This is a genomic window from Flagellimonas flava, from assembly GCF_050617915.1.
GTDB classification, from domain to species: domain Bacteria; phylum Bacteroidota; class Bacteroidia; order Flavobacteriales; family Flavobacteriaceae; genus Flagellimonas; species Flagellimonas flava_A.
Window position 1 is genome coordinate 288,358 of the sequence record NZ_JBODQE010000003.1, and the last position, 230,686, is coordinate 519,043.

214 protein-coding genes and 1 tRNA gene (2 of these 215 running past the window's edge) are annotated in these 230,686 nt (G+C 42.4%); 107 read left to right on the forward strand and 108 right to left on the reverse strand.

The window, feature by feature from the left end; translation table 11 throughout:
* The 3 genes from ACRHOZ_RS09865 to ACRHOZ_RS09875 all read left to right on the forward strand — a co-directional run.
* Nucleotides 1-1,209: the 3' portion of a DUF4301 family protein gene (locus tag ACRHOZ_RS09865; protein ID WP_431125173.1), read on the forward strand. The gene continues 330 nt to the left of window position 1, outside the view; 1,209 of the gene's 1,539 nt are visible here — the last part of the coding sequence; its start codon lies beyond the left edge, outside the window; the stop codon is at nucleotides 1,207-1,209.
* A 662-nt stretch (nucleotides 1,210-1,871) separates the two neighbouring features.
* A complete protein-coding gene (locus ACRHOZ_RS09870) occupies nucleotides 1,872-2,177 on the forward strand; it encodes a hypothetical protein (protein WP_431125174.1) in 306 nt (101 codons plus the stop codon).
* A gap of 133 nt (nucleotides 2,178-2,310) precedes the next feature.
* Nucleotides 2,311-3,657, forward strand: a complete 1,347-nt coding sequence (locus ACRHOZ_RS09875; RefSeq protein ID WP_431125175.1) for a sigma-54-dependent transcriptional regulator — start codon at nucleotides 2,311-2,313, stop codon at nucleotides 3,655-3,657.
* Here ACRHOZ_RS09875 and ACRHOZ_RS09880 read toward each other — a convergent pair.
* Complete coding sequence (locus ACRHOZ_RS09880; protein WP_431125177.1) at nucleotides 3,632-6,022, reverse strand: ATP-binding protein; 2,391 nt, start codon at nucleotides 6,020-6,022, stop codon at nucleotides 3,632-3,634. The two genes, ACRHOZ_RS09875 and ACRHOZ_RS09880, sit on opposite strands and share 26 nt — an antisense overlap.
* 359 nt (nucleotides 6,023-6,381) lie before the next feature.
* Between ACRHOZ_RS09880 and ACRHOZ_RS09885 the strand changes: the two genes are divergently transcribed.
* Nucleotides 6,382-8,604 carry a TonB-dependent receptor gene (locus tag ACRHOZ_RS09885; protein ID WP_431125179.1) on the forward strand — a complete coding sequence of 741 codons (2,223 nt, stop codon included), beginning with the start codon at nucleotides 6,382-6,384 and terminating at the stop codon, nucleotides 8,602-8,604.
* Between the two features lie 46 nt (nucleotides 8,605-8,650).
* A complete protein-coding gene (locus ACRHOZ_RS09890) occupies nucleotides 8,651-9,646 on the forward strand; it encodes a Gfo/Idh/MocA family protein (RefSeq protein ID WP_431125181.1) in 996 nt (331 codons plus the stop codon).
* On the opposite strand, the gene ACRHOZ_RS09895 is transcribed toward ACRHOZ_RS09890, so the two are convergent.
* Nucleotides 9,643-10,080 carry a Rieske (2Fe-2S) protein gene (locus tag ACRHOZ_RS09895; protein WP_420401092.1) on the reverse strand — a complete coding sequence of 146 codons (438 nt, stop codon included), beginning with the start codon at nucleotides 10,078-10,080 and terminating at the stop codon, nucleotides 9,643-9,645. The genes ACRHOZ_RS09890 and ACRHOZ_RS09895 overlap by 4 nt on opposite strands.
* Before the next feature lie 186 nt (nucleotides 10,081-10,266).
* On the opposite strand from ACRHOZ_RS09895, the gene greA reads away from it, so the two are divergent.
* Together greA and ACRHOZ_RS09905 are read left to right on the forward strand one after the other, a co-directional pair.
* The gene (gene greA / locus ACRHOZ_RS09900) at nucleotides 10,267-10,743 is read left to right on the forward strand and encodes a transcription elongation factor GreA (RefSeq protein ID WP_420401091.1); all 477 of its coding nucleotides are present in this window, start codon (nucleotides 10,267-10,269) and stop codon (nucleotides 10,741-10,743) included.
* A 75-nt stretch (nucleotides 10,744-10,818) separates the two neighbouring features.
* Entirely contained in the window at nucleotides 10,819-11,211 is a 393-nt protein-coding gene (locus ACRHOZ_RS09905; protein WP_431125184.1) for an HIT family protein, read from the forward strand.
* On the opposite strand, the gene ACRHOZ_RS09910 is transcribed toward ACRHOZ_RS09905, so the two are convergent.
* Both ACRHOZ_RS09910 and ACRHOZ_RS09915 read right to left on the reverse strand, forming a co-directional pair.
* On the reverse strand, nucleotides 11,204-11,554 hold the full coding sequence (locus ACRHOZ_RS09910; protein WP_431125186.1) for a hypothetical protein: 351 nt from the start codon (nucleotides 11,552-11,554) through the stop codon (nucleotides 11,204-11,206). The genes ACRHOZ_RS09905 and ACRHOZ_RS09910 overlap by 8 nt on opposite strands.
* 5 nt (nucleotides 11,555-11,559) lie before the next feature.
* A complete protein-coding gene (locus ACRHOZ_RS09915; RefSeq protein WP_431125188.1) occupies nucleotides 11,560-12,708 on the reverse strand; it encodes a sensor histidine kinase in 1,149 nt (382 codons plus the stop codon).
* Nucleotides 12,709-12,831: 123 nt separating this feature from the next.
* Between ACRHOZ_RS09915 and ACRHOZ_RS09920 the strand changes: the two genes are divergently transcribed.
* From ACRHOZ_RS09920 to aat, 3 genes are read left to right on the forward strand one after another with little or no spacing between them, the layout of a single operon-like run.
* Nucleotides 12,832-13,209: a DUF3127 domain-containing protein gene (locus ACRHOZ_RS09920; RefSeq protein WP_420401087.1), complete on the forward strand. Its 378-nt coding sequence runs from the start codon at nucleotides 12,832-12,834 to the stop codon at nucleotides 13,207-13,209.
* A gap of 6 nt (nucleotides 13,210-13,215) precedes the next feature.
* Nucleotides 13,216-14,592, forward strand: coding sequence for a short-chain fatty acid transporter (locus tag ACRHOZ_RS09925; protein ID WP_431125191.1), 1,377 nt, complete (start codon nucleotides 13,216-13,218; stop codon nucleotides 14,590-14,592).
* A 36-nt stretch (nucleotides 14,593-14,628) separates the two neighbouring features.
* On the forward strand, nucleotides 14,629-15,291 hold the full coding sequence (aat, locus tag ACRHOZ_RS09930) for a leucyl/phenylalanyl-tRNA--protein transferase (protein WP_431125193.1): 663 nt from the start codon (nucleotides 14,629-14,631) through the stop codon (nucleotides 15,289-15,291).
* On the opposite strand, the gene ACRHOZ_RS09935 is transcribed toward aat, so the two are convergent.
* The 6 genes from ACRHOZ_RS09935 to ACRHOZ_RS09960 form a co-directional block, all read right to left on the reverse strand.
* Nucleotides 15,280-15,969 carry a DUF2490 domain-containing protein gene (locus ACRHOZ_RS09935; protein WP_431125195.1) on the reverse strand — a complete coding sequence of 230 codons (690 nt, stop codon included), beginning with the start codon at nucleotides 15,967-15,969 and terminating at the stop codon, nucleotides 15,280-15,282. The genes aat and ACRHOZ_RS09935 overlap by 12 nt on opposite strands.
* Nucleotides 15,950-16,534, reverse strand: coding sequence for a hypothetical protein (locus ACRHOZ_RS09940; RefSeq protein WP_431125197.1), 585 nt, complete (start codon nucleotides 16,532-16,534; stop codon nucleotides 15,950-15,952). The genes ACRHOZ_RS09935 and ACRHOZ_RS09940 overlap by 20 nt, the downstream gene beginning before the upstream one ends.
* Entirely contained in the window at nucleotides 16,521-17,084 is a 564-nt protein-coding gene (locus ACRHOZ_RS09945) for a DNA-3-methyladenine glycosylase I (protein ID WP_431125199.1), read from the reverse strand. The genes ACRHOZ_RS09940 and ACRHOZ_RS09945 overlap by 14 nt, the downstream gene beginning before the upstream one ends.
* A gap of 90 nt (nucleotides 17,085-17,174) precedes the next feature.
* Nucleotides 17,175-18,137 carry a sodium-dependent bicarbonate transport family permease gene (locus ACRHOZ_RS09950; RefSeq protein WP_431125201.1) on the reverse strand — a complete coding sequence of 321 codons (963 nt, stop codon included), beginning with the start codon at nucleotides 18,135-18,137 and terminating at the stop codon, nucleotides 17,175-17,177.
* Between the two features lies 1 nt (nucleotide 18,138).
* The gene (locus tag ACRHOZ_RS09955; protein WP_431125203.1) at nucleotides 18,139-18,432 is read right to left on the reverse strand and encodes a hypothetical protein; all 294 of its coding nucleotides are present in this window, start codon (nucleotides 18,430-18,432) and stop codon (nucleotides 18,139-18,141) included.
* Between the two features lie 21 nt (nucleotides 18,433-18,453).
* Nucleotides 18,454-18,690: a hypothetical protein gene (locus ACRHOZ_RS09960; RefSeq protein ID WP_431125205.1), complete on the reverse strand. Its 237-nt coding sequence runs from the start codon at nucleotides 18,688-18,690 to the stop codon at nucleotides 18,454-18,456.
* 81 nt (nucleotides 18,691-18,771) lie between these two features.
* Between ACRHOZ_RS09960 and ACRHOZ_RS09965 the strand changes: the two genes are divergently transcribed.
* Nucleotides 18,772-19,695 (forward strand): LysR substrate-binding domain-containing protein, encoded by a 924-nt coding sequence (locus ACRHOZ_RS09965; protein ID WP_431125207.1) that lies wholly within the window; start codon nucleotides 18,772-18,774, stop codon nucleotides 19,693-19,695.
* Here the strand turns inward: ACRHOZ_RS09965 and ACRHOZ_RS09970 are convergent, their stop codons facing one another.
* Genes ACRHOZ_RS09970 through ACRHOZ_RS09980 form a run of 3 tightly spaced genes read right to left on the reverse strand, consistent with a single transcriptional unit; the run spans nucleotide 19,696 to nucleotide 20,801 of the window.
* Nucleotides 19,696-20,031: a hypothetical protein gene (locus ACRHOZ_RS09970; RefSeq protein WP_431125208.1), complete on the reverse strand. Its 336-nt coding sequence runs from the start codon at nucleotides 20,029-20,031 to the stop codon at nucleotides 19,696-19,698.
* A gap of 11 nt (nucleotides 20,032-20,042) precedes the next feature.
* Entirely contained in the window at nucleotides 20,043-20,426 is a 384-nt protein-coding gene (locus ACRHOZ_RS09975; RefSeq protein ID WP_431125210.1) for a hypothetical protein, read from the reverse strand.
* A 33-nt stretch (nucleotides 20,427-20,459) separates the two neighbouring features.
* Nucleotides 20,460-20,801 carry a hypothetical protein gene (locus ACRHOZ_RS09980; protein WP_431125212.1) on the reverse strand — a complete coding sequence of 114 codons (342 nt, stop codon included), beginning with the start codon at nucleotides 20,799-20,801 and terminating at the stop codon, nucleotides 20,460-20,462.
* Nucleotides 20,802-20,946: 145 nt separating this feature from the next.
* Between ACRHOZ_RS09980 and ACRHOZ_RS09985 the strand changes: the two genes are divergently transcribed.
* The 6 genes from ACRHOZ_RS09985 to ACRHOZ_RS10010 all read left to right on the forward strand — a co-directional run bounded on the left by ACRHOZ_RS09985 (nucleotide 20,947) and on the right by ACRHOZ_RS10010 (nucleotide 27,714).
* Nucleotides 20,947-21,627 carry a TetR/AcrR family transcriptional regulator gene (locus ACRHOZ_RS09985; protein ID WP_431125214.1) on the forward strand — a complete coding sequence of 227 codons (681 nt, stop codon included), beginning with the start codon at nucleotides 20,947-20,949 and terminating at the stop codon, nucleotides 21,625-21,627.
* Nucleotides 21,624-23,291, forward strand: coding sequence for a peptidase domain-containing ABC transporter (locus ACRHOZ_RS09990; RefSeq protein ID WP_431125216.1), 1,668 nt, complete (start codon nucleotides 21,624-21,626; stop codon nucleotides 23,289-23,291). The genes ACRHOZ_RS09985 and ACRHOZ_RS09990 overlap by 4 nt, the downstream gene beginning before the upstream one ends.
* Before the next feature lie 4 nt (nucleotides 23,292-23,295).
* Nucleotides 23,296-24,648 (forward strand): HlyD family secretion protein, encoded by a 1,353-nt coding sequence (locus tag ACRHOZ_RS09995; RefSeq protein WP_431125218.1) that lies wholly within the window; start codon nucleotides 23,296-23,298, stop codon nucleotides 24,646-24,648.
* Nucleotides 24,632-26,044, forward strand: coding sequence for a TolC family protein (locus ACRHOZ_RS10000; protein WP_431125220.1), 1,413 nt, complete (start codon nucleotides 24,632-24,634; stop codon nucleotides 26,042-26,044). The genes ACRHOZ_RS09995 and ACRHOZ_RS10000 overlap by 17 nt, the downstream gene beginning before the upstream one ends.
* A gap of 9 nt (nucleotides 26,045-26,053) precedes the next feature.
* Entirely contained in the window at nucleotides 26,054-26,953 is a 900-nt protein-coding gene (locus tag ACRHOZ_RS10005) for a YitT family protein (protein WP_431125222.1), read from the forward strand.
* A 128-nt stretch (nucleotides 26,954-27,081) separates the two neighbouring features.
* Nucleotides 27,082-27,714: a thioredoxin family protein gene (locus tag ACRHOZ_RS10010; RefSeq protein ID WP_431125223.1), complete on the forward strand. Its 633-nt coding sequence runs from the start codon at nucleotides 27,082-27,084 to the stop codon at nucleotides 27,712-27,714.
* Here ACRHOZ_RS10010 and ACRHOZ_RS10015 read toward each other — a convergent pair.
* The 5 genes from ACRHOZ_RS10015 to ACRHOZ_RS10035 form a co-directional block, all read right to left on the reverse strand.
* A complete protein-coding gene (locus tag ACRHOZ_RS10015; RefSeq protein ID WP_431125225.1) occupies nucleotides 27,697-28,416 on the reverse strand; it encodes a hypothetical protein in 720 nt (239 codons plus the stop codon). The two genes, ACRHOZ_RS10010 and ACRHOZ_RS10015, sit on opposite strands and share 18 nt — an antisense overlap.
* Nucleotides 28,417-28,493: 77 nt before the next feature.
* Nucleotides 28,494-29,192 carry a tRNA pseudouridine(55) synthase TruB gene (gene truB / locus ACRHOZ_RS10020; RefSeq protein ID WP_431125227.1) on the reverse strand — a complete coding sequence of 233 codons (699 nt, stop codon included), beginning with the start codon at nucleotides 29,190-29,192 and terminating at the stop codon, nucleotides 28,494-28,496.
* A gap of 47 nt (nucleotides 29,193-29,239) precedes the next feature.
* Nucleotides 29,240-30,034, reverse strand: coding sequence for an undecaprenyl-diphosphate phosphatase (locus ACRHOZ_RS10025; RefSeq protein ID WP_431125229.1), 795 nt, complete (start codon nucleotides 30,032-30,034; stop codon nucleotides 29,240-29,242).
* 1 nt (nucleotide 30,035) lies between these two features.
* Nucleotides 30,036-30,299 carry a DUF3098 domain-containing protein gene (locus ACRHOZ_RS10030; protein WP_431125231.1) on the reverse strand — a complete coding sequence of 88 codons (264 nt, stop codon included), beginning with the start codon at nucleotides 30,297-30,299 and terminating at the stop codon, nucleotides 30,036-30,038.
* 9 nt (nucleotides 30,300-30,308) lie between these two features.
* Nucleotides 30,309-31,187, reverse strand: coding sequence for a cell division protein FtsX (locus ACRHOZ_RS10035; RefSeq protein WP_422349260.1), 879 nt, complete (start codon nucleotides 31,185-31,187; stop codon nucleotides 30,309-30,311).
* Between the two features lie 88 nt (nucleotides 31,188-31,275).
* On the opposite strand from ACRHOZ_RS10035, the gene leuS reads away from it, so the two are divergent.
* The 3 genes from leuS (at nucleotide 31,276) to ACRHOZ_RS10050 (ending at nucleotide 35,177) form a co-directional block, all read left to right on the forward strand.
* Nucleotides 31,276-34,077 carry a leucine--tRNA ligase gene (gene leuS, locus ACRHOZ_RS10040; protein ID WP_431125234.1) on the forward strand — a complete coding sequence of 934 codons (2,802 nt, stop codon included), beginning with the start codon at nucleotides 31,276-31,278 and terminating at the stop codon, nucleotides 34,075-34,077.
* Between the two features lie 37 nt (nucleotides 34,078-34,114).
* Nucleotides 34,115-34,369, forward strand: a complete 255-nt coding sequence (locus tag ACRHOZ_RS10045) for a SemiSWEET family sugar transporter (protein WP_420401067.1) — start codon at nucleotides 34,115-34,117, stop codon at nucleotides 34,367-34,369.
* A gap of 106 nt (nucleotides 34,370-34,475) precedes the next feature.
* Entirely contained in the window at nucleotides 34,476-35,177 is a 702-nt protein-coding gene (locus tag ACRHOZ_RS10050) for a zinc metallopeptidase (RefSeq protein WP_420401066.1), read from the forward strand.
* Nucleotides 35,178-35,246: 69 nt separating this feature from the next.
* On the opposite strand, the gene ACRHOZ_RS10055 is transcribed toward ACRHOZ_RS10050, so the two are convergent.
* From ACRHOZ_RS10055 to ACRHOZ_RS10075, 5 genes are all read right to left on the reverse strand, one after another.
* Nucleotides 35,247-35,765, reverse strand: a complete 519-nt coding sequence (locus ACRHOZ_RS10055) for a ferritin (protein WP_138837569.1) — start codon at nucleotides 35,763-35,765, stop codon at nucleotides 35,247-35,249.
* A gap of 124 nt (nucleotides 35,766-35,889) precedes the next feature.
* Nucleotides 35,890-36,117: a hypothetical protein gene (locus ACRHOZ_RS10060; protein WP_431125237.1), complete on the reverse strand. Its 228-nt coding sequence runs from the start codon at nucleotides 36,115-36,117 to the stop codon at nucleotides 35,890-35,892.
* A gap of 159 nt (nucleotides 36,118-36,276) precedes the next feature.
* Nucleotides 36,277-37,197 carry a lipid A-modifier LpxR family protein gene (locus ACRHOZ_RS10065; RefSeq protein ID WP_431125239.1) on the reverse strand — a complete coding sequence of 307 codons (921 nt, stop codon included), beginning with the start codon at nucleotides 37,195-37,197 and terminating at the stop codon, nucleotides 36,277-36,279.
* Nucleotides 37,198-37,204: 7 nt separating this feature from the next.
* Entirely contained in the window at nucleotides 37,205-37,675 is a 471-nt protein-coding gene (locus ACRHOZ_RS10070) for an Lrp/AsnC ligand binding domain-containing protein (protein ID WP_138837573.1), read from the reverse strand.
* Between the two features lie 47 nt (nucleotides 37,676-37,722).
* Nucleotides 37,723-39,096 carry a saccharopine dehydrogenase family protein gene (locus ACRHOZ_RS10075; RefSeq protein ID WP_431125241.1) on the reverse strand — a complete coding sequence of 458 codons (1,374 nt, stop codon included), beginning with the start codon at nucleotides 39,094-39,096 and terminating at the stop codon, nucleotides 37,723-37,725.
* Nucleotides 39,097-39,175: 79 nt separating this feature from the next.
* Between ACRHOZ_RS10075 and ACRHOZ_RS10080 the strand changes: the two genes are divergently transcribed.
* Together ACRHOZ_RS10080 and pckA are read left to right on the forward strand one after the other, a co-directional pair.
* A complete protein-coding gene (locus ACRHOZ_RS10080; protein WP_431125243.1) occupies nucleotides 39,176-39,559 on the forward strand; it encodes a DUF423 domain-containing protein in 384 nt (127 codons plus the stop codon).
* A gap of 72 nt (nucleotides 39,560-39,631) precedes the next feature.
* Nucleotides 39,632-41,248, forward strand: a complete 1,617-nt coding sequence (gene pckA, locus ACRHOZ_RS10085; RefSeq protein WP_431125245.1) for a phosphoenolpyruvate carboxykinase (ATP) — start codon at nucleotides 39,632-39,634, stop codon at nucleotides 41,246-41,248.
* Nucleotides 41,249-41,301: 53 nt separating this feature from the next.
* Here the strand turns inward: pckA and ACRHOZ_RS10090 are convergent, their stop codons facing one another.
* Genes ACRHOZ_RS10090 through ACRHOZ_RS10100 form a run of 3 tightly spaced genes read right to left on the reverse strand, consistent with a single transcriptional unit; the run spans nucleotide 41,302 to nucleotide 44,365 of the window.
* Nucleotides 41,302-42,045, reverse strand: a complete 744-nt coding sequence (locus ACRHOZ_RS10090) for a uroporphyrinogen-III synthase (RefSeq protein ID WP_431125247.1) — start codon at nucleotides 42,043-42,045, stop codon at nucleotides 41,302-41,304.
* Between the two features lie 6 nt (nucleotides 42,046-42,051).
* Nucleotides 42,052-42,708 carry a DUF4271 domain-containing protein gene (locus ACRHOZ_RS10095; protein WP_431125249.1) on the reverse strand — a complete coding sequence of 219 codons (657 nt, stop codon included), beginning with the start codon at nucleotides 42,706-42,708 and terminating at the stop codon, nucleotides 42,052-42,054.
* Complete coding sequence (locus ACRHOZ_RS10100; protein ID WP_431125251.1) at nucleotides 42,695-44,365, reverse strand: ArnT family glycosyltransferase; 1,671 nt, start codon at nucleotides 44,363-44,365, stop codon at nucleotides 42,695-42,697. Before ACRHOZ_RS10100 ends, ACRHOZ_RS10095 begins: the two co-directional genes overlap by 14 nt.
* Nucleotides 44,366-44,486: 121 nt before the next feature.
* Here ACRHOZ_RS10100 and ACRHOZ_RS10105 point away from each other — a divergent pair, with 121 nt between their 5' ends.
* From ACRHOZ_RS10105 to ACRHOZ_RS10115, 3 genes are read left to right on the forward strand one after another with little or no spacing between them, the layout of a single operon-like run.
* The gene (locus ACRHOZ_RS10105) at nucleotides 44,487-45,215 is read left to right on the forward strand and encodes a polyprenol monophosphomannose synthase (protein WP_431125253.1); all 729 of its coding nucleotides are present in this window, start codon (nucleotides 44,487-44,489) and stop codon (nucleotides 45,213-45,215) included.
* 1 nt (nucleotide 45,216) lies between these two features.
* Nucleotides 45,217-46,551, forward strand: a complete 1,335-nt coding sequence (locus ACRHOZ_RS10110) for a dihydroorotase (protein WP_431125255.1) — start codon at nucleotides 45,217-45,219, stop codon at nucleotides 46,549-46,551.
* A 2-nt stretch (nucleotides 46,552-46,553) separates the two neighbouring features.
* Nucleotides 46,554-46,985, forward strand: a complete 432-nt coding sequence (locus tag ACRHOZ_RS10115; RefSeq protein WP_431125256.1) for a DUF4296 domain-containing protein — start codon at nucleotides 46,554-46,556, stop codon at nucleotides 46,983-46,985.
* Here ACRHOZ_RS10115 and ACRHOZ_RS10120 read toward each other — a convergent pair.
* Nucleotides 46,982-47,980, reverse strand: coding sequence for an NAD-dependent epimerase/dehydratase family protein (locus tag ACRHOZ_RS10120; RefSeq protein ID WP_431125258.1), 999 nt, complete (start codon nucleotides 47,978-47,980; stop codon nucleotides 46,982-46,984). The two genes, ACRHOZ_RS10115 and ACRHOZ_RS10120, sit on opposite strands and share 4 nt — an antisense overlap.
* Nucleotides 47,981-48,065: 85 nt before the next feature.
* Here ACRHOZ_RS10120 and tyrS point away from each other — a divergent pair, with 85 nt between their 5' ends.
* Both tyrS and ACRHOZ_RS10130 read left to right on the forward strand, forming a co-directional pair.
* Nucleotides 48,066-49,361: a tyrosine--tRNA ligase gene (gene tyrS / locus ACRHOZ_RS10125; protein WP_431125260.1), complete on the forward strand. Its 1,296-nt coding sequence runs from the start codon at nucleotides 48,066-48,068 to the stop codon at nucleotides 49,359-49,361.
* Nucleotides 49,362-49,415: 54 nt separating this feature from the next.
* Nucleotides 49,416-49,790, forward strand: a complete 375-nt coding sequence (locus ACRHOZ_RS10130; protein ID WP_431125262.1) for a hypothetical protein — start codon at nucleotides 49,416-49,418, stop codon at nucleotides 49,788-49,790.
* Here ACRHOZ_RS10130 and ACRHOZ_RS10135 read toward each other — a convergent pair.
* The 5 genes from ACRHOZ_RS10135 to ACRHOZ_RS10155 all read right to left on the reverse strand — a co-directional run bounded on the left by ACRHOZ_RS10135 (nucleotide 49,787) and on the right by ACRHOZ_RS10155 (nucleotide 56,916).
* Entirely contained in the window at nucleotides 49,787-50,773 is a 987-nt protein-coding gene (locus tag ACRHOZ_RS10135) for an acyl transferase (protein WP_431125264.1), read from the reverse strand. The genes ACRHOZ_RS10130 and ACRHOZ_RS10135 overlap by 4 nt on opposite strands.
* Before the next feature lie 59 nt (nucleotides 50,774-50,832).
* On the reverse strand, nucleotides 50,833-51,156 hold the full coding sequence (locus tag ACRHOZ_RS10140; protein WP_138837602.1) for a T9SS type A sorting domain-containing protein: 324 nt from the start codon (nucleotides 51,154-51,156) through the stop codon (nucleotides 50,833-50,835).
* A gap of 143 nt (nucleotides 51,157-51,299) precedes the next feature.
* The gene (locus tag ACRHOZ_RS10145) at nucleotides 51,300-51,608 is read right to left on the reverse strand and encodes a T9SS type A sorting domain-containing protein (RefSeq protein WP_138837605.1); all 309 of its coding nucleotides are present in this window, start codon (nucleotides 51,606-51,608) and stop codon (nucleotides 51,300-51,302) included.
* Nucleotides 51,609-51,760: 152 nt separating this feature from the next.
* Nucleotides 51,761-53,989, reverse strand: coding sequence for a hypothetical protein (locus tag ACRHOZ_RS10150; RefSeq protein WP_431125267.1), 2,229 nt, complete (start codon nucleotides 53,987-53,989; stop codon nucleotides 51,761-51,763).
* Between the two features lie 68 nt (nucleotides 53,990-54,057).
* Nucleotides 54,058-56,916 carry a TonB-dependent receptor domain-containing protein gene (locus tag ACRHOZ_RS10155; RefSeq protein WP_431125269.1) on the reverse strand — a complete coding sequence of 953 codons (2,859 nt, stop codon included), beginning with the start codon at nucleotides 56,914-56,916 and terminating at the stop codon, nucleotides 54,058-54,060.
* Between the two features lie 181 nt (nucleotides 56,917-57,097).
* Between ACRHOZ_RS10155 and ACRHOZ_RS10160 the strand changes: the two genes are divergently transcribed.
* Both ACRHOZ_RS10160 and ACRHOZ_RS10165 read left to right on the forward strand, forming a co-directional pair.
* Nucleotides 57,098-57,784, forward strand: coding sequence for a response regulator transcription factor (locus tag ACRHOZ_RS10160; RefSeq protein WP_420401047.1), 687 nt, complete (start codon nucleotides 57,098-57,100; stop codon nucleotides 57,782-57,784).
* Entirely contained in the window at nucleotides 57,784-58,839 is a 1,056-nt protein-coding gene (locus ACRHOZ_RS10165) for a sensor histidine kinase (RefSeq protein ID WP_431125271.1), read from the forward strand. The genes ACRHOZ_RS10160 and ACRHOZ_RS10165 overlap by 1 nt, the downstream gene beginning before the upstream one ends.
* Here the strand turns inward: ACRHOZ_RS10165 and ACRHOZ_RS10170 are convergent.
* Entirely contained in the window at nucleotides 58,764-59,876 is a 1,113-nt protein-coding gene (locus tag ACRHOZ_RS10170) for a glycosyltransferase (protein WP_431125273.1), read from the reverse strand. The two genes, ACRHOZ_RS10165 and ACRHOZ_RS10170, sit on opposite strands and share 76 nt — an antisense overlap.
* A gap of 79 nt (nucleotides 59,877-59,955) precedes the next feature.
* Here ACRHOZ_RS10170 and trmB point away from each other — a divergent pair, with 79 nt between their 5' ends.
* The 7 genes from trmB (at nucleotide 59,956) to ACRHOZ_RS10205 (ending at nucleotide 64,872) form a co-directional block, all read left to right on the forward strand.
* Entirely contained in the window at nucleotides 59,956-60,624 is a 669-nt protein-coding gene (trmB, locus tag ACRHOZ_RS10175; protein WP_431125275.1) for a tRNA (guanosine(46)-N7)-methyltransferase TrmB, read from the forward strand.
* Nucleotides 60,625-60,627: 3 nt separating this feature from the next.
* Complete coding sequence (locus tag ACRHOZ_RS10180) at nucleotides 60,628-61,257, forward strand: LysE family transporter (RefSeq protein WP_420401043.1); 630 nt, start codon at nucleotides 60,628-60,630, stop codon at nucleotides 61,255-61,257.
* Between the two features lie 98 nt (nucleotides 61,258-61,355).
* Complete coding sequence (locus ACRHOZ_RS10185; RefSeq protein ID WP_431125667.1) at nucleotides 61,356-61,682, forward strand: MGMT family protein; 327 nt, start codon at nucleotides 61,356-61,358, stop codon at nucleotides 61,680-61,682.
* Nucleotides 61,683-62,026: 344 nt separating this feature from the next.
* Nucleotides 62,027-63,166 (forward strand): P-loop NTPase, encoded by a 1,140-nt coding sequence (locus ACRHOZ_RS10190; protein ID WP_431125277.1) that lies wholly within the window; start codon nucleotides 62,027-62,029, stop codon nucleotides 63,164-63,166.
* A 2-nt stretch (nucleotides 63,167-63,168) separates the two neighbouring features.
* The gene (locus ACRHOZ_RS10195; RefSeq protein ID WP_422349232.1) at nucleotides 63,169-63,408 is read left to right on the forward strand and encodes a NifU family protein; all 240 of its coding nucleotides are present in this window, start codon (nucleotides 63,169-63,171) and stop codon (nucleotides 63,406-63,408) included.
* A gap of 70 nt (nucleotides 63,409-63,478) precedes the next feature.
* The gene (locus ACRHOZ_RS10200; protein ID WP_431125280.1) at nucleotides 63,479-64,537 is read left to right on the forward strand and encodes an NAD(P)/FAD-dependent oxidoreductase; all 1,059 of its coding nucleotides are present in this window, start codon (nucleotides 63,479-63,481) and stop codon (nucleotides 64,535-64,537) included.
* Between the two features lie 2 nt (nucleotides 64,538-64,539).
* Nucleotides 64,540-64,872 (forward strand): ferredoxin, encoded by a 333-nt coding sequence (locus ACRHOZ_RS10205; protein ID WP_422349230.1) that lies wholly within the window; start codon nucleotides 64,540-64,542, stop codon nucleotides 64,870-64,872.
* A 95-nt stretch (nucleotides 64,873-64,967) separates the two neighbouring features.
* On the opposite strand, the gene ACRHOZ_RS10210 is transcribed toward ACRHOZ_RS10205, so the two are convergent.
* Entirely contained in the window at nucleotides 64,968-66,704 is a 1,737-nt protein-coding gene (locus ACRHOZ_RS10210; RefSeq protein WP_431125282.1) for an ABC transporter ATP-binding protein, read from the reverse strand.
* 128 nt (nucleotides 66,705-66,832) lie between these two features.
* Between ACRHOZ_RS10210 and ACRHOZ_RS10215 the strand changes: the two genes are divergently transcribed.
* Together ACRHOZ_RS10215 and ACRHOZ_RS10220 are read left to right on the forward strand one after the other, a co-directional pair.
* Nucleotides 66,833-67,888, forward strand: coding sequence for a TPM domain-containing protein (locus tag ACRHOZ_RS10215; protein WP_431125284.1), 1,056 nt, complete (start codon nucleotides 66,833-66,835; stop codon nucleotides 67,886-67,888).
* Nucleotides 67,889-67,919: 31 nt separating this feature from the next.
* Nucleotides 67,920-70,088: an acylase gene (locus ACRHOZ_RS10220; protein ID WP_431125286.1), complete on the forward strand. Its 2,169-nt coding sequence runs from the start codon at nucleotides 67,920-67,922 to the stop codon at nucleotides 70,086-70,088.
* 95 nt (nucleotides 70,089-70,183) lie between these two features.
* Here ACRHOZ_RS10220 and ACRHOZ_RS10225 read toward each other — a convergent pair whose 3' ends face one another.
* Nucleotides 70,184-70,825, reverse strand: a complete 642-nt coding sequence (locus tag ACRHOZ_RS10225; protein WP_422349226.1) for a hypothetical protein — start codon at nucleotides 70,823-70,825, stop codon at nucleotides 70,184-70,186.
* Between the two features lie 209 nt (nucleotides 70,826-71,034).
* Between ACRHOZ_RS10225 and ACRHOZ_RS10230 the strand changes: the two genes are divergently transcribed.
* Nucleotides 71,035-72,300: an aminotransferase class V-fold PLP-dependent enzyme gene (locus ACRHOZ_RS10230; protein WP_431125289.1), complete on the forward strand. Its 1,266-nt coding sequence runs from the start codon at nucleotides 71,035-71,037 to the stop codon at nucleotides 72,298-72,300.
* 8 nt (nucleotides 72,301-72,308) lie between these two features.
* Here the strand turns inward: ACRHOZ_RS10230 and ACRHOZ_RS10235 are convergent, their stop codons facing one another.
* A complete protein-coding gene (locus ACRHOZ_RS10235; RefSeq protein ID WP_431125291.1) occupies nucleotides 72,309-73,205 on the reverse strand; it encodes a metallophosphoesterase in 897 nt (298 codons plus the stop codon).
* 116 nt (nucleotides 73,206-73,321) lie between these two features.
* Between ACRHOZ_RS10235 and ACRHOZ_RS10240 the strand changes: the two genes are divergently transcribed.
* Nucleotides 73,322-75,703 (forward strand): GAF domain-containing protein, encoded by a 2,382-nt coding sequence (locus ACRHOZ_RS10240; RefSeq protein WP_431125293.1) that lies wholly within the window; start codon nucleotides 73,322-73,324, stop codon nucleotides 75,701-75,703.
* Between the two features lie 11 nt (nucleotides 75,704-75,714).
* On the opposite strand, the gene ACRHOZ_RS10245 is transcribed toward ACRHOZ_RS10240, so the two are convergent.
* On the reverse strand, nucleotides 75,715-76,905 hold the full coding sequence (locus tag ACRHOZ_RS10245; protein WP_431125295.1) for a Pycsar system effector family protein: 1,191 nt from the start codon (nucleotides 76,903-76,905) through the stop codon (nucleotides 75,715-75,717).
* Nucleotides 76,906-76,958: 53 nt separating this feature from the next.
* Here ACRHOZ_RS10245 and ACRHOZ_RS10250 point away from each other — a divergent pair, with 53 nt between their 5' ends.
* Nucleotides 76,959-80,663 carry a metallophosphoesterase gene (locus ACRHOZ_RS10250; protein ID WP_431125297.1) on the forward strand — a complete coding sequence of 1,235 codons (3,705 nt, stop codon included), beginning with the start codon at nucleotides 76,959-76,961 and terminating at the stop codon, nucleotides 80,661-80,663.
* On the opposite strand, the gene ACRHOZ_RS10255 is transcribed toward ACRHOZ_RS10250, so the two are convergent.
* The 6 genes from ACRHOZ_RS10255 to ACRHOZ_RS10280 are packed head-to-tail and all read right to left on the reverse strand — an operon-like array spanning nucleotide 80,660 to nucleotide 93,662.
* Nucleotides 80,660-81,520: a hypothetical protein gene (locus tag ACRHOZ_RS10255; RefSeq protein ID WP_431125298.1), complete on the reverse strand. Its 861-nt coding sequence runs from the start codon at nucleotides 81,518-81,520 to the stop codon at nucleotides 80,660-80,662. The genes ACRHOZ_RS10250 and ACRHOZ_RS10255 overlap by 4 nt on opposite strands.
* Nucleotides 81,513-82,415, reverse strand: coding sequence for a GyrI-like domain-containing protein (locus ACRHOZ_RS10260; RefSeq protein WP_431125300.1), 903 nt, complete (start codon nucleotides 82,413-82,415; stop codon nucleotides 81,513-81,515). Before ACRHOZ_RS10260 ends, ACRHOZ_RS10255 begins: the two co-directional genes overlap by 8 nt.
* A 29-nt stretch (nucleotides 82,416-82,444) precedes the next feature.
* A complete protein-coding gene (locus ACRHOZ_RS10265) occupies nucleotides 82,445-83,770 on the reverse strand; it encodes a vanadium-dependent haloperoxidase (RefSeq protein ID WP_431125302.1) in 1,326 nt (441 codons plus the stop codon).
* Between the two features lie 10 nt (nucleotides 83,771-83,780).
* Nucleotides 83,781-87,023, reverse strand: a complete 3,243-nt coding sequence (locus ACRHOZ_RS10270; RefSeq protein ID WP_431125304.1) for a VCBS repeat-containing protein — start codon at nucleotides 87,021-87,023, stop codon at nucleotides 83,781-83,783.
* A complete protein-coding gene (locus tag ACRHOZ_RS10275) occupies nucleotides 87,016-90,357 on the reverse strand; it encodes an FG-GAP-like repeat-containing protein (RefSeq protein WP_431125669.1) in 3,342 nt (1,113 codons plus the stop codon). The genes ACRHOZ_RS10270 and ACRHOZ_RS10275 overlap by 8 nt, the downstream gene beginning before the upstream one ends.
* Before the next feature lie 11 nt (nucleotides 90,358-90,368).
* Nucleotides 90,369-93,662: a VCBS repeat-containing protein gene (locus ACRHOZ_RS10280; RefSeq protein WP_431125306.1), complete on the reverse strand. Its 3,294-nt coding sequence runs from the start codon at nucleotides 93,660-93,662 to the stop codon at nucleotides 90,369-90,371.
* 184 nt (nucleotides 93,663-93,846) lie between these two features.
* Between ACRHOZ_RS10280 and ACRHOZ_RS10285 the strand changes: the two genes are divergently transcribed.
* Nucleotides 93,847-95,499, forward strand: a complete 1,653-nt coding sequence (locus ACRHOZ_RS10285; protein ID WP_431125308.1) for a solute:sodium symporter family transporter — start codon at nucleotides 93,847-93,849, stop codon at nucleotides 95,497-95,499.
* Nucleotides 95,500-95,835: 336 nt separating this feature from the next.
* Here ACRHOZ_RS10285 and ACRHOZ_RS10290 read toward each other — a convergent pair whose 3' ends face one another.
* Nucleotides 95,836-97,404: a RagB/SusD family nutrient uptake outer membrane protein gene (locus ACRHOZ_RS10290; RefSeq protein ID WP_431125310.1), complete on the reverse strand. Its 1,569-nt coding sequence runs from the start codon at nucleotides 97,402-97,404 to the stop codon at nucleotides 95,836-95,838.
* 17 nt (nucleotides 97,405-97,421) lie between these two features.
* Entirely contained in the window at nucleotides 97,422-100,535 is a 3,114-nt protein-coding gene (locus ACRHOZ_RS10295; RefSeq protein ID WP_431125312.1) for a SusC/RagA family TonB-linked outer membrane protein, read from the reverse strand.
* 375 nt (nucleotides 100,536-100,910) lie between these two features.
* Between ACRHOZ_RS10295 and ACRHOZ_RS10300 the strand changes: the two genes are divergently transcribed.
* The 3 genes from ACRHOZ_RS10300 (at nucleotide 100,911) to ACRHOZ_RS10310 (ending at nucleotide 106,168) form a co-directional block, all read left to right on the forward strand.
* Nucleotides 100,911-101,930, forward strand: a complete 1,020-nt coding sequence (locus tag ACRHOZ_RS10300; protein WP_431125314.1) for a LacI family DNA-binding transcriptional regulator — start codon at nucleotides 100,911-100,913, stop codon at nucleotides 101,928-101,930.
* A gap of 69 nt (nucleotides 101,931-101,999) precedes the next feature.
* Complete coding sequence (locus tag ACRHOZ_RS10305; RefSeq protein WP_431125316.1) at nucleotides 102,000-104,303, forward strand: glycoside hydrolase family 65 protein; 2,304 nt, start codon at nucleotides 102,000-102,002, stop codon at nucleotides 104,301-104,303.
* Complete coding sequence (locus tag ACRHOZ_RS10310) at nucleotides 104,300-106,168, forward strand: alpha-amylase family glycosyl hydrolase (RefSeq protein WP_431125318.1); 1,869 nt, start codon at nucleotides 104,300-104,302, stop codon at nucleotides 106,166-106,168. The genes ACRHOZ_RS10305 and ACRHOZ_RS10310 overlap by 4 nt, the downstream gene beginning before the upstream one ends.
* Before the next feature lie 52 nt (nucleotides 106,169-106,220).
* Here ACRHOZ_RS10310 and ACRHOZ_RS10315 read toward each other — a convergent pair whose 3' ends face one another.
* The gene (locus tag ACRHOZ_RS10315) at nucleotides 106,221-106,640 is read right to left on the reverse strand and encodes a hypothetical protein (RefSeq protein ID WP_422349209.1); all 420 of its coding nucleotides are present in this window, start codon (nucleotides 106,638-106,640) and stop codon (nucleotides 106,221-106,223) included.
* 185 nt (nucleotides 106,641-106,825) lie between these two features.
* Here ACRHOZ_RS10315 and ACRHOZ_RS10320 point away from each other — a divergent pair, with 185 nt between their 5' ends.
* Nucleotides 106,826-107,578, forward strand: a complete 753-nt coding sequence (locus ACRHOZ_RS10320; protein WP_431125320.1) for a glycerophosphodiester phosphodiesterase — start codon at nucleotides 106,826-106,828, stop codon at nucleotides 107,576-107,578.
* On the forward strand, nucleotides 107,578-108,852 hold the full coding sequence (locus tag ACRHOZ_RS10325) for an NAD(P)/FAD-dependent oxidoreductase (protein ID WP_431125322.1): 1,275 nt from the start codon (nucleotides 107,578-107,580) through the stop codon (nucleotides 108,850-108,852). The genes ACRHOZ_RS10320 and ACRHOZ_RS10325 overlap by 1 nt, the downstream gene beginning before the upstream one ends.
* Nucleotides 108,853-108,855: 3 nt before the next feature.
* Here ACRHOZ_RS10325 and ACRHOZ_RS10330 read toward each other — a convergent pair whose 3' ends face one another.
* On the reverse strand, nucleotides 108,856-109,584 hold the full coding sequence (locus tag ACRHOZ_RS10330) for an MIP/aquaporin family protein (protein ID WP_431125324.1): 729 nt from the start codon (nucleotides 109,582-109,584) through the stop codon (nucleotides 108,856-108,858).
* A gap of 34 nt (nucleotides 109,585-109,618) precedes the next feature.
* On the reverse strand, nucleotides 109,619-111,115 hold the full coding sequence (gene glpK / locus ACRHOZ_RS10335) for a glycerol kinase GlpK (protein ID WP_431125326.1): 1,497 nt from the start codon (nucleotides 111,113-111,115) through the stop codon (nucleotides 109,619-109,621).
* 69 nt (nucleotides 111,116-111,184) lie between these two features.
* Here glpK and ACRHOZ_RS10340 point away from each other — a divergent pair, with 69 nt between their 5' ends.
* Nucleotides 111,185-111,712 carry a DUF1697 domain-containing protein gene (locus ACRHOZ_RS10340; RefSeq protein ID WP_431125328.1) on the forward strand — a complete coding sequence of 176 codons (528 nt, stop codon included), beginning with the start codon at nucleotides 111,185-111,187 and terminating at the stop codon, nucleotides 111,710-111,712.
* Between the two features lie 2 nt (nucleotides 111,713-111,714).
* Here the strand turns inward: ACRHOZ_RS10340 and ACRHOZ_RS10345 are convergent, their stop codons facing one another.
* Entirely contained in the window at nucleotides 111,715-112,188 is a 474-nt protein-coding gene (locus ACRHOZ_RS10345; protein WP_431125330.1) for a TspO/MBR family protein, read from the reverse strand.
* A gap of 92 nt (nucleotides 112,189-112,280) precedes the next feature.
* Here ACRHOZ_RS10345 and ACRHOZ_RS10350 point away from each other — a divergent pair, with 92 nt between their 5' ends.
* The 6 genes from ACRHOZ_RS10350 (at nucleotide 112,281) to ACRHOZ_RS10375 (ending at nucleotide 117,661) form a co-directional block, all read left to right on the forward strand.
* Nucleotides 112,281-113,375, forward strand: coding sequence for a diphosphomevalonate/mevalonate 3,5-bisphosphate decarboxylase family protein (locus ACRHOZ_RS10350; RefSeq protein WP_431125332.1), 1,095 nt, complete (start codon nucleotides 112,281-112,283; stop codon nucleotides 113,373-113,375).
* A gap of 128 nt (nucleotides 113,376-113,503) precedes the next feature.
* The gene (locus ACRHOZ_RS10355) at nucleotides 113,504-114,442 is read left to right on the forward strand and encodes a mevalonate kinase family protein (RefSeq protein WP_431125334.1); all 939 of its coding nucleotides are present in this window, start codon (nucleotides 113,504-113,506) and stop codon (nucleotides 114,440-114,442) included.
* Nucleotides 114,443-114,453: 11 nt separating this feature from the next.
* On the forward strand, nucleotides 114,454-115,359 hold the full coding sequence (locus ACRHOZ_RS10360) for a geranylgeranylglycerol-phosphate geranylgeranyltransferase (protein ID WP_431125336.1): 906 nt from the start codon (nucleotides 114,454-114,456) through the stop codon (nucleotides 115,357-115,359).
* Nucleotides 115,359-116,309, forward strand: a complete 951-nt coding sequence (locus ACRHOZ_RS10365; RefSeq protein ID WP_431125338.1) for a carbon-nitrogen hydrolase family protein — start codon at nucleotides 115,359-115,361, stop codon at nucleotides 116,307-116,309. The genes ACRHOZ_RS10360 and ACRHOZ_RS10365 overlap by 1 nt, the downstream gene beginning before the upstream one ends.
* Nucleotides 116,310-116,366: 57 nt before the next feature.
* Nucleotides 116,367-117,206: a pseudouridine synthase gene (locus ACRHOZ_RS10370; RefSeq protein WP_431125340.1), complete on the forward strand. Its 840-nt coding sequence runs from the start codon at nucleotides 116,367-116,369 to the stop codon at nucleotides 117,204-117,206.
* 8 nt (nucleotides 117,207-117,214) lie between these two features.
* The gene (locus tag ACRHOZ_RS10375; protein WP_431125342.1) at nucleotides 117,215-117,661 is read left to right on the forward strand and encodes a hypothetical protein; all 447 of its coding nucleotides are present in this window, start codon (nucleotides 117,215-117,217) and stop codon (nucleotides 117,659-117,661) included.
* A 6-nt stretch (nucleotides 117,662-117,667) separates the two neighbouring features.
* Here ACRHOZ_RS10375 and argH read toward each other — a convergent pair whose 3' ends face one another.
* From argH to ACRHOZ_RS10450, 15 genes are all read right to left on the reverse strand, one after another.
* On the reverse strand, nucleotides 117,668-118,957 hold the full coding sequence (gene argH, locus ACRHOZ_RS10380; protein WP_431125344.1) for an argininosuccinate lyase: 1,290 nt from the start codon (nucleotides 118,955-118,957) through the stop codon (nucleotides 117,668-117,670).
* The gene (locus ACRHOZ_RS10385; protein ID WP_431125346.1) at nucleotides 118,954-119,364 is read right to left on the reverse strand and encodes an ACT domain-containing protein; all 411 of its coding nucleotides are present in this window, start codon (nucleotides 119,362-119,364) and stop codon (nucleotides 118,954-118,956) included. Before ACRHOZ_RS10385 ends, argH begins: the two co-directional genes overlap by 4 nt.
* A 13-nt stretch (nucleotides 119,365-119,377) precedes the next feature.
* Entirely contained in the window at nucleotides 119,378-120,448 is a 1,071-nt protein-coding gene (locus tag ACRHOZ_RS10390; RefSeq protein ID WP_431125348.1) for a M20 family metallo-hydrolase, read from the reverse strand.
* Entirely contained in the window at nucleotides 120,445-121,224 is a 780-nt protein-coding gene (argB, locus tag ACRHOZ_RS10395) for an acetylglutamate kinase (protein ID WP_431125350.1), read from the reverse strand. The genes ACRHOZ_RS10390 and argB overlap by 4 nt, the downstream gene beginning before the upstream one ends.
* 1 nt (nucleotide 121,225) lies before the next feature.
* Complete coding sequence (locus ACRHOZ_RS10400; RefSeq protein ID WP_431125352.1) at nucleotides 121,226-121,978, reverse strand: SDR family NAD(P)-dependent oxidoreductase; 753 nt, start codon at nucleotides 121,976-121,978, stop codon at nucleotides 121,226-121,228.
* A 1-nt stretch (nucleotide 121,979) separates the two neighbouring features.
* Nucleotides 121,980-122,918, reverse strand: coding sequence for an acetylornithine carbamoyltransferase (locus ACRHOZ_RS10405; protein WP_431125354.1), 939 nt, complete (start codon nucleotides 122,916-122,918; stop codon nucleotides 121,980-121,982).
* On the reverse strand, nucleotides 122,915-123,676 hold the full coding sequence (gene proB, locus ACRHOZ_RS10410; RefSeq protein ID WP_431125356.1) for a glutamate 5-kinase: 762 nt from the start codon (nucleotides 123,674-123,676) through the stop codon (nucleotides 122,915-122,917). The genes ACRHOZ_RS10405 and proB overlap by 4 nt, the downstream gene beginning before the upstream one ends.
* 4 nt (nucleotides 123,677-123,680) lie before the next feature.
* Nucleotides 123,681-124,877 carry a glutamate-5-semialdehyde dehydrogenase gene (locus tag ACRHOZ_RS10415; protein WP_431125358.1) on the reverse strand — a complete coding sequence of 399 codons (1,197 nt, stop codon included), beginning with the start codon at nucleotides 124,875-124,877 and terminating at the stop codon, nucleotides 123,681-123,683.
* Nucleotides 124,874-126,001 carry an aspartate aminotransferase family protein gene (locus ACRHOZ_RS10420; RefSeq protein ID WP_431125360.1) on the reverse strand — a complete coding sequence of 376 codons (1,128 nt, stop codon included), beginning with the start codon at nucleotides 125,999-126,001 and terminating at the stop codon, nucleotides 124,874-124,876. Before ACRHOZ_RS10420 ends, ACRHOZ_RS10415 begins: the two co-directional genes overlap by 4 nt.
* A 114-nt stretch (nucleotides 126,002-126,115) precedes the next feature.
* Entirely contained in the window at nucleotides 126,116-126,910 is a 795-nt protein-coding gene (proC, locus tag ACRHOZ_RS10425) for a pyrroline-5-carboxylate reductase (RefSeq protein ID WP_431125362.1), read from the reverse strand.
* An 11-nt stretch (nucleotides 126,911-126,921) separates the two neighbouring features.
* Nucleotides 126,922-127,896 (reverse strand): N-acetyl-gamma-glutamyl-phosphate reductase, encoded by a 975-nt coding sequence (gene argC / locus ACRHOZ_RS10430; protein ID WP_431125364.1) that lies wholly within the window; start codon nucleotides 127,894-127,896, stop codon nucleotides 126,922-126,924.
* A complete protein-coding gene (locus ACRHOZ_RS10435; protein ID WP_431125366.1) occupies nucleotides 127,889-129,079 on the reverse strand; it encodes an argininosuccinate synthase in 1,191 nt (396 codons plus the stop codon). Before ACRHOZ_RS10435 ends, argC begins: the two co-directional genes overlap by 8 nt.
* An 80-nt stretch (nucleotides 129,080-129,159) precedes the next feature.
* Nucleotides 129,160-129,774, reverse strand: coding sequence for a GNAT family N-acetyltransferase (locus ACRHOZ_RS10440; RefSeq protein ID WP_431125368.1), 615 nt, complete (start codon nucleotides 129,772-129,774; stop codon nucleotides 129,160-129,162).
* Between the two features lie 219 nt (nucleotides 129,775-129,993).
* Nucleotides 129,994-131,358, reverse strand: a complete 1,365-nt coding sequence (mptB, locus tag ACRHOZ_RS10445) for a polyprenol phosphomannose-dependent alpha 1,6 mannosyltransferase MptB (RefSeq protein ID WP_431125370.1) — start codon at nucleotides 131,356-131,358, stop codon at nucleotides 129,994-129,996.
* Nucleotides 131,359-131,417: 59 nt separating this feature from the next.
* Nucleotides 131,418-132,296, reverse strand: a complete 879-nt coding sequence (locus ACRHOZ_RS10450; protein ID WP_431125372.1) for a winged helix-turn-helix domain-containing protein — start codon at nucleotides 132,294-132,296, stop codon at nucleotides 131,418-131,420.
* Nucleotides 132,297-132,416: 120 nt separating this feature from the next.
* Here ACRHOZ_RS10450 and ACRHOZ_RS10455 point away from each other — a divergent pair, with 120 nt between their 5' ends.
* Complete coding sequence (locus tag ACRHOZ_RS10455; RefSeq protein WP_431125374.1) at nucleotides 132,417-133,529, forward strand: alpha/beta hydrolase-fold protein; 1,113 nt, start codon at nucleotides 132,417-132,419, stop codon at nucleotides 133,527-133,529.
* Between the two features lie 4 nt (nucleotides 133,530-133,533).
* Here ACRHOZ_RS10455 and ACRHOZ_RS10460 read toward each other — a convergent pair whose 3' ends face one another.
* From ACRHOZ_RS10460 to ACRHOZ_RS10480, 5 genes are all read right to left on the reverse strand, one after another.
* On the reverse strand, nucleotides 133,534-135,018 hold the full coding sequence (locus ACRHOZ_RS10460; protein WP_431125376.1) for a cellulose synthase family protein: 1,485 nt from the start codon (nucleotides 135,016-135,018) through the stop codon (nucleotides 133,534-133,536).
* Between the two features lies 1 nt (nucleotide 135,019).
* On the reverse strand, nucleotides 135,020-135,709 hold the full coding sequence (locus ACRHOZ_RS10465; protein ID WP_431125378.1) for a glycosyltransferase family 2 protein: 690 nt from the start codon (nucleotides 135,707-135,709) through the stop codon (nucleotides 135,020-135,022).
* Nucleotides 135,709-136,179 (reverse strand): toxin-antitoxin system YwqK family antitoxin, encoded by a 471-nt coding sequence (locus ACRHOZ_RS10470; RefSeq protein WP_431125380.1) that lies wholly within the window; start codon nucleotides 136,177-136,179, stop codon nucleotides 135,709-135,711. Before ACRHOZ_RS10470 ends, ACRHOZ_RS10465 begins: the two co-directional genes overlap by 1 nt.
* A 1-nt stretch (nucleotide 136,180) precedes the next feature.
* On the reverse strand, nucleotides 136,181-137,785 hold the full coding sequence (locus ACRHOZ_RS10475) for a 4Fe-4S binding protein (protein ID WP_431125382.1): 1,605 nt from the start codon (nucleotides 137,783-137,785) through the stop codon (nucleotides 136,181-136,183).
* Nucleotides 137,786-137,866: 81 nt separating this feature from the next.
* Nucleotides 137,867-139,216: an NAD(P)/FAD-dependent oxidoreductase gene (locus tag ACRHOZ_RS10480; RefSeq protein WP_431125384.1), complete on the reverse strand. Its 1,350-nt coding sequence runs from the start codon at nucleotides 139,214-139,216 to the stop codon at nucleotides 137,867-137,869.
* A gap of 233 nt (nucleotides 139,217-139,449) precedes the next feature.
* Between ACRHOZ_RS10480 and ACRHOZ_RS10485 the strand changes: the two genes are divergently transcribed.
* From ACRHOZ_RS10485 to ACRHOZ_RS10510, 6 genes are all read left to right on the forward strand, one after another.
* Nucleotides 139,450-140,172: a DUF547 domain-containing protein gene (locus tag ACRHOZ_RS10485; RefSeq protein WP_431125386.1), complete on the forward strand. Its 723-nt coding sequence runs from the start codon at nucleotides 139,450-139,452 to the stop codon at nucleotides 140,170-140,172.
* A 22-nt stretch (nucleotides 140,173-140,194) separates the two neighbouring features.
* Entirely contained in the window at nucleotides 140,195-141,100 is a 906-nt protein-coding gene (locus tag ACRHOZ_RS10490; protein WP_431125388.1) for a hypothetical protein, read from the forward strand.
* A 44-nt stretch (nucleotides 141,101-141,144) separates the two neighbouring features.
* On the forward strand, nucleotides 141,145-142,146 hold the full coding sequence (locus ACRHOZ_RS10495) for a glycoside hydrolase family 113 (RefSeq protein WP_431125390.1): 1,002 nt from the start codon (nucleotides 141,145-141,147) through the stop codon (nucleotides 142,144-142,146).
* Between the two features lie 19 nt (nucleotides 142,147-142,165).
* Nucleotides 142,166-142,909 carry a hypothetical protein gene (locus ACRHOZ_RS10500; RefSeq protein ID WP_431125392.1) on the forward strand — a complete coding sequence of 248 codons (744 nt, stop codon included), beginning with the start codon at nucleotides 142,166-142,168 and terminating at the stop codon, nucleotides 142,907-142,909.
* Between the two features lie 84 nt (nucleotides 142,910-142,993).
* Nucleotides 142,994-144,253 (forward strand): POTRA domain-containing protein, encoded by a 1,260-nt coding sequence (locus ACRHOZ_RS10505; protein WP_431125394.1) that lies wholly within the window; start codon nucleotides 142,994-142,996, stop codon nucleotides 144,251-144,253.
* Between the two features lie 86 nt (nucleotides 144,254-144,339).
* Entirely contained in the window at nucleotides 144,340-145,272 is a 933-nt protein-coding gene (locus tag ACRHOZ_RS10510; protein ID WP_431125396.1) for a hypothetical protein, read from the forward strand.
* 17 nt (nucleotides 145,273-145,289) lie between these two features.
* On the opposite strand, the gene ACRHOZ_RS10515 is transcribed toward ACRHOZ_RS10510, so the two are convergent.
* Genes ACRHOZ_RS10515 through ACRHOZ_RS10535 form a run of 5 tightly spaced genes read right to left on the reverse strand, consistent with a single transcriptional unit; the run spans nucleotide 145,290 to nucleotide 149,197 of the window.
* Entirely contained in the window at nucleotides 145,290-145,991 is a 702-nt protein-coding gene (locus ACRHOZ_RS10515) for a TIGR04283 family arsenosugar biosynthesis glycosyltransferase (RefSeq protein WP_431125398.1), read from the reverse strand.
* Complete coding sequence (locus tag ACRHOZ_RS10520) at nucleotides 145,978-146,751, reverse strand: DUF547 domain-containing protein (protein WP_431125400.1); 774 nt, start codon at nucleotides 146,749-146,751, stop codon at nucleotides 145,978-145,980. The genes ACRHOZ_RS10515 and ACRHOZ_RS10520 overlap by 14 nt, the downstream gene beginning before the upstream one ends.
* 51 nt (nucleotides 146,752-146,802) lie before the next feature.
* Complete coding sequence (arsM, locus tag ACRHOZ_RS10525) at nucleotides 146,803-147,768, reverse strand: arsenosugar biosynthesis arsenite methyltransferase ArsM (protein WP_431125402.1); 966 nt, start codon at nucleotides 147,766-147,768, stop codon at nucleotides 146,803-146,805.
* Nucleotides 147,765-148,580, reverse strand: a complete 816-nt coding sequence (locus ACRHOZ_RS10530; RefSeq protein ID WP_431125404.1) for a purine-nucleoside phosphorylase — start codon at nucleotides 148,578-148,580, stop codon at nucleotides 147,765-147,767. Before ACRHOZ_RS10530 ends, arsM begins: the two co-directional genes overlap by 4 nt.
* The gene (locus ACRHOZ_RS10535; RefSeq protein ID WP_431125406.1) at nucleotides 148,577-149,197 is read right to left on the reverse strand and encodes a TIGR04282 family arsenosugar biosynthesis glycosyltransferase; all 621 of its coding nucleotides are present in this window, start codon (nucleotides 149,195-149,197) and stop codon (nucleotides 148,577-148,579) included. The genes ACRHOZ_RS10530 and ACRHOZ_RS10535 overlap by 4 nt, the downstream gene beginning before the upstream one ends.
* Nucleotides 149,198-149,340: 143 nt before the next feature.
* Here ACRHOZ_RS10535 and ACRHOZ_RS10540 point away from each other — a divergent pair, with 143 nt between their 5' ends.
* The 4 genes from ACRHOZ_RS10540 to ACRHOZ_RS10555 all read left to right on the forward strand — a co-directional run bounded on the left by ACRHOZ_RS10540 (nucleotide 149,341) and on the right by ACRHOZ_RS10555 (nucleotide 154,742).
* Complete coding sequence (locus ACRHOZ_RS10540; RefSeq protein ID WP_431125408.1) at nucleotides 149,341-150,900, forward strand: glycoside hydrolase family 32 protein; 1,560 nt, start codon at nucleotides 149,341-149,343, stop codon at nucleotides 150,898-150,900.
* Between the two features lie 78 nt (nucleotides 150,901-150,978).
* Nucleotides 150,979-152,796 (forward strand): pyruvate kinase, encoded by a 1,818-nt coding sequence (locus ACRHOZ_RS10545; protein ID WP_431125410.1) that lies wholly within the window; start codon nucleotides 150,979-150,981, stop codon nucleotides 152,794-152,796.
* 93 nt (nucleotides 152,797-152,889) lie between these two features.
* The gene (gene gap, locus ACRHOZ_RS10550; RefSeq protein ID WP_431125412.1) at nucleotides 152,890-153,882 is read left to right on the forward strand and encodes a type I glyceraldehyde-3-phosphate dehydrogenase; all 993 of its coding nucleotides are present in this window, start codon (nucleotides 152,890-152,892) and stop codon (nucleotides 153,880-153,882) included.
* A gap of 413 nt (nucleotides 153,883-154,295) precedes the next feature.
* Entirely contained in the window at nucleotides 154,296-154,742 is a 447-nt protein-coding gene (locus ACRHOZ_RS10555; RefSeq protein WP_431125414.1) for a hypothetical protein, read from the forward strand.
* Nucleotides 154,743-154,769: 27 nt separating this feature from the next.
* On the opposite strand, the gene ACRHOZ_RS10560 is transcribed toward ACRHOZ_RS10555, so the two are convergent.
* The gene (locus ACRHOZ_RS10560; protein WP_138837758.1) at nucleotides 154,770-154,997 is read right to left on the reverse strand and encodes a hypothetical protein; all 228 of its coding nucleotides are present in this window, start codon (nucleotides 154,995-154,997) and stop codon (nucleotides 154,770-154,772) included.
* A 171-nt stretch (nucleotides 154,998-155,168) separates the two neighbouring features.
* On the reverse strand, nucleotides 155,169-155,606 hold the full coding sequence (locus ACRHOZ_RS10565; protein WP_431125416.1) for a hypothetical protein: 438 nt from the start codon (nucleotides 155,604-155,606) through the stop codon (nucleotides 155,169-155,171).
* A gap of 199 nt (nucleotides 155,607-155,805) precedes the next feature.
* Here ACRHOZ_RS10565 and ACRHOZ_RS10570 point away from each other — a divergent pair, with 199 nt between their 5' ends.
* From ACRHOZ_RS10570 to ACRHOZ_RS10600, 7 genes are all read left to right on the forward strand, one after another.
* Nucleotides 155,806-156,039, forward strand: a complete 234-nt coding sequence (locus tag ACRHOZ_RS10570; protein ID WP_431125418.1) for a helix-turn-helix domain-containing protein — start codon at nucleotides 155,806-155,808, stop codon at nucleotides 156,037-156,039.
* On the forward strand, nucleotides 156,029-156,271 hold the full coding sequence (locus tag ACRHOZ_RS10575; protein WP_431125420.1) for a helix-turn-helix domain-containing protein: 243 nt from the start codon (nucleotides 156,029-156,031) through the stop codon (nucleotides 156,269-156,271). The genes ACRHOZ_RS10570 and ACRHOZ_RS10575 overlap by 11 nt, the downstream gene beginning before the upstream one ends.
* A gap of 30 nt (nucleotides 156,272-156,301) precedes the next feature.
* Nucleotides 156,302-156,820: an SMI1/KNR4 family protein gene (locus ACRHOZ_RS10580; protein WP_431125422.1), complete on the forward strand. Its 519-nt coding sequence runs from the start codon at nucleotides 156,302-156,304 to the stop codon at nucleotides 156,818-156,820.
* 152 nt (nucleotides 156,821-156,972) lie between these two features.
* Nucleotides 156,973-157,356 carry a hypothetical protein gene (locus tag ACRHOZ_RS10585; protein WP_431125424.1) on the forward strand — a complete coding sequence of 128 codons (384 nt, stop codon included), beginning with the start codon at nucleotides 156,973-156,975 and terminating at the stop codon, nucleotides 157,354-157,356.
* A 115-nt stretch (nucleotides 157,357-157,471) separates the two neighbouring features.
* The gene (locus tag ACRHOZ_RS10590) at nucleotides 157,472-157,909 is read left to right on the forward strand and encodes a hypothetical protein (protein ID WP_431125426.1); all 438 of its coding nucleotides are present in this window, start codon (nucleotides 157,472-157,474) and stop codon (nucleotides 157,907-157,909) included.
* A 203-nt stretch (nucleotides 157,910-158,112) separates the two neighbouring features.
* Nucleotides 158,113-158,649: a hypothetical protein gene (locus tag ACRHOZ_RS10595; protein WP_431125428.1), complete on the forward strand. Its 537-nt coding sequence runs from the start codon at nucleotides 158,113-158,115 to the stop codon at nucleotides 158,647-158,649.
* Nucleotides 158,650-158,798: 149 nt separating this feature from the next.
* Entirely contained in the window at nucleotides 158,799-159,101 is a 303-nt protein-coding gene (locus tag ACRHOZ_RS10600) for a HigA family addiction module antitoxin (RefSeq protein WP_431125430.1), read from the forward strand.
* Nucleotides 159,102-159,318: 217 nt separating this feature from the next.
* Here the strand turns inward: ACRHOZ_RS10600 and ACRHOZ_RS10605 are convergent, their stop codons facing one another.
* Nucleotides 159,319-159,576: a hypothetical protein gene (locus ACRHOZ_RS10605; RefSeq protein ID WP_431125432.1), complete on the reverse strand. Its 258-nt coding sequence runs from the start codon at nucleotides 159,574-159,576 to the stop codon at nucleotides 159,319-159,321.
* A gap of 91 nt (nucleotides 159,577-159,667) precedes the next feature.
* Between ACRHOZ_RS10605 and ACRHOZ_RS10610 the strand changes: the two genes are divergently transcribed.
* The 5 genes from ACRHOZ_RS10610 (at nucleotide 159,668) to ACRHOZ_RS10630 (ending at nucleotide 163,036) form a co-directional block, all read left to right on the forward strand.
* Complete coding sequence (locus ACRHOZ_RS10610) at nucleotides 159,668-160,423, forward strand: SOS response-associated peptidase (RefSeq protein ID WP_431125434.1); 756 nt, start codon at nucleotides 159,668-159,670, stop codon at nucleotides 160,421-160,423.
* 143 nt (nucleotides 160,424-160,566) lie between these two features.
* Nucleotides 160,567-161,271 carry a hypothetical protein gene (locus ACRHOZ_RS10615; protein WP_431125436.1) on the forward strand — a complete coding sequence of 235 codons (705 nt, stop codon included), beginning with the start codon at nucleotides 160,567-160,569 and terminating at the stop codon, nucleotides 161,269-161,271.
* Between the two features lie 150 nt (nucleotides 161,272-161,421).
* Nucleotides 161,422-162,372, forward strand: a complete 951-nt coding sequence (locus ACRHOZ_RS10620) for a sugar phosphate isomerase/epimerase family protein (RefSeq protein WP_431125438.1) — start codon at nucleotides 161,422-161,424, stop codon at nucleotides 162,370-162,372.
* 123 nt (nucleotides 162,373-162,495) lie between these two features.
* Nucleotides 162,496-162,750: a type II toxin-antitoxin system ParD family antitoxin gene (locus tag ACRHOZ_RS10625; RefSeq protein WP_431125440.1), complete on the forward strand. Its 255-nt coding sequence runs from the start codon at nucleotides 162,496-162,498 to the stop codon at nucleotides 162,748-162,750.
* The gene (locus tag ACRHOZ_RS10630; protein ID WP_431125442.1) at nucleotides 162,731-163,036 is read left to right on the forward strand and encodes a type II toxin-antitoxin system RelE/ParE family toxin; all 306 of its coding nucleotides are present in this window, start codon (nucleotides 162,731-162,733) and stop codon (nucleotides 163,034-163,036) included. The genes ACRHOZ_RS10625 and ACRHOZ_RS10630 overlap by 20 nt, the downstream gene beginning before the upstream one ends.
* Here ACRHOZ_RS10630 and ACRHOZ_RS10635 read toward each other — a convergent pair.
* Nucleotides 163,033-163,590, reverse strand: a complete 558-nt coding sequence (locus ACRHOZ_RS10635; protein ID WP_431125444.1) for a hypothetical protein — start codon at nucleotides 163,588-163,590, stop codon at nucleotides 163,033-163,035. The two genes, ACRHOZ_RS10630 and ACRHOZ_RS10635, sit on opposite strands and share 4 nt — an antisense overlap.
* 111 nt (nucleotides 163,591-163,701) lie before the next feature.
* Here ACRHOZ_RS10635 and ACRHOZ_RS10640 point away from each other — a divergent pair, with 111 nt between their 5' ends.
* From ACRHOZ_RS10640 to ACRHOZ_RS10670, 7 genes are all read left to right on the forward strand, one after another.
* The gene (locus ACRHOZ_RS10640; RefSeq protein ID WP_431125446.1) at nucleotides 163,702-164,670 is read left to right on the forward strand and encodes a polysaccharide deacetylase family protein; all 969 of its coding nucleotides are present in this window, start codon (nucleotides 163,702-163,704) and stop codon (nucleotides 164,668-164,670) included.
* Nucleotides 164,670-165,761 carry a hypothetical protein gene (locus ACRHOZ_RS10645; protein ID WP_431125448.1) on the forward strand — a complete coding sequence of 364 codons (1,092 nt, stop codon included), beginning with the start codon at nucleotides 164,670-164,672 and terminating at the stop codon, nucleotides 165,759-165,761. Before ACRHOZ_RS10640 ends, ACRHOZ_RS10645 begins: the two co-directional genes overlap by 1 nt.
* Nucleotides 165,762-167,042, forward strand: a complete 1,281-nt coding sequence (locus ACRHOZ_RS10650; RefSeq protein WP_431125450.1) for an RNA polymerase sigma factor — start codon at nucleotides 165,762-165,764, stop codon at nucleotides 167,040-167,042.
* A gap of 87 nt (nucleotides 167,043-167,129) precedes the next feature.
* The gene (locus ACRHOZ_RS10655) at nucleotides 167,130-167,486 is read left to right on the forward strand and encodes a YciI family protein (protein WP_431125452.1); all 357 of its coding nucleotides are present in this window, start codon (nucleotides 167,130-167,132) and stop codon (nucleotides 167,484-167,486) included.
* Between the two features lie 12 nt (nucleotides 167,487-167,498).
* Nucleotides 167,499-167,708 carry a hypothetical protein gene (locus ACRHOZ_RS10660; protein WP_431125454.1) on the forward strand — a complete coding sequence of 70 codons (210 nt, stop codon included), beginning with the start codon at nucleotides 167,499-167,501 and terminating at the stop codon, nucleotides 167,706-167,708.
* A gap of 1 nt (nucleotide 167,709) precedes the next feature.
* Nucleotides 167,710-168,180: a YHS domain-containing (seleno)protein gene (locus tag ACRHOZ_RS10665; RefSeq protein WP_431125456.1), complete on the forward strand. Its 471-nt coding sequence runs from the start codon at nucleotides 167,710-167,712 to the stop codon at nucleotides 168,178-168,180.
* A gap of 131 nt (nucleotides 168,181-168,311) precedes the next feature.
* Nucleotides 168,312-169,739 (forward strand): pyridoxal phosphate-dependent decarboxylase family protein, encoded by a 1,428-nt coding sequence (locus ACRHOZ_RS10670; RefSeq protein ID WP_431125458.1) that lies wholly within the window; start codon nucleotides 168,312-168,314, stop codon nucleotides 169,737-169,739.
* Here ACRHOZ_RS10670 and ACRHOZ_RS10675 read toward each other — a convergent pair.
* Entirely contained in the window at nucleotides 169,729-171,246 is a 1,518-nt protein-coding gene (locus tag ACRHOZ_RS10675) for a CRTAC1 family protein (RefSeq protein WP_431125460.1), read from the reverse strand. The two genes, ACRHOZ_RS10670 and ACRHOZ_RS10675, sit on opposite strands and share 11 nt — an antisense overlap.
* A 100-nt stretch (nucleotides 171,247-171,346) precedes the next feature.
* Between ACRHOZ_RS10675 and ACRHOZ_RS10680 the strand changes: the two genes are divergently transcribed.
* Nucleotides 171,347-172,201 carry a hypothetical protein gene (locus ACRHOZ_RS10680; protein ID WP_431125462.1) on the forward strand — a complete coding sequence of 285 codons (855 nt, stop codon included), beginning with the start codon at nucleotides 171,347-171,349 and terminating at the stop codon, nucleotides 172,199-172,201.
* A gap of 3 nt (nucleotides 172,202-172,204) precedes the next feature.
* Here the strand turns inward: ACRHOZ_RS10680 and ACRHOZ_RS10685 are convergent, their stop codons facing one another.
* The 3 genes from ACRHOZ_RS10685 to ACRHOZ_RS10695 all read right to left on the reverse strand — a co-directional run bounded on the left by ACRHOZ_RS10685 (nucleotide 172,205) and on the right by ACRHOZ_RS10695 (nucleotide 173,984).
* Nucleotides 172,205-173,080, reverse strand: a complete 876-nt coding sequence (locus ACRHOZ_RS10685; protein WP_431125464.1) for a phosphatase PAP2 family protein — start codon at nucleotides 173,078-173,080, stop codon at nucleotides 172,205-172,207.
* Nucleotides 173,081-173,179: 99 nt separating this feature from the next.
* Nucleotides 173,180-173,503 (reverse strand): ArsR/SmtB family transcription factor, encoded by a 324-nt coding sequence (locus ACRHOZ_RS10690; RefSeq protein ID WP_431125466.1) that lies wholly within the window; start codon nucleotides 173,501-173,503, stop codon nucleotides 173,180-173,182.
* A 37-nt stretch (nucleotides 173,504-173,540) separates the two neighbouring features.
* Nucleotides 173,541-173,984 (reverse strand): hypothetical protein, encoded by a 444-nt coding sequence (locus ACRHOZ_RS10695; RefSeq protein ID WP_431125468.1) that lies wholly within the window; start codon nucleotides 173,982-173,984, stop codon nucleotides 173,541-173,543.
* Nucleotides 173,985-174,274: 290 nt separating this feature from the next.
* On the opposite strand from ACRHOZ_RS10695, the gene ACRHOZ_RS10700 reads away from it, so the two are divergent.
* The 7 genes from ACRHOZ_RS10700 to ACRHOZ_RS10730 all read left to right on the forward strand — a co-directional run bounded on the left by ACRHOZ_RS10700 (nucleotide 174,275) and on the right by ACRHOZ_RS10730 (nucleotide 179,046).
* Nucleotides 174,275-174,514: a helix-turn-helix domain-containing protein gene (locus tag ACRHOZ_RS10700; RefSeq protein WP_431125470.1), complete on the forward strand. Its 240-nt coding sequence runs from the start codon at nucleotides 174,275-174,277 to the stop codon at nucleotides 174,512-174,514.
* A gap of 38 nt (nucleotides 174,515-174,552) precedes the next feature.
* Nucleotides 174,553-174,792 carry a helix-turn-helix domain-containing protein gene (locus ACRHOZ_RS10705; RefSeq protein ID WP_431125472.1) on the forward strand — a complete coding sequence of 80 codons (240 nt, stop codon included), beginning with the start codon at nucleotides 174,553-174,555 and terminating at the stop codon, nucleotides 174,790-174,792.
* 31 nt (nucleotides 174,793-174,823) lie between these two features.
* Complete coding sequence (locus tag ACRHOZ_RS10710) at nucleotides 174,824-175,066, forward strand: helix-turn-helix domain-containing protein (RefSeq protein ID WP_431125474.1); 243 nt, start codon at nucleotides 174,824-174,826, stop codon at nucleotides 175,064-175,066.
* A gap of 118 nt (nucleotides 175,067-175,184) precedes the next feature.
* On the forward strand, nucleotides 175,185-175,565 hold the full coding sequence (locus ACRHOZ_RS10715; RefSeq protein ID WP_431125476.1) for a DUF7668 domain-containing protein: 381 nt from the start codon (nucleotides 175,185-175,187) through the stop codon (nucleotides 175,563-175,565).
* Between the two features lie 172 nt (nucleotides 175,566-175,737).
* A complete protein-coding gene (locus ACRHOZ_RS10720; RefSeq protein ID WP_431125478.1) occupies nucleotides 175,738-176,376 on the forward strand; it encodes a YdeI/OmpD-associated family protein in 639 nt (212 codons plus the stop codon).
* A 21-nt stretch (nucleotides 176,377-176,397) separates the two neighbouring features.
* The gene (locus ACRHOZ_RS10725; protein ID WP_431125480.1) at nucleotides 176,398-176,964 is read left to right on the forward strand and encodes a dihydrofolate reductase family protein; all 567 of its coding nucleotides are present in this window, start codon (nucleotides 176,398-176,400) and stop codon (nucleotides 176,962-176,964) included.
* A 264-nt stretch (nucleotides 176,965-177,228) separates the two neighbouring features.
* On the forward strand, nucleotides 177,229-179,046 hold the full coding sequence (locus ACRHOZ_RS10730; protein ID WP_431125482.1) for a long-chain-acyl-CoA synthetase: 1,818 nt from the start codon (nucleotides 177,229-177,231) through the stop codon (nucleotides 179,044-179,046).
* 120 nt (nucleotides 179,047-179,166) lie between these two features.
* On the opposite strand, the gene ACRHOZ_RS10735 is transcribed toward ACRHOZ_RS10730, so the two are convergent.
* The 8 genes from ACRHOZ_RS10735 to ACRHOZ_RS10770 all read right to left on the reverse strand — a co-directional run bounded on the left by ACRHOZ_RS10735 (nucleotide 179,167) and on the right by ACRHOZ_RS10770 (nucleotide 189,895).
* Nucleotides 179,167-180,678 (reverse strand): M20/M25/M40 family metallo-hydrolase, encoded by a 1,512-nt coding sequence (locus tag ACRHOZ_RS10735; protein ID WP_431125484.1) that lies wholly within the window; start codon nucleotides 180,676-180,678, stop codon nucleotides 179,167-179,169.
* Nucleotides 180,679-180,844: 166 nt separating this feature from the next.
* Entirely contained in the window at nucleotides 180,845-181,228 is a 384-nt protein-coding gene (locus ACRHOZ_RS10740; protein WP_431125486.1) for a hypothetical protein, read from the reverse strand.
* Nucleotides 181,229-181,784: 556 nt separating this feature from the next.
* Nucleotides 181,785-182,171, reverse strand: a complete 387-nt coding sequence (locus ACRHOZ_RS10745) for a VOC family protein (protein ID WP_431125488.1) — start codon at nucleotides 182,169-182,171, stop codon at nucleotides 181,785-181,787.
* A 94-nt stretch (nucleotides 182,172-182,265) separates the two neighbouring features.
* Nucleotides 182,266-183,810 carry a hybrid sensor histidine kinase/response regulator gene (locus ACRHOZ_RS10750; RefSeq protein WP_431125490.1) on the reverse strand — a complete coding sequence of 515 codons (1,545 nt, stop codon included), beginning with the start codon at nucleotides 183,808-183,810 and terminating at the stop codon, nucleotides 182,266-182,268.
* Between the two features lie 2 nt (nucleotides 183,811-183,812).
* Nucleotides 183,813-184,418 carry a chemotaxis protein CheB gene (locus ACRHOZ_RS10755; RefSeq protein ID WP_431125492.1) on the reverse strand — a complete coding sequence of 202 codons (606 nt, stop codon included), beginning with the start codon at nucleotides 184,416-184,418 and terminating at the stop codon, nucleotides 183,813-183,815.
* Entirely contained in the window at nucleotides 184,384-185,211 is an 828-nt protein-coding gene (locus tag ACRHOZ_RS10760) for a CheR family methyltransferase (RefSeq protein ID WP_431125494.1), read from the reverse strand. The genes ACRHOZ_RS10755 and ACRHOZ_RS10760 overlap by 35 nt, the downstream gene beginning before the upstream one ends.
* Nucleotides 185,211-189,476, reverse strand: a complete 4,266-nt coding sequence (locus ACRHOZ_RS10765) for a response regulator (protein WP_431125496.1) — start codon at nucleotides 189,474-189,476, stop codon at nucleotides 185,211-185,213. Before ACRHOZ_RS10765 ends, ACRHOZ_RS10760 begins: the two co-directional genes overlap by 1 nt.
* 346 nt (nucleotides 189,477-189,822) lie before the next feature.
* Nucleotides 189,823-189,895: transfer RNA gene (locus tag ACRHOZ_RS10770), tRNA-Phe, on the reverse strand.
* 109 nt (nucleotides 189,896-190,004) lie between these two features.
* Here ACRHOZ_RS10770 and ACRHOZ_RS10775 point away from each other — a divergent pair.
* From ACRHOZ_RS10775 to ACRHOZ_RS10805, 7 genes are all read left to right on the forward strand, one after another.
* The gene (locus tag ACRHOZ_RS10775) at nucleotides 190,005-190,733 is read left to right on the forward strand and encodes a type III pantothenate kinase (protein WP_431125498.1); all 729 of its coding nucleotides are present in this window, start codon (nucleotides 190,005-190,007) and stop codon (nucleotides 190,731-190,733) included.
* Complete coding sequence (locus tag ACRHOZ_RS10780) at nucleotides 190,734-191,999, forward strand: hypothetical protein (RefSeq protein ID WP_431125500.1); 1,266 nt, start codon at nucleotides 190,734-190,736, stop codon at nucleotides 191,997-191,999. It begins immediately after the preceding gene.
* A 102-nt stretch (nucleotides 192,000-192,101) separates the two neighbouring features.
* Entirely contained in the window at nucleotides 192,102-193,475 is a 1,374-nt protein-coding gene (locus ACRHOZ_RS10785; protein ID WP_431125502.1) for a tetratricopeptide repeat protein, read from the forward strand.
* A 1-nt stretch (nucleotide 193,476) separates the two neighbouring features.
* On the forward strand, nucleotides 193,477-194,088 hold the full coding sequence (gene lptC / locus ACRHOZ_RS10790; protein WP_431125504.1) for an LPS export ABC transporter periplasmic protein LptC: 612 nt from the start codon (nucleotides 193,477-193,479) through the stop codon (nucleotides 194,086-194,088).
* Nucleotides 194,081-194,284 (forward strand): hypothetical protein, encoded by a 204-nt coding sequence (locus tag ACRHOZ_RS10795; RefSeq protein WP_431125506.1) that lies wholly within the window; start codon nucleotides 194,081-194,083, stop codon nucleotides 194,282-194,284. The genes lptC and ACRHOZ_RS10795 overlap by 8 nt, the downstream gene beginning before the upstream one ends.
* A 6-nt stretch (nucleotides 194,285-194,290) precedes the next feature.
* Nucleotides 194,291-195,580, forward strand: coding sequence for a hemolysin family protein (locus ACRHOZ_RS10800; RefSeq protein WP_431125507.1), 1,290 nt, complete (start codon nucleotides 194,291-194,293; stop codon nucleotides 195,578-195,580).
* Nucleotides 195,581-195,664: 84 nt separating this feature from the next.
* Nucleotides 195,665-197,791, forward strand: a complete 2,127-nt coding sequence (locus tag ACRHOZ_RS10805; protein WP_431125508.1) for a peptidylprolyl isomerase — start codon at nucleotides 195,665-195,667, stop codon at nucleotides 197,789-197,791.
* A gap of 117 nt (nucleotides 197,792-197,908) precedes the next feature.
* On the opposite strand, the gene ACRHOZ_RS10810 is transcribed toward ACRHOZ_RS10805, so the two are convergent.
* The 6 genes from ACRHOZ_RS10810 to ACRHOZ_RS10835 all read right to left on the reverse strand — a co-directional run bounded on the left by ACRHOZ_RS10810 (nucleotide 197,909) and on the right by ACRHOZ_RS10835 (nucleotide 207,150).
* Nucleotides 197,909-198,787 (reverse strand): hypothetical protein, encoded by an 879-nt coding sequence (locus ACRHOZ_RS10810; RefSeq protein WP_431125510.1) that lies wholly within the window; start codon nucleotides 198,785-198,787, stop codon nucleotides 197,909-197,911.
* Between the two features lie 11 nt (nucleotides 198,788-198,798).
* Nucleotides 198,799-200,499 (reverse strand): SusD/RagB family nutrient-binding outer membrane lipoprotein, encoded by a 1,701-nt coding sequence (locus ACRHOZ_RS10815; RefSeq protein ID WP_431125512.1) that lies wholly within the window; start codon nucleotides 200,497-200,499, stop codon nucleotides 198,799-198,801.
* 9 nt (nucleotides 200,500-200,508) lie between these two features.
* On the reverse strand, nucleotides 200,509-203,721 hold the full coding sequence (locus ACRHOZ_RS10820; protein ID WP_431125514.1) for a SusC/RagA family TonB-linked outer membrane protein: 3,213 nt from the start codon (nucleotides 203,719-203,721) through the stop codon (nucleotides 200,509-200,511).
* Nucleotides 203,722-204,049: 328 nt separating this feature from the next.
* Nucleotides 204,050-204,637 (reverse strand): helix-turn-helix domain-containing protein, encoded by a 588-nt coding sequence (locus tag ACRHOZ_RS10825; RefSeq protein WP_431125516.1) that lies wholly within the window; start codon nucleotides 204,635-204,637, stop codon nucleotides 204,050-204,052.
* A 288-nt stretch (nucleotides 204,638-204,925) separates the two neighbouring features.
* Complete coding sequence (locus ACRHOZ_RS10830; protein WP_431125518.1) at nucleotides 204,926-205,834, reverse strand: GYDIA family GHMP kinase; 909 nt, start codon at nucleotides 205,832-205,834, stop codon at nucleotides 204,926-204,928.
* Nucleotides 205,834-207,150, reverse strand: coding sequence for a hydroxymethylglutaryl-CoA reductase, degradative (locus ACRHOZ_RS10835; RefSeq protein ID WP_431125520.1), 1,317 nt, complete (start codon nucleotides 207,148-207,150; stop codon nucleotides 205,834-205,836). The genes ACRHOZ_RS10830 and ACRHOZ_RS10835 overlap by 1 nt, the downstream gene beginning before the upstream one ends.
* 157 nt (nucleotides 207,151-207,307) lie before the next feature.
* Between ACRHOZ_RS10835 and ACRHOZ_RS10840 the strand changes: the two genes are divergently transcribed.
* A complete protein-coding gene (locus ACRHOZ_RS10840; protein WP_431125522.1) occupies nucleotides 207,308-209,467 on the forward strand; it encodes a S9 family peptidase in 2,160 nt (719 codons plus the stop codon).
* Between the two features lie 16 nt (nucleotides 209,468-209,483).
* Entirely contained in the window at nucleotides 209,484-211,016 is a 1,533-nt protein-coding gene (locus ACRHOZ_RS10845) for a peptide MFS transporter (RefSeq protein WP_431125524.1), read from the forward strand.
* On the opposite strand, the gene ACRHOZ_RS10850 is transcribed toward ACRHOZ_RS10845, so the two are convergent.
* Genes ACRHOZ_RS10850 through surE form a run of 5 tightly spaced genes read right to left on the reverse strand, consistent with a single transcriptional unit; the run spans nucleotide 211,013 to nucleotide 215,815 of the window.
* Nucleotides 211,013-213,037, reverse strand: coding sequence for a ComEC/Rec2 family competence protein (locus ACRHOZ_RS10850; RefSeq protein ID WP_431125526.1), 2,025 nt, complete (start codon nucleotides 213,035-213,037; stop codon nucleotides 211,013-211,015). The genes ACRHOZ_RS10845 and ACRHOZ_RS10850 overlap by 4 nt on opposite strands.
* Nucleotides 213,038-213,586 (reverse strand): C40 family peptidase, encoded by a 549-nt coding sequence (locus tag ACRHOZ_RS10855; RefSeq protein ID WP_431125528.1) that lies wholly within the window; start codon nucleotides 213,584-213,586, stop codon nucleotides 213,038-213,040.
* A 31-nt stretch (nucleotides 213,587-213,617) separates the two neighbouring features.
* A complete protein-coding gene (gene lpxB, locus ACRHOZ_RS10860) occupies nucleotides 213,618-214,730 on the reverse strand; it encodes a lipid-A-disaccharide synthase (RefSeq protein ID WP_431125530.1) in 1,113 nt (370 codons plus the stop codon).
* Nucleotides 214,731-214,758: 28 nt separating this feature from the next.
* On the reverse strand, nucleotides 214,759-215,046 hold the full coding sequence (locus ACRHOZ_RS10865; protein ID WP_431125532.1) for a hypothetical protein: 288 nt from the start codon (nucleotides 215,044-215,046) through the stop codon (nucleotides 214,759-214,761).
* A complete protein-coding gene (surE, locus tag ACRHOZ_RS10870; protein ID WP_431125534.1) occupies nucleotides 215,039-215,815 on the reverse strand; it encodes a 5'/3'-nucleotidase SurE in 777 nt (258 codons plus the stop codon). Before surE ends, ACRHOZ_RS10865 begins: the two co-directional genes overlap by 8 nt.
* Before the next feature lie 204 nt (nucleotides 215,816-216,019).
* On the opposite strand from surE, the gene ACRHOZ_RS10875 reads away from it, so the two are divergent.
* Both ACRHOZ_RS10875 and ACRHOZ_RS10880 read left to right on the forward strand, forming a co-directional pair.
* Nucleotides 216,020-218,185, forward strand: coding sequence for a carboxy terminal-processing peptidase (locus tag ACRHOZ_RS10875; protein WP_431125536.1), 2,166 nt, complete (start codon nucleotides 216,020-216,022; stop codon nucleotides 218,183-218,185).
* A 78-nt stretch (nucleotides 218,186-218,263) separates the two neighbouring features.
* Entirely contained in the window at nucleotides 218,264-219,064 is an 801-nt protein-coding gene (locus tag ACRHOZ_RS10880; protein WP_431125538.1) for a DNA/RNA non-specific endonuclease, read from the forward strand.
* Here ACRHOZ_RS10880 and rodA read toward each other — a convergent pair.
* From rodA to ACRHOZ_RS10915, 7 genes are all read right to left on the reverse strand, one after another.
* The gene (gene rodA, locus ACRHOZ_RS10885; RefSeq protein WP_431125540.1) at nucleotides 219,061-220,347 is read right to left on the reverse strand and encodes a rod shape-determining protein RodA; all 1,287 of its coding nucleotides are present in this window, start codon (nucleotides 220,345-220,347) and stop codon (nucleotides 219,061-219,063) included. The genes ACRHOZ_RS10880 and rodA overlap by 4 nt on opposite strands.
* Entirely contained in the window at nucleotides 220,337-222,205 is a 1,869-nt protein-coding gene (locus ACRHOZ_RS10890; protein WP_431125542.1) for a peptidoglycan D,D-transpeptidase FtsI family protein, read from the reverse strand. Before ACRHOZ_RS10890 ends, rodA begins: the two co-directional genes overlap by 11 nt.
* A 52-nt stretch (nucleotides 222,206-222,257) precedes the next feature.
* Entirely contained in the window at nucleotides 222,258-222,764 is a 507-nt protein-coding gene (locus ACRHOZ_RS10895; RefSeq protein ID WP_420400909.1) for a rod shape-determining protein MreD, read from the reverse strand.
* A complete protein-coding gene (gene mreC / locus ACRHOZ_RS10900) occupies nucleotides 222,757-223,575 on the reverse strand; it encodes a rod shape-determining protein MreC (protein WP_431125544.1) in 819 nt (272 codons plus the stop codon). The genes ACRHOZ_RS10895 and mreC overlap by 8 nt, the downstream gene beginning before the upstream one ends.
* Nucleotides 223,576-223,636: 61 nt before the next feature.
* On the reverse strand, nucleotides 223,637-224,665 hold the full coding sequence (locus ACRHOZ_RS10905) for a rod shape-determining protein (protein ID WP_036380166.1): 1,029 nt from the start codon (nucleotides 224,663-224,665) through the stop codon (nucleotides 223,637-223,639).
* A 55-nt stretch (nucleotides 224,666-224,720) separates the two neighbouring features.
* On the reverse strand, nucleotides 224,721-226,250 hold the full coding sequence (gene purH, locus ACRHOZ_RS10910; protein ID WP_431125547.1) for a bifunctional phosphoribosylaminoimidazolecarboxamide formyltransferase/IMP cyclohydrolase: 1,530 nt from the start codon (nucleotides 226,248-226,250) through the stop codon (nucleotides 224,721-224,723).
* A gap of 92 nt (nucleotides 226,251-226,342) precedes the next feature.
* Entirely contained in the window at nucleotides 226,343-226,795 is a 453-nt protein-coding gene (locus ACRHOZ_RS10915; protein WP_431125549.1) for a GAF domain-containing protein, read from the reverse strand.
* 142 nt (nucleotides 226,796-226,937) lie between these two features.
* Here ACRHOZ_RS10915 and ACRHOZ_RS10920 point away from each other — a divergent pair, with 142 nt between their 5' ends.
* The 4 genes from ACRHOZ_RS10920 to ACRHOZ_RS10935 form a co-directional block, all read left to right on the forward strand.
* Nucleotides 226,938-227,348, forward strand: coding sequence for an HYC_CC_PP family protein (locus ACRHOZ_RS10920; protein WP_431125551.1), 411 nt, complete (start codon nucleotides 226,938-226,940; stop codon nucleotides 227,346-227,348).
* Nucleotides 227,349-227,434: 86 nt separating this feature from the next.
* Complete coding sequence (locus ACRHOZ_RS10925; protein ID WP_431125553.1) at nucleotides 227,435-229,669, forward strand: TonB-dependent receptor; 2,235 nt, start codon at nucleotides 227,435-227,437, stop codon at nucleotides 229,667-229,669.
* Nucleotides 229,670-229,688: 19 nt separating this feature from the next.
* Nucleotides 229,689-230,054, forward strand: a complete 366-nt coding sequence (locus ACRHOZ_RS10930; protein ID WP_431125555.1) for a heavy-metal-associated domain-containing protein — start codon at nucleotides 229,689-229,691, stop codon at nucleotides 230,052-230,054.
* Nucleotides 230,055-230,686, forward strand: partial view of a heavy-metal-associated domain-containing protein gene (locus ACRHOZ_RS10935; protein WP_431125557.1) — the 5' portion only. The gene runs 79 nt beyond the window's last position; only the first 632 of its 711 coding nucleotides appear in the window; the start codon lies at nucleotides 230,055-230,057; the stop codon falls past the right edge of the window.

Genomic DNA, 230,686 nt, shown 5'->3' on the forward strand with positions numbered 1-230,686 from the left:
GGGGATGAGGCGATGAAAAAGTTTGTTGAAGCAATGGAAGCCTTTCCGTTTTATAAGCTAATTATGAACAAAATTCAAGGCAAAGCCGCCTCCAAAGATGAGGAAGCCCATCTGTTTGTCAAGGAAATGTTGGTTGCGGATGGTTTAAACTATGGATTTTATCCGAAGGGATTGCTCCCTTTTCACCAATATGGGGAAGTTGGCGCAACGCCTTTTGAAGAACACTTAAAAGAAGCTGCCTTGTATGCCAAAACTGGTGGGAAGGCCAATTTGCACTTTACCATTTCTGAGCAGCATGACGCGATGTTCAAAGCGGAGCATGCTTCGGCAGGACCAAGGGTCTCCAACAATACCAATACGGAATTCAGTGTTTCTTATTCCAATCAAAAACCTTCTACGGATACTGTGGCCGTTGACATGGAAAATAAACCCTTTAAGAATAGCGACGGTAGCATTTTGTTCAGGCCTGGGGGTCATGGGGCGTTGATTGAGAATTTAAATGATCAAGATGCCGATATCATCTTTATAAAGAACATTGACAACGTGGTCATAGATCAAAATCTGGAAGCTGTTTCCAATAGCAAGAAGATGCTCGCAGGAGTTTTGAAAAGGGTCCAGGATAAGGCGTTTGCATACGCTAAACAACTTGATCAGGGAAGTGTTTCCGATGCAGAAAAGGAGGAAATAAAGTCCTTTTTGGAGCAAGAGCTCAACGTTCGTTTTGAAGAAAACTATAATGGCTTGGATTCCCAAGGGCAATTGGAAGCCCTTAAAGATAGAATTAACAGGCCTATACGTGTATGCGGAATGGTCAAAAACGAAGGAGAACCTGGTGGGGGCCCTTTTTGGATCAAGGATGACCAGGGCAACGTATCGCTTCAAATCATCGAATCGGCCCAAATAGATATGGCCAATAGTGAACAAGCTTCCATTTTGAAGAATTCAACCCACTTTAACCCCGTTGATTTGGTGTGTGGAGTCCGCAATTATAAGGGAGAAAAGTTCAATCTACTTGAATTTGTGGATGAAAAACAAGGATTTATTACGGAAAAGACCAAAGAAGGGAAAGCCCTCAAAGCTCTGGAACTACCAGGTCTTTGGAATGGCGCCATGGCGTTTTGGAACACGCTTTTCGTTGAAGTGCCCTTAGTGACCTTCAATCCCGTAAAAACGGTAAATGACCTTCTAAAGCCAACACATCAAGTATAATCCCTTCTGAAATAATAAGATAAAGCCCCTTTTTTGGGGTTTTTTTTTGACCCAATGTGACCTATCAAAAAAAATAGTGTCTTATAAGTACAAGGGTATAACGAGAGCACCCTGCTCTCTGAAAAATATAAAGTACCACTAAGCTTGGACGCTTAGTTTTTTGGTTGGTTGATTTGGTTAAAAGGTCGTACGTAGTACGACCTTTTTTTGTGACCTATTTGAAAAATAGGTGTCCCATATATCAGAAACACTGAAAATGCTATTTACCATAGTTCTGACATTGAGCATTTTGTCATTTCTCATAGCTCTCATCTTGGTGGTACCTTTTTTGAGAAGGGAATACAGGGCAAAAAAATTAAAAGAAAAAGGATAATGCTATGCAAACACTAACCATGCGTTGTCCATAACGCCAGCGATCATATCTCTTTGTAGTATGGGGCGGTGATACGCTGGCAATTCTAAGGCTGCTTCGGCAGCCTTTTTTTGTGTAAAAAGTAACCAATTTAGGAGTTGGGATATACATAATTACACACTTCCTCTACAAGCTGAAATCCAATAAACAACTGATAATCAGTATTTATGATAAGTAGTGGATTGGAATAAGCTTGATGGCATCAATTTTTCTTTGGATAAAGCACGTTTAATTTAAAAAATAGAATACCATGAAAAATTTGATTTTAACCACTGTTTTGTCCTTTGTTGGTCTATCGGCTTTTGCCCAAGATGTAGCTATCAATGAGGTTGAAAGTGTTACTACGGAGATTGCCCTAACCCAAGACTTTCAAGAAATTGATGTTGCGGACCTCCCGGCCGCGGTTATAACGGCCGTGAAAAAAGATTATCCAACTGCAACCATTAACAAGGCATATAAAAACGAATCTAATCAGTTCAAATTGGAACTATCCTTAAAGGATGGGGCCTCCGGAACTGTCTATGCAGATGCCGATGGTAATTGGATAGAGCTATAGGCCGAGTTTGATTAACGTGTTAGGTTAGTTTGGTTAGTTAGGGGCCTGCAATTGCAGGCCTCTTTTTTGTGATTTTTTTACCAAAGTTTCAACATCTTAAAGTACTTCGGTATCGTATATCAGATACTGAGATATGCCCAAAATCTTAATCATTGAAGATGACACTGCATTTAGCCAAATGCTACAAAAGTTTTTGGCCAGACATCATTTTGATGTTACCCCAAGCTCCAACTTAAAGGAAGCTGAGTCCGCTCTTGATCAAGATAATTTTGATCTTATTCTTTCCGATGTTAGACTTCCGGAAGGGGACGGGGTTTCCTTTTTGTCCGAAATAAAAAAGAGACATCCACATACACAGGTAATTTTGATGACCAATTTCGCAGAAGTAAAATCTGCGGTGAAGGCCATCAAAAAAGGGGCGTTCGATTATTTGGCCAAACCATTTACTCCTGATCGGATGTTGGAGGTTATTCAGAAAGCTTTAGCTGCCAATCATGTAAAGGAGAAGGCTTCAATTTCATTGAAAAGACACAACGAAGTTGTGTTGAGGTATGATCCAGTGCACCTTACCGGCCAAAGCGAGGCTTCATTGAAATTGCAACAGTACATTTCCTTGGTAGCCCCTACAAATATGTCGGTTTTGCTTATAGGGGAAAGCGGCACGGGCAAGGAAGTAACTGCTAGGACGATTCATAAATCCAGTGCCAGGGAAGGTAAAAGTTTTATAGCTGTAGACTGCGGTGCTATACCCAAGGAATTGGCATCCAGTGAGTTTTTCGGACATGTGAAAGGCAGCTTTACCGGGGCGATCGAAGATAAAGTTGGTTTTTTTGAAGCAGCCAATGGAGGAACCCTTTTTTTGGATGAAATTGGCAATCTGTCCTATGAAAACCAAATTCAATTGCTACGGGCAATTCAAGAGCGAAAAATTAAGCGGGTGGGCAGTACCAAGGAAATTCAAATTGACGTACGGATTTTGGCCGCAACCAACAGGGATTTGACCGAAGCGGTGAGCCAAGGAAATTTCAGGGAAGATTTGTTGCATAGGTTAAATGAGTTTACACTGACCATACCTTCTTTGCATAGTCGTGGCGAGGACTTGTTCTTATTTGCCAACTTCTTTTTGAAGCTTGCCAATTCGGAACTTGGAAAAACAATTGAGGGTTTTTCAGAGACGGTGAGGCAAAGGATGATCCAATACCATTGGCCAGGGAATCTTCGGGAACTTAAAAATGTGGTCAAGCGTTCGGTGCTGTTCACTCAAGAGGGATTAATCCAGGAAAGTGCTTTGCCGCAAACTTTGTTTTCAACTGATTTGCAACGGAAGGAGGAGAATTTCTCCAAACAAGAATATGAGAAGGATTTGATCCTCCGAGTATTGAAAAAAACCAATTTCAATAAAAGCGAGGCGGCCAAACTTCTTAAAATGACCCGCAAAACATTGTATAATAAAATTAAACGGTATCAGCTGAAAGTGTGACCAAATAGGCTTGCATTTGTTTTTTCACCAGCAAGAATTCCGTTTTCAAAGTGGTTATTACTTCCTGCAATTCCGCCACAGAATAATGAGATTCTGCCCGTTCCAATGCTTCCAAGATTGGAAGCATGGAATAAATCTCCAGCTGATGGAACATGGGAAGCATTTTATGGCCAATGTTTTCAATGGATTTGAGGTCCTTCTTTAAGGAGGCATTGTTTAAATGTTCAAGGTTTTCATGGGTCTCTTCCAAAAATGTTGTAAGCACTTCATGCAACGCTTTGTCATCATCAACAAAAGAGTTGATTCGATCTGTACTAAATAGATTCTTAGGGTTTGCCTGCACTCTTGTAGGCGTACCAAAATCTTGCAAATTGGAGTTGGAAAGTTGGAACAGGACTTCCAATAACTGATGATTGGAAAATGGTTTTCGCAATACTTTGCTAAACCCAGCTGTTTTAAATTGTTTGTGGTCCAGATTCCTACGCCCTGTCATGGCGATAACAGGTTGACCACTATAGCTCTTAATATGTCCACCCTTAAGGGCCTTTACTATTGAAAATCCGTCATCCTCGGGCATCTCAATATCAGTCAAGATATGGGTATAATCAACGGGAGGAGCCATGCTAAATGCACTAAATGATGAAAACGTAGTGCATTCAATTTTTTGAATTTTACAGATTTCCGAAATAAGGGACAAAAGTGTTACATCGTCGTCAATTACCACTAAACGAATCGTTTCTCCATTTTGAAGCTCCAGTGTTTTTTTGTTCGGCTCAATTTTTTTGAGACTTGGTTTCCAAGGCAGCTTAAGCGTAAAAATGCTGCCTTTGTTCACTTCACTTTTAGCTGTTAATGTACCGCCCATGAGAAGAGCCAATTTCTGGGAGATGGTCAAACCAAGACCATATCCGCTATGTTTATGGGCCTGATCGTGATCTGCTTGAACAAATTCCTCAAAAATAGATTTCAGTTGGTCTTTATCAATTCCAATCCCAGTATCGATTACCTGAATTTTCAAATAGCTTTTATCTTTTTCAATGGCTAAAAATGCTTTAACGGACACATGGCCCTCGTGCGTAAATTTAAGGGCGTTGGCTATGAGGTTTGTCAGTATTTGACGTATTCGAAAAGAATCCCCAACCAGTGGTCTTGACGTTGATTCATCCAATTCCAATAACAAAGGCAAATTTTTATAAGTTTCAAGACCTTTAAATCCCTGGATTACTTCCCTCAAGAGAGTAGCGGGACTAAAAGGTTTGTTTTCAATCTCCACTTTTCCGGCCTCCAGTTTGGAAAAATCCAACAGGTCGTTGGTGAGATGTTCCACATAATCGGAAGCTGATTTTAATTGTTTGAAGTAATCCAGCTGCAATGGGTTTTCCGATTCTTGTTGCAATAGTTCCGTATAGCCTTTAATGGTAGTCAATGGCGATCGTAGATCATGGCTTACAGTGGCAATAAGCTGTTCCCTGCTCCTTAGCAAGGATTCTGACCATTTTTTTTCTTTTTCCAGTCGTTCACGGTACAATTGGACTTTCCAGTAATCATTGGCAGTCAAAAAAGTAAAAAGTAAGATCGTAATCAGACCTAACAGGCCCACGACCCAAGCCCATTGCGTACTTCGCCTTAACATTCGCTGTCTTCCCAGGTTCTCATTTTGGGCATCCTGGAATATATCCTGTTCAAAGGAGGCAATGATCTCTCTAAGTTTTCTAGAAAGTTCCAGATCATTCCTTTGGATTTGGAGCTCTTTGTGAAGCAATGAACGCTCGATTTTTGAATGCTCTTTCTTGGCCTTGTGCAGGATGGTTTTGGAAAAATCGAGAATGGAATCCACATTGGATTTTTCGGTCGCTTCTGATCTGGTTCGTGGAATGTTTCGGTTGAGAATGGCAACATAGTCCTTAATTGACCTTTGCGTGGCTGGGGGAAGTTGGTGAAAATTGGGAACCAATTGTTCGGGGGTAATTCTGCCCAAATCCATTTCCAATCGGCCCAATGCCATAAGCAAGGAGTCAATGGGTGCTTGATCGTTTTCCTGTTGCTTTAGTTTCCGCAGTTCAGCATTGTTGTAGACTTTTTGTTGAAGCAGGTCTTGGACACTGTCCAGTTTTTTAATTTGAAGATCTTTCTGGATCAACCCCTTAAGATCCTCCAATATCATCAAAATGGAATCTACTTTTTTTGCATAAGAAAGAAATGTGCTCCTTTTCTTGTCCTGTAGAGCCAGTTTGGATGAGTTCTCGGCCTCATAAAGCGCGGTTAGCAGTTGATTGGTGTGGAATAATTTATCATCGCCGACTTCCTTTGGTTGTGAATCTAAATAGGTATTAAACTCGGAATAGATAAAAAAGGCGCCTAACACGATTAGACTACCCAATATAATATAACCGGATAAGAGCTTTAATGTGAATCTATTTTTGGACTTTGGGGACATTCCAAGGCATTACCTTATTATATACGGAAAATTGGGTCGCTCCCGTTCTTCAAAAAGTGTTAATTATGTTACTTTTTTACTATGATAACTTAGTTGGAGGTACTACATTTGTGCCATCTCAAAGGGGTGCTTTTTTAAAAGGCTGAGATTATACCCAATGAACCTGGGCGGGTAATGCTGCCAAGGGATTGCGCTTAGCGCATCTTGGAATTTCTATGTTTCTTTAGAAACACAAATCAATTGTTAACCAGAATAATGGCCCCTTTTATTCGTAAAATTTTTTACGGATGAAACCATTTTGTTCAAAGCGACAGCCAAAAAAACACATACGGCGCTGTGCTAAAACACTATTTTCAACTTTGGCCCTTTTTGGGCTGGCACTTTCCGCAAGTGCACAACAAAACCCAACAGATTCCCTGAAAGGGAAAAAAATCGTCCTCGATGAAGTGTTGGTACAGGCCGTTAGGGTCACCAAGGAGTTTCCCATTACGTTTTCCAATTTGGATCAGGAAGAGATTGCACCACGAAACTTGGGACAGGACATTCCTATTTTAGTGAACTACCTCCCTGCTGTTGTAACCACTTCAGATGCTGGAGCCGGGGTGGGATATACAGGTATTCGTGTAAGGGGAAGTGATGCTACCCGGGTAAACGTAACCATCAATGGAGTACCCTACAACGATGCCGAATCGCATGGCACCTTTTGGGTGAATATGCCCGATTTTGCCTCTTCTACGGAAAGTTTGCAATTGCAACGCGGAGTCGGAACATCAACCAATGGGTCGGGTGCCTTTGGTGCAAGTTTGAACATTCTTACCGATGCATTTTCAGAAGAAGCCTATGGTAGAATATCTTCGTCCATTGGAAGTTTCAACACCCTGCGAAACAATGTCAAATTCAGTACTGGACTTATTAATGAGCACATAGAACTTTCTGGTCGGTTGTCCAGAATTACTTCAGATGGTTATATAGACAGGGCAAGTTCTGAGCTCGATTCGTACTTTCTTCAAGGGGCATACAAGGATGATAATACCTTGATCAAGGCCTTGCTATTCGGAGGGCACGAGGTCACCTACCAAGCTTGGTTCGGGATAGATGAAGCCACACTTAATTCAAACAGGACTTTCAATCCTGCTGGAATGTATACCGATGAGAATGGGGTGACCCAATTTTATGATCGGGAAGAAGATAATTACAAGCAAGACCATTTTCAATTGCACTGGAACGAAAGATTGAACCCAAGATGGAACGCCAATATTGGTTTGCACTACACACGTGGCAGAGGCTATTTTGAACAGTTTAAAGAAGATGACGACTTTGATACCTATGGTTTTGAACCCATTACTGTGGATGGAGAAACAGTAAACACCACGGATTTGATCCGAAGAAGATGGTTGGACAATGATTTTTATGGAACGGTTGTGTCGTTGAATCACCAAAACGAAAATCTAAATCTTATCATTGGAGGAGGATATAATGTGTATAAAGGAGACCATTTTGGTGAGGTCATTTGGGCCAGGTTTGCTGGGAATAGCGGCATCAGGGATCGCTATTACGATGACAACTCGACCAAAACGGATGTTAATACCTACGTAAAGGCCAATTATAAATTGGATTCCCAATGGTCCGTTTTTGGAGATGTCCAATACAGGGGAGTAGGATATGAAGCCAATGGAGAAGATACTGGTTTAGTGGATGATACCTTCAACTTTTTCAACCCAAAAGCAGGGATCACTTTCGATTTAAACCCAAACCACAACTTTTACCTGTCGTATGCAAGGGCAAACCGGGAACCCAACCGGAACGATTATGAAAATGGAAGTCCAAAACCGGAAAAGCTCAACGATTTTGAATTGGGGTGGCGCTATGTTTCGCCCAGCTTTCAGTTGAATGCCAATGCATACTACATGCGATACAAAGATCAATTGGTGCTTACAGGTGAATTGAACGATGTAGGGGCACCTTTGAGGGCCAATGTTGGGGACAGCTACCGTTTGGGCTTGGAATTGGATGCTAACATAGCGTTGGGCGATCAATGGGCCCTCAGACCCAACATTGCTTTGAGCGATAACAGAAATGTGGATTTTGTTTTCCAAAGAGATGGGGTGATACAAGATTTGGGGAACACCAAAATAGCCTATTCTCCGAATATCTTAGCAGGTAACATCCTTGCCTTTATGCCATCGGAGGAGCTTCAGCTGTCCTTACTGAGCAAATTTGTAGGGAAACAGTATATGGGAAATATCGATTCTGAGACATCGGAGCTGGACAGCTACACCCAAACAGATTTGAATATCCAATACGTGATCGAGACCAATTCCTTTGTGAAGAGCATTGTGCTTTCTGGATTGGTGAACAATATTTTTGATGCCGATATTGTTTCCAACGGGTATTTCTTTACTTACGATGACGACTTTTCCAATCCTGGAACCATTACAACTATAGAAGGGGCTGGTTTTTACCCACAAGCAGGTATCAACTTTTTGTTGGGAGCCACGGTGAATTTCTAAAAAGAACTAAATACAATTGAGAAAGGGATTCTGTACATTTATGATCATGACAGAATCCCTTTCATTTTTCAATAAGACCCCCATTCGATGGGGTGTGATTGGCTGCGGTGGCGTGGCCGAGAAAAAAAGTGTTCCAGCCTATCAAATGGCCAAAGATTTTGAAGTGGCCATGGTCATGCGTAGGGACGCCGACAAAGTGGAGGACTATGCCGGCAGACATCATGTTCCGCATTATACTACCAATGCCCAAGAGGTGATAGAAAGTCCAGAAGTGGATGCCGTGTATATTGCAACCCCTCCGGATTCACATAAGGAATACGCTCTTTTGGTTGCCAAGGCGGGGAAACCTTGTTGTATTGAAAAACCTATGGCACCAACCTACGCGGACAGCTTGGCCATTTATAAGGCATTTGAGGAAAAAGGGTTGCCTCTATTTATTGCCTATTACCGAAGATCGCTGCCCAGGTTCAATCAGATAAAGCAATGGTTGGATGAAGTAAAGATTGGGGAGGTAAGACATATTCATTGGCAAAAGACCAAACCTCCATCAGAAGTGGATTTAAATGGAACATACAATTGGAGAACGGATAAGCTGGTAGCCCCAGGAGGCTATTTTGATGACTTGGCTAGCCATGGGTTGGATTTATTTGTACATCTCTTGGGAAACATTCAAAGTGCACAAGGCTTTGCGGCTAATCAACAGGGATTGTATAGCGCCCATGACAGTATAGCAGGTAGTTGGGTTCATGAAAATGGAGTTACAGGGACTGGAGCTTGGAACTTTGCCTCGCATCACAGGGAAGACAGGGTTGAAATTTTTGGTTCCAAAGGAAAAATCACTTTTGCTGTGTTGGATGAGGCCCCATTGGTTCTGGAATGCGGGTCTGAAAAGACAGCATTGGAAATACCCAACCCCGAGCACGTACAACAATACCACGTCCAAAACATTCAGGATCACCTTATGGGATTGGGGCAACACCCATCCCAAGGAAATTCTGGACTTCACACCAGCTGGGTCATGGATAAAATATTGGGCAATTAGTTGGATATTGTCACAACGTTTCCACTTTGTGTGGCCCTATAGAACAGAAGATCATAATAGCGGGTGCCGTCATCAGGTCTGTTCAATTGCTGGCCTGTGAATAGGCTATAGGTGAAATCTTCGCAAGAGCAGGTCACATTCTGACCGTCGATGGTCATGGTGGAGCAACTATTTGGAGTGTGGTTGGGACAGCTGGCTTCAAAAGCAAAAAAAGTGTCCAGTCCGGTGCGCATTACAAAAGCTCCCCGTGTCCCCACTCCGTTATTTCCTACATAAACAGGATTGCCAATAGTATTCAGGTTATTATACAATGGCAAATTTAGATTCAGATCAAACCGAAAATTGACCTCTTGCAAATAAGGATTTCGGTTGGTGGGATCAGATTCACAGGAGATTAGGAAAAATAACAAAAGACAGCCCCAGATGTACTTCATAGCGTGGATTTCATGGTATTACAGCGGCAAAATTGGGCAAAAATTGCCTATATTTGCGTTAAATCCTCGCAAAAACTATGCTTGACATAGTTCCAGTTGAGGATTTTTTGTATTTGTACCGAAAAAGCGCATTGGGAAAATAAACACATTTTCCTCAAATGTTCTTTTGCATTAAAAAATGACGATATGAGTAAAATATCTTACTATACAGCTGAGGGATTAAAAAAACTTAGGGAAGAACTAAACCACCTTAAAGATGTGGAGCGCCCCAAGGCATCACAGGCTATTGCTGAGGCTAGGGACAAAGGAGATTTGTCTGAAAACGCTGAGTATGATGCAGCCAAGGAAGCCCAAGGACTTTTGGAGATGAAAATTTCCAAAATGGAAGAAACCTTGTCCAACGCCCGCTTGATAGATGAATCCCAATTGGATACCTCCAAGGTTTTGGTTTTGTCCACAGTAAAACTCAAGAATCAGACCAATGGAATGGAGATGAAGTATACCTTGGTCGCTGAAAGTGAGGCCGATTTGAAAGCAGGTAAGATTTCAGTAACCTCACCCATAGGGAAAGGGTTACTGGGGAAGTCTGTTGGGGAAGTGGCCGAAATCCAAGTACCCAATGGAACGTTAAAGTTTGATATTTTGGAAATCACCCGAGAATAAAACACATTTAATTGTATAATTTTAATCCCGTCCATTGATGGGATTTTTATTTCAAACCAAACAAAACCAAACCTAATGCCCAGTATTTTCACCAAAATCATCAATGGGGAGATTCCCTGCTATAAAATTGCCGAGGACGCAGACAATTTTGCGTTTTTGGATATCAACCCCAATGCCAAAGGCCATACCTTGTGCGTGCCTAAAAAAGAAGTGGATAGATTGTTGGATTTAGATGAGGAAGCCTACCTAAAACTCATGGCTTTTTCCAGAAAGGTGGGCCAGGCCATTGAGGCGGTGGTTCCCTGCGAAAGGGTAGGCATGAGCGTTATTGGGTTGGAAGTGCCCCACGTACACGTACATCTAATTCCATTGCAAAGCATGAAAAATGCAACCTTCCAATATAAGGAATCCTTGACTCCTGAAGAGTTTGAAAAGGTAGCCGAACAAATTAGTGGCGCCCTTAAATAAGTCCCTCCATTCTCAAATAGAATCCACCGACTACTAAGGCCAAGATCAAAATAAGAAGTATATAGAATAGGGTGGTGAATCGTACCTGGGGCCGGTCGGGTTGAACCAGTTTGTTGTAATAGTCAAACACCCTCTCAATATCCTCTGTCCAGTTAACGGGATAGATAATGGAGTAACATTTCTTACATTTTATTTCATGGCTAACCACATCCGTGGTCCTATGAAAAAATGGATTGAACGTATGCTTCTGATAGAAGGTAAGCTTAAGCTGCTGGTTAAAACATTCGGGGCAGTTGTTGGTAATTTCAGCTTCCTTTATCGCAATTTGTTTTTCTTTTGCCATGGCATCTAAACATTTGCTTTGAGGGAAATTTGCATTATTGTTCCTTCTTTACTTGACGAAAATACTTTAATTTTTCCTTTGTGGTATTCTTCCACAATTCTTTTTACCAAAGAAAGCCCTAGGCCCCAGCCTCTCTTTTTGGAAGTTACACCCGGATTAAAAATATTCTGGAAATCGCTTTTTGGAATCCCATGTCCGGTATCCGAGACCAAAACGTGTACGTATTGACCCTTCTGTTCAATTTGAATACTGATGCTCCCTTTACCCTTCATGGCATCTATTCCGTTTTTCACCAAATTTTCAATGCTCCAATTGTAGAGTGGAGGGTTCAACATCACGGGAAGCTTTTCAATCTCTGAAGTAAAATCAAAATGAACCAACTTGGAGCTTCTTCGCTTAAGATATTGATAAGCTTTTTCAGTTTCTGATACAATATCGTGTTCTTTTAATTCAGGGGTAGATCCAATTTTGGAAAACCGCTCCGTAATAGTTTGCAAACGGATAATGTCCTTTTCAATTTCCTTGGTAATGTCGGGATTGATATCCTCGGATTTCAATAGTTCGTTCCACCCCAAAAGCGAGGTAAGTGGAGTTCCGATTTGGTGGGCTGTTTCTTTGGCCATTCCCGCCCACAATTTGTTCTGTTCCGAGGCCTTGTTGGTCTTGAAAAAGAAGAAAATGACCGCTCCGAACAGGAAAATGATCAGTAATAGGGCCAAGGGGTAATACTTGAGCTTGTTCAACACCTCCGAATTTCCATAGTATAAAGTTTCCAAAAGTTCCCCTTCCTGGACAATGTGGATAGGTTCGTTTTCACTGGCAAATTGCCTAATTTTTCGTTGGATGTAGGCACTGTCTGATGCCCTTTCTGGGGCAATATTGTGTGTTTTGATAGACCCTTCCTCATTTACCAAAATCATGGGAGTGGAAGTGTTGTTCCCCATAACCTTTAGGGTAAGATTCCCCAATTCTTGGTCTACCGAGGATTGAATGAGCTCCAATTGGGCAGTGGCCCAAATCTCCATTTTAAGTCGTTCTTCCTCTTTAAATTTTTTGAAAAAACTATTGGTGTTCCACAGGATGAGACTTACAATGACAAAAGCGGAAATCAAGAGGGTGATGTTGGACGCTTTGTTTTTGGGGCTGAAGTTCATGCTTTGGTGGAATTCTGATTAAAGATAGGAGAAAAGTGAGAATTTGTTGATAGTTCGGTATGCTTGGTCGTTTTTATTGGAAGGCATTTTATGTATTTTTGGGGCTTATTGAAAATAGCATATATGGAAGTTCAGGGTAGAATAAAAATGATTGATGAAACCAAAACCTACGGTAATAACGGTTTTAGGAAAAGAGAAATTGTAATAACCACGGAAGAACAATATCCTCAGCATATTTTGGTGGAATTTGTTCAGGATAAATGCGATTTACTGAACAACTATAGTGTTGGACAGCAAGTGAAGATCAGTATCAATCTAAGAGGAAGGGAATGGGTAAATCCCCAGGGAGAGACCAAATATTTCAATTCCATTCAAGGATGGCGAATAGAAAACTTGGAAGCTGCCCAACCTTCTGCCGATATGCCACCAGTACCACCCATGGAGGCTTTTGAACCTGCCGATGACCTAAACGAGGAAGATCACGACGATTTGCCATTCTAAACCATTTTGGCACTTACCCAGGTAATAGAACGTATGTTTAGACGGTATTTACCGTCGCCGTTCACCATTGCCATTCTGTTGACCATGCTTACCATGGTCTTGGCCTTTTGCTTTACAGAGAACCGCTCAGAGGGGAGTCACATAGTGGCTATTCTATCCTATTGGGAAGACGGTGTTTGGAACAATGGGCTTTTGGTGTTTGCATACCAAATGATGCTCATTTTGGTTTTGGGCCATGTGTTGGTGTTGAGCAAACCTATGGAGCGACTCATCCTTCGGATTACCAAACTGGTCACCTCTACTTCCAATGCCGCGGTTCTGGTAGCTCTTCCTACCATGCTGGTTGCTTTTTTTAACTGGGGACTTGGGCTCATTTTTGGGGCCATTTTGGCAAGAAAAGTGGGTGAGTTCGCCCAGGCCAACAATATTCCCATCAATTATCCTTTGGTCGGGGCCGCAGGCTATGGTGGATTAATGATTTGGCATGGGGGCATTAGCGGATCCGCCCCTATAAAAGTATCCGAAGCTGGGCATCTGAGGGAGTTGATGCAAAATGTTTCGGACAATGCACTTTTTGACCAGTTACCAGAATTGATTTCAACCTCAAGTACAGTTTTTAATCCGTGGAACTTAGCCCTGTTCGTCTTGGTAGTGACAGCCATAACCTTGACTGTTTATTATCTAGGGAAAAAAGCCAAACCTACCGTAATGAACCTGAAGGAATATAAGTTTCAGTCCATCCAAAAGGAGAATTTGGAAGGGGCAGAAAAGTTGGACTATTCCAGAATAGCAGCTTCTATTTTCGGTATTTTGATTTTACTGACCTTTTTGATTCAATACTTTCCGGCCCTTCGAAAATTGAACATTACCCCTAATATGCTCAACTTTTTTATGTTGGGCTTAGCCATAATTTTGCATGGAAGCTTTAAGAGCTTTTTAAATGCGATTGAAGAAGCCATCGGGGATACTACTGGAATTCTGATACAGTTTCCCTTGTATTTTGGAATTATGGGGATTATGGCCAACAGTGGAATGATCAATGGGATTTCCGACTTTTTTGTATCCATTAGTACAGAAACAACACTTCCCATATTTACCTTTCTCAGTGCAGGCCTTGTCAATATTTTTGTGCCAAGCGGAGGAGGTCAATGGGCTGTACAGGGACCATTGGTTCTGGAGTCTGCCCTGCAATTGGGTGTACCCTTGCCCAAAGCCATAATGGCCTTGGCCTATGGAGATCAGGTTACCAATATGCTACAACCCTTTTGGGCGCTACCGCTGTTGGGAATTACCAAGTTGAAGGCCAAGGAGATTCTTCCCTATACCCTAATCTTCATGTTTGTAGGATCCCTAATCTATATTGCAGGACTTTTGATCTGGTAAACTTTTCATTAAATTTATAGAAAACTGCTTTGGAAAATGGAAAAGGATGGAATCAACATCCCATTACACTTTTTGGGTGACCAATTGGAATTTCCGCCCGTCCAGATGGCCAGTTCTGATGGTCTTTTGGCCGTAGGTGGGGATTTATCCCCTGAACGTCTTCTATTGGCCTATAAGAATGGCATCTTTCCTTGGTTCAATGAGGATGCGCTGATTCTCTGGTGGAGCCCCGACCCAAGAATGGTACTCTTCCCCCAAAAGGTAAAAGTGTCCAAGAGTATGCGGAAGGTCATGCGGAGCCAGCAATTTTCCTTAACACAGAACCAATGTTTTGAACAGGTTTTGGATAATTGTGCCCAAGTGGAACGAAAGGACCAGGAAGGAACCTGGATTACCCCAAATATGAAGTCGGCATACATGGAACTATTTCAAAGAGGTATTGCCCGATCTTTGGAAGTCTGGCAGGAAAACACCCTTGTAGGCGGACTATACGGCGTGGATTTGGGTCATGTGTTTTGTGGAGAAAGCATGTTCAGCCTAACCTCCAACGCTTCCAAATTTGCCTTCGTAAAATTGGCAGAGGAATGTCTAACAAAAAACTACAAACTTATAGATTGTCAAGTGCATACACCCCATTTGGAAAGCCTTGGCGCAGAACTCATTTCCAGGGCGGACTTTATGGACCGCCTAAAGGGATAATTGCACACCTGTGAGCAGAAATAAGATATGGTCCGGTTGTTTAGCCGTATAGTTTTCAGCTCGATATTGTGTGCCCACAAGTAGTTTAAAACCTTTATCAAACTTCCAGCCCAATTGACTTGTGACACGGGCATCATATTCCGGGGAAGAACTTTTGGCAAAACTGGCCAGACCTTCTAAACTGACAACTAGAAAAGGCTCTCCTAGATTCAATTTTTCACCCTTTAAAGGAAAGTCCACTGCAAATCGATAACGGAAACGATGAATGGTCATTAATTTGGTGATTCGCTGTTCCGATCGGAAACGATGTCCAAAACGAACTACTAAAGGCTTTTGGGTAAAATTAAATTGTTGCACGAGTCTTAGCTCGTTGGGATTTTGCTCAAATAAATCCCTGTAACGATACTGGATGCCAAGGGCAATACTCTGATTATCACTGAGCTCCAATTTGGAAAAATGTACCAAATCCAAATGTCGGCCCCTGAACCCAGATTCGCCTTCGTCCACAAAATAAATACGGTGTGCCAAGGAGAGATTATGGGAATAGGTTCCAGAAACCTTATAATTGATAGCCATTTGAGGTTGCCAGAATCCAGTGAATTCCCCTTGCCCCCAAGATAGCAAGGGCAACAGACAAAGCACCAATCCAATAGGCCATTTAATAGAGGATATGGTCATAGTTGGATGTGAATGATTGACGTAACTTTAACAGTGTTCCTTCTGAATTGAACAAAGCTTCATATGTCTTGAATTGTTGCTTGTCCTTGGCAGCAAAAACCAATTCGTAATTGATGTAGGATAAAATCAAATTCTGAAATGCCTGTTGCATTACTTTTTTGGAATCCCGATCCTTGCAAGGATACTGCTGCTGTATTTTTTTGATTCTGAATTTTTTGAATTTGGAAGTCAACTGATTGGTCATGTTGTTCCAACTGTTATCCGGGATATCCCCTTTTTGGATGATAAACTCAACATCTTCCAAAAGTCCTTGTTCATTGAATTCTATGCTGTAGTGGAGTTTTCGGTTTTTAAATTTTACCTCATAGCTTCTTTTGGTGCTATCCTGCTCGTGATAAAACCGTACTCTTTTTGCATCTTCTAGATAAGGGGAAACCAATTCAAGCGAATTGGACGGAAATTGTGCTCTCGGAATCCTGGTTTCTTGCTCATATTTACCCTGGCCAGACAGCTTTAAGGCCGCGGCCAAGAAAATAGTGAGCAAAATAAGTCTAGACTTCTTCATATCTAAAACAACCCATCTCGTGATCATTGACCATTCCTGTGGCCTGCATAAAAGCATAAATTACCGTGCTTCCAACAAACTTGAATCCCCGCTTTTTCAAATCCTTGCTTATGGCGTCGGAAAGTGGGGTTGTAGCAGGGCAATCTTTGTAGTTGTTCCATTTGTTTTTGATGGCTTTCCCATCAACAAATCCCCAAATGTAGGCACTAAAGCTTCCAAATTCCTTCTGAACGTCCATAAAGGCTTTTGCGTTGGATACCGTTGCGTGGACTTTCAATTTGTTTCTGATGATTCCGGAATCGGCCAAGAGTTCATCAATTTTATCTTGGTTGTACCGGACAATTTGTTCGTAATCAAATTGGTCAAAGGCTTTTCTGAAGTTTTCCCGTTTTCTCAAAACGGTAATCCAGCTCAGTCCCGCCTGAAAGGTTTCCAATACCAAAAACTCAAAGAGTGTAGGGTCATCCTTAACTGGAGTGCCCCATTCCTGATCGTGGTAGGCTTCGTACAGCTCATCCCCTTCGCACCAACCACATCGATGTTTAGCCATAAATAGGTTTTTGTTTAAAGATAGGGGAAATTGATTTTTTTTATGGAAAGTAAAGCTGGCGTAAAACAAGATTTGTTTCACCAGTGGATTTTAAAACAATTGTATAACGAAAAGATATAGGGGCATGCCCAATGTGATGTTAAAGGGAAAGGTCAAGGCCAGGGCCATGGGAACATAAAGACTTGGGTTGGCCCTTGGAGCAGCAATCCGCATGGCTGCGGGCACCGCTATATAGGAAGCGCTTGCGGCAAGGATGGCAAATAAAAATCGATTGCCAATACTTTCCGTGATGAACTGACTGGACCATGCAACCATACAACCATTGATAATGGGAAGTCCAATAGAGAAAACCAGTGCAAACCATCCTTTGTTTAAAAAGGAGGTCAATTTTTTACCACTGGTGATTCCCATATCCAGAAGGAATACGGCCAAAAATCCTTTGAAAATATCTGTGGTAAACGGTTTTATCCCTTCGGCTTGATGTTCATTGGCCAAGAAACCAATGGCCAAACTACCCATAATAAGTAGTACGCTGCCGTTGGTAATGGAATGGTGTAAAACCTTCCCAAAATTGCTTTCTTTTTTGTTCCCTTTTTTAAAGAAGGCCATAAGTAGTACCCCAATGATGATGGATGGGGCTTCCATGAGTGCCATAACGGCCACCATGTGCCCACCAAAGGAGATGTTTTCCAACTCCAAAAAGGAAATTGCGGTCACAAAAGTGACCGCACTAACAGATCCATAAGCAGCTGCAATGGCACCTGAATTTTCAACACTAAACTTTCGTCTTAAAATAAAATAGGCAATAACAGGGACTGAAATGGCCAACAGTATTCCAAATAGCAGGGACCAAACAATTTCCATGCTAAATTGACTGTGGGATAATTCCAGCCCCCCTTTAAAGCCGATGGCGAACAACAGATACAAGGAAATGAATTTGGAGGAGTTGGGAGGAATTTCCAAGTCACTTTTAAGTTGAACGGCTATAATGCCCAAGAAGAAGAACAATAATGCTGGATTCGTCAGATTGTCCAAAAGCAGATGTAGGTCCATATTAGTTTTCCAATGTGATGTTTAGGATTCCGTCGATTCTCAATCTTTTTCCTTCGCTTCGGACACTGTTGATAAAGTCTTTTGCGATGACTTTCTCCCTTTCCAATTCTTGAATCCTGCCGTCAGGATAATTGGTATTGGCGTCCCGATCACCTTCGCACCAGGAAATTCGTTGAAGTTTGTGAAAATTGATTTTTTCGTCCAACAACGAAGTGATTACATCCAAAGCCTCAGAGGCTGTAAAGCTTCCATCGACCAATTGGATTTTTTGATCTGTTTTTACCAATGTTTCCATGATTTCTGTTTTAAAATTTGATTATGATTTTTTGGTTTGACTTTCTCCCAGCATATGGATGGACATTAATCCAAACACGATGGACATGGAAATGGCCAGCCAGCCAAAAAAGAGAAAATCGTTAAGTGCGGATAACACTAGGATACCACCAAACATAAAACCTGTGATGGCGTAGTAAAGCGGGTAATACCTTTGTTTGCTGTTGGAAATCTCCTTTTGGGATTCCAACTTTTGAACTTGGGTGAGTTTGTAAAGCATGTCTAATTTTTTTTGCAAAGGTTAGCGTTTAAATAAATATATTTTTATTTATATTTATTATGAAATACATAAATATAATTTATGAATTATACCTTGCATCAACTTCGAATATTCTCTGAAATTGTTGAAAAACAAAGCATTACAAAGGCATCGGAGGCACTTTATTTGACGCAACCAGCAGTATCCATACAGCTGAAAAATTTTCAAGAACAATTTCCAATTCCCCTCACCGAAGTAGTTGGCAGGAAACTTTTCATCACGGATTTTGGAAAGGAGATCGCACATTCGGCAGAGCGTATTTTGGAAGAAGTGGACGGAATAAACTATAGAATGCAATCCTTTAAGGGGAGATTGGCAGGGAGACTCAAAATTTCCGTGGTCTCTACAGGGAAATATGTAATGCCCTATTTCCTATCGGGATTCATGAAGGCCAATTCTGGAGTGGATTTGGTTATGGATGTGACCAACAAATCAAGGGTGGTTCAAAGCTTGGAAAACAATGAAGTGGATTTTGCCCTGGTTTCAGTCTTGCCCGATCACCTAAAGCTCAATAAGGCCAGTTTGATGAAAAATGTGTTGTATCTCGTGGCCAACCCCAATCATTACCAAAAAATATTGCTTTCAAAAAAAATGTTCGTCAAGGATACGCCTTTGATTTTTAGAGAGCCCGGATCGGCCACACGTGCCGCAATGGAAGGATACTTGCAAAAATCAGAAACTATGGTGGGCAAACGTATTGAACTTACCTCCAACGAGGCGGTTAAACAAGCTGTAATAGCAGGTTTGGGCTGTTCCATTATGCCACTGATCGGGATAAAAAATGAACTAAAGGAAGGTACATTGAAGATTTTCCCCAAAAGATATTTGCCTATTAAAACGACCTGGAATTTGGTTTGGCTGGCATCCAAAAAACTATCTCCAGTGGCCCATGCCTTTCTGGATTATTTGGAAAAAGAGAAGGCCAAAATTATTAATAACGATTTTGACTGGTTTGAGAAATACTAGTCAAGGTGTACAATTGGTGATTTGTATGGTGCTATAGATTTTTAAATGTTGACCTTCTTTTCTTGCTTTTAGAATTAATTCCGTGATTTCCTGCTTGGTTTCCCTAAGCTTTTTAATGCGTTTTTCGGAATTGACATAGATTTCGGAGCTCGGGTCCATTGCGTTTAGCATTTGAACCGAGTGGAACTTGATCTTGTCATTAAGCAATGAAAGCAGAATATCCGCTGCCTCAAGTGGAGAAAACTGTCCATCAATCAGTAGATGGGACGTATTTGCCTTGTCCTCAATCCCATCTGAACTGGATTTGGACCACAATTTCTGCCACTTTTTCATCATAGGATAACCCTTTAACGTACAATAGCCGCTTTGCCCTTTTCTGGGATCATCTTTAATTCTCCAGAAGCTACAGCCTTGTCAAAGTCAGCAGTCATGGTTTTGTAAATTCTAAAAAACTTCTTGCCGTCTTTGCGCTTGAAAGTCACCTTGGGCTCCTTACCATTAAAAATTTCGGTGACGGTAACGGTGGTTTTGTTTAAGGTTGACAAATCTGCAATGCCCCCTCTTTTGATGATAAAGTTCTTACGGGGAACATCCACAAATTTGTAGTGGCTGCCCGAAGGATTTCCCAGAATAATCTCATCGCCAATTTCAATTTGATCCACATACCGTTCTTGAGCTTGCATGCCCACACAAATAAATGTGAAGGCCAAAGTGCAAATAAATTGTTTCATATCAGTCAGATTTACAATTAGTTCTTAGCCGTGCTAACGTACCAAAATGGCTTTGATGGTAGGTTTAAAACCGTAAAAATTTCTACCGTCTTCCCGCCGCAAAACCACTTGAACACTCCCGTCAGCCATGGTTTCCATTTGATCCACGGTTACTCGATGTCCGTGGAAATTGAGCTGTAAACCAAATCCCGACGAAGAATTCAAGGAATTCTCCACAAGTACCATTTTGGAGTAAGGGATTTCCAACAGCTTCCCATGTTCAAAATCTCCACGACTTTCAGTAAAGTGCATTACCTGCATATTAAATTGATTTTGCTGTGCACTGCCAGCATAACCAAAAAGAAGCAGGCTTATTAAAGGTAATAATCTTTTCATAGCAATTTATTTCCCATTTTTTTCAAGTTAAAGATAGAATTAATCGCCATAAAAACATAAACACTATTGTTAAAGAGTGTTAAACGATTATAATTTAATAGTATTACTTTTATTTTTGGAATCAATATCAAATAATGCAAAGCTTATGGAGCGGTTAATGCAATCAATCAAAATTGGAATAAACGAGAAAATCTATCTAAAGGACCCTGAATCTTCGGATTTGGGAAAAAGAATCGTGGAGCGGAGTATTTTAATGATTCATGAAATGGGATTTGAAAGTTTCACCTTCAGAAAACTTGGGGAGCAAATTCAATCCAATGAAAGCTCGGTGTATCGGTACTTTGAGAACAAACACAAATTACTGCTCTATTTGGCTTCTTGGTATTGGGGTTGGTTGGAATATAAAATGGTCTTTGCCACCAATGGCATCCCTAATCCTACAGAGAAATTAAGAAGGGCTATTGAAATCCTAACCCAAACCGTTAAAGAGGATGTCACCTTTTCACATGTCAATGAGGTGCTGCTCAATAAGATTGTAATCAATGAGTACTCCAAATCCTATTTGACCAAGGAGGTGGATCAGGAAAACAAGGAGGGCTACTTTGTTATTTATAAAAGATTGGTACAACGTTTACACGAAATGATTATCACAGTGGATATGGAATATCCCTACCCTTCAAGTTTGGCTAGCACCATTTTGGAGGGGTCATTGCACCAGTATTTCTTAAAGGAGCATTTTCCCAATCTTACAGATTGTGATGACAATGTTACCCCCACGCAATATTTTACCGATTTAGTTTTCCGCACTTTAACGCCTAAAGCATGACAGAAAAAGTTCTAACCGCCTGGCAACGCCTAATGGGGTTACTGGCATTGGATAAAAAGGACATACTTCAAGTTTTTTATTACGCCATATTTGCCGGGGTGGTCAACCTATCACTTCCGTTGGGGATTCAGGCCATTATCAATTTGATCCAGGGAGCACAGGTGAGCACCTCGTGGATTGTTCTGGTGATTTTGGTCACCCTGGGTGTGGCCTTTGCAGGTACCTTACAGTTAATGCAGATGCGTATCATAGAGAACGTACAACAAAAGATTTTTACCCGTTCCTCTTTTGAATTTGCCTACAGATTCCCAAAAATTAAGATGAACGAACTCAGGAATTACTATCCGCCGGAGTTGGCCAACCGTTTTTTTGATACCCTCACCGTTCAAAAAGGATTGTCCAAAATACTTATTGATTTTCCAGCCGCCTTACTTCAGATTGTATTTGGTTTGTTGCTGCTTTCGTTCTACCACCCGTTTTTTATTCTCTATGGTCTGCTTTTGGTATTGCTGATTTATGTGGTCTTCAAATTTACGGCGCAACGGGGTCTTGATACCAGCTTGGACGAATCAAAAAACAAGTACAAAGTTGCTCACTGGATTCAGGAAATTGCCCGATCCCTGGTAAGTTTTAAACTTTCAGGGAAAACCACTCATGCCGTTGACAAGAACGACACTTTGGTGGCAGATTACTTGGATGCCAGGGAAGGACATTTTAGGGTATTGGTCCTACAGTTTATCCAAATGATAGGATTTAAGGTACTGGTTACCGCAGGATTATTGTTGATAGGAGGATTACTGGTATTGAACCAGGAAATGAACATCGGTCAATTTGTTGCCGCTGAGATCATCATCATTTTGGTGATCAGTTCTGTGGAAAAAATGATTTTGGGTCTTGAGACCTTTTACGATTTACTGACCTCCTTGGAAAAATTGGGGCAAGTTGTGGACAAGGAATTGGAGCCACAAACCGGGGAGAAACCTTTTGGCGAAGATGAGGGCTTTGTTTTGGAATTGGATGAAGTGTCCTATAATGTTCCGGAAAGGGACAAAAAGATTGTGGACAATGTTTCCATGACCATAACCCCGTCATGCACCATTTTACTTCAGGGATCCAGTGGGTCTGGAAAGTCAACATTACTTCGCTTGATTGCAGGTATTTTGGAGCCTGACGAAGGAAAAGTTTTTGTGAACAATGTGGCCTTGCAGGGAATGAACCTCAATTATTATCGATCACATTTAGGGCAATCCCTCAGTGAAGAAAGTCCATTTGAGGGCACTTTATTGAACAACATCACTTTTGGGAATTCATCCATAAGTAGGGATGATGTGTATTGGGCTCTTGAAAATACAGGTTTGACCCAGTTTGTCAAGGAACAGCCCCAAGGATTGAATACCATCATTTATCCGGAAGGGCGGCAGATTCCCTATGCCGTTTCCAAAAAGATAGTCTTGGCCCGAAGCATAGTTAGAAAACCCAAATTATTGGTTCTCAAAGACCCACTGGACCAATTTGGTGAAGCAGAGGCGGAAAAAATAATGGATTTCTTAACAGATCCAGTGAATGGATGGGCCTTGGTCATTGTAAGTGAAAATCCAAAATGGACACAGCGATGTGGCAGAATCATCACCATGGAAAAAGGAAAATTGATCAACGAAAGATAGAAGCATGCTAAATATATCACCCAACAAGTTAAACGAAAAGGTAGATTTGAGTGGATACAAGGCTGCCCAAAAAGTCTTTGGAAGAAAGCACAACAAGCATTTCAACCGCTTGCTGGCCGTATTCTCCATTATAACCTTGATCGTAATGTTCCTGCCCTGGACGCAGACCATATCAGGAAAGGGATATTTGACCACCTTAAAACCAGATCAACGTCCGCAAACCATCCAGTCGCCTATACCAGGCCGTATTGAGAAATGGTATGTACAGGAAGGGGATTTTGTGCAAAAAGGAGATACAATTCTTCATATTTCCGAAGTCAAGAGCGAGTACTTTGATCCCAATTTGGTGGCGCGAACAGGTAAGCAGATCAAGGCAAAATCCATGGCGGTTACATCCTATCAGGAAAAGGTAAAAGCCCTGAACCAGCAAATTGCCGCACTTAGTACAGAGCGTCAACTGAAATTGAAACAGGCTCAAAATAAATTGGTGCAATCCCGGCTAAAGGTGCAGAGCGATAGCATAGATCTGGAGGCGGCCAAAACCAATATTGCCATTGCCGAGCGTCAGTACAACCGAATAGCCGAGCTGGAAAAGGAGGGCCTAAAAGCACTGACCGATGTGGAGGAAAAAAGGTTGAAATTACAGGAGACCCAGGCCAAGCTGATCTCCCAGGAGAACAAGCTTTTGACCAGCAAGAATGAGGTCATCAACACCCAAGTTGAGATCAACAGAGTGCAAGTGGAGTACACGGACAAAATTTCCAAGGCAAGGAGCGATATGCTCACAGCCCAATCCAATCAGTTTGATTCCGAAGCGCAGGTGACCAAGCTTGAAAACCAGTATACCAATTATGAAATCCGTAATAGCATGATGTACATCAGGGCACCCCAAAGCGGATTCATCAATAAAGCTTTGCAATCTGGAATTGGGGAGACCTTTAAGGAAGGGGACCGGCTGGTGGGCATTATGCCCGCGCAATATGACATGGCCGTGGAGACCTTTGTGGAACCCATAGATCTTCCTTTGATCCATATTGGGGAAAAGGTAAGAATACAGTTCGACGGCTGGCCTGCCATTGTGTTCAACGGTTGGCCCGATGTTTCCTTCGGGACCTTTGGAGGTAAGGTGGTGGCCATTGAGACTTTTATCAGTGACAATGGCAAATACAGGGTGCTTCTGGCCCCTGACAATGAGGACGGAGAATGGCCAGAGGCTTTACGCGTAGGCTCTGGAGCCAACACCATTGCCCTTTTGAATGATGTGCCCATCTGGTTCGAATTATGGAGACAGCTCAATGGATTCCCACCCAATTATTATCAACCGCAAAACAATGTTGCCGATGCTGGTAAAAAATAGTCCTAAATTTTATATGTGGATTTGCCTGTTTTTCACCCTTGGCGCCCAAGCCCAAGAGTATAATCCCGTGCTCGATTTTGGAGAGTATCTGGGGTATGTGAAAAAGTACCATCCCATTGCCAAGCAGGCGCAGTTGAATATTGCCATAGGTGAGGCCAATTTAATGCGTGCAAGAGGTGGTTTTGACCCTAAAATTGAAGTGGATTATGATAAAAAGGAATTCAAGGGCACGGAATATTGGGATCGTTTAAATACCACCTTCAAGATTCCAACTTGGTTTGGAATTGAGCTTAAAGGAAATTACGAGCAAAACGAAGGTATCTTTATAAATCCGGATGAAAGCGTTCCCATGGACGGACTTTACAGTGCTGGGATATCCATGTCTTTGGGTCAGGGATTTTGGATCAATGATCGTATGGCCACCCTGCGTAAGGCCAAGTTCTTCAGGGAGCAATCCAAGGCTGACCAAGATCTTCAGGTGAACGGAATTTTGTACAAGGCTTCCTTGGCATATTTCGATTGGTTAAGGGCTTATTTGGACTATAATGTCTATGATGATTTTGTAAGAAATGCCGATGTGAGGTTGGATGGTATTAAACGGCGGGCTATGGCCGGAGATATGGCCATAATTGACACCGTTGAAGCCAAAATTGGGCTTCAAAATCGGGTTTTGGGTCGGGAGCAGGCCAAGGTGAAACTTATGAAAGCTTCCTTGACATTATCCAATTTTCTGTGGATCAATGATGTTCCTGTTGAACTGCAACCCGAAGTTATTCCGGACGTTCGGGTAGCCTCAAAAATTGATGCAACATTACAAATTGCGGGTCAAGGATTGGATAGTTTGATCTTGGAAAACCATCCCAAGTTACGTTCGCTTGAATTCAAGATTGATGGAATTGAAGTGGATAAGCGTTTGAAGGCTAACAAATTGTTGCCTAAATTGGATGTGGAATACAATTTTTTGACGGAATCACCGAAACAGATCAATTCGTTTATCACGGATGATTTTAAAGGTGGCGTGACCTTTAGATTCCCACTCTTTCTAAGAAAGGAAAGAGGAGAATTGAAGCTTGCAAAATTCAAGCTGAGGGACGTACAATTTGAGCGGGACAATGCCCAAGTGGAGCTATTGAACAAGATTACCGCATTATATCAAGAGCTGGATTCCTACGTCTTGCAGAATCAACTCATAGTGGACATCGTTACCAACTATGTGAGTCTGCTGAATGCGGAGGAAAGAAAGTTCTCGGTTGGGGAAAGTTCCGTATTCTTGATCAATTCAAGGGAAAGCAAACTGATTGACGCACAGCTAAAGCAAAATGAACTACAGAATAAATTCTTTTATGTTAAAGCAAAGCTCTTTAAAAGTTTGGCCATCAATCCCATTGAGTTATAAATTTTAGTCATGGCACCTAAAAAAAGCATATTGGCAGTACAGGGAAGCAAAGGGGACTCCAAACGATTATTGAAGGATACATTTTTCATTTTGATGGGGATTTTTGCTGCAGCTTTTGGCTTGGAAAGTTTCCTTTTGCCCAATGTTTTCATAGATGGGGGAGTAACAGGGATTTCTCTGTTGGTTTCTGAAGTGACCGCTGTACCCTTGTGGATACTGATTGTCCTTATTAACCTGCCTTTTATTTTTATGGGGTACAAGGTCATTGGTAAACAATTTGCCTTGAAGACGGCGGTGGCCATTTTGGGGTTGGCACTTACCTTGGTTTTAATCCAATTTCCAGAGGTTACACAGGATAAATTATTGGTGGCTGTTTTTGGTGGATTCTTCCTTGGGGCTGGAATTGGACTATCTATCAGAGGGGGAAGTGTTTTGGATGGTACAGAGGTCTTGGCCATTTTTTTGAGTAGAAAATGGGGTGTCAAAATTGGGGATATCATCATTCTGGTCAACGTCATCATTTTTCTTGCTGCTGCGTATTTACTTTCCATTGAATCTGCACTTTATTCCATGCTCACCTACTTGGCTGCCTCCAAAACCCTGGATTTTGTAGTGGAAGGAATTGAAGAGTATACCGGGGTAACCATTATTTCAAAAAGAAGCGAGGAGATTCGTAAAATGATTGTGGAGAAAATGGGTCGTGGTCTTACCATTTATGAAGCAAAGGGCGGATATGGAAGCCAGGGCGAGCAGAATGAGTACAACGTAATTTATACAGTGATCACCCGTTTGGAGATTCGAAAATTACACAGCGAGATTGATAAAATTGACAACTCGGCCTTTGTGGTGATGAGTAGCATAAACGATACCCGTGGTGGTATGGTGAAAAAGAGATACCTCGATTCTTAGCAATACCAAAATTGTTGCCTTTCTTTAGGATTGAAACAAGCTTGTAAGTTTTTAGTCCATTTTCCAACCAATGACAAATATCAGATTTTTAGTCTCTTATAGGGACTATTTTTGAAGCAAAAAAAGGAATGGAAGTAGCGGAAGCAAAAATACAGAAGAACACTTTGGAACTTATCCAAGAAGGAATTTCCAAAGGCATGGAATATGGGGAGTACCGTAGCTTGGTGGAGCAATTGGCAAAAAATGGACAAACCACGGGGCCGGAGCAGTTGGAATCCCTAATCAATTATACGGAACTCAACGACCGCCGGATGAAACGGTGGGACAAGACCATCAAAATATCTGAAGAAGCGCAGCAGCGGATTGCAAAAGTGAAGTCCAAACTTGTTTTTCTGGTTTTAAGTGAAAGCTGGTGTGGGGATGCCGCACCGAGTCTCCCTGTTATGAACAAGATTGCAGCGCTAAACCCGAATATCGAATTTAAAGTCGTGCTTCGGGATGAGAACCTGGATTTAATGAATCAATTCCTGACCAATGGCTCACAATCCATTCCAAAACTTATTGTTTTGGATAAGGAGGCTAATGCAATAGTTGGGGAATGGGGTCCTAGACCCAGCATCGCAACCCAGATGGTGGAAGACTTCAAAAAAGAACACGGAACATTGACATCCGAATTCAAGCAAGATCTTCAGGTTTGGTACAACAAGGACAAAGGGCAAAACACCTTAAACGATTTGCTTGATTTACTTCCTTTGGAATAGATAAGTAATCGTTCCAATCTGTGAATTCTTGGAATCTGGACTAAACCGCGCCTTTAGCGCATAGGTAATGGCATTTTCAATGAGGCAGTAGTTTGTGGTGCCGGAACTGCTATCATTAAAATCAGCTTCTGTAACATAACCGTTATTATCCACTTTTATATTGATGACCACCTTTCCTCCTTCAATACAGGTGTAAATGGGCGGAGGTAGGGAATAGGCATTTCTATCAACCAATGAAAATGAAATGGAAGTGCGTCTATCCTTTAAGTAATTGGTGAATTCTTCCTTTTGAGCCTCCCTTTCTCCCAGAAGCTCCTTTTTTTCCTCCCGTTTTGCGGCCAATTCCTTCAGCTGGTTGGCAAAATCGCTGTCCGCATCTGAAAATTCGCCCTCCTCACTGTTCAAGGCACGCTCTTCCATGAGTTCTTCCAGGGTTTTTAGAGGTTCGGGGTTGCCTATGGTGGGTTTGGCCGTTTCATTAAAGGCCATATGGCTTTTTATGGGTTCGTTGTTGGCCAATTCTTCCAAACGTTCCTCTTCTTCCTTCAGCAACTCCTCAATATCTTCATCATCCAAACTCATTTCAATAACATATTCTTCTTCTTGCATCCCGCCCAAATGAATGTTGAAAAGCAACAAAACGATAATGGACATGGAGAAAAAAGTTATTAAAAATGATAACTGGTTCCTGTTCAGATTCATGGTCTTATTATAACCGCTTTTTTTCAAAATTATTTTACACCAAAGGTTGCCGAAACTACTGGAATCGGGAAAGAAATTTATCCTTCCATTCCAAGATTTGTCTTGAAAACCATTGGTGTGACGGAATTATCTACGTTAAAATCACCTATTTTGGTTCTTCTCAATGCGGAGAGATAGGCCCCAGACTGTACGGATCTGCCATAATCATGGGCAATGGATCGGATATAGGTACCCTTGCTACAAACAATTCTGAAGTCCACATGTGGCATACGGATTTTGGTTATTTCGAAGGTGTGGATTTCAACTTTACGGGATTTAATTTCCACTTCCTTTCCTTCCCGAGCAAATTCGTAAAGCCGTTTACCATCTTTTTTTAAGGCGGAGAATACAGGGGGCACTTGGTCAATTTCACCCAGAAAGCTGGTTGTGGCTTCATAAAGAAGGTCATCCGTAATATGATCCATGGGAAAGGTTTGGTTTACTTCAGTTTCCATATCATAGGAAGGGGTGGTGGCACCCAAAGTAAAAGTCCCAGTATATTCTTTGATCTGTCCTTGGAGCTCCGGAATTTTTTTGGTGAACTTTCCAGTACAGATAATCAATAGGCCTGTGGCCAAAGGATCCAATGTACCGGCGTGGCCAATCTTTATTTTTTTTAGGTCAAATTTCTTCCGAATGGCCCACTTCAAGGCATTCACCGCTTGGAATGAACTCCACTCCAATGGCTTATCAATGAGCAATATCTGCCCGTTTAAGAAATCTTCTTTGGTTTTCAATTCCCTGTAATTTTTTGGGACTAAAGGTAAGAATCGTTATGGAAAGGCTATCCCCAAATGCTCCAAGCAATGGCAATAAGACCTATGATCAAACAATAAATGGCAAAATAGGTAAGCTTACTTTGCCGTACCAATTTGATCATCCAGGTACAGGCAGCCAAACCAGCGATAAATGCGGCAATAAAACCGGCTCCCATGGCAACGGCTTGGTCCCCCGCAAAATCTATCTCGCCACTTAAGATGTCTTTGGCCATTTTCCCCAAGATCAATGGTACGACCATCAAGAAAGAAAATCGAGCTGACTTGGACTTGTCCACACCCAAAAGAACGGCTGCGGAGATGGTTGCCCCACTTCTGGAAATACCGGGTAAAATGGCAACGGCCTGCGCCATACCAATCACAAAGGCACTGCGGTAGGACACACCCTTGTCCGTAGTCTTGGCCAAATCGGCCAAATATAAAAGGATGGCGGTAATCAATAACATGATGCCCACAATAATGATGGCCCCATCAAAAAAGACCTCTAGAAAATCCTCCAAGAAAAAGCCAACAAGCGCAGCTGGAATCATAGAGATGATAATTTTCAGGGAAAATTGGGTTTCCTCATTCCATTTGAACTGAAAAAGCCCCCGAATAATTTCCCATACATCTTTTCGAAAAACAACGATAGTACTCAGTGCTGTGGCAAAATGAAGCACCACGGTAAATAACAGACTCTCCTCTGGAAGAGATTCCGCGCCTAAAATGGCTTTGCCCAATTCTAAATGTCCACTTGAAGAAACAGGTAAAAACTCGGTAAGTCCCTGAATGATACCAAGGATAATCGCATCGATTAACTCCAAACTATTTTTTGTTTTTGTTAGGGTTCAACAAAATGGCATAGACCTGTATTCCAAGACCTATGAGCACCAAAGTGGGTGCCAAGCGTATTCTTCTAAAGCTGTAGATATCGGGATTGAAAACATTGGGGTCGTCGCTGCCACCACCGCTCATCAAGATAAACCCAAGGGCAATAAAAGCCAGACCTATAAAGAGAAACACATAGTTTTTCTTCTGGAAGATAAAAGGTCTGTTCGCGTTTGTTGCTTTCTTATTTTTCTTACTCATATTGTAAAGTTAATAATAAAGATCGTCCGTTCTCAGATTTAAGAACCGTTGGGTGGCAATATGGGTGCTGCCCCAAGAAATGATGACCCCCAAACCAAAGACACCTCCAAATAAAAGGACCAGAACCAGTACGTCCTGGAATATATTCAACTCAGGGAAATTTGTATTCACATAATACAGAACCACTCCCAAGGCGATCAGCGCCAAGGTGGCTCCCAACATCCCCAATCTGATGTTTTGCCAGATAAAGGGTTTTCTAATAAACTTTTTCGTGGCCCCAACCATTTGCATGGTTTTGATAATGAATCGTTTGGAATAAATCGATAGCCTTATTGAGCTGTTGATTAACAAGACCGCTATAGCGGTAAACACAGCACTGGCCACCAAAATCCAAATACTGATTTTACGGGCATTATCATTGAGCAATGAAATCAATGGTTTGTCATAGCTCACCTCTTCCACATAGGTTTTGGTATTGATGTCTGATGCAATTTCCTCTATCTGGGTGGGAGAAACAAAATCTGCTTTGAGGTTGACGTCTATCGAATTTTTTAGCGGGTTATAGCCCAAAAATTCCACGAAGTTCTCCCCAATATCCTCGCTGTACTGTTCCGCGGCATCTTCTTTGGAAACATAATGGGCGGATTTTGTATAGTCTGCCAAGGCCAAGCTTTTTTGCAATTGCTCAATTTCCACAGCTTTGGCATTGTCCTTTAAGAATACGGAAATGGTGATTTGTTCCTTAAAATGATCCCCCAGTTTTTTGGTGTTCAAGACCAATAGTCCTAAAACCCCTACTAAAAATAGCACCAAAGCAATGCTCAAAACCACGGAAAAGTATGAGGAAATTAGCCTTCTGCGCTGATATCGTTCAATATATTGGCTCATATGGGAAAATCAGTATGTAAAAATAGAAAAGTAAATCGTAATTAGGGGATTAAAGCTATTTTTGCAATTCGAAAATGACGCGTAGACCATGGATTACAATTTCAGGGAGATAGAAGCCAAATGGCAAAAATACTGGGCGGAGAACCAAACGTTCAAAGCTTCCAACAATTCCGACAAGCCCAAATACTATGTTTTGGATATGTTTCCTTATCCATCTGGGGCCGGATTGCATGTTGGACACCCCCTGGGATATATTGCCAGTGATATCTATGCCCGTTATAAAAGGCACAATGGGTTCAATGTGCTGCATCCCATGGGCTACGATTCCTTTGGTCTTCCTGCGGAGCAATATGCCATACAAACAGGTCAGCATCCTGCCATTACAACGGAAGCCAATATCAAAAGATATAGGGAGCAGTTGGACCAACTTGGGTTTTCGTTTGATTGGAGTCGTGAAGTGCGAACATCGGACCCTAAATATTACAAATGGACCCAATGGGTTTTTATCCAGTTGTTTAATTCTTGGTACAACAAAACATCCGATAAGGCCGAAGATATTTCCACTTTGGTTTCCATCTTTGAGAAAGAAGGGAACACCAAAGTCCAGGCGGTTTGTGATGATGATGTACAAGCATTTGAAGCTCAGGATTGGGCCGGATTTTCGGATAGGACCAAACAGAAAATACTTTTACAATATAGATTGACGTATTTGGCGGATACCGAGGTGAACTGGTGTCCCGCATTGGGTACGGTCTTGGCCAATGATGAGATTGTGAATGGGGTTTCGGAACGTGGGGGACACCCTGTGATCCGTAAAAAAATGACCCAATGGAGCATGCGGATTACCGCTTATGCCCAACGTTTGTTGGATGGATTGGACACCATTGATTGGCCCCAACCGCTAAAGGATTCTCAGATCAATTGGATTGGTCGTTCTGAGGGCGCGCATGTCGAATTCAACGTACAAAACGAGGATTACAAAATTGCGGTATTCACTACACGCCCAGACACCATATTTGGAACCAGTTTTATGACCTTGGCTCCTGAGCATGAACTGGTCGAGAAGATTACCACAGCAGAACAAAAAGCGGAAGTGGAGGCCTATGTGGAAGCCACGGCAAAACGTTCCGAAAGAGATCGGATGGCCGATGTAAAGTCCATTTCTGGGGTATTTACCGGAGCGTATGCAGAGCATCCGTTTACCAAAGAACCCGTTCCGATCTGGATTGGGGACTACGTCTTAGCCAGTTATGGAACCGGAGCCGTTATGGCCGTGCCTTGTGGGGATCAGCGGGATTACGATTTTGCCCAACATTTTGATATTCCCATTCCCAATATTTTTGAAGGAGTGGATATTTCCGAAGAGGCTTTTGCCGATAAGGCCAATACCATTATTGGCAACTCTGACTTTTTGAACGGACTGAATTTTAAGGAAGCCACAAGAAAGGTCATTGACGAATTGGAAAAAATTGGACAGGGAGAGGGTAAGATAAACTATCGTCTTCGGGATGCTGTGTTTAGTAGACAACGCTATTGGGGGGAACCTTTTCCGGTCTATTACGTGGACGGAATGCCCCAAATGATTGCTGATGAGCACCTGCCCTTGGAACTCCCCGAAGTGGAAAAGTACCTGCCCACAGAAACTGGGGAACCACCTTTGGGCAATGCTACGCATTGGGCGTGGAATACTGAATCCAATACGGTGGTGGCCAACGAATTGATCGATGACAAAACGGTTTTCCCACTGGAGTTGAACACCATGCCAGGTTGGGCAGGGAGTTCCCAGTATTTTAACCGATACATGGATCCACAAAATAATGAGGCTATCTATTCAAATGAAGCAATTGGCTATTGGCAGGATGTGGATTTGTATATAGGAGGGAGCGAGCATGCTACGGGTCACCTGTTGTATTCCCGTTTTTGGCAAAAGTTCTTGTTTGACAAAGGGATTGCCCCCAAAAAGGAATATGCCAAGAAACTGATCAACCAGGGTATGATTACAGGGACAAGTGCCTTTGTTTACAAGGATATGGATTCCAACACACTTTATTCCAAAGGATTGACCAATGGGAAAAATGTGATTCCAATCCATGCTGATGTTTCCTTGGTGAATGCTTCGGATGAATTGGATATTGAAGCTTTCAAAAAATGGCAACCCGATTATCAAGATGCGGAGTTTATCTTGGAAGATGGGAAATATATTGTGGGTCGGGAGATTGAAAAAATGTCCAAATCCAAATACAATGTGGTCAACCCCGATAATATCTGTGAAGAATACGGGGCAGACTCCTTGCGACTGTATGAAATGTTCTTGGGCCCCCTGGAGCAATCCAAACCCTGGAACACTGCTGGAATAACAGGAGTGCATTCGTTCCTAAAAAAGCTCTGGAAGTTGTATGCAACCATGGAGGAAGCTGTGCAACCCACAGCAGACAACCTCAAAACCCTACATAAGACCATCAAAAAGGTAGAAGAAGATATAGAGAACTTCTCTTTCAACACTTCGGTGTCCACTTTTATGATCTGTGTGAATGAGTTGACTGCACAAAAGTGCAAGAGTAAGGCCATATTGGAACCTTTGGCTATTTTGGTATCACCTTATGCCCCTCACATTGCAGAAGAGTTATGGGAAAAATTGGGACATCAAGAATCCATTTCAACAGCTGCATTCCCCAAATTTGATGAAAAGCATTTGGTGGAAAACAGCAAGGAATATCCCATTTCCTTTAATGGCAAGATGAGATTTAAGCTGGAGTTGCCATTGGATATGGGAAAGGATGAAATAGAGGCGGTGGTTATGGCCCATGAAAAAACCCAGGCCCAATTGAACGGCCGGGAGCCCAAGAAGGTGATTGTTGTGCCGGGCAAGATTGTAAATATTGTGGGTTAAACATAGTTCTGGATAACCCATATCCTAATAACCAATAATGGATACCATTGAAATCATTGGGTTGGTCGCCGCCAGCCTTACCACCAGCGCCTTTGTACCACAGGTGTACAAAACGTGGAAGACCAGATCCACCAGGGACATCTCATTTACCATGTATAGTGCGTTCCTTATTGGAACCATACTTTGGTTGTACTATGGGATTTACCACAGCAGTTTGGCCATTATTTTAGCCAATGCCGTTACCGGTATTTTGGTGGTGTGCATGCTGGTTCTCAAACTACGGCACAAATAATTTCCTTTTAAGCCTACGTACATTTTGTCAGTAAATTGACAGCTTTTTGGATTGGCTGGATTTTTGCTTTAGAGTTGATATCTTTATAAGACTAAAACAGGAAACTATGATGACATACTATATATTGATCGGTGGAATAGCTTTGATCAGTTGGATTGTAAGCAGCCGATTAAAAAGCAAGTTTAAGCAGTACTCCAAGGTGCATCTTCGAAATGGAATGAGTGGAGCGGAGATAGCACAAAAGATGTTGGATGATCACGGCATCCGCGATGTGAAGGTTATTTCCACTGCCGGAATGTTGACAGATCACTATAATCCCAAAAACAAGACCGTAAACCTAAGCGAGGGGGTGTATAGCCAAAGAAACGCTGCCGCTGCTGCGGTAGCAGCCCATGAAGTAGGCCATGCGGTGCAACATGCACAAGCTTACGAATGGTTGACGATGAGGTCCAAACTGGTTCCCGTGGTAAGTGTTACCTCAGGGATGTCTACATGGATTGTGTTTGGAGGTATAGCCCTTATGGCGGCCACTGGCGCAGCAGGCGGAATAGGATTTTATATTGCGGTTGCGGGCTTGGTGATGATGGGAATGGCCACCATTTTCAGTTTTATCACCCTGCCGGTGGAATATGATGCCAGTAACAGGGCTTTGGCCTGGTTGAAACAAAAAAACATGGTGAGCCAACAGGAATATGCTGGGGCTGAGGACGCCTTGAAATGGGCGGCAAGAACTTATTTGGTAGCAGCTTTGGGAGCCTTGGCTTCCTTGGTGTACTGGGCTTTCCAAGTGTTTGGCGGAAGGGATTAACCTTTTATTAAAGCATAAAATAAAAAACGGAGCCATTTGGCTCCGTTTTCTTTTTGGCAGATTATTTAGTTAATTGATCCAATTCCCCACATGATCATCAATTACTTGTAATCCTACACCTTCGGTGCCGGTCACTGCGATCATATCAAGAATATCACGGATCGTGTTTTCTTCTTCCACCTGCTCCATAACGAACCAGTCCAAAAATCTTTCGGTAGTAAGGTCACCTAGTTCTCTGGCTTTCATCACAATATTGTGAATGGATTTGGTCACGGCAATTTCATGATCTAAAGTGTGCTCAAAAACATCTACAATGGAGGAGTAGTCGTGATTGATATTGGTCACTTCCGGAGAATAAGGACTTCCGCCTGCATCAATCAAAAAATTGAATATTTTCATCATATGCTCGCGTTCTTCCTCGGCCTGTTTGAAAAAGAACTTAGCGCTGGTAAAAAAACCATTTTGTTCGCACCACGAAGCCATGGCCAAATAGGTGGCCGAGGCATGTGCTTCCATCTTGATTTGGCTGTTGAGCAAATCCATGGATTCTACCTTTATGCTCATTGCTTGTCTAGCTATATCTTTCATCTTAATAGATTTATCGTCAATAATTCATTATCCTACTATAAAAGTATGGAAATTAAGCTAGCTAATGGGCCAAGTACTTTATTTATAAGGAGTTTTAGATTGAATAAAAATAAGCAGCACTAATCTATATGGAGAGCGCTTCTGAATTGGCGGATACCCCAAGCAAAACAAATCCCTGGTCAACAAGTGATTTTAGATCCAACACCTCCAAGGTATTGAGAATAAAGAGGTGTTCTTTGTTGCAGAGTTGCAAAAGTTCAAAGCCGTGTTTGTTCAGGTCACTGTCAAAGTGGTCTTCAATGGGGATGGACAGTACTTTATGTCTAAGAGCCAATAGTTGACAAAAGGACATCTTTACAGTCTTTTGCACAAAATCGATATAAAAGCAGCGTTCGCTTTCAGATTGGTACAATGTATAATATGTGGATTGGTACACTACCCTCATGGAAGAGCAAAAGTAATCTTTATTTAGATTGAATACAAATACTTCTGTATGAAGTGCATTTTCCTATCACCAACTACGGCTATAGGCGAGCACAATATAAGCATGGGATTTGGAGCTGGGGGTTTCTGCCGTATTATATCGAATTCCAACGCGGTAATCATGAACATCAAAGCGATGGTTGAAATCAAACCCAATACGGAAGAGGCTGTTCTTTGGAATGCCCAATACAGGCGAGTTGTCACCAAACAAATTACCTTCTATCAAACCATTGTAAAATACCTGCTTGTACATGAACCTTAGGGCGAAGTAGATTTCCCTGGCGTTACTGCCCAAGCGGTTAAATGCAATGCTCTTACCTATCGGATTCCGCCTGCCAAAATGAAAAATGGCCTCACTACTGGCATAAATATCCCTAGATCCAACGGCCAATTTTGGTTGTGCGGCCAACCTGATGCCAAAAGGGTTGGGAGCAAGTTCCCATTCCTTGGTATAGGTGAAATATAGATTGGTGTGAAAACTATTGTGTAGTTCCTCCACCCAAATGGGCGAATCTGAAATGGCAATGGCCCTGTGGTACCAGCGTTGCAGTCCTCCCGCTCCAGAATCAGGCCCCACAAAACCTAAAAGGGACTCCAATTCAAACAGCTGATTTTGCTTGCTTAGCGACCAGTTGATCCAAATTCCCGAAAACCCTGCATAAGGCCTATCGAATACATTTGTATTGGTGCTTTGGGTTTGGGATGGTGTATAGACTTCTTGCCCAAGTTTGAAACCAAGTTGTTCATACTCGCCAAAAATCCCTTTTGATAACAACTTTTGATACGAGATAAATAGCCCGGAAGAGTAGTAGCGGTCTGTCAATGCCAGGAAGTCATTATCATGCTGCACCTGTATTTGGTGCGAATAAATCATGGGATCATAACTACGCTGGGCATATGAATAGAACATGGAGAGTCCCAATAAAAAAGCAAACAAAAATTGTTTCATGAATGACCTAAATGGAAATCTGTCTGTCGATTTGCTGGTGGAGTGAAATAAAAGTTTCTGTTCGGGACACTCCTTCAATTTGTTGGATTTTTTTATTGAGTACAGTCATCAAATGCTCATTATCCTTACACAAAACTTTAATGAGGATGGACCAATTTCCAGTTGTATAGTGGCATTCCAGTACTTCAGGGATTTTTTCAAGCTCTTTTACAGCTTGCGGATTGGACATGGCTTTATCCAAGAAAATTCCGATGTAGGCCATGGTCGTGTACCCCAATACCTTTGGATTGATAACGAATTTGGAACCCGACAAAAGTCCCGAACTTTCCAGTTTGCGAAGACGCTGGTGAATTGCTGCCCCGGAAATGCCAATACTTCTTGCAATTTCCAAAATAGGCTTGCGCGCATCCTCCATCAAAAACCTTAGGATTTTTTTATCTATACCGTCAATCTTAACGGATTTGTTTGTGTTTCTCATCAAAAGCTTCTTATTCGAAACTAAAGATACCTAAAAACAACAAAAGCCTAATTTCCTATAGAGTCTGGATTATATCCTAAATAGGGCACTTGGTATTCGTTAAAATGAATGCCATAGGATTTGAGTTCTTCAAGTATGGGACCATATACTTCCTTGGCAATGGGAATTTGAACCCCAGGAGTGACAATTTTTTTGTTTAGTATTTGCAGCGCTGCCATGGCAACGGGCAAGCCCACTGTCTTGGCCATGGCGGTGTAGGTCTGATTCTCACCAAGCACTACCATATTGGCATCCAGTTGCTTCTTTTTGCCGTCCAGCTCGTATCCAAATTTGTGATACATCACGATCATATCCTTTTCGTCAGGGTTCAAGGTCCAGCTATCTTCCAAAATGTACTGCAGCATTTGGGCCGGAGTGGCATTTTTCAACGGGATTTTCTTGGAATCATCAAACAGATTGAGTTCCAGTAATTTTCCCCATCGGATGTCATCTTGATCTATTTTGAGATAATGACGCAACTTCAGTTCCACCGAATCTGTGGGCGAATAAGGAAGGAAAAGGTTCACAAATTCGCGGTAAGACATCCCTTCGGAATTCTCAACCGCATAAGTATCGTCCGTCATGCCCAGCATCACAAAGATGTGCCATGCCTTGGAGAAACCAACGCGCCGCATGGTGCCCCTAAAAAGCGTCAAGGCATCTTCTAAACCATAGGCCTCCCGATACTTGAGGGAATCTCTATTGGGATACACCTCAAAATCCCCATAGCCTTCAATTTCGACCAACTCTGTTCTTCTAAAAATTTTCTGATATGGAATGTATTTATAGGTTCCCTCTTGGATGAACTTTGCTGCACCACCTTGGGCTGCCACCACCACATTTCTTGGATTCCAGGTGAACTTATAGCTCCAAAGGTTAGAGTCGTTTTCCGGGGCAACCAGACCTCCGGTAAAAGATTCGAACAACAACATTTTTCCACCCTTGTCCCTAATCCGGTCTATCACCTCCATTGCACTCATATGATCAATGCCGGGATCCAAGCCAATTTCGTTCATGAAGACCAGTCCATTTTTCTTGGCTTCGGGGTCCAGAGCTTCAATTTCCTTGCTGACATAGGAAGCAGTGACCAAATGTTTTTTGTACAGGATACAATCCTGGGCAATTTTGATGTGCATACTAGGCGGCAGCATGGAAATTACCAAAGAGGAGACTTCAATGGCTTTTTTTCTGGCATCATCATTAAGGATATCCAGTTGAATAACATCGCAATTGGGATGGGATGCGATATCAGCTGGAATATTTTCTGGACGTAGATCGCCAATAATCAACCTAAGTTTCTCCTCTGTTGATTTTTTAAGCAGATAATCCAACAAATACGAAGTAGACTTGCCGGCTCCAACGACCAAAATAGTTCGGACCATACGATTTGGTTACTTTTGATTAAAACGGCTACTAAGGTATCAAATTGTTATATTTCTAAAAAAACATAGTTATAAAGTTATGAACAGAACAATATTGTTGGGTGGAATTGTAATGGGTTTATTGGCCATAGTATTGGGTGCTTTTGGTGCCCATGGGCTGGAAAAATTAATATCAGTAGATGCCGTGGGAAGTTTTGAGACCGGGGTGCGCTATCAAATGTACCATGCCCTTTTGCTTCTTTTTTTGGGGACATGGAATGCATTGGATCTTAAAAAGCAAAAAACGGTTTTCAGGCTGGTTGTTATCGGTGTCATTCTCTTTTCAGGTTCCATCTATTTGTTGTCAATTAATAGTTTGGTTGCTTTTGACTTCAAAACCATTGCGCTGTTGACGCCTTTAGGGGGCACTGTTCTCATCTTTGCCTGGGGCTTTCTAGGGTATTGCATTTTAGCTAAAAAATAAGGGAATTAATCACAAAATTGGTTTGGTAGCAGTTAGATTTTTCTAGCTTTGTACCAATTTTAAAACATCAAAATGGATACCTATACACCAGTTACGAAATCGATTTCGTTAAAGCAGTATGGAATAGCGCACAACAATGTGCATTATCAGTTGTCTCCCAATGAGTTACACGGGTTGACGATAGAAAAGAAAATGGGAAAGGAGGCTTCTTCAGGGGCCTTGGCGGTCAATACGGGAGAGTTTACCGGTAGGTCACCTATGGACCGTTTTATCGTTAAGGACAACATCACCGAGGAAAAAATCTGGTGGGGAAACATCAACATCCCATTTGAACCGGAGAAATTTGACAAATTGTATGACAAGGTCATTAATTATCTTAACGAAAAGGAGCTTTTTGTTCGGGATTGTTATGCCTGTGCGGAGGATGACTACAAGCTCAACATACGGGTAATAAACGAGTATCCTTGGTCCAACATGTTTGCGTACAACATGTTTATAAGACCAACTGCGGAGGAATTGGAATCCTTTGACCCTGAATGGACCGTGGTAAACGCACCGGGCTTTATGGCGAATGCAGAAATTGATGGAACAAGACAACATAATTTTGCCATTCTCAACTTCTCAAGAAAAATTGCCCTTGTTGGCGGAACCGGATACACTGGAGAGATCAAAAAGGGAATTTTTTCTGCATTGAACTTCATTCTACCGGTCTTTAAAAATACCTTACCAATGCATTGCTCTGCCAATGTTGGGGAAGATGGTGATACCGCTTTATTTTTTGGCTTGTCCGGGACAGGGAAGACTACACTTTCCACGGATCCCAACCGTAAACTGATTGGAGATGACGAGCATGGGTGGACGGCCCAAAATACCGTATTTAATTTTGAAGGCGGATGTTATGCCAAGGTCATTGATCTTTCTGCGGAGAAGGAACCTGAAATCTATGGAGCCATTAAGCAAGGTGCCATTTTGGAAAACGTGATTTTGGATGATCAAGGAGTTGTTGATTTTGCAGACACTTCCATCACTCAGAATACCAGGGTTAGCTATCCCATTTATCATATTGAGAATATCCAGCAACCTTCCATAGGAAAGAATGTGAAGAACATTTTCTTTTTAACTGCCGATGCTTTTGGGGTTTTGCCTCCCATTTCAAAATTGACTCCCGCCCAGGCGGCATACCACTTTATTTCCGGATATACGGCAAAAGTGGCAGGAACCGAAGCTGGTGTGGTTGAGCCACAACCTTCTTTTTCCGCTTGCTTTGGAGCTCCTTTTATGCCATTGCATCCTGCGGTTTACGCAGAAATGTTGAGCAAGAAAATGCAGGAATCAGGAGTGGACGTTTGGCTTATCAATACGGGATGGACCGGAGGTCCTTACGGAGTGGGCAAACGGATGGAGCTGAAATATACCCGAGCCATGATCAGTGCAGCTCTAAGTGGGGAGCTGGGTCTTTATAGCTATGATAAATACCACATTCATTCCGTTTTTGGGGTTGCACAACCAAGGGAATGCCCAGGTGTGCCTACCAGCGTACTAAGTCCGCGGGCAACCTGGAACGATGATGAGGCTTACTATAAAACAGCCTTTAAACTGACCAATGCTTTTCGGGAAAACTTTAAGAAGTTTGAGGCCTATGCCAGCGAAGAGATAAGACGGGGAGGCCCGCAACGATATACCTTTTAAAAGAAAAAGCCCCGATTTATCGGGGCTTTTTTATGCTTAGATATAGTAATCTTCTATTTGTTCACACTGGTAATGTACTTCTGAAGCGCCATGGTCATGGATGGCGTTTCAGGAGTAGGTGCCTGAATGTCTATTCGAAGACCAGCTTCAGTGGCGGCCTTAACGGTGCTATTTCCAAATACCGCAATGCGGGTATTTTTTTGTTCAAAATCGGGGAAGTTTTTCAATAGGGATTCAATACCCGATGGGCTAAAGAATACCAAAACATCATAATAAACATCCCTAAGATCGGAAAGATCACTGATGACCGTTTTGTAAAAAATTCCTCTTTTCCAATCCACTCCCAATTCATCAAGGGCTTGTGGAACAATCGCTTTTAAGGTATCCGATGAAGGTAAAAGGAACTTTTCGTCCTTGTATTTTTTGATAAGGGGAACCAATTCAGGAAAGGTTCGCTTACCTACATATATTTTCCGCTTGCGATAAACCACATACTTTTGAAGGTAGTAGGCCACAGCCTCTGACTGACAAAAATATTTCATGGTATCTGGCACCTTGAATCGCATTTCCTCAGCTATTCTAAAGAAATGATCCACAGAATTTCTGCTGGTCAAGATGATAGCGGTAAAATTGTTGAGATCAATTTTCTGCTGCCTCACGGTCTTTGCCTGAACTCCCTCAACATGAATAAAAGGTCTGAAATCTACCTTTACTTTTTCTTTTTCGATGAGTCGTGAATAGGGGGAATTTTCTATTTTGGGTTCTGGTTGGGAAACCAAAATTGTCTTTACTTTCATAAGCTTTCAATCTTTTAGATAGCTTCCAACTATTACTAGGGGCGCAATTTCGAGTGTGCAAAGGTACAAAATAAAATAGAAAAAGTGGGAAATTATGACTTTTTGATGGTTCTTCATCAGCTTGAAGATTCCTATGGCATTAATGGAAATAATTAAGATTAATGCCGCATAAATAGCAATCTGGGAGTCCTTATATATATACACCAAGGCAATATTGGCTACAAACATGACCAAACTACTGTGGTTGAGGTAGGAAGTTTTGTTGAACAGTAAATCAATGACCATTCCCTGGGTATTAAAAACAATCCCCTTCCCTAGTTGCAGCAACAGTTTTATTAACTGAAACAACAGCACACCACCTAATATGATGAAGAAACTGTACAGATAATCTTCCGGAGCCATTGGGTAAAAGGCCTTTTGTGCCAAAAAGAGGAACAAGGATAGATTGATCAATTGAAAAATCGTCAATAAAATATGGAACCAATTCAAGAGCCTCCCCTTTTTATTATTCAGGACCACGTACTTGTTGTTGAACGGGAGTATCATAAAATTCAGGAACTTGTTTTGGAACAGATATTTTCCCAGGGCAAGTACCATCATGCTAAAAAATAGCACCATGGTCATCCAATCCAATGATTCAACCGTTTTGCTAATGGGTTCCATCTTCAATCTTTATGGGAGTTCCATTCAGTCCGGGGATTAGGCTTCCGTACCCCAAACCAATCCTAAAATAGCCCGCATTTTCCAATTTTTCGGACTTTGGGAATTGAAATTTATAATAAGCCGTATCCTTCGACTTAAGGATTGTTTGTTGTGGGTTTATAGCTTCTACGTTAAGTGGTACGCTACCCCTAACCTTCTTGTAAACATCCGTATAGGCCATAGCATAATTCAAACTGTCCAAGGCAACATCAAAGGGATAGGGATTATAAACCTTTAGATTCCATTCCCCGTTGTCAGTGTTCTTTTCCGAAATGCAAGCCAATTTGCGAAGGGAATAAAAATCATCCATAAACACCCCAAAAAACTGGGTTCCCTTTGCGTTGAGGTACGAGAAATCACCACTTTTACGATACATGGATACCATGGCAATATTTTTACCCCTCATCCTTTCTTCGGAACCGTCAATGGAATACTGATTTTTTCTGTAGAAGGCATTGTTCAAGGAAAAAGAAGGTTTTCCAGTATAAAACTCATACATGGGAGCTCTGCGATAAGAATTTTCAAATACCACAAAGGCATCCCCCAATTTGGAATCCAGATCGTTTACCCAAGCCTTGTTTCCATGGGCTTCATAAACCAAAGGTAAAAGGGGCTGATGGATCAACCAGGCCCTGGCATAGAACATTAAAATGGCACTGGCAATGCCCATTCTAAACATCCATTTTCGGCTTTGGGCATTTTCAATCAAATGCTTAAAGGCAATGATGGCCAAGGGAATGGAAATGATGATCACCCATTGGGTCTGTACCCTACGGTTAAAACTGGATACAAAAAAGAACAGGATAACCCCATAAGTTAGAAAACGAAGGGCCTTTGAAAATTTATCGGAATCTTTATCCTTGATCAATGCAAAGTATACCCAATAGAACAAGAGGCCAAAAATAGCCACGAGATTAAGGAAGTATCCCAATGTAAATTTTTCAAAAGAATAGGCTTGATTGGGCCTTTCAAAAAGATGGTATTTAATGGAAACAAAGTCGTGCTCAAACAACCACATAAAATGCGGTACATAGCACAATAGAGCCACAACCACGGCCAACCAGGCTTTTCCGTTGAACACCAGTTTTATGTTCGACAGAAAAACAAAGAGGATGACCAAAACGGCATGGTACTTACTGTACATCAAAGCTGCCATGACCAGGCCTAAAGCAATGGTTGTCCAATAAGTGGGGTTTTCCAGAAACTTTTTATACAGCAGCAGAAACAAGGCCGTAAAGAAGAGCAACGGAGTGTCCGGCAGGGTAAAGAAACCATAGGCGTTCATCAAAGTCATGGAGAACAGCAGCAAAAAGAAGTGCCATACATACTCCTTTTTCTTGGGATGATCAATGGCTGACCATAGCACTACATAGGTGCCAACCGATAGCAGGCAACTCATGAAACGAACCCCCAATTCGCCATCAAAGAACCAACTGCTAATCTCAATCAGGAAGGCCACCATGGGCGGATGGTCAAAATACCCCCAATCCAAATTTTGGGCATAATACCAATAATAAGCCTCGTCAAAAATGAGTTCCGTGAAGGATGCTTGAATGAGATTGAGAACAAAAAGAGCGGCCAGAAGAAGATAAAACAACCTGGGAAACTTTTGGGTCATCAATTGGAGTTTAGATGGGCCAAAGGTACAAATAAAGGTAAATACCTTAATTGGAACAGTGCTAAAACTGTAGCCTTCCGCTAAGCAGAAAAGCTTATTTTTGCACTCTAATTGTGCGCTAATGGTAGATGGCATTGTGATCATACCCACCTTCAATGAAATTGAGAACATTGAGGCTATCATAAAAACGGTTTTTGATCTTAAAAAGAATTTCCATGTTTTGGTGGTTGACGATAATTCCCCTGATGGCACCGCACAAAACGTACGCGTACTTCAAGAGCAATTTCCTGAGCGCTTGTTCCTGGAAGTCCGAAAAGAAAAGTCAGGACTGGGAACAGCCTATATTCATGGTTTTAAATGGGCCTTGCAAAGGGATTACGATTATATTTTTGAAATGGATGCGGATTTCTCCCATCGCCCCGCCGATCTTTCCCGATTGCACAGAGCCTGTTTAAATGGGGCAGATGTTGCGATTGGATCCAGATACAAAAAAGGCGTCAATGTTGTTAATTGGCCCTTGTTCCGAATCTTACTCAGTTATGGGGCCTCCTTCTATGTAAAAATCATCACAGGAATGAAGGTGCATGACCCCACAGCCGGTTTTGTTTGCTATCATAGAAAGGTGTTGGAAGCCATTGATTTGGACAAGGTGCGATTTATAGGCTACGCCTTCCAAATTGAAATGAAATACCGCGCCTATCTCAAAAAATTCAAGATTGAGGAAGTCTCTATCATATTCACCGATCGTGTCAATGGTAAATCCAAGATGAATTCTTCCATTGTCAGGGAAGCCATTTTTGGAGTGATTGCCATGAAGTTCAGAAGTATATTTTTCAAAAAGAGTTTTTAGCATGTCAAAGACCCTATTAAAGAATACCAAAGTTGTCAATGAAAACCAGATTTTTGAGACAGACATACTTTTGGATGGAGAATTGATTTCCCGAATTGATCCCGATATCTCGGACGAACATGCCCAGGTCATAGATTTAAAGGGCGACCTTTTGCTTCCAGGAATCATAGATGATCAGGTGCACTTTAGAGAGCCTGGTCTTACCCACAAAGGTTCCATTGCCACCGAAAGTAGGGCGGCCATAGCGGGCGGGATTACCACCTTCATGGAGCAACCCAATACCAATCCCCAGACCACAACAATTGAGAAACTGGAAGAAAAATTTGCCGTTGCGGCCAAGGATTCCTTTGCCAATTACTCCTTTCTGTTTGGGGGCACCAATAACAATCTGGAGGAATTGAAGCGTCTGGACAAAAATGCTTGCTCGGGAGTGAAGTTGTTTTTGGGTTCCTCAACGGGTAACATGTTAGTGGATAACGAAGAGGTTTTGGAAAAAATCTTTTCCAACACGGAAATGGTGATTTCTGCACATTGCGAGGATGAAGGCACCATTAGAGCCAATATGGCCCATTACACCCAGCAATATGGGGATGACATTCCCATAAAACTCCATCCCATTATCCGAAGTAGTGAAGCCTGTTATCTTTCCTCTTCAAAGGCTATTGCTTTGGCCAAGAAGACAGGGGCAAGACTTCATGTTTTCCATGTTTCCACAGGCGTGGAGACCGATTTGTTTACCAATACCATCCCCTTGGAAGACAAGAAAATCACGGCTGAGGTCTGCATTCATCATTTGTGGTTTTCAGATGAGGATTACGAAAAAAAGGGAACCTTGATCAAATGGAACCCTGCGGTCAAGACGGCCGCAGATAGGGAAAAACTCTGGGAAGCCCTGTTGGATGATCGGATTGACATTGTGGCCACGGACCATGCCCCGCATACCTTGGAAGAAAAGAACAACCCTTACACCAAAGCACCATCAGGAGGGCCACTGGTACAGCATGCTCTTTTGGCCATGTTGCAAAAGGAAGAGGAAGGCAAAATAGGCTTGGGAAAAATGGTGGAAAAAATGTGCCACAATCCAGCAAAGCTTTTTGATTTGGACCGAAGAGGTTTTATTCGGGAAGGATACTATGCCGATTTGGTACAAGTGAAGCGAAATTCACAAAATCCGGTTAAAAAATCCAATATTCTTTACAAATGTGGCTGGTCTCCGTTTGAAGGTGTTACTTTTGGTTCTGAAATAGTACGGACCTTTGTCAATGGGCATTTGGCATTTGACCAAGGTAATTTTAGCGCCGAACGCAAGGCTAAAAGGTTAACTTTCAATAGATGATAATGAAGCGTATGTTTCTTTGCTGCTTAGGGCTTCTACTGTTGGCATGTGGGGAAGCAGTTATTGATAAACCGGAAAACCTGATTCCCAAGGAAAAAATGGTTGAAATCTTCCATGATTTGGCATTGCTCAAAGCGGGAGGCGACAATTTGGAACCCATTCTGGAATACAAGGGAATCACCATCATGGACTACCTGTTTGATAAACACGGAATAGATAGTGTCCAGTTTGTGGAAAGTGATCTCTACTACGCTTCCGTACCCTTGGAATACCAGGCCATTTATGAAGAGGTGGATGCCATATTGGAGCGAAGAAAAAATGCTATGGAAGGGGTTACCAAGAAAAAGAATGACAGTGTGCGAAAAGCCCGAAAGCAAAATCGGGATTCCACCAACCTTTCTAAAGCTTCCAAAAAGGAGCAGGAAGTGAACTAGGATTTAAATTTCTCGCAACAAAAATCCAAGGTTTCATCCAGATTATCATAGGTAAAATCCAAGGCCCTTTTTATTTTGGTGTTGTTGTAGATTTCCCTCCTGTACATGCCCTTGACCATATTTTTTGTGAGTCGTCGCCTTTTCCCTCTAAGTTTGCTTCGCAATCCGTCCCAACGCCAAAACAGTTCCAGCATCCAAAAAGGGATGGGCTTGTCTGGATGGGTTACACCCAAACGATTACATATTCTTTTAAAAAATTCGGAGTAGGTTAGATTTTCATTCACTAAAATGAATCGTTCATTGTTGATGTCTGAATCCATCAAGTGGGTCATGGCCCTGGTGACATCATTGACCGAGACAAATCCGGTTCCTCCGGGAATAAAATGTCTTTTACCTTTTTTAGCATAGGTAAAGAAAGAACCGCTGCCCGATTTCCAAAAACCCGGGCCCAGAACCACTCCAGGGTTTACGACAACTACGGGCAAACCTTCCTGGCTTCCCCGCCAAACCTCCAGTTCGGCATCGTGCTTGGTAAGTCCATAGACCGAAACGTTGGCTTCGTTCCATTCATTTTCCTCGGTGGCCATCTTTCCCTTAACACTAGGGCCAATGGCAGCTATGGAACTCACATAACAGAGTTTTTTCACCCCGTTCGCAATACAAAGATTTACCATGTTGGCAGTGGCTTCGGAATTGGCTTGTATGAGCTGATCCAATTGCCTGGGATCAAAAGAGATCAATGCGGCACAGTGGTAGACATGGGTCACATCCTTGAAAGCCTTTTCCAATGTGCCTACATCGGTAATATCAGCTTGGACCCAAGTAATTTTGTCTAAAAGTGATTCTGGTTGGTCTGAGTAGTAATCAAATATCTTGGAGACTTTTTCCAAGGATTTTTGGTTACGATAGGTGGCTTTTACCGACTTTCCGTCTTGCACCAATTGGAATAGCAAATGGGAGCCTATTAAACCAGTACCTCCTGTAACCAAAATCATGGGATAAAAATACCTATTTGCATTGGATTTATTGAAGTAAGTAAGATCTTCATTTTATATTTGCAGCTATGCTTAAGCAATGGTAATGGAAAAGAATTTTGTGCAGGAACTGCAGTGGAGGGGAATGATTCATGATATAATGCCCGGAGCCGAGGAGCATTTGATGGAGGAAATGCAGGCTGCTTATGTAGGTATAGATCCAACAGCGGATTCCTTACATATTGGCCATTTGGTCAGTGTAATGATGCTGCGCCATTTTCAATTGGCCGGACATAAGCCCTTTGCTTTGGTTGGGGGAGCTACAGGAATGATTGGCGACCCGTCTGGAAAGTCTGCAGAGCGTAACCTTTTGGACGAAGCTACGCTTAGGCACAACCAAGAAGCCATCAAATCCCAATTGGGGAGATTTTTGGATTTTGATAGTGATGCGCCCAATGCTGCTGTCTTGGTAAACAACTATGACTGGATGAAGGATTTCTCATTCCTGGATTTCATCCGAGACGTGGGCAAGCACATCACCGTAAACTATATGATGGCCAAGGATTCTGTAAAAAAGAGACTTTCTTCCGATGCTAAAGAGGGCATGTCTTTTACGGAATTTACCTATCAATTGGTTCAAGGATACGACTTTTTATACTTGTACCAGCACCATAATTGCACCCTGCAGATGGGGGGCAGTGATCAATGGGGGAATATTACCACGGGAACCGAGCTGATCAGAAGGATTGGTGGCGGAAAAGGTTTTGCTTTGACCTGTCCTTTGATTACCAAGGCTGACGGCACCAAATTTGGAAAGACCGAAGGCGGGAATGTCTGGTTGGATGCCGAACGCACTTCTCCTTATAAGTTTTATCAGTATTGGTTGAACACCTCAGATGAAGATGCTGAGAAATACATTAAGATCTTCACCTTTTTGACCCAAAAGGAAATTGAAACGCTTGTGGAAAGCCATAAGCAAGAACCTCACTTGAGGGCCTTGCAAAAGAAATTGGCCGAGGAGATAACCACTATGGTCCACTCCAAAGAGGACTTGGAAAACGCTATCAAGGCCAGTAATATTCTTTTTGGAAAGTCCACTTCGGAGGACCTCAAAGCCTTGGATGAAAAAACATTCTTGGATGTATTTGATGGGGTTCCCCAAGCCACCGTTTCCAAAAGTGAGCTGACCCCTGGCTTGGATATGATTGGAGCCTTGGCAGCCAAGACGGGATTTTTGGGATCCAACGGGGAGGCACGCAGGGAATTGAAGCAGAATTCCATCTCCGTCAACAAACAAAAAGTAAAGGAAGGTTATTTGATTTCTGAAGAGGATCTTATCAATGGTAAATTTGTCATACTGCAAAGAGGAAGACGAAATTATTTTGTTCTTGTAGCAGAATAGGTCGCGCAACGTTCCACAATTTTTTCATCTTCTAAGGGAACAATTGCTTTAACGATGAAGAACGTCATATTTTTATTTCTAGTCCTTATGGTCTCAGGATGTACTTCGGATGATGATATCAATCCAAGTGATGACAAGTGGGTTTTGGACAATGTGGTCTGTTTTTGCTTTTTTGGGGAGGACTTTGATTTTAGTACACACACCATTCAGTTTAACGAAGAAACGCAAAGCGTGGTGATCGAAAATGATTCCGAGAATGAATTCATTGCCCCTGCGGGCACTTATACCTACACGGATAACAACGGCGTAATTGGTATTGAAGGTAGGGAATACACCTATGAAGAAGAGGGAGATACATTAACCCTAACATTTGTAGATGAGCCTTTGATTGCTGACGATGAGATTACCTACTATTATTCCAAAGACTAAAGGGCCATTAGGTTGCAGCCCCGAACATCAGAGTGGTCAAAACGGCCCAAAACCTCAAAAGACCCATCAGAAAAAGTTTTACCCAAATCCTGGGTCGCAATAAAGGAGCAGGAATTTATATTGGCCAAATCAATCACTTTTATTCCCCCAGTTTTTTGATGGGATTGCAAGCTCAGGGGGTCTTCTGTGTCCCGAGTCAGGATTTTCATCCATGGCGGGGTTTGGAAAATGCCATTGCCTTTGGAATAGGCCTGGGATAGTAATTCGGTCATCCCATATTCAGAATGTATGGAATCAACCTTAAAAGCATTTTTTAATATTCCATGTAATTCTTGCCGAATCAGTTCCTTTCTTCGTCCTTTCATTCCCCCGGTTTCCATTATGGTGGTGTGCTTTAGATACATCGGAAATTGTTCGGCCAAATCCAGCAGGGCAAAGGATACCCCAATGAGCAAAGTTTGGGTTCCTGTAGCTTCCAGTGCCATTAGTTTTTCTTTTAGTGTTGAAAGTTCATCAAGATAAAAACCACTATCAGGATGCTCTGATTTTGAAACCAAATCGTTGACCATATATACCAAGGACGAACCTTCTCTTTCCAAATAAGAGGGCAATAGGGCAAGAATGCAATAGGATTTCACATCGCCATAAAAAGCCTGAAACGCAGTACTAAAACTTTGCTTGTATAGACTTAAATCGGTGATATAATGTTTGCTGGTAGAACCAGCAGTGGTTCCGCTGCTTTCAAAAATGGCTTCAGCAGGATTATTGGAAGATGTGATGCTAAATGACTTAAAGAACTCGATAGGCAGGAAGGGGATGGCTGCGATGGAGTGCACCTTGTCCGGGGATTTGCCCAAATGTTCGCAATAGGTTCTGTAGACTTTGTTGTTTTGGTATTGAAATCCAAAAATTTCCAAGGTCAATGCCTCAAATTCCGCAGCGGTAGCAATTGAAAAAATACGTTGGGATAGCGAACTATTCATTGGGCCGTAAAAGTACCCAAAAAAAATGCCCTTCTAAAGAAGGGCGGTATAAGTTGCGGCTATTTAATGACCAGTTTTCGTGTCATGGTTTTTTTGTCTTCCGTCACTTGAAGTACATAAACACCTGGAACCAATCGGGATACGTTAAGTGTATTGGTGGAGATTCTGTCAGTTAGCACAACTTCGCCAAATACATCATAAATCTTAATCTGCTTGGTACCGTTGGTTGCAGTGGTAACATAGACCTCGTCCCCATAAACTGGGTTGGGATACATTTTAAATCCCTGAAGCTCCTGTACCTGTTCAGTGTTAACACTGACCAATTCCTGCCCGAAAGAGAAAAGAGGTAAAGCCATAATGAGAATAAAGTAGATTTTCTTCATACATGCTGATTTGGGTATAAGCAGTATAAAAGTAGATAAACAAGGCTATAATGGCTATAAAATGTTGTGAAACAAGGAAATGTGTTGGGAAAGTGGCTTATTTTGATGTGTGTCCGATGAAATGCAACCTAAAATAGGGGAAACTACTTGATAATGAGCTTTCTGGTAGCCACTTTATTATGCTCAAATACCCTTAGGATATACACTCCTTTATCCAGATTGGACAGGTTGAGTTCCTTTCCTAAAATAGTGGTTTGAAGTACTTGGGTGCCCAAAACGTCAAAAATGAGAATTTTCTTGGGTGCATTTTGGGTGGTCTCAATATAGACCTTGCCGTAAGTAACTGGATTGGGGTACAACTTAAACCCGTCAATATCTGAACCTGCTTGGGAACTCTGGGCGAATCCAAGGGAACAAACAAAAAAGAAAAAGACGAGGTAAAGGTGCTTCATAAAGTATTGGTTACAAAGGCTATGCCACAAATATAAATAAATTGGTATCCGATTGGGAATTGGCTAAGGAAAAAACCCACACTTTTCGATGAAGTGCAAAAAGAAGCCCCCGTAAGGGGGCTTTTTTAATAAAAACAAACTTTTGTCAAGACTTAAAAACCTGTGGTCCAGCCATCTGCCCAAGTGGGTTGATCGGCACCGTTCCCAGCTCCGGTATTATCACCTTCCACGATAAAATCTTGGTTGGCACCAACATAATCTGTTTGTGCAAATCCAGTCGCAGGGTTGGCAAACTGCATTGGGTCAATGGATAGGGCATCCGCCTCAATTCTAACAGCCGCCTCTGTATCAGTGTCTTTTACGGTTACTCCAAGATCCACTCCGCTAGTGTAGAAGTTGGTAATTGTAAAGTTTCCGCCTCCTTCTTTGAAGAATAGGGCTCCTTCGGTCACTGGTCCTACAACCGTAATGTTGCTCAATGTGGTTGTAGTCACGGGAGTGGCATCTCCATCATCTCCGTTATTGGAACCTTCAATACCTGCTTTTTGACCACCTGCGATGTACCAGTTGCTACCATTTCCTGTCCAACCATCAGCAAAGTCAACGGAATCATCTCCACTACCAATGGAAACCAAGTAGTTGCCGTTTACTGTACCGCCAAAGAACTCGATTCCGTCATCACCTCCATTAAAGGATTGTACGTATTCGAAAGTAGTACCGTTACCAACACCAAATAAGGAAACCCCGTTAAACTCCTTATCGTTGGAGAAAGTGGCACCCGTGTACTCCACTCTTAGGTATCGGATAGATCCTGAATTGTCATCAGCGACATTTCCACCATAGGTAAGATCACCCACCTCAGTAGTGATATCGTTTCCTTTGTTTGTAGGAGCATTCCCTGCGATTACCAAACCGCCCCAATCCCCAGGGGTAGGGGTTGTACTGGAAGAAGTCATTACAACTGGATTGTCAGCTTCCCCGTTGATGAAGATTTGAGCTCCTCTTTCAACTCCAATAAAGGCAGCAGTACCGCCAGCAGCTTTGATTGTAGTTCCGGCTGGTATAGTAAGGGAACCACCAGTTCTTACTACAAGACCACCTGTTAGCAAGTACTCAACAGCTGCATCAAGGGTAACGTCCCCTGAAATTTCACCGGCCAAGTTTTCCGTACCAGCTCCACTATTGTCCAATCCTGTTGTCCATCCTGCAGCCCAATTCGGAGAAGCAGCCCCGTTGCCAGCACCTGTGGCCACACCTTCTGTAAAGAAGTCGTTGGCGCCAGTATAGGTTGTTGCTTCAAAATCCGCTGGAGTATCAGAAAATTGGATGTTGGTAATGGTAAGATCACCATTGTCGATTCGGGCAATAGCCTGGGCATCTGTATCATTAACGCTTACCCCGATTTTGGCGTTGCTTACATAGAAGTTGTCGATGGTAAAGTTACCACCACCTTCTTTGAAGAACAAGGCACCTTCATCGTTGGTAGGACCAACAACCGTGATATTGCTCAACATGGTTGTGGTTACTGGAGTAGCATCACCATTATCTCCGTTGTTGGAACCTTCAATACCTGCTTTGGCACCACCGGAAATGTACCAGTTGCTACCATTTCCAGTCCATCCATCAGCAAAATCAATGGAATCATCACCACTACCGATGGACACCAAGAAGTCACCATCAACGGAACCACCAAAGAATTCAATACCGTCATCACCTCCGTTAAAGGACTGTACATATCTGAAAACAGTTCCAGAACCTACTCCAAACAAGGATACTCCGTTAAACTCCTTGTCATTGGAGAAAGTTGCACCGGTATACTCAACCCTTAGGTATTGGATAGATCCTGAATTGTCATCTGCAGTGCTACCACCGTAGGTCAAGTCACCCACTTCAGTAGTGATATCGGTTCCTTTGTTGGTTGGAGCATCTCCAGCAATAACCAATCCACCCCAGTCACCTGGAGCAGGATTAGCGGCGCCGGAAGTCATCACCACTGGATTGGAAGACGTACCGTTAATAAATATTTGGGCTCCTCTTTCAACACCGATAAAGGCAGCTGTACCACCAGCAGCTTTGATTGTTGTACCTGCAGGAATGGTCAAAGAAGACCCGGATTTAATAATGTAGGCATCGGTCAGGTTGTATTCCAAAGATGCATCCAAGGTAGTATCCGTGTTCACATCACCAGAAAGTTCTACGGCATTAACTGGGCATTCGTTGCAAGATGAACCTCCACAGTCCACTCCCGTTTCATCGCCATTTTGGATGTTGTCATTGCAAGTAGCCAAAATAGTGCTACTTCCTCCATCATCACTACTACAAGAGACCACGAAAGTCAGTGTAGAAAGGCCAAAAATGAATTTTAAAAGCGTTTTTTTCATTGTTTTAGTTTTTTTAGAAGTAAGTAATTGAGAATTTATATTTGGTCATTAATAAATTACACTTGGTCTTAGAATCTATAGGTCATGGATAACCTCAAATCGATTCCTTTTTTATACGTAAGGATGTCTACCTCTTCCTCCAACACACCACGTTCTACGAAAATGGGATCTATATTGCCACTGGCATTGTCTTGGTAGCGTTCCACGGATGGATCCAAAAGGTTCTTGGCGTTCAGGCCAAAGGTCAAATGCTTGTTCAACTGAAATTTGGTCACCAAATCCAAAGTGGGAACACCTCTATCAATAAGGTTGCCCCTACCTTCTGAACCAAGGGCAAATACCCGCTCCGAAAAGTAATTGAACGCCATGGTGGCCTGGAAATTTCTATCCTCCCGCAATTCAGTAAAGTAGCTTACATCGGCATTTACGATAAAGTCAGATGCTCCACTTAACTTGGTTTCTGTAAAAGTGGGTCTTACCGTAAATGTGGTTTCTTCCGCAATTTTATCGGGATCCAATTTTTGGTTGGTGTTCAAATAGGAGAAATTGGCACCAACTGTAAGGCTCTCAGAAAGGATGTTGTCCGCGGTTTCTTTTTCTATTTCGAAAAGTTGCTTTCGCACTTCAAGTTCAGCTCCTATGGCAGTTGCATTGTCCCCAGTATTGGCCCAACTGATGTCATTGGCAGCGGATGCTACCGTGATTTGGTTGATAGGGTCCTGGATGAAACGACCAAAAGCCGTTAAAGAAACCACCTCACTGGCGGATGGGAACAATTCCCATCGAACATCAAAATTGTAGTTGGTGGAACTTTGCAAATCTGGATTACCAAAGGAATCCTGGTTGACCTCTTCTTGAAACAAGAAAGGTGCTCTTTCCTTAAATTGGGGCAGCGTGTAGGTCTTACTTGCAGCCAATCTTAAGTTTTGTTTCTCGTTAAGGGCATATTTAAAGGAAACAGAAGGCAGTACCTCAAAGTTGTCCAATTCATTGCTGCCTTCCCCCTGGATTACCGTGCTCCAATTGATGGATTGGTTAATCTGTTCTCCTCGAATCCCGGCAAGCATGGTGAATTTGTCACTCACCTTATATTCGAAATTGAAGTAACCGGCATGGATGTCTTGACTACCATTATAGAACTGGGGCTCCAATGCACCTGCAAAGGAAAGAGGCCCTCTAAATGTTCTTATTTGATACAGCCCATTGACAAGGTTTTCCTGATTGAAGTAAGCATCAATGTTTCTAGGGTCCACCAAAGGTTGATCAATAGGATTGTTATTGGAATCCCTAAGCAAAATTTGGAAGTTGAACTGCTCTGCCTCAAAATCCACATCTTTGAACCTTCCACTATATCCCAAAGTTAACTTACCGTCAAAGTCATCATCCTCGTTGGCCTTGAACTTATAGGTAAGGGCCAGGTTCCCGGAAATCTCCTCCTCGTCCAAATCTTGGAAAAAACGGTGATTACTGGATGCTGCGGAAACCAAACGGAAAGATTTTGGCCCGTCAGGTTCACTATTGTTATCCGGAAGAACGGTGTTTTGTCTCCTGTCCGGCACTTTGTTGGCCAAAAAGTTATAGGCTGCTCCCCAGTTTACATCAAAGCGATTTCCAAATCCATGTTCGCCCAATAATTGGTGGACAAACAACGTATTTCTTTCAAAAGTGGCACGCTGAACAAAACCACCTCCTTGGGGCGCGTCATCTTCACGGTCTATGATTCCCTCAAACTCGTCCTGTCTTTGGGTTGAGGTGTTAAGGAACAAATAGTTGTACTTAATTGAGTGGTCTTTGTGCCTTAATCCCACATTACCCATTGCGGTGGTATTGGTGGAATATCGATAACCCACGTAATCGTACTCGGAGTTGGGCAGTGCCGTACCAATGTTTACCCCCCCATTGTTAATCCCTTCCCTGTATTGGAACCTATTACTGAATGACCCGGTTGCGAAGAAATTGATACGTGTATTTTCACCGATATTAAAACTGTTCCCACCTCTTATGGAGCCGCCAATGTTTGCGGGAGTTCCACCATCTTCACGATCCCAGCTTGTGGTAAAGTTGTAGTTGTTCAAAGGAAACTCTGGCGAATTTGTATTGTAGAACCCAGAGTAATTAGGACCTTCGTTTAAGTAGAAATCCTCTCCGGCAGCAACGGTGTTAATTCCAGATTGCAATCCTACTTCCAAGAAACCAGATCCGTTATAGTCTTTGGAAACAATATCTATGTTCGCACCGGCAAAATCTCCATAGTTATTTATACTATAGGTCTTATCAATACCGATGGATTGGACAATGCTTGTACCAAAAATGCCCAAATCGATGTTCTTTCTGGAAGGATCGTTGGATGGAAGTGGAAGACCATTCAAAGTGGTTACATTGTATCGGTCGCCCAAACCTCTAACAAAAACGTTTCCAGAACCTTCTTGCTTGGAAACTCCTGTGACTTTGGAAACGGCTGTGGCCACATCACCAACACCTTTTCTGGCCAATTCTTGCGCCCCTATGGAAGTTTTTATTTCCACCGCTCTTTTCTGATCTAAAAGCAACGCGGCCTCAGAATCCTGACGCGCAACGGTGGTTACCACCACTTCATCCAAGGCCAGGCCAGCAGATGCACTCATAGGGACATCAATATTGGTTACTTTGTCCGCTATAATTTCAACATTGGGGATTTCAACCGTTTCGTACCCCAGATAACTGAATATTACTGTGTAAGTTCCTGGCTCGATTCCAGAAATCTCATAAAGCCCATCAAAATCGGATGTGGTACCTTGAGTTGTACCTTTAATTAGCACATTTGCAAAGGCAAGTGGCTCGTTATTTAATTCTTTGTCTGTTAATTTACCCACGATGCTTCCCGTGGTCTCTTGCGCACTAATTTGTAATCCTACAAACAGTGTGAAAATCAATAAAATATATTTCATTAGGTATTAAATCTAGATGGCGCAAAGAAAGACCTGTGCTGTAAAAGCGATGTTACCCGCGTGTTAAGTGTTTTTTTGAAAATTGTTACAATAATGTTACCACATTAAATGAACGTTAAGCATTTATGCGGTTATAGTATTATCTTTACATTTGGATGAATAACATATTAAATACCATCCCATGAAAACCAAGGACATTAAGATATTACTCGTTGATGATGAGCCAGATATCCTGGAAATTGTGAGCTATAATCTTGCTGCTGAAGGGTACGAAGTCTTTACCGCCAAAAACGGTGTGGAAGGGGTGGCCAAGGCCAAAAAGAAAAACCCACATCTCATCATTTTGGATGTAATGATGCCTGAGATGGATGGTATTGAGGCCTGCGAGATAATCCGCAATACCCCAGGACTGGAAAACACCATTATCACCTTTTTGACGGCTCGTGGGGAAGATTACTCCCAAGTGGCTGGTTTTGATGCAGGAGCGGACGACTACATTACCAAGCCCATCAAACCAAAAGTTTTGGTAAGTAAGGTAAAAGCTCTTCTAAGAAGGTTGAAAGAGGAAAAAGCCGAAACCGAGGACATTGTCAAGGTGGGCAACATCATTATCAATCGGGAGGAATACAAGATCATCAATAAAGGGGAAGAGATCATTCTCCCAAGAAAGGAATTTGAACTACTGTCACTTTTAACCTCCAAACCAAGTAAGGTGTTCAAAAGGGAAGTGATTTTGGATAAGGTCTGGGGCAATGAAGTGGTTGTTGGCGGTAGAACCATAGATGTACATATAAGAAAGCTACGTGGAAAAATTGGGGATGAGCACTTTAAAACCGTTAAGGGCGTAGGGTATAAGTTTGTCCTATAATGGCCGTACAACTCAGGAAATCATTCACCTTTGCCATAAAATCCTCGCTGCTGATTACCCCAGTGCTCACATTGCTGTTCGGGGGGATTCTTTATTATTCAAATCAATTTAGCTGGTTACCCACAGTTCTCTTTGCGCTGTTGTGCTTTGTGGTATGCTTTTCCATTATACAGATAAGGGTGGAGCGATTTATTTACCGTAGAATCAAGAAAATCTACGATGATGTGTCCTTATTGGAGTCCACTTCCTTCTCATCCAAACCCGTGACCACCAGCATGAAAACCCTCACCCAGGAGATTGAAAAGTTTGCCCAGGACAAGAAAATCGAGATCGATACCTTAAAAATTAGGGAAGAATATCGCAAAGATTTCTTGGGGAACGTCTCCCACGAATTGAAAACCCCCCTGTTTACAGTGCAAGGTTACATCCTTACGCTTTTGGATGGCGCCATGAACGACAAAAAAATCAGGGAAAAATACTTGACCCGTGCCAATAAGGGAGTGGAAAGATTGATCTACATTGTTAAGGATTTGGATCTTATCACCAAGTTGGAGGTAGGAGATTTAAAACTGGAACGGGAGGATTTTGATATTATCGAACTCATTCAAAATGTGTTTGATCTTTTGGAAATGAAGGCGGCCCAAAAAGAGATAACACTCACTTTTGATATGGAATATACCGAGCCCATTTTTGTGAATGCGGATAAGGAGAAAATCCAGCAAGTGGTGAGCAATTTATTGGTCAATTCCATTAAATATGGTCACCCCAATGGAACCACGGAGGTGAGCGTGGAGAACTTGATCAAAAACAAGGTCATCATTCGAGTTACTGATAACGGGGAAGGAATCCCCAAACAGCATATTCCCAGACTATTTGAACGGTTTTATCGCGTGGACCAGAGTGGAAGTCGGAGCGAGGGCGGTTCAGGACTTGGCCTCTCCATCGTAAAGCACATCATTGAGGCGCATGACGAAAAAATTTATGTGGAAAGTGAAGTTGAGGTAGGTTCCGAGTTTTCCTTTACCTTGGAAAAAACGCTAAAGAGTTCGGAATAATTCACTGAAGTCTCAAATCGATTCAACCCTTCAAAATCTTCGATTTGATTTAGCATTTCCAATCTAAAATCATCCTGGGTGCAGCTCGGGGCCAATTGCTGTTTTTGCAAGCGTTTGGCTAAATAAACCTGCTCGTATTGTCCGGGAGTGGGAATAAAGAAGGCCTTTTTTTCCAGTTTGGCCAAATCCATCACGGTGGTATAACCTGACCTACATAACACTTTTTCACTTTGGTTCAGGGCAATTTGCAATTCGTTGCTCTGCATAAAATTGAACAAGCTAATCACACCTTTTTGGGTATGGATTTCCTCTTTGATCTGGACAGATTCAATTTTACCCTTGACAAATAACACCCTGCCTTCAAAACCTTGAAGTTCATTCAAGATTTTTTCCTCTAAAAATGAGCGTTGGGGCTCAGGGCCGGAGAGAAGAACCATAAGATCATACTTCATTTCCGTTTCCATTTTCTCAAACCGACTCAAAGGGCCTAAATAGGCCATGTTGAACTTCTCCTTTTTTAAGTGTCCCAATTTTCCGGTAAGATTCGGTTTGCCTTTTACATCGGGAACCCAGCACGCATCAAACTTTTTAATGACTTTCTGATGGGCTTTGGTGCTCATCCAGGTAGTGTTCCCGGACAGCACGTTAAGCTGATGGGTAATAAAAACACAAGGCACCTTTTTAAAGTAGGCCCCCATACGATTGTCCGAAATAATTCCATCCAACCCGTGTTCTTTTACCAATTTTTTCACGGCTTTTTTCTCCTTTGCCATAGCCTTGATGACCTTGGGGGAATCCCATATCATTTTAATTTTGAAATTCTTCCCTTTTTCGGCATAGGTAATGTTGTAGGAGGGCAGGGCAAAAGCGGGTAAATTAGGGAACTCCTTTTGTAACAAAGCCAGGGCTACACCGTCTGAAGCTATATAAGGTTGATGTCCTTCAGCCAATAACGCATTGATTATGGGAATGCATCTTGTGGCATGGCCAAGTCCCCAATTGAGCGGGGCCACCAAAATACGTTTGGAACTTTGCATGAATACAAAAAAATGAAACTTAATTTGCCTTTGGATTTCCTTAGTTTTGCCAAAACATTAAATTTTACCCAAACGTACCGTGGGAAGTAAAAACAAACTGAAACGCTTTAGGGAAAACGAGACTTTTTCCAACGTAATCCAACCCACTAGGGACGAAATTTTGGAGGGATTTGGATGGAAGGGAAAGTGGACATCCTTTTTTAAAAATGACAATCCAATTGTATTGGAATTGGGTTGTGGAAAGGGAGAATACACTGTTGAACTGGCTAAGCGAAATCCGAACAAAAACTTTATTGGGATTGACATAAAGGGGGCGCGTTTTTGGCGAGGTGCCAAAACAGCGATTCAAGAAGAAATACAAAATGTGGCCTTCCTACGCACCCAAATTGAATTGGTGGATCAACTATTTGGAGCACGTGAAGTGGACGAAATTTGGATTACATTTCCAGACCCGCAAATCAAATATAAGCGAACCAAGCATCGCATGACCAACCCGGAATTTTTAAAGAAATACGAGCAAATTTTGAGGCCTGGAGGACTATTGAACCTAAAGACGGATAGCGAGTTTATGCATGGTTATACCTTGGGACTTTTAAAGGGTCTTGGGCACGAAATTGTATATTCCAACCACGATGTTTACAAAAATGCAGGGAGTCCTGCAGAGGTAACTGAAATTCAAACATTCTATGAAAATCAGTATCTTGAAAAAGGAAAGCCAATAACCTACATCCAATTTAGGATCAACTAACCAATGACGCATATACTTATTCTTTTCTTTGCCACTTTTTCGGCGGCATTCATGGCAACGGTACCTCCTGGTTTGCTCAATATGAACGCGGCCAAGACCAGTGTTGAAAAAGGAAAGTTGAACGGGGTTATTTTTAGTCTGGGCGTTTCTTCCATGATCATGGTTCAGGCGTATATAGCCGTATTAATTTCCAAGTTTTTATATCGAAACCCCGAGGTAATTGACATACTTTTAAAGATTGCCATTCTTGTCTTTGCCTTTTTTGCGATTTACTTTTTTGTAGTGGCCAAAAGAAAAAAAGAGCAACAGCTCACGGATGTCAACCTGAGCAAAAAGAACAGCTTTTTTAAAGGGATACTATTGGCTGCACTTAATCTGTTGACCATCCCCTACTATAGTGGCCTTAATGCGATGTGGAACGAGGCTGGCTGGATCAAGTTTGAAGCCGCCGACATTGTGACCTTTGTTTTGGCAGCAGGGACAGGAACTTTTTCCGTTCTCTATTTGTATACCTTCTATTTTAATAAATTGGAACGCAAAACCAACCGCTTTTCAAGGAACTCCAATTATATTCTCAGCGCCTTAATGTTGGTTTTATTAGTGATTACCTTGTTTAGGATTTTTTACAAGTAGCACCATATTTCCCTTTGGTGGTTGCATTGGACCTTCTAAACCATTGTCAAGGTTTGTGTAATTTGTGTCAAACCATTTGAATATTGATCGTAATAATGATGGAAGAGAAAAACTTTTTTGACAAAGTATATGAAGTAGCCAGGCTGATTCCTTACGGAAGGGTAACATCCTACGGGGCTATCGCCAAATACTTAGGAGCTGCCCGTAGTGCTCGCATGGTGGGTTGGGCCATGAACAACTCTGGAGCCAAAGGTGTTCCTGCGCATAGAGTGGTAAACCGAGTTGGGGTACTTACAGGAAAACAGCATTTTGATGGAACCAACCTTATGCAACAACTTTTGGAGAATGAAGGCGTGGAGGTCAAGGACAACCAAATCGTGGAGTTTCAAAAGCACTTTTGGGATCCAGCCAAGGAACTGCTCTGATTCAAATAGCAATTTACAGTTAACAATTAACATCCAAAACACGGACATTACCCTTCACCATTTTGCCCTTTTCGTAAACCAAGTTCAAGTGCAAACTCAAGCTCAAAATACAAATGTTGATTTTTGACTGCTGAATTTGGATTTCACCCATCACCCATCACGCGTTTTCCACTTTTCATTTTCCACTTCCCATTTTCCACTTTCAATTTATCATTTCCCATCAGCTATTAATCCTACCTATTCCACCATCTTTAATTTCAATGTGCAAACTTCTTAGTCTAAGCGCCATGGCGTATCTTTGTAATTTAGAATCAGTTTAAGCGACTGCAATCAAAATAAGAGCAATGAAGTTGAAAAAAGCGGACATACTTAAGGCTTTGGAACTGATATCTGCTCCTGGAGAGGGACAGAATCTGGTGGAGAGTGGTGCCGTTACCAATGTCCAGGTTTTTGGTGATGAGGTAGAGGTAGATGTCACCATAAAGAACCCAAGTCTTCAGGCAAGAAAGAAAACGGAGGTAGAGATACTGAAGACCATTCATAAAGAGGTTTATGAAAAGGCTAAAATTAAAATCAACCTAAAGGTTGATGCCCCTGCTAAACCCAAGGTCAATCAAATTAAAGGGAATCCAATTCCCGGAATCCAGAACATAATTGCGGTAGCCTCTGGCAAAGGAGGTGTTGGAAAATCCACTGTTACCGCTAATTTGGCCGTGACATTGGCCAAAATGGGATTCAAGGTGGGGCTTTTGGATACGGATATTTATGGGCCTTCCATGCCTATTATGTTTGATGTGGCCACGGAAAAACCACTTTCCATAAATGTTGATGGCAAGAACAAGATGAAACCCATAGAAAATTACGGGGTCAAGCTTTTGTCAATCGGCTTTTTTACCCAGCCCAACCAAGCTGTGATATGGCGAGGTCCCATGGCGTCCAAAGCGTTGAACCAAATGATTTTTGATGCCCACTGGGGCGAGTTGGATTTTCTGCTCTTGGACCTCCCTCCGGGAACAGGGGACATACATTTAAGTATCATGCAATCGCTTCCAGTCACTGGTGCGGTTGTGGTAAGTACGCCACAAGAAATTGCACTTGCCGATGCTAGAAAAGGAGTGGCGATGTTCCAACAAGAGGCCATCAATGTACCTGTACTGGGAATCGTGGAAAATATGGCCTACTTTACCCCTGCCGAGCTCCCTAATAACAAATATCATATCTTTGGTAAGAATGGTGCCAAGAATTTGGCAGAAGACTTGGATGTCAAGTTTCTAGGGGAGATTCCCTTGGTTCAAAGTATTCGGGAAGCAGGTGATGTTGGAAGACCCGCAGCGATGCAGACGGCTACGCCAATAGAGGAATCCTTTGAGGAATTGACAAAAAATGTGGTACGGGAATTAGTGAGTAGGAACACCGATCTTCCACCCACAGAAGCAATCAAGATTACAACAATGGCGGGTTGTGCTGCCGTTAAAAAGAAATGAGCATGACATCGGAAGAAATAAAAAACAACGTTGAAAAAGCTTTGGACGAGATAAGACCGTTCTTGCAAAGTGATGGGGGTGATATTTCGTTGATTTCCATAGACAATGATAGTTTGGTGAAGGTGAAGCTTGAAGGAAATTGCATAGGTTGCAGTGTCAACCAAATGACCTTGAAAAGTGGTGTGGAAATGACCATTAAAAAGTATGCCCCGCAGATTGAGGAAGTCATTAATGTAGGCTAAGCTGATAGAAGTCATGTTTCTTCTCTTCCCTAAACCCTAAGTTGCACGGATATCCAAATACCATTACTGAATGATTAAAACCGATATATTGATTATTGGGGCTGGACCTACGGGTCTTTTTACTGTTTTTGAAGCAGGCTTGTTACAACTTAAATGCCATTTGATTGATGCGCTTCCGCAGCCAGGGGGGCAATGCGCGGAAATTTATCCCAAAAAACCCATTTATGATATTCCGGGCTTTCCAGAGGTGTTGGCCGGAGAATTGGTGGATAATCTTATGGACCAAATCGCGCCGTTTCAGCCTGGATTTACCCTAGGTGAAAGGGCGGACAAAATTGAGAAACTGGATGACGGCACATTTGTGGTCACTACCAATAAAGGAACCCAACATAATGCACCAGTGGTAGCCATAGCTGGTGGATTGGGAAGCTTTGAACCCCGAAAACCCCTATTGGAAAATCTTTCAAAATTTGAGGATAATGGCGTTGCCTATATGATCAAGGAACCGGAGGTTTATCGGGACAAAAAGGTGTTGATTGCAGGAGGTGGCGATTCGGCATTGGACTGGTCCATTTTCTTGGCAGATGTGGCATCCGAAGTTACCCTCGTCCATAGACGTAATGAATTTAGAGGCGCCCTGGATTCCGTGGAAAAAGTACAGCAATTAAAAAATCAGGGAAAAATCAATTTGATAACCCCAGCTGAAGTGATTGAACTGCGAGGTGATGACAGATTGAATGGGGTAGTTGTTAGAAAAACTGATAATTCAGAAGAAATTGAACTAGCGGTGGATAATTTTATTCCCCTTTTTGGACTTTCCCCTAAATTGGGCCCTATTTCGGAATGGGGATTGGAAATTGAGAAAAATGCCATTAAAGTGGACAACACCTTGGATTACCAGACCAACATTCCTGGAATCTATGCTATCGGGGATATCAATACCTATCCGGGAAAGCTCAAATTAATTTTATGCGGATTCCATGAGGCTACCCTAATGTGCCAGAGTGCTTATCAGAGGATTTATCCAGATAAAAAGTATGTAATGAAATATACCACGGTGGGTGGCGTTACAGGTTTTGATGGAAGTAAAAAAGAAGCACCAAAGGCGGTTGTCAAAGCTATTGAATAAGAATGTCAGATATTAAGATTAAGATTACTGATCGAGATGGAGTACTGCACGAGGTAGACGCTCCAACAGATATGAACATGAACCTTATGGAAGTGGTTCGCTCCTACGAACTTGCTCCGGAAGGAACCATTGGTATTTGCGGAGGAATGGCCATGTGTGCCTCATGCCAATGCTATGTAAAATCGGATCACGATTTACCTGAAAAATCAGATGACGAAGATGCCATGTTGGCGGAGGCCTTCTTTGTAGAGGACAACAGCCGATTGGGATGTCAAATCCATATTACCCCGGAACTTGAAGGTTTGGAGGTAGAACTCGCCCCCGAGGAAGCATAGCTCCAATCATTTTATTTGTTTTTGTAGGTAATTAAACATTTCCGCATTCAGTCTTTGGTCTAAAAGCGATGCGGTCTTGGGTCTAAAATCTTATTTCAAATTCTAGCTTGATAGGTAAAGAGGTTGTAATACCTTCCTTCCGCAGCAATAAGTTCTTCGTGGGTGCCTTGTTCCATGATATGTCCGTTCTCTATCACTAAAATCTGATCCGCTTTTCGAATAGTGCTCAAACGGTGGGCAATCACAAATGTGGTTCTTCCTTTGGTAAGCTCTGCCAAACTTTTTTGGATCAAGGCTTCGGATTCGGTGTCCAAGCTGGAAGTGGCCTCGTCCAAAATCAAAATTTTCGGGTCGGCCAACACGGCTCTGGCAATGGCAATACGCTGCCGCTGCCCTCCAGAGAGTTTTACGCCGCGTTCCCCAATGAGGGTATCCAAGCCTTCATCAAAACGATCGGTAAATTCATCCACATAGGCTGCTTTAACGGCATTTTGCAGATCAGATTCAGCAGCGTTGGGTCTTGGAAAAAGAATGTTTTCCCGAATGGTGCCCTCGAACAAAAAATCGTCTTGGAGAACAACCCCTAAGTGTTGCCTAAAACTTGTAAGGTCTACTTTGGACAAAACCTTTCCATCTATGGTAATGGTTCCTGAATCTGGATTCAGAAAACTGGCCGCCAGCCCAGCTATAGTCGACTTACCAGAACCCGAACTGCCCACCAAGGCAATGACCTGTCCAGGTTTCACCTCAAAACTAATATTGTGCAAAACCTCCTTCTCCTCTTCATAGGAAAAGGACACATTTCTAAAATTCATGTGACCAACTATTGACCCCAGTTGAATCACCCTTTGCCCAAGCTGGGATTCCTCGTCGGTATTCATGAGCTCTTCGGTGCGATCTAAGCCTGCCAGGGCCTCGGTCAATTGACTTCCAATATTGCTCATTTGAACTATGGGCGCGATCATCAATCCCAACAGCACCGTAAATTCTACAAATTGACCTATGGTTAGGGTGCCTTCAATAATTTTATACCCGCCAAAACCCATTACGCTGGTGGTGGCCACTCCCAACAAAAAGGTAGAGGAACTGGTCATAAAGGCCGTTGTGGTCAAACTCTTCTTCACATTTTGGTACAAGCGATCTACTCCGGCTTCAAAAACTTCATGCTCTTGATTTTCTGCATTAAATCCCTTAATGACCCTAATACCCCCCAAAGTTTCCGTGAGTCGACCTTTTACTTCGGCATTTATTTTTCCTCGATCCCTAAAAATGGGTCGAATGATTTTAAATGCCTTTAAGGCGATGACTGCAAAGATGATAAGCGGAATAAAAGTGAACAAGGTCATATAGACATCGATATCCAATAGAAGAATCAAAGAAACAACAGCTGTGATCACACCACCAACCAATTGTACCAACCCTGTTCCAACAAGGTTTCGTACCCCCTCAACGTCGGACATGATACGCGAAACCAATGCCCCTGATTTGGTATTATCAAAAAATCGGATGGGAAGAGCCAAGACCTTTTTTTGAACCTGGGCCCTCAACTCACTGATCAAATATTGCGCCTGCACGCTTAAGATGCGCGTCAATAAAAATGAGGTTACGGATTGCACAAAAATGGCCAACATCACCCCTGCAACAAGGTACTTGAGCATATCAATATCTTTATTGACAATGACATCATCTATCAAATACTTGGAAGCAATGGGCGCTACAAAACTGGCCGCTTTGCTGAGTGCAATCAAAAGCAATCCAATGAAAACCAGATTCCGCTTGGGCCAAATGATGGTCTTGAAAGCGGTGAGGATACTTACTTTTTTATCTGACATTTTAAGAATTAAAGTCAATGCAAGTTAACTGAATTTGTACCAGTATCTTAAAGCGTTAAAAAAGAATTAACGCCAAAGCTCTTAACCGCTGAACATATAGTATATTTAAATATTTCAAGTACGTATTTATGGCATTGAAACACACCATGATAGGGCTAATTTTCTTTGTTTCCCTGTGTTGTTCTGCCCAGCAAAATTATCTGGAACTCAATCAGATTGTTACGGATAGTGCAGGAATTTTTACATCTCAGGAAATTGAGGGACTAAAGGCTAAGCTCACCAACTTTGAATCAGAGACGAGCCATCAGTTGGTGGTATTGACCATTGAGGAATTGGGATACGAAACCATTGAGGAATACGCCTACGGAACTTTCAATCGGAACAAACTGGGCCAAAAAGATAAGGATAATGGCATTCTGATCGTCTTTGCAAAAAATGACCGCCAGGTTAGAATTGAAGTGGGTTATGGATTGGAGCCTTACATTACCGATGCCGTTGCCTCAAGGATTATTAGAAATACCATGATACCCGAGTTTAAAATGGAGAACTATTTTACTGGGATAGATCTTGCTACGAATCAAATCATCACCTTTTTGAATGAACCAGAGGCTCTTGAGGAATTTAAGCAGGAAATAGCTTCGGAAGGAGATATCAATGGCTGGGTAAAGCTCTTCATGGGTCTATTTTTATCCATATTTGTTGCTGCAGGAGGTTTTCTTTTTTACAGGTCTTATACAGGGATTGTGGAAATGTTTCGGGGCATGATGATTGGAAAATTGGGTCTGTTACAAGGGATTTTCATGGTGCTTTTTGGGATGATTCCCATGTTGTTTGCCTCGGTGTTTGTTGGTATGCCTTTGTTTTTTGCCACTATGATTTTCGATATGGGAATCCATTGGGAGGAACATGAAAATTTGTTGGATGATTTATCTTGGGTGTATTGGATTATCGGAGGCTTTTTTCTTCTTACATTGGCACTGGCGTTGCTCAAGATACTGTTTAAGGGCAAGGAGGAGTTTAAACTTTCCTTGTACAAGAACGACCCAACCTATATGAGGAAGACATTTTCGTCATCTGGCTCCCATTCCTTTGGATCCAGTTCTGGGTCTTCCTTTGGAAGTTCCAGTAGCTTTTCAGGGGGAGGAGGCAGCTCAGGGGGCGGTGGCGCCAGTGGAAGTTGGTAACAGCAAGTCAAGTTTGACACAACATTAAATTATGAGAACACTTCTTTTAGGAACTTTGGTTTTATTGCTATCCTGCGGGCAGGAACAATCCCCAGAGATTAAAAAATGGAAAGCCCAGGCGGAAAATGTCACCATAATTCGGGATGATTTTGGAGTGCCCCACATTTACGGCAAAACAGATGCTGATGCTGTATTTGGACTACTGTATGCGCAATGTGAAGATGACTTTAACCGTGTAGAGCAAAATTACATCTGGGCCACGGGGAGACTAGCGGAAGTTGAGGGTGAGACAGCCCTGTACAGCGACCTACGCGCCCGATTATTTATGACCAAGGAAGAAGCAATTCAAAACTATGAACAAAGTCCAGAATGGCTCAAGGAATTGTGCAATGCCTTTGCAGATGGCATCAACTATTATCTGCATACCCACCCAGAAGTAAAACCTCGAGTAATTTCCCATTTTGAACCCTGGATGCCCATGTATTTCAGTGAGGGATCTATTGGGGGCGATATAGAACGGATTTCCATCCAAAAAATAAAAGCCTTTTACGAAAGCGGAATGGAATTGCCAAAGATGGAGCAATTGGAGATACAGAAGAAAGAAGAAATGGCAGAACCCCAAGGATCTAATGGAATTGCTATCTCTGGAGATCTAACGGAGTCCGGGAATGCCTTACTGTTGATCAACCCCCATACCTCATTTTATTTTAGAGGCGAAGTACATGTGGTAAGTGAGGAAGGACTCAATGCCTACGGTGCTGTAACTTGGGGACAATTCTTTGTGTACCAAGGTTTCAATGAAAAAACGGGTTGGATGCATACCTCTACCTATACTGATGTGATGGATGAATTCAAGGAAACGATTGTTCAGAACGATGGGAATTTGTTCTATCAATACGGGGAAGAATTACGACCAGTTACCAAAACGGAAGTCGTTCTAAAATACAAGGAAGGGAATCGGATGAAAGAGAAGTCCTTTCCTATGTACCGCACCCACCACGGACCCATTACGCACGCAGTGGATGGTCAATGGACGGCTTCGGCCATGATGTGGGAACCCGTAAAAGCATTGGAACAATCCTACATTCGCACCAAGCAAAATGGCTATGATGGGTTTAGAAAGATGATGGACATCCGAACCAATTCCAGCAACAATACTGTTTATGCCGATGCAGAGGGGAATATTGCGTATTTCCACGGAAATTTTATCCCAAAAAGGGATACCATTTATGATTTTACCAAACCTGTGGACGGTAGCAACCCCAAAACCGATTGGAAGGGTTTACATACCGTGGATGAAAACATTTTGGTGCTGAATCCGGACAATGGGTGGATTCAAAACTGTAATTCCACACCGTATACGGCAGCTCTGGAAAACAGTCCCCAAAGAAGTGACTATCCTAATTATATGTCTCGGGACCAGGAAAACTTTAGGGGTGTCCATGCCATTGATTTATTAACGGATAGAAGTGGATTTACCTTGGATAATTTAATTGAACTGGCCCATGATCCGCATTTGCCAGCTTTTGAAGCATTGATTCCCGGATTGATCAAGGCCTATGATGCCAACCCACATCCTACATTGAAAGAACCTATTGAAGTTTTACGACAATGGGATTTCAAAACTTCCGAGACATCTGTAGGGATGACCCTGTCCCATTATTATGGAACCTTGTGCTACCAAAAAGCAGAAAGACCTGAAGGACTATATGCCATGCAGTTGGTACAACATTGGGGTTCTGACTCCCCGGATGAGGAAAAGTTGAAGCTGTTTCAAGAAACTGTGGAACGTTTGAATAGTGATTTTGGCACTTGGAACACCCCATGGGGCGAGGTAAATAGATATCAGCGCCTGAATGGAGATATCAGACAGGCTTTTGATGATGCCAAAGCCAGTATCCCAATCGGATTTGCCAGTGGGAGATGGGGCGCCCTGGCGGCATACGGTGCCAGATATGATAACAACACCAAGAAAATCTATGGCACCCGAGGCAATAGCTTTGTGGCGGTTGTGGAATTTGGGGATAAAGTCAAAGCCAAGACTATGTTGGCAGGTGGACAGAGTGGAGATCCCGACTCACCACATTTTGATGATCAGGCGCAACCTTATGCCGATATGAATTTTAAGGATGCGGCCTACTACAAGGAGGATGTACTGCAAAGGGCCGTAAGCACATATAAACCAGGGGAAAAACCTTAGGGTTGGTAAGATACGAGATAAAAGAAACAAGAATCAAGACGTGCCTTGAACCTGAATTTTGAGCTTGAGTTTGATTTTTGAACTTGAGCTTAAGGTTACTCTTCTTCTTTGATCACAATAAGACTGGCAGTAGATCCTGTGGATAGGTTCCAACGATTGTTGTGAATCACCTCCCCCTTTTCATCTGCAACGACCACTTGGGCCGTATTGGGTCCGGAAGACCCCTGATTGAGGGCCACAAAATCCAACCTATTAAAGCCTTCAATTAAATCAATATTGACTCCTTTGAAGGAACCGGAAAGTAGCATATTGTATTCCACGATTTCACCGTTCAACAGAATTTTAATACGATCGCCGTCCACATATTCGTGATCGCGGCATACAATGCCCACAAATTTGGCCTTGGTCTTTATATCGCCTAAATATTGGTCGCCAAAATGTTCCTTGGAACCCTTTTTTTCCTTTTCTCCGATGTTGGGACTAAGTTTAAGGTCATGACCGGCCTGCACCAATTCACGATCTGGGAGCATTTTAACTCCAGGCTTATCGTTTTTGGATGTTAAACTCTCATCCAAAACGGAAGGAATCCTGAGAGAGGTACCTTGATTACTAGGTAAAATATCCAAATTGTTGCGTTCACCAATTTTGAGCGGTTTGGTCGTAGGAATATCCCCTTGGGCACTGACCATGAGGAACCCAAAGACAAAAAAAGAACAGAAAAAAACCAATTTTTTCATAGCAACTTGGTCGATAACTTTTCTTAAAGTTAACAAATACCCTGCCAAATAGTTGGTAAATCGCTGTTAAATGTGGGGATATTTCGATGTATGTCAACTTCAACCCATAATTCTGAAATGTGGTTGGCCTCTTAGGTTTATTTTAAAGGTTAAAAATCGTAAATTGATTCATTAGCAAGGTGTTATACAACCTTTTCAACCCTTAAGTGATGAAAAAAAGACAATTTTTAAAGCGTTTGGGTCAAGCGGCCGTGGCTGTTCCTTTAGTGCCTATGTCTGCCAATGGTCAAGAAATGACCTCTGAATTACCACCATATCCCAGTGGTAGTAGTGAGGACTTTTGGGAGCGCATTCGGCAGGATTTTGACCTAAAACCAGACTATATCAATTTGGAAAACGGGTATTACTGTATCACCCCAAAACCCATCATGGAACAGCAGCACCAGTATACACAAATGGTAAACTACGAGGGGTCGTACTATATGCGCACCGTGCAATGGGAAAATAAGGAAAAGGTTACCGCGCGATTGGCAAAATTCGTGGGATGCAGTCCAGAAACCTTGGTCATTACCAGAAATGCGACTGAATCCTTGGATTTAATTATAGGAGGATTTCCTTGGAAAGAAGGAGATGAGGCCATTTTTGCGGTTCAAGATTATGGATCCATGCGCGATCATTTTTATATGATACGAGACCGATACGGAGTGGTATGCAAAGAGGTTTCCGTACCCAACCACCCCAAATCGGATGAGGAGCTTGTAGCATTGTATGAATCGCAGATCACGCCAAGAACCAAACTGCTCATGGTTTGTCATATGATCAATATAACGGGGCATGTCCTGCCCATAAAAAAGATTTGCGAAATGGCACATCGTCATGGGGTGGAGGTGATGGTGGATGGTGCCCATGCCGTGGGACATATTGAGGTCAACATTTCGGAATTGGGCTGCGATTATTATGGTTCCAGCCTGCACAAGTGGTTGAACGCGCCCTTAGGGGTTGGTTTATTGCACGTAGCGCCAAAAAGAATCCCCAAAATATGGCCGCTTTTGGCTGAACATAAAACGGAGTCTCAGGATATCCTTCGACTAAACCACACGGGAACCAACCCTGTACATATTTACCTGGCGATCAACGCGGCTCTGGACTATATGAATGTTATCGGAATCCAACGTAAAGAAAACCGACTTCGCTACCTGCAAAAGTATTGGAGCGATGCATTAAGAGACGTTCCCAATGTCATTGTCAACACACCTGTGGAGGACAAGAGGTGTTGTGGCATTGGCAATGTTGGAATTGCCCACTTCCCTCCAAAGGAATTGGCAACAATCTTACTGGAAGAGTTTGGGGTTTGGACTGTGGCCATAGATGAATCCAATGTGCATGGTTGCCGAATAACTCCAAATATTTATACCACCACAAAGGAATTGGACACTTTTACAAGCGCAATGAAAACCTTGGCCAAGCGAGCCTAGCACATTGACTATTGATCTATGTAATCCACCAATTTCTCTGGACCTTCCAATAAAACCCGAACAATTTGTAGCGTACCATCAGGTTTGGTGGCAATTTGCCACTTGATCAAGGAAATTTTCCCTTCCTCAATTTCAATACCAGTAATACTCCTAGGGTGAACGCAACTCCCATCGTTGAAAAATGGAATTTGGCCAGGTTCTGGGAAACGGGGTCTGTGGGTGTGCCCGGCAATAGTAATCCTGAGGTTGTTTTCCAAAATCCAGCGTTTGATCCTTTTTTCAATACGAATCAGCTCTTTGTAGTTTTTTGCTGGACTGGTAGGGTCATGAATGCCCACTACTTGTAGAGGTTTCCATAAGATTCGAACCAAAAAGCGTCCAAACCGCCAGCAAACATAGTTCCACCAATCGGCTTGATGACCATGGGTGCAAAAGAGCTCCTGCTGGGTCTGCCTGTGTTTTAGAACCAGGGCTTCGTGATAGGTGATTCCTTCAAAAAGCTCCTTGTCCTTGTCCTCGATAGGTTCAAAATAGCTGGAAAGGTGCTTGTCCACATAATTCTTTTGCTTGTACACCATATCGTGGTTGCCCCAAACCATGTGCAGTCGGTTTTCCAAATGGAATTGTCTAAGGAGCTGGTACACATTCTTATGGGCCTCAAAAATGACCTCAAAATGCAAGTTTTCCCAGAGCTCGTCCCCATCTCCCAATTCACAGTACTGAAACCCTTGTTGGTAGTAATGGTTCAGCGCATGGAAGTAGATGTTCCTATTGTTGGCAAAATCGTCGGCAAAACTGTTGTCCCCCCTATGGCAATCACTAAAAAAGATGAACTTGGAGGTATCATCAAAAGGGATGGTTTTGGCATTTTTGTACGCCCTGTTTAGCCTAGTTCTTGAGGACATGGGTCAAATTTCCTTAAATATCCAAAAAAAGGGAACAATAACATAAAGAATCCCTTAACAGAGGGGCATTTTTACTTTTTGTAACTTTACATTCCAAAACTCGACTAATTAGGCGTATGAAGCAGAAATACAATGAAGAAAGCCCAATGCACCATCTGGTAAGCTTTAACAAGCTTTTGGGTCATTATGACGAGCAGCTAAAAAGCAAGGATAAGCACTTGGCGGAAAGGGCCAAATATATCCTTGATGCACAGGCTCCTTTTCCTGAACTTCGTGATGGATTCACCGACCTCTCCTTGTTGGATAAGCACAAGGATATCATTAGCATCATACTTCAAGATACGTTTTCATCGGTACTCACCCAAAATGAGATAAAAACCGCTACAACACCTTTTGAAAACAATATTTTCAATTCGTCCGAAAGATTCAAAAAAATATTGAAGGAAGCAGGTAAGGGATTTGAACTTGAAATCCGAAATCTGCCCATGGATGTAAGCTATATCATGAAATGTACGGTGGTACTAGGCTTTCATTATGGATATAAAATGGACTTTAGACGTCCACTTTTCTATGATATCCCTGATGCCAATGGCGTAATGCGCCACTATAGAATCCTGTACAATGCGGATTTTATGGAAATCATTCCCACGGAAAAGGCCAAGGATTTGACGCAAGAAGATGTGGATGAACTATGGGCCAACTTTGACAATCTGGAGCTTTGGAAGGATAAAATTCCACCAGGAAGTTTCATTTCCAAGGGGTTCGTAATTTCCAATATGTTCGACGTTACCGCGGAACATTCCATCTCTGGAATTAAATCCACGCTGATCGGAAATAACAAGAGAGGCAATGAAGACTTTATGGAAAGTTTTCAGGATACCTTTAGGTCATTGTTCAACCTGAAGCACATCAATGTTGGCTTTACGGGATATGATTCCAAGGCCAACCGTTTCCTCAAAATTTATGGGAAGGGAATAGAAAGCTATATCCTTAAGGGCAAGGACATGGAATCTTGCGACAATTTGCTTTGTGATCACTCCAAGAATACCCTGATTGGTAAGGAAACAGGATATTACGCCATATCCAACGTAGAGAAATACTACAACTTGTCCGAAGGAGGACAACCTTATAAAAACTTGCACGAACAGGGTATAAAAAGTGCCATCTTGGCGCCCATCATTGACGATGGTGTTCTCTTGGGGGTTCTGGAATTGGTATCCAATACGGTTAACGAGTTAAACAGTGTCAACGCCAATAAGTTGGAAGATGTAATGCCCTTTATCGTGTCTGCAGTAGTTCGCTCCATAGAAGAGGAGGAAAATCTTGTGGATGCCATTATCCAGCACGAGTGTACCACGGTACATTCTTCTGTGTATTGGAAATTCCAAGAGGAGGCCAAACGTTTTATGGCGGATGAATTGGTTGGTAATCAAGCGGTTTTTAAGGAAATCGTCTTCAAGGATGTATATCCCCTATATGGTCAGGTAGATATTAAAGAGTCGTCCAAAGAGCGAAACTTCTCCATCCAAAAGGACTTGATGATTCAGTTGTCTGAAATCAATGAAGTATTGGAGGTGGCCTTTAAGATTCACAAACTTCCTATTTACGAAGAGTTGATGTTCCGAGTAAACACCTATTTGGAAGAAGTAAAAGAAGCACTGTATACCCATACGGAACAGGCCATTTTTGACTTCGTCAAAGAGGAGGTCAATCCGGTTTTTAAGCATTTGAAGGATACGGATACGGATGTGGCACCCTACATCCAAAAGTATGAGGACAATATTGACGAAGAAACGGAATCCTATTACGATCACCGTCGCAATTACGATCAAAGCGTGATGGAGGCCAATATGCAATTGGCTGCTTTACTGGATAAAAAGCAGGTAGAGGCCCAAGAAATGTTCCCTCACTATTTTGAGCGCTACAAAACGGATGGCGTGGAACACAATATGTACATTGGAAGCTCTATCGCCAATGATAGAAAGTTTAATGAACTCTATCTGAGCAACCTTCGTTTATGGCAGCTGCAAGTGATGTGCGATATGGAGGACAAGTACTATGCCCTAAAACCCACTTTGCCAGTGAAATTGGATGTTGCTTCTTTGATTTTGGTGTACAGTACTTCATTGGCCATTCGCTTTAGAATGGACGAAAAGCGTTTTGATGTGGACGGGACGTACAATGCCCGCTATGAAATCATTAAAAAACGTATTGACAAATCCTATATCAAGGGAACAAATGAGCGCTTGACCCAGAAGGGCAAATTGGCCATTGTTTACAGTCAGCGTAAGGACGAAAAGGAATATATGCGCTACATTAAATTCCTTAAGGCCAAGGGCTATTTTACCAATAACATTGAAATTGTGGAGTTGGAAGGCCTACAAGGTGTAACAGGGCTTAAAGCTATTCGAGCAGAAATTCTATACTCTGGGGATAAGGATAAGAAATCTGAAAGGACCTATACCTACGAGGATCTTATGGAAGAATTGAAATCCTAGACTTTATGGGATTACAACCTTTCTGTTCCGCCTAAGAAATTAAAGGACAAGCCAAATGCAATAACAGAGACTACAATACCCACTATAAAAATGGTATAGGTTAGTCTTAATATCTTGTACTTTCTATTTAAAACCAGTCCAAGGAAATAGAGGTCCTTGGTCAATGAAGAATATATATAATCCTTGTCTTTGACCAGTTCTTGAATGGCCCATTCGTAATCCCCAAGGCTCATTTTGTGGAAGTTGCCAAAAAACAAGAGGTTCACTTTTTTGTCTTCAACATCCTTTTTGGTGAACTGTCCGCTGGTTACATTGGGGCGTGTGGCCAAAACCGCCAATATCATGGAGACCACACTGAAGGTAATAAATATGGCCGTAGGGAATATCAGGTATGTATTGGTAGGATTGTCCAATTTTGGAATAAGATTGGACAGCGCTACTGAGATGATAATCGCATTGACGGATAGCAGGATATTTGCCTTGGTATCCGCAATATCACTTAAAGTAAGGTGATTTTTAAGGGTGACACGGAACAACGTCTGGATTCCACGATCGGGGCTTTCACTTTTGTATTTGGCTTTTAAAGCTTCTTTTTTAGCGATTTCCTTCTCCGTTTTTTTCTCCTTGACCAGTAGTTTTAGGTTTTTTTCCTTGCCTTCTTCCCAATTTTCCTTGGCATAATCCGTATAAAACTGGTGCTCATTGCGGAACATTTTGATGTTGATATCGCGCCATTCCTTATTGGAATAATTGGCGATGTCCAATTCCTTGAGTTCCTCCTTCAGGAAATCCGTGGTTTCCCAATAACTTTTCTTGGCAAAATGGGAGGCATCTGCATCCCTGATGATCTCCTCTGTGAGATTGGAAGGTTCATGGAACCTTTTGGTGGCCAAAATGGCGGCACAAATCTGTGCAATGTCCTCTGGATTGTAATTTTCCTGCTTTAAAAAATCCGTAGCAATCTTGCAACTGGCCTCCTCATGGTCTTTGGAACCGCGCGTATAGCCTGTATCGTGAAACCAAGCTGTCAATAATAGCTTTTCCTCCTCTGCTGGACCAAGATTGTAGAAATTGAGTAATTCTTTAGTACTTTTAACTACACGCTGCGTATGTCGCAAGTTGTGGTATAGAAATTTTGGGTCCAGTTGATTCTCCAGAATTTCGGTGACAAAGGATTCAGCTTTTTCTACTATTTCCGACATAACAATTATTTGAACAACCCAAAATACAAAATTTTGGCATCAACCTCAGTGATATGAAACAACAATACTTTTTTATCCTCTTGCTGATTTTGGCATCGAGTTGTGCTACCTACGAAGCAAAATACGCTTCTCCATTTGTTCAAGATACCAAAGGTACAACCAAGGAAGTAGAACATAGCTTTTATTTGATTGGTGATGCTGGAAAATCGCCACGTGGTGACCTTAACCCGGCCTTAAAGTCAATAAAAAAACAGTTGGACCAAGCGGATAAAAACAGTACGGTCATTTTTCTGGGGGATAATATTTATCCTTCGGGTTTTCCGGATAAGGATGATGATCCTGAGGGCCATGCTTTGGCCAAAAACCATTTGGATGCACAAATAAAGGTGGTTGAAGGGTTCAAAGGCAGAACCGTCTTTATTCCTGGTAATCACGATTGGTACAGCAAGGGATTAAAAGGTTTGGAACGCGAGGAAAAGTACATTCAGAAAGCCTTGGACAGTAAGAAGGTTTTTCTCCCTGACAACGGCTGTCCTATAGAAAAAATTGAAGTAAGCGATGATATCTTGGTAATTGCCATTGATTCAGAGTGGTTTCTTGTGGATTGGGACAAACACCCAACGATAAATGATGATTGTGAAATCAAGAGTCGCACCCGATTTTTTGAAGAACTGGAAAGTCTGATTAAAAAAAATGTGGATAAAACCACCATCATCGCCCTGCACCATCCCATGTTCACTTATGGATCACATGGTGGGCATTTTTCCTTCAAACAGCACATATCCCCCAGTGGGGACATCCCTCTTCCCATTTTGGGAACTGCCATCAATTTACTTCGAAAGACCTCTGGAGCAAGTGTTGAAGATCAATCCAATAAATTATACAATAGGCTAAAAAACAGAATAGTTACGCTCTCGCAGTTCTCCGATAAGGTCATTTTTGTATCTGGGCATGAACATACACTCCAATATATTGTGGAAGAAGGAATCCCCCAGATTGTAAGTGGTTCAGGGGCAAAAACTGGGGCAACCAAATTGGTTAACGGAAGTGAGTTTTCAACGGGTAAAATGGGATATGCCGTCTTAAAAGTGTTTACAGATGGATCTTCCCATGTGGATTTTCATAGTGCCGAACCAGCAGAGGGAGTCCTGTATCAAACCGAGGTGCTTCCACCCAACCGCACCGGGCATAAACCCAATTATTCGGACAATTTTCCAGCAGTTAAAAAAGCCACCGTATACACCGATGAGGAAGTGGACAAAAGCGGATTTCATAAATGGTTATGGGGAGAGCGTTACCGAAAGTACTATGCAACTCCGGTTGAGGCACCAACCGTTTTGCTGGATACCCTCTATGGTGGTTTGACTGTGGTGCGAAAAGGAGGTGGTAACCAATCCAATTCCCTACGGCTCAAACATAAGGACGGTAGGCAGTTTGTGATGCGAGACCTTAGAAAAAGCGCCGAACGGTATTTACAGGCCATTGCCTTCCAAGAGACCTATATCATTGGCAAGTTCGAGGATTCCTACCCCGAAAGATTATTGCTGGACCTATATACAGGAGCGCATCCTTATGCGCCGTTTACACTGGGCCCTCTTTCCGATGCGGTGGGATTATACCATACCAACCCCAAATTGTTTTATGTGCCCAAACAGAATGCTTTGGGTGACTTCAACAGAGAGTTTGGTAACGAGTTGGTCATGATTGAGGAGCACGTTTCCGAAGGACATGATATAGAAAGTTTTGGTAAAACAAAGACGATAGAAAGCACCTATGACTTTATCCAGAAACTACGAAAGGATGAAAAGTATAGCTTGGACTCAGAAACCTATGTTCGCGCTAGGTTGTTTGATATGCTTATTGGGGATTGGGACAGACATGTGGATCAATGGCGTTGGGCAGAGTTTGATGGTGAAGATGGCAAAAAAATCTACAGACCCATACCTAGGGATAGGGATCAGGCCTATTCCATTTGGGGGGATGGATTTGTTATGGGATTTGGTTCCAAAACGGTTCCCGGCTTACGTATTTTTGAAGGTTTTGGGGAAGAAATCCGTAGTGTAAAAGGGTTCACTTCCTCTCCAAGGACGTTTGCACTGGATATGGCCCTTCTTTCCGAAACCACCATGGAACAATGGGTGGAACAGGCCAAATACATCCAACAGCGGGTGACGGAAGCCGTAATCGATGAATCTTTGTCCCATTTTCCACAGGAAGTACAGGATGAAACCGTGAACCTAATCAAGAAAAAACTGCTATCCAGAAAAGCCAGTTTGGAAGATACGGCTAGAGAGTACTTTGGAGTAATCAATAAGTACAGTGTGGTTACCGGAACGGATAAGGATGATTATTTCCAAATTACGTCGGATAATAATGGGAACTTGGAGGTAAGGGCCTATCGCATAAAGAATGGGGAGCGAAAGGATTTGTTTTTTCAAAAAACGTATAGTCCAAAGTATACCAAAGAAGTTTGGGTCTACGCCTTGGATGATGACGATGTTTTTGACATCAACACGGCCACCTCGGAGATTAAACTTAGACTTGTGGGGGGACAAAACAACGATGTCTACAAAGTAGCTGAAGGTTCCAAAAAAGTTCACACCTACGACTTCAAGACTAAAAACAACACCTATGATGAAACTTTTGGAGGCAATATTCATAGGATCAATGATTATGATACAAATACTTACGATTTCTTAAAGATTAAGGCCAGTAACAATCAGTTTTTACCTACCATTGGGTTTAACCCCGATGATGGCTTTAGAATCGGATTCACGAATACCTACATCCACAATGGTTTTAGGCAAAACCCATTTACGCAGCAACATGTTTTTAATGGAGCTTTTTATTTTGCCACCAATGGCTTTGATTTTGGTTATAAAGGCGAGTTTGCCAATGTGCTGGAAGGGGTAAACTTGGAATTGGATGCCCGATTCACTAGCCCCAATTTTTCCATTAACTTTTTTGGTTTTGGGAACGAAACGGAAAATCTGGATGACGACCACCCATTGGGATTGGACTTCAATCGGGTGAAACTGAGTACCATCAAACTGGCGCCATCTTTGGTATGGCGTGGTAGATTGGGGTCAAAGGTGAGCTTGGGGGTTTCCTACGAAGACTATGAGGTGGAAGAGACCGAGGACAGGTTCATCAACGATTTTTATGTGGCCAATGGAGAGGAAAACGAGCAAAGCTTTTTTGGGGTGGATGCTGGGTATAGCTATTCCAATACGGATAGCGAAGCGTTTCCAACCTTGGGAATGAGTATTTCGCTCCAAGGCGGATTCAGAACCAACCTCACGGAATCAGGAAGGTCATTCACCTACTTGATTCCCAGTTTATCCATGGATCATAAATTGTGTTCCAACGGCAGATTGGTCTTGGCAACAAAAGTTAAGGGGCATATTAATTTTGGAGATGAATTTGAGTTTTATCAAGGAGCCAGTATTGGAGCCAATGATGGACTACGCGGTTTTAGGTTCCAGCGATTTACGGGAAAATCTGCCTTTTACCAGAATACGGATTTAAGATTGAGCTTTAGAAAACGAAAAGCTGGGGTGCTTCCGGTTACTCCCGGTATATTTGGCGGGTTTGACTACGGTCGGGTGTGGTTCCCTGGTGACGATTCCGATAAATGGCACAATTCCTACGGAGGTGGATTTTTTGTGAATGGCGCGGGTATTTTGTCGGCTAATTTGGGTGTTTTTGGAAGCTCCGACGGAATGCGCTTTGCCTTCGGGCTTGGATTCGGATTCTAGTCCAGGGAATAGGAGTATAGGTTTCTTCCCTTGGTCTTGGACTGCTCATCCGCAATTAGGATCGTGTTGTTGTCCTTGAAGCAAATGGATTCTTGTTGGGTTCTGTGCAACACATCTATGGTTTGCAATTTCCCTTGGGTAAAATCGTCTGAATCGAATTCTGTAAACAGCCAGATAAAACCGGAACCCAATAGAGCCACTTTTTTACCATCAGGTGATATGTCCGCTCCCGTAATAGAGCAGAATAGAGGATCTGTACAGGATATAAATTCTCCAACCAATGCTGCTGCATGGTCGCCTTTTTCTGCGGGCACCTTATAGATATAGGCCTTTCCCAAATAGGGTCTCGAGCGATCTTTAGTAATGAGGTACAGGAAGTTGTTATGGTAAAAAAAGGCCTCACAATCGAAATGCAACATGGATTTTTTGGGCGGAAATTTCTTTTGTTCCGGATAGTGGAACTTGATTTTTTCCACTTTGATTTTTCCCTCTGTGGCATCATCTGGATTGGGAACTTTTAAAATCCGAAGATTTTCTCTCTCGTTGTTGTTGTTTCCAAAATCCCCGATATAGATGTTCCCTTCGGGATCTTTGGCCAAATCTTCCCAATCGTGGTTTTTGGCATTATCAATTTTGAACTGTTTGATCAAATTGGCCTCTAAGTTTACCGCGTAAATCTGGTTTTTGTTGCCATTGTCCTCAATGGCCCAAATGGTCTCCCCATCATTTGTGGTTATACCGGAGATTTCGTTCAGTTTTGATGGAAGCTTGCCCAGATAGGTAAGATCGCCATACCAAGGCTTTTGCGCGCAGGAGTGCAGAAAGGCAAGAAGTAATATAAACGGAACCTTATTCATTACTTTCTTTGATGGGCATGTAAATCTCTGCTTTCCATTCCAGCTCGTCACCACCCATATTGGGATTGTTAAAGAATACTTCCACGGGATTGGGTTCAACCTCAATGTTGTTCTTCTTGGCATAGTCCAGCAATGCATACCAAGCCCTATCCGAGGTAATGTAATTTCCGTGATAGACGGCTTTTAGGGCTCTTTTTTTGAAAATACGCTTGTACTGTATTTCGGTATCCATGGGAAGTTTTTCAGAGCGAATGATTGGATGTCCAAAATTGTATTTAAGGCTATCCGTTTCCATGTCCCAGTCGGTTACCTGAATCATGGGCGGGCCGTTGAGCTGTGCTTGGTTTTCCAAGATAACTTGACTTACAAATGACAAATTTTGCATCATTCCGCGTGCCTTTTGAATTTGGGTTCCCGCTACGGGCACATAGGCAAAATATTTTTCAGGAATCTCGTCTTCCCCAACAATGATCACCTTAAACTTATTGATGTGGTCCTCAATGTTTTCCATAAGGTCGAGAACCGTTTTTCTAGACCGTTTTTCAAAGTCAGTATCCGAAAAAGGAACTTGCAATTTATTGGCCAAGCTATGTTGCTCATCCCTGACATTTACAATGACCTTGGAGAGTGAATCGTTTATGGGAACTATTTCCCAAGCATAGGTATGAATGGAGTCATTAAATCGCAATTTTTGACGCAGTTCATAAAAACTTCCGTCCTGCGCTGCAGGGGTTACGGCATCCAAGGTTTTGTCCCAGAATTTTATGGTTTGGTTGATAGCTCCTGGAAAAGTTTTTACTTCAAAACGTATGGTATAGTCCGAAGGCTTAAGAAAGAGATACCATACCAAAGCCAATACAATGACTGCCGAAAAGAACCAAAGAAATTTCTTCATATCCACATCCTCTTGTACGGGAACAAGAGTTAGTTCATATTAAGATTGTCAACTACGAACTTGCCCAGGTCCCTACCCTGTTTTACACCAACATCCACAGCAGCTCTGTAGTGGATTCCACCATACATTCTGCTTATAGCAGCTTCGTTGGCTGCCTCACGGAATGAATTGAATGAACGGACAGGTAACCCATATGGAACTTCGGTATCGTCATCAAAGGCAAAGTTGTCCCCAAAAATGTCGGTCAAGGCTACCGCAGCAGCTCCTGAGACCACGCTATGCCCACTGGTGTATTCTGGAAACGGCGGGGTTTGCAGAACAGGCTCCCAACTGTCATCAATATGTTCATTGATCAGTGTTTCGGGGCGGATGAGATTACTTCGGTATTTTTCGTCCCAACAGCTAATGAACGCATCTGCAATGGCAATGGATGTTTGCGTATAGGCATATACTGTTTTGGCGAAGTCCGAATTTGTCTTGCGAGTTGCTATTTTGGTGATCCCGATCCAATGCGCACCAGGGGTAATTTTCTTTGTGGCAAACATCAAATGCCCTCTTGTAACGGATACATAGGGATTGCAATCCCAAAATTGGGCAATGGCCACTTCCTCAGAATCATCACCTTTGGCCGTAATCTCTTGGCTGATGTCATATACCTCCTTTACTTCTTTGTAAAAATCAGAACCTTCCTCCATGGAAAAAGGGGGAGGGGGTGCAGGCTTAAACTGTCCTGCAGAATCGATTACAAACGGACGGATTTTGTTCCAATGGGGCTCAATTCCACTCATATATGCGGGTGGAGTAGGTTGCCAACGCGAAGGATCATCCGAATTAACCGTGAACTTGGGCATGGTCCTGGTCTGTTTATAGTTGTCTTTGTCCATCCACGCTTGAATATGATCGGCTACTTGTAAGCCGTAGGTTTTGGACGCATTGAAAACGCGCTCGTTTTTATCGGTCCAAAGGGCGTACAAGCTGTCTTGGTAGGTCTCAATTTTTTCCTCCGAGAAAATCAACCTTTTGCTCATGTCCATATGGGCTATCAATGCTGAAAGTTCATAGTTGATGTTAGAAGCATCCTGCGGTTTTGGAATGTCTGTAAAATCACGAACTTGGCCTGATAGGGACTTGTAATCCTCATATTTTTGGGCCAAAATTTCATAGGCCGCAATATTGGGATAGGCAAAAATCCTACTTGCCACCGGGGGGGAGAAAATATCATGGATCATGACTTCGGTTACCTTATCCACGGAATTGTGATAGTCCTCTGGTGATATGGTAATGGCTTCCTCTTTTTTGGCACAAGAGAAAATTACCAAGGTGAGGGATAGTAGTGCTCCAAATCTTCCTTTCATGGTATCAAAGTTAATTATTAAGTCTATATACTTGCGCTCTATCATCATTGAAGACCGCCAACAGATATTTTGTGTTGTTTAAGTTTAGTGTTTTTAAGTGTCGAATGGATTTTTTACTAAAATCCAATCCCAGTTCATTCCCCAAAATTACTTCCTCCTCGTTACTTATCAAAGCCCCTGGAAATGAATCCAAGCGGCCGTGATAGGGTTTTACCCCAAAATAGTTTCCACCGGCCAACACTTCATTGGTGCCATCACCGTCAAAATCGTCCACTGCAAAGTCCATTATAGGGCCCAGTTGAAGCTCTACATCAAAAGGAATGAATTTAAATATCCCGTTATCATTTTTAAGATAGCCAGAGGCCAAAGTATTTACTTCCAGGACCTGGGCCTTATCCAAAAGCTCTTTGGGGAATAACCCGTCCATTGTTGTGCCCGCAAAGGATTTATAGCTGGTAAATCGTTTTTTCAGAGATACCATTTGGGAAGCCAATCCATCCAAGGTCTCCAAGGGGTAATATATGCCATTTTTTTCCAAGGCCGTCACGGTTTCGGTTTGTCCGTTCGCATCAAAATCGTGGACAAAGAGCTTCATAGGATATTCTTTGGACGCTTTAAACTTGGTGTTGGAACCCCAATTGCCCAACATATAATCCATATCTCCGTCAGCATCAATATCAAAAGCGGCGATGCTTTGCCAAAGCCCATTCAGCTCAAGGTTTCCGACTTCCTTGAATGTGCCATTTTCGTTCTTCAGGAATTTTGGGGACATCCATTCCCCAATCACGATAAGGTCTACAGCGCCATCCTTGTCAAAATCTTCCCAAAGAGCGTCGGTTACCATTCCCTTGTAAGCCTCACCATCAAATCCAGGATAAAAATCAAAACCACTACCCTTGTTTTCCAAAATATAGGAGGGGGGCTCTGCGCCAAATTTGGAGGTAATGGTGTGTCCCCCAACAAAGACATCCAAATCTCCATCTTGGTCAAAATCGTGGGACGCCACCACAGAGGAATTCTGAAAAATCTCTGGAAGTTGTTGACGGGCAAAAGCGGTATCGGTCTGGATATAAAACGCATCCAATAAGGCGTTTGATTTACCAAAAAAGTCTCCACCCCCCGCGGTCAAAAACAAATCGTTTTTTTGATCATTATTAAAATCACCAATGTGGGCAGAAACGGTTTCAATTAAGGAATCTGCTTCTATGCTTACGAAGCTTTTTTTACTAAAAGCGGTGTCCTTTTGAACAAAAATCTGGGCTGGCGCAAATTTGGAACCCCCAAAGAATATATCTTGATTGCCATCATTGTCCAGATCGCCCACGGCAACAGCAGGTCCCCGATCGGAGATTTGGTAGGGAATCAATTTTTCACGATTGAAATCGGTGTAATTGTCTTCAACGTGTGTAAAATCCAAGCCCAAATTGCCCGGTACTTTTGTAAAAAGTGGTTTTGCCTTGGTCTTAATCTTACCGTATTCAAAAGGTCTGTTATTTTTTTGGCTGATTGTCAAGGTTTGGTTGATGCTCGGTTTCTCAATGATCTGGTATGTCCTATCCGGCCAAATTATTTTTAAGGAATCCACTTGTTGGGCCTTGCCGTATCCGAAGTGGACAATGGGCTCGGAAGAAGCCTGGAACCCTCGGGAAGGAAACAGCTCCTTGTACTGAAGTTTTCCATTGTGGTAGGAGTACACCTTGGTTCCGAATCCCTTGGTGTTTTTTTCCTTGTAGTCCAGCTTTATCTTCAAAAAATTAGCGCCGCCATTCTGTTTGTTGATGTAGATGGAAATTGGGCCATTGATGTTGTTGGAAATAAGATCTAAATCGCCATCCCCGTCCAAGTCACCCATAGCGGTAGCCCCTGACATGAGTGTGTCCTTGGTGATCCAATCCCCAGCCATATTCTCAAAAGTAATGTCTGGGTTACCTTTAAAAATGTAATTATTTACGTTTCCAGATGGCATGAGTTGCAGGGCTTCTTGATCCACGAGCTTGGTATTGTCCATTTTTTGTTGGATCTGTTCGCTGGAAACAAACTTGATAAAATCCAGGTCGTTGGGTCTCTTTGGAATTCCATTGGAAACAAAGAGATCTTGAAATCCGTCCATATTATAATCTCCGAAGAGCGCACTCCAGCTCCAGTCTGTTGCCGCTACCCCACTAAGTAGGGCGGTCTCGGCATAATTGCCATCGGGCTGGTTTATATAGAGCATGTTTCGTGTAAACTGATAATGGTAACCATACCGTTCTATTCGCAACTTCTGGGTTTGGATGTTGTCATCACCCTCGGATGATTTAAGCGCCACTTCATCTTCGGGCAGCATATCCAAAGAAATCAGGTCTGGTCGCCCATCACCGTTGATATCGGCCACATCATTACCCATGGAAAATCGGCTGGTATGACCAAAAAACTGCTTTAGACTTTCGGTAAAGGTGCCGTCCCCATTGTTCAAATAATAGTAATCGTCCTCATGAAAATCGTTGCCCACATAGATATCTGGGTAGCCATCCAGATTAAAATCAGAAATGGCCAAACCCAGACCATATCCATTGACGCCACCAAAAATCCCAGCTTCTTCACTAACATCCACAAATAAACCGTCGTCATTTCTCAGTAGCTTGTCCCCAGTTTGATAATTGCGATCATACCGAAGCTCATGTTTCCCATATGAGTTTTGGGTATGCACGGCATGATTCAGCAGATATAGATCTAAATCGCCGTCCAGGTCGTAATCCAAAAAAGCGGCATTGGAGCTATAGGTATCAAAGTCAAGCCCATATTTTTCGGCACTTTCGGTAAAGGTATTGTCCCCGTTGTTGATAAAAAGCTCGTTGTATCCATCAAAACCATTGATGCCCACCACGGCACATACGTATATATCCAGAAGACCATCGCCATTCACATCGCCCATTACCGTGCCCGTGTTCCAACTGCTGTTTCCTTCAACCCCCGCACTTTCGGAGATATCCTCAAACTCCAGGTTTCCCTTGTTCAAATAGAGTTTATTCTTGACTTGGTTTCCAGAAAAGAATACATCAGGGAGGTCATCGTTGTTGATATCCCCAACGGAAACCCCACCCCCGTTATAGAAGTAAAGGTAATCCAGAATACTGAGGTTTTCCGACTCTTCAATGGTATTGGAAAAGGTAATCCCCAAATCTTTGGGGTCAGGATTTTTGAAAAGGCTTCCTTCATTTCCACAGCCAGCCAACAACAAAGCCCCAAAAAATGGTAATAGAATTCTATTCATTGATAGCGAATATCTTGGGTTTCTCGTTATTGATTGCGGCAACCAAGTATCTTCTGCCTTGGGCATCTTTTAGTGGTTTGAGGTATTTGACCTCTTCTTTGATTTTGAAGCCACTTTCGTCGTAGTTGAGCCATTCATACCCTAATTTCCCGTCGCCAAGTAACAGGTTTCCATAACTGGCATCCAACCTTGAAAACTGGGGCTTAAACTCAAAATTGTTACCCGCCATGACCAAATCCAAATGTCCATCGTTGTTAACATCCGTACAGGTAATATCGCAAATGCAGGATAGTTGGGCCCTTGGCGGAAGTTGTTGGATGGTGAACTTGCCATCTCCGTCATTAATGGCAATAACTGAGGCTGATGTCGTAACCTGTTTTACAATGGACTTGTCCAGAATTTCCTTCGGAAACAGCTCAGTGATGGTTCTGGAAGCATAATCCGAAGCTTTAAGATTTTCCTTTTTCAAGGAAACCAATTGCTCGGTCAACTCCCTTTTTTGATGAATTGGGTAATCGCCACCATTGTAATTTTGGGTAACGATTTGCTCAATAGTACCATTGTTGTCAAAATCGTTGATCCAGATTTTCATCGGTTGGTCTTCGGATAGGGGTTTGTAATGAACATTAAGACCTTGATTGCCCAAAATGAGGTCTAAATCCCCGTCCTTGTCCAAATCTGCGGCTTCCACCGTGTTCCACCAACCATATAGACTATCCAAGGAAGAGCTCATCTGGGTAAGCCTCCTACCCGTGTTCTTATAGACTTTAGGCGAATCCCATTCCGTGGTAACCACCAAGTCCTTTTTGTTATCCCCATTTATATCGACCCACTTGGCATCGGTGATCATACCTGCGTCTTTCAAATCGTATGCAAAACGTTCCGTGCTGTCCTCAAATACTCCATCGCCCTTGTTTTCAAGGAATAGGTGGTCTGGAGAGATTCCGTAGACCCCAACCACACTTCGGGAACCAATAAAGACATCATTATCCCCGTCTCCATCAAAATCAGATGAGGCAATGGTGGCAATGTTTTTAAAAGTGGAGGGAAGATCATGTTCAGATTTTGAAAAATTCCCAGTACCATCGTTGATGTAAAGCCTGGGTTTGTAGTTTCTCTCAACACCTACCCTGTTACCTCCTGAGCCTACCATTAGATCCAAGTCGCCATCACCATCGGCATCAAAGAAAGCAGCGGCTACATCTTCATATATTTTGTCTTTTTCAAAGACCGGGGAATTTTTAGGAACCGCCTTGCCCTGACCTTGGTGTAGGTAGACAACCCCAGCTTGGTTATGGGCACCGCCAATAAAGAAATCCTCATTGCCATCACCATTTACATCCCCTACTGCCAGCGACGGACCTTCTTGGGACAGCTTCTTGTAGATTAATCCCTCATAATCAAAATCATTGTAATGATCTTCTTGGTGGGCCATCAAGTTGCTGGTCTCCAATTCACTAATAAAGGTAGGTTTGATGTCTATTTTTGGAATGACATATTGGGTTGTGGCCTTGGCATGATCCAAGGAAACCACTTGATTGGGTGCAACGTTTTCCAAAAGCTGTGTTTGCTCATCCGGCCATACAATTCTGATGGAATCCAGCTTCTCCGATTTTCCAAGACCCAGGGTCATGGTATAATCCATCGAAGATTGAAAACCTCTGGATGGAATAAGCTCTTGGTTGATGATGTTTCCATCAAAATAGAATTTAGCCAGGGTACCAACTCCAAAGGGATTGCTGGAGGGCCCCTTGAACTTCAGCTGGATATAGTTGTGATTCAGTTGTGATCCTGTGTTATTACGGTAGATAAATGCCTCTGTATTCACATTGTTGATGACCATATCCAAATCCCCGTCGTTGTCTAAATCGCCATAAGCCGCCCCGTTGGATCTTGTGGGTAGTTCAAAACCCCATTCCTTGTTGGCATTTTTAAAGGTGATATCCCCATTGTTTTTATAGGCATAGTTGGGTTGAGGCTTGATTGGCATTTTGTTGATGATGGAATCAATGGATTCCTTTCTTCCTGTCAAGGCCATTTTTTGGATGATCTCATTGGCAAAGAAGTCCACAAAATCCAAATCCGTCAGGTCATGGTTTATACCATTGGTAACAAAAATATCCTTGAGACCGTCATTGTCCATGTCAAACATAAGCCCTGCCCAGCTCCAATCCGTGGCATCAACCCCACTATAATAGGCTACCTCAGAAAAGGTGCCATCCCCGTTGTTGAGTTGTAGGGTATTTTGAATGTACTGCTGAAAAAAGTCCTTGCTCTGTTTTAACTCAAAAATGTTGTAGCCCTCAAATTCCATTACAGATTTAACCCTTTCTTCAGGCTCGGGGAGCATATCCGTTATAAAGATGTCATTGTGCCCATCGTTATTGATATCGGCAATGTCAATCCCCATGGCGGACAGGCTCAAATGGGAAGTCCAGTCTTTTATTTCTTCGGTAAAGGTTCCATCTTTTTGGTTGATATAGAGATAATCCCGTTCGTAAAAATCGTTGGAGACGTAAATATCTGGATAAAGGTCGTTGTTGAAATCCGTGACCAGTACACCCAGACCAAATCCAATCAAGCTACCATAGATACCCGCTTCTTCGCTTACATCCACATATTTTCCATTGTCGTTACGCAGGAGCATGTCGCCAACACCTCTGAAAATATGGGGTACACCTTCCCAATCTTGTGCTCGTGTCTCTCTTTGTTCCGCATAGCCCAAACTACTAACTGGGATGTTGCTGTTATTGAGAATGTAAGCATCAAGATCTCCGTCCTTATCATAATCAAAGAATGAAGCATGGGTGGTAAATCCGGTTTTGGCCAAATTGTATTCATGCGCTTTTTCCGTGAAGGTCAAATCCCCGTTATTGATATACAGATCATTATCGTGGTTGTTGCCCTCAAGATTTCCGGCATTGCTCACATAGATATCCAGGAGGCCATCCTGATTGATATCAACCATGACCACTCCCGTTGACCAGGGTTTATTACCCATAATACCAGCAGTCTCGGAAATATCCTCGAATTTTAGATTGCCCTTGTTCAGGTATAAACGGTTGGGAACCATATTGCCAGTAAGGTAAACATCCGGTAAACCGTCATTGTTGATATCGCCAATGGCAACACCACCACCGTTATAAAAATTCCTGTATTTGAATATGTTGAAGTTCTTTTGGTTCTCAACCTTGTTCACAAAATTCAATCCAGTTTCAGCCGAAGGAAGCAAGGTAAACAGGGGTTCTGTTTCCTTAGATGCTGTTTCTTCCTTGGAGGTACATGAAATTGTCAATATAGCTATGCAAGCCACTTTAAATACATGCGCTTTCATCTTCATCATAATTATTTTTTAGCCAAAAATATGGGTGTGTCGTTATTTCTTCCGATAATAAAAACCGAGTCCTTACCCATGGTGATTTTTTTCATCGTTCTAGCAGCTCCTGAAACATTAAGGCCACTTTCTTTTACGTATTCAAAATTTCCATCTTGACCTTGCTGCAAAATTAGTCCATGAAAGGCATCCAATCTTCCCAATTGGGTACTTATTTCATAGTTATTGCCCAAGATGATCAACTCTTTGCGTCCATTGCCGGTCACATCTTCCAGCCCAATATCGTAAATGGCGGAGGATTGTGCCAAACTTGGAAATTCCTTTTTGGTAAACTGTCCATTTCCGTCATTTATAAAATAACAACTGGCCAGTTCATATACTTGTTTATTTCCAGCTTCATCTAGTCTATCTTTCCCGAACAAATCCTCGATGGAAGCATTGGCAAAGGATTCGTACAGTAAATATTCCTTGTTCAAAAAAGGCATTTGCTTCACCAATTCATCTTTGGATGCAAATGGAGTTTCGGTGCCCTGATGATAATAAGTCACAATGGGTTCGATGCTGCCATTCTTGTCAAAATCATTGGTGTACAAGATAATGGGCATGTCTCTACTGGCCTTAAGCTTGCTGTTAAGTCCCCAGTTGCCACAGACCAAATCCAAATCCCCATCATTGTCCAGATCCCCCACTTTGACCACATTCCACCAGCCGTGGGTGTTTTCCAAGCCGTTATTTTTTTGCAATGCGAATGTACTTCCATTGTTCAAGAAAATGGAAACGGGCATCCAGTGACCTACCGCCACCAGATCTAAATATCCGTTAGCATCCACATCGGCGGCAAATATGTCCTTGATGTTCCCTAAATGTTCCAGTTCTGGAATGATTTCGGAGGTAATTTCCTTGAAATTTCCTGTTTCGTCACGTTTTAGAAAAAACTGCTTGGGAGTTTTTCCGTATGCAGACGGCACTTGGTCAGAAACGATAACAACTTCTTCCATGCCGTCCCCATCAAAATCCTCGGCGATTACTTTGGACGCATTGGTTTCTATCAAAGGCAAAAGCACGTGATCCAAATGAAATCTTCCCTCAGCGTTAAGGTACAGTCTAGGCTGAAGCGGCACTCCACTTTTATATTCATTGCCTCCACTGACCACAAGCAGGTCAGGATAGGCATCATCATTGGCATTTAGAAAGGTGTGGGAGGTATCTTCATTATTGGCGTGCGCTGTAAAAAGTTCTGGTTGGTGCGACTTGAAACTTCCACTTTCATCTTGAATGTATAACGCAGAGGCCTGTTTTTTGGCACCGCTGATGAAAAAATCTTGCAATCCGTCCAGGTTGACATCAGTAACGGCTAGCTCAGGGCCTTCATTAGAGTTTGCGAAAGGAACTAGGGGTTCCTTGTCAAAATCCAACGAAGTGGTCTCCCTATGGACAAAGTCAACGAGGGAATCCAATGATTTGAATAAAGGTTGCCCAAATGGGGATATGGTGTTATAATAATTGGGAACCGAATCGTTTTTGGTCACTGTGATTCGGTTGGGAACGGACACATTGTAAAGGGTTTTATAAGCCCCACCCGGCCAAACGACATGAAGGGAATCTATCACGGAATCTTTACCCAAACCTAGATGCACGCGAGGGGGAACTGAAGACAAATATCCTTTGGAGATGAAATTTTCCTGGGTTACGGTCTGGGATTTAGAAAAGGCTATGATTTTGGTTCCCAAACCGAACTTGTTTTTTGGTCCTGCATCCAATTCCAAAGTCAAATGGTTGCCTGGCGTACTGGTGTTTTCAAGAATGAAGGCTTCTTCATCCACATTATTGACAACTAAATCCAAATCCCCATCATTATCCAAATCCGCATAAATACTTCCATTGCTGAAGGAGGGCTCCTCCCCAATCCAATTTTTGGTCATGTTCCCAAACTGGGCTTCCCCACGATTTTGAAAAATATAGTTGGGGATTTTCTTCACAGGGATTTCCTCAATCAAGGGCATATCGGACTGTAGCATTCCTTGTTCAATACGTCTTTGGATACTTTCGTTGGACATGAAATTGATGAAATCCATATCGTTGGTTGCTCCTTTTATGCCATTGGAAACAAAAACATCTTTAAGGCCGTCATTGTCAAAATCGGCCAAAAGAGCTCCCCAAGACCATTCTGTAGCCGACAGACCACTTAAATTCCCAATTTCTGCAAAATTTGAGTTTCCCAAGTTAAGATGCAGGGTGTTCTGCATGTATTGGGGTGCGTAACCATTTTTTAGATACTGTTGGTAAATAGGATAGCTGTATTCCAGCCCAGAAGTCTTGTAGGTTTTCAAGTTTTCCGGGAGCATGTCCAATGACAAAATATCCGCGAGCCCATCATTGTTGATATCCGCTATGTCATTCCCCATGGAAAAATGAGTGGTATGGCCCAATTTTTCATTGTCAGATGAGATCAATTCTTTGAAGGTGCCATTTTGTTGGTTGATATAGAGGTAGTCGTTCTCGAAAAAATCGTTTCCAACATAAATGTCAGGATAACCATCGTTGTTCACATCGCTGATGGACAGGCCCAATCCATAACCACTTTTGCCTTGAAAGATTCCTGCTTGGGCACTTACATCAACAAAACGCTCTCCCGTATTTTCATACAACCTATCTCCAGAAAGGGAATCCACAAGCTTGCGTTGAGATCCTCGTCCATAGGCTCTATTAGGATACACGGAATGATTTAGTAGGTACATGTCCAAATCCCCATCCAAATCGTAGTCAAAAAAAGCGGAGTGGGTAGAAAAGCCCGAAAAGTCAAGATTGTATTTTTGTGCCTCTTCATTAAAAACAGGTACTCCGTTTGCATCATTACCTTGATTGACGTAGAGTAGATTACGCCCTTCCAGAATATGATAGTTGCCCACTTTGCACACATATATATCCAAAAGACCGTCGCGGTTTATGTCCACACTGGTAACGCCAGTTGTCCAACCCGTGGCATTATCGATTCCTGAGATGTGATTGATTTTTTCAAAGTGCAACCCTCCTTTGTTGAGGTATAGTTGGTCTTCGGATTGATTTGCCGTAAAGTACAGGTCAACAAGACTGTCTCCGTTAAAGTCTGCGGCGGCTATGCCCGCACCATTGTAGTAGTAGAGATAGTTTAGGATATTAAGGTTGGGAGATTCCTTTAAGCTATTCTTAAAGGTAACCCCTGTATGTTCGGAATCCCTTTTTAGAAACAGGGTTTCCGACTTGTTTTCCGCACAACTAAGAATCAATAAAAAAGAACCAACAAAAAGGCCGTAAATCCCCTTCATCCATCAATTATAATAGGTCGGGTAAGATAACCAATCCAATGACAATTAGAGAAGTAACAATAGTTAATATTTTGTGGAATTAAGGCGAAAACGTTTGCGGTTGATAAGAATCTTAATTAGAGGGCTATTGTATTGACAAATAATCCAATATATTTAAGGATTACTAACAAACCAAGATATTATAATGGTAGGAATTTTATCTTTTTTAGGCTTTACGTTACTCGTTGGAATCATTGCTTATTTGGCAACACGCTCAACTGATGAAACCTCATCCGATGGCTATTTTTTAGGAGGACGAAGTTTAACAGCAGGCGTTATTGCTGGATCGCTATTGTTGACCAATCTTTCCACGGAGCAGATTGTTGGATTGAACGGTAGTGCCTATAAAGATGGATTGTCCGTTATGGCATGGGAAACATTGGCAGCGATTGCCATGGTTGTTGCGGCCATTTTTTTGTTGCCCAGATATCTAAAAGGTGGACTTACCACGGTTCCCCAGTTTTTGGCGGATCGATTTGATGTGGCCACAAAGACCATCACCTCGGGATTGTTTTTGACAGGCTATGTGGTGGTTTTGCTACCGGTAATACTGTATTCAGGATCTGTGGCGATCAGCGGAATGTTCAATGTTCCGGAAATGTTGAATGTTTCGGATACCACAGCCTTGATCATTTGTATATGGGGGATTGGGGTCATTGGTTCCATTTATGCGGTTTTTGGAGGGCTAAAAGCTGTAGCGGTCTCGGATAGTATTAATGCTATTGGATTGATGATTGGGGGGATTTTGATTCCCATTTTCGGATTGATGGCCATTGGGGACGGAAGTGTTTTTCAAGGTTTGGATGAGCTTATGACCGCAAACCCGGAACGCTTTGATTCTACCGGAGAGCACGGGCAGGAAGTCCCATTTTCTACAATTTTTACGGGAATGATGTTGGTGCAGCTATTCTATTGGGGTACCAACCAGCAAATTATACAACGGGCTTTGGGAGCAAAGAATTTGGCCGAGGGACAAAAAGGGTTACTGCTTGCCTCGTTTTTGAAAATTTTAGGTCCACTTATCCTGGTTCTTCCAGGGATGATTGCCTTCCACTATTTTGATGGAAACTTGGAGTCCAGCGATATAGCTTACCCTGCCTTGGTAGGAGCGGTACTTCCCAAGTATTTGGTTGGCTTTTTTGCTGCGGTGCTCTTTGGTGCCATTTTGAGCTCCTTTAATAGTGTTTTGAACAGTTCGGTCACTTTATTTGGGATTGATATCTATAAGCAGCATATCAATAAGGAGGCTTCTGAGTCCACCGTGGTGAAGTACGGGAAAGTCTTTGGGGTTTGTTTGGCCTTGGCTGCCATGTTTATAGCACCCTTGATTGCCAATGCCGGAAGTTTATTTAATTATTTACAGGAAATCAATGGAATCTACAACATTCCTATTTTGACCATCATTGTGGTGGGTTACTTGACCAAAAGAGTTCCGGCCATTGCGGCCAAAATTGCCATATTCTTGGGGTCTGGTCTTTATATCATCAGTCAGTTCATTGTTGGGCCCAAATTGGTGGAAAACGCATTGGAAGCTGCAAAAGCTTCTGGGATTACGGATGAAGCTGCCCTACGATTGGTTGAAGCCGATGCGTATCCCCATTATTTGCACGTAATGGCGATACTTTTCTTGTTGAATGCGGGGATCATGTTGTTGATTGGTAAATTCTATCCAAGGAAAGAAGCCTTTGTCCAAGAATATACAAAGCAAGTGGAGATTACACCTTACAGACATGTGAAGCAAGTTGGATTGGCCATTTGTGTAATCGTGGTGGGCATCTATATCTACTTTGCCAAATAGATTCTAACAGGCCTTTTGCCGATTGTTTTTGGTGAAGGTCTTCTATTTATTGAACGAGCAAGCTGAACTTTGTATTAAATCCAGTTGAATCACCTGATTAATCTCGCTAGGGATAATCGTGGAATCGTTTTAGACTCCAACACCACTCCTCTTCAACGCGCTTTTTTCATACTTAAATACTAGATACAACTTGTAACCCTAATGGGGTTAACCGTTGAAAAATTAATCCAATTAATATTAATGAGGATGCTGGAGCTTTACCAGCGAAAAGGAGAAATAGAAAAAGGCTGCCCGCAGGCAGCCTTTAAACTATAAGATAAACTTAAACTTGGATTGTTAATACCCTGGATTCTGCACCAAATTTGGATTGGAAAGCAAGGCATTGGTTGGTATTGGGAATAAGTTTTTGTTCACGTCACCAACGGACTCGGGATTTTTGAACTCCCAATCTCTGGTAAACTGTCCAAAACGAATCATATCGGTTCTACGGATAGCCTCAACATAAAGCTCCCTACCTCTTTCTGCCAACATATCGGCCTCGGTAACTGAACCTAGTGGAGTAGCTCCCCTTAAGGCACGAAGCTCGTTAACCAACGCAGTGGCATCACCACCACCAGCACCTCTCATGATTGCTTCCGCTTTCATCAAATGGGCATCAGCATATCTGAAGATGATTTCGTGGTTGGTAAAAGAACCGTTAACTGGATGGTACTTGATGATACGTACACCGGTACGCTCATTGTTACCTACCAATCCAGGCAATTCCTTGGTAAACACTAGTGGATTACCAGGACGGTCGCTAAGTGCGTTTCCTTCGGCATCATAAGCTTGTCCGATAAAGAATCCGTAAGCGAATCCTAAATTGGTTTCATCAGCATTGGATGCATCTGGTACCCAACCTCTACGCTCTTCTTGGCCATCTCCAACATTGTTGGTAGTTGGATTACCTTCAAACATATCGTAGAATTCAGCCAAGGTGCTAAATCCGTTCCAGCCACCACCTGTGTTATCAGGGGCAACAGTGTTGTAGTGAGCCCCGTTCCAGATTCTGTTACCTACAGAGGTTGGCAACCAGAAAATAGTTTCGGAATCGGCATCTTCCTTGAAAATATCGAAATAACCATCTTGCAGGGCGTAACCTTCGCCTGCAATGGCATCAACAAGGGAAACAACTTCGTTAAGAGCAGAGGCATCTGGAGCTCCAGAGCCACTGTATACACCAGAGTTCAATAGTACTCTAGCTTTTAGGAAACGGGCAGCTGCCTTGGTTCCTCTACTTTGATTGGCAACATCATTGGCTGCCACACTTGGAAGACCTGCAATAGCAACATCCAAATCGTTCAAAATAAAGTCGTAAGCTTCAGTTCTTGATAGGATAACGGGATCTACCTCAGGACCTTCATCCGGTTGTCTGAAAGGAACTTGTCCGTACATATCCATGATAACCCACATCCCAAAAGCTCTCACAAAGCTCGCTTGTGCAACTTGTTCAGCAGAAGAACTACTTCTTGAATCTATTACCTCTGAAGCAAGGAAAATAGTCTGGTTCCAGTTGTTCCATACGTTAAGGATATACTGGTGACCTGGTGACCAAGTATGGGCATGGAGGGTTCTCCAAATACCATTATCACCCCAGTCCGTACCCCTGGTAGGAACCAATTGCTCATCCGTAGCAACTTCCTGCAATGCATAGAAGTTAGCTTGATCTCCCAATCTGTTCATACCATTGAAAAGGTTGTCAACGGATGCAGCTGGGTCTTCAACACCATTAAAGATGCCTCCGGTGGCCGTAGACTCATCAATGATAGAGTCGGTTTCTTCAATTTCGAGATCGGTACACGAAATCGCAAACACCACACAGAATGTGGATATTAGCCATAATTTTAATTGATTTCTTTTCATCATTATTCAATTTTTTTTAATTAAAAGGTGGCATTAACACCAAAAGTGAATGTTCTTGGTCTAGGGAATGCCGTCAAATCTATACCAGCAGTTGGCAGACCGTTCAATAGGTCCAATCCATTGTTAGCTGGTGATACACTTACCTCTGGATCCAAGCCTGAGTAATCTGTAATCAAGAACAAGTTTTGTCCCGTTAAAGACAACCTTAGACTTTTAATAGCTCCGTTACCACTTAGAGGCACGTTGTAACCTAAGGATGCGTTCTGGAAACGTACAAAATCACCTTTTTCCAAAAATCTAGTAGATACCTCTGCAGCAGCATTACCTGCTTCTCCACTTGTTAAAACGTTAGGAGTAACGTTTCTTGCGTTGGCAATGGAGCCAGCAGTAAAGAATGCGTTGGCCGTGTTGTTATACACAGAGAATCCAAACTGACCTGTGAAGAAGGCTGAGAAATCCCAGTTCTTATAAGAGGTATTCAAAGAGAAACCGGCAATAACATCTGGAAGTGCATCTTCACCCACAAAACCTTGAACATCACCAATAGGCTGACCATTGCTGTCAAATCCTCCAAACTCTCTTAGGAAATAGGAGAATAGTGGCTGGTCTCCTGCCAAAATCTGGGCAAACGCCAAAGAAAGTCCCTGACCTCTAATGGTACCTGCTGGAATTTGACCTCCAAAATCCTGCAACTCATTTTCGTTGTAAGAAATATTGAAGGAAGTACTCAAGTTGAAGTCCTCAGATTGCGCAAAATCATAGGCAATAGAGAATTCAACCCCTTGGTTCAATACAGTTGCATCCAAGTTTTGGAAGAAGAAAGGCTGAGGAGATGGCTGCGCAGCTGGAACACTTAACAGAAGATCTGTTGTTTCCTTGCGATACACATCAATAGTTCCTGAAAGCCTATCGTTATTAAATCCAAAATCAAGACCAACACCATAGGAAAGTGTTTCTTCCCACTTCAATTGGTTGTTTACGAAGGATACTGCTTGGGTACCTGGGATAGCAATTTCCCCACCATTCTGAATATCACCAGCAGGGTTGGTTGTATAACGCTCTCTACGAACGAAGTTACCATACCCTAGACCTTCTTGGTTACCAGTAATACCTCCACTAACTCTAAGCTTAAGTGTTGAGAACGCATCACCCATAAAATCCTCTTCATGTAACTTCCAGGCAAATGCACCGGAAGGGAAGTAACCATACTGATTATCCGGACCAAAACGGGAAGAACCATCAGCCCTTATTGTACCTGTAAACAAATACTTGTCTGCAATACTGTAGTTAACCCTACCGAAGAAAGACTGTAACTCATCCGTAAAATCGAAAGTGTCCGTAAAAATGGAACGTACATCGATTAGTACAGAAGAAATATTATCAGTTACAGGCGAGGGGAAAAGTCGATTTATAAATATCTCACTTTGTCCAGTCCCAATACCGTACTGCTGATATCTTCCACTAATATTGGATTCAATGGTATTGGCAGATCTTTCCAAATCATCTCCCATACGGTCAAGGTTGGAAGTATTGAATCCCCATCCTTGGATGTTTCTTCCATCTCTTCCAAAATCTTGATATGAGAAACCAACAAGAACATCAAGGAAAGAATTTTCCAATTCCTTCTTGTAGGTCAATGTTGCTTCCAACAGGTTGTTGGCTACATTGATATCGTTTACTGCGGCACGACCATTACCACTAGTACCGTTGGACAAACCAACTACATCACGGCTAATTCCGGATTTTCTAGTAGACTCAGAAGTGTCATAACCATAAGTTACCTTACCGGTTAGCTCTGGAGTAAAGTCGTATTCCAAGGAAACGTTAGCCAAGAATCTGTTGGTAAAGGCTGTACTTTGAGTTACATGCAACAAGTTGGAAGGGCTTAAAAGACCTCCACCTGGGGCAAAATCAACATCAGTTGGCCAAGTTGGGTTGGCAGAATATGCAGCACCCAATAAATCCCCGTTAAATCCAGCACTACCAGAAATGGGTGGTGATTCATCATTTACACGGGATACGGTAGCTTGTACATTAAGTCTAAGCTTGTCATCCAAAAAGCGATGTGTCCAGTTGGCTCTTCCTGTAATTCTTTCCAAAGAAGATTCTTCGATAACACCAAACTGATCTTGATAACCAAAAGTAGCACGGATATTACCCTTGCCATAGTTTTTGGACCAAGAAAGGTTTTGGTTGTGCGAAGTAGCGTTTCTGGTAACAATATCTTGCCAATCTGTGTTAGCACCAAAATCTTGATCCGCTGCAACCCCGCCGAATTGTGCAACACCGGCAAGGAATTGTTCGCGATTCAACAAGTCGTACTCATTGGCAGGCTTGGAGAAACTGAGGCTTGAAGAAAACTCGAATACACCATCAGATCCAGCCTTACCACTCTTGGTGGTAATGATTACAACTCCGTTAGCACCTCTGGAACCGTAGATCGCTGTTGCAGAAGCATCCTTCAAAATACTGATACTCTCAATATCGGCTGGGTTCAAGAAGTTCAACGGGTTTTTGGCCGCACTGGACCCCAAACCTAAACTTCCCTGTCCTGTTGCAGAGGTGTCATCTCCAGCAAGAGGAACACCATCAACTACAAAAAGTGGATTGTTGTTGGAACGCACAGAGTTTGTACCCCGAATACGGAATTCAACTCCTGCTCCCGGTTCACCACTGGTCTGCGTAATCTGAACACCTGCGGTCTTACCCTGAATCAACTGTTCAGGAGATGAAATTACACCTCCGTTGAAGTCCTCAGCGGTAACTGATGCCACAGCACCCGTTGCATCCTTTACCGTAGTGGTACCATAACCAATGATCACAACTTCATCCAATGCCTGGGCATCTTCTTGAAGCGTAACATTAATGGTAGTCTGTCCATTTACGGTAATTTCTTGTGTTGTGTAGCCAATATAGCTGAACACCAACACAGAAGAATCGTCAATACCACTTAGGGTATAATTACCATCAAAATCGGTCTGCGTACCATTGGTAGTGCCCTTAACAAGAACACTTGCTCCCGGTAATGGACCGTTTACATCCGTAACAGTACCAGATACCGTCTGAGCTTTTGCCAATCCAAAGCATAAAAATGCCCCAGAAAGCAAAATGCTTTTTAGTAGCGTAATCTTCATAAATAATTAATTTTAAGTTTAGTTAATTTCAATTCAATTGTTAAACATATATAAAAATAAAGTTAATCTGTAGTTAGCTAGAGTATGATTCGCAACGAAAACGGTTTCGTGTTAATAACTTTAGGATTTTGCGAGTTTAGTAAAGCTTTTATCTATTAATTAGTCAATTCGCAATTTTCCCTTGAAGATTTGGAAGTTTATGCAATCCTATAGCTAATATACTATTTTTATTTTTTACCGAAATTTGCGCTATTTTATGTTAAAATCCAGCCCTTGATCTAACCGTCAATTTTGTTAAAAAAGTTTGACTAAAGTGGAGATCTGATGTATATTGGCTAAGTACAAAAAAATACTGGGAAGAAAAGTCGGCGCGCATTGAAATCAAAGATTACATTAAAGGATATTGCAAGGGAATTGGAGGTCTCCATATCCACAGTTTCAAAGGCCTTGAAGAACAGTGAGGAGATCAGTAGGGATACCAAGGAAAAGATTCAAGCCTTCGCCAAACTTTACAACTACCGTCCCAATAATATAGCCATTAGTCTTAAAAACAAAAGAACCAAAAATATTGGCGTTGTCATTCCGGATATTGTACATCACTTTTTTACCACAGTGATCAGGGGTATTGAAAAGTATGCCAATGCACGGGGGTACAATGTAATTGTATGTTCCTCGGACGAATCCTTCGACAGGGAGGTGATCAACATGGAAATGTTGGCCAATGGCAGTATTGATGGCTTTATCATGTCTTTGGCGTCAGAGACTCAGCAAAAAAATGACTACAACCATTTAAAAGAGGTCACGCAACAGGGAATTCCTGTAGTGCTTTTTGACCGGATTACCAATGAAGTGGAGTGCGATAAGGTGATTATTGACGATCAACTTGGAGCCTATATGGCCGCCAAGAAAATGATCGATCAGGGCCGGAAAAAAATTGGGCTTATAACCACTGCGGATTATCTAAGTGTCAGCAAGGCTCGCACCCAGGGATACCGAAAGGCCTTAACCGAGCATAATTTGGAAGTGGATGAATCCCGAATCCTTAAGTTATCCAGCATGGATATGGACGAAGAGCTCATTCAACAGTTTTTTGAATCCACAGAAATGGATGCCGTGCTTTGTGTCAATGAAATTTTTGCTGTGTATACCATGCGCTTGGCCCAAAGGAATGGACTTAGAATTCCGGAGGACATCTCTTTTATTGGGTTTACAGATGGATTTTTGTCTGAATACGCCAACCCCAGCTTGACTGTAATTGCCCAGCATGGGCAAAAGATGGGAGAGATTTCTGCCCAAATGCTCATTGAAAAAGTGGAGAGCGAAGCAGAAGAGGAAACTTACCAGACCAAAATTTTGGAACCTACTTTGGTGGTAAGGGATTCTACAATTAACTAAGTTTGCACCTGCTCTAGGGCTGCAGAATTAGAAAACTAACTTTTACTTACCAATTAATCAGCGCAGATTATGAATCAGGATTATATAAAGGCGGACGCGTGGTCTATTGTTGAAGAAGGCTTTGATAAAGAACGGGTTAAGTCATCCGAAAGCTTGTTTAGCATTGGGAATGGTGCAATGGGTCAAAGGGCCAATTTTGAAGAGAATTATTCCGGGGAAACCTTTCAGGGAAGTTATATAGCAGGGGTGTATTACCCCGACAAGACCAGGGTAGGATGGTGGAAAAATGGATACCCTGAATACTTTGCCAAGGTTCTCAATGCCCCCAATTGGATTGGGATTGATGTTTTTGTGAATGGTGACCCATTGGATTTGGATACCTGTAAAGCCGTTAAGGATTTTAAGAGGGAACTCAATATGCGTGAGGGTTGGTACCAGCGCAGTTTTGTGGCCCAAATGGCAAATGGAATTGAACTACAAGTTAAGGCAACCCGATTTTTAAGCTTGGATTTGGATGAATTGGGGGTCATTGCATATGAGGTTACACCGATAAATCTAGATTGTCAGATTAAGTTTGTGCCCTATTTGGACAGCGGAATCACCAATGAGGACAGCAATTGGGACGATAAGTTTTGGAATACTACCAAGGTAGATGTCATGGGCAACCAAGCATTTATTGATGCCCATACCATGAAGACCAATTTTGCCACCTGTACTTTTATGGAGGCCCAAGTAGCTTACAATGGAAATTCAGTTTCTTCAAATACAGGGACAAGAAATGAAACCTATGCTTCCATTGAATTTGAACAGGAGGTTGCCAAGGGAGAAAAAATAACCTTGACCAAATTGGGAGGATATACCGTTTCAAGAAATCATGATAAAACCCAGTTGGTCAATGTTGCCAAGAAGGTATTGAAACAGGGCTCCGAATTGGGATTTGAAGCATTGCTCGCAAAACAGGAGGAGGCCTGGGCCAAAATTTGGGAAATGAGCGATATCACAATCGAAGGGGATATTAAAGCACAACAAGGTATCCGATTTAATATTTTTCAGCTGAACCAAACCTATCTGGGGAAGGATTCCAGACTTAATATTGGCCCCAAAGGATTTACAGGGGAGAAATATGGAGGAAGTACGTATTGGGACACAGAAGCCTATTGTCTTCCATTCTATATGGCAACTAAAAATCAGAAGGTGGCCTGGAGTCTTTTGGAGTACCGATACAACCATCTTGAGAAGGCCATTGAAAATGCCGAAAAGTTAGGTTTTACCAATGGAGCGGCGCTCTATCCCATGGTAACGATGAATGGGGAGGAATGCCATAACGAATGGGAAATTACCTTTGAGGAAATACACAGAAATGGCGCTATTAGCTTCGCTATTTTCAACTACCACCGTTTTACGGGGGACTACAGCTATATTCCAAAAATGGGATTGGAAGTCCTGATTGGGATAGCCCGATTCTGGCATCAAAGGGTCAATTTTTCTGAGGATAAACAGCGCTATGTCATGTTGGGTGTTACAGGACCCAATGAGTATGAGAACAACGTAAATAACAACTGGTATACCAACTACTTGGCTAAATGGTGTATGGAATATGCTTTGGAGCAAGTAAGAATCGTTGAAAAGGAATATCCTCAGGATTTTGAACGAATTCAGGCCAAGACCAAAATCACTTCCGAAGAAACTTCGGATTGGGCCAGGGTTGCAGATCAAATGTATTTTCCGTTCTCTGAAAAACACCAGGTCTTCTTACAGCAAGATGGCTTTTTGGATAAGGATTTGGTACAAGTGTCCGATTTGGACAAGTCGGAACGTCCCATTAACCAGAAATGGAGTTGGGACAGAATTTTACGCTCGCCCTATATCAAACAGGCAGATGTGCTTCAGGGATTCTATTTTTTCGAAGATCATTTCAGCCAGGATGCCTTGGAAAAGCACTTCGATTTTTACGAGCCTTTTACGGTACATGAATCGTCGCTGTCCCCTTGTGTTCATAGTATTCAAGCCGCAAAGCTGGGCAGGATGGAACAGGCCTATACGTTCTATTTGAGAACTTCCCGATTGGACTTGGATGACTATAATAAAGAAGTGGAAGAGGGGCTGCATATTACTTCAATGGCAGGAACATGGATGAGCATTGTTGAAGGATTTGGCGGAATGCGCGTAACGGATGGCCAGTTGTCCTTTAGCCCTCAAATTCCCGAACAATGGGATTCCTATGCCTTTAAAATTAACTATCGGAACCAAATTGTTACCGTATCCGTGTCCAAAAAGAGCTCCGTTTTTGAATTAACAGGAGAAGCCAACTTGACAATCCAAGTAAACGGCAAGTCCGTGACACTGGTTCCAGGAGAGAAGATAGAAGGATGAAACGCAACTTGGGAATAGTATTGTTATTGCTGATGGTAGCAGTGCTTTCCTGTGAATCCAAACCTGATCAAGCCAATCCAAAACCAAGCATGAAGAAGAAAGCCGTTGTTTACCAAGTTTTTACCCGCCTATTTGGCAATACCAATACCACCAACAAAGCTTGGGGAACCATTGAGGAGAATGGGGTAGGGAAGTTTAACGACTTTTCAGAAAAAGCTTTGGAAGAAATCAGGAACTTGGGGGTAACACATCTTTGGTATACAGGGGTACCCCACCATGCATTGGTCAATGATTACACAGCCTATGGCATTTCCAATGACGACCCCGATGTGGTCAAAGGAAGGGCAGGATCTCCTTACGCGGTAAAGGACTATTACAATGTGAATCCGGATTTGGCAGTTGATCCAGCTAAACGCCTTGAAGAGTTCAAAGCACTTATTGATCGTACCCATGCAGCTGGAATGAAGGTAATCATAGATATTGTGCCAAACCATGTGGCCAGAAGCTACCGAGGCTTGACCAATCCAGAAGGCACTTCGGATTTTGGAGCCTGTGATGATGTTTCCAAGGAGTACGATGTCAATAACAATTTTTACTACATACCCGAAAGCACTTTTAAGGTTCCGGAATGGAAGGATGGATATTTACCACTGGGAGGAGAGGAATCAATTTTGGCAGATGGAAATTTTGAGGAGAACCCTGCAAAATGGACAGGCAACGGTTCGCGACTGGCACAGCCCCATTTCAATGATTGGTATGAAACGGTCAAGGTAAATTATGGTTTGCGACCCGATGGATCCAAGGATTTTGAGGAACTTCCCACGGGAATGGAAAAACAAGGGTATGCGGAACATTTTCGGTTTTGGGAAAACAAAACCGTCCCTAATTCTTGGGATAAGTTCAAGAACATTGCGCTATACTGGTTGGATTTTGGAGTAGACGGGTTTCGTTATGATATGGCCGAAATGGTTCCTGTAGAGTTTTGGAGTTACCTCAATTCCAATATCAAAACAAAAAATCCAGACGCTTTTTTGTTGGCTGAGGTGTACAACCCAGATTTGTACCGCGATTATATCCATAAAGGAAAAATGGATTATCTCTATGACAAGGTGGAGTTGTACGATAGTATAAAGCATGTGATGAAGGGCTATGGTTGGACAGATCATATCCCAGTGGTTCAAAAAGGAATGGCAGATATTGAACACCACATGCTCCATTTTTTGGAAAACCATGATGAGCAACGAATTGCAAGCCCTGAGTTTGTGGGAAATGCCCAAATGGGAAAGCCGGCCATGGTAGTTTCTACCACCTTGAGCACATCTCCAACCATGATTTATTTTGGACAAGAAGTGGGTGAGCCTGGTGCGGAGGATGCGGGCTTTGGAAAACCCAGTCGCACCTCCATTTTTGACTATGTTGGGGTACCGCACCATCAACGTTGGATGAACAATGGGCATTTTGATGGAGGGCAACTTACTGAGGATGAGAAAAACTTAAGGGACTTTTACCAGCGCTTGCTCAATTTTACGATCTCAAGCAATGCCCTGATGGGAGACTATCAGGAAATCCATTTTTATAACAAGGACCATACGGAAGGATATGATCATAAAATACTCTCTTTTGTGAGGTGGAAAGATGAAGAAAAATTGATTGTTATATCCAATTTTGACAAGGATAGAACGTATACCCTGGACTTGAAGATACCAGAGGATGTGATAACCAAGTGGCGTCTGAAAAATTCTGCCTACGCTTTAAAGGAAGAGTTGTATGGAATTGAAAAAGCTACGCTAAAAATCCTAGAAGGGCGGGGATCTATCAGGTTAAAACTCCCTCCTTTGGAATCATATATTTTTAGTGTTCAATAAAAAAGCGGCCCGTATTGTGGGCCGCCAAAGTTTGGAGGTCGGTTAGTTATCGTTATTCCTTAGCAGCTGTTTTTTGATAAACCAGCGCGATAACCACACCTGTTACCACAAAGTAAACCAAGGCCAAAACAAAGTCCATTAAATGACCGGTCAAATCCATCATGTTGGCAGTGGCGTACTGGATTAAAGCTGTTCCCAGACCAGCAAAAAGTCCTATCCAGGCACCAAATTGAGCGCCTTCCTTGGCACTGTGGTGGCCTCTGGCCCATTTACCGTAAAGATTGCTCAAGGCAAATGCTGAAACAAGATTACCCAAAATGATAAAAACAAAGTCGGGTTCTTCCTTAAAGATGTTTGTAATAACATGACCTTCCATAAGACTCTCTGCCGCAATTCCCCATAGGAGGTAACCAAGCAGAAACATAACAATTGTCGCTACTACTGTAGCCAGTAAATTGGATTTTGAAAACATGCGAGCTAATTTATTGGTTATTAATATGATAAAAATATTAAATTAAATTTAACATATTGACAAAATGTGATATCCAAAAATATTGAGTGCATAATTTAGATGCTTTTTTGTAGGATTTTATTGAATATGTTTACCCTCAAAATTTCATTTTCAAATCGTATTTTTAGCTTTCAAAATGACTTAGAATGAAAAAAACTTTACTATTGCTTTCTTTTACAATTTTTCTAATCAATAGTTGCGGAATGTTTGAATCCAATCCCTTGGTCATCGGTCATAGGGGAGCCATGGGCCACGAAACTGAAAATACCTTGGCTTCTGTGCAAAAGGCATTGGATTTAGGTGTGGATATGATTGAAATTGATGTGTTTAAAATCGAGAGTGGCGAGATAGTGGTTTTCCATGATGAAAGAGTGGAGAGACTCTCTAATGGGGGAGGTAACATAGAGGAATACAATGTTGTGGATATGCAGCAGCTTATCTTGGATGGCAACCACCGTATTCCCATGCTTCAGGATGTGCTCAAATTGATCAACAATCAAGTCGCACTCAATATAGAATTGAAGGGTGCAGATACAGCTGATCGGGTAAACTTCATTACCGACTATTACATAAGGGAAAGAGGTTGGGCTGCCAACAACATCCTTATCTCCAGTTTTAGATGGGATGAGCTAAGGGAAATTAGAAGATTGAACCCAAATGTGCAGATCGCCATCCTTACAGAGGACGACCCCTTGGAAGCAATTCCCGTAGCCAAAGAACTAAATGCCGTTGCCATCAATCCCAATTTTAAATCCCTTACAGAAGAAAATACATCAGAGATGCAAGATGAGGGATTCAAAGTATATACATGGACTGTAAATGAACCTTCGGATATTGTGAAAATGAAGAAGTTTGGAGTGGATGGAATCATCACAAACTATCCGGAACGGGTACATTAATGTACGATGTAATCATTGTTGGAGGGGGTGCCGCAGGCTTCTATGCTGCAATTCATATTGCTGAGCTTGACCCTACATTGAAAATTGCCGTTTTTGAAAGAGGAAAAAATGTGCTCTCCAAAGTAAAAGTTTCAGGCGGCGGAAGGTGCAACGTGACCCATGGTGAATTTTCTCCAAGCGAACTGGTTCTCAATTATCCAAGAGGTAAAAAAGAATTATTGGGCCCTTTCCATGTGCACGGACCTGGTGATGTCATGGAATTTTTTGAACAGAGGGGAGTACCACTCAAAATAGAGGAAGATGGTCGTGTTTTTCCGGTTAGTGATGATTCCCAGACCATTATAGATTGCTTGGTTACCGAAGCTCAAAAGTTGGGTGTGCAAGTATTGAAAAATAGTGCAGTAAAGCAACTTTCAAAACTTCAAGATAACGGAAGATGGCAGGTGACCACCATGAACAAACATTACCAGGGCAAAAACCTGTTGGTTGCCGCTGGGAGTAGCCTCAAAGCTTGGAGATTTTTGGAAGATTTGGGACATACCATTGTTCCGCCGGTTCCATCATTGTTCACCTTTAATATTCGGGATTCCAGATTGGCCGAAATCCAAGGAGTAAGCACCTTTGCATCAGTACAGGTACCTCCCAAAAAGCTGTTTTCCTCAAAGGCAGCCCTAAACCTAAAAAGTGCTCCTAGGGAAGAACCGGTGCTACAGGCAGAAGGCGATGTGCTTGTGACCCATTGGGGGCTAAGTGGTCCGGCCATATTGAGGTTATCAGCTTGGGGAGCCAATATTCTGAGTGAATACCAATACAACTTTAAGATCAAGATTAACTGGACTCCCGAATACACTTTGGGCTCCATGGAAGGATTTCTTAGGGAAATCAAGGAGGTGGAGGCGAGAAAAACCGTTATTCGGACAAGAGCCGTCAATCTTCCCAAACGGCTTTGGGCCAAGTTGGTGCACGCTGCAGGTATCGAGACCAATGTGAGATGGGCCGAGGTAACCAAGGAAATGCTGCAAAGTCTGGCCAAGGAACTTACAGAGGGTACCTATAGAGTTATTGGCAAGAGCACCTTCAAAGAGGAGTTTGTCACCGCTGGCGGTGTTGATCTCAAAGAAATCAATTTTAAGACTTTTGGGAGCAAAATACACCCCAACCTTTACTTTGCTGGGGAAATTATCAATGTTGATGCCATTACCGGGGGCTTTAATTTTCAAAATGCCTGGACAGGGGCTTATATTGCCGCCCAAGCCATTGGTTCCAAAAAGTAGCTCTTAAGCAAGAGCTATGGCCAATCCGGCTGCCACTGCGGCTCCTAAAATGGGGCCAACAATGGGTATCCAGGAATACCCCCAACCATTGGATCCTTTATTTTTTATGGGAACCAATGCGTGAATAATTCGAGGGCCCAAATCCCTCGCGGGATTTATTGCATAGCCCGTGGTACCACCCAAGGAAAGTCCAATGCCCCAAACAATCAGGGCAACGGGTAGGGCACCAAGTGAGCCAAGACCAATTATAGTGTTATCCGAAGTATTTATCGCATCCGTGAAATAAAGAACGGCGAATATTAAAACAAAAGTGCCAACAAGCTCACTAAAAAGATTCAGAGCCGTATTGGGAATAGCTGGTGCGGTACAAAAAACACCACGTTTTGTATCACCTTCTTCGGTAGCATCAAAGTGCTTCTTGTTTAATAGCCAGACGGTAAAGGCTCCCAGCATGGCCCCGATCATTTGAGCTGACACATAACTAGGAACATCATAAATGGAAAATTCCCCGGCCAAAGCCAGTCCAATGGTAACCGCAGGGTTCAGATGAGCACCGCTGTGAGGGCCTGCTACGACCACTCCTGTGTATACGGCCAAGGCCCATCCGGTGGTAATTACGATCCATCCGGAACCGCTACCATATGTTTTTTGAAGGGATACGTTGGCATTAACGCCACATCCCATTAGGATTAAAAGAAAGGTTCCAACAATTTCTGAAATAAAAGGAGTCATATATAGTGGGTTGGTTATTTGTTAGGAATGGGTTTTAAGCTTCGTTTGCCCAATATTCCAAAGCTTTTATGGCTTTGTACCAGCCTTTAATTTTTTGGTCAATGGTATCTCGTTCCGTCGAAGGTTTAAAATGAACATCGGTCTGCCAAATATCTTGAATTTCTTCGGGACTTTTCCAATAATTCACTGCCAATCCAGCTAAATAAGCAGCACCCATTACCGTGGTCTCAACCACCTTGGGTCTTACCGTAACGGTATCCAGTACATCTGCCTGGAATTGCATCAAAAGGTTATTGACCGTTGCACCACCATCAACCCTTAGTTCGTTTATGGTAATCCCGGAATCGGCTTCCATGGCCCTTAAGATATCCATGGTCTGATAGGCAATGGACTCCAAGGCGGCCCTGGCAATATGGGCATCTGTGCTACCACGGGTCAAACCGAATACCGTACCTTGGGCATGTTGGTTCCAATAAGGCGCTCCTAAACCTGCAAAAGCGGGAACAAGGTAAACCCCGTCAGAGTCCTGCACGGAACCCGCCAACTGTTCCACCTCGGAAGAGGTCTTAATGATTTTGAGACTGTCACGTAGCCATTGCACCACTGCACCGGCTATGAACACACTACCTTCTAGGGCATAAGTCGTTTTACCATCAATTTTCCAGGCTACGGTGGTCAAAAGATTATTTTTGGAAACAATGGGTTTGTCCCCTATGTTCATCAGCATAAAACAACCTGTTCCATAGGTGTTTTTCACCATGCCTTCCTGAGTACACATTTGTCCAAACAAAGCGGCCTGCTGATCGCCCGCTATCCCCGCTATCGGAATTTTGGATGCAAAAAAGTTGGGACTCGTGTAGCCGTATACCTCACTGGACTGCTTTACCTGGGGCAGCATTTCTTTTGGAATTCCGAAGAGCTCCAATAGCTCTGCATCCCAATCCATGGCATTGATATTGAACAAAAGGGTGCGTGAAGCATTGGTCACATCAGTAATGTGCAAGTTGCCCTCCGTCATTTTCCAAATGAGCCAAGTATCAATGGTACCCATTAACAGGTCCCCCGATTTGGCTTTCTCCCTGGCTCCGTCCACATGATCCAGAATCCATTTCACCTTGGTACCGGAAAAGTAGGAATCAATGACCAAGCCGGTTTTGTTTCTGATCATTTCTGATTTGCCCTGGGACTTTAGCTCGTCGCAATATCCAGCCGTTCGTTTGTCTTGCCAAACAATGGCATTGTAAACGGGCTCCCCCGTTTGCTTATCCCATACTACTACGGTTTCACGTTGGTTGGTAATTCCTATGGCCGATATCTGTTCCGCTTTCAATCCCTTCTGGCTAACAGCCTCTGCCGCCATCCCTGCTTGCGTAGCCCAGATTTCCTTTGCGTCGTGCTCCACCCAACCTGGTTTCGGGAAAATCTGTGTAAACTCTTTTTGGGCTACTGCTACAATGGTGCCCTTTTGATCCACCACTACGGCTCTGGAACTCGTTGTTCCCTGATCTAGGGCTAAGATATATTGGTCCATAAGTTTTTTTTGATGCCCCTCAATTTAGTAAAATAAATCTGTGTAGTTTCGAAATGCATATTAAGAAAGATGAAAACTTTTATCGTACTCCTTAGGGGAATCAACGTGGGTGGTCAAAAGAAGATAAAAATGGCAGACTTAAAGCAATGCCTTACCCAAGCTGGATTTCAAGATGTTGAGACCTACATTCAAAGCGGAAATTTAAGTTGTCGAAAGGAAGGTCTTACGGCGAAAGAAGTTGAAATTGAAGTACATAAGGCAATCCTGGAACATTTTGGGTTTGATGTACCTACCTTGGCACTTACCAAGGAGGAATTAAAACTAATCATAGATCAAAATCCCTTTGCGGATGAAGAAGAAAAGAGCCTATATTTTGTATTGCTTAAGTCCGAGCCAGAAAAAGATTTAGTGGACGGTTTTAATCTACTTCATTTTGAAAATGAAGCGTTTCATGTAAACCATAATTGCGTGTATCTTTGTTGTAAGGCTGGTTATGGGAAAGCCAAACTCAGCAACAATCTCGTTGAAAACAAGCTAAAAGTACAGGCCACAGCCCGAAATTTCAGGACGATGATGAAGTTACTGGAAATGGCTTAATCCTAATTCAGTTCCCAAATTTTGTAATTGAGCAGGGTGGCAAAACAAACCCAAAGAAGATAGGGAACCAGCAAGAAAGAAGCCAACTTGCTTACAACGCGGAACCACTTGATCGTTAGCGCAATCAGGGTAAGAAGAACCAAAATCACCAAAAACGCCCAAAACGGATTCTTTAATCCAAAGAATACAATACTCCAAAGGGCATTGAACAAGAGCTGGAATCCAAAATGATACAGTGCGGTCTTTACCCAGATATGATGAAAACCTTTGGACCAAACAATACCTGCAGATACTCCCATGAGAATATATAATGTGGTCCAAACTGGGGCAAAAATCCAGTTGGGGGGATTAAAACTGGGCTTGTTAAGTCCAACGTACCAATCATTGACAGAACTTTGGGTGGCAAAACTGGACAGAAAACCTATCAACAAACAAATAAGTACGGATACAGTTATATAGGTCAGTTTTTTTTTCATGGCAATGGCATTCCCAACTAAAATAAGAATTTATTTACATCCAAGTCCTTGTAACCTCCTGCACTCCATTATCTTTGCCAAAAGTTTTTTGAATGACCGAAAAAGACTTTCTGCCAAAACATACTGAAGCTCTACCTGAATCGGGAAAAGTTGCCTGGAAAGCACCGAGTAACATTGCACTTGTTAAATACTGGGGCAAAAAGGAAAATCAAATCCCGGCCAACCCCTCCATTAGTTTTACCCTGGATGCCTGTGCCACAAGGACCACCCTTTCATTTCAAAAAAAGGAGACAACTTCCAAGTTTTCATTTGACTTGTATTTGGACGGGAAACCCAAGGCCGATTTTAAGCCAAAAATTGAAGTATTTTTTGATCGTATTGCCGAATATGTACCCTTTGTCAAGGAATATCATTTTGTTATAGAAACTTCCAATTCCTTTCCCCATAGTAGCGGGATAGCTTCCTCTGCCAGTGGAATGTCAGCCTTGGCACTTTGTCTAATGGACTTGGAAAGACAAATGCAGCCGAATATGGATCCTTCTTTTTTTATGAGGAAAGCCTCTTTTTTAGCTCGGTTGGGCTCAGGAAGTGCGTGCAGAAGCTTGGAAGGCGATTTGGTGGTTTGGGGAAAGCACGAATCTATTGAAGGAAGCAGTAATTTATTTGGGTTAAAATACCCATTTAAGGTCCATGATAATTTTAAACATTATCATGACACTATTTTATTGGTGGATAAAGGCGAAAAACAGGTAAGTAGTACTGTTGGGCACAACTTAATGCATGGGCACCCATTTGCGAAAGAGCGGTTCAAACAGGCTTATCAAAACCTTACTTCCCTGCAAGCTATTTTGAAATCAGGGGATTTGGCAGAGTTTGTAAAGGTGGTAGAAAGCGAGGCACTGACCCTGCATGCTATGATGATGAGCAGCAATCCATATTTTATTTTGATGAAACCCAACACTTTGGAAATCATCAATAAGATATGGAGCTTTAGAAAGGAAACCCAAATGCCGGTTTGTTTTACCTTGGACGCCGGAGCCAATGTGCATGTGCTTTATCCAGAATCTATCAAGGAGAGTGTTATACAATTCGTTCAGGATGAATTGGTTGCCCATTGTGATAACGGACACTATATTTGTGATCGAATTGGGACGGGAGCTAAAAAATTAATCATCCCTAAAAAGTAATCGAGCCAAAATTTTAGCGTTATTTGTCCTGGATTTGGCAAATAGCGCTGGATTTCAACCGAAAAATCATTTTGTTTAACTGATTTAGCATTGAATTAAACAAAATAGTTTGTACTTTAGATGCAACAATGAAAGGACCTCTTTTTTATTCTAAGATTTTACTGTTTGGGGAGTACGGAATCATCAAGGATTCCAAGGGACTTTCAATTCCCTATAACTTTTTTAAAGGTGCCCTTAAGACCGATAAGAACCCTGCACCATCCGCAAAACAATCCAATGAAGGCCTTAAGGCTTTTGTGGGTTATTTGAGCGAATTGGAAAAAAAGGAAAAGAATTTGGTTTCTTTTGATTTGAAGGCTCTGGAACGCGACGTGAACCAGGGAATGTATTTTGACAGTTCCATCCCTCAAGGTTATGGAATAGGAAGTAGCGGGGCCCTTGTTGCCGCTATCTATGATAAATACGCAAACAATAAGATCACGGTTCTTGAAAATCTAACTAGGGAAAAACTGTTGAAGCTGAAAACCATTTTTGGTTTGATGGAGTCCTTTTTTCATGGTAAATCCTCTGGTCTGGATCCGTTGAACAGCTATTTGAGCTTGCCGATCCTCATCAACTCCAAAGACAATATTGAATCCACCAGCATACCCTCCCAAAACACGGAAGGGAAAGGTGCGGTATTCTTGTTGGACAGCGGTATTACTGGGGAAACTGCTCCAATGGTGCAGATTTTCATGGAGAAAATGAAGCAGGAAGGTTTCCGAAATATGATTAAAGATCAGTTCGTAAAACATACGGATGCATGCGTGGAAGATTTCTTAAACGGAAATATGAAATCCCTGTTTGGAAATCTAAAACAGTTATCACATGTGGTTTTGGATCATTTTAAGCCCATGATTCCTTCCAAGTTTCACAAACTTTGGCAACACGGTATTGAAACCAATGATTACTACTTAAAACTCTGCGGTTCTGGTGGTGGAGGTTATATTTTGGGTTTTACCCAGGATTTGGATAAAGCCAAAAAAGCACTCAAGGGATACAATTTGGAAGTTGTTTACAACTTCTAACCACAATCGTCATGCTTAGTAGAAGAAATAAACTCTTGCTTTTTAAGCTGTTGAGTTTGTTTTCTGTGGTACGTGGGTACAATATTTTAGTAATTACCTTGGCCCAATATTTAGCTTCGATTTTTATCCTTTCCCCGCAAACCAGCTTACGGGAAGTTGTTCTTGACCTAAATCTATTTTTGATTGTGACCGCTTCGGGCTTGGTCATTGCAAGTGGTTATATCATCAATAACTTTTATGATGCCGAAAAAGACTTGATCAACAAACCTCGGAAAAGTATGCTGGATAGGTTGGTAAGCCAACGATTTAAGCTCACTACCTACTTTATCCTGAACTTTCTGGCCGTGCTGGCGGCAAGTTATATTTCGTTTCGGGCGGTTTTGTTTTTCTCAAGCTACATTTTTGGCATTTGGTTGTATTCCCATAAACTTAAAAGGGTTCCCTTTCTTGGGAATCTGGTTTCAGCTTCCTTGGCCATTGCTCCTTTCTTTGTGGTTTTTGTGTACTATGGCAATTTTGAAACCGTCATTTTCGTACATGCCCTATTCCTATTTCTGTTGATTTTGGCCCGTGAAATGATCAAGGATCTCGAAAATATGGCAGGGGACATGGCCCAGAACTATAAGACCATCCCCATCCTTTATGGCCCAAAAGTATCCAAGATCATTATAGGTTTTCTCATTGTTTTGACCTTGGCGCCGGCCTTACTGTTGATCAAAAGTTTTGATGTGGGATACATGCACTTGTATTTCATCGCATGCATTGTTTTACTGGGACTTTTTATCGTTTTGTTATGGGGAGCTCGTGGGAAAAAGCACTATGTTTGGCTGCATAATATTCTAAAGTTCATCATTGTTGCCGGAGTGATCAGTATTTTGTTGATTGATGTGGACTTGGTCATAAATCGAATTTTGTGATGGAAAATCATTTAAAAGTGGCATTGGCTCAAATAGCCCCTGTTTGGCTGGATAAACAAGCTACCATCCAGAAAATTGAAGCCACAATTCTGGAAGCAGCCAAGGAAAAGTCGGAACTTCTGATTTTTGGCGAAGCTTTTTTGCCTGGGTATCCCTTTTGGTTGGCTTATACAGAGGGTGCAGCATGGGACTTAAAGGTCAACAAAGAACTTCATGCCCATTATGCTCGAAATTCCGTTCAAATAGAAGCAGGAGAATTGGATTCTATATGCACCTTGGCAAGAGAAAACAATATAGCCCTGTATTTGGGAATGATGGAACGTGCCAAGGATCGTGGCGGACATAGTTTGTATTGCTCATTGGTTTACATTGACCCAAATGGGGAAATCAAATCCGTGCACCGAAAATTACAGCCTACCTATGATGAACGGCTCACTTGGGCTCCAGGTGACGGCAATGGGTTACAAGTTCATCCGCTGAAACAATTTACCGTTGGAGGGCTTAATTGTTGGGAAAATTGGATGCCCTTACCCAGAACAGCCTTATATGGTCAGGGAGAAAATCTGCATGTGGCGGTATGGCCAGGGGGGCTGCACAATACCAAGGATATCACCCGTTTTATTGCTCGCGAATCACGGAGCTATGTTATCTCCGTTTCCTCTTTGATGAACACTTCAGATTTTCCGAAAGACACCCCGCACTTGGACAAGATTTTGGAAAAAGCACCCAAGGTTTTGGCCAATGGTGGCAGTTGTATAGCTGGCCCGGATGGCGAATGGATTGTGGAACCTATTGTAGATCAAGAAGGCCTGATTTATCAAACTTTGGACTTCAATAGGGTTTATGAAGAACGCCAAAACTTTGATCCCGTTGGCCATTATTCCCGCCCTGATGTGACCAAGCTTTCGGTCAACAGGGAAAGACAATCCACGGTGGAGTTTGAAAAATAGCTTGGCATAGTGTGGTAGGCAACTTAAAACACTACTTTTGCAAAAAATTTACGACTGATGCCGAAATCAGACAATCCACGAAATAGGAGATCCTCCCAAAATACTGGGCGAAATCAAGGAAAACCGTATGCTAAAAAATACGGTTCAAAGCCTAAAGCGAATTCGCCAGCCAAAAAATCCAACCCCCACGAAATCCGATTGAACCGCTATGTGGCCAATGCAGGAATTTGTTCCCGAAGGGAAGCAGATACCTATATAGCTGCGGGCAGTGTTTCGGTAAATGGGAAAGTGATTACGGAAATGGGCTATAAAGTGAAACTCACTGATGATGTGCGTTTTGATGGAAGAAAGCTCAATCCTGAAAAGAAGGAGTATATTCTGTTGAACAAGCCCAAAAACTTTATCACCACTACTAGCGACGAAAAAGGAAGACGCACGGTGATGGAGCTGGTGTCCAGTGCTTCCAAAAACCGTTTGTTGCCTGTTGGACGGTTGGATAGAAATACAACAGGACTCTTGTTGTTCACCAACGATGGGGATCTGACCAAAAAACTGACCCATCCTACCCATGGAGTCCGCAAAATCTATCATGTGCATTTGGATAAAAGCTTGAACCTTTCCGATTTAAGAAAAATAGAGGCAGGTTTGGAGTTGGAGGATGGAGCTGTAGAAGTGGATGATGTGAGCTATATCCAAGGAGCTCCAAAAAGGGAAGTCGGGATTCAAATCCACAGTGGACGAAACCGTATCGTCCGTCGTATCTTTGAACATTTGGGGTATCAAGTCACCAAATTGGATCGTGTAATTTTCGCTGGACTTACCAAAAAAGACCTTCCCCGTGGACATTGGCGCCACTTGACAGAGCAAGAGGTGGTGAATTTGAAGATGATCAAATAAACGTTCTTTTGAATACCATCAAGGAAAAAGCACATCTTGTATTTTGGACATTGGGAATTCTCCTAATTGCTTTACAAGTTTTGTTCAGCATAGTATATCCGGATTCAACACTGGATATAAATATCCATGACACCTACTTGGTCATCGCTTATGCCCATTTGTTCAATGTACTGGGAACATGGTTTATTCTATGCGGAGTCGGGTATTGGATTCTAAAGCTCAGAAGGATAACAATTTTTGGTTGGATGTTCTGGCTTCATTTGATTTTCACCGTACTTTTTCCTTTAAGTTTTGCAACAACCAATATGGATATAAAACCAACCCTGGAAAACTTCAGGATGATACAGTACATTGAATCTCTTTGGTTTTTCGGATTGACCTTATTCGTTTTGGGTCAACTACTTTATTTCCTGAACATTTTTATCTCAACCCTTAAGAAGGTAAAATCAAGATAAGATCGATTAGCTGGAAGAGTGTACTTTTTCCATTTTCTCCTTGATTTCCTCCAAACATAAATTCCCCAAACTACCCTCGTGGGTGTGTTGGATATCCCTTTTGGGTTTAAAATTCCCATTCTCAATGGCCTGTCCCATGGTTTTGTACGCATCCCTAAAAGGCATTCCACTTTTGACCAACTCATTCAGAGTGTCCACACTAAACAGATAATCGTATTTGGGGTCATCCAGGATATTTGGGTTCACTTGGATTTCCTTCAAGCTAAAAATGGCCATTTCCAAGCATGCTTTGATGTCCTGAATGGCCGGAACGATTACCTCCTTCACCAATTGCAAATCCCTATGGTAACCACTGGGGAGATTATTGGTGATCAAGGCCAGTTGGTTGGGCACTGCCTGAATTTTGTTGCATTTTGCTCGAATCAATTCAAAAACATCAGGGTTTTTCTTGTGCGGCATGATACTACTGCCTGTGGTCAACTCATTAGGAAATGAGATAAAATCGAAATTCTGGCTCATGTACAAACAGATATCCATGGCCAATTTGGATAGCGTGGCAGCTACGCTGGAAATGCCAAAGGCGGTTGCCTTTTCAACTTTCCCACGCCCCATTTGGGCTGCAACTACGTTGTATTTCTGGGTCTCGAATCCCATTTCTTTAGTGGTAAAAGTCCGATCTATGGGAAAGGAACTACCATAACCCGCTGCACTTCCCAAGGGATTTTGGTCGGCAATCTTGTAAGCAGCTTGGACAAAATGGAGGTCATCCACCAAACTTTCTGCATAAGCTGAAAACCAAAGTCCAAATGAGGAGGGCATAGCAATTTGAAGATGCGTATAGCCTGGAAGTAAAACGGATTTGTGCTTTTCGGCCAAATTGAGCAGAAGATCAAAAAGGGTTTTCACCTCATTTTTGATTCCACTGAGCTCATTCTTTAAATACAGCTGCATGGCCACCAAAACCTGATCGTTCCTCGACCGCGCAGTATGGATTTTCTTTCCGGTATCCCCCAGTTTTTTGGTAAGTAGGAATTCAATCTTGGAATGCATGTCCTCAAAATCATCCTCAATGGTGAAGGCTCCTTTATCAATGGATTTGGCAATGGTACCCAGTTCCTTTACCAAGGCTTCAGATTCTTCTTTGGAAATCAGGCCTACTTGGGCCAACATTTTAGCATGGGCTTGGGAGGCAGTCACATCATATTTGGCCAATAGTAAATCCAATTCCCGATCGTTACCTACGGTAAAATGGTCAATTTTTTTATCTGTACTAAAGCCTTTGTCCCAGAGTTTCATAGTGCTGTATTATTTTGGTTTGTCATTTCAACCAATGCATCCATTGCTTTTGTTGCATTGATTGTGTCCACAAAAATGTGGTCGTGGTAATAGGCCGCAACTACATTGCAGCTAATTCCTTGTTTTGCCAACGTATTGGAGAAAGCTGCGGTGAGCCCAACGGCTTCCAAAGAGGAATGAATTCTTAGCGTTATGCAAGATGCCACAAAGTCATAGCTTAGACCTAGGTTGTCCGCTACGGTCTTTTCGAGAATCAGGGTAATGCCTTCTTTTTCCCGATAAAAGCCATGGACTTTGGATAGATTTAGAGTTGACAAATCATCCACAGTTACGAAAACAAAAGCTATAGGGCTCAGTTCTGGTTCCATGTTTGCGATTAGCGTGGATAAATTGGTTTCTCCTGCCATTTATCAATTCTTTTTAATTTAAAAACCCTGAAAGGATTTTGATATATAAGTCAATTCCTTCCTCAACTTCATTCACATAAATAAATTCATCTGCCGAATGTGATCGTGTACTATCTCCAGGTCCTAACTTTACCGATTGACATGTCAACGCGGCCTGATCGGATAGTGTGGGTGATCCGTAGGTTTTTCTGCCCAAGGCCATTCCACTCTTTACCAAATCGTGCTTGGGATCAATGGAAGACGAATTCAGTCGTAGGGAACGCGGGGTCATTTTGCAGGGGGCTTCCCGTTGCAACAAATCAGCAACTTCCTGATTGGAGTATCTATCATTTACTCGCACGTCAACTACCAAATCCACCTGGGCCGGAACCACATTGTGCTGCGTTCCTGCATTGATTTGGGTCACTGTCATTTTTACCTCACCCAAAGCATCCGAAACCTTGTCAAAAATGTAATTTTTAAACCAGTTCAAAACGTCAATGGTATTATAAATGGAATTATTGTTGTTGGGATGGGCTGCATGGGAAGGAGTTCCCTCCACCACGGCATCAAAAACCACCAGCCCTTTTTCCGCAATGGCCAAATCCAAAAGGGTAGGTTCACCAACAATGGCCACATCAATGTTTGGAAGAATGGGCAACAATCCTCTCAAGCTTTTTTCCCCTGCATTTTCCTCTTCTGCGGTTGCGGCCATAATGATGTTGTGGCTTAGATTTTCCGCTTTATAAAAGTGTACAAAAGTGGCCAAAAGGGAGACCAAACACCCTCCCGCATCATTGCTGCCCAGACCATAAAGCTTTCCATCCTCCACATGGGGATGAAAAGGGTCTTTGGTATAAGCCGAATTTGGTTTTACGGTATCGTGGTGGGAATTGAGCAGCAAGGTTGGTTTAGTTTCATCAAAATGCTTGTTGAAAGCATAAACATTATTGACTTGCCGTTCTGTTTTAACCCCAAAACCTTGGAGCCAAGTTTCAATGGCATCACCAGTTCTATCCTCCTCTCCTGAAAATGAGGGGATGGAGATGAGCTGCTTTAGCAACTCGATGGCTTTTTGGGTCAAGATTTGCTGGTCACTTTTCATAGGGTCAAGGTCGTAAAATTTGAGTTTGATGCATCCAGCATGGTATGGGTTCCAATACAGACTTGTTTCACCTTGTTTTGAAGCGCATGAAAGCAATTGTGCATTTTAGGGAGCATCCCATCTGCAATGATTCCCTCTTCCAATAAGGTTGCATAGGTTTTAGAGTTGATGTGTTGGATGACTGAATTCTCATCTTCAATACTTCGCAGAACACCTTGTTTCTCAAAACAATAAAACAAGGTAGTCTCAAACAGTCCTGACATTCCAATAGCCAGTTCGGCGGCAATGGTATCGGCATTGGTATTGAACAATTGTCCTTTACCATCATGGGTCAGTGCACAAAAAATGGGAGTGAACCCAGCTTGTAGCAGGTTAAAAATTCCATTGGAATTCACAACATCCACATCGCCAACCCATCCAAAATCGATTTCTTTTACTGGTCTTTTATGGGCTTGGATCGCATTTGCATCGGCTCCACTCATGCCAATGGCATTGGTTCCATGGGACTGCAGTTGGGCCACGATTTTTTTGTTGACCAATCCAGCATACACCATAATGGCCACATCCAAACTTTGACTGTCGGTAATCCTCCTACCATTGATCATGTTGGCCTCTATCCCTAGTTTGTTCCCAATTTCGGTAGCCTTTTTTCCTCCCCCATGTACCAAAATTTTGTTTCCCTCAATTTTGGAAAAAAGGGAAAGGGTATGGGAAAGTTGGCTTTTGTCCTCAATGACATTGCCCCCGATTTTTACTATGGAAAGTTTTTCACCCATTTTATGCATTTATAATTCCACCATCAATGGTCATTGCCGATCCTGTTATCCAGGAGGAATCCTCCGAAACCAAGAACAGCGCCAATTTGGCAATATCCTCTGGAGTTCCCAATCGCTTGAGCAGGGTGGCGTTTTTGGCATTTTCCACCGCTTCTTCGGGCTGGTCAAATGCTTTTGCCGAATCCCAAATTAAAGGGGTGTCCACAGGACCAGGGCAGATGGCATTTACCCTGATTTTTGGGGCATATTCCACGGCCAGTTGCTTCATTAATCCCAAGGAAGCTGCCTTGGAAGCACAATAGGCAGGATGGTTGGGAAAACTCTTAAAAGCTGCAATGGATGCATTGATCAATATATTTCCTCCTTCTCCTTCTTGCAAAAAAGGAATGGCAAATTTGGAGCAATAAAAGATGGAACTTAAGTTGGTGTCAATGGTCTCACGCCAAGTTTCAACGGAAAGGTCCACCACATTTCCCAAACCAAGAATCCCTGCATTCAAGGATAAAATATCCAATCTTCCAAATTTGTCCATGGCTGTTGTCACCAACTTTTGGTTGTAGTCCACATCATTTACATAACCAGGGACAAAGACGCTGTTTTCCAGTTGTGCCGCTAACTGGTTCCCTCGCTCCATATTGCGACCAGATAAGACCAAAGAGGCGCCGGCTTTGTGATAAGCTTCAGCTATGGCTTTTCCCATGCCGCTGGTAGCTCCAGTTACAATACCGACCTTGTTCTTTAACTTTAATTCCATTTTATAGGGATTCAAGAATTTTCTTTAAAACTATTTGAGCCGAATATGTTCTATTGTTGGCCTGTTCCACCACCAAGGATTGATTGCTGTCCAACACGGCATCGGCTACCACTACATTTCTTCTAACTGGGAGGCAATGCATGAATTTGGCTGTGCCAAGTTTTGCTTGGGTCAACATCCAATTGGGGTCTTGGGAAACTACTTTTCCATAATCCGAATAGCTACTCCAATTTTTGACATAAACAAAGTCGGCATTTTCCAAGGCTTTATCCTGATCATATTCAATCTGACACCCATTGGTGATTTCGGGGTTCAATTCATAGCCCTCAGGGTGGGCGATTACAAAATCCGCATCCTGCAATTTCATCATTTCCACAAAGGAATTGGCCACAGCATGAGGTAATGCTCTGGGGTGTGGCGCCCAAGAAAGTACAACTTTGGGTCTTTCTTTGGAACCAAATTCCTTTAAGGTTATAGCATCAGCTAAGGCTTGTAATGGATGGCCTACCGAACTTTCCATGTTCACGACAGGAACGGTGGCATATTTTTTAAATCCATTCAACACGACCTCGGCTTCGTCCATTGCTTTGTTTTCCAAACCAGCAAAAGCACGTATGGCCACAATATCGCAATATTGGGACACTACCTGCGCAGCTTCTTTGATATGTTCGGCCTTGCCTTGGTCCATGATCGTTCCATCTTCGAATTCCAATTGCCAACCTTCGCTGCCGAAATTCATGACCATGACCTCCATTCCCAAATTTATGGCGGCTTTTTGTGTACTCAAGCGCGTACGTAGGCTGTTATTGAAAAAAAGGAGACAAACAGTTTTGTCTTTACCCAGGGATTTAAATTTGATCGGGTCCTTTTTCAATTCGATGGCCTCTGCAACCCCTGCCTCTAGGTCTTCAATATCGTTGATGCTTAAATAGTGCTTCATGCCTTGATTTTTGTAAAGTGGATTTGGTCCCGAAAACTGTCGACAATGAAATTATCTTTCAGTCCGTTGACAATCCATGTTTCTATTCCTGCTTTTTGCGCAATACTGGCGGCCTCTATTTTAGATTGCATGCCTCCTGTTCCGTGGGAAGATTTGACCGTACTCACCTCTTTCCCCAAATCGGTAATGGAAGCAACTTCCTTTATGGTTTCTGGTAGCTTTCCATCCAAAGATTCTTTGGTGTAAATGCCATCTGTATTGGTTGCAATCAAAAGGAGGTCCACTTTTAGAAAGGCTGCGGTAAGTGCGGCTAACTTATCATTGTCTCCAAATTTGATTTCATCCGTGGCCACAGTATCATTTTCATTGATAATGGGAATAACATCGTTGGCCAACAATACATTGATGGTGTTCTCAATGTTCACTCTGGCTTTTTCATTTTCCAAATCGGAATAGGAGAACAAGCATTGGGAGGTAAACAATCCCAATTCCCTAAAACTCTCCTGAAAAATATGCATCAAACGGGGTTGACCGATAGCCGCCAATGCCTGTTTTACATCAATTTCCTGCCCATTGTGCTCCAGTTTAACAAATTGTTTGGCGGTGGCGATGGCGCCTGAAGAGACCAGAATAAACTCATATTCCTCTTTCAGCAAAGCGATTTGCCTACCGATATCCTCAATTTTGCCTCTGGAAATTTGATTGGTTTCCTTGGTGAGCGTATTTGAGCCAATTTTTATTAGAACCCTTTTCTTCATCTCATTATCTTGTTTGGCCGTTTCCTTTGATGTACCACTTATTGGTGACCAAATGGGTTAATCCAAGAGGGCCTCTTTGGTGTAATTTATCCGTGCTTATGGCCAATTCCCCAGCCAGTCCAAATTGCCCACCATCTGTAAACCGGGTAGAAGCGTTGTGGTAGACGGCTGCGGAATCCACAGATTCCATAAATAGGGAAGCTTCTTCTTGGTCTGAGGTAATAATGGTTGCCGAATGCCCTCCACTATGGATGTTGATTCTTTCAATGCTATCCTCAAGCCCTGAAGTTTCGCCCAACACAATTTTGTAATCCAAAAACTCCTCTTCCCAGATGTTTTCATCGGTTATGACTTCGGTATCTCCATGTTGGGAGATGGCCTTATCGGAATAAATGGCAACCTGTTGGTCTTTAAGCGTGTTGATCAATTCGGAAACGAAAGCCTCCTTATTGGGAAGTTCTTTATCAATAAGTACTTTGTCCAAGGCGTTACATGCCGATATCTTGGCAATTTTGGCGTTGACAATGATATCTGTTGCCATTTGGGTATCTGCCGTCTTGGCCACATATAAAAAGTTGTTGCCCCTACCGCTGACAATTACTGGGCAATTGGCATGTGCTTTTACAAATTGAATCAATCGCTCACCACCCCTGGGTACGATCAAATCGATTTTTTGGTCTGGGTTGCCCAAGAAATCTTGGGTTTCCTGCCGGGAGTAGTTTAGGTAAGTGACCCAATTCTTGGAGCATTCATTTTCTTCCAATGCCTGATGCCATAGTTCCACTAGGACCAAATTGCTTCGTAGGGATTCCTTCCCCCCTTTCAGCAAGATTTTATTACCGGACTTAAATGCGATTCCAGCAGCTTCAATGGTCACATCAGGCCTGGATTCATAGATGATCATAACCGTGCCAAAGGGAGCGGTTCTATTGCTCACCTGCATTTGATTTTCATGGGTGAAGGCATAGCGTTCTACGCCAATGGGATCAGGTTGGGAAGCCAATTCTTCCAATGATTGGATCATCCCTGAAATCTTTGCCTCATCCACTTTTAGACGGTCTGCCATGGCCAAATCCCCGCCATCGTATGCATTTAGATCTTCCGTGTTGGCTGTTATCAAGTTTACGGCCTGTTCCTGAATCAGTATGGCCATTCGCTTTAGAACGGCATTTCGTTTTTCTATATTCAAAAGTAAACTCATGACAGTTCGGCTTTTAAGGCATCAAAAAATTGATCCATTTGATTTTTGGTGATATTTAGTGCAGGCAAAAAACGCAATACGTGCTTGTCCTTTGCTCCACCGGTAAACACTTTTTGATTGTAAATCATATTTGTTCTCAAGGAAGCCACTTCAAAGTCAAACTCCAGGCCTAGCATAAGACCTCTTCCCTTGACATTTTTCACTGCAGGAATTTCCTTGGCCTTCTCCAGAAAATAAGCTCCCAATTCAGTTGCATTTTGGGTTAAATTCTCCTGCTCCATCACTTCCAGGACGGCCAAAACCGCGGCGCACGCCAGATGGTTGCCTCCAAAGGTGGTCCCCAATAGTCCATAAGAAGCTTGGAAGGATTCATGGATCAACACCCCCCCAACCGGGAATCCGTTTCCCATACCTTTGGCAATGGAAATAATATCGGGTTGGATATTGTGATATTGAAAAGCGAAGAATTTCCCGCTCCTTCCAAAACCACATTGCACTTCATCCGCTATCAGGACTACTCCCTTTTGTCTACATTTTTCAGCTACCAATTGGAGGAATGGGGTGGTTGGTTCATCCAATCCGCCTACGCCTTGAATAGTTTCCAAAATGACGGCGCAATAATCCCCATGATCAATGGCTTTTTCAAAGGCATCAGCATCGTTTAATGGAAGAAAGGTGACTGCTTGTTGTTGATTGATCGGCGCGTTGATATTTGGATTATCCGTAGCCGCTACAGCCGCGGAAGTACGTCCATGAAATCCATTTTTAAAGGCGATAACTTTGGATTTTCCAGTATGGAACGAAGCCAGTTTTAAGGCATTTTCGTTGGCCTCCGCGCCAGAATTACACATAAACAGCTTGTAATCCGAACATCCAGACAATTGCCCCAATTTATCCGCCAATTTTTGCTGAAGCGGATTTTGCACGGAGTTGCTATAAAATGCCATATTGTCCAACTGCTCCTTCAGTCGCTTTACATAATGCGGATGGGTGTGCCCAATGGAAATAACGGCATGTCCGCCATAGAAATCGAGATATGTTTGACCCTTGTCATCAATGACTTCAATCCCTTTGGCGGAAACGGGGGTTACATCATATAGGGGGTATACATCAAATAGTTCCATTTTTGTTAAGTTGTCCCTCGAGCGGAGTCGAGAGGTTATTGTCGATGGATAGAAAGGTCTCGACTGCCTGCCTGTCGGCAGACACGGCGCTCGACCGGACACCCTAGCTAATTTTTATCCTTTTTTAATTTGGTTGATTTTCTCAAATGAGGTTACAATTCCCCGGATCAAGGAGGAACTCAAACCTTGGTGTTCCATCTCATTCAGGCCTTCTATGGTGCATCCCCTTGGGGTGGTCACTTGATCTATTTCCTCTTCGGGGTGGCTGCCGGAATCAATCAAAAGGCTTGCTGCACCATTACAGGTGTGCATGGCCAACTCTTGGGCCTCCTTGGCATCAAATCCAAGTTGGATAGCGCCTTGAGTGGTGGCTCGTATCAAACGCATCCAAAAAGCAATTCCGCTGGCACAGATAACTGTAGCTGCCTGCATCAAATCCTCGGGGATTTCCAAGGTATGACCCATACGGTTGAAAATTCCCTTGGTCAAATCGATACGTTTCTTGCCCAATTCGTTGCTACAAATACAGGTCATGGAATTTCCAACGGAAATGGCCGTGTTGGGCATACTCCTTACAATGTACTTGTCGGCACCCACAATTTCCTCAATTTTGGAAATACTGAAACCGGTAATGGTACTGATCAAAACATGGTTCTCCGTAAGAAGATGTTTTACATCGTCCAAAATCTTGGAAAAATGCCCTGGTTGAACCGCAAAAATCAAAATGTCCGATTGCTTCACAGCTTCGTGATTATCCGAAGTCACTACAACATTCCCGTACTTTTCAAAGTCCTTAATTGAACTGGTGTTTCTTTTGGTCAGGTACATAGAGGTGGCCCCATTGCTGTGCAAAATACCCTTGGCTATCGCCAGTCCTAAATTCCCTGCTCCTATTATGGCTATTTTCATATTTTCTCTTTTTAAAACACTCCTGCTTTTAGTTGTAATCCCATTTGCTCTTCCAAACCGAACATCAAATTCATGTTCTGTACAGCTTGTCCTGAAGCACCTTTTAATAAATTATCTATGGCCGATGTAACCAACAGCACATCCTCGTGTTTGTGTAAATGGATATGGCACTGATTGGTATTCACCACCTGTTTTAGGTGAATAGGGTCATCAGAAACATGGGTGTAGACCGCATCGGCATAAAAATCCTTGAATAATTGTTGTGCTTCCTCCAAACTTCCATCAAAAGGCGTATAAGCGGTTGCCAAAATGCCTCTGGTAAAGTTGCCCCTATTGGGTAGGAAATAGAGTTTGCCCACCCCATTTCCGAAGGATTCCAAGCTCTCTCCAATTTCACCCAGATGTTGGTGTGTAAAGGGTTTGTACCAGGATACATTATTATTTCTCCAGCTAAAATGGGATGTGGCGGATAAGCCAACACCAGCTCCCGTACTCCCCGTAACAGCATTAATGTGGACGTCCTTGTCCAGCAGTCCTGCCTTGGCCATGGGCAACAATCCCAACTGGATGGCAGTAGCAAAACAACCAGGGTTGGCAATAGCAGTGGCATTTTGTATGCTGGATTTATTCAACTCGGGCAGGCCGTAGACAAAGGTTTTAGCGTTCCAACTGGCATCCGCCTGTAATCTAAAGTCGTTGCTCAGGTCAATAATCTTGGTGAGGTCCCCAAAGGCATTTTCTTCCAAAAATTTGGTGGAATTTCCATGCCCCAGACACAAAAAGACCACATCCACACCAGGATTGATTTCTCCTGAAAAAAGCAATTCCGTTTGACCCAGCAAATCTTGATGCGCTGAGGACACAGGCGTTCCTGCGCGGGTAGTGCTGAACACAAAATCTATTTCGGTTTGGGGATGATTCAGCAACAACCTGATCAGTTCTCCTCCTGTATATCCCGAACCTCCTATTATTCCTGCCTTAATCATGGTCTTGGTTTACATGGTTTGCAATTTTTCCAGGATTGGATAGGATTTTGATGAATCCTTTGGCATCATCTGCGGTCCAACCCTTGTTCATTTCCCCATAACTTCCAAAGGAAGCGTTCATAAGATCATGAGGGGAGGTGATTCCATCCAACTCAAATCGATAGGGGTGTAGGGTTACGAACACATCACCCGAAACATTTTTTTGGGTATCCGAAAGGAAAGCTTCAATGTTTCGCATTACCTCATCCAAATAGTTGCCTTCATGGAGCAACATGCCATAGAAATTGGCCAATTGTTCTTTTTGATATTGCTGCCACTTGCTTAGGGTATGTTTTTCCAGCAAATGGTGCGCCTTGATGATAATAGTGGGCGCTGCGGCTTCAAATCCAACCCTTCCTTTGATTCCAATAATGGTGTCACCAACATGGATATCCCTTCCAATGGCATATTTGGATGCAATGGCTTCCAGTTTTTCAATATTGTCCACAGGCGAGCCCGATTCCCCATCCACGGCAGTCAATTCCCCTTGGGTAAACGTTAGTTTAAGCTCTTTGGACAACTCTTTTTCCAATTGACTTGGATAGGCGCTTTCCGGTAAGGAAAGGTGGGAAGTCAAGGTTTCATCTCCACCTACAGAGGTCCCCCATAAACCTCTATTAACGGAATATTTGGCCTTTTCCCAAGAATAATCTATCCCATTTTGTTGAAGGTATTCTATCTCCGCTTCCCTTGATAGTTTGTTATCCCTGATAGGGGTGATAATTTTAATATTTGGGGCCATGATTTGAAAGATCATATCAAATCTTACCTGATCGTTGCCGGCTCCCGTACTTCCGTGGGCTATATACTCTGCACCAATCTTTTTGGCATGACTTACAATTTCCACCGCCTGTACAATTCGTTCAGCGCTTACGGACAAAGGATAGGTATTGTTCCTTAGTACGTTACCAAAAATGAGATACTTGACCACTTTTTCATAGAAATTGGAAACTGCATCAATGGACGTGTAGGTGGAAGCTCCAAGTGCTAAGGCCTTTTGCTCAATCTCCTGGATTTCTTCTGCGGAAAACCCGCCAGTATTTACACTTACCGCATGCACTTCAAACCCTTCTTCTTGGGAGAGGTATTTGGCGCAATACGAGGTATCCAATCCGCCGCTATAGGCTAGTACTAGTTTTTTCATTTTTTGTTTTATTCAATTTTATGCTATCCATTTAAACAGAAGAGGTCTAATTGTTCTCGACTGCGCTCGAACAGACATTATTATTTTGTTTTCTTTTTTAGGAAAAGATGCTCTTTTATGCTCTTCAACCGGGCAAATGCTTTTCCATTTATTTTTTTTGATACGGACTTTTTAACCTTTGGGTCATACAGCATTCCTGTGCACAGGCACATATTTCTTTCAGTCCTGGTGAGGATATCAAAGTTTTTGCAGGTTTGGCAGCCTTTCCAGAAATCGGGATCATCAGTCAATTCGGAAAAAGTGACCGGCTTATAGCCCAGTTCATAATTCATTTTCATGACGGCCAGTCCTGTGGTTATCCCAAATATTTTGGCTTCTGGAAATTTTTGTCTGGAAAGCTCGAAGATGGCTTTCTTTATTTTTTTGGCCAGTCCTTGATTTCTATAATCAGGATGAACTATGAGTCCCGAGTTGGCCACAAAATTCTTGTTGCCCCAGACTTCGATATAACAAAAGCCAGCAAACTTTCCTTTGTCCAAGGCAATAACGGCATTCCCGTTCTCCAGTCTTTTCATGATATATTCCGGACTCCGTTGGGCTATCCCGGTACCACGTACCTTAGCGGATTCCGTGATGGTATCGCTGATAATCTGCGCGTACTTAAAATGTGATTCGTTAGCAATTACAATTTCCATTGCTATGGCATTTAAAACAGGTAAAAATTTGAAATCTGAAGGTTTTCTGCGGAAATGGACTCACCTATTTCCATAACTGATATGCACCCTTACGGGCGACGGCGGCGAGGAGCGAATGGACGAACGGGAGCAGTGATGCTCAAAGAAGATAGTATGTGTATTTGTCCTTTCATTATGGGATAAAAGTACAAATTAATTTCAACCGACCTAAAATGCCGATTATTTTTTGAAGAAATCTAACTTTTTTCCGTTTCTACCCATAATTTCATAAATCATGTAGCCGATGACCAGCAGATATTCAAAAGCCAACAACCACAGATTCTCATCGAAATCCACATTGGAATAGGCAAAATAGCTCAAGATAACCAGGAAAGACCATAGCATGGCAAACCTGAATTTGGTGAACATGGCAAGCCCCACCAAAAAGACCAGATACCAAGGATGTACGGTAGTGGATAGGAGATAGTACCCAGTTAGCAGAATCAGCATGGAGGTAATCAAAGCTGTTAAAGTTTGGTTCTTTCTAAGCAGTGCCAAAAACATTGCTCCCAGCACAACGGCACCAGCCACCCATTTGCCATAAATCTTAACCAGCTCCCACGGTTTGGCATCAAAGCAATCCACGGCAACAAACTTTAGGGCATTATAGAATCCGGCATTGAATTCAAAATTGGAAAACCATAGGCCTACAGTTTCGGAATAGTTATCTATAAAGACCGATGAATAAAATGGAAGTAGCAGGAGCACGCTGGAAACCGCAACCAACAAATAGAACCAAACGCTTTTCTTGAATCCGAAGAACCTTAGAAATAAAGGCAGGAACAAAATAGGAACCAGTTTCACCATGATGGAGGCCGCATAAACGGGGGCCGATATCGCCCATTTTTTATTGGAGATTAAATACAGTGCCCACACAAAGAAAAAGAGCATAACTCCTTCGAAGTGGAGATTTCCCGTCAGCTCAATGATTACCAGAGGATTCAAAAAGTACCAAAAGGCCACGTGATTGGAATGATTGAGGTTTTGAAGCAACTTTCTGCCCAGTACCAAGATTCCTATATCGGCGAGAATAATCGTTAGCCGCATTGTAATAATAGAACCCAAAATGCTTCCCCCTCCCAAAAAGGAGGCAAGGGCAAATATGATTTGGTTTACAGGAGGGTAGTTGCTGTAGTGTCTGGCGCTAAGGCTGCCCATTCCATCAAAAAGCTCTTGGGCATTGGCTATGGGAAGGTCAACAAGGGAAATAAGGTCTTTGGGGAGATGGATGTAGGGATTGATTCCGTTCTTGATCAATTCCCCATCCCAGATAAAGCGATAGAAATCTTGGGAAAGGTTGGGTTCTGCCCATAAAAAGGTCAGCCTAAATAAGATGCCCGCAACCAGTAGGAACTTAAAATTCCATTTCTCAAATTGGATGAGTTTATAATGCAGGAAAAACAGCGCTGCAAATAGGGACAGGAGTTTTGGGAAATCCTCGCGCTCCAGATCATAGGCGAAGACGATGTAAAACAAGAAGCTCCCAATAACCAAGAGGATTGGGATTTTATGCAATTGGATAAACCGTATGAACTGATTTGGCATACTACTGCAAAATTTAGAACATGATTACTCGGATAAAGAATCCTCGTCCTTTGAAAATCTTACCATTTTAAGTCGCTTATTTTTTTGTTGTTAAAGAGCACTTTTATGGTGTCTTTTTGAGCATAGATTATATAGTGCACAGTATTGTCGTTTTGTTTTATAAGGCGATGTTCCAGCAAACTTGTAGGTGCGTTGCCAATAATGGATTTCAACTGCTCGCTTCGGTCTTTTTTTGGAAATTTAATATACTCTTTTTTGTCGGTGAACAGATTATAAACATTCAGGGCGTAGAAATCATTTTTGGATTGGGTGGTGTTGTAAACAATTTTGGAATTGTCCTTAGACCAACCTATGACCTGGGTTTCAGGTAGGGCAAAGGAATCCAATTTTCTAACAGTTTCTTCTGATAAATCTTCCACTAACAGCGCATAATGTTCCCCATCTTTTTGAATGGAAGCAATGGTGTTTCCGTTTGGGGATAGAACCTTTTTCGGAGGAATGGATATTCCGATCCACAGGAAAATAGCTGTTAATCCTAGAATTGTAAAAAGCGGGACCCACACCCAAATAGACCTTCTGGATGTTACAGTTGGTATTGGATTTGCTGCAACCTGTATTCGCTGGACTGGAGCGATAAATCGATAGCCTTTTTTGGGAAGGGTTTCAATATATTTTGGGTCTGTCTTGGAGTCACCAAGTATTTTTCTAAGCTCGGAAATGGATTTGTCCAAGGAGTTCTCCGAAACCACGATGTCCTTCCATGCCATGTGCAGCAATCCTGGTTTTGTAACCAGTTCACCGTTGGCTTCCAACAACACAATTAGTACTTGCGCTACCCTGTTTTGAAGTCTCTTTTTTTGATGGCTGTTTGATAATTCGGCAACATCTGGGTCAAAAACCCAGTCCTTTATTCTGTAATGGTATTTTTTATCGGACATGATGAGCAACAGGAATTCCGAATCAAGATAAATGCAAATTCAGAATTAATTCAGGAAGATAATCCATTTTCCAATCCAGATTGTCCTAAAATTGATTCAAACTAACAAATACAGACCCTGATGCAAAATTTAAAACTGGCTCTAATTCTATTTTTTCTGATCATTTCCAATGGATTTACTCAAGACCAAACCATTACCATTACTTCTAAAATATTAGGCGAAGAGCGCCAAATTCGGATAGGATTACCGAAGTCTTATGAAGTTGATGGGAAAGACTTTAAATATCCGCTGGTACTAATCACCGACGGGGAGTGGCACTTTGATATGGTTCAGCAGGCCACAAAACTGCTATATCAAGATGGATTTCCAAAGTTGATCGTTGCTGCTATTGTGAATACGGACAGGGGAAGGGACTTGGCCTTGAGTCATAATCAGGAAATTCCTTCAAGCGGTGGCGCCAAGAATTTTCATCAGTTTATTACCCGAGAACTTTTACCAAAATTGGAGACTGAATATCGTATTTCGGAACACCGAACAATTATGGGACATTCCCTGGGCGGGTTATTTTCCATTTATGCCCTAAGTCAAAATCTTGAAACCTTTGATGGAGTTGTTGCGATTACACCTACCATAAGATGGAACAATTTTGAACTACTGGGTCATTTTACCAGAGATTTTCAAAGGGAGTTGGAAAAAAGGAATCCCACCATCTTTTTAGGGATTGGGAATGAAACGGGATTGGAAAGGGAAGGGGTGGTTCACTTGGCCACCTTGCTGAAGGAAATGGAAATGACCAAGTTTGAGTATATGGAGTATCCGAAGAACAGTCATGTAACTGTTCCATGGAAAGCCTATTTTGATGGATTGAAGTTTGTTTTTGATTCCTTTATTCTTCCAGAAGAGTATGGGGAGAAGGACTTTAGCAAAACCATTGAATACTACACCCAGAACGGTACATACTTTGACTATGACCAAAGAGTTCCCCAACGCATCTTGTTCAATAGAGGCTATGGGGCCATGGAAAATAAAAACTATTCGGAGTCCATAGAGGTTTTTGAGTATTTTAAAAAAAGCTATCCCAATATTCCCATTCCGTATTCGGCATTGGGCGACCTATATTTTGAAATGAAAGAATACAAAAAGGCCAAGGCAAACTACGAACCCATACATCAACTTTTCCCATCAGCCCATATATCTGAGCGAATGGAAATGTTAAAGAAGCTTTTAGAATAAAGCTTTAAACCTTGGAGGTTAACGACTTGAAGAAAACAAAGGAAAATCCAAGGAACAACATTAAATGGAATGGGAACAGACCAAAATCATTCAAAGGAACCGCACTGTACATTCCAAATAGGAAATAGACCATAAGGCCAAATTCCAGAATCATGTTTGGAGACAGTTTTTTAGTCAGGTACTTGTTTCCTTTCCAACTATCTGTAAGATTGTTGATGTTGAACTTTGGGGTACGAACAAACTCACTTCGTTTGCCCAAATGGCCTTCCAAAACTGCCACGGTATTGTGTAGGGAAAATCCAAGGGCTACCGAGAAAAAGGTAAAGAAGAGTTTGATGTAGTCCACAAACTTGTCAAAACTACTGCCTTGAATGCTCTTAAAAGTGAACCAGTAGCAGATGAACAATATAATTGTGCTTATTATAAAAAATCGGTTAACGTCAAAAACCCATGCCAAATGTCCGTAGGTATTTTTGATGTACAACATGGGAATACTAAATATGGCAACGATGAACATGCAAAGGAACATGGAGCTGTTCAACAAATGCATTACTCCATGGAATTTGGTCTTGAAAGGAATGTTCTTGGCCGTAATCACACTCCAGACTGTTTTTCTAAAGTTTTCGGCCCCACCCTTGTTCCAACGGAACTGCTGTGAGCGCGCAGCACTGATCACAACCGGAAGCTCGGCAGGAGTTTCCACATCCTCCAAGTATTTAAACTTCCAATTTTTTAGTTGGGCGCGGTAGCTCAAATCCAAATCCTCGGTCAAGGTATCGCCTTCCCAATTTCCAGCATCAAGAATGCACTCTTTTCTCCAGATTCCCGCGGTACCGTTAAAGTTGATAAAATGTCCTTTGGAATTTCTTCCCACTTGCTCCAAGGTAAAATGCGCATCCAGCGCAAAAGCCTGAATTTTGGTCAAGGTGGAATAGTCCCTGTTGATATGGCCCCAACGGGTTTGCACCACACCTATCTCCTCATCCTTGAAATAGGGAACAGTCTTTTTTAACCAATCGCTTTCGGGAAGAAAATCGGCATCAAAAATGGCAATGAATTCGCCCTTGGCAACTTCCAAGCCTTCTTTCAGTGCTCCAGCCTTAAATCCTTGGCGGTTTTCCCGTCTTATGTGGTGGATGTCCAGCCCGGTGTTTTTAAGTTCCTGTATTCTTTTTGCGGTATCTATTACGGTGTCATCCGTGGAATCGTCCAACACCTGAATTTCCAATTTGCTTTTTGGGTATTCTATTTTGGAAATGTTGTCCAGCAACCGCTCCATTACATATTCTTCGTTGTAAATGGGCAATTGGATGGTCACCAACGGAATTTCTTTTGGGTCGAGAAGGTTGAATTTTGGGGCTTCCTCGTTTTGCTTTTTATTGCCCAAATAATTGATCAACAGATTGAGTTGGGCCAAGCTGTAGAAAAAAATCAAAATTAAGGCCGTACTATAAATAGCGATGATAATAAAAGCGATCGTTAGTCCCATATTATTTTAAACTGTATTTAAAAATCCAACCTAAGATTTTTATGCCCGCAAATATAGTACCTTTTACTGTACCGGACACCTTAGATACCCCAATTCTTCTCTTATAACGCACTGGTACTTCGGTATATGACATTTTTTTTCGTAAAACCTTCAGCTGCATTTCCACTGTCCAACCGTAGGTTTTGTCCTGCATTTCCAGTTCTTTGAGCTTTTCGTATTTAATGGCCCTAAAAGGCCCCAAATCCGTAAATTTTGCCCTAAAAAACAGCCGCATTAAAAACGTGGCCAATTGGTTGCCAAAAACCTGCTGCGGGGTCATAGATCCCGGTTCCCTAAGTGCTTTTTTTCGAGCTCCTACCACAAAATCCACATCATCCTGCAAGATAGGTGCCACCACTTTATCCAATTCTTCTGGATAATCGGAATAATCTCCGTCAATAAATACGATAAGGTCGGGTTGTTTGGATTGTTTTGCAACATAATCCAAACCTTTTAGACAGGCATAACCGTATCCTCGTTGGTTTTCTGTGAGAACTGTGGCTCCTGCTTTTTTGGCATTTTCCACCGTATTATCCTCAGAACCGTTATTGACTACAATGATTTCGGAAACGGACTTTGGCAATTCCCCGACCACTTTTCCGATGGAATCTCCTTCGTTGACTGCGGGAATGATGACTTTGATTTCTGCCATTATTTTAAATCGGAAAGCTTGTTTTCTTTTCTAAAACTGCCAAAGCTAAACCATTCCTTGATCTTTTTCCCGTTTTTGTATTTTTCTGCCGATTTAAGCTCCTCGTCAGTGTACTTAAGGCAGTACCCATTTTTGATCCCGTTCTTGAGCTGGCATTTGTGGTTTATTTTTCCGTTTTCATCATAAAAAAGCCACCAGTTTACCTTTTCCCCTTTTTTGAAATGACCTTCCATCTCCAGCTTACCTAGTTGGTCGTGAAAATACCAGTATCCTTCCCGTTCATTGTTTTTATAATGACCTTGCGCCATAAGGTTGCCGTTGGAATGGTAGTGTTTCCAGAAATTTTCCTTGGAATTGTCCAGAACCCACCCCTCGGCCTTTAGCTTACCATTCTGGTGATAATCCCGATGGTACATTTTTCCCGTTCCGAACAGGAAAAGAAAGGAAAGTAAAAAAGTAAACCGAAGCATCTTATTTCTTGTTCACCAAGGTCATAAGGTCCACATCGTTGCCCAACAACACCTGATTGCTGTCAATACGACCTTCCAATGGACCATTCTCCAATTTCAATACACCTCTTGGGCAAACTGCGGAACAGATTCCGCAACCTACGCAGCTAGATCGGACGATGTTTTCCCCTTTTTGGGCGTACGCACGTACATCGATTCCCATTTCGCAGTAGGTGGAACAATTCCCGCAGGAGATACATTGTCCCCCGTTGGTAGTGATTCTGAACCTGGAGAACAAGCGTTGTTGAAAGCCCATCATGGCAGCCATAGGACAACCGAAACGGCACCATACCCTGTTCCCAAAAATGGGATAAAACCCAGTTCCAATGACTCCCGAGAAAATACTTCCGATGAGGAAACTATAGGACTTACGTAGGGTTTCAGATTTAAACAAGAATACATTGCCATCGCCACTAAAGAAGTGAAATCCAATAAGGGCCATAATGATTACAAAGTATCCAATGGCGCCATAAATTGCATCTTTTTTGAACTCGTCACGTTTAAATAGCATCACCCAAGCAAAAACAAGCGTCAGTAGGGACGCCACACCGATCAAGAAAGTGCTTTTGGTCAGCCAATATTTATTGGTATCATGTCCGAGGTAGGAATAGATAACCGCCGTAGTCATAAGCGTAACAAAAACCACCACGCTGTGCACTACCCAACGCTCCACTTTCCAGGCACTTACGCTTTTATCGCTTAATTGCCTAAAGGCATCGCCAGCTGTTTCGGCCAAGCCCCCACACCCGCATACCCAAGAGCAGTACCATCTTTTTCCATATTTATAGGTTAAGATCGGGGTGATCACAAATACGGATAGGATTCCGAAAATCAATAAGGCGAAACCGATATCCCCAGAGCTTAAAAAACCTTTGATACGATATCCCTCAAAATTGTAATAGTTCAAAGGCCATACATTTTTGAGGTCGTAATAGGGCAGGCTTCCACCATTTAATATTTTATCACCATTTAATCGCGCCATCAATTCTGGAATGATAAAGGCAAAGGCGGTTTGAAAGAACATAACGCTCATAGTTCGGATACGCTCGTATCTATTATGACGGTACTTCCACATAAATTTGATGCCAAAAGCCAAAATAGCCACCGTGTACAGCGTACCATAAACGAACCACTGGCTTGCGGGGTTACCACTGAGCATTCTGCTCAACGGATCAAAAAGTCCAATAACACCTTTGTTGTTCCCATCTTTTACCAATCCCAAATATTCTGGATAGAAATACAGCACAATGTAGAATCCAGTTAGGGCAATTCCGGCCATCCATCCCCATAAACCTTTACTGGAAATGGATTTGAACCAGACCCCATCATTCTTGATCCCAGGTAGCTTATGGGTATAGGCATCCCACGAAAACCAGATGGTTCCTGCAGAAATGGCCATTAAAGAGAGGGTGAGCCATAATCCTTTATTAGGGAAACTCACGTTGAATGCGGCCAAAAGTAGAATACCAAGACCTCCCATTCCTATAAGGGTGGCCATCTTTTGGTTTCTGCTCAAAATTTTGGGAGGCTGCCCGGTAAGGGCCATGCTTCTATCGTATGTGCTCATATCTTTCAGTTGAAGGTGAAAAGTTGAAAGTTGAAAGTGGTGGCGCCAAATGGTCTACCAACAGCAATCAGTTGTCAACTATTAACCCATTGCAAAAATTCTTTTTAAACTTTTCTTTTTTAGTGTGATGGACTTCCCAAAGTCCGAATTGAACTTGGAAACGATATCCGTTTCATAATGTTTGTAAAACTCTGGATCAAAATTGGCATCGGCCAAGTGCTCTATGACATGATCCACACTTTTTTCCTGGGTCAACCATTTATCAAAAACTTGGTGTCGCATGCGAATACCGAAGGTGTTGATACCCAAAAACTGACCTGATTCTTTATTGAAAGCTACGGTGATGCATATTTTCTCTTGCGGATGTCTCCAATGAAAATGGGCTTCATTTTCCTTCATTCCCCTTTCTGAAAACACCCAACCGTAGGTTTGGTATTCGATGTCCAAAAATTTAGCGGAATTGAACCAGTGTCCCGGTTTGTATTCCAACTTGTTCCCGCAGATGGTCTGTGCCACAGTTTCACCCATCATTCGGCCGGTATACCAAACCGCCTCTATAGGTCGTCGATTGCCAATGGCTTCATGCTGTTCTGCACAATCCCCAATAGCATACACATCTGGTACATTGGTTTCCAGAAAACGGTTGACTTTGACTCCACGTCCCAGTTCTATTCCTGAATCTTCTAGGAAATCGACATTTGGGGATACGCCAGCCGTTAGACCCACCATATCGCAAGGGATTTCTTCCCCAGTTTCAGCAACAATAACGGATTTGACCTTACCATTGCCATCACTGACAATTTCCTTGAGATTGGTACCCAGTCGTAAATCAATGTGGTGTTCCAAAATATGCTCGTTGATTATTTGGGATTCGCCCTTGGGCAGCACCCCGTTCCAAAAGCTGTCTTCCCTGACCAAAAATGTCACTGGGATATCCCGGCTTCGAAGCATCTCGGCCAATTCAATTCCAATTAAACCACCTCCAACGATTACGGCCCTTTTGCAGACTTCTTTGTTGGGTGCGTTTACCTCGAGCAAATCAAGGTCTTGTTTGGAATAGAGTCCTTGTACGCCGTGAAGATCTTGTCCCGGCCATCCAAATTTGTTGGATTTGGATCCTGTGGCAATAATAAGCTTGTCGTAATGCAGGGCTCTAGACCCATCAATAATAAGTTGTTTTGTATCTGGATTTACTTTTGTGACATAACCTCTGACCAGCTCAATGCGGTTCTTTTCCCAAAACCAATCCTCATAGGGCTGGATATGCTCAAATTTCATATGCCCCATGTACACGTACATGAGCGCAGTTCTGGAAAAGAAATAATCTGTTTCCCCAGAAATTATGATGATCCTTTTATCTGAAAGTTTTCGAATGTGCCTTGCTGCCGAAATACCAGCAATTCCGTTTCCAATAATGACGATATTCTCCATGAAATTGTGTTGGTGTTGCTATTGTGTCGTCCTTAAATATAGGAACTTAATGCCCTATGTTAATTTAGAAAGAATTTAAATTTTAACATAAAAGGTAAGGTTTGACCCTAAAATTCGAACGGCTAAGTGTTTGATTACTAAAATCTTAAATAATCCTTAAATTCAACATGAGCTTGTATGGCATCCAAATTGCATACGACAGAAGGCAAAGTTTGAATCAATTAAAACTTAAAATGGAATCTAGAAAAACACTGACCGCCACCGTACTATTTCTTGTTGTACAATTAGGCTTTTCACAGGATATTTCAACTTTTTTTACCAAAGCGGACGCTTTCTTTAATTCTTATGTGAGCGATGGCAGGGTGAATTACAAGGAAATTAAGTCGAATCCAGCAGGATTAAATGAATTGATGGATATGGCTCAAAACATTAATGTTTCTACTTCTGATGCCAATACCTATCAAGCGTTCTGGATCAACACCTATAACCTTTCAGTTATCCAAGGAATTGTAAACAATTACCCCATTAAATCCCCATTGGACAAAGGCGGTTTTTTTGACAAGATAACCTATAATGTAGGAGGCAAAAACATTACCCTAAATGACATTGAGAACAAGTTGCTTCGTGGAAATTTTCCGAAGGAGGCTCGCTTTCATTTTGTACTTGTATGCGCAGGACTGGGATGCCCTCCCATTATCCCTAATGCGTATTTACCGGGCACCTTGGATACACAATTGCAGAAGCAAACTGAAATTGCTTTGAACAATCCAAACTTTGTAAGGATAAAAGGGAAGAAGGTACTACTGTCCCAAATTTTTGAATGGTACACTGGGGACTTCACCCAAGGGGGAAAATCCTTGATAGATTTTGTAAACCTACATCGAAAAGAAAAATTTGACCCAAAATCCAAGGTAGGATACTACCCATACGACTGGAATTTAAACGAGACCAATTAATCCATTATAACAACAACTAAGCATGAAAAAGAAGAGAATTTACCTCCTTTTTGGAGGAATGATCATGAGCGTATTTTTAGGGTTTTCCCAAAACGATCCCGACGCTCAAGCCCAAAGTAACATTCAACAGTACACCCCTTCCAAGCTCATTGGAAAAGGACAATGGGACCTCAAGTGGTTTAACAACTTGTACACCCAGACCGAGAGTACATTTTCCGATGGAACGGAGCCCCGACAAACATTTTTTACTTCCACTTTGGAAGCCTATACGGGAGTTGGAAACAACAAACGATGGAATATTGGGGCCATTTTGGAGTTCCGTTCCAATGTGGTTGCGGACCGCGGGGCATTACAAGTCTTTCAATTTGATGGGGAAACAGGAACAGCACGTTCAGGATTCACCTCTATTGCTCCTTCTGTAAAGTTTGTTCCCATTGCATCGGTAAGCAATTTTTCCATCCAAAGTTCATTTTTTATTCCTTTGGTTGACAATGAAACGGAAGATTTTCTACCAGTAAATGGAAACAACGGTGTTTTCTTGGACCAAAATGGCTACATCTGGCAAAACCGATTTTTCTATGATCATACTTTTCCGGGCGGTAAATGGCAACTTTTTACCGAATTGAATTCGGAGTTGAGTTTTGGGGACAAGGACAAGAGCTTTGCCAACAATAGTCTTAATTTAACCCCTGGCGTATTTCTAAGTTATTTTCCAAGTTCCAAGTTTACCGTGTTGGCTTTGGCACAGCATTCACAACGTCTGGATTTAGGGAACGACTTTACCCAAAACTTCACCGCATTGGGTGGCGGATTAAAATACCAATTGACCAATGCTTTGAATGTTGAGGCATTGTACACCAACTTTGTTAGGGGAGAAAATACAGGTTTGGGCGAAACTTTTAACATTGGTTTGCGCGCAATTTTTTAAACCTATGACCTAAAAGGTTATTTTAGGAGTCTTAACTTTTGGCTATGAAAAGATTAGGACTCCTTTTTCTTTGTTTGATCCAATTGTCCTGTGCTGGACAAAAGAAGGAAAAAATCAACGGGGTGAGTTTTGTGGGATCTCGTGAAAAGGTCGCCCAAACCCATGTTGAGCCGGTAGTCAAGGTCAATGCCAATTATGCTGCTGTAATGCCCTTTGGGTTTGCCCGCAGCCTAGATTCCCCCCAAATAATTTTTGACACGGAACGGCAGTGGTACGGCGAGACCAGACGAGGAGCCAAACAATACATAGACCTGTTGAGGAAGAACGGCATCAAGATTATGTTGAAGCCCCAAATTTGGATTTGGCGGGGAGAGTTTACTGGAGATTTGGCCATGCAGTCCGAAGAGGATTGGCAAATTCTTGAGGAGACCTATTCGGATTTTGCCCTTACTTATGCCCAACTGGCGGAAGAAACCAAAGCCGAGGTATACTGTATTGGAACGGAACTGGAGGAGTTTGTAAAACAGCGGCCGCTTTTCTGGACGGATTTGATAGCAAAAATTAAAAAAATCTACAGCGGAAAACTAACCTATGCTGCCAATTGGGACGAATATCCCAGGGTTCCTTTTTGGAATCAAATGGATTTTATTGGGGTGGATGCCTATTTTCCACTTTCGGAAGATCAAAAACCCAGTTTGGAGGGGTTAAAGGCTGGATGGCAACCCTGGAAGACCAAATTGGCCGATTTGGCTGAAGCCATGGACAGACCTATCCTCTTTACCGAATTTGGTTATAGAAGTATGGATTATGCTGCCAAGAAACCTTGGTTGGTGGATCGAAACCAAATGAATGTCAATTTACAAGCCCAGGCCGATGCCACTCAAGCCGTTTTTCAGGAATTTTGGGAGGAAGACTGGTTCGCTGGCGGATTTGTATGGAAATGGTTTATTCACCATAACGATTCTGGAGGAAGCGAGGATAATCGGTTTACTCCCCAAAACAAACCTGCGGAAAATGTAATCCGTAGTTTTTATGGCGACTATTAGGTAAAGAATACCCCAATAGATGATCAAAAGAAGTCTTGTTTCCAGTCTTTTAGCAGTTTTCTTGCTTTTGGTTTCCTGTAGTTCTGACAATGAAGAACTACCGGCAGATGGTAACTTGGCCAGTGATTTAAGAGACCAAGAAATGGTTTTGGGAAATGTAATCGCTTGCGCAGCGAGCAATGAGGATCCCTCCGTGGTGAGCATCTTTTTATACCCAAGAGAGGGTGCCTCCAACATCAATTTTTATGAAACGGAGCATCTGGAGGTGGATGAAAATAATTTTTCACACTACACCAAAGGCACTGCAGAACTGATCGATGTTTTCAACGGTTATTTGTTGAAGTATGAAATCGTGCCAGATCAGGAAAAGTGGGTGATCGTCACTTTTGAAGAAGGTGGAAAGGTCCACCTTTCAAATCCAATCCGATTAAAACAGCTTGCCAAACCCACGGAATATTTACCTCAAAATGTAACTGTTGATAACAGCGGGGTAATGCCCATTTTTTCATGGGAGGATGGCGCATTTGACGATACTATAATTTACTTCCAAGTAGTTTCCGATGAGAACAATATGTTGTTATCGGGAACCTATACAATGGATCAAATGTTCCAATATTATGAATTGGACAATGTGGTGCTAAATATTACGGTGACAGAGCCGCCTTCCCTTGTGTTGGGAAACAATTACAACTTCTCTTTGTTGGCGGTTAGTGAAGATAATTGGGTAAACCTCTTTGCTGAGGTAAATTTTACGCTGGAATAAGATGCTAATTCCCAATACTTTTGATTCTGTGATACTCTTTAGGACGTATTGGCCTATATTTAAGTTCAAAATTTGAAAGCCGCTGTGAGAAAACTTCTGTCCATACTGCTTTTGTTGATAGCGGTATCTGGATATGCTCAAAACAAAGTCGCGGATGTAAAGATTCAAGGCAATGAGCGGACCAAAACCAATTTCATAAAGAAAATTGTACGGCTAAAACCTGGAATGGAATTGGATTCCACCCTCCTGGAAGAGGATGTTTATCGACTAAAGCGACTCCCTTCGGTATCCCATGCCTATTTTCAAGTTTTTCCCGCCTTGGAAGAAGGGACATACAATGTGTTTTACGGCATTGAGGAGAACTTTACCTTGATTCCGTTTGCGAATGTGTATACCTCCAACAATGATGAATTTGCCTTTCGCTTGGGCTTGCAGGAATTTAATCTGCTGGGGAACAATATCACTTTAGGGGGATTTTATCAACGTGATATCTTTAATTCCTATGGCGCCCACCTACGGGCCCCGTATCTCTTTTCCAGTAAAATAGGATTGGCCATTAGCTATCAAGATTTACGGACACAGGAACCTGTGTTTTTGGATTCAGGTACGGCCGACTATAGATACAACAATAAATCTTTTGAGGTACTGGGCCTTTTTGAGGTTAATTTTAGGAATAGGTTTGAATTTGGAATCAACTTCTTTACCGAGAACTACGATTACCTTTTTGGGGAAACCGATCCCAATGTACCACAAGATCTGGAAGTTGATAAATACTTGTTGAAGTTGATCTACAATTATGATGGTATAGACTATTATTATCAATATTTATCTGGATTCAAAAGCTCCCTAAACCTGCAGTATGTGCATAGTACCAGCGGAATGCTTCCCGAATTTGTTATAGGATTCAATGATTTCACCTACTTTGTTCGGGTGGGCCAACGAGGGAATTGGGCCAACAGACTACGCTTGGGATTGTCCAGCAATATTGATACTCCATTTGCTCCTTTCGCGGTGGACAACAATCTGAACATTAGAGGAGTGGGCAATATCATTGATCGGGGTACCGGCGCAATTGTCCTCAATACGGAATACAGACATACCCTCATAGATAAGGATTGGTTTGTGCTGCAGAGCAACGTTTTTATTGACGGGGGAACATGGCGTAATCCTGGAGGCGATTTTAGCGACTTTAGTGATGATCAAAACATAAGGATTTACCCTGGATTAGGGGTGAGGTTTATCCATAAGCGTATTTTCAATGCCATTTTTAGGATAGATTATGGACATGGCATTACCAATATGGGAGCCAAGGGTATCGTTTTTGGTATTGGACAATATTTTTGATTTTTCACAAAGAATTTCCTACAATTTCTTTTCTGTCTCGAGCCTTTTTGCAATATTTGTGAGGCACCCCTGCAACATTTGAATTAATGAGATTACTACTTGCACTATTGTTGTGGGTGGGCATGAATTCCGCACTTCTTGCTCAAGACAACTTTTATACGGTCGTGGCTGAAAAAGGCGATGGCATATTCTCCATGCTTCGAAAGCAAGGTTTGGATCCGGTTAAGCACTACGAAACTTTTATTGACCTGAACAAGGACAACATTAAAGCTGGAAGCTTGTTACAGATAGGAAGGGAATATAGAATTCCAATAACTGACGATTCCTACAAAAGCAAAGGGGTAAGGGTTTTGGCCGCTAAGAAGGCAGAAGAACCAATTTTTGATAAGGAGTTGGGTAAGATGTCCCACCAAAATAAGACCCTAAAGGATGCGGTGTACTACGTGATTGCCGAGGACAGTAGCTCTGCCCAAAATCAATTTGTGCAAGATATTGCCAAAAACTTGGCGGCAGAACTTTTGGAGCAAGGCGCCACTGTGTTTGTCATGGGGAATAGAGATGAAAAGGAAACGACCACATCCGCTCAATTGACCAAAATGGATAGGTTGGGCAACTATGTTGAGGCAATCAACAAGCGATACTTGCAAAACCATGGAAAATATCAGAGATTATTGATCATACGGGCCAACGGTATTTTGCAGGCAGGGAATCTGGATGTTTCCGTCTTGCACCATGGCAACAGTGAACAAGGACAGCGTTTGGCGGAGAATCTTCAGCAAGTTTTTAAGGCAAATAGCACAGTTAAAAAGGCCAGCATTGATAGTAAGACATTTGATGATAAGAGCACGCTTTTTTTAGCTAGGAATACCTTGCCCGCCATTAGCTTGATTACGGTAAACAAGCGTTCCCAGGACATAACCAAGGATGCAATACCCGTGCGATCGGACAAAAGGAAATTTGCCAACTGGATTACGGATGGCATTTTAAAGGATTATGCGGATTTACAGATAGAGCAATAGCCCCTTTTTTCCTTTATTTAAGCAAGAATGTGCTTTTTGTAGTACTGATATAGCTCATCAGGATTGGCACCCAAATAATTTTTCAGGTGAATCATTCCAAAGTGAAACTGCACCTTTACCCACCCTTTTTCCCGGTACTTTCTGGCAGAGGTGATGACCGCGTCCGGTAAGATCTTGAACGTCGTTTTTTTGTACAGGCGGGTAATGAATTCCGTGTCTTCGTAAATGTAATAGGCCTCGTTGAACCCCTTGTTTTTTTGGAACAGTTCCTTTTTGACAAATAGGGATTGATCTCCGCCCCTACAAAGCCTATGGTTAATGCGGGACATGTAAGCAAAGAACCGAAGAAATGGATTTCTGGTATCAAATTTCATCCGAAAACAACCCGAGTCGTAGCCTTCAGCCACTGCATCCAAGATTTTTTGATCAAAATCTTTTGGGGTAAAGGTATCTGCATGCAAAAAATAGAGAATGTCGCCTTGGGCTTTTTGGGCTCCCAAATTCATTTGTCTGGCCCTTCCTCTTTCCGAGCGCACAACTTTTGCCCCGTGGGCTTCGGAAACCATTGTGGTTTTATCTTGACTTCCGCCATCTACGCAAATAACCTCCTGAATAAGCCCAGAGTTTCCGGTTTTGGCCAAATGATCTAAGATGTTTCCAATGAAACCTTCCTCATTTAGGACGGGAATGATGATACTTATGGTCTTATTTGGCTTCATTCAAACTCCAATCGTAGTCAAGAAATTCAATTTGGGCGTTTTTTGGAGCAGGGTTCTCCAGATACGTATTGATATACTCCAACAAACTTTTGTTTTCCGTAAAATCCCCTTTATACCACTTAAATATTTTTGAAAGCTGCGCCCGATTTCCCTCAAATCGATTTCTCTTGGTATCATTCACAAAATCTATCGCCGTTTTTGAAAGTAGACGTTCCATGCTTTGGGCCGTAAAGGGAACGTTGAGCAATTTTGGACAGGAATAAGAGGCACAGTTTATGGCGAAATGTATTCTGGGTTCCCCCATTTTTCGCAATACTTGGTGCTCAATATAGCTAAGGGATACTTCTTTTCCTTCCAGGGCAATCCATTTCTTTTTCCACCTACTTGGGATATCCCGAATACTCTTAACGGGATAATGATTCACAATCAATTTTACCGTAGCTGCATTGTACAAATTAATGTAAAATGCCAGTTTCTGATTTTTGGTCCATTCGGAATTGGGCGCATTTTGGGAGAGTTCCTTTAGGTACGCATCCAATTGAGATACCTCTTTTTGAAATCCAGAGTAGTTCACATTACCCAAATCATCCACATGTTTTTTCAGCAGCTTCCCCCAAGCCTCATGACTTGGGTAGTCTGAAAGACGTGCAGTATTTTTTGCCATTTGGGCCTCAGGATGGGAATTGGGGGCATACGTTTGTATTCCACCAAAAAACCACGCCAAAAGTAGAACCAATGGCCATTGAGGGCTTAAACCCATAAATAGCAATTTTTTAGTTTATAACGCTGGGGCTCAGACCCCAATTTGTTTTTAACAGCAGCCTCCGCCATTATAGTGCCAAGTACTTTCGCTGACAAATATTTCGTCTGATGCTTCCTGAAGGGCAGCAGCCGTTTTATCACAAACCGCCAATGGCTGATTTTGAAGCAGGACATGTCCTTTATTATCATCAAAATACTCCTGGTCACCAAAATAAATAGCCGTTTTGCCAGTGAACATACATGGCCCGTCCTCTGGCATCGGATCTTTGATGGCAGCGATCTCTATGGACTCTATGTAAACCAATTCATCCGTTGGATAGTGGTTAGGAGAAAGCACGCGGTATGCCCTACGTCCCCTGATTTCTATGGTTCCAAAACCAGCATCGGTCAACACCTTTACATAATCCTTGATAGGAATACTACCGCTAAGACAAAGAGCTCTTAATCTATCGTCATTTCTTAGCTCATCGTTCATAGGCTGCTCACAAGTGGGGTCGCTCATCACCAAACGGCCATGGGGTTTGAGTACCCTATACATTTCTGACACCGCCTTTTTCAAATCCTCAATTTTAAAGATGTTGAACAGGCAGTTCTGGGCCGCAACATCAATGCTCTCATCCGCCACGGGCAGGTTCAGGGCATCCCCCTTCACCAAATCCACATACTCACTTTTGAACCAATCGTTTTCCTCCTCGGCAATTTTGAAATTTTTTCGGGAGGCCTCCAACATCTCATCCACAGAATCTACACCGATAACACCTCCCTTTTGTCTGGAAAAGTAAGAGAATTGCAATAGTTCCATTCCGCCTCCAACTCCAACATAAAGAACTTTGGGGTCGTTGACCAAATCTTGCGCAGAAACGGTACTTCCACATCCATAGTTCATTTCCTGCATGATCTTTGGGATGGATAGCCCTGGGAACTGCCAAATGGGATTGGTGGTACAACAAAGCCCTACATCTGGAGTCAGGGCCGCCTCTTTGTATAAATCGTGGGTCGCTTCTAAATAGCTCATATTTCTTTAATTAGTTCTTTGAACAATTGAATCATTTTTGGTTCAGTATTGCCAGCAATCTCAATAATCTCCTGAATATTAACAGGTCGAAGGTTGTCTGGGTCGCACTCATCCGTTAAAACAGATACAGCTACAATGGGTAGTCGTAAATGGTTGGCAACAATTACTTCGGGAACCGTACTCATTCCAACGGCATCCGCACCCAATATTTTAAGCATTCGATACTCCGCCTTGGTTTCCAGTTGTGGTCCTACCACTGAGGCATAAACACCTTTTTGTAGGGTAATCCCATTTTTTGCAGCTATGGCCTCCAATGTTTTTCGCATTTCCACATCGTAAGGTTCAGCCATGTCCACAAACCGATCGCCAAACTCGGCTACATTTTTAAATGCCAAAGGAGAGCCACCTTGCAGATTGATATGATCCTCGATCAACATCATATCTCCTTTTTTAAAGTTGAGGTTGATTGCTCCTGCGGCATTGGATACAAACAGTTTTTGAATACCTAAAAGGCGCATCACCCTAATGGGATAGGTAATGTCCAAAAAGTCATAGCCCTCGTACAAATGGAACCTTCCCTGCATCACCACCACTTTTTTGTCCGCGATGGTGCCATAAATGAGCTTTCCCGAATGGAATTCAACAGTGGCCAGTGGAAAGTAGGGGATATGGTTATAATGGGCTTCAACTGGATTTTCTATTTCACCTACCAATTGCCCAAGCCCAGTGCCTAGAACAATGCCAATTTCCGGGGATTCAAATCCCTTTTTTTTCAAGTATTCTACAGATTCTTCAAGCTGTTTTTTGGTCATTCTTTCATATGTTTTAAAAAAGGCTGGAATGCCTTGATATCTTTAATGTCTTCGTAATGATCTACATCATTTTTAACAGGAAGCATGCTGACCTTTTCCTGTTTCAAATGCTTTAAGGTGTCTTCAAGCACGGTCTCTGTTCCCCACTGTTTGTCTTGAAACAATTCCTTCTTTAATACTGTCATTCCCAGCAAATAGTACCCCCCATCTTCGGCGGGACCCACTACATAATCGTGCTGGTTCAATTGGAAAAAGGCCAATTCCAAATCCGCTTGGGACAAATCGTACATATCACTTCCAATAATAATGATTTTTTCATAATCGGATTCAAATCCTTCTTGGAAAGCAGTTAGCATGCGCTGACCTAAATCGGCACCATTTTGCAACTTTTTTTGGTAGGTACCATTTGCCCAGATATCCGCTTCCCAAATTTCATTGGAGTAGAACACCCATTTGGTCACATCCAGTTCAGAAGTGATATTGACCGTATGGGACAGGAGGAATTTATAGATGTCCAGAGCAGCTTGGTCTCCTACCTTGGCTGCCAATCGGGTTTTGCATTTGCCCAATTCAGGATTCCGGGTAAAGATTAAAAGTAAATGCTTCGATTTATCCAATGAAAATGATTTAGGGATTTTGGCGAATCAGGATTTAAGAATATATGTTCGATGGTGCCTGCGAAAATTACAATCAAAGATACATTTTACCAGGGTGATGGAAGAATATCCTTATCTTAATATACCGTTTAATCCTTTGTCGCATGCAAAAACTGATCATTCCCATTCTACTGTGTTGTTCCTTGGTTTCCTGCAAACAAGAAAAGCAACAAAATAAGGTAGTTCAACCAGAAAATGAGAAGTATTACACAGAAGTCTATCGACCTCAATTTCATTTTTCTCCTGAAGAGAAATGGATGAACGATCCCAACGGGCTGGTCTATAATGATGGCATTTTCCACCTGTTTTATCAATATTACCCAGAAGATATTGTTTGGGGGCCCATGCATTGGGGGCATGCGGTAAGCAAGGACATGGTACATTGGGAACATAAACCCATCGCACTCTACCCAGACGAGCATGGCCTAATTTTTTCGGGAAGTGCGGTGGTAGACAAAAACAATACTTCCTGCTTTGCCAAAAATGGGGAATCTCCTTTGGTGGCGGCGTATACCTATCATTTAATGGAAGGGGAGAAAGCAGGAAAAAATGATTTTCAAACCCAAGGGATAGCCTATAGTTTGGACAATGGGGAAAGCTGGACAAAGTATGAGGGAAATCCTGCAATTGGCAATGATGGCATCAAGGATTTTAGAGACCCCAAAGTGTTTTGGCATGAAGCTTCCCAGAAATGGATCATGGCCTTGGTGGCAGGTGACCATGCGAAATTTTATCAGTCCGAGGACTTAAAGGAATGGGAACATATCAGTGATTTTGGCAAAAACCACGGTGCCCATGGTGGGGTGTGGGAATGTCCGGATTTGTTCCAACTCAAGGTAGAAGGAACTGATGAGGAGAAATGGGTATTGATTATCAGTATAAATCCAGGAGCACCCAATGGGGGCAGTGGCACGCAATATTTTATTGGGGAGTTTGATGGGACTAAATTCACAACTGATCAAACGGAAGCCAAATGGCTGGATTATGGCACGGACAACTACGCCGGGGTTACGTATAATAACACCCCTAATGGCGAACGCATTTTTATTGGATGGATGAGCAATTGGGATTATGCCCGTGACACCCCTACGGAAAAATGGAGAAGTGCCATGACGGTGCCAAGGAATTTATCACTTCAAAAAGTTGAAGAGGATTATTTTCTGGCCAATTATCCTCTAGCATCTGTTGATGAATTGATGTCCGCAAATTTGGTGGAGAATTTGGAAGTTGCTTCGGGTGAGACCAAAAGTTTGCAAATTCCAGGCGTGCACCAATCCAAAATTCAGTTCAGAACGGCTTCCAAGGATTTTAGGTTGACCCTAAAAAATGCTGAAGGGGAAAGTGTAGAAATAGCTATGGATTCCAAAAGTAAGTCGCTTTTGCTGGATCGCATGAACTCGGGCAAAGTGGAGTTTCAGGCTGAATTTGGTAACAAAAAACACCATGCGCCTCTAACGCCATTGAAAAATGAACTGTATGAGGTTTCCATTTTGCTGGATTGGTCTTCCATTGAGGTTTTTGTGGATGGGGGATTGGTTACCTTAACAGACCAAATATTCCCAAACCAACCTTTCAATGAACTGATTTTGGAAAACCTGGATAGCACACAAGCAATTCAAAATGTTTCTGTACGTAAAATGGAATCAGTTTGGCGGTCCAAATGACAAAAGTTTTTAAGCCTGATTTATATCAGCGGCAGTTTAGTTTTTAAGTTGAAATTTTGCTAAGTCAAACCTCCCAGAATGAACATCGACCCAGAAAAACTTCCTTCCATTGCCAAACGGTTGGAAGATATTATTGAAAGTTGCGCCGCCAATGAATCGGACAATGAAGCGCTTCTAAAAGAGGTTTGCGAAACCTACCAGGAAAGTGCCAAAAATTTACTGCATTATAGCACATTTAGAACCTATGATCTTAGGTCGATTCAAAAAAAACTGAAACGACTTGGGCTATCCCGTTTTGCCAATGCAGAAGGCAATATTTTGGGGAGCCTTACCAATGCACATAACCTATTAAGGTTGATGGGGCAACCTTCCAAAGAATATCCATCGCCTGACTTGGGAATTGGACAGGGCAAAAAGAGACTCAGAAAACATACCAATGGCCTTTTTCCTACCCCCAAAAAAAGTAGAAGGGTGCGGATTATGGTCACGCAGCCAACCGAATCTGCCCACGACTATAACAAGGTCTTGGAAATGGTAAAGAATGGGATGAACTGTGCACGGATCAACTGTGCCCATGACAATCCCGACATTTGGAAAGCCATTGCCGATAATGTGAGAAAGGCAGCTGCCGAATGCGGAACCGATGTAAAAATTGCCATGGATCTGGCAGGCCCAAAAATTAGGACAGGGTCTCTGGGAATGGGACCGAAGGTGTTGAAATTTAAACCCAAAAGGTCGGTGCTTGGGATAGTGGAAACCCCAGCCCAAATTAGATGGGTACCCGAAGACAAAAAGAGCATTGACCCCACTGCAGTTCCAGTTGCTTCGGATTGGCTTGCATTACTTCACGTTGGGGACAAACTCATCCTGAAGGACACCCGTGGAAAAAAGCGGAAACTGGTGGTTCGCAAACTGGAAGAGGGAGAAGCGCTCTTGCATTGCAAAAGAACGGTTTATCTGGAAACTGGAACGCGATTACAACCGCAAAGGGAATCCATTCCAGAGGGTGTTATTGGAGAGCTTCTAGCAACGGATAAATACATTGAACTGTACACAGGTAACCTGCTGGCCGTAACGGCAAACGAGGAACAAGGAAAACTTCCCCAGTTTGATGAGGAAGGAAAGCAGATACATGCAGGAAGCATTCCCTGCCTGCCCTCAAAAGTGGTTTCCAAAGCCCAAAAAGGGGAACCTATCCTCTTTGATGATGGTAAGATAGAAGGCATCATTACCGAAGTTCATAAAGACCATTTCATGGTCAGGATTGTAAAGGCCAAGGAAAATGGTGCGCGACTCAAGGCAGAAAAAGGAATCAATTTTCCAACACTGGATATGGGCCTTTCAGGCCTAACTGACAAAGACAGGGAAGATCTAAAGTTTGTGGCCAAGTATGCCGATATCGTCAATTTTTCTTTTGTGAACACCGCTGAGGATGTGGATGAACTTCTAGATCAGCTGGAGCAGCTTGGGGCAAGGGATAAGGTAAGCGTCATTTTAAAGATAGAGACCCGATTTGCCTATAGAAACCTGGTGAAAATACTGTTGGCCGCCATGAAGACCCAATATGTTGGGGTGATGATTGCCCGTGGCGACCTGGCCTTGGAGGTAGGGTGGAAAAATATGGGCAAGGTGCAGGAAGAAATCCTTTCGTTTTGCAGTGCCGCCCACATTCCAGTGGTATGGGCCACCCAAGTATTGGAAGGTTTGGCCAAAAGTGGGCTGCCTTCGCGTTCCGAGATTACGGACATAACCTCCTCCTTGCGTGCGGAGTGTGTAATGCTCAACAAGGGGCAGTACATCAATGAAGCCATCGTGCTCTTGGATGAAATGCTTCGTGGCATGGAAAAACTGCACAGTAAAAAGGAGGGCATGTGGCCCAAAATTGACTGGCTCTAAAGCCAATTTTCTAGTACGTTATACACTGTAATTTTTGGGGTGGTTTTCGGACTAAGGGCATGTAAACAAGTAATAACAAATACAACACTAAAAATGAGAATAGGAATCAACGGGATGGGCCGTATTGGACGGGCCGCCCTTAAGGTGATCAACGAGACTCCCGGTCTGGAAGTCGTGGCCGTAAACGACATTGTTTCCATAGAAAACACCGCATACCTTTTAAAGTATGATACGGTCTATGGAAAATATGAAAAAGAGGTAACCCACGAAGCTGATACTTTGGTGGTGGACGGACAAAAAATTCACTACTCCTCCATCCGTACCCCAGAGGAATTGCCCTGGGGAGAACACAACGTGGATTTGGTGATCGAGAGTACTGGGGTCTTCACCAAAGGTGAGGATGCCGAACGCCACCTGAAAGCAGGGGCCAAGACGGTGATAATCTCAGCACCTACCAAAAGTGCGGATACTCCAACGGTAGTACATGGTGTAAATTCAGAGGATGGGAATGTAAGTGTATTTTCCTGTGCCAGCTGTACCACCAACAACATTAGTCCAGTGGTTGAGGTCTTGGGCCGACGCATTGGAATTAAAAAAGCCATTATGACCACTGTTCACGCGTATACAGCTTCGCAAGGTACGGTAGACGCTCCCTCGGCCAAGAACTTTAGAATGGGAAGGGCAGGGGCACAAAACCTGATTCCGACAACAACGGGAGCGGCCATTGCCACCACCAAGGCACTACCAGCCTTCGCAGGTAAGTTTGATGGAGTGGCCATTAGGGTTCCCGTACCTGTAGGTTCTATATCAGATATGACCTTTGTTACGGAACGACCTGTGACCGCGGAAGAGGTGAACCAAATTCTTGTGGAGGAAGCTCAGACTGATCGTTATGCCGATGTGCTGGATACCACGGATGAGCCCATTGTTTCTTCGGACATTATTAAAAGCTCGTATGCATCAACCGTAGATCTGTCCATGACCCGAGTAGTGGATGGGGATTTGTTGAAAGTGATGACCTGGTACGACAATGAATGGGGATTCACCAATCAGATGATTCGTCAGATCTTGGAGATCAAGGGATAGTTAAAAAGAAATGGAAAAGGAAAGGGCCGCTTTAGCGGCCCTCGTTGTTTTATGGTTAGTTGATATAATGGTATAAACTGGTGATCAGCGAACCCACCGAGCAGGCCAGTACGAAATACCAAAATAAGTACCCCAATTTTTCTTCTACAGTGTTCATTGTAACGTTTTTGTGTTCTGGTGGTTGCATTTTATCTTCTCTCCGAAATTACTGAGAAAGCCCAATCATAATGTTACATTTTTATTGGTTGCCCCAAAAAGCACATAATTGGTAGCAAATTTTTTGTGGATGGCAAATCGGCCATACATCAGCTTGTAGGAATGAAAAATGGCCCTGTGGATTTTTGTAGGAAAGACAGGTTTTCTACTTGGTAACTAGGGGGTTGCTGTGTAATTTTGTGGCAAGTGCAATACCTATGGACTATCATAAAATTGACCAAACCATTTCCAAACGCATGCGCAAATGGGGTATTCCCGCGGTGCGCATTTCATTTGCCATTATCTTTTTCTGGTTTGGAATTTTAAAGCCCTTTGGGCTTTCTGCTGCAACGGGACTTTTAAAGGCCACGGTTGCGTGGTTGCCCTTTGGCTCGCCAGATACTTGGTTGGTGGTCATAGGATGGTGGGAAGTGGTGATCGGGATCACTTTTTTATTCCGAAAGACCACCAAGATCGCTATTGCCCTCTTACTGCTGCAAATGGTGGGCACCTTTATGCCTTTGGTGTTTCTGCCGGAAATCACCTTTCAAAATGGAAATTACCTATTGCCTACCCTGGAAGGGCAGTATATCATTAAAAATGTGATGATCATATCCGCGGCCTTGATCGTGGGCGGGACACTCTTTAAAAAACAGGGGAATTGATTCCCTTTTCCAAGAAATGGAACGGGATTAAACCAGCGGAGTACCTTTTAGGCGCTTTTCGATCTTGCGCTTCTTTTCGGTAAGCTCCTTCATAACGTCCATAAGGTTTTGATCCTTGGTCTCCTTATAGATCTCGTTAATGGAAAGTATAAGGGCTTTTGCCTCTCTGGAAGCCGCAACCCTATCACTGGTGGACATATGACTCAAAGTTCTGCCAATAAACTCCTTTGCCTTTGCTAATAAATCTTCGGTCATTTTTATTTAAAATTAATCTAGATTGGCTAAATATAAGGGATACTTTGATATTTTCTACCTATAGGGGTATTCGTTTTTTATATCAAGCCAAAATATTTACCCCAAGAGCCTGCAAATAAAGGAAAAAAACTGTATATAAACCCCCAATATTTTCTTAAACTCTGTACGCAGCTAGACCAAATGGCCCGAGGGAAATTTTTCTACATGATGTACATGTGTAAAGGTCTGCGAAACATAGAACCTGAGCTTGGGATCCTTGGCATTGATACGGTAGGACAAGGTGAGTTGGTCGGCATCCATGTGCAGGTGGCCTTGATCTAAGGGGCTGGGCAGCTGCAACATGGTGCCCAGATAAAATTCCTGCTCGGCAGGTAGTACAAAATCAAAGGAAAAGTTGAACACGGGATTGTCCGCCACCAGCATTTGAACTAGGCCTTTAGGGCTCTTTTTACAAAGCATAATGCGGCTATGTTGTTTGAGCACGGGCAGGAAGGGAAGTTGGTTTTGGCTGTTGAGCACCAGATGATCGGCAAAGTTGATTTCCATACAGTTGTAGGGGCTGTGGTGGACAAAGTTTTGGATGGTTTGCAGAATGGGTGTGGTTGGCATAGGCGTAGGTTAGGGGATTGGATGTTTGGATTGTTGGATTTTAGATTTCAGTTTACCGTTTTGGATTTTGGATTTTGGATTTTGGAATTTGGAATTTGGAATTTGGAATTTGGATTTTTTAATGGGGTTAATGTAAAAATACATAAAATGACGTAAACGTCATTAATTTCAATGTGCTAATTATTGACATTGCTGTCGTATGAGCGAACAGGGCGACCATAATGTTGATTTTCTTGGGCAATTGGCCAATCGGATAAAATCACTAAGAGATAATCGAAACCTTACCCAAGAGGACGCTTATAATGACACAGGAATTCACTTTGGGAGGATAGAAACAGGTCGTTGGGATCCCAAATTCAGCACCATTCGGAGGATCTCGGAATACTTTGACTTGACTATAACAGAATTTTTCGCAGAGGGTTTTGAGGAATAAATTAAGCCGCGAAGAAAAGTTGTTTGTAAGAGACTTTGGATTGCACCTGAGAGCTTTGCGGGAAGAGCGAAATTTATCACAGACCAAATTGGAGGCCATCGCTGGACTTTCAAAAAATCAAGTGTGGCGCATTGAGAATAGCGAAGTAAACACCACAATTTCCAATTTGGTGTTACTTGCCAAAGCCTTGGATATAAAAATTGAGGAGCTTTTTGAGTTTGGTGGAAAATGAATGATAATCACTAATTGTGATTAATTTGAGATGAATAATCTTTTAAAACAGATATCGGAGAAAGCAATTGAATTAGGTGATTTCGAATTTAGTCTCGAGCAGTCTGAAAATGCATGGCTTGGACATAAACCAGCTCCAGAATCTGAAATAAAACTTGCTGAAGAAAGGCTTGGAATTAAGTTACCGGCGGATTACAAGCAATTTATTTCACTGACTAACGGTTTTTCTGCGCCAAACGATATCGAACCGACTTTTGAACCAATTGACAAAATCGACTATTTAAAGAACATTGATAGATTGATAATCGAAGCGTATAGCATTGACGGAATCGAAAATATAGGAAAAGAATTAGAAAAAAGTATTCTTGTTGGCGGAATAAGTGAAGAACAATATTTTTTGTTAATCCCATCGGACTTGACAAATGGAAAATGGAAATATTGGAAGTTTGCGAATTGGCATCCAGGAGAAGAAGAACATGAAAATTTAGAAAGTTACTTTAAAGAAGTTTTGAACTTTTTGAATAAGGCAATAGAATCGGAAAAGAACTAACCACCTCTGCTCTTGCAAGATCACCAGGGCAAGCTGGGGGCTAGTATATCTTGTGGCATTCTTGGTTTGGTTTGTTTAAATTGGAGTGATTAAATCGCCAGCTTTTGACTTTATCGGCCATGCGGTATTCACCCTAAACCAAATAAAAACATATGCGTAGAATATTTTATATGTTATCTATCACTATTTTGTCCCTAGCGTGTAAAAAAAGTACGGAGTATGGAAATGTAGAAGCCTTCAATAGTTATGAATTTATTGATTTTCAATCCGTAGTTAAAAACCCAAATGAATTTTATAAAGACACCATTAAAATAAAAGGACAAATAGTAATTTCTTCCCATAATGTTTCAATTACAGATGGAAGTTCTTGGATTTGGATTGATTCTTTTGGCCCTGCCTATACTGATGATAGTGCCTATCACGATTTACATATGAAAAATGTGGAAATTCTTGGGGTATTTGATTTTAGGGAAAAAGGTTTTATGGATTCTTATGAGGGAAAATTCACGAAACTTTTTTACATCAAAATGTATTAAAGTCAATTCCACTTCCTTAAAATGTAATCTTGTCGCATTCTTGGTTTACTTTCTTTAATTTGGTGGAACAATTGCGGGTTGAAAACTGGTTGTAGCGATGATTTAATAGATTAAAATGAAATACTATTGCGTCATTATTATCTTCATAGGGTTTTGCGTAGCATCTTGTAAATTGACAAATGATTCGGTTCAAAATCAAAATGTGATCTATGAGGCATGTGATCTTGCCAACAAGATAAACGACACAGTTGTAGTTAGTGGAATCTATTCGATTTGTATGGAATATGGTTCCTTCGATCCTGTGAAAAGTGACGAATGTCGCGATGAATTTGACATGGATCTTAGGTTTAATCAAGCGCATTTTACAAAAGAAATTGAAGCCCGTTTGGATGAGATGTACGGGTGCGGGGTAAGTATAAAGTTGACCCTAAGGGGAATTTTGCGCAAAGAGAAAGATAGGAAGTATGGTCACTTGGGGAGCAATACTGCCGCTTTTGATGTTTTAGATTTTATCGAATATGGTAAGGTGAAATTCAAAAAGTTGGAAAATTAAAAAGACCCTTTTCCTCCGCTCCCTCAAGATCACCCAGTCAGGCTGGGAGCAAGTACATCTTGTGGCATTCTAGGTTTACTTTGTTTAATTTGGTGGCAGAATAAGAGCAGGAAAAAGATGTGTTTATTAGGAGACTACACTAGAATTTAATGCCTACATAACTTGAATTAAGGATTTGTAAATATTAACTATTTAACTAGCCAATGACCAAAAGAGATTTCTTCAGAATCATAATTAGACTGTTTGCCCTATATCTATTGTTGCTTACCATATTCAATTACATTCCAACCAATGTGAGCTATTTAACTTTTGAATTGTCCATTTGGCCAGTTCTTATCATTTTGGGGTCGGCTATCTTAATGATAGTGCTGTTCCTGTTTCTGCTACAGAAATCTGATACTGTAATCGATGTGCTAAAGCTGGATAAAGGTTTTGATGACGAGAGAATAGAGCTTGGTAATCTGGGAAGTCTTGAGATTGTAAAAATTGCATTGATTTTTATAGGTGGGTTTATGATATTGGACCATTTGCCAGAGTTTCTGCATTATTGCTATCTAGGGTTTAAAAAAGAGATTTCTGCAACGGGCTTAAGCCCGTTTGAGGCGCCTGGTCTGGCCGAGTTTTGGGATTATTTTAGATGGTTTGTTTCGGGGGTTAATCTATTGGTTGGCTATCTTATTCTTTCCAATTTAGGAAGACTGGCAAGATTTCTGGTAAACCTGAGGGCAAAACAAAAGTGAAGTTGCCCTCCGCTCCCGCAAGATTCCATCTTGTGGTATTCCAAGTTTGATTTGGTGGGATGGAGCCACCAGTTTTAAACTGGCGGTAGCGGTAGCGGTGGAAACGCAAGTGAAGTGGAAATAATCGATTACCATTAAAAAAAGAAAAAATGGGAAAGTTGGCCAATGTACATCCTGGAGAAATACTTTATTTCGAATTTCTTGAGCCTTTGGAAATTTCGGCATACCGACTTTCCAAAGACTTGAAAATTCCGCAGACCAGAATTTCGGAAATCATAAAAGGGAGACGAAGAATTACGGCGGACACCGCCCTTCGATTAAGCAAATATTTTGGGAATTCTGCCAAATTCTGGCTTGGACTTCAAGACGATTTCGATATTGAAGAGGAACGGGAGGAAAAGAAAACGGAACTGGACGGAATTGAAAAGTTTGAAAATAAAAACGTAGCCTAGCACTGTATCTAGCTCAATTCGGTCGGAATTTCCATACGGAATTTCCAGCTTGATTCCCTCGCTCCCACAAGATCACCCGGTCAAGTTGGGTGCAAGTGAATCTTGTGGGTTTCAAGTTTACTTTGTTTAATTTGGTGGGATGGAACCATCAGTTTTAAGCTGGCAGTAACATTGAGTTCGGGACACTCGAACTGACGTTTATGGGCACCCTGAAACATTAGAGCTGTTGGGATCTGATCCATCCAGCTTCGGGCAGTTCAAATTCATCTACTTTCATGATCACCCGCTCCCCCTGCTGGTATTTATATTTCAGCAAGGTGCAATTGGCATTTTGTTCCAAATAGAACATCCTTACCCGTTTGGGCAAGGGCAGTCTTTTTTGCTCGCATTCCCGGTTCAAGCGGTTTTGGCCTATTTCCAATAGGAGCCTTTTTATGGCATACTTGTCCATATGTTTGAAGGTTGTATTTCTCATATTGGATAAAATCCATAAAATTGGAAATAATCCAAGCAAATATATTTAATTTTTAGCACAGGATATGTTAAATTGAAAGGAAAAATGGGGCATGTGTTACGGTACTCGAGTGGTTAGGAAAGCGCAGGAACTGGAGGTCTTTTACAACGTTACCAAATTACTGGGAGAAGAGCAGTTGGAGCTGGATCTGCAGTACTTCCATGCCAATGGTTGGAGCCACCCCCTCATGTGGGTCATCCCACAGGAAAAACCCAACAGGATCACCCCTGCCATGTGGGGCATAATACCCTCCAAGAACAAAGGGGCCGATTTTAAGGAGTACTTTAAAAACTACAAGACCTTTGGGGGCCTAAATGCAAAATCTGAAAAACTTTTTGACCATTTCATCTACCGTCATTCTTGGGAGCACAAACGGTGCATTATTCCCGTAGACGGTTTTTTTGAACCCCATACCACTCCGGTAAAAGTCAAGGGCAAACCCTTTAAGGTACCCTTTTATTTTAAGCGCAAAAACGATGACCCCATTAGCCTGGCAGGCATTTACACCACCACTTCGGATGGATGGAACACCTTTACTATCCTGACCAAGGACGCAACCCCCATGTTTGAGCAGATCCATAACGAAAAAAAGAGGAGGCCCGTAATCATAGATGACGAAAACTTGGATTCTTGGCTTATGGACGATATGGATCTGGACGATGTGCAGCAGATGATCGAGGATGATCTTTGGGAAGGTGAGTTGGAGGCTTATCCGATTACCAAGGATCTGTACTCCAGAACCATCGACTCCAATAGGGATGAGATCATTGAGCGGGTGGACTATGAAGAGATTGAAATATCGTATTGAAATTAGACCTACGGGCAATTTCGTGTTGGGACAATCTTGGTTACTTTGTTGATATGGGTTGGTATAACCATCTAACCGTAACCTAGAACTTTTTAATTAGGGTAGGTTTATCAGAAAGTAGTGGATAATTAAAAATAGGGACTATGTCAAGAACAAAATTTTATCGGTATGCTCACTTGTATTTGGCTTTCGGGCTTATTGTTGTGTTCCTGGGATTTAGCACAACATACTTTAATAGATTAACCTTTTTTTCTCTTCCATACCATGTTCATGGCATTAGCGCTTCCCTGTGGATGGTTTTACTTATTGTTCAGCCCTATTTATTTCAGAAGGGCAGACTAAGAACACACCGGATTTTGGGCTGGAGCTCGTTGGTTCTAGTTCCGCTTATTGTGATTTGCGGGGTTGTCATGATGCGTATGATGATCCAGGGCCAGGCCAATTATCCCCCAAACTTGGTATACCAACTTGCCTTTATTGATGCCTGTACACTATTAGGATTTGCACTATTGTATGCGCTGGCTTTATATTATCGAAAGCATCTGATGCTGCATTCAAGATTTATGGTTGCCACTATTTTTGGGCCGTTGCTCCCCGCCTTGGCAAGAATGTTCTTATTTACTTTCGGCATTGCATCAAACTTTGATCAAGCTCTAACCTATTCCTATTTATCCATTGAATTGGTGCTCGTCATAATCATATGGAAAGAAAGAAAAATTAAAGAAATACGGTTGACCTACATTCCGTTTTTAATATTTATTGTATTACAGCACCTTTTAATGTACAGTTCTGATAACTGGTCTTGGTGGAAAAGAATAATGGATAATTTTGCCAATTTCACCTCATAAAGAAATAATCTTCCAGTTAACTTGCCTTCCGCTCGCACAAGATCATCCAGTCAAGCTGGGCGCAAGCGTATCTTGTGGCATTCTTGGTTTACTTTGATTAACTTGGTAGGAGTATTTGGGTTAGGTTAATGCATTATAAAACAGAACATTATGAAAAGAAGGTTTTTTTTGGAAAAGTGTATGTGGAGCGCTGGGGTTTTGTCAGCTTCACCTTTTGTAACCTACGGGTACAATTTCCTTGATGAGGGAAGCGGCCCAAATGCAAGTGACCTAAAATTATCATTGGCGCAGTGGTCTCTGCATCGGCAATTTCAAAATGGGAACCTTAATGCCGCTGACTTTGCCAGTATCTCCAATGACACCTATGGGATAAACGCCGTGGAGTATGTAAACGGTTTTTATAAAGATTCCGGGAAAGACGAGCGCTTTTGGGCAAACATGAAAGAACGGGCGGACAAGGCAGGCGTAAACAGTTTGCTGATCATGGTAGATGAAGAGGGTGACCTTGGCGCAGCAAATGAAAAGGAAAGGATAAAAGCGGTTGAGAATCATTACAAATGGGTCAATGCGGCTAAAATTTTGGGATGCCATTCCATCAGGGTCAATGCCTTTGGTGCAAGCGATAGGGATACCTTTAAGTCCGCCATGACTGATGGTCTTGGACGCCTGTCCGACTATGCCGCCAAGGAAAACATCAACATTGTCATAGAAAATCATGGTCTGTACAGCTCTGATGCGCAATTGATAACGGAAATCTTAAAACAGGTGGGTACCTCAAATGTGGGAACCCTTCCAGATTTTGGAAATTGGTGCCTTACCGCCAAATGGGGAAGCACCAAAGGGGATTGCGATAAAGCCTATGACATCTACCAAGGCGTAACAGAATTCTTGCCATTTGCCAAAGGGGTCAGTGCCAAATCATACAATTTTGATGATCAAGGAGAACACCCTTCCATAGATTATTACAAGATGCTCAAAATTGTAAAGGACTTTGGATGGGATGGGCATATTGGCATTGAATACGAAGGGGATGCGCCTGAACATGAGGGCATATTACTTACCAAGGCATTGATTGAAAAGGCTTGGAACAGCTTGGATTAGGGAATGCCGCCACCCCGTGATGACTAAGTCATTTGGATTTCTAAGATTGTTTTCTGTGACGAATATAATTGTAAATGCATCAATAATGTGCTAAATTGCACCAATAGTATTACATTAAACGATATGGCTACAGTTAGAAAATCCATCACCTTCACGCATCAGCAAGATTTGTGGATCAAACAGCAGATTGAGAAAGGAGATTATACCAACGATAGTGAATACTTAAGGGATTTGGTTCGCAGAGATCAAGCCAATCAACAAAAGTTGGAGGAGCTACGGGCAGCAATTCAAACAGGTTTGGATAGTGGGGTGGGTGACAAAACTGTTGAGGAAATTTGGAAGGAAGCGGAGGAGCGTCATGCCAAAAAGAATTCCTGAATTTCAATTGACCAAAGCCGCTGAATTGGATATTGCTTCTATTGCAGAATACACCATTTATAAATTCGGGATCAATCAAGCACGCAAATATCGGGATGGACTCATTGAAACTTTTACTTTGTTGGCATCCAATCCTAAATTGGGCTTGACCTTTTTCCTTGGGAATCAAGTTGGGTTAAAAAGATTGCGTTTTGAGGCCCATATGATTTTCTACAAAGAAACTGCAACGGGAATTTTAATTGTAAGAGTACTTGGAGGGATGATGGATTTTAAAAGGCATTTTTAGGGTTGGGCTTGATATAGTTCTATGGCCTTAACATAATTGATGGCTCCGTCCATGGTCATATCATGGATAAACCCATCAAGTCTTGGGTGATTTTTCTGGATCCAACTGACCAAGGAATCCCGCTCTTTTTGCCAAATGCCCCAATCGGCTCCTGCGCATTCCCCAGATTCAATTTTTGAGATTTTTCCCGAATCAAAAGAGATATTGAACTGACAGGTCAGGGGATTGTTCTTTAAAAATTCATAACGTACGGATTCCGAAGCCACATTGACTATGACCTCATTGTCCGCTTCATCCAATTTCACTATGGCATAGGAGGTTTTAAAAATGGAATCCCATTTAAAAAATTCATAGAAACTTTCATGGGTATATGGGGTAACATAATCCCCTGATGTTATGGTGAGGGTGTCATTGATCAATGCTTTTATTTTTTGGTAATTCCCTTCTTCAAAGGCCTGGTAATACTGGGTTACCATCTCTTTAGGTGTCGGTTTCTTCTGGTTGCAGCTTGCTGATAATAGCAAGAGGGATAGGATAACAAGGGTGTTTTTCATTAGGAAGTATTCGGAGGTTAAGATAAGGTTTTTATCGCTCAGCAACTCCAAGATTTTAGGCTTGCAAATTGGCGTATCTTTATAACAAGCTTGGTATTAAACAATCCCATCATGAAATTGACATCCATTGCCCTTTGTTTGGTAACCCTTCTCTCGTTCGGGTGCAAAAATCAATCATCTGGAAAAACTGCAATTGTTGAAGAAACTATTGAAAATGGCAACCAACCCATGGTTAGTTTTACTTTTGATGATGGAATTACCGCGGATTTGGCGGGGTATCCGTTTAAGGAATGGAACCAGATGCTGCTGTCCCATCTGGAAAAGGAGGGTCTCAGGGCCACTTTTTTTGTCACGGGGCAGAACAAATTGGATGAAAAAGGCCAGTTCCTTCTCAAAAGCTGGAACGACAGGGGACATCAAATTGCCAACCACACCTTTTCCCATCCCAACTTTAATGCGGATGCCAATACTGCCCAAATGTTTGCCGATCAATTGCTGCGTACAGATTCTGTAATTTCAAAATTTGGGAACAGTTCCAAGTTGTTCCGTTTTCCATATCTGAAGGAAGGGAAGAACCGCGATAAGGTGGACAGCATTAGAAATATCCTTGCTCAAAACGGCTATCGAAATGGGTATGTCACCATTGATGCTTCGGATTGGTATGTCAACAGCCGTTTGATCAAAAAAATCAAGACCAACGGAGTTTCAAATACACAGTTTGACTCTTTTCGTGACTTTTATGTACAACACATTTTGGATCGTGCAGCGTATTATGAAAATCTGTCCTATGAAATAAACGGAAGGCATATTAAGCATACATTGTTGCTTCACCATAACCTGACATCGGCTCTTTTCCTTGGAGATTTGATTGAGGCTTTTAAGGCCAAAGGTTGGCAAGTTGTGGACTCGGACAGGGCGTTTGAAGACCCCGTTTTTGGGCGAATACCAAGTCCCGATTTTGCGGGCGAAAGTTTGATCTGGTCTTTGGCCAAACAATCGGGCAAATACGAAGACCGATTGAGATATCCCGCCGAGGATAGCCGATATGAAAAAGAAAAAATGGATCAATTGGATTTGTAATGGGAAAGTTGTCTTTTAAACCTATTGTGCTTATTGCAGCTGGACTGGTCTTTACGCTGTCATGCGCTCAAAAACCCTCTAAATCGGTTGAGGTGAGGGGGGTCTATGGGAATCCCAAACCCCTTTGGGACAAAGGATATCAGTTAAATGAGCTTGGGGTCAATGCCATTTTTGTCCATAGTGGCGCCATTGATCAAGCCATGGTGGAAAGAGCCAAATCCGAAGGGGCAAAGGTATATGCCGAATTTGCCACCTTGAACGGGAAAAATTATGTGGAAAATCACCCTGAGGCTTGGGCCATCAATGAAAAAGGTGAAAAAGTGGAGGCGGCTACCTGGTTTATGGGAGTGTGTCCTACCGAACCGAGTTTTCTGGAATATCGCTTTAATCAGCTAAGGGATTTGCTATCCAATTTCGACCTTGATGGAATCTGGATGGACTATGTGCATTGGCATGCGCAATTTGAAGACCCCGAACCCATTTTGCCCGAAACCTGTTTTAATGACCATTGCCTCAATGAATTTTCAGCATACGCTGGTCTGCAAATACCTGAAGGAACCACTTCCGAAAAGGCACAATGGATTTTAACCCAACATGATACCGAATGGCGGAATTGGAGATGCAAAGTCATTCATGATTGGGCTGTGGAAATGAAGAAAATTGTTAAGGAAGCCAATCCCAATGCACTCTTGGGACTCTACCATTGCCCTTGGGATGACGAAGAATATGAGGGCGCCCGCCGACGCAATCTTGGGTTGGATTATGATCTATTAAGGGAAACTATTGATGTGTTTTCTCCTATGGTTTACCATGGAAGAATGCATCGAGACCCCAATTGGGTGGAAGAAAATATTAGCTGGTTCAGCAACCGATTGAACATTGAGAAGGGAGCTTATCCCAAAGTATGGCCTATTGTTCAAGCGCATGATGATCCTGGCATTATCTCCAAAGAGGAATTTGAAACCGTGCTTTTAGGTGGACTGGCAGGAGAGTCCACTGGAGTGATGATGTTTACTACAAATTCCGTCGCCAAAGATGAAGCTAAAACAGAGGTGATGCAAAGCTTGTATCTCGGACTAATGGAGAAATAAATGTCCACAGCCGAGAAAAACATATCCAACCAAATTGATCATTTGTTCAGACATGAGTATGGTAAACTTGTTTCTGTGTTGACCAAAACTTTCGGTACATCCCATATCCAACTTGCCGAGGATGTGGTGCAGGAAGCTATGTTGGAAGCCCTGAACCAGTGGAACTATAACGGGGTGCCGGAAAATCCAGTGGGTTGGATCTACCAGGTGGCCAAATACAAAGCGGTAAATGTCTTGAACCGCGAAAAGTACAAGCGGCAATACGCCTCAGATGTCGCCCAACAACTGCAATCCGAATGGACTTTAAAGCCGGCTTTGGAACACATCTTTACGGACAAAGAAGTTGCGGATGATCAGTTGCGCATGATCTTTACCTGTTGCCACCCGTCCATTTCATCGGACTCCCAGGTGGCCCTGACGCTCAAAACCCTGTGTGGATTCAGTATTCCTGAAATAGCCAAAGCGTTCCTGACCCATGAGGAAAACATCAACAAAAGATTGGTTAGGGCGCGAAAAACCATAAAGGAGGCGAACATCCCATTTGAAGTACCAACTGGAAAGGCACTCGAAAAGCGATTGTCCAGCGTTCTTGAGACCATTTATCTCTTGTTCAATGAGGGTTATAATGCCTCTTCGGGGAATAGCCCTATCCGATATGAGCTTTGCGAGGAAGCCGTTCGACTTGCAGAAATAATTGCATCAAATCCGAATACAAAATCGTCCAACACCTATGCCTTGTTGGCTTTGATGAACCTGAATATGTCCAGGTTCAAATCAAGGGTGGATGAATTTGACAATGTTCTGGATTTGGAGCATCAGAATCGAAGCGATTGGGACAGGGCGCTTATAAAAAAGGGCTTGTATTTTTTGGAAATGGCCACCCAACAAAACGAAGTATCCATTTACCATATTCTGGCCACCATTTCGGCCCAACATTGTACAGCAGCTGACTATAATTCCACAGACTGGGTAGGTATTTTGGAGTTGTACGATATGCTTGTCCAAATAGATAAATCTCCCATTGTGCAGCTCAACCGTACTGTGGTGTTGTCCAAAACCAGTCACCCAAAGGAAGCATTGGAACAGCTCGGCAAGATAGGGGATACACAGACTTTCCGTAAGTACTTGCCATATTATACAACCAGGGCGGAGCTTCATTTTCAGAATAAGGAGCCGCAGAAAGCCATAAACATCTTAAATAAAGCCTTGAAACTACCATTGGACGCAAATAGTAAGTCTTTGATAAACAGCAAGTTGATAGAGTATTCCAGAAAAAGTTAGTTTTTTTTCGAATTCGATGTCCTTTTTGCTTCCTTTCATTTGACTATGGGGTGTACAACCATTATTCAATGTTTAAAAAAATAGATTATGCAAGAATTTATGATTTTCATCAAAACCAAAGGAGACCATCTGGAGGGTTTATCCCCAGAAGAACAGCAGGCCCATGTTCAAAAGATTGGACAATATATTGGTGGGCTCATGGAGTCCAAAAAGTTGAAAGGCGCCCAACCTTTGGATATGGATGGTGCCATTATACATGGGAATAAAGGGACTTTTAAGGATGGCCCTTTTAATGAATCCAAGGAAGTCATCGTGGGGTACTTCCATATTTTGGCCGAAAACCTGGAAGAAGCAGTTACCATTGCCAAAGCCAATCCCATGTTTCATGATGCCGAGGGAACCATAGAGGTGAGACCTATCAAACAAATGGAAGGTATAAACTAAAATTGGGATAGTATGCATTCAGATATACAACAAAGCACACCAGAGTATAACGGACATTGTGCTTTTGCAGTCAGTACCGGAAAAACAGATGTGAAGGGAGGAAAACACAGCCTGACCATTGAGGGGAAGGAATACCTTTTCTCAAACCCTATAGCCAAATTTTTATTCAAACTGCTCCCCAATCGTATTGAAAAGGCGGACGCTAACTGGAAAAATAAATAGGATGAAAAAAGGAGTTAAAATTACGCTGATATCAGTGGTGATCCTCTTGGGCTTGATTTTCACCTTTGCCAAAGTAAAAAGGGTAACACCCTTGTCCTGGGGACACAAGCAGGTGAATCAACCCATGTTTTCCAATGAGGCCATCAATGGATATGATCCAGTGGCATATTTTAAAGAGAACAAGGCGGTTCCTGGCAATGAGGCAATCACGTATCAGTGGAACCATGCAGATTGGAGTTTTTCAAGCGAAGAAAATAAAGCTTTGTTTGCTGAAAATCCGGAAAAATATGCCCCTCAATACGGAGGATTTTGTGCCTTTGCCGTCAGTAAGGGGTTTACGGCCAATTCGAATCCGAATACCTATGAGATACTAGATGGGAAACTATATCTTTTCGATAGCGAAGATATAAAGGCTGATTGGAAAGCCAATTCGGAGGAAAGTTTGCGCAAAGGAGATACAAACTGGGAGTAATTCATTGATTATTTCTCGATGTATTAAGAGCGATTTGGAATATGTCTGAATCGCTTTTTATTTAATGATCAAAGGTACTTTCATTTTGATTTTTGTGTATTTTTATATCGTACATCGTAAATAAACGATATATGAATTTTACATCTGATTTTAACATCGTAAAAGAAGCGTTGGAAACTTTTACCATAGAGATTGATTTCCCCGGGAATAAAGTAATCCGTCAAACACCATTGGATCGGTTGATTCAAGAGTTGGACTTGTCTTCATGGATAAAAAAAGGAGGGCTTGAAGGGCAAGGCTTAAAAGACTTTTTATCCGCATTTCTAAGCTATCAAACCAGGTTGCATCATTCCGGTTATTTGGGACACCAATGTGCTGCTCCGCATTATGCTGCAGCTTTGGGAAGTTTTGTCAACAACTTCACCAATAATGTGCCCTCTATCTACGAAATGGGCCCTGCCTCTGTTGCCTTGGAGGTTTTTTTGGTCAATTGGATGTTGGAAAAGGTGGGATGGAAACCAACTCCTTTGACCCCACAAAACTGTACGGCCGAAGAAGCCTATGGTGGAGGGGTATTGGTCAATGGCGGTTCCATTGCCAACCTCACTGCATTGATTATGGCCCGGACTCAAGTAGCGCCGGAAGTTTGGCAAGAGGGAAATCCAGATGGACTTGCTATTTTATTGCCCTCAGAAAGTCATTATTCGCTGACCAAGGCGGCTGGAATTTTGGGGATAGGCAAGGAGGCCATCCACTTTGTGGATGTTGACGGGCGTGGTGCGGTTATTCCGGATAGTTTACCGAGCATTTTCAGGAGGGTTCAAGAAATGGGGCACTTGCCCATAGCACTGGTGGCCAACGCCTGCAATACTCCAGTAGGCATTTATGACCCCTTGGACGAAATCGCGGATTTTTGCCAAGGGCAAAAGCTTTGGTTCCATGTAGACGGCGCCCATGGTGCCAGTGCACTTTTGTCCAAAACACACCGGCATAAATTAAAAGGGGTTGAGCGGGCCGATTCCCTGGTGTGGGATGCCCATAAGTTGCTCCAAGTGCCATCGCTTTGCGCCGCCTTGCTGGTCAGGAACCATAAACTTTTGGATCAGGCGATGCTCGTGGGGGACAATGCCAGTTATTTGTTTCATGATAAGGAACAACCTGGGGTGGATACCCTGCACCGAACCATTGAAACTACGAAACCTGGTCTAGGCGAACGGTTGTTTTTTGTACTGGGAGCCATCGGGGAAGACGGAATGGCGGATTTTATAGATCGGCAATACCAACTTGCTTTGGATACTTATTACTACCTGCAAAACCTTCCTGATTTTGAGTGCCCAGTACAACCAGAGAGCAATATCCTTTGTTTTCAACATACCGGAACGGCGATTGATTCCCTCTTCCTTCGGAAGAAGCTGTTGGAAGCCGGAGAATTTTATCTGACCACCACCTTGTTCAAAGGCACACGTTACCTGAGATTGGTTTTTATGAGCCCTAATACCGAGCTCAGGCATATTGAACATCTTGTAAGCTCCATCCGGGAAATAGCCGCTAAGATTTGATTTCCAAAGAAGCAGCTTCTGTGGCCGTAAAATGGATGTCAATGCCTGGATTGGGATGCACATCCGTATGACCCGAAGGCCATTCAATTTTAAGCGAATCTATGGCCCTGGATTGCCCTAATCCAAAATGCAGTTCGTAGTCATTCTGACTGGCATAACCGGTCACCGGGTACATCCAGCGGTATTGCACTTTTCCGTTAGCAAACAAGGATACTTTTGCCCCAATCCCAAAGCGGTTGCTTTGTGTTCCGTTTAGTCTAAAGCTGATCCAATGATTGCCTTCGGTTGTATTTTTATAAAAGCGGTTCACTTGGTCACTGCTGCCCCAATTGGCCACAAAAATGTCGAGATCGCCATCCCGGTCAAAATCGGCATGGGCCGCTCCGGCGGAGGTATCAGCATGTTTTAAAAGATGCCCGCTAAAATCCTGTTCAAAACTGCCATCCCCTTTGTTCAGATAGAAAAAATTGAACATCTCAGGCCTATAGGTACCGTTGGCCACATAAAGATCCAGATCACCGTCATTGTCATAGTCACCCCAAGTATGCCCCTTGGATGCGCCTCCCATTTGTTGGGAAACCGGTCCCTCCATAACAGGACTTAGATTTCCAGAACCGTCATTGTTGTAGAGAAAATTCTTTTTATCAAAATTGGCCAAAAACAGGTCCAAATCGCCGTCATCGTCATAATCCGCCCAAGAAACCCCATAGGAATAGCCTACATCCTGGACCAAATGTCCCTTTTCCACTTTTTGAAACTCCCAATTTCCCAGATTTATATAGTAATCGTTCGCAGCCTGGGCATTGGCAATATAAAATTCCGGTAAGGCATCCCCATTGGCATCCCCACAGGCACAAGCACGCGCACGACCCGACCCTTCCGACAGCAGGTGCTCCTCCATAAATTCAAAATTCCCATCCCCCAAATTTTTATATACTCGGTTGGGACCCTTGCCGGAGGCCACAATAAAAGCATCCAAGTCCCCATCGCCCTCAATATCTGCCCAACAAGCCATGGAGGCACGGATACCTTCCTCTGTCAGGGGATGCTCGGTGATTCGGGTAAAACCCAGATTGTCAATGTTGTTGAAAAGGAAATTGGGTTCATCATCTCGCCCCACCACGTAGAGATCTAAATCCCCATCGTTGTCATAGTCCACCCAATTGGCCCCTTGGGCACTACCGCCGTGTCGTACCAATTCTGAAAATACTTTGATGTCAAATCCACCTTCAGTCATTTTTTTAAAGCTACCATTACCGTTATTTCTATAGAACGCATTCCATTGTCCGCCGGAGTTGGATACATAGAGGTCAGGGTCGCCGTCGCCATCATAATCGCCCCAAGCTACCCCGCGGGAAAGCCCACCATCGGTAGCAATTCTACCTTCGGTAATTTCTTCAAAAATGGAAAGGGATTGTTCTTTTTTTGTTTCTTCGGGATTTTCGGCACAGCCCATAAGGAGTAAAGGAAAGCTGGCCGCAAGCAGCAGTTTTAGATTGGATGACATAGTTAAATCGTTTATTGCTTATAAACGAAAATAATGTTAATTGGCATGCAGGTTTTATAAGCTTATGTTAATTTTAAAGCGAATCAAAAAGTTTCATCGGATGAGGTTAAAGCAATTTTTGATGGTATGTTCCTTTTGTGCAGTCTTTGGTGGATTTGCGCAAGACGAAAGTTATCCAACCGAAAAATGGGGTGAGGATGTGGGCTTGATCAAACCCGAAAGCGTGGTTTTTGATGTTGGGAATGAATGTTTGTATATCTCCAACGGACAACAATTTGCACCGGGAACGGATGGTTTTATTTCCAAGTTTAACAAAGACGGCCAACTGGAAGAGCTCAAATGGGTGAGCGATTTAAGCCGACCTACGGGAATGGCTATCCACAACAACCAACTTTGGGTAGCCGATGTAAACCAACTTAAAGTCATCGAAATTGCAAGTGGAAAAGTGGTGAAAAGCTACTCGGAACCTATTAAAAACTCAGGATTAAATGACGTGGCCATCAATTCGCGAGGTGAGGTCTATGTCACTGCTTCCTTCATCCATTCGGTGTTCAAGGTAGAAGGGGATTCCCTGAAGCCGTGGGTCCAAGACGAAGAACAATTGCAATGGGCCAATGGTATTTATGCCCTAGATCAGGAAGTTTTGGTGGGGGGTACCCACTTGGCTAGCATCGATATAAAAACGAAAGCCATCCGAAAAATAGAAACAAACCCACCCGTTGTTGATATGGATGGACTGTGGCCCGATGGTCTCGGAGGTTATTACCTGAGCACGGTGGAAGGTACGGCCCTTTGGCATTTGGATGCCCAGGGAAAATCCACGCGCTTGGATCAAGGGGGCGACTATTTTGGCGACCTTCAATATGTAAAGGAAACCGCCACCCTGTATGTTCCAAGAGGAAACCACACAGCGCAGCGTTACTATTTAGAGGTGGTTACTTTAGTTAAACCCTAGCCTTTATTTCCACTCGGCCTTGGCCTTGGCAAGATCTTCCCTGAATACAGGGTTGTCCCACATGGCCACCAGCATACGGTGTGCCAGCACCCTTGCAGCTTCCTCGTCACTGGGATAATGGATGCCCATAATCTCGCGCGATTCGCCTACTTCGTAAGCCAGTTCTAAAAATTCGGCTCTCTTGTTCGGAATCAGTTCGCTCCAGGTAAAGGCCTGTATATAGGCCCATAAAGTGTGCCCGCTGGCAAAGGAAGGGGTACGCATCCGAGCCAGAGGTTGTAAATAAGGTTCCAAATGGTAGGGACGTGCTCGGCGTAAGTGATACTTTACGGTGAACTCCATAATGCGCATGTCCTTGGTAACTCCCTGCAACAATTTGGCGGTATGTGGATAGTTTTCCGGGTTGCAACTTTCACCCATTACAGCACGGCCTTCATAAAAAAGGTCTTCCATATTGCTTTGATAGCGTTCGTGGTTTTTGAGCACGGCTATGTGCGGCCAATAGCCAATGGGAGCTAGAAAATTGACGGAGCGATCTACCTGCGCTTGACTTCGTTTTTTCTGCCAGTCCAGCAGAAAGTCCAGCTCGGCTCGGGTCTGGTCCGAAGAGTTGGCGGGGTACTGCACGCTCTTTTTAAGGGTTTCTACTTGGGCGGCCGAGAGGTAGGCCGGGGCGGCCATGGTATAGATCAAACTACCGCTGCTGTATTCCGATGCCGGAAAGCTGATCTTGTCCAGTTTTGCACGTTCAGGGTTGGGTTTGGCGTCTAGTTTTTGCAAGGTTTTGTAGTGTGCCTTTACAGGCTCTAGGGGTGCAATTTGCGCCCAACTAAGGGTAAGGGCAAACAAGGCTAAAAAGAGTGTCGTTTTTTGAATCATGGAATAGTTTTTAGTTATACATCGTTAATAAGCGATAAACGAATTTAACCAAAACACCGAAACGAGAATGGGATTTAACAGCAAATTAATAGTTGGGGATTACAGTTTTAGAAAACCACGAAACTCCTCCAGCAGCGGTTTGTTAAGGGTGTAAAAGGTGAACTTTTCATGGCTCTCCGTAAGGAAAAGGCCGGCCTCCTTTAGGATCTTTACGTGTTGGGAAATGGTGCTCTGGGAATAATCGAACATTTGCACCAGATCTTTGTTACAGGTAACATTGTCTACCCCCTCGCCACAGTTTTTGGTGCTGAGGTAGCGTACCAGCGCCACACGGAGCGGATGCGCCAAGGCGTTGGCCACCACGGCGGTTTTGCGATCCGTATCGTTAATGTACTTGCTGGTAATCTCCGCCCTGATCCTCATCTGTATCGTTTACTGCAAATATACAATATTGTTAGGGCTATTCTTCTGGGATGATGTAGGGTTCAAAGAACCGTTCCAGATGATGGATATGGGTGTAGGTTTGGGAAACAAAGACACAGTGTTTGAGATTTCGGGAATGAATGCGGAAGGAAAGGGTAAGTTGGTCAGCATCCATATGAAGGTGGCCTTGATCCAAGGGACTGGGAAGGTGCAGCATGCTGCCCAGATAAAATTCCTGCTGCATGGGCGGGGTAAACCCAAAGTCAAAATTGAAGATCAGATTGTCTACCACTACCATTTGGGGAAGCCCTTTACGGGGTCTTTTGTTAATCACAATACGGCTATTTTGTTTGTACACTTGGTTTAGTGGCCTATGGACAAGGCTGTTCAACACGGTATGGGTACCAAAGGTAATTTCCAGCGAAGCATAGGGGCTTTTATGGAGAAAGTCATGGATGGTGGGCAGGATAGGCTTTTGCATAGTAGGATTTTTGAATGCTAAATGTTGAATTTTAAGTTTTCAGTTGTCAGCTAACAGTTGACAGTTTTGGGATTTGGGTTTTGGAATTTGTGATTTCTAGTTATGGGTTCAGAAGTCAGAAATCAGTATACAGACTACGGACTTTTGACTTTTAACTATCGACTTTCAACTTTATAGGGAGGTTGGGATTGTTGGATTTTTAGAAATGCGGTGATAGCAAGGTAAGAAAAATACGCAATATAACACCAAATGGTGCTTTTATTCGATTGATGGAATGAACAATTTGCCTTATGCCAAAAAATCTATCCAAAGAAGAAGAACAATATCTTTTAAAATTTGGTTCGAATCTCAGGCGCCTCAGGGATAATCGCGGGATGACTCAGGCTGACCTGGTTTATGAGGCTGGAGTTCATGGAAATATGGTGGGTAGGATAGAACGTGGTGAACGAGCAGCTAATATTCTTCAGTTGGAAAAAATTGCTAGAGCCTTGGAATTGGAGATATCGGAGCTTTTTGAATTTGTGGAGTGATGTGAGTCACCAGTTGAAAACTGGCGGTAACTGGAGATATGGCAAAAAAACTTTCTCAAGACGAAAAGGAATTTCTGAAAACACTAGGGAAACGGATTAGGCAAATCCGAAAAAGTCAAAACTTAACCCAGCAGGATTTGGGTTTTCAAGCACAAGTCCATGACAATCTCGTGGGAAGAGTAGAAAGAGGAGAAATGGGAACCAACATTTTGAATCTTTACAAATTAGCTAAAGTCTTAAATGTCGATTTAAATGAGTTTTTGGAGTTTAATGAATGATAATAAAACTTCTTGTTTGCAACTTTGAGATATGTCAAAGCGTGAGCGAAAAAAGGAAATCCCGGCTTTTTGTATAGCATTGGGCAAGCATCTAAGGGCCTTGCGAGCAGAAAATGATGTGAGTATTGAAGAAATTGCCTTTAAGGCAGGGATTGATGCTCAAAATCTGCGAAAATATGAGTTGGGAAAACAGGAAATGAAAATCTCCATGTTAAAGAGAATTGCTGACGCTTTTGAGATGACTACATCGGAGTTATTGGCTTTTGACAAGTAAGTTGAGTTTTAACCAATCGGTGGGCAACCCTTCCACAATTAGATGTTTTTTGGACATCGTTCTAAGCATTTGAATTGAAGTATCTTTATCCAAGCGTTAGCAAATATTAAAAACAAGAATGTATAAAATAGAAGTTGAAAAAAACGAAGAAGAAGAACTTCCGATACCGCATTTGTGGAGACCGACTTTTAAAGAAATCGTGAATGCCTTTGTTCAAAAAGACTACGGACTTAGTGCTGGAATAAATAATGTAAAACCAGTTTCGGAAAATACTGCTGAACAAATAAAGGAATACATTGAGGATTACGGAGAAGTGTTGGTTGAATTGCCGGATGAAACTTGGAACACATCCGTGTATATATGCTATGGAAGTTATTGGAATGTACTAATTGATTTATATACTGAAGAAGAGGGACTGAGTGATTTAGTTCTAAACGCAGAAGTCAGAGAAATCAACAATGATTATCAATTCGAAATTAGACTTGTTTATGTTCCATAAATAATAAAGTTTGCTAACAATGGCTATAATTAATTGTGCTCCGCAACCGCAAAATCACCCAGTCAAGCTGGGTGCAAGCACATCTTGTGCCATTCTAAGTTTGCTTTGTTAATTTGGTTGGATACACAATACCAGTTTTAAACTGGCAGTAGCACCTGGTAATTGGAATTAGATGAATAAATCTGTTGACAGTTATTTTATTGCAGGATGTGGACGTTGTCCTCTTGGTGGCACACCTGATTGCAAGGTAAATACTTGGATCATGGAGTTGGAACTGCTGAGGAAAATTGTCCTTGACTGTGGATTGACAGAAGAATCTAAATGGGGGGCACCATGCTATACATTCCAGAATAAAAACATCCTTTTGGTTAGTGCCTTAAAAGAGTATTGCTGTATCAGCTTTTTCAAAGGTTCTTTATTAAGTGATAGTAAAAACCTGTTAAAAAAACCTGGTCCAAATTCACAGGCTGCGAGGCTTTTTAAGTTTAAGGGCGTTGATGAAATTCAAAGGATTGAAAGTGAGATAAAAGCGTACATCTTTGAAGCAATTGAGGTGGAAAAAGCCGGAATAACTGTTACTTTTAAAAGGAACCCAGAACCTATTCCTATGGAATTGGAGTCCAAATTTGATGAAGACCCAGTTTTGAAAACTGCTTTCGAGGCTCTAACTCCTGGAAGACAGAGAGGATATATCCTTTATTTTATGCAACCCAAACAGGAAAAGACAAGGATTTCTAGGATTAAAAAATGTGTTCCTATGATATTGTCTGGTATAGGCTTGCACGATAAGTATAGGTCCATGAAAAAATAACAACCAAGCCCAAGAAATTATATGAGAAAACTGAAATTACAGATGCAAGTTTCCTTGGATGGATTTAATTCAACAGGTCTGAATGATGAGCAGCAATGGGTTACATGGGCTTGGGATGAAATTAAGCAATATGTTTTGGAAATAGCGGACTCTGCCGATACTGAAATTATAGGGAGAAAATTAGCGGTTGATTATATTCCATATTGGCTCCATACCTTGACTAAACCAAACGACCCCATGTATGAATTGGCTAAAATTAAGGCCAATCAAAAGAAAATTGTTTTCTCAAGGACATTGGAAAAATTGGAGCTGGAAAATACGGTACTTGAAAAAGGGAACTTAAGAGAACAAGTAATCAAAATGAAAAATCAAAACGGCAAAGACATTATGGTATATGGAGGTAGCTCATTTGTCTCAAATTTGATAGAGGAAAGTCTAATAGACGAATTTCATTTATTTATTAACCCTATTGCTCTGGGTAGGGGCATCCCCATTTTTAACAAGTTAGATGATTGGCAACAGTTGAAATTGATAAAGTCAATTAGTTTTAAAAGTGGAATCGTTCTGCTTCATTATAAAACAAGATAAAATTACTACTACCTACAATCTTAAAGCGCAAACCCCTTCCGCTCGTGCAAGATCACCCAGTCAAGCTGGGTGTAAGCACATCTTGTGGCATTCTAAGTTTACTATGTTTAATTTGGTTTGATGAAACCACCAGTTGCAAACCTGAGGTAGCAGGAGGCCTCCCCCATTTTTAAAATTGTGTACTTTTAATACGGCCTGATTTCAAACGGACAATTTTCTGTTAGAAATGTCCGCGAATTAGGAAACCATAGTAAATCCAACGCAATGGCCAAAACTGATCAAGTTCAAAATATTAAAGGCTCTATGCTGGCCTTTAAACTATGTAAGCTTATTCCTCAGTTTCCAAGAATTATCAGCAATATTAAAAAAGCCAAAGGGATCAACGGGGATAGCACTGAATCCATAGGAAAGGTCATTGAATCAAAAGCCATTGCACATGGAAATGTTGTTGCACTCAGATATGAAGATCAGAGTTATACCTATCTAGAGTTTAATCAAGTCATAAACAGATATGCCAACTACCTTCTCTCAGAAGGCGTGAACCATGGTGAAACAGTCATTGTTTATCTAGAAAATAGACCAGAGCTTTTATTTTTAATAGCGGCTTGCGCTAAAATTGGAGCCATTGCTTCTTTGGTCAATCCAAATCAAAGAGAAAAAACGTTGATTCACTCTTTGGATCTTACCAAATCAAAGTTTTATTTCATAGGGGAGGAACTACTTCCTTTTTTCGAAAATGTGCGCGACTCATTGACCAAAACCAAGGAGGATAATTATTACTGGGTTTCGGATAGGGGAGCAGGTAATTGTCCAACCCATTTCAAAAATGTAAAAAACGAACTGGAAAAAGTCAGTGCAAATAATCCAGCCACAACGCAAGAAATAAAGGGGAAGCAAGTTTATGCCAACGTATTTACCTCTGGCACAACAGGCTTGCCCAAAGCGTCACTACAAACCAATAGAAAGTGGTTGGCAACCTATTATTGGTTTGGAAAAGTCAATATGAACCTTAACAGTAATGATGTGATGTATGTTCCCCTTCCGTTTTATCATACCAATGCACTGATTGTTGGCTGGCCTACTGCCCTGGCTGGTTCGTGCACTATGGTAATGCGAAGGAAGTTTTCGGTCTCAGAATTTTGGCAGGATGTTAATACATACAACGTCTCTGCCTTTATATACATTGGTGAGCTGTGTCGCTATTTACTGAATGCACCCGCTTCAGGTTTGGATAAAAAGCACCGAATCAAAAAGATAATGGGGAATGGTCTTAGACCAGATATTTGGCTTGAATTTAAAGAGCGATTTCAAATTAAGAACATTTTTGAATTTTATGGAGCTGCCGATGGCAATGTTGGTTTTACCAACACCTTTAATTTTGATTGTACGATTGGATGGTCGCCGCAAAACTTCAAAATAGTAAAGTACGATATTGAAAATGACGCACCTGTTAAAGACCCAAATGGTTTTCTTGTTCCAGTGAGCAAAGGTGGGACAGGTCTATTGATTTCAGAGATTAGCAATGAAGCTATTTTTGATGGTTATGTGAATAAGGCACAAAATGAAAATAAAATTATTCGCAATGCTTTTAAAACTGGGGATACTTGGTTCAATAGCGGTGATCTATTGCAGGACATTGGATTCAAACATGCACGTTTTATAGATCGTATTGGGGATACATTTCGTTGGAAAGGGGAAAATGTGGCCACCGCGGAAGTAGAAGGGATTATTAGTCAATTGGATTCTGTGGAAATGTGCGCAGTTTATGGCGTAAAAATCCCAAATAATGACGGAAGGGCTGGAATGGCAACGATTGTAAAGCATGGGAATGTAGATTTTGAAATTGAAGAAATTGCCAACCACCTTTTAGAACAACTCCCTAAATATGCGGTTCCTGTTTTTATCAGATTGAAGGACAAGATTGATTTTACGCATACACATAAAATCAAAAAATTCAATTTGAAAAAGGAAGGTTTCAATTGTAATGATGAAGTTTTTGTTAAGCTTCCAAAAAGCGAAACCTATATCCAACTAAATAAAGATCTATTGAAAGAAATTGGTGCAGGAGACCACATATTTTAAATAAAAATTGCAAATTATTTTGTAAGCCCTTCACTCCCGCAAGATTACCCCGTCAAGCTGGGTGCAAGCACTTCTTGTAGTGCTAGCCTAACAAATGCTTTCCCATATGGAGGGCAAGAGTCACAACGCCTCCGTTAAAAAAGCGATCATTGCCTTTACGCCATTCCTGTAATTTCCCAATCTCAGGTTTTCGTTGGGACTATGTTGATTATTGTCACTATTGACCGTGGTTACAAGCACAGCTGGAATGCCCAAGGTGGTTACAAAGGGTGAAATGGGAATGGAACCACCACCCATTCTTATTCGTATGGGATCCACCTCATAGGCTCTATTATAGGCCCTTTGGAGCCACTGGCCCACTTCTGTATTGAAATCGGTTTGAAAAGAATGGTAAAACACTTTATGGGTAAATGTTACGATTTTATCATACTTCATTCGTTCCTCATCCGTAGGTTCTTTGTCAATAACATGAAAGCCTTGCGCTTCTATGTGTTTTTGCACCAAACCAATAAGGCGTTGCGGGTCGGATCCCTGAACCAGCCTCATATCCAATTCTGCTATGGCATCGCTGGGTACAATGGTTCGGGTCTGCTCCCGTACCCATCCAGATTCCATCCCCAGAATATTGAGTGATGGGTATTGGATGGCCTCTTGATAGTAGCTCCCAACTTTGTCGGGCTTAACTATTTTGAGCCTGTTTTTAATCTCAGTCTCATCATCCGGAACGGATTTCAGTATTTTTTCCGTGGCCTCATCAATATGGACGCCGTCGTAAAATCCAGGAATGGTAACCCTCCCGTCATCGTCTTTCATGGAAGCCAGCAACTTGGATAACCGCAGGGCCGGGTTTGGGGCATAATTGCCATAATGGCCACTATGTTGCGGTACTATTGGGCCATAAGTGGTCAATTGCATTTGTGCAATCCCCCGCGCTCCAAACACCAAGGTAGGTTTGTTGGAATTATGGACTGGCCCATCAAGAATGATCAGCATATCTGCACTTAGCAAGTCCGAGTTGTCCTTTACCGCTTGCGGAAGGTGTGGAGAACCTAATTCCTCCTCAAAATCCATGATCACCTTCATATTGAAATTGGGCTCAATTTTTAGGGACTCAATGGCGTCCAAAGAAGCCAGAAACATGGCAACAGGCCCTTTGGCGTCCGAAGCGGCACGGGCAAACACCCTCCAGTCATCCTCGTAGTTCTCTATGTTCTCCCAAGGGATTTGTTCCCAATCCCCTTTTTCATTTTGTTGCTTCAATGCCGGAACCCAAGGGCTTTCCTGAAACCATTTGGTACTGTCAACGGGTTGGCCGTCCAGCTGCAAATAAATAAGGACGGTCTTTTGGGCTGATTTTGCTTTTCGTTCTGCCAGCAGAAGAGGCACATAGTCAGTCTTGATCCTAGTGGTACTAAAGTTTCTACTTTGAAAAGCATTTTCGCACCATTGCACATTCAATTCAATGTCTTCCGGATAATTGGCGTCTGAGGGGATGGAGAGCAAATCCCTATACATGGGAAAAGAAGCTTTTGTGAATTTGGAAGCAAGTGCTTCCAGTTCTGCTGATTCCAATTGTTGCGAAAACAAGCCGTTTACGCTTAAAAATGCCAATACAAATAGTAGTTTCTGCATGAGGTATCCCTTTGAAGCTAAAAGTAAAGATTTTTAGTTCGCTAAATAGTTTCAGGTGAAACCAAAATGAGCAGATCACTGTGAGACCGTATAGGTTCTCGATACATCCCGAAGCAAGTTCGGGACACTCGAACTGACGTTTTGGTGGTAGCCTTGTGGAACGCTACTACTTCTGGAATTGATAAATAACGTAAGGTGCAACAGCTATCCAAACGAGGACCAAAATCCAAACGCGTCCTTGGAAAATATTGTAATCATGGAGAAGTTTTTCCCAAGGATGTCCTACAATGTAATGACCAAAAAAAAACTCAAATAGCACAGTTAGCAATAACCATAGCAATCCAATCCATATGGTTTGATTGGCAGACGTTGGCGGCCACATTTTAAATACAGCCCAAACGTAGACACCCAGCAAGAGAATCATTGTGGCAGAAGATGTCTGGTGGGCATGGAGTTCACCTAAACGACTTGCCAAAAATTTCTCCCTGAACAATCCGTTGGCAATCGCAATAAGAACCATTGGAAACCAGGCTAAAACATAGGTGCGCATTTGTTTGTTATTTGTCTAAAGTCTTCTGAATTCTAACAGATGATAAACCTATTAATTGTGAAGGTGAATTTTAATGACTTTCGTCACTAACCTGAATAACCACTAATTCCAATGGAATGGCATTCCCCCGTTGTTAAATTAAGCCGAATTTCAAAAAAGCAATTCCCGCCATCAAAAACAAAAATGATCTCCGTTTTCCAATCTGTACCCCTGCTATCACAGAATCCGTTGATCCAAATCTCTTTTTCCACTTTTACCATAGCAGACTAATGTCCTGTGACAATGCCAGTTTGAACAACTGGATACCATGCTCTTGGGGAGCCAAATGCACCAAAATTTTACTCCTTGGGTGAGATGTGTTATAATTTGGCAAGAAAACAAGGAATAATACTACAAATTCCGTATATTGATAAATCAACCTTAGAACACATGAACCATCTTAAGAACCAAATATATGGATCTGTAGGAATCCTTGTATTGGCAGCCCTGCTTGTATTATTGATCTTGTTTAGAGAAGGCTTTTGGGCTTAGCGTACGGTTTCTTTTGCAGAAAGTGCTAACCTTCTTTTTTGATTCTCCAGGGAGGATTTAATCTATTTTCCCCGCCATAAAACAGAATCAATTGATTGCCGTCTGGATCCTTTAATCGGGCTTCCCTCCAAAGCCACCGTTGATCGGTAGGCTTAGAGTCAAATTCTATGCCTTTTTGGATCAAACCTTCAACATGGGTATCCAAGTCTTCGCACTCAAAATATACATAGATTCCATCGCCACTGGGCAACTGTTCTGTCTGGTGAATAGAGAAGGTGGAGTTTCCATCCGGACATTCAAATCGGGCATAGTGGGGAAAGGCTTCCACGATCAATTTTAATCCCAAGGTCTTATAAAAAGGAACGGATTTGGATAAATCCAAGGAAGGAACGGTAATTTGGTTTAAGTTCATAGGTAGGTGAAGGTATTATTTTACTCCCTCCCCTCCAAGAAATCTTTTGAGTCGCCCTAAATGGAAATTGAGGTAGAATAGCCAACTTCAAACCCTAGACGATGCGTTTCTCATTAACTTGTGAAATGAGGTGCTTCAGCATATTTTCCACAGGCGGCTTTTCATAAACACCATCAATTCCCGACTTTTTGGAAAGTGCTTGGACTTCATCGTTTATAAATCCTGTTAAACCAAAAATGGGGATTTCAATGCCCTTATTTCGAATTTCTTTGGCCAGGTCGTAACCACTTATTCCCGGCATGTTGATGTCCGTAAAGATCAAATCTGGATTTATGGCCTCTACCTGATCAAGCAAGGCCTCTCCATCTTCAAGCATGGTAATGTTTCCGCCAATTTTACTGAATACGACTTCGGAAAGGGTTCGCATCAAGATATCATCATCAACCACCACAATGTTTAATTGTTCTTCTTTTGAAAGTAATTCTTGCTCCGCAAATTGATTGGAAACTGGCTCTAAGGTTCCCAACTCCCGAATAGGAAGTTCAATGGTAAAGCAGGAGCCCACCCCAACCTTACTGGTCACGGTTATTTCCGCTTGGTGGGCATCCACGATCTTTTTAACGATCATAAGCCCCAATCCTGTACTCTTTTCACCAGCTGTTGACTTTACAGACGTTTTGGCAAAGGGATCGAACAAAGTGACAATTTCGTTTTTCGGAATGCCTTGTCCTTCATCCTCGAGGGAAATCACTAGATGGTCATCTTTTTGATGGGCCTTCAAATGGATGGAGGTGCCCTCATGTGAAAACTTGATGGCGTTGGTGATCAGATTGTTGAAAACCTGGTTCATCTTGTTGCGGTCAAAAGCCGTTTGAAGTCCATTGACCTGAATATCGCCAATAAGACTGATCTTCTTGTTGTTGGCAAATACTTGGTTGAACTGGATGCTGTTTTCCAAAAAATGACCTACATCCACCATTTCCTCTTCAAGATCCATATTTCCGGACTCAATTTTGCTGACATCCAAAAATTCATTTACTAGGTTTTGGGCAAATTTGGTGGAAACGAAAATGTTTTCCAGTTCCTGGATTTTGGCAGGGTCCTTAAGGACAGGCTCTAATTCGTTTAGAAGGGATTTGGAATAAAATTCGATTATTGCCAATGGATTTCTAATATCATGTGCAGCTATGCCCAAGAATTTATTTTTGAGTTGGTTCAGCGTATCCAGCTCTTGATACTGCTGTTCCAAGGTTCTTTTTTGATTGTAGAGGGTGACAAAAATGTCCACTTTGGCCGCAACAATCTCAGGATCCAAAGGTTTATATAGATAGTCCACAGCGCCTTCAGAATACCCTTTGATCACGTATTTTTTTTCTTTGTTGATAGCTGTGGCAAAGATGACCGGTACGTTTTGGGTGTTCTTTTTGCTCCTAAATATTTCCACGAACTCAAAGCCGTTCATCTCTGGCATTTGAACATCCGTGATGACCAATGCAAATTCGTGCTTTCGTGCCAATTTTAAAGCCTCATTTCCGCTTGTGGCCGAAATAATTTCCCGGTCCTCCCTTTCAATAATCTGTTCCAGGGAATATAAATTTTCCACTAGATCATCTACAATAAGAATTTTTGCTTTGTCCATTTTTAAAAGTATTTGGCGGCTGTTTTATAAAGTTCTTTGGTGGTTACAATATGGTCTACCTTGTCCAAGCTATCAATAACTGCACTTGGCATTGCTTTGGCAAAAGCCTCTGTCGGATTTTGCACAATGACTTTTCCCTTTCTGTGGGATACGCATTTGGCACCGTCTGCACCATCCGAGTTGGCGCCACTAACAATTATGGCAATCAATCGATTCTTTAGGTTATATGAAAAGGATTCCAGGGATACATCTGCGGAAGGTCTGGAGAACATTACTTTTTCACTGAGATCCAAGCTCAAGGTCATGTCTTTTTCCAGCATACAGTGGTATCCCGCAGGGGCAATGTAAATGACTCCTGTTTCCAAAGGGATCCCATGTTCAATTGCTTTGACCACTACTTTGAGTTTTTGGTTCAAATATTTGACCAGCAAATCCTGGGAGCCTGTTTTTCTGTGCAGAATCACTACGATGGCGGCCCTCAGGTTTTTTTGGCTAACATGCATTAAAAACTTTTCCAACACCTCAATGGCGCCGGTAGAACCACAAAAAAGTACTACCTTGATTGTGCTAGGGCTATCTTTTTTTTCTATATATCTTGAGTTTGCCATTTACAATTTCCAGTTCATTTAAAACCGTTGAAAAAACTGCGCTCTCCTTCACTCCCAGAATCAGATAACCACGAGGTACAAGACTATCAATAAACAGGCGCAACACCTTGTTTTGCTGCTCTGTGGTCAGATAGATAAAAACATTGCGACACATGATCATGTGCATTTGATTGAAGGAAGTGCCATTGATTAGGTTATGCTTGGTAAATACCATATTCTTTCCCAATTCCCGGTTCATTTTTGCCTTGCCATAGTTGGCAACATAATAATCCGACAGGGACAAGGCTCCGCCCGCCCTGATATAATTGGCGGAATAGTCCTTCATTTCCTTCAGCTCATAAATTCCCTTTTTAGCTTGGGCCAGCACTTCGGAATTAATGTCCGTGCAATACTGCACTGTTCTTCCAAGTAGCTCATGTTCCTTAAGTAATATGGCAAGACTGAGGGGTTCTTGCCCTGTTGAGCATCCCGCATGCCAGATGTTGATCCTGGGATAGGTTTCCAGTACACTGAACACTTCGTCCTTGAGGAATTTGAACACTTCAAAATCCCTGAACATTTCTGTAGTATTTACCGAGATTTCGTTCAGTAACTCCTCATCACTCAATTGCTGATTGGCGAGATAGTACTTGAAAGCCGTAAAGGAGTCGCATGATTTTAGTTGCATTAGGCGCATTACCCGCCTGCGCAATGACTCCAGCGCATAGCCTGAAAAATCAATGCCATAAAGCTTGTCGGATAATTGTATAAAATCATCCAGTTCATTTTCTGATATTTCTAACAACGCTTCCATTAATTATATAGCCATACCCTCAACAGGGACATTAGTTTTTCCACATCCAAGGGTTTGGACATATAGTCACTTACCCCTGCTTCCAGACATTTTTCGCGGTCTCCTTTCATGGCCTTGGCGGTCAGTGCAATTATGGGAAGTTTGGTGTGCCCCAAGGCCCTAATTTTTTGAGTTGCCTCGTACCCGTCCATAACGGGCATCATGATATCCATAAGTACAGCATCAAATTCGCCGTTCTTTACTTCATCCACAGCTTCTGCACCGTTGGTGGCCACGGTTACCACTACTTCTGCCTCTTCCAAAACCGTTTCCAGGGCATAGATGTTCCTCATGTCATCGTCAACAATCAGAATCCTTTTTCCTTTTATGATGTCTTCTGACCCAAATTCCTTGGGGGGCAAGACTTGATAATCGGTTTGGGTGGCGTTGAGCATGTTCATGAAGAGTTCGGTTTCTTCAGAAAGACGGTCATAGGATTTTGTGGTCTTCAATACTACCGATGTGTCCTTGTGGCGCTCAATCTGTTTAAGCTCTTTTTTGGTCAGTTCGCGACCGGTAAATACAATGACCGGAACCTCTTTTTTCTGCATTTTTAGCTCACTCAGGAGTTCAATGCCATCTATATCAGGCAAGCCAAGGTCCAATACGACCAAATCGGGATGCTCAGTTTTGAACAACTTTCGGGCATCCTTGGCATTTTTCGCGGCAACGGCATCCAGTCGTTTGCTTTTGATCATTTCCTGCAACGCTTGATTGTTCAATTCATCATCTTCAATGATCAGTACTTTTTTAACATCAGTGGTTGCAATGGATTCTGAAATACGGGAAAAGGTTTGCTCTAGGGTATCAAGCGCAATGGGCTTCACCAAATATTCCACAGCTCCCATTTCCAGACCAAGTTTGGTCTTGTCAATACCAGAAATAACATGTACAGGAATGTGGGCGTGCGCTGCACTGGCCTTTAGTTTTTTCAGAACTGTCCAGCCATCCATTACAGGCAACTGCATATCTAGGATTATGGCCTTTGGGTTGTATACATCCACGTGTTGGAGGGCCTTGTCACCTTGATCGGTGACCACCACTTTGAAACCATTTTCCCTAGCTTGATCTAAAAGTACCTTGGCAAATTGAAGGTCATCTTCCACAACCAGTATGGTATTGTCACCTGCTAGTAACTGTTCGCGATCGTCTGCAATAACCGCTTCCAACTTCTTTCCTAGTGCTTTTTTCTTATTCCCCGATGTGGTTTTTTCATCCGCTTCTTGGGTTTCCAAAACCTTGGGGTCTTCCTGTTCGGTTGATTGTGCTTCGGGTTCCTTGTTCTCAGGAGTTGCTTGTTGAACTACTTTCGAACAGTCGAAGGGAAGGAACAGTGTGAAAACGGAACCTTTACCGACTTCACTTTCCACAAAAATTTCTCCACCTAAAAGCTTTACCAATTCTTTGGAAATGCTCAATCCTAGACCGGTTCCTCCATATTTTCTTTGTGTAGTGCCGTCCTCTTGTACAAATGCTTCAAAAACCGACCCCAATTTTTCTTTCGCTATTCCAATCCCGGTATCCGTCACAGAAATTTGCAACACCTGTTCTTGTTTCAAAAGGGAGAGACTTGTGAATTTAGGAAGTGTTTTGCGCTTTTTAAAGTCCAGGGTTACCGTGCCTTCTTCTTCGGTGAATTTGAAAGCATTGCTCAGTAAATTTTTGACCACTTGGTTAAGCCTTTGCTTATCCGTTGTAAAGGTCTCCGGAAGTGATTTGTCTATGTTCAGCACAAAATCGACCCCTTTGTCCTGTGCTATGGCAACAAAGGTTTTTTTACTTTCCTCGGCATATGCTCTAAGGTCTTCGGACTCAATTTCCAACTCAATTTTACCGGATTCCACTTTGGCTAGATCCAATACCTCATTGATCAAGCTTAGCAGGTCTTCTCCGGATTTATTGATGATTTGGGCAAACTCAATTTGTTTTTCAGTAAGGTTATCTGTTTTGTTGTCTTGCAGCAATTTGGAGAGAATGATGACGCTATTGAGGGGCGTTCTAAGCTCATGGGACATATTGGCCAAAAACTCCGATTTGTACCTACCACTTTTTTCAAGTTCTTCTGATTTGAGGACCAAAGCTGCTTGAGCCTGTTCCAGAGCCGCATTTTTTTCAACCGTGTAGAGATGTTGTTCTTCCAGTTGTTGTGCCTTCTCCTCCAATAGCACATTGGCTTTTTCCAATTCTTCCTGTTGTTGCCTCAGTTCTTCTTCCGAAGCCTGCAACTGGTTGGCCTGTTTGGTGAGTTCTTCATTGGAAACCCGCAATTCTTCTTCTTGGGCTTCCACAATCTCCTTTTGTTTTTGTACTTCGAACTGAATCTCTTTTTGTTCCGTGATGTCAACGGCTATTTTAAGGACTTTATAGGGTTGGCCCTCAACATCTAGAATGGGATTGTAAGACCCTTGAATCCAGATGGTTTTGTTGTCCTTTCCTCTGCGTTCAAATTCTCCTTGTTTAAACTCTCCTTGCTTTAGCTCCTTCCAGAACCCTTTGTATTCACTGGATTTGGAATAGGTATTGCCCACAAACATTTTGTGGTGTTTCCCCTGGATTTCATCCAAAGTGTATCCCATTAGATTAAGGAACAACTCGTTGGCAGAAAGTACGTGTCCGTCCAAATCAAATTCTATGGCTGCATTGGAACGGTTGATTGCGGAAATTTGATTGTTGATCTCAATGGAGAGTTCATCTGTTTTTATTTGTTGCTCTTTTTGTTTGGTGATGTCCACCGCAACTTTTAGCACTTTATAGGGCTCGCCCTCCACATCAAAGATGGGATTGTAAGACCCTTGTATCCAAACAGATTGCTTTTCCCTTCCCCTCCGTTCGAATTCTCCTTGTTTGAATTCACCTTTTTTGAGTTCTTTCCAAAACGATTTGTATTCTTTGGATTTGGCATACTCTGGTTCTACGAATATCTCGTGGTGTTTACCTTTTATCTCGTCCAAACTGTAGCCCATAAGGTCCAGAAAAAGGGAATTGGCCGTAAGGATGTTTCCGTCAAGATCAAATTCGATGGCTGCATTGGAACGATTGATTGCGGATATTTGATTGTTGATCTCAATGGACAGTTCCTCGGTTTTGGCCCTTTCAACCACACCTTTGATGATGATTCCAATGGAAGAACAGATTTCCTTCACAAACTCCTGTTGCGCTTCACTGAAAGTGCCCACGGTCCCAAACTCCATTACCCCGATAATTTCCCTGTTGTGTTTTATTGGAATTATGGTGATTTCCTTTGGGGTAGTCTTACCAGAACTGGAGTTCACCTCTATATAATCTTCTGGAACGTCCTTAATGATTATTTGCTCTCCCTCAAGGGCACATTGACCAACCAAACCTTCACCAAACTTTAAAGTTTCGGGAAGGTCTTTGGTATTTTTAAAAGCATAGCTCCCATATAGTTTTAGTTCGTCCGAATCACAATCAAAAAGCCCTTGGTTTAAATAAAAGGTACCCACGGAGGCCTCCAGTAGTTTGCTGATCACCCCGCTCAAGATGGCTGTAAGTGCATCAATGTCCTGAACCCCCTTGGTTACGTCATATACTTTGGAAACGGCTGTTTTAATCCAATGCTGTTTTTCAATTTCTTGGGTCCTTTTTTCAATTTCTTCCTGTTGCCGCGTCTCCTCAGACAGATCCCGCATAATGCCCGCAAGGGTAACCTCAGTCCCAATCTGGATTTCAGCAATTGAAACATTGATATTAAATAAGGTACCATCTTTTTTTCTGGCCAATACCTTTTGATCTTGGCCTATTAGCTTGGCATTTTTGTTGTTTTTACTGCAGTCCGTAGTGTCATTCGAATTATGGACGAAATCGTCTGAGAGTAACACATCAATGTGCTTTCCCTTAATTTCCTTCTCGGTATATTGGAATAAAGATTCGGCTGCAGGGTTGAAGGATTGTATAAACTGATTGCCATCCATAGTGAAGATGCACTCAGCTGCGGTTTTGATGATGGCCCTGTTTTGAGCAAAATGCGTACTGTCCCTTGCTGTTTTTTTTAGATTCCTAAAAACCAAAAGACCGGAAACCAACAGTATGGTGATTAAGCCAAGAATTGGCACCCAGTACATGGGCAAGAACTGGATATCATAACTGGATACAAGCCAGGTTATTGAGATTGAAGACAATAACATGGCCACTAGTGGTACAGCTGTCGATTTAAAAGTATTGGTAAACGTATCTTTTACTGTTTCCCTTATAATAGTTGCATTCATACGGATTATAAATAAAGACCACAATTAATGTAAGTGTTTACCTACAACGTATTTTTTGAACCATTTGTATGTATGGACTGGAAAGTTTTTGGATACTGAAGCCATCTTTCTGCGGATACAGCGCCAATATCCAGAACTTATGACCTTGGAGCCAGTGATTGAAGAGAAAGGCAAAACTTGTAAAAAATGCACAAAAAAAGCACCCTTTTCTAAGAGTGCTTTCCGTATCTACCACTTTGTGGTACCTCCAGGGTTTCCTTCAACAAGTTCGGGACAGGCTTCGATTCATTTTATTGCACAAAAAAAGCACCCTTTTCTAAGAGTGCTTTCTGTATCTACCACTTTGTGGTACCTCCAGGAATCGAACCAGGGACACACGGATTTTCAGTCCGTTGCTCTACCAACTGAGCTAAGGTACCTTCCACGCCTTTTGCAAAGGCGGGTGCAAATATAATTTCAAAATTAGGATATACAAACAAAAAGGGGAAAAAAGGCAGGTGTTTTTTTTCAATTTTCCATCTTTGCAATATGAACTTGGTCATCGACATTGGTAACACCCTTATAAAGTATGCTGTTTTTGAAAATAGCACCTTGTTGTTCGACCAAGCTTCCGAATCAAAGTTGTTTCTGTCCAAAGTAAAAGAACTCTTCGAGCAATTTCCCAAGATTAACCAAGCGTTAATATCTTCCGTAGGGAAGCTGGAGCATAAAGAATCCGATTTGCTTTCCCTTTTTTGCAAGGTACACGTGCTTTCCCATGATTCCAAAGTACCATTTAAAAATAGCTATGCCACCCCGCATACCCTTGGAATGGATCGTGTGGCCTTGGCCACCGCAGCCTTCTATAAAAATCCTAGGAAGAACACCCTGGTCGTGGATGCGGGAACCTGCATTACCTATGACATGATCAATGACTCAGGGGAGTATGTTGGAGGTGCCATTTCTCCCGGAATACGAATGCGATATAAGGCCATGAACAACCAAACGGCCGCGCTTCCGTTGTTGGAACCGGACGAAATTCTGGACTTTATTGGCAACTCCACCGAAACCAGCATGCACAGCGGTGTAATCAATGGGGTTTCACAAGAAATTGACGGAGTAATTGACCAGTACAGATCTCGCTTTCAAGATTTAACAGTTATTTTAACAGGAGGCGACTTCCATTTTTTTGCTAAACGGCTAAAAAATACCATATTTGCGAATTCTAAATTTCTCTTGGAGGGGCTAAACTACTTGCTGGAATACAACAAACGCTAGATGGTTAAGAAATTTTTGTTTGCATTATTTTGCGTAGCTGCACATGGCATTTTTGCGCAAAACGCCACCATATCACCTTACTCTTATTTTGGTATTGGGGACCTTAGGAACAGTGGTTCTGTGGAAAACCAAATGATGGGGAGAATAAGTTTATATGCGGATAGTATCCACTTAAACCTCAATAATCCAGCGGCTTATTCCAAGCTGAGGCTTACCACGTATACAGCAGGAATTTCCCGTAGCAGGTTCACGCTAAAGGACAGCCAGGAAAAACAGAACGCCAACGTCACCAATTTGGACTATTTGGCCATTGGTTTCCCTATCGGAAATAAAGTAGGGGCGGGATTTGGTATTATGCCATTGTCATCGGTAGGTTATGAACTAACGGATGAAACTACCAACAATGATGGTCAAGCCGTTACCAATGTATTCACGGGAGATGGTGGGTTAAACCGAATATTCTTCTCCATTGGATTTGAGCCAATTAAAAACTTGAGTATAGGGGTCACGGGAAATTTCAATTTTGGAACCTTGGAATATCAGCGTATCCAAAGTGTGGAAGGTGTTCAGTTTGGGACTTTGGACCGAAGGGAATCACGGATCAACGGATTGGATTTCAACTATGCGGCCACTTATACCCCAACCATTAAGAACAAGTATACCCTGTACACTTCTGTTTTGGTCAATACCCAGGGCAACCTTGCCTCGGAGAATTCAGCCAGATTGGGTTCGTTCTCCTTGGTCAATGGTCAGGAAATTGAGGTAATCGATGTGAACTTGCATGCAAACAACCTTAAAAATACGGAGCTGAAAATACCCACCAAAACTACCTTGGGTCTTGGTTTTGGAGAGAACAAGAAATGGTTTATTGGAGGGGAGTACAGTTTTCAACAGTTTAGTGATTTCAAGAATGACTTTCTGGGGATAGAAAATGTATCGTACCTGGACGCAAGCAGTTTTGCACTGGGTGGATATTGGGTGCCGGATTATAGAGCTTTGGGAGGATACCATAAAAGAGTTACCTATAGGGCAGGAGTTCGTTACGAAGTGAGCGGATTGGAAGTTAATGGGCAAGAGATCAATGATTTTGGCATAAATTTTGGATTTGGGTTACCGTTGGGCAATAGTTTCTCCAATGTCAACTTAGGATTTGAGCTTGGAAAACGAGGCACAACAGATGCGAACCTGATTGAAGAGGGCTACTTTAAAGTCAACGTTGGTCTGTCCTTAAATGACAAATGGTTCCTTAAAAGAAAAATAAATTGATGGGGATTTTATTTTGATATCTGCAAAATACCTGTGATATCTGCTCCTTTAAGATATTTTTTTCATGAAAATTTGTACATTAACCACTTTAAAATTAGTAAGATGACGAAGAAACACTACTTAACGATGATAGCGGTACTTATGTCGATGGGATTAAGTATGGCCCAAGCACAGAATCCAGAGTGCATGACCAATCTTTCCATTTATGCAGAGCACGCTAAGGTTAAAAATTATGACGCCGCGTACGAACCATGGAAAATGGTGTATGAAAGTTGCCCTGACATCAACAAGGCCAATTTCTCCTACGGCGAAAAAATACTTTCCCATAAAATCAAGAATTCTTCTGGGGCGGACAAAGATGGATATATCCAAGATTTGATGTCCCTTTACGATAATAGTCTAAAATTCTTCCCAACAAAGTTCTCCGTTGCAGGGGTGGCAATTGATAAAGCCCTTTTGATGTATGACAACAAAATGGCCTCTGATGCCCAATTGTATGAAATGTTGGATAAAGCGTTTAAGGAAGACCGAAAAAACTTCAAAAACCCGAAAGCCCTTTATCTTTATTTCTCGACATTGGTTGATTTGCATAAGGCCGGTTCCAAAGATCTTCAGGAGGTATTTGACAACTATGATGATGTAACCGAAAAAGTTGAAGCGGAAAACAAAAAGCTTACAGATGCACTGAGCAAATTGTTGGAAAAAGAAGATGCTGGTACGGCATTGACCTCCAAAGAAGGACGTCTTAAAAAGGTATATGAGACCAATTCCAAGTCTTATGGTCAAATTGCTTCCAGTATCGATACCAAATTAGGGGATTTGGCAAATTGCGAAAACTTGATTCCCCTTTACGAAAAGAATTATGACGCCAAGAAGGGTGATGTAAACTGGGTAAAACGAGCTGTTGGAAGAATGTTCTCCAAAGAATGTACGGACGATCCCATGTTTAGAAAATTATTTGAGGCCCAGTTGGCCTTGGATCCTTCTGCAGATGCCTATATGTATGGTGGCGTGCTGAAACAAAAAGCAGGGGATAACAGTGGTGCCATAGATGACTTTAACAAAGCTGTGGAATTGGAGACGGATCCATATAGAAAATCCAACATCCTTTACAAGATTGCTACTACGGTTAGAAGAAGTAGCAAATCCCAGGCAAGGAACTACGCCCAAAAAGCAATCAATGCCAATCCGGCCAATGGTAAGGCGTATTTGTTGATAGCCAATTTGTACGCTACAAGTGCAAATGCTTGTGGTAGCACTCCGTTTGAGAAAAGAGCAATTTATTGGAGAGCTGCGGAAATGGCCAGAAAAGCTGGCCGTGTAGATCCATCTTTGAGTGGACGTGCCAATCAATCTGCTTCAAGTTATACTGAAAGGGCTCCCACCAAAGAGATGATATTTAGTTCTGGAATGGCTGGTAAAACGGTTAGTTTCAGCTGCTGGGTTGGAGGTAGCGTAAGAGTACCTAATCTATAGTGTGATTCGAAAATCAAGAAATATTTTAAAGTGTTTTGCCACGGTTTTTACCGTGGCAATCCTTTTTATGTCCTGTGGGGACAACTATGAAAGGGTTGGGGAAGAAGCTGTAAAGCCAATTTATCCGCAAGGAATAGCACAAAATTTGACCCTCACCTACACCGAAACACCTGAAGAAATGGGAACCCAAGATCAAGATAGCTCACGGGTCATTGCCATTCTTACAAGTCCTGTATATGAGGACTTCGATAACCAAGTTTTTAAATTTCGTACCTTTCCTAGTGGACTCCAGGTGGACTTTTTTGATGATAGCAATCAGAAGAGTGTTATTACCGCGGATTATGGAATTGTGTATACCCAAACGGACCTGATTGACTTACAGGGCAATGTGGTTCTGGAAAGTCATGATGGGAAAAAATTGGAGGCACCACAAATGTTTTTTGACCGATCCAACAATTGGATATTTACAGAGGAGGAGTTCACTTTTACCAATCCTGAAGATGGTTCCATTATGAATGGGGAAGGAATGGATTTCAATAGAAACCGAAGTTATTTTAAGGCCCATAAGACCTTTGGTCTAATGACAATAAAAGAAAAAGAACTGGATGATTAAGATTTTAAGATATACCGAATACCTGTATTTGGCAGTTGCCATTGTTTCCATTTACAAGGTGGCCACCTTGTGGAGCATAGAGCCCAAAGAGACCTATATATTTATTTTTTTCGCGGTGGTCTCCATTGCCATGTTTCTTTTTAGGAGAAAGTACCGCAAACGCTTTGAGCAACGAAAACAAGATAACCAACAGTAATATTGTTTGGACCCTTCGCTGATCATAATAGTATTGTCTTTACTGTTTTCGGCTTTCTTTTCCGGAATGGAAATTGCGTTTGTTTCCGCCAACCGGATCCATATAGAAATTGAGAAAAAGCAGGAAGGTTTTTTTGCCAAGGTACTTACCTGGCTAACCGATAAACCATCCAAGTTTATTGCCACCATGCTCATAGGCAACAATATTGCTTTAGTGGTCTACGGGCTTTTTATGGGTGATATGCTAATGGAATGGTTTCAAACCCTGCTGCCCACAACAAGTGAGTTTCTGAACGCCATGCTGACAGATTTTAGCTTGCTGTCACAAACCATCATTTCCACTTTCATCATATTGATCACTGCTGAGTTTCTACCCAAGGTGCTCTTTCAGATTTATTCCAACACCTTACTGAAGTTCTTTGCCATTCCTGCATATTTCTTTTATGTACTGTTCTCTTTTATTTCTTGGTTTGTGATCAAAGTGTCGGATTTCATCTTACGGGTCTTTTTCAAGACCGATGGGGACGAGGTGCAACTGGCTTTTACCAAATTGGAACTTGGGGATTACATTACCGAACAAATGGAAACGGTGGAGGAAGAAGATGAAGTGGATTCAGAAATCCAGATTTTCCAGAAGGCCCTGGAATTTTCCAATGTAAAGGCAAGGGAGGCCATGGTTCCCAGAACCGAAATTATGGCGGTGGAGCTGGATGAGACTCCAAAGAATCTGGCCAAACTGTTTTCGGAAACGGGATATTCCAAAATCTTGGTCTATAATGAAAGCATAGATGAGATCATAGGTTATATACATTCCTATGAACTCTTCAAAAAGCCCAAAACCATTAAAAGTATTTTGCTTCCTGTGGAATTTGTCCCGGAAACCATGTTGATTCAGGATATCCTTAATGTACTTACCAAAAAAAGGAAGAGTATGGCAGTGGTCTTGGATGAATATGGGGGCACATCGGGCATCATGACTGTGGAAGACATCATAGAAGAACTGTTTGGGGAGATTGAGGATGAGCACGACAGCACAGACTTGCATGAAGAACAACTGAGCGAGAACGTTTACAAGTTCTCTGCCCGTCTGGAGGTGGACTACATCAACGAAAATTATAAGTTGGAACTCCCGGTAAGTGAGGAGTACGAAACATTGGGTGGACTAATCATGAATGGAACGGGAGAGATTCCGGAACAAGATTCGGAGGTGAAAATCGATAATTTCTTATTCAAGATATTGGAAGTGTCCAATACCAAAATCGATTTGGTGAACCTACAGGTTTTCCCTGAAGATTAACAATTTCCAAGCTTTTTTAAGCTTTCCTATTTGAAAAGAAAATGGTATTTTCGCCCACTGAAAATATAGAAAACAAGCAGTAAAATGGCAATATTAGAGAATATTAGGAAACGAACAACTGTGCTGATTTTAATTATCGGGATGGCCCTGTTCGCCTTTGTAATATCAGGAGTCTTTACCAGCAATGATTTTGCAGGAGGTGCCAAAGTTGGCTCCGCGGTGGCTGAGATTAATGGGGAGAGTATTTCCATTGACGATTTTAGAAAAGAGGTAGAGTCTGCTTCAAGACGTTTTGGCCCTACTTTTTCCAATACACAATTGGTGAACCAGGTGTACGAGCAGCAAGTAAGAAACACCATTTTGGATCAGCAGTTCAAGGATTTGGGAATTGATGTGGAGAGCGATCAGATCATTGAGTTTGTGAGGACATCCGGTTATGCCCAAATTCCGGAATTCCAGGATGAGAATGGGATTTTCAATGCCGAAGTATTCCGAAGTGCCGTTGCCAACTGGAGCGTAAATGACCCTTTACGGTACGATGCTTGGTTGCAGGATGAGGCACGTATCATTCAATCTGCTAAAGAGCGTTTGTATTTTAACTTGATCAAAGGAGGTGTGGGGGCCACCCTTGCCGAAGGGGAGTTTGATTACAAAATGGCCAACGAGAAGGTGGACATCCAGTACGTACGTGTACCCTATACGGCCATTGCTGATAGTACTATTCAAGTTTCAAAGGATGACATCCAAACGTATATCAACAACCATCAAGATCAATTCAAACAAGAAAAATCTAGGGATATCCGCTTTGTTTACTTTGAGGAAAAGCCTTCTTTGGGAGATGAGAATCAGGTGAAAGAGGATATCACCAATTTAATTGAGGACAAGGTAACCAACGCTGCGGATACCACCTATGTGGAAAAGCAATTTTCCAATACAGATGACATCGCAGCTTTCTTGGATAGAAATTCTGATACCAAATACGATAGCATTTTCAAAACCAAAAGTGAACTGCCATCCATTGCAGCCGACACCTTAATGGGATTGTCCATTGGCGAAGTGTACGGACCATACCGTGATGGTGATTTCTTTAGAGTGACCAAGGTGTTGGACAAGAAGGCCGAAGGAGCCGTAAAGTCCAGTCATATTCTTTTTGCTTATGAAGGTTCGGAAAGAGCTGGGGCAGATATCACAAGAACCAAGGAAGAGGCTGAGGAAGAAGCTAAGAAAATGTTGGAGGAAGCTACTAAAGCAGATGCCAATTTTGCGGCACTTGCGAGGGAACATTCAGATGACCCAACAGCGGTTCAGCGTTCTGGTGATATCGGATACTTCAGACAAACCGATCTTGGGTTGGCGGAAAATTACAGAAACTTCCTTTTTGAGCACGACTTGGATGAAATTGGAATGGTGGAAACACCTTTCGGATTCCATATCATCAAGATTGATGACAAGCAAGATTTGCTCCAGGTTGCGACCCTTTCGCGTGAGGTAGAACCATCTGAGGAAACCATCAATACTTTGTTCACCGATGCCACCAAATTTGAAATGGCGGCGATTGATGCCGAGCCGGAAGCGTTTAGCGATATTGCTACAGAAAGCAGTTATGTGGTTAGACCAGTTAACAAAATCAAGGAATTGGATGAAAACCTACCTGGACTTTCCACACAACGGGGAATTGTTCAGTGGGCTTTTAACGATGATACCAAGGTGGGAGACATTAGACGTTTCAACATCAATAACGGTTATGCCGTTGTACAGGTGACCAAGAAATACAAGGAAGGATTAATGACTCCAGAGGATGCTTCTGCCACAGCTTTACCGCTCATAAGAAAAGAGCGTAAGGCCGAGCAAATCATATCCGCACATTCCAATATGGATTTGGATGCCTTTGCTTCGGCGAGCAACGTAGCCAAGTCCAATGCCTCTGCATTGACCATGAAGTCACCAACCCTACCTGGAGCAGGAAGGGAGCCATTGGTAGTGGGTACCGCCTTTGCATTGGACCAAGGTGCAACCTCAGGTCTTATTAAAGGAGAAACAGGAGTATTTATGATCCAAGTGACAAAGAAAGATGAAGCACCTAGTGTGGATAACTTTAGCACCTATGCCAAAACCTTGCGTACCAATGCAGCCAATAGGGTAAACGGAGCGGTGTACAACGCACTTAAAGATGGTGCCGACATTGAGGACAAGCGCGCTACTTTTTATTAGTAGACAACAAATAGTACAGCATAAAAGCCTCCCTTAAAGGGAGGCTTTTTTTTAACTAACTAAGGATTGTTCCTATGGACAGACCTACCTAGTGGATGTTGGACTTAGGACTGTTGGTTAATCACATTGATTGAGTAATTCACCTTCAGTAGGGTTGGGGCCTTCATCCAAAATCACATTATCATTTGGGTCTGTTAAGGTGTATACATTTTCTCCTTCCCAATCTCCGGAGGTATATGTCCAAGTAAATACATAGGTGCCTTCTGGTACTGAAATAGTTTCTGTTTGGGCTGATCCGGATTCTGCAGAAACAGAATAAGTGGATAAAACCCCATCCATATTGACAGTAATGGCTCCCCCATTCCAGCCATCTCCATAAAGATCTTGCATGTCTAAAACCCAATCACCTGGAGTTGGGGCGTCCAGACACACAATAGTTGAGGTGTAATCCAAGGGGGATCTGAAAAAAAGCTCCCCGCGTACACTATCCCCGGTATTGGAAGAGGTGAATACGGTACCATCAGTCATTTTGATGGCAATGGAGAAGATGAACAGATCTCCCCCTTCAATTTCCGTAGCGTCTAAGTTTAAAGCTGTAAAAATTTCATCAGCTGTTAATTCAAAGGTCTTTTCTGGAAAGCCGTTGGAATTGGAAGTAAGAGAGGACACATTGACTGTTTCTATTAATACTGGAGCCACAGAAGAATCATCTTCGGTATCGGGATCCCCGTCGGTAGAATTGTCCTGAAAGGCAATACTAAAATCCAAGGAAGCCACCTCCGTTGCATCTTGTGATACAACCTCTCCCGTTAAGGAATAGCTGGATACCACAAAACCATCATTTTTATTAAAAATCCCTCCATTTTCAATATTCCTGAAATAGGCACCTTGCTGTAGATCTGGAGAATGTAAATAGGTGGTTTTATCTTCATCTTCACAGGCACAAAATCCTGCGAATATAAATACCAAGGCAAAAAGTCTATATATATTTTTCATAGTTGAATTTTTTAAAAGTCTAAATCTGAATCACCCAAATCCCAAAATACTTTTACAGCTTGGTTGGGCTTAGGATCAATGTTAGGATTGTTATCAATGGCTACTGAAGGATACTTGAAAGACCGAATAAAAGCTCCTGAGTTTTCCAACTGGGTGGGGGTCATATCCAAAGGCATGCCCGTTCTTCTGTAATTGTTATAGGCTTCCACCACATTGCCCCAATTAGCAATATAGGCTTGTGTCATGATGATGTTTAGCCTTTCCTCATCATTTTCAGCCCCAACATAATCAGCTAGGATTTCCAGGACGTAGGTATTAAGGTCATCGTCGGTTGGAGCAAAATCGCTTCCTGCCGTGTTGGAGTCGAAGTTTACTACTTTGTTCATGGAGGACCAGATTCCCTCTCTTAACATTTCGATGTCATTGTCGGATGTACCTAAAGTCAAAGCGGCTTCAGCCCTCATAAAATACACAAAGGAAGAAAGCACAATTGGATTAACACCGGCGCCCCCCATTCCAGATGAAATCCCTACGGGTTCAAAGGCGTCATCATCAAATTTTCCGCCAATGGGATACGTGCCCCAAGTGGTGATCTTATCAGAATCTGAAGGTAGGCCTTGAGCGTCACCATGTATTCTTCCCCAGTAACCGCTTCCAATAGAGGTACAGAAAGCATCCACACCTTGGGTGTAATGGGTTGGGTAACTTTCAGCCAGACATGGAAAGTCAAATATCCCTTGGGCATCTGCGGCAGGGAAATCGGAAACCTGCCTGTAAAAATAATAGCGGGTTCGTGGATCTGGACCACTTTCAAAACCGTTAACCATAAGATTCATGAAGTACATATTCATGTATTCCCCGCTGGGGGTGTTTTGGTAATTGTTGATGAACTGAGGGTGTCTAACATCCGGAGCGGAAGCATTGGTTCCATATTTTACTTCAAAATCCTCACTAAGGCCGTCTGGACTTATGTCATCAATTAAATCCCCATCTTCCAAAAGCGCATTGATACCCGCCAGGGAAGAAGAAGGATCTACCAATCTGGTGTTATTATATATTCTAAGCTTTAGGGTTTTGGCCAAAGTAATCCACTTTGTAACATCTCCAAAGTAGAAGATATCCCCTGTTGATGGGATACTTGTTGCGGGTTCTTCAGAGAGGTTATCAATGGCTTCATCCAAAAGGGTCATGGCTACGTCATATACTTCTGCATCCTCGTCCAAGGAAGCATTAAATTCATCTGCTCCTTGGAAGGCTGTGGAATAGGGAATATCCCCGAAATAATCCACCAAGGTGGTCAAGGTATAGGATTCCAAAATCTGGGCCACTCCTTTATGATGAAACAGATCAGCTTCATCGGATATGGTTTTGATGGTTTGGATGTCAGAAAGGTGACCACTGAAAGCCTGTCGCCAGACATCGTCAAAATCGCCTGGTTGAAAGGCATTTTCGTATAATGGGCCATACATGTGCAACATGCGCACAACTTCCATTCCGGCCTCAAACCCAATACGGTTGTCCTCATCTTCTTCTCCCAGCCATTTTGAAAAATTGAGCATGGCCCCATTGAGCAAAAGGTTAATGTCGGAATTGGCCGGAGTAGCCGTGTTGGGATTTTCGTTTACGTCCAAATCAACGGATTCACAAGCCCCAAGGCCTATCAATAATGATAATGCAATAAGGGCAGTAATTTTCTTATATATTGTTTTCATGTTTGTTTTTTAGAATGATGCGCGAACTGTTAAACCATATCTTTTAGCGGTGGGACCGGTCAATAGATCAAAACCTCTTGAATTGCCCACCCCTTCACTGGATACTGATGGGTCAAAATTGATGGAGTCTGGAAAGTTGAATGCCTTGAACCACATGTTGTTACCTGTGGCGGTAATGGTTACGTTACCAAAAGGTGTATTTTCCAGCGATTCTTTAGAAAAGGAATAGGATAACGAGACCTCTCGGAGTCTTAAATGTGTGGCATCATAAATTCTGAACTCATCCTCCCCAAGATTTTCCCAGTAATGATCGTTTTGGGTAATCTGGATGTCATTGGGAGTTCCATCCTGTTTAACACCGGGAGCGATGATGGGTATGGTCCTATCAAAACCTGTTTCGCCCGCCAGTCCTCTAATGGTCAAAGTGGCGGCAGTCGCCGAATACATATCTCCTCCATGTTGGTAATTCCATTGCATTCCCAAGGAGAAGTTCTTATAGTCAAATGTGTTTATTAATGTACCCTGCCAATCTGGGTTTGGGTCACCAATAATATCCAATTTATCTTCATCCAAGTAAAGTCCATCGGCACCAACAATGGGGTTGCCTTCGTCGTCTCTTTGGATTGGGGTACCTACAATGACATTATAGGGCTGCCCCTGTACCGCAAAATTCCCTAGATTGGAGTAAGGACCTGAAAGGAACAGTTGATCTTCCTCACCGCCTGGAAGTTCGGTTACCGTACTTTCGTACGCATCAAAATTGGCAATGAAATTCCATTGGAAGTTATCGGTGAGGACAGGTGTAACATTGAACCCAGCTTCAAATCCTTTGGTTTCCAATTTTCCTGCGTTTACAGCAGTCACCGTGTAGCCGGATGCCGGATCCAATCTTCTATCCAATATTTGATCTGTGGCCTCTTTTGTATAAACACTGCCTTCCAAGCCAAATCGATTATTAAAAGCTTTCAAATCCATACCCAGTTCCAACTCAGAGACCAATTCTGGTTTAAGATTAGGGTTCCCAAGTCTATTTACTCCACTGTCATCAATGTTTATTGGACTACCATTGATATTTACGGTATTGCCATTGGCGTCCAGCCAGGCTTTAGCGGCCACACCCAACCTATCACCTGTTACGTATGGGCTGGCAAAGTTTGCTGAACTTCCATACCCAAACCTTAGCTTTAAATAATTAAGGCCATTTTTACTCTGCAATCCTTCAAAGGCCGCTGTTGGTATAAAAGAAATACTGGCACTGGGATAAGCAATACTATTGTTGCCGCTTTCGTGGGTTGAAGACCAGTCATTTCTGCCAGAAACGTTTAAATAAGCAAAACTGTTGATGCCGAGAGTGGCTGACATATATGCTCCAAAGACATTTTCTTGTTCCTGATATAGATCAGTTCCCACCCTATCCTCAAAATTGTTGGCAAAGAAGGCTCCGTATATCAATTGTCTGTCATATTGAACAGAAGAGGAAGTCAAGGTGTTTCTTCTGGCATTGGCCCCAGCGGTAACACTTAAGTTCAGTTTATCTGAGAAATCCTTGTCATAATTAAGTAATATGGAGTGGTCCCATATTTTACCTGTGAATCTGGATTCATAATAGAGCCCATTGGACAAGTATATCCCGCCTTTGTTTACTTTAAATGAGGATGTCTCGTTATAACCGTCAAAGCCAGTTCTCCAAGTCGCGGATAGAGCATCATTGAACTGGTAGGTTCCGGACATAGAGAAGAAAGTCCGATCGGTAACTTCTTCGTCTATTTCATTTTCAGCCGTCCATCGGGGGTTTTGAATACTGTTGTTGGATCTATAATAAACACTCCTATGTAAATCATCTTCATAGGGGAGACCCATTAAGTCTACCGATCTAGGGGTATACAATACGTTTGCGAAAATACCAGATGCACTGCCCACTGCCAGATTTGCGGAACCTGTACTTGCCGCATTGGGGGGATTTCTTTTATCCGTATTGGCATAACTCATGGTTCCGCTAAAGGTGAATTTGTTGGATAGCTTAACTGTCCCTCCCACGTTAAAGTTGTTACGCCTTAAGGTATTGTTAGGGGTAAACCCCTTTTGGTCGCTATTGGAATAACTGAGGTTAAAACGTCCATTTTCAGTAGCCTTGGATACATTAATATTGTTGATTGCCGTATAACCTGGCTTAAAGAATTTTTCAACACTATTATAAGCTTGGTATGGATAAGAGGTGTTCCCCGCAAATTGAGGGAAGAACTGGTCAAATGTCCCACCTCCTGTTTGGACGCTGTTGTATGCGTTCCCGGAATAAGGATGAAGAATTAGCTCTCCGGTAAGTTCGGAACCCCAGTTGCTGAATGCCTTACCTCTACTTTGCTGCCACCCGTTGCCATATCTGTTTTGATAGTCCGGGGTTGAGGATATTTTTTCAAAGAAGTATGATGAGCTAACCGATACTTCCATTTTACCTTGGGATAAACTGCCTCCTCCCGCCTTTGTTGTGATGAGTATAACCCCATTACGGCCTTGCTCCCCATATAGGACGGTGGCACTTAGACCTTTTAAAACACTTAAACTGGAAATGTTGTTGGGATCCAGGTCCAACAATCTACTCGCAGAGTTGTTTCCTGATTCACTTGTTGAAAAAGTACTGGTCTCATTGGTGTCGTTGCTGAACGGAACCCCATCCACTATGATAAGGGGTTGGTTGCTACCCGTCATGGTGGAGAAACCTCTTATGGTAATATTGGTTCCACTTCCTGCCAGACCACTTCCACCAAGAATGTTGACCCCGGCAACCTGCCCAGATAATGCTCGGGCAACATCCGTTTCGGGACGTTCGGCGATATCTTCTCCTTTAAGGGTGGTTACCGCATATCCCAAGGCTTTTTTCTCTCTTTTCACCCCTTGCGCGGTTACCACAACTTCTTCAAGGGCTTCGGCATCTTCTTCCATTTGTACATTGATGGTGTTGCTTGTTCCCACAGCAACGCTCACATCCTTTTGACCCAAATAGGAGAATACCAAGGTTTGGCCTTGACTGGCCACAATGGAGTATTTTCCATCAAAGTCGGATTGGGTGCCTGTACTTGTTCCCGAAACAACAATGTTCACACCCGGGAGCGGAAATCCATTTTGGTCGGAAACGGTACCCGAAACATTCTTCTCTTGTGCCAGTGCAGTTGCGCTTATGCAAAGCAATAGCACCAGCATCATGCATAGATTTTTTGATTTCATAAATAATAATTAAGAGTTAGTCAGAGCAATCGACCAAACAGGAGTTCAACTTTGTATTTGTCAGCTAATTCAAATAATCCTCATGGAAATAAATGGGGAAGAAAAGTTGGCTCCTGTTTTTCGAAGATTGCCGAGCAAAAAAACGAATTGAAAACACGGACTTTGTTAACCCTTAAAAACCTTTACACAATTGCCGAACGAGATTTACAGGCTAGCCCATGAATCGAAACGGTGGCTGATCGTAATAGTTGGGATCACTGATAAAGAAGGATGATGCAATTGATGCAGACATTTAAAACCGTCTGGGGCCAATACAGATCATGATTTCCTAGGCCACCTTGCCCATAAATTCCGAAGGTGTGGAATGGGTCATTTTTCTGAATGCTTTGTAAAAGGAAACCCTGTTGTTAAATCCGCATTGATAGGCCACCTCGGAAATAGAGGGAGCAGTATGTTCCGTTTGGGCCATTAGCTTCTTTTTGGCTTCTTCAATTCTAAACCTATTGACATATTCGTAAAAATTTAGACCAAAATTCTCATTGATTACTTGTGAAGCATGATGACGGGAAATATCCAATAATTTGGCAATGTCATCCAGTCTTAATTCCTGATTCAAATAGGGTTTTTGGGTCAACATCAGATGTTCCAGTTTGTTCTTTAGTTCATGGGAAAAGGCCTTGGAAAGCCCTGTTTTTTCATATTTGTGATTTCCCCCCAAGGACCATAGATGCTGTGGTATCCTTTGATTTATGGACTTAACCCGCCAGGGCTTTATATAAAAGGTAATGGTAAGCAAAAGCAAGGGAACAAACTGCACGTAGCTCATCACTATATAAAACTCCTCTTTGGAATTGCCCCAACCGTAGTACGTGAGAAAGGCATTATAGGACAGCAACACCACAAAAAGCAGTGCCATTTTCTGTTCTTTTCGATTTTTCTTCCTTTTCCAAAGGGATATTACTGTAATCAGCACTATTTGAAATAAGAAGAATAATAAAGTAAAATCCCAAGGAGACACCATAGTATCTGAATTTTCGCCATTTATGTTTCAATGGAAAATTCTGAAAACCCATGATGTTTATACTGCCCAAATTGACGAATGCCCCATTTCAGTTTACGGATAAGGGTTTTTGAAAGGTATTTGCCCTTTTAAGTAGTTCGGTGGTACGTTGGAATTGGATTCCCAAGTGGAAAGGTGAACTACTTAGAGCACCATGTCGGAATAGGGAAGTATAGTGGCATATCCCGTATTCTTAAAATACAATTGATCTTCTGGACTGCCAGTAGCCAAAACAAAGTCGCCTCCCCAGGCACCCAGACTTTTGATGGATTTAGGATAATCCGGGAACAATCTGTTTTTGACTGTAGGTACTTTTAATACTTCCGACAAGGTTTGTTCATGCAAATCCATCAGCGCTTCAAACTCCACTAGAGTGCTGCATGTCACCATGTTTTTGGTGATATGGGTCAAATTATGCACCAATTCGGCCTTGTCAAATTCGAGCAAACGATAGTTGGCAATGGCATCCCTGCTGTTTTGTTTTTCATTGAGATAGACAAAAAATAGATTTTCCTTAAAGGGAGGATCAAACCGAACTTCTTGAACGCTGGGGTGGTTGTCTCTAAGATGGTATAACAAAGGGGAGTTGTGCTGTGCACAAGCAATATCATAACCGCTTCCCCCAAAAGAGCTATGCAATAAGTCGTGGGCATCCACCATGGCCCATTGGGCAATATTGTTGATCAAAGTGGAGGATGTGCCAAGCCCCCAATTTCGTGGAAAGCTTAATCGGGTTTCTACCATTAGTCCTTCTTCATAAACCAAGAACTCACCGTTAGTTTCTCTAACCCCCATGAAAATCTGTTTCAGGCGATTTGAGGCATCCTTGTCATTGGATGCTAGAAGCTTAAGTTCGGGAATAGCAAATTGTGCTTCAAACCATAAGGAATTATCCACATCAAAACTCCTCCACTCCAATTTGTTGGAAGTTATGGGAGAAATCTGGAGTGATTGTCCAAACTTAGTGGGCACGGCGAGCCCAACAGCTCCATCCAGAATAGCATACTCCCCGGAGAGCAACAGTTTTCCATTGCTATAAAATTCTTGTTGCATTATTGCGACTGGATCTTTTCCAAGGCTTCCTTAACGGATGCATTGGTAACTGTATGGTCCTTAAAATAATTGACAAGTTGTTTTTTTTCGCTTTCACTTGCTCCCATTTGGTTGAGCATGTTCATCAAGTGCATTTTCATATGCCCTTTTTGTATCCCCGTGGTGACCAAGGATCGCAACGCGGCAAAATTTTGGGCCAATCCGGCTACCGCGACCACCTGCATCAGTTCTTTGGCAGTAGGTTCCCCAAGAATTTCCAAGGCAAGTTTAACCATGGGATGAAGCGACGTAAGTCCGCCCACGGTGCCCAGGGCCAAAGGCAATTCAATCCAGAATGAAAAGATACCATCTTCAATTTTGGCATGCGTCAAACTGGAATAATGTCCTTCTTTGGCTGCATAGGCATGTACCCCGGCTTCTATGGCCCTAAAATCATTTCCAGTGGCGAGGACCACTGCATCCACTCCGTTCATAATGCCCTTGTTGTGGGTAACTGCCCTGTGTGGTTCTGCCTTGGCAATCTCCACTGCCCGAACTATTTTTTGGGCAAATTCTTGCCCATGGATACCAGCTTGATCCAAGTCGGATATAGGACAGTTAACCTCTGCTTTTACCAAACATTGGGGAACATAATTGGAAAGTATGCTCATGACCACTTCCACTTCTGCTTCCTCAGGTGTGAACGCAGCATACGTTTTGGCTTCGGATTTTAAGGTCTTGGCAAACTGCTCCAGGCAGGAGTTGATGAAATTGGCGCCCATGGCATCCAGGGTCTCAAAAGTGCAGTGCAGTTGATGGTATCCCTTAAGCTTGTCGTCCAGACTTCGGAGTTCAATATCCTTTACCCCACCGCCACGCTTTTCCATGTTTTTGGTAATCGCGGATACACCGCTGATCAGCTTTGGTTTAAGCTGTGCAAAAAACGGTGGTAGTTTCTCCGTGTCGCCATGAAACATAAAATGGACCTGACCCACTTTTTCGGTACCGATAATTTCGGATTTAAAACCACCACGGCTCAACCAAAACTTGGCGGCATTGCTCGCTGCCGCGACCACCGAACTTTCCTCAATGACCATGGGAATGGCGTAGAACTTTCCATTGAGCAAAAAATTGGGAGCCACGGCAAATGGAAGGTAATAATTGGATAAGGTGTTTTCGATAAACTCATCATGCACCTTTTGAACCTTGGGGTCTTCGTTCCAGTATTGTTCCAACAGAGCTTTTGAAGCGATGGGGTCTTTGGTATACTGTTCCGCGATCCAATCGATTTTTTCGCTTTTGGAAAGCTTGGAAAATCCTTCAACAGGAGTATTCATGGTGCTTGGTTAAAGGATTCAAATATAAGGATAATCCCATTTTTGGCTAGGATTTGGATCAAATCGGAAAGATTTCCGGTGTTAAGTGTAAACACATAGTTTATTAATTGATAAAATATTAGTAAACTTGACGGTTTGTAATCAATTATCAGTATTCATGGGAAACAAATTCCTAATTTACATTTTTACCCTCGGATTTTTAACACTTTCGCAAGCCCAAAAAAAGAAAATAACCCTTGAAGATATCTGGCAAGGGTCTTTTAGAACAGAATATATGGATGCACTCCGCTCCATGAAAAATGGAACGGACTATACAGTTCTTAATTTCAACAGATCCCCAAGATCCAGTAGTTTGGATAAATACAATTATGAAACCTCAGAAAAGGTGGAAACCATTGTAGCCTCCTCTGGTGATGTTCCCTTTTTCAGTTCCTATACCTTTAGTAAGGATGAGTCCAAAGTTTTATTGGCCACGGAAATAGAGCCCATTTTTAGACATTCACGTCTGGGCATCTATTATGTATATGACGTAGGAGCAAAAAGCATCACCAAGATTTCCGATCAAAAAATTCAGGAGCCTTTGCTATCTCCGGATGGGTCAGCTGTGGCCTATGTCCACAATAACAATATTTATGTGTTTGATCTAGGGTCTAAATCCACAAAGCAAATTACTTCGGATGGGAGCAAGGGAACCATTATCAATGGCGTTACCGATTGGGTTTATGAGGAAGAGTTTGCCTTTGTAAGGGCTTTTGCATGGAACAGCGATGGGAGCAAGATTGCCTTCCTTCGATTTGATGAGACCAATGTTCCCCATTTTTCAATGGATGTTTTTGGACAGAATCTGTATCCTTTTCAGTATGAATTCAAATACCCTAAAGCAGGAGAGGAAAATGCCACGGTAAGTCTTCACATGTATGATGCCGCCACGGGAAATATCTCCAATGTGGAATTGGGCGATGCCTATTATATTCCAAGGATCAAATGGAAAAACAATCCCAATGAATTGAGCGTCCAGACCCTCAATAGACATCAGAATGATTTGAAGATTTACACCGTCAACGCGGCTAACAACTCAGTTGGTCTTTTGTTGGAAGAAAAAGATGCAGCTTATGTGGACATTACTGATGATCTTACCTTTTTACCGGATGACAGTTTTATCTGGACGAGCGAACAGGATGGGTTTAACCATATCTATTTATATGGAAAAGATGGAAAGTTGAAAAACCAAGTGACCCAAGGCCCTTGGGAGGTAACGGCCTATTATGGTTATGATGAAAAACGAAAGCGAATTTACTACCAATCCTCGGAAAATGGTTCTATAAATCGAGGGGTGTACAGCGTGGGATCAAATGGAAAGAAAAAGAAAGCGTTGAGCGCCAATGAAGGTACCAATGGTGCGGCGTTTAGTTCCAACTTCACCTATTATATAAATACCTACTCCAGTGCCACCACTCCATATCAATTTACATTGCACCAAGCTTCCGATGGGAAATTAATTAAGACGATCAAGGACAATAAAATCCTGGACGAAAAATTGGAAGGCTATGAATTGAGTCCAAAGGAATTTTCAACAATCAGTATCAATGGCAATGACCTGAACATGTGGATGATCAAACCTGCGGATTTTGATCCCAATAAAAAGTACCCACTTTTGATGTTCCAATATAGCGGACCCGGTTCCCAACAGGTTGCCAATAGGTGGTTGGGAAGCAATGATTACTGGCACGAAATGTTGGCATCCGAAGGCTATATTGTGGCCTGTGTGGATGGAAGGGGAACTGGTTTGAAAGGGCGCGACTTTAAAAAAGTCACCTATATGAATCTGGTAAAATACGAGACCGAGGATCAGATAGCGGTGGCTAAGAAACTGAGTGAACGCCCTTATATTGATGAAAACCGTACCGGTATTTGGGGCTGGAGCTATGGAGGTCACATGAGTACCAACTGCTTGTTGAAGGGGAATGATGTCTTTGAAATGGCTATTGCCGTGGCACCAGTTACTTCATGGCGATTCTACGACACCATTTACACCGAACGCTTTATGCGTACCCCAGCAGAAAATCCTGGGGGGTATGACGACAACTCACCTTTTAACTACCCCGAATTGTTAAAGGGAAAATACCTCTTGGTCCATGGCTCAGGGGATGACAATGTGCATGTGCAAAATTCTATGCGTATGATTGAGGCCTTGGTGCAGGCGAACAAAGATTTTGATTGGGCCATTTATCCTGATAAAAATCATGGGATCTATGGGGGCAATACCCGACTCCATCTATTCAGTAAGATGACCAAGTTCGTCAAGGAAAATTTGTAACCAAACTATCTAATATATGTCAGATATTGTAAAACCGGCTAGCGAAAAGCAGCTCTTTGGGCACCCACAAGGCCTATTCTACCTGTTTTTTGCAGAGTTGTGGGAGCGCTTTAGTTTCTATGGAATGCGTGCATTGCTCACGCTCTATATGGTCAATGTAATTTTTGAGGCATTGGCTACGAGGGATTATGCCGCAGCGGCAGTTTATGCTTCTTATGGTTCCTTGGTTTATGCTTCCACAGTTATCGGGGGTAAGATTTCGGATTCCATTCTAGGAATGCGGGCATCCATTTTTTTAGGTGGAATTTTGATGGCCCTAGGACATTTTGTATTGGCCATTGAACATAATATAGCCTTCTTCCTGGCCCTCGCTTTGATCATTGTTGGAAATGGCTTTTTTAAACCCAACATATCCACCTTTGTAGGAACGCTGTATAAGGATGGGGATCCCCGAAAGGATTCCGGGTTCACCATATTTTATATGGGAATAAATATTGGAGGATTTGTTTCCCCTTTACTCTGTGGCTGGCTTGGAGAAACTTATGGATGGCACTACGGATTTGGTCTTGCCGGAATTGGCATGTTAACAGGGCTGCTGTTCTTCTGGAGTGGTATCAAAAAGAATGTATTTGGTGACGGAGGAAGACCTCCCAGTGTTGAGGTTTATGAAAAGAAAGTCATGGGAATACCCCAAAAACACTTGATTCCCATTTTGGCCTTTTTGTCTGCACCTTTGATTGCATTTTTACTGCACTCCTACAAGTCATTGGGAGCCGAAGGAACAGCTTTTGCCGATACCAATATTGTAAACCTCTTGTTTTATCTGGTGGGGATTGTTGTGCTGATTTATATGGCAACAATCATGGTCAAATCAACGGTGGATGAGCGCAAAAAGCTCTTTATGGCGTTGCTGATTACATTCTTTATGACCATTTTCTGGGGCTTTCATGAACTGCACGGCAGTGTGATTACCTTGTTTGCAGCTCGAAATGTGGACTTGACCTTGATCAATGCGAGTCAAACGAATGCCCTTAACTCCATGTTCATTGTTATTTTGTCCATCCCTATTTCCATCATGTGGACCTATATGGCCAAAAAGAAGATCAATCCGAGAACCCCGTACAAATTTGGAATGGGACTAGTGTTGGCAGGTTTGGCCTTTTATGTGGTGTCCTTAAGTGGTGGTAGTGCGGATGAAAATGGGATGGTTCCGTTTTCCTATTTGCTCTGGCTATATTTTATTATTTCCGTAGGAGAATTATTCATGTCCCCTGTGGGATTATCAAAAATCACCGATTTATCGCCTAAAAGGATTGTGGCCTTTATGATGGGGGTTTGGTTCCTTTCATCAGCATACGCCTTCCAAATTGTTGGTTTCATCTCCAAACAATTGGCCATTGAAAGTACGGATAGCAATGTTGGAGGTCTCGAAACCCTGGATGTCTATTTGGATGGATTCCGATTGATAGCCATTTATGCATTAGTGGCTGGTGCAGTGGTATTGCTGTTTGGCCCCTTGATGAAACGCTTGATGGGCAACGTCCATTAATCTTCATCAAAATTGAAAACATAAAATCCCTTTTCACTGGTACTGTGAAAGGGGATTTCTTTTTGGGCGCAGGTCGTTTTCCATTGCTCCACATAACTCCTGTAGTTGCTACCATCTGCCAAGACCACTTTGGGTTGGACAGAATCCAAGAGTCGGCCCAAATGAACTTTTGGGGATTGGGTGAGTAGGAGATAATCAATTTCATTAGTCATAGGATAGTTGCCAAAGCTGTCCACCACAAAAATTCTATTTTGATTAAGGCGATAACTGTTTTTTAATGCATGCACTTTGGTGGATGCAATGCGCTCTGCAATTTTGAAATTGTCAATCCACATGGGTTGGAGAAGTGTATCACTCGTATGGATTTTTAAGCTGTCTGCTTGGTGATGGAGCAGCAAGCTTTGTTTGGTTTGATGGGCCAAGATCAAGTTTTGGGTGGAATTGGATTGCCACTGGTTCCAAATAACCCATAGCTGCATTGATGCTATGCTGATGCCCAGAAACCAAATGTTTCTGACTCTGGGTTTGGATAGTGTTCGAACCAATGAAATGATGAGAACATATCCCAAGACCATCTGAACTTGGTCAAATGGAATGTCCCTAAAAACAAATCCTTCTTGCTTTCCCACCCAGGCCACTGCTGCATTCATGGTTCCAATTAAAAAGTTATATACCTCCACCACTTGAGTGGGCAAGGCATGGGCCAAGGACAGAACGATGACTAGAATTCCCATACCCAACAACAGCCCTAGAAAGGGCACCACCAACAGATTGGAAACAAAGAATAAGGCGGGAAATTGATGAAAATAGTAGAGGCTTATAGGCAAAACACCCAATTGGGCCGCAATACTGACGGACATAAGTTGCCAGGACTTTTGTAAGATGATATTCTCCAGCGACCAAAACCGTTGCAATTTGGGATACAGCCAAACAATGGCAAATACGGCAGCATAACTCATTTGAAATCCCACCTGGAATAGGAACAAAGGCTTGATCAACAAGATAAAGAACATGGAAAGCGCCAAAATGTTGAAGGCGTTGGTGGGACGGTTCAAGTGCATGGCATAGGCCACAAAGGAGAACATGGTAACCGCTCGAACAATGGAGGGTGATAATCCTGCGATAAAGGCATACATCCAAAGAAAAAGAACCACCGCAATTAACTTAAAGGTTTTCCCCTTTGGGAGTCTTTCCAGGGGCGACAGTAAAAATTGAAACAAAAGAAGCAGGATGCCCACATGTAGTCCAGAAACAGCCAAAATATGTACCGCTCCAGCATCCCTGTAACTTTTGTAGGTGTCCTCAGATATGTCATCCCGCTGACCAAGTACCAAGGCCTGGATTACGCTTAATTCTTCCTTTCCAAATGCCTCTTGCTTCAAGTCGGAAATTATTCGATTCCTAAAACGGGAGGCTATTCCGTATAGCGTAGAGGAGGGATTTTCCTGAATCCTAAATTGGTTGGGCTCTGCTCGAATTTGATGGCGGATTCCTTGTTTGGCCAAATAATCTTGGTAGTCAAAACTGTTTGGGTTTAAAGGGGGGCGGATGGTTTCCGCCTTTCCCCAAAGTGCAAGCTCGTCGTCAACCCTTAGCTTCTTGGCAGTGGAATCCAAAGGCAGTGTAAGCAGCAGTTTTCCCCTTGACTTGCTCCGGTCCAACGAATGCAACTGGGTTATAAATCGCTGGGAATAGGAGTTCGGTTTTAGGACTTCCTGAATCTTTAGTTCCCATAAGCCTGTGACATCTTCCTTGGGATTTTCAGACCTTTCTTCCCATGTGCTGGACGTTGAAATAGTTACCGTAAAAATTCCGAGAATTATTGCGCTTATTGCACTAAGGCATTCAAAAAATGGGAAGGCTCGACGTTTTTGCCTTTTGGAACTAAAATAGAGGAAGGGGAGTAGTGAGAGAAGAAGAATCAAAGCCCAATTGGGCCTAATATTCCAATAAAATCCCAACACAATGCCCACGATTAGGCAGAGTGTCAACTTAATGGACACAAAATTTAATTGCTGCATTTACAATATCCTCATGGCCTTGACAAAGGCGTGGTTCCAATACCCTTCCCTAAGGGAAGAAACTATGACTCCACGTGAGGTTGTAGCGTGAATAAATTTGATTTCGTTTCGGTCGACATCGACCACCAATCCCACATGATTGATGCGTTTGCCACTTTTGCCGGTCTTAAAATAAAGAAGATCTCCTTTTTGCACCTGGCCTACCTTAATTCGTTTTCCATGTTCCGCCATCTGGTGCGATACCCTGGGAAATTCGATATCATTTTCCTTGAGCGAAACAAACACCAATCCTGAGCAATCCATGCCTTTCTGGGTGGTTCCCCCGAATTTGTAACGGGTGCCCGAAAAGGTCATCGCCGTAGCAATGATACTTTGGGCTTTGGTATTTTCGCCTTCTTCTTTTCTAGAGATTTTGGGTGGTGCAGCTTCCTCGATTGAACCTTCGACCGTAATGGTAGGAGTTCTATTTTTACTATACGTTCGCTTCTTTTTTGCCCCACAACCGAGCAGGAACAAAAGGGTAAGAATGCAAAGGACGTTTCGTAACATGTTAAGTAGGTTTGTGACTTGTGGCCATAAATTAAGCATTTTCAATGATTAATTGGGCCGCCAATTGACTGGCACCTTTTCCACCAAGTTTTTTCCGAAGCATCTGATAGTCATCCAAAATAGTTTCACGTTTTGGTCCTTCAACAATCTTGCCAAGCTCCTGTTTAAGGTTGGCTGTTGTTAAATCATTTTGTATCAGTTCTTTGACAACTTCTTTGTCCATGATCAGGTTGACCAAGGAAATGTAATCCAACGTAATGATTCGTTTGGCAATTTGGTACGAAATCCAATTCCCTTTATAACAAACCACCTGGGGAATACCAAAAAGTGCCGTTTCCAAAGTGGCGGTTCCACTTGTAACCAAAGCTGCGTGGGAGTATTTTAACAAAGCATAGGTTTGGTTGGAAACATATCCCACTTTGTTTTCATTCCGATAAGAGGAATAGAAAACCTTTGGTAAACTGGGTGCACCAGCAATCACAAATTGATACTGTGGAAAATCCTTCGCGACCGAAAGCATTACTGCCAGCATTTTTTGGACTTCTTGCTTTCTACTCCCAGGAAGGAGGGCTATGATAGGTTTATCAGAATCCAAAGAGTTTTGCGAACGAAATTCCCGCTCTTCGGGTATATCCGTGTTTTCAATGGCATCAATTAGGGGATGCCCCACAAAGTGAACTGGATAGCCGTGCTTTTTTTCGTAAAAATCCTTTTCAAAAGGGAGGATTACCTGCATTTGATCAATATCCCGTTTAATTTTCTTGATTCTACCTTCCCTCGAGGCCCAGATTTGTGGGGAGATATAATAATTGGTTCTAAAACCGTTAGCCTTGGCCCATTTTGCAATGCGAAGGTTAAATCCTGAAAAATCAATGAAAATGATGACATCGGGAATGAATTTTCCGATATCCTCCTTGCAAAAAGAGATGTTCTTGAAGATGGTGGGAATGTTCTTGATGACCTCCAAAAACCCCATAAAAGCCATGTCTTTATAGTGCTTGGCCAATGTGCCACCCGCTTGCTCCATCAAATCCCCGCCCCAGCATCTGATCTGGGCACTGGCATCCTTTTGCCTAATGGCCTTGATCAAATTTGAACCATGAAGGTCTCCCGATGCTTCCCCGGCAATGATGTAGTACTTCATCCTAAAAATTCATTTTCAAGGGTCAAGATCATTTGAAAAATTTAAAGTACATGATGAGCAGGGCTGTAAGTAGGGTTGCCACCATAACACCCCTTGCCCTATGGTCCCTCTTAAGTCGCAAAAACCCAAAAAAGGCCACCAAATTCAGTATAGCGCCAAGTGCAAGCAAGCTGCCCACATGTCCTTGGGAAATAGCGGCTTCAAAGGTTTCAGTAATTCCAAGGTCGGAAAAAATCAAAATGTATCCCAGGGTTCCAAAGGTATTGGCAATAATACCTACAACGAATCCGATCAAAACTTCTTTTCTGCTATTCATTTAAACTCCAATTGTTTACTTGTGGAATGGCATGATGGGCGGTAAGGTCAAACTGTGTGGGAACCACGGAAACGTAGCCTTGCGAAAGCGCCCACTCATCAGTGTCCTGTCCCTTGTCCAAAAGCTCAAATTCCCCGGAAAGCCAATAATAATCCTTGCCAGTGGGGCTTGTACGTTTATCAAACTGTTCTTTCCAATTGGCCCTGGCCTGCCTGCACACTTTGATGCCATTGGGTTCTTTATCGGTTTTAGGAAAATTCACATTGAGTACGGTACCCTTGGGAATTCCATGAAGCAATGCCTCGGTCACAATTTTTTTGACGGACTTGCTGGTGTGTTCAAAATTAGCTTCCCAAGAATAATCGCAGAGTGAAAAACCAATGGCTGGAATACCTTCAATGCCTGCCTCAATGGCAGCACTCATGGTTCCCGAATAAATAACATTGATGGACGCATTGGAACCGTGATTGATACCGCTAACGCAGATATCAGGCTTTCTGTCCAGCAATTCTTGGAGGGCCAATTTCACGCAATCTGCAGGGGTTCCACTACAACTGTACTCTAAGGGAGCCCCTTCTTTTTGGTCAATGATGACCTGTTTGGAATATAAGGTGCTATCAATGGTAATGGCATGTCCCATGCCAGATTGGGGGCTATCTGGGGCGACCACCACAACCTCTCCTATTTCCTTCATTACACTGATCAATGATCGAAGCCCGGGGGCAGTAATTCCATCATCATTGGTGACCAGGATGAGCGGTTTATCCATTTTATATAATTAATAGGGTAAAAATACGTTTTTCATTAGGATATGAAGCTCTAGGTGTTTAACAAAAAATTAAACGGACTTGACCAGACTGGCACGGTTTTTTCAGTATCTTAGGGAATTCATACAAGTAGAAACGGAGGATGAAGTGATGATTTTTTGGTGGGTTAGCCAACTAGTTTCGTTCCCAATTAAACAACCTTTTTTATGAAAAAGAATTTCACCTTAGCTCTTTTGGTAATTCTTGTGGCGGTAGCCTCCTGTAGTTTTACAAGTAAATCTTTTGAAAACGACGACAAGGACAAATTGTTGTTGGATTTAATTACCTACGTCTTGGAACGCGGTCATTATGAGCCCAAAAACCTAAATGATAGTTTTTCGTCCAATGTTTTTGATGACTTTGTGGATATTCTAGATCCAACAAAGCGCTACTTTTTGGCAAGCGATATTCGGGAGTTCGAAAAGTATAGATTTCAAATTGATGACGAAATAAAAAATACGGACATCACTTTTTTTAACATTGTGTACCAACGTTTGATGAAGCGTATGGGAGAAGCAAAGGATATTTACAAGGAGGTATTGTCCCAGCCCTTTGATTATTCCATTGAGGAAACCATCAATATTGATTACAAAGATCAGGATTACGCTGCCAACAGAAAGCAGTTGAAGGAGCGCTGGAGAAAGCAATTGAAGTATAACACCTTGGCAGTTTTTGACGGAAAGGTCGAAAACCGAATCACAGATGCCGGGGAACAAGTAAACAACACCAATCTATTGACTTATAGCAGCATTACTTCTGCAGTAAATAGAGATGAATTGGAGGCAGATGCCAGGGAAAACACAAAAAATACCTTGGACGAGTTTTTTGATTTTATTGATGACTTGGAGCGCAAAGACTGGTTTGTACAGTACATAAACACCATTGTGGATGAATTTGACCCGCACACTTTCTATTTTGCTCCTGATGACAAGGAGAAGTTTGATATTGGGATGTCCGGAAAGTTTGAAGGAATAGGTGCCCGATTGCAAAAGAAGCCCGAAGGCGCCAGAATTATGGAAATCATTTCAGGTGGACCCGTTTGGAGAGATCAAAGCCTTGAAGTTGGGGATGAAATCCTTAAAGTAGGCCAAGATGGCGAAGAACCCATTGATATTGTGGGAATGCGTTTGGACGACGCCATCAAATTGATCAAAGGGCCTAAAGGTACTGTTGTTGACCTTACCGTTAGACGTGTAGATGGAACAATTGAAGTAGTTTCAGTAACAAGGGATGTGGTTCTCTTGGAAGAATCATATGCTAAGTCTGCTACCGTTAAAAGAGAAGATCACAAATATGGATTGATCAATCTGCCCAAGTTCTATGTAGATTTTGAGGACTATACCGAAAGAAACGCCGCAACGGATGTTGCCAAAGAGGTAGATAGACTTCGAGAAGCTGGGGTTGAAGGTATTGTGCTTGACCTTAGGGATAATGGTGGAGGTTCGCTTAAGACCGTTGTGGAAATGGCGGGACTTTTTATCAAAGATGGTCCTATTGTACAAGTAAGGTCTTCAGGACAAAGAAAAGAAGTACATGAAGATAAGGATGAGCGCATTCAATGGGATGGCCCATTGGTTATCTTGGTGAATGAGTTATCTGCATCTGCATCAGAGATTTTGGCAGCGGCCATGCAGGATTATAAGCGCGCTGTTGTAATTGGAAGTAAGCAGACGTTTGGTAAGGGAACCGTTCAAAATGTGATTCCTTTGGATAATATTGTTCGTAGCAATGAGCATGGAGATCTAGGGGCTATAAAGCTTACTACCCAAAAATTCTACAGAATCAATGGAGGTTCTACCCAATTGGAAGGGGTAAAAAGTGACATTGTGGTTCCGGACCGTTATAGCTATATCGATCTAGGAGAGAGAGATCAGGAAAACCCATTAGGCTGGGATAAGATATCTCCTGCCGATTATGAAATCTGGGATGGTTATATCGATTTTGAAACGGCAGTGGCCAATAGTAAAAAACGAATGGACGAAAATCCACAGATCAAGTTGATCGAGGAAAATGCCAAATGGTTGAAGGAGCAACAGGACGAAATCATCGTTTCCTTGAATTATGATGTTTACAAGGTTAAGGAAGGAGAAGCCAAGAAGCGTTCAGACCACTTCAAGAGCCTTAGGGAATATGATTCCAAACTCACATTTGAATCTTTGAAATACGAAACGGAATTGTTTACCCAAGACTCCGTATTGCGTGAAAAAAGAAATCGTTGGCACAAGGACTTGGCCAGGGATATTTATGTAGAGGAGGCCATTAATGTACTTAGGGACCTACAGTTGAACAACATCAAAAGTAGCGAACGAAAATTGGCCAGCGTTAAAGGATAAAAAATAATTCTAACAATATGGAAACCGACTTTTTGAAGTCGGTTTTTTTATGTGCAAATATCTGGTATCTTCGATTAAATGAAAAACAAAACCATCTATACGCTTCTCTTAATAACTTGTGTGGTAGGGTTTTGGGTGTTCGAGAATTTTTATACTCCAGGCACCTATTCCAATCCAAAAAGTGACAGTGATGGTCCTCTAATAGATAGGCTCTTCTTGCCCCAGTCCACTACGGATGTGGTAGTGCAACACGATTATTTTATGCTTTCCTATAGCGAGTCACATGAACAGGCGGAGTGGGTGGCCTATCCCCTGCAAAGAAGTCATCTTACCCATGATGACCGTCAAAGACCTTACTTTATTGAAGACCCCAAGGTGAAAACCAAATCTGCGGATTGGAGAAACTATAAAGGTTCCGGTTACGACCGTGGCCATCTTTGCCCAGCTGGGGATAGACGGTTTTCCGAATATGCGTATAACGAGACCTTTTATACCAGCAACATTAGCCCCCAAGATCGGGATTTTAATGCAGGAGTTTGGAACCGTTTGGAACAACAAGTAAGACAATGGTGTAAAAAACGAGGAGATTTAGTGGTCATAACGGGAGGGATTTTGGAAAGTGGCCTGGAAGAAATCGGAGAAGAGGATGTGGATGTTCCTGAGGCCTTCTTCAAGGTGATCATTAAAAAAAGCAAGGCTGGGGATGAATTTCTCGCCTTTCTCATACCGCATAGGGAAAGCCAAAAACCTCTAAATCAATTTCTGGTTTCCATAGATGAGCTTGAAAAACGTTCGGGAATAAATTTCTTCGTTAATCAACCCAAAGAATGGCAAGACAAACTGGAAGCAGAAATCAATGCTTCAGGCTGGGATTTTTAGATACCATCCTTTAATCGGTTGGAATCCAATTTCAGGAAAATAAACAACAGCATCGTAAAGAAGATAAGCCCCGAACCTCCGTAACTGAAAAAGGGTAGTGGAACTCCAATGGTCGGCAGAAGTCCAATGACCATCCCAATGTTGATAAAATAATGAATCAGCAGAATGGAAATGACCCCATACCCGTACATGCGACTAAAATCACTTTTCTGCCGCTCCGCAATATAGATCAACCGTAAAAAGAAAATGGAAAATATGAGAATAACCGAAGCGGTCCCCAAAAAACCCCATTCTTCCCCAACAGAGCTAAAAATATAGTCCGTATGCTGCTCGGGAACAAAGTCTCCCTTGGTACGGGTGCCTTCCAAAAAACCCTTTCCAAAGAACCCACCGGATTCAATGGCTTTTTCGGATTGATAGGTGTTGTAACCAATTGTCTTCCGGATTTCTTCCAATTTTTGCTCATCCTTTTCCAAACGCAGCCAAAGGGCAAAACGGTCTCGGTGCCGCTGTTCAAAAACGTTGTCAAAGACAAACCGAACCGAAAAGGAAAACAGAACCGCAGCTGCCATGATGCCAATAAATGGGAGTATGGGAATTTTGGTCGATTTTTTCTTGAACCCAAAAATGAGGATGGTCAGCATAACCAAACCAATGGAAACCCAGACGGTTCCGTACATCAAGGTGGTGGCAAATAAAATGACCATGACCAGAAGAATTCCCAAATAGTAAAGCGGAAAACCTTCCCTGAAAAGCACAAAAAAGAGCGAAAAGTAAATTAGGGAACTACCGGGATCTGGCTGGGGTAAAATCAGTAGTGCTGGTAAAAGGATAATCACCAATGCATATAGCTGATGCCTTCTATTTTTGATGTCGGTCTGAATATCACTCAAGTACTTCGCCAAGGCCAAGGCCGTTGTCATTTTGGCCAATTCCGAAGGTTGCAGGTTAAAAAAGCCCAAATCGTACCAAGAAGTTGCGCCGGCTATGGTTTTACCAAAGACAAAAAGCCCTAACAAGAGTACAATGGAGGCAATATAGAAGATGGAGGCGAAGCGTTCAAAAAAGTTGGTTTCTATAAACAGCACTAAGACAATGCCCACACCTGCCAAGCCCATAAAAAATAGCTGCTTGCCATACAAGGTTGAAAAATCGAAAAGGGAAAGATCGGGGTCACTTAATGTAGTGGAGTAAATGTTGACCCAACCCATGAAAACCAAAAGTGCATAGAGAAAAACGGTAAGCCAATCCAATCTGCCAAACAGCCCCCTTCTACCAAACATACTCGTTTATCTTGAACGGTTCCCCACTTAAAGGCTTGGCATACTCGTGCTCCAAGGTCTTTTCGAGCATGCGTTTTTCCAAATCCTTGCGGGTAATTTCCCCTTTGAGATATTTTTCAATCAATAATGAAGCAATGTGACCGGCATACCGAGCTCCATAATACCCATTTTCAATGTATACGGCCAAGGCAATTTTAGGGTTTTCCACGGGGGCAAAGGCAACAAACACCGAATTATCCGTAAGCTGCACTTTCTCGCCGTTAATTCGGGTAAAGTTTTCCACAGTCCCGGTCTTACCTGCAATATTGACTCCTGGTACCTGAATCCATTTGGCAGTCCCGTATTTATATACGTTGGACATGCCTTCGATAACGGGATCAAAGTGTTTTCGGTCTATGGTGGTATAATGTGGTTCGGTGTATTTTGGGTCGATCGCTCCTGAAGAACCAACACTTTTCAGAATGTGGGGTGTGTAATAATACCCTCGGTTGGAAATGGCTGCGGTCATGTTGGCCAATTGAAGAGGAGTGGCTGCAACTTCCCCTTGCCCTATACTGTTGGATATGATAGTGGATGAAGCCCATCCGCCGTCACCGTACCATCTATCATAAAAGGCCTTTCCTGGAATCCTACCAGGTCTACCCGTTGGCAGATCCGTGCCCAAATAATTCCCCAGACCAAAACTTTCAATGTGCTTTTCCCAAACATCCATCCCCTCGTCCGTAGTTGGGAACTTGTCATATATTTTTCGGAACGTTCCCGCAAAATAGGCGTTGCAAGATTCTTGAATCCCCAATATCATATTTCGTACCCCGCCACCACAGTGGCATCCCTTTTTCTGGTTTCCAACATAAAACCCATTATAACAGCGGAACTTGGTACTGGGTTCTATTACACCTTCTTGAAGTGCTACCAACGCATTTAATGTTTTGAACGGAGATCCAGGTTCTTTTTCAAAGGAAATGGAACGATCAAACAGCGGTTTGGAAATGGAATCGTAATGGAGTTTGCTATAATTTTTGGAACGTTGCCTGCCCACCAATAAAGAAGGGTCATAGGTAGGTCCAGAAATCATGGCCAGAATCTCCCCGGTTTTGGGTTCTATGGCTACAATTCCACCGCGTTTACCATGCATCAATCGCTCTCCGTATTCTTGCAATTTTTTGTCAAGGGTGATTCTAACTTCCTTCCCCTGTTCGGGCAAGGTGTCCAGTTTTCCTCCTTTATAGGGGCCAATATCCCGATTAAATCGGTCTTTTTGGATGTGTTTTACTCCTTTTCTGCCCCGCAATAATTCTTCGTATTGTTTTTCAACACCGGTTTGGCCCTTTAGTTCACCAGCTACGTAGTACGGATTTCGATCTAAATCCCATTCGTTTACCTCACTGATATAACCCAAAACATTGGCAGCTCCAGAAGTTGTATAGTAGCGAAGGGAACGTTTTTGGATATAGAAGCCTTCGAAGTGCCTCATTTTTTCTTGTAGGCGGGCGTAATCTTCTTTGGACAATTGCGGAACCAAAACCGAAGGAAGTCGGGGGGAATAGGTTCTGGCCTTCTTCATTTTTTTGACAAATTCGGATTTGTCTATAGCCAGGAGATTGCAGAACTCCAAGGTGTCCAAAGGTTTTACCTCTCTGGGGATTACCATGACATCATAGGCGGCTTGGTTTCCTACCATGAGTTCCCCATTACGGTCGTAGATATATCCGCGTTCTGGATAATCGTATATTTTTTTAATGGCTGGGTCGTCCAAAATTTGGTCTGGGGAAAAGCGAAACAGCTGTAAATAGGAGAGTCTACCAATGAAGGTAAATCCAATGATTACAATGATGGAAGATAAGAGTAGCTTTTTCATTTAAAACCCGATTTGCCCTTGCATCTTTTATATCAACGGAACAACCACAATTTTATTCGCTTTGCGGGCTGAAAAGTGAACTAAAGAGGGCACATATTATCAAAGTTACAATACCTGTGGCAAAAACCTTTTTCAAAATGAGAAGGAAATGGGACAGACTCATGATTTCAAATGAGAAAAAGACCACTTGATGGATCAACACCAATAGCCCCAAAAATGTCAATCGCTGAATTTTGGTGGTATTCCTGAAACTGAAATTCTGAAACTCATAGTTTACGCCAAAGCAGAATCGCATGATCACAGGCCTCACATAGGCTACGGTAACCGATGCAATGGAATGCAAGGCCAGGGTATCCGAGAAAAAATCAATCATAAAGCCGAGCAAGAAGGCGGTCAGCATAAATATGGCCCTGTTGCTTTTAATGGGATACCAATAAAAGAAAATAACATAGACCAAGGGATTGATGAACCCAAGAAAATTCAGGGTGTTGAAAATCAGCACTTGCGTTAGCACAAGTAAGACAAAACGAAGTCCGTTAATAAACAAGGTACTATTCATTCTGTGTTCTAGCTTCGAGTTCCTGTATTTCTTCCTTGTTTTTGTTGATGATCAGGTATACATTTTTGATATTGGACATGTCGTTAAACAGTTCCACATCAATATGATAATAACTCCTGGAATTGTCCAGATCGTACTTTTTGATAACACCGATAGGGATATTTTCTGGGAAAATACTGGACATGGCCCCAGTAACAATGGTATCGCCCACCACTAAGGGAACCAATCTTGGAATATCCACCAACTGCACTATTCTATAATCCTGATTATCCCATTCCAATGAACCAAAAAAATTGGAGTTTTTTATCTTTGCATTAATGCTAGACTTGGTGTTGAGCACACTTTGAACCGTGGAAAATTTATTGGATGTATTTTCAACAATGCCCAAAATACCTTTGGTTGTAATTACGCCCATGTCCGTTGCAGTCCCATGATTTTTTCCTTTGTCAATGGTAAGATAGTTACGTGGGGATGAAAAACTATTCTTGATTACGTTGGCACTGATTACTTCATAGCTTGTGGATATGGAATCAGGAAAAATGGGATGGGTCAGGGTGGCATTGTTGAAGAGCAATCGTCGCAATTCCTCATTTTCTTCCACCAAACGTTGATTTTCCTCCCGCAACCCAAAATAGGCAGAAATATTGGCAGCGGTTCCATAGATATTACCACTTACCCATTTGGAGGAGTTAAAAAATCTAGACTGATGGTAGGAGTGTGAACGGATGGTCAATACCAGTGAAATGACCATGAAGAAGCCGTAAAGAAACGCATTTCTGTAACTTAAAATAAAATTGATGATGCGCTGCATGCAACTGTCTCGTTACGAAAGTCCACTAACTTTCAAAATGGGTTGCCGTTTGGGACTCCGGCTACTTGATCAATATACTTTTATAGCGCTCTAGGTTTTTAAGCGCAATACCTGTACCTCGAACCACTGCTCTTAAAGGATCTTCTGCAATATAAACAGGTAAGTCGGTTTTTTGGGATAATCTTCTGTCCAGACCCCTTAGCATAGATCCACCTCCAGCTAGGTAAATCCCTGTATTGTAGATATCAGCTGCCAGTTCTGGTGGTGTTTGCGACAAGGTTTCCATAACGGCATCCTCAACGCGCAGGATACTCTTGTCCAATGCCTTGGCAATTTCCCTGTAGGAAACTTGAACCTGTTTTGGTTTTCCGGTCAACAAGTCTCTTCCTTGAATGGATTTGTCATCCGGAGGGGACTTTAAGTCCTCGGTTGCTGAACCGATTTCAATTTTAATAGCCTCGGCTGTGCTTTCCCCAACGTACAGATTGTGCTGGGTGCGCATGTAATAGATGATATCATTGGTGAATACATCCCCTGCAATTTTTACCGATTTATCGCATACAATTCCGCCCAAGGCAATAACGGCAATTTCGGTTGTACCACCACCTATATCCACGATCATGTTTCCTTTGGGCTGCATAATATCCAAACCAATACCAATGGCAGCGGCCATAGGTTCATGAATCAAATACACTTCTTTTCCATTTACACGTTCGGCGGATTCCCGAACAGCTCTCATTTCCACTTCGGTAATTCCGGAAGGAATGCAGATGACCATTCTCAAAGCTGGGGGGAACCATTTTTTCTTTAGTGCAGGAATGTTTTTGATGAACATATTGATCATCTTTTCGGAAGCATCAAAGTCGGCGATTACTCCATCTTTAAGCGGTCTAATAGTCTTGATATTCTCATGGGTTTTACCCTGCATCATGTTGGCTTCCCTTCCCACGGCAATAATCTTGCCCGAAACCCGATCACGGGCCACAATGGAGGGGCTGTCCACGACTACTTTATCCAGATGTATGATGAGGGTGTTTGCAGTACCGAGGTCAATGGCAATTTCCTCGGTCATGAAATCAAAAAATCCCATAGAAAACGTTGGTTTTTCGGATTAACGGTAAATTTTATCGGCTAATGTACTAAAATTAATGTTTAAAATGCCGAGTGCCTGTCATTACCATCGCCAGTCCATTTTCATTGCAATAATCTATGCTCAATTGATCCTTAATGGAACCTCCTGGTTGAATAACACTTTTGATGCCTGCTTTATGGGCTATCTCCACACAATCGGGGAAAGGGAAGAAGGCATCGCTGGCCATGACTGCTCCTTCCAAATCAAAATTGAAAGACTTGGCCTTGTGGATGGCCTGGTTCAAGGCATCAACCCTTGAGGTCTGGCCGGTTCCACTAGCGCAAAGCTGCTTGTTTTTGGCTAAAACTATAGTGTTGCTTTTAGTGTGCTTACAGAGCTTGGAGGCGAATATAAGGTCTTCAATTTCTTGCGTTGATGGCTGTAGGGTAGTAACGGGATTCAATCCGTCCGCCGTATCGGTCTTAAAATCCTTATCCTGTACCAAAACCCCATTAAGGCAGGTTCGTACCAACTTTTCTGGAAGTGCAACCTCATTTTGAATCAGGATAATTCTGTTTTTCTTCCCTTTCAGGATTTCCAATGCCTCATCCGAATAGCTTGGTGCTATGACTACTTCGCAGAACAGCTTATGTATTTCCTCAGCAGTGGCCGCATCAATCTCCACGTTGGAAATCAAAATCCCTCCAAAGGCCGAAACGGGATCACCAGCCAAGGCATCAACATAAGCTTGTTTTATGTTGCTTCGAGTAGCTAAACCACAGGCATTGTTGTGTTTAAGGATGGCAAAGGTGGGGTCGTCCTTCTTGAATTCCTCCATCAGGTTTACCGCCGCATCCACATCCAGAAGGTTGTTATACGAAAGTTCCTTGCCATGAAGTTTGCTGAACATAGCATCTAAATCTCCAACAAAACTTCCACTTTGATGTGGGTTTTCACCATATCGCAAGCTATGATGTGGTCGATCTTTTGTTGGGTCATCTTCAACCTCGCCTTTTGCAAAATAGGAATAAATGGCGCTGTCGTATCCAGAAGAAACATCAAAGGCCTTAGTGGCAAATCGTTTCCTGTCTTTTAAAGTTGTGGTTCCATTTCCTTCGGAAATGACATTTAAAAAGTCCCCGTAATCTTCCATGGACGATACACAAAGAACGTCCTTATAGTTTTTCGCCGCAGCACGGATGAGGGAAATACCTCCAATATCAATTTTTTCAATAATATCTTGTTCCGAAGCTCCACTGGCCACTGTTTTTTCAAACGGATATAAGTCAACAATAACAATATCCAACTGGGGAATATCGTATTCAGTCATTTGGGCCACATCCCCGTCGTTGTCCTGGCGATTCAGGATTCCCCCAAATACCTTGGGGTGCAAGGTTTTTACCCGTCCGCCCAAAATGGAAGGATAGTCAGTAACTTCTTCTACCGGCACCACATTTATCCCTAAATCCTTGATAAATTTCTCGGTTCCCCCTGTGGAGTAGAGTGTAACTCCCAGTTCGTCAAGTTTTCTAACAATGGGTTCCAATCCGTCTTTGTGAAACACGGAAATAAGGGCGGCTGAAGCTTTTTTGGTGGTAGTCATTTTGCGTCTTAAAAATCAATTTCTTAAGCACACAAAAGTAATTTTTTTGTCAGTAAAATGTGAGCTGTGTTATCAACAAAATGGCACTAGTTTTAAAGAATTTGTGATACTTTTTCGTTCACAAATTCCAAAAAACGTTCATCTTCCTCCGAAAAGGGGTCTGGGGTGTTGGAATCAATGTCGATTTGGCCAATATTCTCCCCGTTTAAGAACAGCGGAACAACAATTTCAGCCTTTACCGTAATACTGCAGGCAATATAATTGTCTTGTGCGGCCACATCGGGCACAACAAAGTTCTGGTTGCTTACGGCAACTTGTCCGCAAATGCCTTTGCCAAAAGGGATTATGGTGTGATCCGTAGGTTCTCCAGCATAGGGGCCCAATTTAAGTTCCTCTTTGTCCCCATTTCTAAAATAAAATCCAACCCAGTCGTAATAGGGGATGGAATTCCGCAGCAAATCGCAAACTGAGGCAAGACGCTCATCCACGGTTTTCTCAGATTGGTCCAATATGGAAACTACTTTAGGTTTTAAATCGGCAAGCATATTTTAGTTTTTGCAAATGTATTTTAAACTGAACTTTTAGGTCGATTTTCGACATGAAAATTACACCTGTACCTCCCTAAAATTTAGTTAAGGATCGGCCAGAAATTCATGAACAACTAAAATATTTGGTAATTTTGTTCTCGTGAAAGTGCTTTTTCAACAAATAGCATCGGTTTGCATGGCAATGTTGGTATTGCTTTCCACGGTATCATGGACTGTGGACAAGCATCTTTGCATGGGTAGGGTAATGGACATTTCCCTATTTACAGAAGCTGACGATTGTGGTATGGAAAAGGCAATGGTTGCCATGGGCGATGAAACCATGGATCATGACTGTTGCGATGATGAGTCTTTCACCATTTCCGGTCAGGATGATTTAAAACTGACTTTGACCGACTTGGAGTTGGAGCAGCAGGTTTTTCTGTTTGCTTTTACTTATACTTTTCTTAATCCCGCGGCTTCACTTAAGGAAAGATGTGTACCGCACAAAGGTTATCCACCTCCTTTAATAACCCGCGATATCCATCTTTTGGATCAAGTCTTCTTGATTTGATGTTTTAAACAATTTGCAGTTACCCGTCTCAGAAATATGAGTCGGGAAGGTTGATTTATTTCAATAACAAATGTTTAAAATATCAAATGAAACACATATTAAAACTAATGCTTTGGCTACCACTAGCCATGACCGCTCAAGATAAGATTGAGGGAATGGTCATGGAAGCCAATGCGGAAAACAGACATATTGGGCTAGCTGGCGCCAATGTGTACTGGATGGATTCCCCCTTGGGAACCATTACCAAGGAAGATGGGACTTTTAGCATTCCCTATTCCCCTGAATATAACAAATTGATCATAAGTTTTGTTGGTTTTCAATCGGATACGCTGACCATTGATGAGCCCAAAATGGTGCACCATTGGCTACGGCCTTCCAACCAATTGGATGAGGTGGTTGTGGAGAAAGAACGGGATGCTGTTCAGAAAGCCTATTTTTCGCCTCAGAATGTGGTCACGGTAAATAGCGCAGAACTGCTCAAGGCAGCATGTTGCAACCTGTCCGAAAGTTTTGAGACCAATCCGGCCATCGATGTCAATTTCAACGATGCGTTGACGGGGACAAAGCAAATACAGATGTTGGGATTGACCAGTCCCTATCTGTTGATTACCCAAGAGAATATCCCTATGGTTCGCGGGGCTTCCCAAGCTTTTGGACTCACTTTCACGCCAGGAACCTGGGTAGAGAGTATCCAGATTACCAAGGGTGCAGGAAGTGTGGTTAATGGCTATGAGAGTATTTCGGGTCAGATCAACACGGAACTGCAAAAACCCCTTACCGATACCCCCATATTTGCCAATGGTTATGCCAATCTAAATGGGAGATTGGAGCTGAACACCCATTTGAATACCAAATTGTCTGACAATTGGAGTACTGGACTGTATATTCATGGCAATAGACGGGATATTGAGGTAGATAACAATGATGATGGTTTTTTGGACAACCCATTGGCCAATCAGATCAACATCATGAACCGATGGCAATATCAGAACCCGGAAACAGGATGGGTCAGCTTTTTGAACTTGCGATATCTTAATGATGAAAAACAAATTGGCCAGGAGGACTTTAATCCAGATACTGACCGATTTACAACCAATGCCTGGGGCAGTGAAATTGACACCAAACGGTTTGATGGATCAATGAAATTGGGCTATGTTTTTCCCAATTTGCCCTATCAGAGTTTTGGATTCCAGGCTTCATATAGCAATCATCAACAGGATTCCTACTATGGGTTTAATGTCTACAATATTGACCATACCAGTGTTTATTCCAATTTGCTGTTCAATTCCATTATTGGTAATACCAAGAACAAGTTCACCGCTGGTTTAACATTTGCCTATGATGGCTATGATGAACTGGTAAACACTCAAAATTTTGAGCGTGTGGACCGTTCTGCGGGTGCGTTTTTTGAGTATGCCTATACCAATTTGGAAAAGTTGAGTTTTACCGCTGGTTTACGGGTAGACACCCATAACAGATTGGGCAACTTTGTAACTCCACGCCTTCATGTAAGGTACACACCGTGGGAGAAAGGGAGTCTAAGGGGTTCTTTTGGTATTGGAAGAAGGGCTGCTAACATTTTTGCGGAGAACCAGAAACTATTCGCTTCCTCAAGAACTATCCAATTACAAGGCAATGGAGGGGCAGTTTACGGATTTGACCCTGAAAAGGCCGTTAATTATGGTGTTAGTTTTCTGCAGGGATTTACCCTGTTTGAACGGCCAGGTAATTTCTCTGTGGATTTTTACAGAACAGATTTCGACAACCAAATTGTTGTGGATTGGGAAAATCCTAGGGAAGTAACCTTTTCCAATTTGGACGGAAAAAGTTATGCCAACAGTCTTCAAGTGGAGTTAAACCATGAACTGTTGCCTAGATTCGAAGTTCGGACAGCCTATAAATTCTACGATGTTAAAACAGATTACCAAACTGGAAGATTGCAAAAACCCTTGCAAGCGCGACATCGTTTTTTCACCAATTTGGGCTATACAACCGAACCCACGGAGAATGGTTCCCAATGGCGTTTTGACTATACCTTCAATGCTCTTGGTGAACAAAGACTTCCCAATACATCTTCCAATCCAATCGATTTGCAATTGGGAGATTTTGCAGAGGGTTATAGTTTAATGAATGCCCAGGTCACTAAAGTCTTCTCTAAGAAATTTGAAGTGTATTTGGGGGGGGAGAATTTGACTAATTTTAGACAAGATAACCCTGTTTTGGGGTCGCAAGACCCTTTTGGTACGAACTTTGACACGACCATAGTGTATGCCCCAATCTTTGGTCGGATGGTATATGCGGGCTTTAGATTTAAATCATAACAAACTAAATTAATACAAGATGAAAAATAGAATTTTGACAGTTGTTTGCTTGTTGATCTCCACCTTAGGGATGGCTCAGGACAAAAACAAAAAAATGGTCTTGGACGTCAACGGCAAGTGCGAAATGTGCAAAATGCGTATTGAAAAGGCAGCCCTAGAAGTACCTGGGGTGAAGTTTGCCAGCTGGGACATTCCAACCCACCAACTTTCTTTGGTCATGGATGAAAGAAAGACCGATGCCATGAAGATAAAAACGGCATTAGTTGAGGCGGGACACGATACCAAGGAGCTTAAGGCCAGTCAAGAGGCCTATGATAAAATTCATCCTTGTTGCAAGTACCGAGAGGACAATACTGATGATAGTGACCACCACAAAAATCATTAAATGAAACATACGTATTCCATAACAGGAATGACCTGCGGAGGTTGTGTGTCGTCTGTTACGGAAAAACTGTCCAATGTGAGGGGCGTGGAGAATGTTGAGGTAGATCTTGCTTCTGCTTCAGCACAAATTTCAATGAATCAGCATATTGAATTGTCTGATTTAAGGGCTGCACTTCCTGATAAATACAGTATTTCGGAACAGCTGGATGCTGTTGAGCCAATCGGTTTGCCAAAAGAGAAATCGAAATGGGCCCAGTTACAGCCCTTATTCTTGATTTTTGCCTACCTCTTTGGAGCTGCTATTTTGCTCCATATAAGGGATTGGAACACCAATGAAGCCATGTTGGACTTTATGGGCTTGTTCTATATTGTCTTTAGCTTTTTCAAGTTTTTGGATTTGAAAGGTTTTCCGGAAAGTTTTGCCATGTACGACCCCCTGGCTAGGGCAGTGCCATTTTATGGATGGCTATACCCTTTTATTGAACTTGGATTGGGGCTGCTCTTTTTGATTCGGTTGGAGATACAATTTGCTCTGATCGCCACGATTGTGATACTTGGGATAACAACTTTTGGGGTCACCAAAACCTTGTTGGACAAAAAGAGTATCCGATGTGCGTGCTTGGGTACCGCATT

Excerpts from the sequence above, each read along its gene's own strand:
- ACRHOZ_RS10585 (WP_431125424.1), top strand. The coding sequence starts at position 156,973 with ATGCGTAGAATATTTTATATGTTATCTATCACTATTTTGTCCCTAGCG.
- ACRHOZ_RS10540 (WP_431125408.1), top strand. The coding sequence starts at position 149,341 with ATGCAAAAACTGATCATTCCCATTCTACTGTGTTGTTCCTTGGTTTCC.
- ACRHOZ_RS10385 (WP_431125346.1), bottom strand. The coding sequence starts at position 119,364 with ATGGCAGGAGAAACCAATTTATCCACGCTAATCGCAAACATGGAACCA.
- ACRHOZ_RS10230 (WP_431125289.1), top strand. The coding sequence starts at position 71,035 with ATGAAAAAAAGACAATTTTTAAAGCGTTTGGGTCAAGCGGCCGTGGCT.
- gap (WP_431125412.1), top strand. The coding sequence starts at position 152,890 with ATGAGAATAGGAATCAACGGGATGGGCCGTATTGGACGGGCCGCCCTT.
- ACRHOZ_RS10855 (WP_431125528.1), bottom strand. The coding sequence starts at position 213,586 with ATGTTACGAAACGTCCTTTGCATTCTTACCCTTTTGTTCCTGCTCGGT.
- ACRHOZ_RS10100 (WP_431125251.1), bottom strand. The coding sequence starts at position 44,365 with ATGACCCAAAAGTTTCCCAGGTTGTTTTATCTTCTTCTGGCCGCTCTT.
- ACRHOZ_RS10055 (WP_138837569.1), bottom strand. The coding sequence starts at position 35,765 with ATGAAAGATATAGCTAGACAAGCAATGAGCATAAAGGTAGAATCCATG.
- lpxB (WP_431125530.1), bottom strand. The coding sequence starts at position 214,730 with ATGAAGTACTACATCATTGCCGGGGAAGCATCGGGAGACCTTCATGGT.
- ACRHOZ_RS10865 (WP_431125532.1), bottom strand. The coding sequence starts at position 215,046 with ATGAATAGCAGAAAAGAAGTTTTGATCGGATTCGTTGTAGGTATTATT.
- ACRHOZ_RS10765 (WP_431125496.1), bottom strand. The coding sequence starts at position 189,476 with ATGAATGCAACTATTATAAGGGAAACAGTAAAAGATACGTTTACCAAT.
- ACRHOZ_RS09960 (WP_431125205.1), bottom strand. The coding sequence starts at position 18,690 with ATGCTTTACAAACTCACCCAAGTTCAAAAGTTGGAATCCCAAAAGGAG.
- ACRHOZ_RS10415 (WP_431125358.1), bottom strand. The coding sequence starts at position 124,877 with ATGAGTTTACTTTTGAATATAGAAAAACGAAATGCCGTTCTAAAGCGA.
- ACRHOZ_RS10350 (WP_431125332.1), top strand. The coding sequence starts at position 112,281 with ATGACCGAAAAAGACTTTCTGCCAAAACATACTGAAGCTCTACCTGAA.
- ACRHOZ_RS09915 (WP_431125188.1), bottom strand. The coding sequence starts at position 12,708 with ATGAACTTCAGCCCCAAAAACAAAGCGTCCAACATCACCCTCTTGATT.
- ACRHOZ_RS10220 (WP_431125286.1), top strand. The coding sequence starts at position 67,920 with ATGAGAACACTTCTTTTAGGAACTTTGGTTTTATTGCTATCCTGCGGG.
- ACRHOZ_RS10080 (WP_431125243.1), top strand. The coding sequence starts at position 39,176 with ATGAACAGAACAATATTGTTGGGTGGAATTGTAATGGGTTTATTGGCC.
- ACRHOZ_RS10675 (WP_431125460.1), bottom strand. The coding sequence starts at position 171,246 with ATGTCATCCAATCTAAAACTGCTGCTTGCGGCCAGCTTTCCTTTACTC.
- ACRHOZ_RS10455 (WP_431125374.1), top strand. The coding sequence starts at position 132,417 with ATGCAAAATTTAAAACTGGCTCTAATTCTATTTTTTCTGATCATTTCC.
- ACRHOZ_RS10880 (WP_431125538.1), top strand. The coding sequence starts at position 218,264 with ATGAAAAACAAAACCATCTATACGCTTCTCTTAATAACTTGTGTGGTA.
- ACRHOZ_RS10120 (WP_431125258.1), bottom strand. The coding sequence starts at position 47,980 with ATGATTTTGGTTACAGGAGGTACTGGTTTAATAGGCTCCCATTTGCTA.
- ACRHOZ_RS10250 (WP_431125297.1), top strand. The coding sequence starts at position 76,959 with ATGAAACAACAATACTTTTTTATCCTCTTGCTGATTTTGGCATCGAGT.
- ACRHOZ_RS10360 (WP_431125336.1), top strand. The coding sequence starts at position 114,454 with ATGCTTAGTAGAAGAAATAAACTCTTGCTTTTTAAGCTGTTGAGTTTG.
- ACRHOZ_RS09970 (WP_431125208.1), bottom strand. The coding sequence starts at position 20,031 with ATGATGAAAAAGTGGCAGAAATTGTGGTCCAAATCCAGTTCAGATGGG.
- ACRHOZ_RS10155 (WP_431125269.1), bottom strand. The coding sequence starts at position 56,916 with ATGAAATATATTTTATTGATTTTCACACTGTTTGTAGGATTACAAATT.
- ACRHOZ_RS10240 (WP_431125293.1), top strand. The coding sequence starts at position 73,322 with ATGAAGCAGAAATACAATGAAGAAAGCCCAATGCACCATCTGGTAAGC.
- ACRHOZ_RS10785 (WP_431125502.1), top strand. The coding sequence starts at position 192,102 with ATGACGAAGAAACACTACTTAACGATGATAGCGGTACTTATGTCGATG.
- ACRHOZ_RS10135 (WP_431125264.1), bottom strand. The coding sequence starts at position 50,773 with ATGAATAGTTCGCTATCCCAACGTATTTTTTCAATTGCTACCGCTGCG.
- ACRHOZ_RS10510 (WP_431125396.1), top strand. The coding sequence starts at position 144,340 with ATGAGATTACTACTTGCACTATTGTTGTGGGTGGGCATGAATTCCGCA.
- ACRHOZ_RS10835 (WP_431125520.1), bottom strand. The coding sequence starts at position 207,150 with ATGAATACTCCTGTTGAAGGATTTTCCAAGCTTTCCAAAAGCGAAAAA.
- ACRHOZ_RS10580 (WP_431125422.1), top strand. The coding sequence starts at position 156,302 with ATGAATAATCTTTTAAAACAGATATCGGAGAAAGCAATTGAATTAGGT.
- ACRHOZ_RS10355 (WP_431125334.1), top strand. The coding sequence starts at position 113,504 with ATGAAAGGACCTCTTTTTTATTCTAAGATTTTACTGTTTGGGGAGTAC.
- ACRHOZ_RS10680 (WP_431125462.1), top strand. The coding sequence starts at position 171,347 with ATGAGGTTAAAGCAATTTTTGATGGTATGTTCCTTTTGTGCAGTCTTT.
- pckA (WP_431125245.1), top strand. The coding sequence starts at position 39,632 with ATGGATACCTATACACCAGTTACGAAATCGATTTCGTTAAAGCAGTAT.
- ACRHOZ_RS10130 (WP_431125262.1), top strand. The coding sequence starts at position 49,416 with ATGAAGAACGTCATATTTTTATTTCTAGTCCTTATGGTCTCAGGATGT.
- ACRHOZ_RS10615 (WP_431125436.1), top strand. The coding sequence starts at position 160,567 with ATGTCAAGAACAAAATTTTATCGGTATGCTCACTTGTATTTGGCTTTC.
- ACRHOZ_RS10165 (WP_431125271.1), top strand. The coding sequence starts at position 57,784 with ATGGCCGTACAACTCAGGAAATCATTCACCTTTGCCATAAAATCCTCG.
- ACRHOZ_RS10875 (WP_431125536.1), top strand. The coding sequence starts at position 216,020 with ATGAAAAAGAATTTCACCTTAGCTCTTTTGGTAATTCTTGTGGCGGTA.
- ACRHOZ_RS10915 (WP_431125549.1), bottom strand. The coding sequence starts at position 226,795 with ATGCTTGCCGATTTAAAACCTAAAGTAGTTTCCATATTGGACCAATCT.
- ACRHOZ_RS10795 (WP_431125506.1), top strand. The coding sequence starts at position 194,081 with ATGATTAAGATTTTAAGATATACCGAATACCTGTATTTGGCAGTTGCC.
- rodA (WP_431125540.1), bottom strand. The coding sequence starts at position 220,347 with ATGTTTGGTAGAAGGGGGCTGTTTGGCAGATTGGATTGGCTTACCGTT.
- ACRHOZ_RS10775 (WP_431125498.1), top strand. The coding sequence starts at position 190,005 with ATGAACTTGGTCATCGACATTGGTAACACCCTTATAAAGTATGCTGTT.
- ACRHOZ_RS10895 (WP_420400909.1), bottom strand. The coding sequence starts at position 222,764 with ATGAATAGTACCTTGTTTATTAACGGACTTCGTTTTGTCTTACTTGTG.
- ACRHOZ_RS10420 (WP_431125360.1), bottom strand. The coding sequence starts at position 126,001 with ATGGAACTATTTGATGTATACCCCCTATATGATGTAACCCCCGTTTCC.
- glpK (WP_431125326.1), bottom strand. The coding sequence starts at position 111,115 with ATGGACCAATATATCTTAGCCCTAGATCAGGGAACAACGAGTTCCAGA.
- ACRHOZ_RS09890 (WP_431125181.1), top strand. The coding sequence starts at position 8,651 with ATGACAGAATCCCTTTCATTTTTCAATAAGACCCCCATTCGATGGGGT.
- ACRHOZ_RS10600 (WP_431125430.1), top strand. The coding sequence starts at position 158,799 with ATGGGAAAGTTGGCCAATGTACATCCTGGAGAAATACTTTATTTCGAA.
- ACRHOZ_RS10660 (WP_431125454.1), top strand. The coding sequence starts at position 167,499 with ATGCATTCAGATATACAACAAAGCACACCAGAGTATAACGGACATTGT.
- ACRHOZ_RS09905 (WP_431125184.1), top strand. The coding sequence starts at position 10,819 with ATGCCCAGTATTTTCACCAAAATCATCAATGGGGAGATTCCCTGCTAT.
- ACRHOZ_RS10285 (WP_431125308.1), top strand. The coding sequence starts at position 93,847 with ATGGTAGGAATTTTATCTTTTTTAGGCTTTACGTTACTCGTTGGAATC.
- ACRHOZ_RS09875 (WP_431125175.1), top strand. The coding sequence starts at position 2,311 with ATGCCCAAAATCTTAATCATTGAAGATGACACTGCATTTAGCCAAATG.
- ACRHOZ_RS10170 (WP_431125273.1), bottom strand. The coding sequence starts at position 59,876 with ATGCAAAGTTCCAAACGTATTTTGGTGGCCCCGCTCAATTGGGGACTT.
- ACRHOZ_RS10930 (WP_431125555.1), top strand. The coding sequence starts at position 229,689 with ATGAAAAATAGAATTTTGACAGTTGTTTGCTTGTTGATCTCCACCTTA.
- ACRHOZ_RS10545 (WP_431125410.1), top strand. The coding sequence starts at position 150,979 with ATGAACATCGACCCAGAAAAACTTCCTTCCATTGCCAAACGGTTGGAA.
- ACRHOZ_RS10610 (WP_431125434.1), top strand. The coding sequence starts at position 159,668 with ATGTGTTACGGTACTCGAGTGGTTAGGAAAGCGCAGGAACTGGAGGTC.
- argC (WP_431125364.1), bottom strand. The coding sequence starts at position 127,896 with ATGATTAAGGCAGGAATAATAGGAGGTTCGGGATATACAGGAGGAGAA.
- ACRHOZ_RS10695 (WP_431125468.1), bottom strand. The coding sequence starts at position 173,984 with ATGCAAAAGCCTATCCTGCCCACCATCCATGACTTTCTCCATAAAAGC.
- ACRHOZ_RS10460 (WP_431125376.1), bottom strand. The coding sequence starts at position 135,018 with ATGGGACTAACGATCGCTTTTATTATCATCGCTATTTATAGTACGGCC.
- ACRHOZ_RS10225 (WP_422349226.1), bottom strand. The coding sequence starts at position 70,825 with ATGAAAAAATTGGTTTTTTTCTGTTCTTTTTTTGTCTTTGGGTTCCTC.
- ACRHOZ_RS10405 (WP_431125354.1), bottom strand. The coding sequence starts at position 122,918 with ATGAAGCACTATTTAAGCATCAACGATATTGAAGACCTAGAGGCAGGG.
- surE (WP_431125534.1), bottom strand. The coding sequence starts at position 215,815 with ATGGATAAACCGCTCATCCTGGTCACCAATGATGATGGAATTACTGCC.
- ACRHOZ_RS09885 (WP_431125179.1), top strand. The coding sequence starts at position 6,382 with ATGAAACCATTTTGTTCAAAGCGACAGCCAAAAAAACACATACGGCGC.
- ACRHOZ_RS10110 (WP_431125255.1), top strand. The coding sequence starts at position 45,217 with ATGTCAAAGACCCTATTAAAGAATACCAAAGTTGTCAATGAAAACCAG.
- ACRHOZ_RS10235 (WP_431125291.1), bottom strand. The coding sequence starts at position 73,205 with ATGTCCTCAAGAACTAGGCTAAACAGGGCGTACAAAAATGCCAAAACC.
- greA (WP_420401091.1), top strand. The coding sequence starts at position 10,267 with ATGAGTAAAATATCTTACTATACAGCTGAGGGATTAAAAAAACTTAGG.
- ACRHOZ_RS10090 (WP_431125247.1), bottom strand. The coding sequence starts at position 42,045 with ATGAAAGTAAAGACAATTTTGGTTTCCCAACCAGAACCCAAAATAGAA.
- ACRHOZ_RS10075 (WP_431125241.1), bottom strand. The coding sequence starts at position 39,096 with ATGGTCCGAACTATTTTGGTCGTTGGAGCCGGCAAGTCTACTTCGTAT.
- purH (WP_431125547.1), bottom strand. The coding sequence starts at position 226,250 with ATGACTACCACCAAAAAAGCTTCAGCCGCCCTTATTTCCGTGTTTCAC.
- arsM (WP_431125402.1), bottom strand. The coding sequence starts at position 147,768 with ATGAGCTATTTAGAAGCGACCCACGATTTATACAAAGAGGCGGCCCTG.
- ACRHOZ_RS10625 (WP_431125440.1), top strand. The coding sequence starts at position 162,496 with ATGGCTACAGTTAGAAAATCCATCACCTTCACGCATCAGCAAGATTTG.
- ACRHOZ_RS10725 (WP_431125480.1), top strand. The coding sequence starts at position 176,398 with ATGAGAAAACTGAAATTACAGATGCAAGTTTCCTTGGATGGATTTAAT.
- ACRHOZ_RS10820 (WP_431125514.1), bottom strand. The coding sequence starts at position 203,721 with ATGAAATCAAAAAATCTATGCATGATGCTGGTGCTATTGCTTTGCATA.
- ACRHOZ_RS09895 (WP_420401092.1), bottom strand. The coding sequence starts at position 10,080 with ATGAAGTACATCTGGGGCTGTCTTTTGTTATTTTTCCTAATCTCCTGT.
- ACRHOZ_RS10925 (WP_431125553.1), top strand. The coding sequence starts at position 227,435 with ATGAAACACATATTAAAACTAATGCTTTGGCTACCACTAGCCATGACC.
- ACRHOZ_RS10190 (WP_431125277.1), top strand. The coding sequence starts at position 62,027 with ATGAAGTTGAAAAAAGCGGACATACTTAAGGCTTTGGAACTGATATCT.
- ACRHOZ_RS10530 (WP_431125404.1), bottom strand. The coding sequence starts at position 148,580 with ATGACCAAAAAACAGCTTGAAGAATCTGTAGAATACTTGAAAAAAAAG.
- ACRHOZ_RS10815 (WP_431125512.1), bottom strand. The coding sequence starts at position 200,499 with ATGAAAACAATATATAAGAAAATTACTGCCCTTATTGCATTATCATTA.
- ACRHOZ_RS10710 (WP_431125474.1), top strand. The coding sequence starts at position 174,824 with ATGTCAAAGCGTGAGCGAAAAAAGGAAATCCCGGCTTTTTGTATAGCA.
- ACRHOZ_RS10520 (WP_431125400.1), bottom strand. The coding sequence starts at position 146,751 with ATGGGTTTAAGCCCTCAATGGCCATTGGTTCTACTTTTGGCGTGGTTT.
- ACRHOZ_RS10370 (WP_431125340.1), top strand. The coding sequence starts at position 116,367 with ATGCCGAAATCAGACAATCCACGAAATAGGAGATCCTCCCAAAATACT.
- ACRHOZ_RS10060 (WP_431125237.1), bottom strand. The coding sequence starts at position 36,117 with ATGTCCTTTTGTCAACTATTGGCTCTTAGACATAAAGTACTGTCCATC.
- ACRHOZ_RS10305 (WP_431125316.1), top strand. The coding sequence starts at position 102,000 with ATGAATCAGGATTATATAAAGGCGGACGCGTGGTCTATTGTTGAAGAA.
- ACRHOZ_RS10690 (WP_431125466.1), bottom strand. The coding sequence starts at position 173,503 with ATGAGGATCAGGGCGGAGATTACCAGCAAGTACATTAACGATACGGAT.
- ACRHOZ_RS10340 (WP_431125328.1), top strand. The coding sequence starts at position 111,185 with ATGAAAACTTTTATCGTACTCCTTAGGGGAATCAACGTGGGTGGTCAA.
- ACRHOZ_RS10450 (WP_431125372.1), bottom strand. The coding sequence starts at position 132,296 with ATGTCCGATAAAAAATACCATTACAGAATAAAGGACTGGGTTTTTGAC.
- ACRHOZ_RS10595 (WP_431125428.1), top strand. The coding sequence starts at position 158,113 with ATGACCAAAAGAGATTTCTTCAGAATCATAATTAGACTGTTTGCCCTA.
- tyrS (WP_431125260.1), top strand. The coding sequence starts at position 48,066 with ATGGAAAAGAATTTTGTGCAGGAACTGCAGTGGAGGGGAATGATTCAT.
- ACRHOZ_RS10755 (WP_431125492.1), bottom strand. The coding sequence starts at position 184,418 with ATGGCAAACTCAAGATATATAGAAAAAAAAGATAGCCCTAGCACAATC.
- ACRHOZ_RS10715 (WP_431125476.1), top strand. The coding sequence starts at position 175,185 with ATGTATAAAATAGAAGTTGAAAAAAACGAAGAAGAAGAACTTCCGATA.
- ACRHOZ_RS09920 (WP_420401087.1), top strand. The coding sequence starts at position 12,832 with ATGGAAGTTCAGGGTAGAATAAAAATGATTGATGAAACCAAAACCTAC.
- ACRHOZ_RS10005 (WP_431125222.1), top strand. The coding sequence starts at position 26,054 with ATGGCACCTAAAAAAAGCATATTGGCAGTACAGGGAAGCAAAGGGGAC.
- ACRHOZ_RS10035 (WP_422349260.1), bottom strand. The coding sequence starts at position 31,187 with ATGAGCCAATATATTGAACGATATCAGCGCAGAAGGCTAATTTCCTCA.
- ACRHOZ_RS09945 (WP_431125199.1), bottom strand. The coding sequence starts at position 17,084 with ATGGCTAAACATCGATGTGGTTGGTGCGAAGGGGATGAGCTGTACGAA.
- ACRHOZ_RS10845 (WP_431125524.1), top strand. The coding sequence starts at position 209,484 with ATGTCAGATATTGTAAAACCGGCTAGCGAAAAGCAGCTCTTTGGGCAC.
- ACRHOZ_RS10255 (WP_431125298.1), bottom strand. The coding sequence starts at position 81,520 with ATGAATAAGGTTCCGTTTATATTACTTCTTGCCTTTCTGCACTCCTGC.
- ACRHOZ_RS10310 (WP_431125318.1), top strand. The coding sequence starts at position 104,300 with ATGAAACGCAACTTGGGAATAGTATTGTTATTGCTGATGGTAGCAGTG.
- ACRHOZ_RS10195 (WP_422349232.1), top strand. The coding sequence starts at position 63,169 with ATGACATCGGAAGAAATAAAAAACAACGTTGAAAAAGCTTTGGACGAG.
- ACRHOZ_RS09980 (WP_431125212.1), bottom strand. The coding sequence starts at position 20,801 with ATGAAAAGATTATTACCTTTAATAAGCCTGCTTCTTTTTGGTTATGCT.
- ACRHOZ_RS10720 (WP_431125478.1), top strand. The coding sequence starts at position 175,738 with ATGAATAAATCTGTTGACAGTTATTTTATTGCAGGATGTGGACGTTGT.
- ACRHOZ_RS10260 (WP_431125300.1), bottom strand. The coding sequence starts at position 82,415 with ATGAAGAAATTTCTTTGGTTCTTTTCGGCAGTCATTGTATTGGCTTTG.
- ACRHOZ_RS10435 (WP_431125366.1), bottom strand. The coding sequence starts at position 129,079 with ATGAAAAAACTAGTACTAGCCTATAGCGGCGGATTGGATACCTCGTAT.
- ACRHOZ_RS09940 (WP_431125197.1), bottom strand. The coding sequence starts at position 16,534 with ATGAAGAAGTCTAGACTTATTTTGCTCACTATTTTCTTGGCCGCGGCC.
- ACRHOZ_RS10390 (WP_431125348.1), bottom strand. The coding sequence starts at position 120,448 with ATGAAAAGTGACCAGCAAATCTTGACCCAAAAAGCCATCGAGTTGCTA.
- ACRHOZ_RS10315 (WP_422349209.1), bottom strand. The coding sequence starts at position 106,640 with ATGTTTTCAAAATCCAATTTACTGGCTACAGTAGTAGCGACAATTGTT.
- ACRHOZ_RS10030 (WP_431125231.1), bottom strand. The coding sequence starts at position 30,299 with ATGAGTAAGAAAAATAAGAAAGCAACAAACGCGAACAGACCTTTTATC.
- ACRHOZ_RS10905 (WP_036380166.1), bottom strand. The coding sequence starts at position 224,665 with ATGGGATTTTTTGATTTCATGACCGAGGAAATTGCCATTGACCTCGGT.
- ACRHOZ_RS10295 (WP_431125312.1), bottom strand. The coding sequence starts at position 100,535 with ATGAAGATTACGCTACTAAAAAGCATTTTGCTTTCTGGGGCATTTTTA.
- ACRHOZ_RS10000 (WP_431125220.1), top strand. The coding sequence starts at position 24,632 with ATGCTGGTAAAAAATAGTCCTAAATTTTATATGTGGATTTGCCTGTTT.
- ACRHOZ_RS10760 (WP_431125494.1), bottom strand. The coding sequence starts at position 185,211 with ATGGAAGCGTTGTTAGAAATATCAGAAAATGAACTGGATGATTTTATA.
- ACRHOZ_RS10655 (WP_431125452.1), top strand. The coding sequence starts at position 167,130 with ATGCAAGAATTTATGATTTTCATCAAAACCAAAGGAGACCATCTGGAG.
- ACRHOZ_RS10850 (WP_431125526.1), bottom strand. The coding sequence starts at position 213,037 with ATGCAGCAATTAAATTTTGTGTCCATTAAGTTGACACTCTGCCTAATC.
- ACRHOZ_RS10180 (WP_420401043.1), top strand. The coding sequence starts at position 60,628 with ATGACGCATATACTTATTCTTTTCTTTGCCACTTTTTCGGCGGCATTC.
- ACRHOZ_RS10650 (WP_431125450.1), top strand. The coding sequence starts at position 165,762 with ATGTCCACAGCCGAGAAAAACATATCCAACCAAATTGATCATTTGTTC.
- ACRHOZ_RS10570 (WP_431125418.1), top strand. The coding sequence starts at position 155,806 with ATGAGCGAACAGGGCGACCATAATGTTGATTTTCTTGGGCAATTGGCC.
- ACRHOZ_RS09965 (WP_431125207.1), top strand. The coding sequence starts at position 18,772 with ATGAATTATACCTTGCATCAACTTCGAATATTCTCTGAAATTGTTGAA.
- ACRHOZ_RS10275 (WP_431125669.1), bottom strand. The coding sequence starts at position 90,357 with ATGAAAGCGCATGTATTTAAAGTGGCTTGCATAGCTATATTGACAATT.
- proC (WP_431125362.1), bottom strand. The coding sequence starts at position 126,910 with ATGAAAATAGCCATAATAGGAGCAGGGAATTTAGGACTGGCGATAGCC.
- mreC (WP_431125544.1), bottom strand. The coding sequence starts at position 223,575 with ATGCAGCGCATCATCAATTTTATTTTAAGTTACAGAAATGCGTTTCTT.
- ACRHOZ_RS10320 (WP_431125320.1), top strand. The coding sequence starts at position 106,826 with ATGAAAAAAACTTTACTATTGCTTTCTTTTACAATTTTTCTAATCAAT.
- leuS (WP_431125234.1), top strand. The coding sequence starts at position 31,276 with ATGGATTACAATTTCAGGGAGATAGAAGCCAAATGGCAAAAATACTGG.
- ACRHOZ_RS10270 (WP_431125304.1), bottom strand. The coding sequence starts at position 87,023 with ATGAATAGAATTCTATTACCATTTTTTGGGGCTTTGTTGTTGGCTGGC.
- ACRHOZ_RS10325 (WP_431125322.1), top strand. The coding sequence starts at position 107,578 with ATGTACGATGTAATCATTGTTGGAGGGGGTGCCGCAGGCTTCTATGCT.
- ACRHOZ_RS10010 (WP_431125223.1), top strand. The coding sequence starts at position 27,082 with ATGGAAGTAGCGGAAGCAAAAATACAGAAGAACACTTTGGAACTTATC.
- ACRHOZ_RS10705 (WP_431125472.1), top strand. The coding sequence starts at position 174,553 with ATGGCAAAAAAACTTTCTCAAGACGAAAAGGAATTTCTGAAAACACTA.
- ACRHOZ_RS09910 (WP_431125186.1), bottom strand. The coding sequence starts at position 11,554 with ATGGCAAAAGAAAAACAAATTGCGATAAAGGAAGCTGAAATTACCAAC.
- ACRHOZ_RS10470 (WP_431125380.1), bottom strand. The coding sequence starts at position 136,179 with ATGCTTCGGTTTACTTTTTTACTTTCCTTTCTTTTCCTGTTCGGAACG.
- ACRHOZ_RS10400 (WP_431125352.1), bottom strand. The coding sequence starts at position 121,978 with ATGGAATTAAAGTTAAAGAACAAGGTCGGTATTGTAACTGGAGCTACC.
- ACRHOZ_RS10105 (WP_431125253.1), top strand. The coding sequence starts at position 44,487 with ATGGTAGATGGCATTGTGATCATACCCACCTTCAATGAAATTGAGAAC.
- ACRHOZ_RS10565 (WP_431125416.1), bottom strand. The coding sequence starts at position 155,606 with ATGCCAACCACACCCATTCTGCAAACCATCCAAAACTTTGTCCACCAC.
- ACRHOZ_RS10780 (WP_431125500.1), top strand. The coding sequence starts at position 190,734 with ATGGTTAAGAAATTTTTGTTTGCATTATTTTGCGTAGCTGCACATGGC.
- ACRHOZ_RS10045 (WP_420401067.1), top strand. The coding sequence starts at position 34,115 with ATGGATACCATTGAAATCATTGGGTTGGTCGCCGCCAGCCTTACCACC.
- ACRHOZ_RS10465 (WP_431125378.1), bottom strand. The coding sequence starts at position 135,709 with ATGGCAGAAATCAAAGTCATCATTCCCGCAGTCAACGAAGGAGATTCC.
- ACRHOZ_RS09955 (WP_431125203.1), bottom strand. The coding sequence starts at position 18,432 with ATGGAAACATTGGTAAAAACAGATCAAAAAATCCAATTGGTCGATGGA.
- ACRHOZ_RS10890 (WP_431125542.1), bottom strand. The coding sequence starts at position 222,205 with ATGAAAAAGCTACTCTTATCTTCCATCATTGTAATCATTGGATTTACC.
- ACRHOZ_RS10200 (WP_431125280.1), top strand. The coding sequence starts at position 63,479 with ATGATTAAAACCGATATATTGATTATTGGGGCTGGACCTACGGGTCTT.
- ACRHOZ_RS10605 (WP_431125432.1), bottom strand. The coding sequence starts at position 159,576 with ATGAGAAATACAACCTTCAAACATATGGACAAGTATGCCATAAAAAGG.
- ACRHOZ_RS10635 (WP_431125444.1), bottom strand. The coding sequence starts at position 163,590 with ATGAAAAACACCCTTGTTATCCTATCCCTCTTGCTATTATCAGCAAGC.
- aat (WP_431125193.1), top strand. The coding sequence starts at position 14,629 with ATGGAAAAGGATGGAATCAACATCCCATTACACTTTTTGGGTGACCAA.
- ACRHOZ_RS10640 (WP_431125446.1), top strand. The coding sequence starts at position 163,702 with ATGAAATTGACATCCATTGCCCTTTGTTTGGTAACCCTTCTCTCGTTC.
- ACRHOZ_RS10095 (WP_431125249.1), bottom strand. The coding sequence starts at position 42,708 with ATGGAACCCATTAGCAAAACGGTTGAATCATTGGATTGGATGACCATG.
- ACRHOZ_RS10145 (WP_138837605.1), bottom strand. The coding sequence starts at position 51,608 with ATGAAGCACCTTTACCTCGTCTTTTTCTTTTTTGTTTGTTCCCTTGGA.
- ACRHOZ_RS10825 (WP_431125516.1), bottom strand. The coding sequence starts at position 204,637 with ATGGCACTGCTTTTTGTGGTGTTGCTGTCCTATAATGCCTTTCTCACG.
- argB (WP_431125350.1), bottom strand. The coding sequence starts at position 121,224 with ATGGGTGAAAAACTTTCCATAGTAAAAATCGGGGGCAATGTCATTGAG.
- ACRHOZ_RS10265 (WP_431125302.1), bottom strand. The coding sequence starts at position 83,770 with ATGAAAGGAAGATTTGGAGCACTACTATCCCTCACCTTGGTAATTTTC.
- ACRHOZ_RS10500 (WP_431125392.1), top strand. The coding sequence starts at position 142,166 with ATGATCAAAAGAAGTCTTGTTTCCAGTCTTTTAGCAGTTTTCTTGCTT.
- ACRHOZ_RS10215 (WP_431125284.1), top strand. The coding sequence starts at position 66,833 with ATGGCATTGAAACACACCATGATAGGGCTAATTTTCTTTGTTTCCCTG.
- ACRHOZ_RS10140 (WP_138837602.1), bottom strand. The coding sequence starts at position 51,156 with ATGAAGAAAATCTACTTTATTCTCATTATGGCTTTACCTCTTTTCTCT.
- ACRHOZ_RS10495 (WP_431125390.1), top strand. The coding sequence starts at position 141,145 with ATGAAAAGATTAGGACTCCTTTTTCTTTGTTTGATCCAATTGTCCTGT.
- ACRHOZ_RS10160 (WP_420401047.1), top strand. The coding sequence starts at position 57,098 with ATGAAAACCAAGGACATTAAGATATTACTCGTTGATGATGAGCCAGAT.
- ACRHOZ_RS09935 (WP_431125195.1), bottom strand. The coding sequence starts at position 15,969 with ATGACCATATCCTCTATTAAATGGCCTATTGGATTGGTGCTTTGTCTG.
- ACRHOZ_RS09950 (WP_431125201.1), bottom strand. The coding sequence starts at position 18,137 with ATGGACCTACATCTGCTTTTGGACAATCTGACGAATCCAGCATTATTG.
- ACRHOZ_RS09870 (WP_431125174.1), top strand. The coding sequence starts at position 1,872 with ATGAAAAATTTGATTTTAACCACTGTTTTGTCCTTTGTTGGTCTATCG.
- ACRHOZ_RS10280 (WP_431125306.1), bottom strand. The coding sequence starts at position 93,662 with ATGAAGGGGATTTACGGCCTTTTTGTTGGTTCTTTTTTATTGATTCTT.
- ACRHOZ_RS10555 (WP_431125414.1), top strand. The coding sequence starts at position 154,296 with ATGGACTATCATAAAATTGACCAAACCATTTCCAAACGCATGCGCAAA.
- ACRHOZ_RS10665 (WP_431125456.1), top strand. The coding sequence starts at position 167,710 with ATGAAAAAAGGAGTTAAAATTACGCTGATATCAGTGGTGATCCTCTTG.
- ACRHOZ_RS10590 (WP_431125426.1), top strand. The coding sequence starts at position 157,472 with ATGAAATACTATTGCGTCATTATTATCTTCATAGGGTTTTGCGTAGCA.
- ACRHOZ_RS10840 (WP_431125522.1), top strand. The coding sequence starts at position 207,308 with ATGGGAAACAAATTCCTAATTTACATTTTTACCCTCGGATTTTTAACA.
- ACRHOZ_RS10150 (WP_431125267.1), bottom strand. The coding sequence starts at position 53,989 with ATGAAAAAAACGCTTTTAAAATTCATTTTTGGCCTTTCTACACTGACT.
- ACRHOZ_RS10065 (WP_431125239.1), bottom strand. The coding sequence starts at position 37,197 with ATGAAACAATTTTTGTTTGCTTTTTTATTGGGACTCTCCATGTTCTAT.
- ACRHOZ_RS10050 (WP_420401066.1), top strand. The coding sequence starts at position 34,476 with ATGATGACATACTATATATTGATCGGTGGAATAGCTTTGATCAGTTGG.
- ACRHOZ_RS10475 (WP_431125382.1), bottom strand. The coding sequence starts at position 137,785 with ATGAGCACATACGATAGAAGCATGGCCCTTACCGGGCAGCCTCCCAAA.
- ACRHOZ_RS09975 (WP_431125210.1), bottom strand. The coding sequence starts at position 20,426 with ATGAAACAATTTATTTGCACTTTGGCCTTCACATTTATTTGTGTGGGC.
- ACRHOZ_RS09995 (WP_431125218.1), top strand. The coding sequence starts at position 23,296 with ATGCTAAATATATCACCCAACAAGTTAAACGAAAAGGTAGATTTGAGT.
- ACRHOZ_RS10015 (WP_431125225.1), bottom strand. The coding sequence starts at position 28,416 with ATGAATCTGAACAGGAACCAGTTATCATTTTTAATAACTTTTTTCTCC.
- ACRHOZ_RS10245 (WP_431125295.1), bottom strand. The coding sequence starts at position 76,905 with ATGTCGGAAATAGTAGAAAAAGCTGAATCCTTTGTCACCGAAATTCTG.
- ACRHOZ_RS10440 (WP_431125368.1), bottom strand. The coding sequence starts at position 129,774 with ATGGAAATTGTAATTGCTAACGAATCACATTTTAAGTACGCGCAGATT.
- ACRHOZ_RS09990 (WP_431125216.1), top strand. The coding sequence starts at position 21,624 with ATGACAGAAAAAGTTCTAACCGCCTGGCAACGCCTAATGGGGTTACTG.
- ACRHOZ_RS10070 (WP_138837573.1), bottom strand. The coding sequence starts at position 37,675 with ATGAGAAACACAAACAAATCCGTTAAGATTGACGGTATAGATAAAAAA.
- ACRHOZ_RS10805 (WP_431125508.1), top strand. The coding sequence starts at position 195,665 with ATGGCAATATTAGAGAATATTAGGAAACGAACAACTGTGCTGATTTTA.
- ACRHOZ_RS10345 (WP_431125330.1), bottom strand. The coding sequence starts at position 112,188 with ATGAAAAAAAAACTGACCTATATAACTGTATCCGTACTTATTTGTTTG.
- ACRHOZ_RS10185 (WP_431125667.1), top strand. The coding sequence starts at position 61,356 with ATGGAAGAGAAAAACTTTTTTGACAAAGTATATGAAGTAGCCAGGCTG.
- ACRHOZ_RS10810 (WP_431125510.1), bottom strand. The coding sequence starts at position 198,787 with ATGAAAAATATATATAGACTTTTTGCCTTGGTATTTATATTCGCAGGA.
- ACRHOZ_RS09985 (WP_431125214.1), top strand. The coding sequence starts at position 20,947 with ATGGAGCGGTTAATGCAATCAATCAAAATTGGAATAAACGAGAAAATC.
- argH (WP_431125344.1), bottom strand. The coding sequence starts at position 118,957 with ATGAAACTCTGGGACAAAGGCTTTAGTACAGATAAAAAAATTGACCAT.
- ACRHOZ_RS10735 (WP_431125484.1), bottom strand. The coding sequence starts at position 180,678 with ATGCAGAAACTACTATTTGTATTGGCATTTTTAAGCGTAAACGGCTTG.
- ACRHOZ_RS10115 (WP_431125256.1), top strand. The coding sequence starts at position 46,554 with ATGAAGCGTATGTTTCTTTGCTGCTTAGGGCTTCTACTGTTGGCATGT.
- ACRHOZ_RS10290 (WP_431125310.1), bottom strand. The coding sequence starts at position 97,404 with ATGATGAAAAGAAATCAATTAAAATTATGGCTAATATCCACATTCTGT.
- ACRHOZ_RS10210 (WP_431125282.1), bottom strand. The coding sequence starts at position 66,704 with ATGTCAGATAAAAAAGTAAGTATCCTCACCGCTTTCAAGACCATCATT.
- mptB (WP_431125370.1), bottom strand. The coding sequence starts at position 131,358 with ATGCCAAATCAGTTCATACGGTTTATCCAATTGCATAAAATCCCAATC.
- ACRHOZ_RS10830 (WP_431125518.1), bottom strand. The coding sequence starts at position 205,834 with ATGCAACAAGAATTTTATAGCAATGGAAAACTGTTGCTCTCCGGGGAG.
- ACRHOZ_RS10630 (WP_431125442.1), top strand. The coding sequence starts at position 162,731 with ATGCCAAAAAGAATTCCTGAATTTCAATTGACCAAAGCCGCTGAATTG.
- ACRHOZ_RS10670 (WP_431125458.1), top strand. The coding sequence starts at position 168,312 with ATGAATTTTACATCTGATTTTAACATCGTAAAAGAAGCGTTGGAAACT.
- ACRHOZ_RS10330 (WP_431125324.1), bottom strand. The coding sequence starts at position 109,584 with ATGACTCCTTTTATTTCAGAAATTGTTGGAACCTTTCTTTTAATCCTA.
- ACRHOZ_RS10205 (WP_422349230.1), top strand. The coding sequence starts at position 64,540 with ATGTCAGATATTAAGATTAAGATTACTGATCGAGATGGAGTACTGCAC.
- ACRHOZ_RS10740 (WP_431125486.1), bottom strand. The coding sequence starts at position 181,228 with ATGCGCACCTATGTTTTAGCCTGGTTTCCAATGGTTCTTATTGCGATT.
- ACRHOZ_RS10750 (WP_431125490.1), bottom strand. The coding sequence starts at position 183,810 with ATGGACAAAGCAAAAATTCTTATTGTAGATGATCTAGTGGAAAATTTA.
- ACRHOZ_RS10560 (WP_138837758.1), bottom strand. The coding sequence starts at position 154,997 with ATGACCGAAGATTTATTAGCAAAGGCAAAGGAGTTTATTGGCAGAACT.
- ACRHOZ_RS10745 (WP_431125488.1), bottom strand. The coding sequence starts at position 182,171 with ATGAACTTAAACCAAATTACCGTTCCTTCCTTGGATTTATCCAAATCC.
- proB (WP_431125356.1), bottom strand. The coding sequence starts at position 123,676 with ATGAAGAAAAGGGTTCTAATAAAAATTGGCTCAAATACGCTCACCAAG.
- ACRHOZ_RS10515 (WP_431125398.1), bottom strand. The coding sequence starts at position 145,991 with ATGAAGCCAAATAAGACCATAAGTATCATCATTCCCGTCCTAAATGAG.
- ACRHOZ_RS10700 (WP_431125470.1), top strand. The coding sequence starts at position 174,275 with ATGCCAAAAAATCTATCCAAAGAAGAAGAACAATATCTTTTAAAATTT.
- ACRHOZ_RS10645 (WP_431125448.1), top strand. The coding sequence starts at position 164,670 with ATGGGAAAGTTGTCTTTTAAACCTATTGTGCTTATTGCAGCTGGACTG.
- ACRHOZ_RS10480 (WP_431125384.1), bottom strand. The coding sequence starts at position 139,216 with ATGGAGAATATCGTCATTATTGGAAACGGAATTGCTGGTATTTCGGCA.
- ACRHOZ_RS10485 (WP_431125386.1), top strand. The coding sequence starts at position 139,450 with ATGGAATCTAGAAAAACACTGACCGCCACCGTACTATTTCTTGTTGTA.
- ACRHOZ_RS10490 (WP_431125388.1), top strand. The coding sequence starts at position 140,195 with ATGAAAAAGAAGAGAATTTACCTCCTTTTTGGAGGAATGATCATGAGC.
- ACRHOZ_RS10365 (WP_431125338.1), top strand. The coding sequence starts at position 115,359 with ATGGAAAATCATTTAAAAGTGGCATTGGCTCAAATAGCCCCTGTTTGG.
- ACRHOZ_RS10685 (WP_431125464.1), bottom strand. The coding sequence starts at position 173,080 with ATGATTCAAAAAACGACACTCTTTTTAGCCTTGTTTGCCCTTACCCTT.
- ACRHOZ_RS10730 (WP_431125482.1), top strand. The coding sequence starts at position 177,229 with ATGGCCAAAACTGATCAAGTTCAAAATATTAAAGGCTCTATGCTGGCC.
- ACRHOZ_RS10620 (WP_431125438.1), top strand. The coding sequence starts at position 161,422 with ATGAAAAGAAGGTTTTTTTTGGAAAAGTGTATGTGGAGCGCTGGGGTT.